This is a genomic window from Micromonospora sp. NPDC005806, from assembly GCF_042871425.1.
GTDB lineage: Bacteria > Actinomycetota > Actinomycetes > Mycobacteriales > Micromonosporaceae > Micromonospora.
Genome location: NZ_JBIAIL010000005.1, coordinates 1 through 226,015, shown reverse-complemented (window position 1 = coordinate 226,015; position 226,015 = coordinate 1). Strand labels below are relative to the sequence as shown.

The 226,015-nt window shown below is 72.5% G+C and carries 214 protein-coding genes, 5 tRNA genes and 6 pseudogenes (1 of these 225 cut by a window edge); 93 read left to right on the top strand and 132 right to left on the bottom strand.

What is annotated here, in order from left to right; genetic code table 11:
• The 4 genes from ACFYOS_RS08935 to ACFYOS_RS08920 all read right to left on the bottom strand — a co-directional run.
• Positions 1-492, bottom strand: the 5' end (the start) of a protein-coding gene (locus tag ACFYOS_RS08935) for an ATP-binding protein (RefSeq protein ID WP_387137279.1). The gene continues 2,085 nt to the left of window position 1, outside the view; only the first 492 of its 2,577 coding nucleotides appear in the window; its start codon is at positions 490-492; its stop codon lies beyond the left edge, outside the window.
• Between the two features lie 127 nt (positions 493-619).
• On the bottom strand, positions 620-1,774 hold the full coding sequence (locus tag ACFYOS_RS08930; protein WP_387137276.1) for an acyl-CoA dehydrogenase family protein: 1,155 nt from the start codon (positions 1,772-1,774) through the stop codon (positions 620-622).
• A 78-nt stretch (positions 1,775-1,852) separates the two neighbouring features.
• On the bottom strand, positions 1,853-3,385 hold the full coding sequence (locus ACFYOS_RS08925) for an acyl-CoA carboxylase subunit beta (RefSeq protein WP_387137273.1): 1,533 nt from the start codon (positions 3,383-3,385) through the stop codon (positions 1,853-1,855).
• A 138-nt stretch (positions 3,386-3,523) separates the two neighbouring features.
• The gene (locus ACFYOS_RS08920) at positions 3,524-4,165 is read right to left on the bottom strand and encodes a TetR/AcrR family transcriptional regulator (protein WP_387137270.1); all 642 of its coding nucleotides are present in this window, start codon (positions 4,163-4,165) and stop codon (positions 3,524-3,526) included.
• Positions 4,166-4,200: 35 nt separating this feature from the next.
• Between ACFYOS_RS08920 and ACFYOS_RS08915 the strand changes: the two genes are divergently transcribed.
• Entirely contained in the window at positions 4,201-4,539 is a 339-nt protein-coding gene (locus tag ACFYOS_RS08915; RefSeq protein WP_387137267.1) for a rhodanese-like domain-containing protein, read from the top strand.
• A 111-nt stretch (positions 4,540-4,650) separates the two neighbouring features.
• Here the strand turns inward: ACFYOS_RS08915 and ACFYOS_RS08910 are convergent, their stop codons facing one another.
• The 5 genes from ACFYOS_RS08910 to ACFYOS_RS08890 form a co-directional block, all read right to left on the bottom strand.
• The gene (locus ACFYOS_RS08910) at positions 4,651-5,571 is read right to left on the bottom strand and encodes a hydroxymethylglutaryl-CoA lyase (protein ID WP_387137264.1); all 921 of its coding nucleotides are present in this window, start codon (positions 5,569-5,571) and stop codon (positions 4,651-4,653) included.
• Between the two features lie 98 nt (positions 5,572-5,669).
• A complete protein-coding gene (locus ACFYOS_RS08905) occupies positions 5,670-7,007 on the bottom strand; it encodes an acetyl/propionyl/methylcrotonyl-CoA carboxylase subunit alpha (RefSeq protein WP_387137261.1) in 1,338 nt (445 codons plus the stop codon).
• A 98-nt stretch (positions 7,008-7,105) separates the two neighbouring features.
• Positions 7,106-7,732: a TetR/AcrR family transcriptional regulator gene (locus tag ACFYOS_RS08900; RefSeq protein WP_387137258.1), complete on the bottom strand. Its 627-nt coding sequence runs from the start codon at positions 7,730-7,732 to the stop codon at positions 7,106-7,108.
• Positions 7,733-7,821: 89 nt separating this feature from the next.
• Positions 7,822-10,665: a hypothetical protein gene (locus tag ACFYOS_RS08895; protein ID WP_387137255.1), complete on the bottom strand. Its 2,844-nt coding sequence runs from the start codon at positions 10,663-10,665 to the stop codon at positions 7,822-7,824.
• Between the two features lie 6 nt (positions 10,666-10,671).
• Positions 10,672-12,459 carry an HSP90 family protein gene (locus tag ACFYOS_RS08890; protein WP_387137253.1) on the bottom strand — a complete coding sequence of 596 codons (1,788 nt, stop codon included), beginning with the start codon at positions 12,457-12,459 and terminating at the stop codon, positions 10,672-10,674.
• 115 nt (positions 12,460-12,574) lie between these two features.
• On the opposite strand from ACFYOS_RS08890, the gene ACFYOS_RS08885 reads away from it, so the two are divergent.
• Together ACFYOS_RS08885 and ACFYOS_RS08880 are read left to right on the top strand one after the other, a co-directional pair.
• A complete protein-coding gene (locus ACFYOS_RS08885) occupies positions 12,575-13,813 on the top strand; it encodes an MFS transporter (protein WP_387137250.1) in 1,239 nt (412 codons plus the stop codon).
• Between the two features lie 29 nt (positions 13,814-13,842).
• Positions 13,843-14,271 carry a hypothetical protein gene (locus tag ACFYOS_RS08880; protein ID WP_387137246.1) on the top strand — a complete coding sequence of 143 codons (429 nt, stop codon included), beginning with the start codon at positions 13,843-13,845 and terminating at the stop codon, positions 14,269-14,271.
• On the opposite strand, the gene ACFYOS_RS08875 is transcribed toward ACFYOS_RS08880, so the two are convergent.
• Positions 14,243-15,883 carry an esterase/lipase family protein gene (locus ACFYOS_RS08875; protein WP_387137243.1) on the bottom strand — a complete coding sequence of 547 codons (1,641 nt, stop codon included), beginning with the start codon at positions 15,881-15,883 and terminating at the stop codon, positions 14,243-14,245. The two genes, ACFYOS_RS08880 and ACFYOS_RS08875, sit on opposite strands and share 29 nt — an antisense overlap.
• A gap of 69 nt (positions 15,884-15,952) precedes the next feature.
• Complete coding sequence (locus ACFYOS_RS08870; RefSeq protein WP_387137240.1) at positions 15,953-17,119, bottom strand: FAD-dependent monooxygenase; 1,167 nt, start codon at positions 17,117-17,119, stop codon at positions 15,953-15,955.
• A gap of 101 nt (positions 17,120-17,220) precedes the next feature.
• Here ACFYOS_RS08870 and ACFYOS_RS08865 point away from each other — a divergent pair, with 101 nt between their 5' ends.
• A complete protein-coding gene (locus ACFYOS_RS08865) occupies positions 17,221-17,796 on the top strand; it encodes a TetR family transcriptional regulator (protein ID WP_387137237.1) in 576 nt (191 codons plus the stop codon).
• 65 nt (positions 17,797-17,861) lie between these two features.
• Here the strand turns inward: ACFYOS_RS08865 and ACFYOS_RS08860 are convergent, their stop codons facing one another.
• The 3 genes from ACFYOS_RS08860 to ACFYOS_RS08850 form a co-directional block, all read right to left on the bottom strand.
• Complete coding sequence (locus ACFYOS_RS08860; RefSeq protein ID WP_387137234.1) at positions 17,862-18,764, bottom strand: sulfurtransferase; 903 nt, start codon at positions 18,762-18,764, stop codon at positions 17,862-17,864.
• A gap of 130 nt (positions 18,765-18,894) precedes the next feature.
• Entirely contained in the window at positions 18,895-19,341 is a 447-nt protein-coding gene (locus tag ACFYOS_RS08855) for a hypothetical protein (protein WP_387137231.1), read from the bottom strand.
• Positions 19,342-19,343: 2 nt separating this feature from the next.
• Positions 19,344-20,114: an SGNH/GDSL hydrolase family protein gene (locus tag ACFYOS_RS08850; protein WP_387137229.1), complete on the bottom strand. Its 771-nt coding sequence runs from the start codon at positions 20,112-20,114 to the stop codon at positions 19,344-19,346.
• A gap of 272 nt (positions 20,115-20,386) precedes the next feature.
• Between ACFYOS_RS08850 and ACFYOS_RS08845 the strand changes: the two genes are divergently transcribed.
• The gene (locus ACFYOS_RS08845) at positions 20,387-21,946 is read left to right on the top strand and encodes a hypothetical protein (RefSeq protein ID WP_387137226.1); all 1,560 of its coding nucleotides are present in this window, start codon (positions 20,387-20,389) and stop codon (positions 21,944-21,946) included.
• A gap of 20 nt (positions 21,947-21,966) precedes the next feature.
• Entirely contained in the window at positions 21,967-23,538 is a 1,572-nt protein-coding gene (locus ACFYOS_RS08840) for a PQQ-binding-like beta-propeller repeat protein (protein ID WP_387137223.1), read from the top strand.
• 66 nt (positions 23,539-23,604) lie between these two features.
• Here ACFYOS_RS08840 and ACFYOS_RS08835 read toward each other — a convergent pair whose 3' ends face one another.
• The 7 genes from ACFYOS_RS08835 to ACFYOS_RS08805 all read right to left on the bottom strand — a co-directional run bounded on the left by ACFYOS_RS08835 (position 23,605) and on the right by ACFYOS_RS08805 (position 29,865).
• A complete protein-coding gene (locus tag ACFYOS_RS08835) occupies positions 23,605-24,549 on the bottom strand; it encodes a hypothetical protein (RefSeq protein WP_387137219.1) in 945 nt (314 codons plus the stop codon).
• 248 nt (positions 24,550-24,797) lie between these two features.
• A complete protein-coding gene (locus ACFYOS_RS08830; RefSeq protein WP_387137216.1) occupies positions 24,798-25,814 on the bottom strand; it encodes a hypothetical protein in 1,017 nt (338 codons plus the stop codon).
• A gap of 179 nt (positions 25,815-25,993) precedes the next feature.
• Positions 25,994-27,121: a hypothetical protein gene (locus ACFYOS_RS08825; RefSeq protein ID WP_387137213.1), complete on the bottom strand. Its 1,128-nt coding sequence runs from the start codon at positions 27,119-27,121 to the stop codon at positions 25,994-25,996.
• A complete protein-coding gene (locus ACFYOS_RS08820) occupies positions 27,118-27,648 on the bottom strand; it encodes a SigE family RNA polymerase sigma factor (protein WP_387137210.1) in 531 nt (176 codons plus the stop codon). Before ACFYOS_RS08820 ends, ACFYOS_RS08825 begins: the two co-directional genes overlap by 4 nt.
• Before the next feature lie 242 nt (positions 27,649-27,890).
• Positions 27,891-28,652, bottom strand: coding sequence for a hypothetical protein (locus ACFYOS_RS08815; RefSeq protein WP_387137207.1), 762 nt, complete (start codon positions 28,650-28,652; stop codon positions 27,891-27,893).
• Complete coding sequence (locus ACFYOS_RS08810; protein ID WP_387137204.1) at positions 28,649-29,179, bottom strand: SigE family RNA polymerase sigma factor; 531 nt, start codon at positions 29,177-29,179, stop codon at positions 28,649-28,651. Before ACFYOS_RS08810 ends, ACFYOS_RS08815 begins: the two co-directional genes overlap by 4 nt.
• 137 nt (positions 29,180-29,316) lie before the next feature.
• A complete protein-coding gene (locus tag ACFYOS_RS08805; protein ID WP_387137201.1) occupies positions 29,317-29,865 on the bottom strand; it encodes a hypothetical protein in 549 nt (182 codons plus the stop codon).
• A 117-nt stretch (positions 29,866-29,982) separates the two neighbouring features.
• Here ACFYOS_RS08805 and ACFYOS_RS08800 point away from each other — a divergent pair, with 117 nt between their 5' ends.
• The 5 genes from ACFYOS_RS08800 (at position 29,983) to ACFYOS_RS08780 (ending at position 35,042) form a co-directional block, all read left to right on the top strand.
• The gene (locus ACFYOS_RS08800; RefSeq protein WP_387137198.1) at positions 29,983-31,557 is read left to right on the top strand and encodes a hypothetical protein; all 1,575 of its coding nucleotides are present in this window, start codon (positions 29,983-29,985) and stop codon (positions 31,555-31,557) included.
• Positions 31,558-31,621: 64 nt separating this feature from the next.
• Positions 31,622-33,391: a proline--tRNA ligase gene (locus ACFYOS_RS08795; protein WP_387137195.1), complete on the top strand. Its 1,770-nt coding sequence runs from the start codon at positions 31,622-31,624 to the stop codon at positions 33,389-33,391.
• Between the two features lie 56 nt (positions 33,392-33,447).
• Complete coding sequence (locus ACFYOS_RS08790) at positions 33,448-33,867, top strand: CBS domain-containing protein (RefSeq protein WP_387137192.1); 420 nt, start codon at positions 33,448-33,450, stop codon at positions 33,865-33,867.
• A 96-nt stretch (positions 33,868-33,963) separates the two neighbouring features.
• Positions 33,964-34,389, top strand: a complete 426-nt coding sequence (locus ACFYOS_RS08785) for a SufE family protein (protein ID WP_387137189.1) — start codon at positions 33,964-33,966, stop codon at positions 34,387-34,389.
• 20 nt (positions 34,390-34,409) lie between these two features.
• Positions 34,410-35,042, top strand: a complete 633-nt coding sequence (locus ACFYOS_RS08780) for a DsbA family protein (RefSeq protein WP_387137186.1) — start codon at positions 34,410-34,412, stop codon at positions 35,040-35,042.
• Between the two features lie 49 nt (positions 35,043-35,091).
• On the opposite strand, the gene ACFYOS_RS08775 is transcribed toward ACFYOS_RS08780, so the two are convergent.
• From ACFYOS_RS08775 to ACFYOS_RS08755, 5 genes are all read right to left on the bottom strand, one after another.
• The gene (locus ACFYOS_RS08775) at positions 35,092-35,640 is read right to left on the bottom strand and encodes a YbaK/EbsC family protein (protein ID WP_387137341.1); all 549 of its coding nucleotides are present in this window, start codon (positions 35,638-35,640) and stop codon (positions 35,092-35,094) included.
• A gap of 72 nt (positions 35,641-35,712) precedes the next feature.
• Positions 35,713-35,907, bottom strand: coding sequence for a hypothetical protein (locus ACFYOS_RS08770; RefSeq protein ID WP_387137183.1), 195 nt, complete (start codon positions 35,905-35,907; stop codon positions 35,713-35,715).
• A gap of 37 nt (positions 35,908-35,944) precedes the next feature.
• On the bottom strand, positions 35,945-36,724 hold the full coding sequence (locus tag ACFYOS_RS08765; RefSeq protein WP_387137180.1) for an SDR family oxidoreductase: 780 nt from the start codon (positions 36,722-36,724) through the stop codon (positions 35,945-35,947).
• Positions 36,725-37,175: 451 nt separating this feature from the next.
• Positions 37,176-38,558, bottom strand: coding sequence for an MFS transporter (locus ACFYOS_RS08760; protein WP_387137177.1), 1,383 nt, complete (start codon positions 38,556-38,558; stop codon positions 37,176-37,178).
• Between the two features lie 55 nt (positions 38,559-38,613).
• The gene (locus ACFYOS_RS08755) at positions 38,614-38,874 is read right to left on the bottom strand and encodes a hypothetical protein (protein WP_387137174.1); all 261 of its coding nucleotides are present in this window, start codon (positions 38,872-38,874) and stop codon (positions 38,614-38,616) included.
• A 228-nt stretch (positions 38,875-39,102) separates the two neighbouring features.
• On the opposite strand from ACFYOS_RS08755, the gene ACFYOS_RS08750 reads away from it, so the two are divergent.
• On the top strand, positions 39,103-43,632 hold the full coding sequence (locus ACFYOS_RS08750; protein ID WP_387137171.1) for an HAD-IC family P-type ATPase: 4,530 nt from the start codon (positions 39,103-39,105) through the stop codon (positions 43,630-43,632).
• A 76-nt stretch (positions 43,633-43,708) separates the two neighbouring features.
• Here ACFYOS_RS08750 and ACFYOS_RS08745 read toward each other — a convergent pair whose 3' ends face one another.
• Positions 43,709-44,128, bottom strand: a complete 420-nt coding sequence (locus tag ACFYOS_RS08745) for a CBS domain-containing protein (RefSeq protein ID WP_387137168.1) — start codon at positions 44,126-44,128, stop codon at positions 43,709-43,711.
• 118 nt (positions 44,129-44,246) lie between these two features.
• On the opposite strand from ACFYOS_RS08745, the gene ACFYOS_RS08740 reads away from it, so the two are divergent.
• The 3 genes from ACFYOS_RS08740 to ACFYOS_RS08730 all read left to right on the top strand — a co-directional run bounded on the left by ACFYOS_RS08740 (position 44,247) and on the right by ACFYOS_RS08730 (position 46,754).
• The gene (locus tag ACFYOS_RS08740) at positions 44,247-44,537 is read left to right on the top strand and encodes a hypothetical protein (RefSeq protein WP_387137165.1); all 291 of its coding nucleotides are present in this window, start codon (positions 44,247-44,249) and stop codon (positions 44,535-44,537) included.
• 211 nt (positions 44,538-44,748) lie between these two features.
• Positions 44,749-46,254 (top strand): protein kinase, encoded by a 1,506-nt coding sequence (locus ACFYOS_RS08735; protein ID WP_387137163.1) that lies wholly within the window; start codon positions 44,749-44,751, stop codon positions 46,252-46,254.
• A gap of 41 nt (positions 46,255-46,295) precedes the next feature.
• Positions 46,296-46,754, top strand: a complete 459-nt coding sequence (locus ACFYOS_RS08730) for a GNAT family N-acetyltransferase (protein ID WP_387137160.1) — start codon at positions 46,296-46,298, stop codon at positions 46,752-46,754.
• A 3-nt stretch (positions 46,755-46,757) separates the two neighbouring features.
• Here ACFYOS_RS08730 and ACFYOS_RS08725 read toward each other — a convergent pair whose 3' ends face one another.
• Positions 46,758-47,711, bottom strand: coding sequence for an L-threonylcarbamoyladenylate synthase (locus ACFYOS_RS08725; RefSeq protein ID WP_387137338.1), 954 nt, complete (start codon positions 47,709-47,711; stop codon positions 46,758-46,760).
• A gap of 131 nt (positions 47,712-47,842) precedes the next feature.
• On the opposite strand from ACFYOS_RS08725, the gene ACFYOS_RS08720 reads away from it, so the two are divergent.
• Positions 47,843-48,745, top strand: coding sequence for an aminoglycoside phosphotransferase family protein (locus tag ACFYOS_RS08720; protein ID WP_387137157.1), 903 nt, complete (start codon positions 47,843-47,845; stop codon positions 48,743-48,745).
• A 70-nt stretch (positions 48,746-48,815) separates the two neighbouring features.
• A complete protein-coding gene (locus tag ACFYOS_RS08715) occupies positions 48,816-49,070 on the top strand; it encodes a hypothetical protein (protein WP_387137155.1) in 255 nt (84 codons plus the stop codon).
• On the opposite strand, the gene ACFYOS_RS08710 is transcribed toward ACFYOS_RS08715, so the two are convergent.
• Positions 49,064-49,558: a GNAT family N-acetyltransferase gene (locus ACFYOS_RS08710; protein ID WP_387137152.1), complete on the bottom strand. Its 495-nt coding sequence runs from the start codon at positions 49,556-49,558 to the stop codon at positions 49,064-49,066. The two genes, ACFYOS_RS08715 and ACFYOS_RS08710, sit on opposite strands and share 7 nt — an antisense overlap.
• A 138-nt stretch (positions 49,559-49,696) precedes the next feature.
• On the opposite strand from ACFYOS_RS08710, the gene ACFYOS_RS08705 reads away from it, so the two are divergent.
• The 3 genes from ACFYOS_RS08705 (at position 49,697) to ACFYOS_RS08695 (ending at position 52,847) form a co-directional block, all read left to right on the top strand.
• Entirely contained in the window at positions 49,697-51,748 is a 2,052-nt protein-coding gene (locus ACFYOS_RS08705) for a TolB family protein (protein WP_387137150.1), read from the top strand.
• A gap of 147 nt (positions 51,749-51,895) precedes the next feature.
• On the top strand, positions 51,896-52,063 hold the full coding sequence (locus tag ACFYOS_RS08700) for a hypothetical protein (protein WP_387137146.1): 168 nt from the start codon (positions 51,896-51,898) through the stop codon (positions 52,061-52,063).
• 82 nt (positions 52,064-52,145) lie between these two features.
• Positions 52,146-52,847: a hypothetical protein gene (locus tag ACFYOS_RS08695; protein ID WP_387137144.1), complete on the top strand. Its 702-nt coding sequence runs from the start codon at positions 52,146-52,148 to the stop codon at positions 52,845-52,847.
• A gap of 204 nt (positions 52,848-53,051) precedes the next feature.
• Here the strand turns inward: ACFYOS_RS08695 and ACFYOS_RS08690 are convergent, their stop codons facing one another.
• Complete coding sequence (locus ACFYOS_RS08690; RefSeq protein WP_387137141.1) at positions 53,052-53,666, bottom strand: DinB family protein; 615 nt, start codon at positions 53,664-53,666, stop codon at positions 53,052-53,054.
• 257 nt (positions 53,667-53,923) lie between these two features.
• Between ACFYOS_RS08690 and ACFYOS_RS08685 the strand changes: the two are divergent.
• The 3 genes and pseudogenes from ACFYOS_RS08685 to ACFYOS_RS08675 form a co-directional block, all read left to right on the top strand.
• Positions 53,924-54,089, top strand: a pseudogene (locus tag ACFYOS_RS08685) (hypothetical protein); the annotation flags it as partial.
• Positions 54,090-54,372: 283 nt separating this feature from the next.
• Entirely contained in the window at positions 54,373-54,804 is a 432-nt protein-coding gene (locus ACFYOS_RS08680) for a hypothetical protein (protein WP_387137139.1), read from the top strand.
• 376 nt (positions 54,805-55,180) lie between these two features.
• Positions 55,181-55,615, top strand: a complete 435-nt coding sequence (locus ACFYOS_RS08675) for a hypothetical protein (protein WP_387137137.1) — start codon at positions 55,181-55,183, stop codon at positions 55,613-55,615.
• Between the two features lie 440 nt (positions 55,616-56,055).
• Here ACFYOS_RS08675 and ACFYOS_RS08670 read toward each other — a convergent pair whose 3' ends face one another.
• The 4 genes from ACFYOS_RS08670 to ACFYOS_RS08655 all read right to left on the bottom strand — a co-directional run bounded on the left by ACFYOS_RS08670 (position 56,056) and on the right by ACFYOS_RS08655 (position 58,769).
• Entirely contained in the window at positions 56,056-56,364 is a 309-nt protein-coding gene (locus tag ACFYOS_RS08670; RefSeq protein ID WP_387137134.1) for a hypothetical protein, read from the bottom strand.
• Between the two features lie 190 nt (positions 56,365-56,554).
• Entirely contained in the window at positions 56,555-57,064 is a 510-nt protein-coding gene (locus ACFYOS_RS08665; protein ID WP_387137132.1) for a hypothetical protein, read from the bottom strand.
• Between the two features lie 107 nt (positions 57,065-57,171).
• Complete coding sequence (locus tag ACFYOS_RS08660) at positions 57,172-57,969, bottom strand: glycosyltransferase family 2 protein (RefSeq protein ID WP_387137129.1); 798 nt, start codon at positions 57,967-57,969, stop codon at positions 57,172-57,174.
• Complete coding sequence (locus tag ACFYOS_RS08655) at positions 57,954-58,769, bottom strand: GntR family transcriptional regulator (protein WP_387137127.1); 816 nt, start codon at positions 58,767-58,769, stop codon at positions 57,954-57,956. Before ACFYOS_RS08655 ends, ACFYOS_RS08660 begins: the two co-directional genes overlap by 16 nt.
• A gap of 166 nt (positions 58,770-58,935) precedes the next feature.
• Between ACFYOS_RS08655 and ACFYOS_RS08650 the strand changes: the two genes are divergently transcribed.
• The 7 genes from ACFYOS_RS08650 to ACFYOS_RS08620 all read left to right on the top strand — a co-directional run bounded on the left by ACFYOS_RS08650 (position 58,936) and on the right by ACFYOS_RS08620 (position 64,980).
• Complete coding sequence (locus ACFYOS_RS08650; protein ID WP_387137124.1) at positions 58,936-59,364, top strand: hypothetical protein; 429 nt, start codon at positions 58,936-58,938, stop codon at positions 59,362-59,364.
• Positions 59,365-59,452: 88 nt separating this feature from the next.
• On the top strand, positions 59,453-59,908 hold the full coding sequence (locus tag ACFYOS_RS08645; protein ID WP_387137122.1) for a hypothetical protein: 456 nt from the start codon (positions 59,453-59,455) through the stop codon (positions 59,906-59,908).
• A 3-nt stretch (positions 59,909-59,911) separates the two neighbouring features.
• Positions 59,912-61,342: an FtsK/SpoIIIE domain-containing protein gene (locus ACFYOS_RS08640; RefSeq protein ID WP_387137119.1), complete on the top strand. Its 1,431-nt coding sequence runs from the start codon at positions 59,912-59,914 to the stop codon at positions 61,340-61,342.
• Complete coding sequence (locus tag ACFYOS_RS08635; RefSeq protein ID WP_387137116.1) at positions 61,339-61,926, top strand: DUF2637 domain-containing protein; 588 nt, start codon at positions 61,339-61,341, stop codon at positions 61,924-61,926. The genes ACFYOS_RS08640 and ACFYOS_RS08635 overlap by 4 nt, the downstream gene beginning before the upstream one ends.
• A complete protein-coding gene (locus tag ACFYOS_RS08630) occupies positions 61,923-63,653 on the top strand; it encodes a replication initiator (protein ID WP_387137114.1) in 1,731 nt (576 codons plus the stop codon). The genes ACFYOS_RS08635 and ACFYOS_RS08630 overlap by 4 nt, the downstream gene beginning before the upstream one ends.
• Positions 63,650-63,832, top strand: coding sequence for a helix-turn-helix domain-containing protein (locus tag ACFYOS_RS08625; protein WP_387137112.1), 183 nt, complete (start codon positions 63,650-63,652; stop codon positions 63,830-63,832). The genes ACFYOS_RS08630 and ACFYOS_RS08625 overlap by 4 nt, the downstream gene beginning before the upstream one ends.
• On the top strand, positions 63,829-64,980 hold the full coding sequence (locus tag ACFYOS_RS08620; protein WP_387137110.1) for a tyrosine-type recombinase/integrase: 1,152 nt from the start codon (positions 63,829-63,831) through the stop codon (positions 64,978-64,980). The genes ACFYOS_RS08625 and ACFYOS_RS08620 overlap by 4 nt, the downstream gene beginning before the upstream one ends.
• Before the next feature lie 55 nt (positions 64,981-65,035).
• Here ACFYOS_RS08620 and ACFYOS_RS08615 read toward each other — a convergent pair.
• From ACFYOS_RS08615 to gyrB, 6 genes are all read right to left on the bottom strand, one after another.
• Positions 65,036-65,111, bottom strand: a tRNA-Ala gene (locus ACFYOS_RS08615).
• Positions 65,112-65,154: 43 nt separating this feature from the next.
• Positions 65,155-65,283 carry a DLW-39 family protein gene (locus tag ACFYOS_RS08610; RefSeq protein ID WP_387137107.1) on the bottom strand — a complete coding sequence of 43 codons (129 nt, stop codon included), beginning with the start codon at positions 65,281-65,283 and terminating at the stop codon, positions 65,155-65,157.
• A gap of 44 nt (positions 65,284-65,327) precedes the next feature.
• Positions 65,328-65,401 (bottom strand) — tRNA-Ile (locus ACFYOS_RS08605).
• A gap of 149 nt (positions 65,402-65,550) precedes the next feature.
• A complete protein-coding gene (locus ACFYOS_RS08600) occupies positions 65,551-66,468 on the bottom strand; it encodes a DUF3566 domain-containing protein (RefSeq protein WP_387137104.1) in 918 nt (305 codons plus the stop codon).
• A 3-nt stretch (positions 66,469-66,471) separates the two neighbouring features.
• A complete protein-coding gene (gene gyrA / locus ACFYOS_RS08595; protein ID WP_387137101.1) occupies positions 66,472-68,997 on the bottom strand; it encodes a DNA gyrase subunit A in 2,526 nt (841 codons plus the stop codon).
• Between the two features lie 130 nt (positions 68,998-69,127).
• Positions 69,128-71,074, bottom strand: a complete 1,947-nt coding sequence (gene gyrB / locus ACFYOS_RS08590) for a DNA topoisomerase (ATP-hydrolyzing) subunit B (RefSeq protein WP_387137098.1) — start codon at positions 71,072-71,074, stop codon at positions 69,128-69,130.
• Positions 71,075-71,596: 522 nt separating this feature from the next.
• Between gyrB and ACFYOS_RS08585 the strand changes: the two genes are divergently transcribed.
• Positions 71,597-72,151 (top strand): hypothetical protein, encoded by a 555-nt coding sequence (locus tag ACFYOS_RS08585; RefSeq protein WP_387137095.1) that lies wholly within the window; start codon positions 71,597-71,599, stop codon positions 72,149-72,151.
• Here ACFYOS_RS08585 and ACFYOS_RS08580 read toward each other — a convergent pair.
• Complete coding sequence (locus tag ACFYOS_RS08580) at positions 72,136-72,630, bottom strand: MarR family winged helix-turn-helix transcriptional regulator (RefSeq protein ID WP_387137092.1); 495 nt, start codon at positions 72,628-72,630, stop codon at positions 72,136-72,138. The two genes, ACFYOS_RS08585 and ACFYOS_RS08580, sit on opposite strands and share 16 nt — an antisense overlap.
• A gap of 98 nt (positions 72,631-72,728) precedes the next feature.
• Here ACFYOS_RS08580 and ACFYOS_RS08575 point away from each other — a divergent pair, with 98 nt between their 5' ends.
• On the top strand, positions 72,729-72,956 hold the full coding sequence (locus tag ACFYOS_RS08575) for a hypothetical protein (protein WP_387137089.1): 228 nt from the start codon (positions 72,729-72,731) through the stop codon (positions 72,954-72,956).
• A 3-nt stretch (positions 72,957-72,959) separates the two neighbouring features.
• Here ACFYOS_RS08575 and ACFYOS_RS08570 read toward each other — a convergent pair whose 3' ends face one another.
• From ACFYOS_RS08570 to dnaA, 5 genes are all read right to left on the bottom strand, one after another.
• Complete coding sequence (locus ACFYOS_RS08570; RefSeq protein WP_387137086.1) at positions 72,960-73,574, bottom strand: DUF721 domain-containing protein; 615 nt, start codon at positions 73,572-73,574, stop codon at positions 72,960-72,962.
• Positions 73,564-74,697, bottom strand: a complete 1,134-nt coding sequence (gene recF, locus ACFYOS_RS08565; protein ID WP_387137084.1) for a DNA replication/repair protein RecF — start codon at positions 74,695-74,697, stop codon at positions 73,564-73,566. Before recF ends, ACFYOS_RS08570 begins: the two co-directional genes overlap by 11 nt.
• Before the next feature lie 16 nt (positions 74,698-74,713).
• Entirely contained in the window at positions 74,714-75,586 is an 873-nt protein-coding gene (gene gnd / locus ACFYOS_RS08560) for a phosphogluconate dehydrogenase (NAD(+)-dependent, decarboxylating) (RefSeq protein WP_387137081.1), read from the bottom strand.
• Positions 75,587-75,626: 40 nt separating this feature from the next.
• Positions 75,627-76,760, bottom strand: coding sequence for a DNA polymerase III subunit beta (gene dnaN / locus ACFYOS_RS08555; RefSeq protein WP_387137078.1), 1,134 nt, complete (start codon positions 76,758-76,760; stop codon positions 75,627-75,629).
• A 774-nt stretch (positions 76,761-77,534) separates the two neighbouring features.
• Positions 77,535-79,346 carry a chromosomal replication initiator protein DnaA gene (gene dnaA, locus ACFYOS_RS08550; RefSeq protein WP_387137075.1) on the bottom strand — a complete coding sequence of 604 codons (1,812 nt, stop codon included), beginning with the start codon at positions 79,344-79,346 and terminating at the stop codon, positions 77,535-77,537.
• Positions 79,347-79,923: 577 nt separating this feature from the next.
• On the opposite strand from dnaA, the gene rpmH reads away from it, so the two are divergent.
• The 9 genes and pseudogenes from rpmH to ACFYOS_RS08505 form a co-directional block, all read left to right on the top strand.
• The gene (gene rpmH / locus ACFYOS_RS08545) at positions 79,924-80,061 is read left to right on the top strand and encodes a 50S ribosomal protein L34 (protein WP_123606641.1); all 138 of its coding nucleotides are present in this window, start codon (positions 79,924-79,926) and stop codon (positions 80,059-80,061) included.
• A gap of 34 nt (positions 80,062-80,095) precedes the next feature.
• Positions 80,096-80,509 (top strand): ribonuclease P protein component, encoded by a 414-nt coding sequence (gene rnpA, locus ACFYOS_RS08540; RefSeq protein WP_387137071.1) that lies wholly within the window; start codon positions 80,096-80,098, stop codon positions 80,507-80,509.
• A 44-nt stretch (positions 80,510-80,553) separates the two neighbouring features.
• Entirely contained in the window at positions 80,554-80,793 is a 240-nt protein-coding gene (gene yidD / locus ACFYOS_RS08535) for a membrane protein insertion efficiency factor YidD (RefSeq protein ID WP_222870422.1), read from the top strand.
• Positions 80,794-80,796: 3 nt separating this feature from the next.
• The gene (gene yidC / locus ACFYOS_RS08530; protein ID WP_387137068.1) at positions 80,797-81,771 is read left to right on the top strand and encodes a membrane protein insertase YidC; all 975 of its coding nucleotides are present in this window, start codon (positions 80,797-80,799) and stop codon (positions 81,769-81,771) included.
• Positions 81,772-81,985: 214 nt separating this feature from the next.
• Positions 81,986-82,570: a protein jag gene (locus tag ACFYOS_RS08525; protein ID WP_387137066.1), complete on the top strand. Its 585-nt coding sequence runs from the start codon at positions 81,986-81,988 to the stop codon at positions 82,568-82,570.
• A gap of 4 nt (positions 82,571-82,574) precedes the next feature.
• A complete protein-coding gene (rsmG, locus tag ACFYOS_RS08520) occupies positions 82,575-83,789 on the top strand; it encodes a 16S rRNA (guanine(527)-N(7))-methyltransferase RsmG (RefSeq protein ID WP_387137063.1) in 1,215 nt (404 codons plus the stop codon).
• 246 nt (positions 83,790-84,035) lie between these two features.
• Positions 84,036-85,391, top strand: a complete 1,356-nt coding sequence (locus ACFYOS_RS08515; RefSeq protein WP_387137060.1) for an AAA family ATPase — start codon at positions 84,036-84,038, stop codon at positions 85,389-85,391.
• A gap of 27 nt (positions 85,392-85,418) precedes the next feature.
• Positions 85,419-86,450, top strand: coding sequence for a ParB/RepB/Spo0J family partition protein (locus ACFYOS_RS08510; protein WP_387137057.1), 1,032 nt, complete (start codon positions 85,419-85,421; stop codon positions 86,448-86,450).
• Between the two features lie 2,151 nt (positions 86,451-88,601).
• A pseudogene (locus tag ACFYOS_RS08505) lies at positions 88,602-89,372 on the top strand (hypothetical protein); the annotation flags it as partial.
• Positions 89,373-89,396: 24 nt separating this feature from the next.
• On the opposite strand, the gene ACFYOS_RS08500 reads toward ACFYOS_RS08505, so the two are convergent.
• Both ACFYOS_RS08500 and ACFYOS_RS08495 read right to left on the bottom strand, forming a co-directional pair.
• Positions 89,397-90,395 carry a D-alanine--D-alanine ligase gene (locus tag ACFYOS_RS08500; protein ID WP_387137054.1) on the bottom strand — a complete coding sequence of 333 codons (999 nt, stop codon included), beginning with the start codon at positions 90,393-90,395 and terminating at the stop codon, positions 89,397-89,399.
• Positions 90,396-90,402: 7 nt separating this feature from the next.
• Positions 90,403-91,716, bottom strand: coding sequence for a PLP-dependent aminotransferase family protein (locus ACFYOS_RS08495; protein WP_387137050.1), 1,314 nt, complete (start codon positions 91,714-91,716; stop codon positions 90,403-90,405).
• 299 nt (positions 91,717-92,015) lie between these two features.
• On the opposite strand from ACFYOS_RS08495, the gene ACFYOS_RS08490 reads away from it, so the two are divergent.
• Positions 92,016-92,684, top strand: a complete 669-nt coding sequence (locus ACFYOS_RS08490; RefSeq protein ID WP_387137048.1) for a GNAT family N-acetyltransferase — start codon at positions 92,016-92,018, stop codon at positions 92,682-92,684.
• Positions 92,685-92,706: 22 nt separating this feature from the next.
• On the opposite strand, the gene ACFYOS_RS08485 is transcribed toward ACFYOS_RS08490, so the two are convergent.
• The 7 genes from ACFYOS_RS08485 to murJ all read right to left on the bottom strand — a co-directional run bounded on the left by ACFYOS_RS08485 (position 92,707) and on the right by murJ (position 101,089).
• Positions 92,707-93,867 carry an N-acetylmuramoyl-L-alanine amidase gene (locus tag ACFYOS_RS08485; RefSeq protein ID WP_387137045.1) on the bottom strand — a complete coding sequence of 387 codons (1,161 nt, stop codon included), beginning with the start codon at positions 93,865-93,867 and terminating at the stop codon, positions 92,707-92,709.
• Between the two features lie 188 nt (positions 93,868-94,055).
• The gene (trxA, locus tag ACFYOS_RS08480; RefSeq protein WP_046563073.1) at positions 94,056-94,379 is read right to left on the bottom strand and encodes a thioredoxin; all 324 of its coding nucleotides are present in this window, start codon (positions 94,377-94,379) and stop codon (positions 94,056-94,058) included.
• A gap of 39 nt (positions 94,380-94,418) precedes the next feature.
• The gene (trxB, locus tag ACFYOS_RS08475) at positions 94,419-95,372 is read right to left on the bottom strand and encodes a thioredoxin-disulfide reductase (RefSeq protein ID WP_387137040.1); all 954 of its coding nucleotides are present in this window, start codon (positions 95,370-95,372) and stop codon (positions 94,419-94,421) included.
• A 178-nt stretch (positions 95,373-95,550) separates the two neighbouring features.
• Positions 95,551-96,537, bottom strand: coding sequence for a hypothetical protein (locus tag ACFYOS_RS08470; RefSeq protein WP_387137037.1), 987 nt, complete (start codon positions 96,535-96,537; stop codon positions 95,551-95,553).
• Entirely contained in the window at positions 96,534-97,265 is a 732-nt protein-coding gene (gene sigM, locus ACFYOS_RS08465; protein WP_387137034.1) for an RNA polymerase sigma factor SigM, read from the bottom strand. The genes ACFYOS_RS08470 and sigM overlap by 4 nt, the downstream gene beginning before the upstream one ends.
• Positions 97,266-97,308: 43 nt before the next feature.
• Positions 97,309-98,919, bottom strand: coding sequence for a protein kinase family protein (locus ACFYOS_RS08460; RefSeq protein ID WP_387137031.1), 1,611 nt, complete (start codon positions 98,917-98,919; stop codon positions 97,309-97,311).
• A 424-nt stretch (positions 98,920-99,343) separates the two neighbouring features.
• A complete protein-coding gene (gene murJ / locus ACFYOS_RS08455) occupies positions 99,344-101,089 on the bottom strand; it encodes a murein biosynthesis integral membrane protein MurJ (RefSeq protein WP_387137028.1) in 1,746 nt (581 codons plus the stop codon).
• Positions 101,090-101,218: 129 nt separating this feature from the next.
• Between murJ and ACFYOS_RS08450 the strand changes: the two genes are divergently transcribed.
• Complete coding sequence (locus tag ACFYOS_RS08450) at positions 101,219-102,679, top strand: CCA tRNA nucleotidyltransferase (RefSeq protein WP_387137026.1); 1,461 nt, start codon at positions 101,219-101,221, stop codon at positions 102,677-102,679.
• Between the two features lie 47 nt (positions 102,680-102,726).
• Here the strand turns inward: ACFYOS_RS08450 and ACFYOS_RS08445 are convergent, their stop codons facing one another.
• From ACFYOS_RS08445 to ACFYOS_RS08435, 3 genes and pseudogenes are all read right to left on the bottom strand, one after another.
• Positions 102,727-104,223: a flotillin family protein gene (locus ACFYOS_RS08445; RefSeq protein ID WP_387137023.1), complete on the bottom strand. Its 1,497-nt coding sequence runs from the start codon at positions 104,221-104,223 to the stop codon at positions 102,727-102,729.
• Positions 104,224-104,249: 26 nt separating this feature from the next.
• The gene (locus tag ACFYOS_RS08440; RefSeq protein ID WP_387137020.1) at positions 104,250-104,795 is read right to left on the bottom strand and encodes a hypothetical protein; all 546 of its coding nucleotides are present in this window, start codon (positions 104,793-104,795) and stop codon (positions 104,250-104,252) included.
• 26 nt (positions 104,796-104,821) lie between these two features.
• A pseudogene (locus ACFYOS_RS08435) lies at positions 104,822-105,283 on the bottom strand (TolB family protein); the annotation flags it as partial.
• Between the two features lie 2 nt (positions 105,284-105,285).
• Here ACFYOS_RS08435 and ACFYOS_RS08430 point away from each other — a divergent pair.
• On the top strand, positions 105,286-105,417 hold the full coding sequence (locus ACFYOS_RS08430; RefSeq protein WP_387137017.1) for a hypothetical protein: 132 nt from the start codon (positions 105,286-105,288) through the stop codon (positions 105,415-105,417).
• A gap of 47 nt (positions 105,418-105,464) precedes the next feature.
• Positions 105,465-105,941 (top strand): annotated as a pseudogene (locus tag ACFYOS_RS08425) (methylated-DNA--[protein]-cysteine S-methyltransferase); the annotation flags it as partial.
• A gap of 68 nt (positions 105,942-106,009) precedes the next feature.
• On the opposite strand, the gene ACFYOS_RS08420 reads toward ACFYOS_RS08425, so the two are convergent.
• On the bottom strand, positions 106,010-107,089 hold the full coding sequence (locus ACFYOS_RS08420) for an inositol-3-phosphate synthase (protein ID WP_387137335.1): 1,080 nt from the start codon (positions 107,087-107,089) through the stop codon (positions 106,010-106,012).
• 23 nt (positions 107,090-107,112) lie between these two features.
• Positions 107,113-107,751: a PadR family transcriptional regulator gene (locus tag ACFYOS_RS08415; protein WP_387137014.1), complete on the bottom strand. Its 639-nt coding sequence runs from the start codon at positions 107,749-107,751 to the stop codon at positions 107,113-107,115.
• A gap of 173 nt (positions 107,752-107,924) precedes the next feature.
• On the opposite strand from ACFYOS_RS08415, the gene ACFYOS_RS08410 reads away from it, so the two are divergent.
• From ACFYOS_RS08410 to ACFYOS_RS08400, 3 genes are all read left to right on the top strand, one after another.
• Positions 107,925-108,389, top strand: a complete 465-nt coding sequence (locus ACFYOS_RS08410; RefSeq protein WP_387137011.1) for a DUF5318 domain-containing protein — start codon at positions 107,925-107,927, stop codon at positions 108,387-108,389.
• 194 nt (positions 108,390-108,583) lie between these two features.
• Positions 108,584-111,313: a transglycosylase domain-containing protein gene (locus tag ACFYOS_RS08405; RefSeq protein WP_387137008.1), complete on the top strand. Its 2,730-nt coding sequence runs from the start codon at positions 108,584-108,586 to the stop codon at positions 111,311-111,313.
• A gap of 119 nt (positions 111,314-111,432) precedes the next feature.
• Entirely contained in the window at positions 111,433-112,974 is a 1,542-nt protein-coding gene (locus tag ACFYOS_RS08400) for a glycosyltransferase family 87 protein (protein WP_387137005.1), read from the top strand.
• A gap of 76 nt (positions 112,975-113,050) precedes the next feature.
• On the opposite strand, the gene ACFYOS_RS08395 is transcribed toward ACFYOS_RS08400, so the two are convergent.
• Together ACFYOS_RS08395 and ACFYOS_RS08390 are read right to left on the bottom strand one after the other, a co-directional pair.
• Entirely contained in the window at positions 113,051-115,243 is a 2,193-nt protein-coding gene (locus tag ACFYOS_RS08395) for a hypothetical protein (protein ID WP_387137002.1), read from the bottom strand.
• Positions 115,240-116,022, bottom strand: a complete 783-nt coding sequence (locus ACFYOS_RS08390; RefSeq protein WP_387136999.1) for a deoxyribonuclease IV — start codon at positions 116,020-116,022, stop codon at positions 115,240-115,242. Before ACFYOS_RS08390 ends, ACFYOS_RS08395 begins: the two co-directional genes overlap by 4 nt.
• A gap of 676 nt (positions 116,023-116,698) precedes the next feature.
• Between ACFYOS_RS08390 and rpsF the strand changes: the two genes are divergently transcribed.
• From rpsF to rplI, 4 genes are all read left to right on the top strand, one after another.
• Positions 116,699-116,989, top strand: coding sequence for a 30S ribosomal protein S6 (rpsF, locus tag ACFYOS_RS08385; RefSeq protein ID WP_387136996.1), 291 nt, complete (start codon positions 116,699-116,701; stop codon positions 116,987-116,989).
• Positions 116,990-117,069: 80 nt separating this feature from the next.
• Positions 117,070-117,597: a single-stranded DNA-binding protein gene (locus ACFYOS_RS08380; protein ID WP_198940427.1), complete on the top strand. Its 528-nt coding sequence runs from the start codon at positions 117,070-117,072 to the stop codon at positions 117,595-117,597.
• A 41-nt stretch (positions 117,598-117,638) separates the two neighbouring features.
• Positions 117,639-117,878, top strand: coding sequence for a 30S ribosomal protein S18 (rpsR, locus tag ACFYOS_RS08375; RefSeq protein WP_013289355.1), 240 nt, complete (start codon positions 117,639-117,641; stop codon positions 117,876-117,878).
• 14 nt (positions 117,879-117,892) lie between these two features.
• The gene (gene rplI, locus ACFYOS_RS08370; RefSeq protein WP_387136991.1) at positions 117,893-118,339 is read left to right on the top strand and encodes a 50S ribosomal protein L9; all 447 of its coding nucleotides are present in this window, start codon (positions 117,893-117,895) and stop codon (positions 118,337-118,339) included.
• An 85-nt stretch (positions 118,340-118,424) separates the two neighbouring features.
• Here rplI and ACFYOS_RS08365 read toward each other — a convergent pair whose 3' ends face one another.
• A complete protein-coding gene (locus ACFYOS_RS08365; protein WP_387136989.1) occupies positions 118,425-119,969 on the bottom strand; it encodes a hypothetical protein in 1,545 nt (514 codons plus the stop codon).
• Between the two features lie 392 nt (positions 119,970-120,361).
• On the opposite strand from ACFYOS_RS08365, the gene dnaB reads away from it, so the two are divergent.
• Positions 120,362-123,136 (top strand): replicative DNA helicase, encoded by a 2,775-nt coding sequence (gene dnaB / locus ACFYOS_RS08360; protein WP_387136986.1) that lies wholly within the window; start codon positions 120,362-120,364, stop codon positions 123,134-123,136.
• A 15-nt stretch (positions 123,137-123,151) separates the two neighbouring features.
• Here the strand turns inward: dnaB and ACFYOS_RS08355 are convergent, their stop codons facing one another.
• From ACFYOS_RS08355 to ACFYOS_RS08335, 5 genes are all read right to left on the bottom strand, one after another.
• Complete coding sequence (locus ACFYOS_RS08355; protein WP_387136983.1) at positions 123,152-123,832, bottom strand: maleylpyruvate isomerase N-terminal domain-containing protein; 681 nt, start codon at positions 123,830-123,832, stop codon at positions 123,152-123,154.
• Positions 123,833-123,910: 78 nt separating this feature from the next.
• The gene (locus ACFYOS_RS08350; RefSeq protein WP_387136981.1) at positions 123,911-124,300 is read right to left on the bottom strand and encodes a zf-TFIIB domain-containing protein; all 390 of its coding nucleotides are present in this window, start codon (positions 124,298-124,300) and stop codon (positions 123,911-123,913) included.
• 23 nt (positions 124,301-124,323) lie between these two features.
• Positions 124,324-124,956 carry a phosphoribosyltransferase gene (locus ACFYOS_RS08345; RefSeq protein WP_387136978.1) on the bottom strand — a complete coding sequence of 211 codons (633 nt, stop codon included), beginning with the start codon at positions 124,954-124,956 and terminating at the stop codon, positions 124,324-124,326.
• 55 nt (positions 124,957-125,011) lie between these two features.
• Positions 125,012-126,307: a glycosyltransferase 87 family protein gene (locus ACFYOS_RS08340; RefSeq protein WP_387136975.1), complete on the bottom strand. Its 1,296-nt coding sequence runs from the start codon at positions 126,305-126,307 to the stop codon at positions 125,012-125,014.
• Positions 126,308-126,413: 106 nt separating this feature from the next.
• Positions 126,414-128,963, bottom strand: a complete 2,550-nt coding sequence (locus tag ACFYOS_RS08335; protein WP_387136973.1) for a putative bifunctional diguanylate cyclase/phosphodiesterase — start codon at positions 128,961-128,963, stop codon at positions 126,414-126,416.
• Between the two features lie 656 nt (positions 128,964-129,619).
• Between ACFYOS_RS08335 and moaC the strand changes: the two genes are divergently transcribed.
• From moaC to ACFYOS_RS08315, 4 genes are all read left to right on the top strand, one after another.
• Positions 129,620-130,111, top strand: a complete 492-nt coding sequence (moaC, locus tag ACFYOS_RS08330) for a cyclic pyranopterin monophosphate synthase MoaC (RefSeq protein WP_387136970.1) — start codon at positions 129,620-129,622, stop codon at positions 130,109-130,111.
• Positions 130,108-130,578, top strand: a complete 471-nt coding sequence (locus ACFYOS_RS08325; protein WP_387136967.1) for a molybdenum cofactor biosynthesis protein B — start codon at positions 130,108-130,110, stop codon at positions 130,576-130,578. The genes moaC and ACFYOS_RS08325 overlap by 4 nt, the downstream gene beginning before the upstream one ends.
• A gap of 26 nt (positions 130,579-130,604) precedes the next feature.
• A complete protein-coding gene (locus ACFYOS_RS08320; protein ID WP_387136964.1) occupies positions 130,605-131,864 on the top strand; it encodes a molybdopterin molybdotransferase MoeA in 1,260 nt (419 codons plus the stop codon).
• Positions 131,865-131,979: 115 nt separating this feature from the next.
• A complete protein-coding gene (locus tag ACFYOS_RS08315) occupies positions 131,980-132,402 on the top strand; it encodes a molybdenum cofactor biosynthesis protein MoaE (protein WP_387137332.1) in 423 nt (140 codons plus the stop codon).
• Positions 132,403-132,430: 28 nt separating this feature from the next.
• Here ACFYOS_RS08315 and ACFYOS_RS08310 read toward each other — a convergent pair whose 3' ends face one another.
• A complete protein-coding gene (locus ACFYOS_RS08310) occupies positions 132,431-133,867 on the bottom strand; it encodes a glycosyltransferase 87 family protein (RefSeq protein ID WP_387136961.1) in 1,437 nt (478 codons plus the stop codon).
• 204 nt (positions 133,868-134,071) lie between these two features.
• Positions 134,072-134,617 carry a DoxX family protein gene (locus ACFYOS_RS08305; RefSeq protein ID WP_387136958.1) on the bottom strand — a complete coding sequence of 182 codons (546 nt, stop codon included), beginning with the start codon at positions 134,615-134,617 and terminating at the stop codon, positions 134,072-134,074.
• Between the two features lie 145 nt (positions 134,618-134,762).
• Between ACFYOS_RS08305 and ACFYOS_RS08300 the strand changes: the two genes are divergently transcribed.
• On the top strand, positions 134,763-135,308 hold the full coding sequence (locus ACFYOS_RS08300; RefSeq protein ID WP_387136956.1) for a GNAT family N-acetyltransferase: 546 nt from the start codon (positions 134,763-134,765) through the stop codon (positions 135,306-135,308).
• 14 nt (positions 135,309-135,322) lie between these two features.
• On the opposite strand, the gene ACFYOS_RS08295 is transcribed toward ACFYOS_RS08300, so the two are convergent.
• Positions 135,323-136,558 carry an AAA family ATPase gene (locus ACFYOS_RS08295; RefSeq protein WP_387136953.1) on the bottom strand — a complete coding sequence of 412 codons (1,236 nt, stop codon included), beginning with the start codon at positions 136,556-136,558 and terminating at the stop codon, positions 135,323-135,325.
• Between the two features lie 138 nt (positions 136,559-136,696).
• A pseudogene (locus ACFYOS_RS08290) lies at positions 136,697-137,200 on the bottom strand (flagellar basal body protein FliL); the annotation flags it as partial.
• Positions 137,201-137,508: 308 nt separating this feature from the next.
• Between ACFYOS_RS08290 and ACFYOS_RS08285 the strand changes: the two are divergent.
• Together ACFYOS_RS08285 and ACFYOS_RS08280 are read left to right on the top strand one after the other, a co-directional pair.
• The gene (locus tag ACFYOS_RS08285; RefSeq protein ID WP_387136950.1) at positions 137,509-138,504 is read left to right on the top strand and encodes an EamA family transporter; all 996 of its coding nucleotides are present in this window, start codon (positions 137,509-137,511) and stop codon (positions 138,502-138,504) included.
• 11 nt (positions 138,505-138,515) lie between these two features.
• A complete protein-coding gene (locus tag ACFYOS_RS08280) occupies positions 138,516-139,154 on the top strand; it encodes a prepilin peptidase (protein ID WP_387136947.1) in 639 nt (212 codons plus the stop codon).
• Positions 139,155-139,164: 10 nt separating this feature from the next.
• On the opposite strand, the gene ACFYOS_RS08275 is transcribed toward ACFYOS_RS08280, so the two are convergent.
• From ACFYOS_RS08275 to ACFYOS_RS08255, 5 genes are all read right to left on the bottom strand, one after another.
• Positions 139,165-142,356: a UvrD-helicase domain-containing protein gene (locus tag ACFYOS_RS08275; protein WP_387136944.1), complete on the bottom strand. Its 3,192-nt coding sequence runs from the start codon at positions 142,354-142,356 to the stop codon at positions 139,165-139,167.
• A gap of 94 nt (positions 142,357-142,450) precedes the next feature.
• Positions 142,451-143,743: a metallophosphoesterase gene (locus ACFYOS_RS08270; protein ID WP_387137329.1), complete on the bottom strand. Its 1,293-nt coding sequence runs from the start codon at positions 143,741-143,743 to the stop codon at positions 142,451-142,453.
• 20 nt (positions 143,744-143,763) lie between these two features.
• On the bottom strand, positions 143,764-144,009 hold the full coding sequence (locus tag ACFYOS_RS08265) for a MoaD/ThiS family protein (protein WP_387136942.1): 246 nt from the start codon (positions 144,007-144,009) through the stop codon (positions 143,764-143,766).
• Positions 144,010-144,012: 3 nt separating this feature from the next.
• Positions 144,013-145,029 carry a GTP 3',8-cyclase MoaA gene (gene moaA / locus ACFYOS_RS08260; RefSeq protein ID WP_387136939.1) on the bottom strand — a complete coding sequence of 339 codons (1,017 nt, stop codon included), beginning with the start codon at positions 145,027-145,029 and terminating at the stop codon, positions 144,013-144,015.
• A complete protein-coding gene (locus tag ACFYOS_RS08255; protein ID WP_387136936.1) occupies positions 145,026-145,940 on the bottom strand; it encodes a fructosamine kinase family protein in 915 nt (304 codons plus the stop codon). The genes moaA and ACFYOS_RS08255 overlap by 4 nt, the downstream gene beginning before the upstream one ends.
• 163 nt (positions 145,941-146,103) lie before the next feature.
• On the opposite strand from ACFYOS_RS08255, the gene ACFYOS_RS08250 reads away from it, so the two are divergent.
• Complete coding sequence (locus ACFYOS_RS08250; RefSeq protein ID WP_387136935.1) at positions 146,104-147,144, top strand: DUF4192 domain-containing protein; 1,041 nt, start codon at positions 146,104-146,106, stop codon at positions 147,142-147,144.
• A 45-nt stretch (positions 147,145-147,189) separates the two neighbouring features.
• Here the strand turns inward: ACFYOS_RS08250 and ACFYOS_RS08245 are convergent, their stop codons facing one another.
• Positions 147,190-147,444, bottom strand: a complete 255-nt coding sequence (locus ACFYOS_RS08245) for a hypothetical protein (RefSeq protein WP_387136933.1) — start codon at positions 147,442-147,444, stop codon at positions 147,190-147,192.
• A gap of 57 nt (positions 147,445-147,501) precedes the next feature.
• The gene (locus tag ACFYOS_RS08240) at positions 147,502-147,723 is read right to left on the bottom strand and encodes a flavin reductase (RefSeq protein ID WP_387136931.1); all 222 of its coding nucleotides are present in this window, start codon (positions 147,721-147,723) and stop codon (positions 147,502-147,504) included.
• Positions 147,724-148,099: 376 nt separating this feature from the next.
• On the opposite strand from ACFYOS_RS08240, the gene ACFYOS_RS08235 reads away from it, so the two are divergent.
• A complete protein-coding gene (locus ACFYOS_RS08235) occupies positions 148,100-148,282 on the top strand; it encodes a hypothetical protein (protein WP_091348098.1) in 183 nt (60 codons plus the stop codon).
• 15 nt (positions 148,283-148,297) lie between these two features.
• Here ACFYOS_RS08235 and fdhD read toward each other — a convergent pair whose 3' ends face one another.
• A complete protein-coding gene (gene fdhD / locus ACFYOS_RS08230) occupies positions 148,298-149,152 on the bottom strand; it encodes a formate dehydrogenase accessory sulfurtransferase FdhD (protein ID WP_387136929.1) in 855 nt (284 codons plus the stop codon).
• 244 nt (positions 149,153-149,396) lie between these two features.
• Between fdhD and ACFYOS_RS08225 the strand changes: the two genes are divergently transcribed.
• From ACFYOS_RS08225 to ACFYOS_RS08215, 3 genes are all read left to right on the top strand, one after another.
• The gene (locus tag ACFYOS_RS08225) at positions 149,397-149,996 is read left to right on the top strand and encodes a molybdenum cofactor guanylyltransferase (RefSeq protein ID WP_387136927.1); all 600 of its coding nucleotides are present in this window, start codon (positions 149,397-149,399) and stop codon (positions 149,994-149,996) included.
• Complete coding sequence (locus tag ACFYOS_RS08220) at positions 149,993-150,250, top strand: DUF6457 domain-containing protein (protein WP_387136926.1); 258 nt, start codon at positions 149,993-149,995, stop codon at positions 150,248-150,250. Before ACFYOS_RS08225 ends, ACFYOS_RS08220 begins: the two co-directional genes overlap by 4 nt.
• 101 nt (positions 150,251-150,351) lie before the next feature.
• The gene (locus tag ACFYOS_RS08215; protein WP_387136924.1) at positions 150,352-151,452 is read left to right on the top strand and encodes a hypothetical protein; all 1,101 of its coding nucleotides are present in this window, start codon (positions 150,352-150,354) and stop codon (positions 151,450-151,452) included.
• Positions 151,453-151,569: 117 nt separating this feature from the next.
• On the opposite strand, the gene ACFYOS_RS08210 is transcribed toward ACFYOS_RS08215, so the two are convergent.
• Both ACFYOS_RS08210 and ACFYOS_RS08205 read right to left on the bottom strand, forming a co-directional pair.
• Positions 151,570-152,526: a zinc-binding dehydrogenase gene (locus tag ACFYOS_RS08210; protein ID WP_387136922.1), complete on the bottom strand. Its 957-nt coding sequence runs from the start codon at positions 152,524-152,526 to the stop codon at positions 151,570-151,572.
• Between the two features lie 62 nt (positions 152,527-152,588).
• Positions 152,589-153,047 carry an Lrp/AsnC family transcriptional regulator gene (locus tag ACFYOS_RS08205; RefSeq protein ID WP_091265141.1) on the bottom strand — a complete coding sequence of 153 codons (459 nt, stop codon included), beginning with the start codon at positions 153,045-153,047 and terminating at the stop codon, positions 152,589-152,591.
• Positions 153,048-153,106: 59 nt separating this feature from the next.
• On the opposite strand from ACFYOS_RS08205, the gene ddaH reads away from it, so the two are divergent.
• Positions 153,107-153,940, top strand: coding sequence for a dimethylargininase (gene ddaH / locus ACFYOS_RS08200; RefSeq protein ID WP_387136920.1), 834 nt, complete (start codon positions 153,107-153,109; stop codon positions 153,938-153,940).
• Positions 153,941-154,013: 73 nt separating this feature from the next.
• Here ddaH and ACFYOS_RS08195 read toward each other — a convergent pair whose 3' ends face one another.
• Both ACFYOS_RS08195 and ACFYOS_RS08190 read right to left on the bottom strand, forming a co-directional pair.
• The gene (locus tag ACFYOS_RS08195) at positions 154,014-155,234 is read right to left on the bottom strand and encodes an ABC transporter substrate-binding protein (RefSeq protein WP_387136918.1); all 1,221 of its coding nucleotides are present in this window, start codon (positions 155,232-155,234) and stop codon (positions 154,014-154,016) included.
• Positions 155,235-155,282: 48 nt separating this feature from the next.
• On the bottom strand, positions 155,283-156,110 hold the full coding sequence (locus ACFYOS_RS08190) for an alpha/beta hydrolase family protein (protein ID WP_387136916.1): 828 nt from the start codon (positions 156,108-156,110) through the stop codon (positions 155,283-155,285).
• Between the two features lie 84 nt (positions 156,111-156,194).
• On the opposite strand from ACFYOS_RS08190, the gene ACFYOS_RS08185 reads away from it, so the two are divergent.
• Positions 156,195-156,779 carry a bacterial proteasome activator family protein gene (locus tag ACFYOS_RS08185; protein ID WP_387136914.1) on the top strand — a complete coding sequence of 195 codons (585 nt, stop codon included), beginning with the start codon at positions 156,195-156,197 and terminating at the stop codon, positions 156,777-156,779.
• 32 nt (positions 156,780-156,811) lie between these two features.
• On the opposite strand, the gene ACFYOS_RS08180 is transcribed toward ACFYOS_RS08185, so the two are convergent.
• The 3 genes from ACFYOS_RS08180 to ACFYOS_RS08170 all read right to left on the bottom strand — a co-directional run bounded on the left by ACFYOS_RS08180 (position 156,812) and on the right by ACFYOS_RS08170 (position 159,353).
• On the bottom strand, positions 156,812-157,624 hold the full coding sequence (locus ACFYOS_RS08180) for an HAD family hydrolase (protein ID WP_387136913.1): 813 nt from the start codon (positions 157,622-157,624) through the stop codon (positions 156,812-156,814).
• On the bottom strand, positions 157,624-158,445 hold the full coding sequence (locus ACFYOS_RS08175; RefSeq protein WP_387136911.1) for an HAD family hydrolase: 822 nt from the start codon (positions 158,443-158,445) through the stop codon (positions 157,624-157,626). Before ACFYOS_RS08175 ends, ACFYOS_RS08180 begins: the two co-directional genes overlap by 1 nt.
• A 167-nt stretch (positions 158,446-158,612) precedes the next feature.
• Positions 158,613-159,353, bottom strand: a complete 741-nt coding sequence (locus tag ACFYOS_RS08170) for a hypothetical protein (RefSeq protein ID WP_387136910.1) — start codon at positions 159,351-159,353, stop codon at positions 158,613-158,615.
• Positions 159,354-159,486: 133 nt separating this feature from the next.
• Between ACFYOS_RS08170 and ACFYOS_RS08165 the strand changes: the two genes are divergently transcribed.
• From ACFYOS_RS08165 to ACFYOS_RS08155, 3 genes are all read left to right on the top strand, one after another.
• On the top strand, positions 159,487-159,915 hold the full coding sequence (locus tag ACFYOS_RS08165; protein WP_387136908.1) for an OsmC family protein: 429 nt from the start codon (positions 159,487-159,489) through the stop codon (positions 159,913-159,915).
• Between the two features lie 111 nt (positions 159,916-160,026).
• Positions 160,027-160,371 (top strand): metallopeptidase family protein, encoded by a 345-nt coding sequence (locus tag ACFYOS_RS08160; protein ID WP_387137325.1) that lies wholly within the window; start codon positions 160,027-160,029, stop codon positions 160,369-160,371.
• A 96-nt stretch (positions 160,372-160,467) separates the two neighbouring features.
• Positions 160,468-161,190 (top strand): AIM24 family protein, encoded by a 723-nt coding sequence (locus ACFYOS_RS08155; RefSeq protein WP_387136907.1) that lies wholly within the window; start codon positions 160,468-160,470, stop codon positions 161,188-161,190.
• A 43-nt stretch (positions 161,191-161,233) separates the two neighbouring features.
• Here the strand turns inward: ACFYOS_RS08155 and pheA are convergent, their stop codons facing one another.
• From pheA to ACFYOS_RS08135, 4 genes are all read right to left on the bottom strand, one after another.
• Positions 161,234-162,190 carry a prephenate dehydratase gene (pheA, locus tag ACFYOS_RS08150; RefSeq protein ID WP_387136905.1) on the bottom strand — a complete coding sequence of 319 codons (957 nt, stop codon included), beginning with the start codon at positions 162,188-162,190 and terminating at the stop codon, positions 161,234-161,236.
• A gap of 10 nt (positions 162,191-162,200) precedes the next feature.
• Positions 162,201-162,689: a hypothetical protein gene (locus ACFYOS_RS08145; RefSeq protein WP_387137323.1), complete on the bottom strand. Its 489-nt coding sequence runs from the start codon at positions 162,687-162,689 to the stop codon at positions 162,201-162,203.
• A gap of 231 nt (positions 162,690-162,920) precedes the next feature.
• Complete coding sequence (locus ACFYOS_RS08140) at positions 162,921-163,376, bottom strand: hypothetical protein (RefSeq protein WP_387136903.1); 456 nt, start codon at positions 163,374-163,376, stop codon at positions 162,921-162,923.
• Between the two features lie 222 nt (positions 163,377-163,598).
• The gene (locus tag ACFYOS_RS08135) at positions 163,599-164,336 is read right to left on the bottom strand and encodes a hypothetical protein (protein WP_387136901.1); all 738 of its coding nucleotides are present in this window, start codon (positions 164,334-164,336) and stop codon (positions 163,599-163,601) included.
• 160 nt (positions 164,337-164,496) lie between these two features.
• Between ACFYOS_RS08135 and ACFYOS_RS08130 the strand changes: the two genes are divergently transcribed.
• Positions 164,497-165,711, top strand: a complete 1,215-nt coding sequence (locus tag ACFYOS_RS08130) for an arginine deiminase (RefSeq protein WP_387136899.1) — start codon at positions 164,497-164,499, stop codon at positions 165,709-165,711.
• Positions 165,712-165,734: 23 nt separating this feature from the next.
• Here the strand turns inward: ACFYOS_RS08130 and ACFYOS_RS08125 are convergent, their stop codons facing one another.
• From ACFYOS_RS08125 to ACFYOS_RS08005, 25 genes and pseudogenes are all read right to left on the bottom strand, one after another.
• Positions 165,735-166,619, bottom strand: a complete 885-nt coding sequence (locus ACFYOS_RS08125; RefSeq protein WP_387136897.1) for a DUF5926 family protein — start codon at positions 166,617-166,619, stop codon at positions 165,735-165,737.
• A 61-nt stretch (positions 166,620-166,680) separates the two neighbouring features.
• Positions 166,681-167,100, bottom strand: coding sequence for an ATP-binding protein (locus ACFYOS_RS08120; protein ID WP_387136895.1), 420 nt, complete (start codon positions 167,098-167,100; stop codon positions 166,681-166,683).
• Between the two features lie 64 nt (positions 167,101-167,164).
• A complete protein-coding gene (locus ACFYOS_RS08115) occupies positions 167,165-168,619 on the bottom strand; it encodes an ATP-binding protein (protein WP_387136893.1) in 1,455 nt (484 codons plus the stop codon).
• A gap of 98 nt (positions 168,620-168,717) precedes the next feature.
• Positions 168,718-169,509, bottom strand: a complete 792-nt coding sequence (locus tag ACFYOS_RS08110; protein ID WP_387136891.1) for a glycerophosphodiester phosphodiesterase — start codon at positions 169,507-169,509, stop codon at positions 168,718-168,720.
• A gap of 15 nt (positions 169,510-169,524) precedes the next feature.
• Positions 169,525-169,860, bottom strand: a complete 336-nt coding sequence (locus tag ACFYOS_RS08105) for a rhodanese-like domain-containing protein (protein WP_387136889.1) — start codon at positions 169,858-169,860, stop codon at positions 169,525-169,527.
• A 26-nt stretch (positions 169,861-169,886) separates the two neighbouring features.
• Entirely contained in the window at positions 169,887-170,825 is a 939-nt protein-coding gene (locus tag ACFYOS_RS08100; protein WP_387137320.1) for an LCP family protein, read from the bottom strand.
• A gap of 190 nt (positions 170,826-171,015) precedes the next feature.
• Complete coding sequence (locus ACFYOS_RS08095) at positions 171,016-172,236, bottom strand: LCP family protein (RefSeq protein WP_387136887.1); 1,221 nt, start codon at positions 172,234-172,236, stop codon at positions 171,016-171,018.
• Positions 172,237-172,434: 198 nt separating this feature from the next.
• The gene (locus ACFYOS_RS08090; RefSeq protein ID WP_387136886.1) at positions 172,435-173,667 is read right to left on the bottom strand and encodes an LCP family protein; all 1,233 of its coding nucleotides are present in this window, start codon (positions 173,665-173,667) and stop codon (positions 172,435-172,437) included.
• Between the two features lie 74 nt (positions 173,668-173,741).
• The gene (locus ACFYOS_RS08085; protein WP_387136884.1) at positions 173,742-174,722 is read right to left on the bottom strand and encodes a UDP-glucuronic acid decarboxylase family protein; all 981 of its coding nucleotides are present in this window, start codon (positions 174,720-174,722) and stop codon (positions 173,742-173,744) included.
• A 69-nt stretch (positions 174,723-174,791) separates the two neighbouring features.
• Positions 174,792-176,465 carry a cation acetate symporter gene (locus ACFYOS_RS08080; protein ID WP_387136882.1) on the bottom strand — a complete coding sequence of 558 codons (1,674 nt, stop codon included), beginning with the start codon at positions 176,463-176,465 and terminating at the stop codon, positions 174,792-174,794.
• On the bottom strand, positions 176,443-176,811 hold the full coding sequence (locus ACFYOS_RS08075) for a DUF485 domain-containing protein (protein WP_387136881.1): 369 nt from the start codon (positions 176,809-176,811) through the stop codon (positions 176,443-176,445). The genes ACFYOS_RS08080 and ACFYOS_RS08075 overlap by 23 nt, the downstream gene beginning before the upstream one ends.
• Before the next feature lie 159 nt (positions 176,812-176,970).
• Positions 176,971-177,510 (bottom strand): annotated as a pseudogene (locus ACFYOS_RS08070) (flavin reductase family protein); the annotation flags it as partial.
• Complete coding sequence (locus tag ACFYOS_RS08065; RefSeq protein ID WP_387136879.1) at positions 177,485-177,979, bottom strand: alpha/beta fold hydrolase; 495 nt, start codon at positions 177,977-177,979, stop codon at positions 177,485-177,487. The gene ACFYOS_RS08065 and the pseudogene ACFYOS_RS08070, both read right to left, overlap by 26 nt.
• 125 nt (positions 177,980-178,104) lie before the next feature.
• Positions 178,105-179,799 carry an ABC transporter permease gene (locus ACFYOS_RS08060; RefSeq protein WP_387136877.1) on the bottom strand — a complete coding sequence of 565 codons (1,695 nt, stop codon included), beginning with the start codon at positions 179,797-179,799 and terminating at the stop codon, positions 178,105-178,107.
• Positions 179,784-180,545, bottom strand: coding sequence for an ABC transporter ATP-binding protein (locus ACFYOS_RS08055; RefSeq protein ID WP_387136875.1), 762 nt, complete (start codon positions 180,543-180,545; stop codon positions 179,784-179,786). Before ACFYOS_RS08055 ends, ACFYOS_RS08060 begins: the two co-directional genes overlap by 16 nt.
• A 134-nt stretch (positions 180,546-180,679) precedes the next feature.
• Positions 180,680-182,323 (bottom strand): cation acetate symporter, encoded by a 1,644-nt coding sequence (locus tag ACFYOS_RS08050; RefSeq protein WP_387136873.1) that lies wholly within the window; start codon positions 182,321-182,323, stop codon positions 180,680-180,682.
• Between the two features lies 1 nt (position 182,324).
• Positions 182,325-182,771 carry a hypothetical protein gene (locus ACFYOS_RS08045; RefSeq protein WP_387136872.1) on the bottom strand — a complete coding sequence of 149 codons (447 nt, stop codon included), beginning with the start codon at positions 182,769-182,771 and terminating at the stop codon, positions 182,325-182,327.
• 31 nt (positions 182,772-182,802) lie between these two features.
• Complete coding sequence (locus tag ACFYOS_RS08040; protein WP_387136871.1) at positions 182,803-184,518, bottom strand: DUF4153 domain-containing protein; 1,716 nt, start codon at positions 184,516-184,518, stop codon at positions 182,803-182,805.
• Positions 184,515-185,588 carry an ATP-binding protein gene (locus ACFYOS_RS08035; RefSeq protein ID WP_387136869.1) on the bottom strand — a complete coding sequence of 358 codons (1,074 nt, stop codon included), beginning with the start codon at positions 185,586-185,588 and terminating at the stop codon, positions 184,515-184,517. The genes ACFYOS_RS08040 and ACFYOS_RS08035 overlap by 4 nt, the downstream gene beginning before the upstream one ends.
• A complete protein-coding gene (locus tag ACFYOS_RS08030) occupies positions 185,585-186,262 on the bottom strand; it encodes a response regulator transcription factor (protein WP_387136867.1) in 678 nt (225 codons plus the stop codon). The genes ACFYOS_RS08035 and ACFYOS_RS08030 overlap by 4 nt, the downstream gene beginning before the upstream one ends.
• Positions 186,263-186,422: 160 nt before the next feature.
• Complete coding sequence (locus tag ACFYOS_RS08025; protein WP_387136865.1) at positions 186,423-187,094, bottom strand: DUF5701 family protein; 672 nt, start codon at positions 187,092-187,094, stop codon at positions 186,423-186,425.
• 82 nt (positions 187,095-187,176) lie between these two features.
• Entirely contained in the window at positions 187,177-187,944 is a 768-nt protein-coding gene (locus tag ACFYOS_RS08020; protein ID WP_387136864.1) for a LytR/AlgR family response regulator transcription factor, read from the bottom strand.
• Complete coding sequence (locus ACFYOS_RS08015; RefSeq protein WP_387136862.1) at positions 187,941-189,164, bottom strand: sensor histidine kinase; 1,224 nt, start codon at positions 189,162-189,164, stop codon at positions 187,941-187,943. The genes ACFYOS_RS08020 and ACFYOS_RS08015 overlap by 4 nt, the downstream gene beginning before the upstream one ends.
• 40 nt (positions 189,165-189,204) lie before the next feature.
• Positions 189,205-190,716: a sugar transferase gene (locus tag ACFYOS_RS08010; protein ID WP_387136860.1), complete on the bottom strand. Its 1,512-nt coding sequence runs from the start codon at positions 190,714-190,716 to the stop codon at positions 189,205-189,207.
• 325 nt (positions 190,717-191,041) lie between these two features.
• Complete coding sequence (locus tag ACFYOS_RS08005; protein ID WP_387136859.1) at positions 191,042-191,902, bottom strand: Fpg/Nei family DNA glycosylase; 861 nt, start codon at positions 191,900-191,902, stop codon at positions 191,042-191,044.
• Positions 191,903-191,926: 24 nt separating this feature from the next.
• Between ACFYOS_RS08005 and ACFYOS_RS08000 the strand changes: the two genes are divergently transcribed.
• Complete coding sequence (locus ACFYOS_RS08000) at positions 191,927-193,195, top strand: glycosyltransferase family 4 protein (protein ID WP_387136857.1); 1,269 nt, start codon at positions 191,927-191,929, stop codon at positions 193,193-193,195.
• Positions 193,196-193,237: 42 nt separating this feature from the next.
• Here the strand turns inward: ACFYOS_RS08000 and ACFYOS_RS07995 are convergent, their stop codons facing one another.
• The 5 genes from ACFYOS_RS07995 to ACFYOS_RS07975 form a co-directional block, all read right to left on the bottom strand.
• The gene (locus tag ACFYOS_RS07995) at positions 193,238-193,960 is read right to left on the bottom strand and encodes a CDP-alcohol phosphatidyltransferase family protein (protein WP_387136855.1); all 723 of its coding nucleotides are present in this window, start codon (positions 193,958-193,960) and stop codon (positions 193,238-193,240) included.
• Complete coding sequence (locus ACFYOS_RS07990; RefSeq protein WP_387136853.1) at positions 193,935-195,002, bottom strand: iron-containing alcohol dehydrogenase family protein; 1,068 nt, start codon at positions 195,000-195,002, stop codon at positions 193,935-193,937. Before ACFYOS_RS07990 ends, ACFYOS_RS07995 begins: the two co-directional genes overlap by 26 nt.
• Entirely contained in the window at positions 194,990-195,721 is a 732-nt protein-coding gene (locus tag ACFYOS_RS07985; protein ID WP_387137317.1) for a sugar phosphate nucleotidyltransferase, read from the bottom strand. The genes ACFYOS_RS07990 and ACFYOS_RS07985 overlap by 13 nt, the downstream gene beginning before the upstream one ends.
• An 82-nt stretch (positions 195,722-195,803) precedes the next feature.
• Positions 195,804-196,565: a hypothetical protein gene (locus ACFYOS_RS07980; protein ID WP_387136851.1), complete on the bottom strand. Its 762-nt coding sequence runs from the start codon at positions 196,563-196,565 to the stop codon at positions 195,804-195,806.
• A gap of 56 nt (positions 196,566-196,621) precedes the next feature.
• A complete protein-coding gene (locus ACFYOS_RS07975; protein WP_387136849.1) occupies positions 196,622-197,071 on the bottom strand; it encodes an NUDIX hydrolase in 450 nt (149 codons plus the stop codon).
• A 114-nt stretch (positions 197,072-197,185) separates the two neighbouring features.
• Here ACFYOS_RS07975 and ACFYOS_RS07970 point away from each other — a divergent pair, with 114 nt between their 5' ends.
• From ACFYOS_RS07970 to corA, 3 genes are all read left to right on the top strand, one after another.
• A complete protein-coding gene (locus ACFYOS_RS07970) occupies positions 197,186-197,578 on the top strand; it encodes a cyclic nucleotide-binding/CBS domain-containing protein (protein WP_387136847.1) in 393 nt (130 codons plus the stop codon).
• Between the two features lie 179 nt (positions 197,579-197,757).
• The gene (locus tag ACFYOS_RS07965) at positions 197,758-198,852 is read left to right on the top strand and encodes a PLP-dependent aminotransferase family protein (protein ID WP_387136845.1); all 1,095 of its coding nucleotides are present in this window, start codon (positions 197,758-197,760) and stop codon (positions 198,850-198,852) included.
• A gap of 370 nt (positions 198,853-199,222) precedes the next feature.
• On the top strand, positions 199,223-200,371 hold the full coding sequence (corA, locus tag ACFYOS_RS07960; RefSeq protein WP_387136843.1) for a magnesium/cobalt transporter CorA: 1,149 nt from the start codon (positions 199,223-199,225) through the stop codon (positions 200,369-200,371).
• Between the two features lie 64 nt (positions 200,372-200,435).
• Here the strand turns inward: corA and ACFYOS_RS07955 are convergent, their stop codons facing one another.
• A complete protein-coding gene (locus tag ACFYOS_RS07955) occupies positions 200,436-201,263 on the bottom strand; it encodes a hypothetical protein (protein ID WP_387136841.1) in 828 nt (275 codons plus the stop codon).
• Positions 201,264-201,348: 85 nt separating this feature from the next.
• Here ACFYOS_RS07955 and ACFYOS_RS07950 point away from each other — a divergent pair, with 85 nt between their 5' ends.
• Both ACFYOS_RS07950 and ACFYOS_RS07945 read left to right on the top strand, forming a co-directional pair.
• A complete protein-coding gene (locus tag ACFYOS_RS07950) occupies positions 201,349-201,879 on the top strand; it encodes a peptidylprolyl isomerase (RefSeq protein WP_387136839.1) in 531 nt (176 codons plus the stop codon).
• 25 nt (positions 201,880-201,904) lie between these two features.
• The gene (locus tag ACFYOS_RS07945; RefSeq protein ID WP_387136837.1) at positions 201,905-202,828 is read left to right on the top strand and encodes a rhomboid family intramembrane serine protease; all 924 of its coding nucleotides are present in this window, start codon (positions 201,905-201,907) and stop codon (positions 202,826-202,828) included.
• Positions 202,829-202,838: 10 nt separating this feature from the next.
• Here the strand turns inward: ACFYOS_RS07945 and ACFYOS_RS07940 are convergent, their stop codons facing one another.
• Positions 202,839-203,273, bottom strand: a complete 435-nt coding sequence (locus ACFYOS_RS07940; RefSeq protein ID WP_387136835.1) for a PH domain-containing protein — start codon at positions 203,271-203,273, stop codon at positions 202,839-202,841.
• Between the two features lie 115 nt (positions 203,274-203,388).
• Between ACFYOS_RS07940 and ACFYOS_RS07935 the strand changes: the two genes are divergently transcribed.
• The 8 genes from ACFYOS_RS07935 (at position 203,389) to ACFYOS_RS07900 (ending at position 211,777) form a co-directional block, all read left to right on the top strand.
• Entirely contained in the window at positions 203,389-204,561 is a 1,173-nt protein-coding gene (locus ACFYOS_RS07935; protein WP_387136833.1) for a thiolase family protein, read from the top strand.
• Positions 204,562-204,669: 108 nt separating this feature from the next.
• Positions 204,670-205,626 (top strand): DUF2332 domain-containing protein, encoded by a 957-nt coding sequence (locus ACFYOS_RS07930; RefSeq protein ID WP_387136831.1) that lies wholly within the window; start codon positions 204,670-204,672, stop codon positions 205,624-205,626.
• Positions 205,627-205,758: 132 nt separating this feature from the next.
• Positions 205,759-207,390, top strand: a complete 1,632-nt coding sequence (locus tag ACFYOS_RS07925) for a glycoside hydrolase domain-containing protein (RefSeq protein WP_387136829.1) — start codon at positions 205,759-205,761, stop codon at positions 207,388-207,390.
• A 150-nt stretch (positions 207,391-207,540) separates the two neighbouring features.
• Positions 207,541-208,053 (top strand): hypothetical protein, encoded by a 513-nt coding sequence (locus ACFYOS_RS07920; RefSeq protein WP_387136827.1) that lies wholly within the window; start codon positions 207,541-207,543, stop codon positions 208,051-208,053.
• A gap of 69 nt (positions 208,054-208,122) precedes the next feature.
• Positions 208,123-208,815, top strand: a complete 693-nt coding sequence (locus tag ACFYOS_RS07915) for a response regulator (RefSeq protein ID WP_387136825.1) — start codon at positions 208,123-208,125, stop codon at positions 208,813-208,815.
• A complete protein-coding gene (locus ACFYOS_RS07910) occupies positions 208,808-210,256 on the top strand; it encodes a sensor histidine kinase (protein ID WP_387136823.1) in 1,449 nt (482 codons plus the stop codon). Before ACFYOS_RS07915 ends, ACFYOS_RS07910 begins: the two co-directional genes overlap by 8 nt.
• Before the next feature lie 58 nt (positions 210,257-210,314).
• On the top strand, positions 210,315-210,914 hold the full coding sequence (locus tag ACFYOS_RS07905) for a hypothetical protein (RefSeq protein WP_387136821.1): 600 nt from the start codon (positions 210,315-210,317) through the stop codon (positions 210,912-210,914).
• Between the two features lie 155 nt (positions 210,915-211,069).
• The gene (locus tag ACFYOS_RS07900) at positions 211,070-211,777 is read left to right on the top strand and encodes a glycosyltransferase family 2 protein (protein WP_387136819.1); all 708 of its coding nucleotides are present in this window, start codon (positions 211,070-211,072) and stop codon (positions 211,775-211,777) included.
• A 27-nt stretch (positions 211,778-211,804) separates the two neighbouring features.
• Here the strand turns inward: ACFYOS_RS07900 and ACFYOS_RS07895 are convergent, their stop codons facing one another.
• Both ACFYOS_RS07895 and ACFYOS_RS07890 read right to left on the bottom strand, forming a co-directional pair.
• Positions 211,805-212,689, bottom strand: a complete 885-nt coding sequence (locus tag ACFYOS_RS07895) for a transketolase family protein (RefSeq protein WP_387136817.1) — start codon at positions 212,687-212,689, stop codon at positions 211,805-211,807.
• Positions 212,690-212,691: 2 nt separating this feature from the next.
• The gene (locus tag ACFYOS_RS07890) at positions 212,692-213,384 is read right to left on the bottom strand and encodes a transketolase (protein WP_387136815.1); all 693 of its coding nucleotides are present in this window, start codon (positions 213,382-213,384) and stop codon (positions 212,692-212,694) included.
• A 46-nt stretch (positions 213,385-213,430) separates the two neighbouring features.
• Here ACFYOS_RS07890 and soxR point away from each other — a divergent pair, with 46 nt between their 5' ends.
• On the top strand, positions 213,431-213,895 hold the full coding sequence (gene soxR / locus ACFYOS_RS07885) for a redox-sensitive transcriptional activator SoxR (protein WP_387136813.1): 465 nt from the start codon (positions 213,431-213,433) through the stop codon (positions 213,893-213,895).
• A 4-nt stretch (positions 213,896-213,899) separates the two neighbouring features.
• Here soxR and ACFYOS_RS07880 read toward each other — a convergent pair whose 3' ends face one another.
• The gene (locus ACFYOS_RS07880) at positions 213,900-214,874 is read right to left on the bottom strand and encodes an NAD(P)H-quinone oxidoreductase (protein WP_387136811.1); all 975 of its coding nucleotides are present in this window, start codon (positions 214,872-214,874) and stop codon (positions 213,900-213,902) included.
• A gap of 9 nt (positions 214,875-214,883) precedes the next feature.
• A complete protein-coding gene (locus ACFYOS_RS07875) occupies positions 214,884-215,171 on the bottom strand; it encodes a hypothetical protein (protein WP_387136809.1) in 288 nt (95 codons plus the stop codon).
• Between the two features lie 344 nt (positions 215,172-215,515).
• On the opposite strand from ACFYOS_RS07875, the gene ACFYOS_RS07870 reads away from it, so the two are divergent.
• Both ACFYOS_RS07870 and ACFYOS_RS07865 read left to right on the top strand, forming a co-directional pair.
• Positions 215,516-215,604, top strand: a tRNA-Ser gene (locus tag ACFYOS_RS07870).
• Between the two features lie 159 nt (positions 215,605-215,763).
• Positions 215,764-216,297 carry a YbhB/YbcL family Raf kinase inhibitor-like protein gene (locus ACFYOS_RS07865; protein ID WP_387136807.1) on the top strand — a complete coding sequence of 178 codons (534 nt, stop codon included), beginning with the start codon at positions 215,764-215,766 and terminating at the stop codon, positions 216,295-216,297.
• 51 nt (positions 216,298-216,348) lie between these two features.
• On the opposite strand, the gene ACFYOS_RS07860 is transcribed toward ACFYOS_RS07865, so the two are convergent.
• Positions 216,349-217,059, bottom strand: a complete 711-nt coding sequence (locus tag ACFYOS_RS07860) for a class I SAM-dependent methyltransferase (RefSeq protein ID WP_387136805.1) — start codon at positions 217,057-217,059, stop codon at positions 216,349-216,351.
• Between the two features lie 210 nt (positions 217,060-217,269).
• Between ACFYOS_RS07860 and ACFYOS_RS07855 the strand changes: the two genes are divergently transcribed.
• The gene (locus ACFYOS_RS07855; RefSeq protein ID WP_387136803.1) at positions 217,270-219,081 is read left to right on the top strand and encodes a hypothetical protein; all 1,812 of its coding nucleotides are present in this window, start codon (positions 217,270-217,272) and stop codon (positions 219,079-219,081) included.
• Between the two features lie 4 nt (positions 219,082-219,085).
• Here the strand turns inward: ACFYOS_RS07855 and ACFYOS_RS07850 are convergent, their stop codons facing one another.
• The gene (locus ACFYOS_RS07850; RefSeq protein ID WP_387136801.1) at positions 219,086-219,868 is read right to left on the bottom strand and encodes a hypothetical protein; all 783 of its coding nucleotides are present in this window, start codon (positions 219,866-219,868) and stop codon (positions 219,086-219,088) included.
• A gap of 348 nt (positions 219,869-220,216) precedes the next feature.
• On the opposite strand from ACFYOS_RS07850, the gene ACFYOS_RS07845 reads away from it, so the two are divergent.
• Positions 220,217-221,746 carry a peptide deformylase gene (locus tag ACFYOS_RS07845; protein ID WP_387136799.1) on the top strand — a complete coding sequence of 510 codons (1,530 nt, stop codon included), beginning with the start codon at positions 220,217-220,219 and terminating at the stop codon, positions 221,744-221,746.
• Between the two features lie 95 nt (positions 221,747-221,841).
• Here the strand turns inward: ACFYOS_RS07845 and ACFYOS_RS07840 are convergent, their stop codons facing one another.
• Positions 221,842-222,963 carry a globin domain-containing protein gene (locus ACFYOS_RS07840; RefSeq protein ID WP_387136797.1) on the bottom strand — a complete coding sequence of 374 codons (1,122 nt, stop codon included), beginning with the start codon at positions 222,961-222,963 and terminating at the stop codon, positions 221,842-221,844.
• Between the two features lie 134 nt (positions 222,964-223,097).
• On the opposite strand from ACFYOS_RS07840, the gene ACFYOS_RS07835 reads away from it, so the two are divergent.
• On the top strand, positions 223,098-223,871 hold the full coding sequence (locus ACFYOS_RS07835) for a CPBP family intramembrane glutamic endopeptidase (protein ID WP_387136795.1): 774 nt from the start codon (positions 223,098-223,100) through the stop codon (positions 223,869-223,871).
• Here ACFYOS_RS07835 and ACFYOS_RS07830 read toward each other — a convergent pair.
• Positions 223,832-225,019 (bottom strand): hypothetical protein, encoded by a 1,188-nt coding sequence (locus ACFYOS_RS07830; protein ID WP_387136793.1) that lies wholly within the window; start codon positions 225,017-225,019, stop codon positions 223,832-223,834. The genes ACFYOS_RS07835 and ACFYOS_RS07830 overlap by 40 nt on opposite strands.
• Positions 225,020-225,326: 307 nt before the next feature.
• Here ACFYOS_RS07830 and ACFYOS_RS07825 point away from each other — a divergent pair.
• Positions 225,327-225,417, top strand: a tRNA-Ser gene (locus ACFYOS_RS07825).
• Between the two features lie 36 nt (positions 225,418-225,453).
• Positions 225,454-225,526: transfer RNA gene (locus tag ACFYOS_RS07820), tRNA-Arg, on the top strand.
• A 77-nt stretch (positions 225,527-225,603) separates the two neighbouring features.
• Here ACFYOS_RS07820 and ACFYOS_RS07815 read toward each other — a convergent pair.
• On the bottom strand, positions 225,604-225,777 hold the full coding sequence (locus ACFYOS_RS07815; protein ID WP_387136791.1) for a hypothetical protein: 174 nt from the start codon (positions 225,775-225,777) through the stop codon (positions 225,604-225,606).
• Positions 225,778-226,015: the final 238 nt, after the last annotated feature.

Below are 226,015 nucleotides of genomic sequence, written 5' to 3'. Positions count from 1 at the left end.
CACCGCGTACGCGACGCTGAGGGCGAGTGCGGTCTTGCCGACCCCGGCGAGGCCGACCAGGCTCACCATCGGGTGCTCGGCGTCGAGCAGGGCGGCCACCTCGGCGACGTCCCGGTCCCGGCCGATCAGCGGGACCGGCTGGGGCAGCGCGATCCGCGTACCCGATCGGGGGGCCGCGGCGCCGGTGACCGGGAGGTGCCGCGCGGCCGGGCCGGGAACGGCGGTCTGGGCCGGGGTCGGCCGGGCCGCGGCGAGGACCTCCTGCCGGGCGGCGCCGGTCAGCCCGAGCGCGTCGGCGAGCAGGTCGATGGTGGTGCGCTGAGGTCGCGCGGACCGACCTCGCTCCAGATCGCGGACGGTCCGCACCCCGACGCCGGCCCGGGCGGCCAACTCCGCCTGGGTGAGGCCGGCGGCGAGCCGGTGCCCACGCAGCAGGTCGGACAGACGGGTACGACCATCCGGGCTCCGCGAACGACCATGATCCGGAGTCATGGGCCCGAAGAGTACGGATCGGCTCCGACGCGTCCCAGCCGATCGTCGGCCAGCCGACCGTCCGCTGCCGATATCCGACAGACGAACGACCCGCCCGGGGCCTTGGCCGACCCGGCCGGGCCTCGCGTCACATGCCCAGGTCGCGGGCGATGACCATGCGCTGCACCTCGCTGGTGCCCTCGCCGATCTCCAGGATCTTGGCGTCCCGCCAGAAGCGGGCCACCGGGTACTCGTTCATGAAGCCGTAGCCGCCGTGGATCTGGGTCGCCTCGCGCGCGTTGTCCACCGCGACGGTGCTGGCGTGCAGCTTGGCGATCGCCGCCTGGCGCTTGAACGGCTCGCCGGCCAGCATCCGCGCGGCCGCGTCGTAGTACGCCAGCCGGGCGGTGTGCGCCTTCAACTCCATGTCGGCGATCTTGAACTGGATCGCCTGGTAGTTGCCGATCGGCTGGCCGAAGGCGTGGCGCTCCTTGGCGTACTTGATCGACTCGTCGACGCAGCCTTGGGCGAGGCCGACCGCCAGGGCGGCGATCGCGATCCGCCCCTCGTCGAGGATGCGCAGGAACTGGGCGAAGCCCCGGCCGCGCTGGCCGAGCAGGTTCTCCGCCGGAACCCGGCAGTCGTCGAAGGTCAGCTCATGGGTGTCCGAGGCGGTCCAGCCGACCTTGGAGTAGCCGGGCGCGACCGTGAAGCCGGGCGTGCCGGACGGGACGATGATGGTGGACAACTCCTTCGAGCCGTCCGGCTTCGTCCCGGTGACCGCGGTGACGGTGACCAGCACGGTGATGTCGGTGCCCGAGTTGGTGATGAACGCCTTCGAGCCGTTGATCACCCACTCGTTCGTCGACTCGTCCAGCACCGCCCGGGTCTGGGTGCCGCCGGCGTCCGAGCCGAAGCCCGGCTCGGTCAGGCCGAAGCCGGCCAGCGCCTCACCGCTGAGCAGCTTCGGCAGCCACCGCGCCTGCTGTTCCTCCGTGCCGAACCGGTAGATCGGCATCGCGCCGAGGGAGACCGCCGCCTCCAGGGTGATCGCCACGCTGGAGTCGACCCGGGCCAACTCCTCCAGGGCCAGGCAGAGCGCGAAGTAGTCGCCGCCCATGCCGCCGTGCTCCTCGGGGAAGGGCAGGCCGAACAGGCCCATCTTCCCCATCTGGCGGATGATCTCGTACGGGAAGGTGTGCTGCTCGTAGTGCTCGGCGATGGTCGGGGCGACAACCTCGCGGGCGAAGTCCCGCACGCTCTCCCGCAGCGCCTCTTGCTCCTCGCTGAGCCGGAAGTCCATCTGTTCCTCCTGTGTGGCCTGGCCGTCGGTCGCTCGTGACGTCGGGACGGCGGGTGCTGCGGTCGGTCGGGACCGGCCTCAGACCGGGGTGACGCCGTGCCGGCGCCGGGAGAAGTGCCGCTCCTTGCCACCGGCGGCGGCGAACCGGCGGACCAACTCGGCGCGCAGCTGGTGCGGCTCGACGATCGCGTCGATCACCAGCTCGCTGGCGAGCCGGACGATGTCGATGTCCCGCTCGTACTCCTCGCGCTTCGCGGCGACGAAGGCGGCCCGCTCGGTCTCGTCCTCGATCGCGGCGATCTTGTTGGCGTAGACGGCGTTGACCGCGGCCTCCGCGCCCATCACCGCGATTTTGGCGGTGGGCAGCGCGATCGTGGCGTCCGGCTCGAAGCCGGGGCCGGCCATCGCGTAGAGGCCGGCGCCATACGCCTTGCGGACCACCACGCAGATCTTGGGTACGGTCGCCTCGGAGATTGCGGTGATCATCTTGGCGCCGTGCCGGATGATGCCCTGCTTCTCCACCGCGCTGCCGACCATGAAGCCGGGCACGTCACTCAGGAACAGCAGCGGCACGTTGAACGCGTCGCAGAGCTGGACGAAGCGGGTCGCCTTGTCGGCCGAGTCGACGAAGAGCACGCCGCCCTTGAACATCGAGTTGTTGCCGACCACGCCGACGACCTCGCCGTTCAGCCGGCCGAAGCCGATGGTCAGCTCCTTGGCCCAGAGCGCCTGGATCTCGAAGAAGCTGTCCTCGTCGAGCAGGCCCTTGACGTACCGGCGCATGTCGAAGGCCTGCCGCTCGCTGGCCGGGACCAGCGCGGCCAGGTCGGCCTTCTCGGCCGCCGCGATCGGCTCGGCCTGCGGCGGCGTCTGTGTCCAGTTCGCCGGCAGGTACGACAGGTAGCGCTTGACCACGTCGAGCGCCTCGGCCTCGGTCTTGCAGAGGAAGTGCCCGACCCCGGACTCGGCGCAGTGCACCTTGGCCCCGCCCATCGCCTCCAGGGTGGTCTTCTCGCCGGTGACCATCTCGACCATCCGGTCGGAGCCGAGGTACATGCTGGCGTTGCCGTCCACCATGGCCACCACGTCACAGAACGCCGGGATGTACGCCCCGCCCGCCGCGCTCGGCCCGAACAGGGCGCAGACCTGCGGGATGGCGCCGGAGGCGCGGACCTGGTTCCAGAAGATCTTGCCGGCGCCGCGCCGGCCCGGGAAGAGCTCTACCTGGTCGGTGATCCGGGCGCCGGCCGAGTCGACCAGGTAGACCATCGGGACGCCCGTGGTGTACGCCCGCTCGATGATCCGGATGATCTTCTCGACGGTGCGCGCGCCCCAGCTGCCCGCCTTGACCGTGGAGTCGTTTGCCATCAGGCAGACCGGGCGGCCGTCGATGGTGGCGGTGCCGGTGACCACGCCGTCGGCGGGCAGCCCCTCGGCCATCGCATTGGCATAGAGGCCGTCCTCGACGAAGGAGCCCTCGTCGACCAGGAGCGCGACCCGTTCGCGGGCGAAGAGCTTGCCCTTGGCGGCGTTCGCCGCGTGGTACTTGTCCGCACCGCCCGCCTTGGCGCGCTTGCGCAGCTGCTCCAGGGCCTCACCGTCGAGCGTCACGCCGACTCCCATTGCCACCGGCCGCCTCGTGAGCGCGCCGACCGACCTGAACGATCGTTAGGCTAGCGCATCCACGCCCCCTCCGGCGAGCGACCGGGCCGCGGTGCCCGGAGCGGCCATCAGCGGCGCGGCCCGGGGTCAGCCGGTGAGGGCGTCGGCGAGTGCCAGCACCCCCGCCCGCAGCCGCTCGTCACCCAACTCGTCCCGCACCCCGCGTACGTGCTCGGCGGCGAGGGGGGCCAGCAGGGTGTGCGCGTCGGCCGCCGGGTCCTCGCGCCCGGCCAGCAGGAGCGTCACGTGTTGGTGCCAGAACCGGTAGGCACCGATCCGGTAGCGCCCGCCCGGCGAGGCGGTTTCCGACATCAGGACGAGGTCGAGATTGGCGAGCAGGTAGTCGAGGTAGGCGTCGACGAACGCCCGGAGCCGGCCGCGCGGGAAGGGTGCCTCGCCGGCCGGGCCGGGCCCGAGCGGGGCCGGGCCGAAGAGGATCGCTTCCTGGAGTGCGCGTTCCTGCTGATCGAGGAGCGCCACGGCCAGGCCCGCCTTGTCACCGAACCGGCGGAACAGCGTTCCCTTGCCGACTCCGGCGGCGGCGGCCACCGCGTCCATCGAGACCGCCTCCACCCCGCGCTCCTGGAAGAGCGCGGCAGCCGCGTCCAGGACGGCCGCCCGGTTGCGCGCCGCGTCGGCCCGCTCGCGCGGGGGTGCGGTACGCAACAACAGCAGTTCCGCCGGAGGGGTGGCGGAAACGGACTGCGGTCCGCTAACGTTCCGAGGCATAACCGGACTCTAGTCCATTTACCGTGGAGGTTGCCATGACCACCCTCATCACCCGGGACGGACTGCGCGCCGCGATCGACGCCGGCACCGTGACCGTCGTCGACGCGCTCGGCGGGGAGTACTACGTCCAGCAGCACCTTCCCGGCGCGATCCCGCTGATCGAGGCCGAGGTGGCCGAGCGGGCCGCCGCGCTCCTGCCGGACCGGACCGCCGCCATCGTCACGTACTGCTCGAACCCGAGCTGCCCGAACAGCGGCCGGGTCGCCGACCGCCTCACCGCCCTCGGCTACACCAACGTCCGCAAGTACGCCGCGGGCATCGAGGACTGGGTGACCGCCGGCCTTCCCATCGAGACCGGCGCCCTCACCCACTGACCCGCGCCAACGTCGCACGCCGGGGCGAGCCCTGACGATCAGGAGGTTCGCGTCCGTCCCGAGTCGGGTACCGGACGCGAACCTCCTGATCGGCGCTCAGCAGACCCGAGCTCAGGCGGGTATCGGGGTGAGGCGGGTACGCGGGCCGGCCCGCAGCACGCCGGACGGGAGCTTCTTCCCGACCAGCTCCTCGGCCAGCTCGGCCGCCTCGATCAGGGCGTCCAGGTCGATCCCGGTGTCGATGCCCATGTCGTGCAGCATGTGCACGGCCTCCTCGGTGGCCAGGTTGCCGCTGGCCCCCGGGGCGTACGGGCAGCCACCCAGGCCACCCACGCTGGCGTCGAACTCGGTGATGCCCAGCTCCATGGCGGTCAGCACGTTCGCCAGGGCGGTGCCCCGGGTGTTGTGGAAGTGCAGCAGCACCGGGATGTGGGCGTTCCGGTCGCGGACCGCGGTGACCAGCTCACGGACCCGGCGGGGCGTACCCATGCCGGTGGTGTCGCCGAACGCCACCCGGTCGGCGCCGTCCCGGACCACCCGGTCGACGATGCCCGCCACCCGCTGCGGGTCGACGTCCCCCTCGTACGGGCAGCCGAAGCTGGTCGCCACGATCACCTCGGCCCGCGCGCCCGCGCCGTGCAGCAGGTTTATCAGCTCGGCGATGTCGTCCAGGGACTCCTCGGTCGAGCGGTTGACGTTGCGCCGGTTGTGCGTGTCGCTGGCCGACACCACCACCTCGATCTCGGTGAAGCCGGCGGCGAGGGCTCGCTGCGCGCCGCGGCTGTTCGGCACCAGCGCCGAGTACCGCACCCCGTCGGCCTTCGTGGCCCGCTGCCACACCTCGTCGGCGTCGGCCATCTGCGGGATCGCCTTCGGGTGCACGAAGGAGACGGCCTCGATCCGCTTGACGCCGGTACGCGACAGCGCGTCAAGCAGTCGTACCTTGGCGTCGGTCGGGATCGGGTCCTCGTTCTGGAGTCCGTCCCGCGGCCCGACCTCCCGGATGGAGACGAAGTCCGGCAGTTCCGCCATAAGGGGTCACCTCACTGTGACGGTGTTACGTGATGGGTGCCCTCCAGCATGTCACCCGGGAGGTGTGCGCGAGAGTCGCACACCTCCCGAACGGGTGGTCAGCGCATCCGCGAGACGATGCCCGTGTCGTAGTCGCCGGAGAGGAACTCCGGGTTCTCCAGCAGCTCGGCGAAGAACGGCAGGTTGTTCTTCGGGCCGGCGATCTCGAACTGGGCCACCGCGGCCTTCGCCCGCTCCACCGCCTCCTCACGGGTGGCCCCGCTGACGATCAGCTTCGCCATCAGGCTGTCGTAGAACGGGGTGACCGGGTTGCCGGCGACGTAGCCGGAGTCGACACGGACGCCCGCGCCGGCCGGCTCGTTCCAGGTGGTGATCGCGCCGGGGCCGGGGAGGAAGCGCTTCGGGTCCTCGGCGTTGATCCGCAGCTCGATGGCGTGCCCGTGCGGCGCGAGCGCGTCCGGGTCGAAGGTCGGGGCCAGGCCGGCGGCCACCCGCAGCTGCTCCTCGACCAGGTCGACGCCGTAGACGTACTCGGTGACCGGGTGCTCGACCTGGAGCCGGGTGTTCATCTCCAGGAAGAAGAACTCCTGCGTGGAGGGGTCGAGCAGGCACTCCACCGTACCGGCGTTGCGGTAGTTGACCGCCTCGCCGGCCCGCACGGCGGCGGCCAGGAAACGCTCACGCAGCTCCGGCGAGACCGCCGGGGACGGGGACTCCTCGACCAGCTTCTGGTTGCGCCGCTGCACCGAGCACTCCCGCTCACCGAGGGCCACCACCCGGCCGTCGGCCAGGCCGAGGATCTGCACCTCGACATGGCGTACCCGGGGGAAGTAGCGCTCGATCAGCACCGAGCCGTCGCCGAACATCCGCTCGGCGAACGAGCGGACCTTGTCGTACTCGGTGCGCAGCGCGGCCTCGTCGGTGGCCACGCTCATGCCCATGCCGCCGCCCCCGGCCGCGGCCTTGACCATCACCGGGTAGCCGATCTCCGCAGCGGCGGCGACCGCCGCGTCCAGGTCGGCCGCCGGGTCGGTGGTGCCGGGCGCGACCGGGACGCCGGCCGCGGCCATCAGGTTCCGGGCGTTGATCTTGTCGCCCATCGCGGTGATCGCGTCCGCGCCAGGTCCGACCCAGATCAGGCCGCTGGCCTCGACGGTACGGGCGAAGTCCGCGTTCTCCGACAGGAAGCCGTAGCCGGGGTGGATCGCCTGGGCGCCGGTCGACTTGGCGGCGGCGAGGATCGCCGCCACGTTCCGGTAGCTCTGCGCCGGGTTGGCCGGGCCGACGCAGACCGCCTCGTCGGCCTCGGTCACGAACGGCAGGCCGGCGTCGGCCTCCGAGTGCACCGCGATCGCACGGATCCCGAGCCGCTTGGCGGTACGGATGATCCGGCGGGCGATCTCGCCCCGGTTGGCGACCAGCAGCGACTCGATCATGTTTCCTCCCGGCGTCCAAGGATTGGGACGGCTGTCAGGTAACCATGAGCCGCCGATCACCCACGAGTCGCCCCGGCGCGTGACGCGGGATGAGCTGATCAGGCGGGATCGGTGGGGGCCAGCAGGGCGGCGAGGGTGGCGCCGCGTAGCAGCTCGGCCCGGCGGCGGCGGTCCACCTCGCCGCCGAGAAACGGGGTGGAGTTCATCAGGCCGAAGGCCGCGTGGGCGAGGACCCGCGCCTCGCCGTCCGGCAGCCCCGGGTGCAGCGCAGTCAACACCGTGACCCACTCCTCGACGTACAGCCGCTGGAGCCGGCGGATCCGCCGGCGCGGCTCGTCGGGGAGCCGGTCCAGCTCGTGCAGGTGCAGGGCGATCACGGCCGGGTTGGCCAGCGCGAAGTCGACGTGGAAGTCGATCAGCGACTCCAGCGTGCCGCGCGGATCGTCGGGATGGTTGGCGGCCCGCTCCCGGCCGCCCGCGAGCAGCCCCTCGCTGACCGGGATCAGCGCGGCGACCAGCATGGCCTCCTTGCCGGCGAAGTGGTGGTAGAGCGCCGGACCGGTCACCCCGGCAGCGGCGCCGATGTCGTCCATCGACACGCCGTGGTAGCCACGGGCGGCGAAGAGTCCGACCGCGATCTCCAGGATTTCGTCCCGCCGGGACCGGCGTCGGCCCGCACCCGTCGCGCTGTTCGCCGCACCCCGCGCCTGCTGTTCCACCGCCACCGGGCCAGCCTAGACCTCACCCGCGACGCCGGTGGAGTCCCGGTTACCCGCCGGTTGCCTCAGGTCCGACCATCGGGACGCCGATCGGGTCAGTCGTCCTCGATGCCGTGTTCGGCGCGGATCTTCGCCGCCTCGGCGGGGCGGTCGAGGTCGTCCAGGGCCCGGGCCAGGAGCCAGGCGGCCTGGGTGGCCGGGCGGGAACCACCGGGCAGCCCGCCGAGAACGTGCCGCAGCAGGCGTTCCGCCTCCGCCGGCCGGCCGTCCCGCAGCAGCAGCTCCCCGGTGAAGACCTCGACCTGCGCCGCCTCACCGAACGCCTCGATCGACCGGAGCCGGTCCGGCACCCCGGCCACCCGCTCCAGCGCGGCGGTCAGCCGGTCCTCGGCGGTCAGCACCCGGGCCACCGCGTCGGCGGCCATCGCCCGCTCGTATGTCACCACGGGCGGCTCGTCGGGCCGGGAGGCGAGCGCCCCGGCGGCCGCGTCGACCACCTCGATCGCGGCGACCGCCGCCGGCAGGTCACCGGACCAGTGCAGGGCGAGCAGCTCCCGCCGCCGGGCCCGCAGCTCGTCCACCGGGTGCCCGGCCAGCCGGTACGCGGACGCCGCCGCTGCGAACCGCTGCGCCGCGACGGCGTCCCGGTCCGCGTCGTAGAGGATCCCGCCGGCCTCCTCCAGCACCTGACCCCGGTGCGGAAGATTGTCCGGCCCGTCCAGGTTCTCGGCGAGCTGGTCGAGCAGGGCGAGCGCCGGGTCGATCTCGCCGAGTCCCTGGTAGACGCCGGCCAGCAGGTGCCGGCACCGGTCCGCCTCGGCCTGGGCGCCGGCCCGGTCCAGCCCGAGCACCGCCTCCTCGGCCACCTCGGCGGCCTCGCCGAGCCGCCCGGCCAGCCGGTAGGCGTTCGCCAGCTCCCAGCGGAGCAGCGCGTCCCCCGGCAGCCCCTGCTCGACGCAGAGGGTGACCGCCTCGGCAAGGTCGTCCACCGCCTCGGCGGCCCGGTCGGCGGCGAGCAGCGCCCGACCCCGGGTGACCCGCACCGGCAGCCGCGCCCCCGCCGGGGCGGACGCCAACGCCTCGTCGCAGGCGGCGACGGCCTCGGCCGGATCGTCCGCCGACCGGGCGTGCGCCAGGCAGGCGGCGGTCAGCAGCTCGCCGTCACCCAACTCCCGGATGCACCGGCGGGCGTGCGCCGCGGCCTCGCGGAACTCCTCGGCCCGGGCCAACTGCTCCAGCACGTGCGTCCGGTGCAGCGCCACCCGGCCCGCCAGCCACGGGTCGACGTCCGCCTCGGCGGCGGCTCGGTCCAGCGCGTCGAGCGCGTCCGCCCACCGCTCCCGGTGCACGTACGCCAGGGCCAGCCGATCCTGGGCGGCGGCGCGCTCCCGCTGGGAGCCGTGGGCAGCGAGGTGGCCGGCGGACTCCCGCGCCAGCGCCAGCCCCGCCTCGGCGCCCTCTTCGGTCGTGCAGAGCAGGCTGCCCAGCCGGCCGGCCACCACCTGCGCCCGGACCGGGTCCGGCACCTCCCGCCAGGCGGCCAGGGCGGCCCGGTTGGCCTCGATCGCCGCCCCCACCTCGTCGCCGTCGCCCTCGTTCAGCTCGCCGGCGCGCAGCTCCAGCCGCCAGGCCCGGGTGGCCGCGGGCAGGTCGGCGTCGGCGTACCGCTCGTCGTACGCCCGGAGCACGGCGACCAGGCCGTCGCGCCGGTGCGTGCGCCAGCAGTCGTCCGCCAGCGCCAGCAGCTCGTCAGCGGTGGCCTGGGCCGGGACGGTGACCGGCAACGGCGCGGCGGGGGTCGACCCACCGCTGCGCGGTGCCGGCACCGGCCGGCGGCGCAGGCTGGCGGAGAGCGGCAGGTGCTCGCCGACCGGCTCGGCGGCGAGCCGCCGGGCGATCAGCCCGGACTGGTACGCCGTGCCGTTGCGCACGTCGAAGCGGGCGGCCAGCGCGGTGGCGGTGCCGGCCAGCTCCTCGGCGAGCGCACCCACCGGCACATCAGCGGCCGGGCGGTCACCGGACGCCCGCCGGTGCACGGTCAGCTCGCCGGGCACCTGGCGCAGCGCCGCCGAGGCGGTGGCCGCGAAGTGCATGGCGGCGGCCGGCGTGGGTGCCCGGTCCAGCCAGTCGAGGTGCCGTTCGACCAGCTCCAGGGCGCGCGCCTCGTTGCCGGTGACCGTGCAGAACTCGACGTGGTCGGCGATCTCCCACAGGTCGGAGAGGCGCCCGCGCAGCCGCCGGTACGCCTCCCGGTGCGCGTTCCGCGCGGCGTCGGCCCGGCCGGTCTCCCGGTAGGGCGTGAGCAGCGCGGTGAGGATCGCCTGCGGCTGCTCGGTGCAGCTCAGCCGGCCGACGAGCACCGGCTCGGCCAGCGCCACCGCCTCCTCGTGCCGGCCGCTGCGGGCCAGGTGCTCGACCTGGGTGGTCGGGTCGCAGCCGGCGCAGTCGGAGAGGGCGTCGCGGGGCGTGGTCATCCAGCGGCGGTACCACTCCGCCGCCTCCTCCGCCGCGCCGAGGTGCGCGGCGACCAGGTAGCGGTGCTTGTGGACGGCCTGGAGGGTGTGCCCCGACTCCCGGTAGCGCCGTTCCATGTCGTCGAGCACGGCGTAGGTGCGGTCGAGCGGCAGCTCGGGGAACTTCAGCATGGCGGTGACCATGTACTTGAAGAACCAGAGCAGCTGGTGGGTGTAGCGCTGGTGGTAGGGCTGCGGGTCGCGGTCGTACTCGCCGAGGCACCAGGAGAAGGTGACGAAGGACTTGGCCGGCTCACCGCCGTAGACGTACGCGGTGGTGCCGATGATCCGGGCGGCGAAGGCGAGGTGCCGGTCGTCACTCGCGTCGGCCCGGCGCAGCAGCTGCTCCAGCGCGGCGACCTGCCCCGGGCCGTACGGCATGTTGTCGATCTCGGAAAGCATCCGCCAGAGGTCGTCGTCGCTCACGCCGCCTCACTCCTGTCCCGGTACGGCCCGGCCGAGCAGGCCGAGGAAGGAAGTGTTCAGCAGGGCGGCGTCGGCCGCCCGGACCGGGTGGTGCCCGAGCAGCAGGGCCTGCCCGTAGAGCGCCTCGACGGCGAGCCCGACCAGCTCCGGGTCGGTCAGCGTGGTGACCCGGCGGACCAGCGGGTTGCGATGGTTGAGCACCAGCTGCGGCCGGTCCGGCGGGGCGGAGGTGGCCAGCGCGTCGAGCACCCCGCCCCACAGCTCGTCGGCCTTGTCGCGGCTGGCGGCGAGCTGGTCGTGGAACGCGGCCGAGCGGCTGACCAGGTAGAGCGCGGGCAGCGAGACCGGATCGTACGCCCGGACCACCACCTCGCAGCCGAGCCGTTCCAAGGCCCGCTGCGCTCCGGCCAGGAACGGCCGCAGGGCCAGCTCGGTGGCCGGGTCGAGAATGTCGAAGCGGGTGGTGAGGTCGCTCGGCTCCAGCCGCTCGAGGAGCACCGACCGGTCCACGGTAGGCAGTCGCTCGATCAGCTCGGTGTCGTAGGTGTAGCCGCCGTTGACGACGGCCAGGTCCTGCGCCGCCGCGACGGCGGCGAGCTGGCGGAACTCGTCGAGGCTGGCGGCATAGCGGATCAGTCCGTGCCGCTGGCGGAACTCGGCCAGGGTGAGGGTGCCGACGTTGGTGTCCATCGGCCACCACTGGTCGACCAGACGGAGCATCTCGTCGTCGTGCAGGGCGAGCGCCTTGACGCCCAGGTGGTGCACCTGGAGGAACTCGGCGAGCCGGCGCGGGTCGTGCTTGGCCAGCCGGACCAGCCAGCCGCGGACCTGGTCGCCGAGGACGTCCCGGGTGGCGGTGAGCAGGGCGTCCTCGTAGAGCGCCTCCCGGCTGGCGGTGGGCCGCAGCTCGCTGGCGTCCAGCACGCAGTGGGCGAAGAACGCCCAGTCGGGCAGCAGCCCGTCGGCGTGCTCGGTGAGCAGCATCCGCTTGAGGTAGACCCGGTGCCCGGCCCGGGCGGCCGGGTTCACCGGGGTGGGCAGGATGAACGCCACGCCGGTGAGCCCCGCCTCGGGCACCGCCAGCGGCACCACGTCGAACGGGACGAAGCCGAGGACGTCCTGCGCGTACCGGTGGAGGGCGGCGCGGTCGACCGGCACGCCCGGCGTGGTCGGCCACGGCGGCGGGCCGGCGGTGGTCGGGATGTCACCGACCCGGACGTCGACCGGCAGCAGGCTGCCGTAGAGGCGGGCCAGCTCGGTCACGGTCGGCACCCCGAACCACTGGTCGGCGTCGCGCCGGGGCACCAGCGTCACCGTGGTGCCGGGCTCGTCGCGGGCCTGTCCCGGCTCCGCGAGCTGGACCGCGTACCGCCCGTCGGACCAGCCGGTCCAGAGCACGGTCGGCTGGTCGGCGTGCCGGGTGACCACCCGGATCTCGTCGGCCACCAGGAAGCAGGAGAGCAGGCCGATGCCGAACTGACCGAGGAACTCGTGCCGGGAGAAGCCCAGCTCGTCCCGCTTGGAGCTGCGGCCGATGGTGGCCAGCAGCTCGTGCACCTGGGCCTCGGTCAGGCCGATGCCGGTGTCGTGCACCCGCAGCGTGCCGTCGCCGGTCAGCTCCGGCGGCTCGATGCAGACCCGGGCCGGGGCGTCCGGCTCGCCGGCCCGCCGGGCCGTGATCGCGTCGACGGCGTTCTGCAGCAGCTCCCGGACGTAGACCCGGGGGCTGCCGTAGAGGTGATGGCTGAGCAGGTCGACCACGCCGCGGAGGTCGACCTGGAAGGTGCGGTCCAATCGTGCTCCCCGTTCGGATTCCGGCGCTCACCGTACCGGCCGGCGCCGACGGTGTCCGTCCCGTTTTCCTCCCCGCTTGACCCTCGACCCGCTTCAGGCCTCAGGGTCCCTCGGCATGACCACCTCCGTGCTCGGCCGGAACTACCGGCTGCTCTGGTCCGCCGCCGTCGCCTCCCGGTTCGGCGACACCCTGCGTACGCCGGCCCTGGCCCTGCTGGCCGCGACGCTGACCCGTGATCCCCGGGCGATCGCCGCGGTGACCGTCGCCGGACAGCTCCCGCCGCTGCTCCTCGGCCTGCTCGGCGGCGCGTACGCCGACCGTTGGGACCGCCGCCGGACGATGGTGGCGGTGGACGGGGCGCGGGCCGTGGTGGTGGCCGGCCTGGCCGTGCTGGTCGCCACCGGCCGGGCCGGCGTCGCCGCGCTGGCGGCCGTCGCGTTCCTGCTGGCCACCCTCGGCACGCTCTTCGACGCGGCCTCGTTCGCGATGCTGCCGTCGCTGGTGCCACCGGCCGCCCTGCCCACCGCCAACGGCCGTCTCCAGGCCGGCACGGCGGTGGCAGGCGGCTTCCTCGGCGCCCCCCTGGCCGGCGTCCTCTTCGCCCTCTCGGCGGCGCTCCCCTTCACCGTCGACGCCCTCACCTTCGCCTTGGCCGCCCTCCTCGTCCTCACCGTCACTCCACTCCCAGGCGCGGGGGCGCGCGGGGGGACCGGGCGGCGGTCGGTGTGGCGGGAGGCGTGCGAAGGGGTGCGGTGGGTGCGGAGGGACCGGGTGTTGTGGCGGGTCACGCTGGCCACCGCGGGGTCGAATCTCGCCATCAGCGGGCTGATGGCGGTGCTGGTGCTGTACGCGCTGGAGGTGCTGCGGGTGCCGGCGGCCGCGTACGGGCTGTTCGCGGCCGGGGTGGTCGTGGGTGGACTGGTCGGGGCGCTCGGGGCCGGGCGGGTGGCCGCGCGGTTCGGCACCCTGCCGGCGCTGCGCGGAGTGCTGCTGGCCCAGACCGTGGCGCTGACCGGCTTCGCGGCGGCCCGGCACCCGCTGGCCGGGGGCGTCACGCTGGCCTGCTTCGCCGCCGGCACCACGGTGTGGAACAGCCTCTGGGCCGCGTACGGGCAGCGGCACGTGCCGCCGGAGCTGCTCGGCCGGGTCGGCGCGGCCCAGCGGGTGGTCGGCCTGGCCTGCGCCCCGCTCGGGGCGGCGCTCGCCGGGTTCGTTGGGCAGGCGTACGGGGTGGTTCCGGTGGGCTGGGCGGCGGCCGGCGTCTTCGTCCTGGTCACCGCCGCCTCATGGCGCACGCTGCGCGAGGCGGGTTCCGCCGCCGAGCGCCGGACGGAGTCGGTCGCCCGTCCCTAGGCTGGGACGGGCGGCGGGAGGAGGGCGGCGTGACGACACAGGACGACGCCGGTAGGCGGAACCGGCAGCGGATGCTGGCCGCCGTGCTGCTCACCGGAGCGGGCCTCTTCGACGCTCTCGCCGGGGTCAGCGATGTCTACGACGACCCGTACGTGGTGCTGACCCGGGAGGGGATGTTCCGCCTCGACGTGAGCGGCTGGATGTGGGCCCACCTGGGGGCCGCGGTGCTGATGGTGGCGGCCGGCCCCCTGCTCCTCACCGGCCGCCGCTGGTCGCACGGGCTGGCGGCGGTGGCCGCGATCGTCGGCATCGCCATCCATCTGGTCGTGCTGCCGTACCAGCCGCTCTGGGCCCTGCTGGTGCTCGGGCTGGCGGTGGCTGCGCTCCGGCTGCTCTGGCACGCCCGGCCGAGGGCCCGGTCCGACGAGGTCAGCGCGAGCCGCAGACCTTCCCGGTGAAGGCCGGGTCGGACACCCGCTCCCGCCGCCAGACCGGGTTGAGGCTGAACGGCAGCGGGGGCGCCTGCCAGGCGGCGGCCACCTGCTGGAGCAGGACGTACCCCCGCTGCGGCCGACTGACCGGCTCGCCGGCGAGGAAGTTCACCAGCCGGGCCTCGACCACCGGCTGGCCGAGTAGACCGCCGTGCACCGCCGGCATCTGGAACACCGGAATGCCGGTGTACTCGCCCGGCGGCGCCTCGGTGGCGGTGGTGGTCGGCAGGAAGGCGAGTATCCGTACGCCCGGGACCGGGCACATCAGTTCGGTGCGGTAGAAGGGCGCGTCGTCCAGCAGCGACCGGATGAACGGCTCGTCCGGCCCGCTGCCGCTGCGCGCGAGGACGTCGGCGAGCCCGAACAGGACGCGCAACTCCCAACCGGCGGCGATCCCCCAGCCGCTGGACGCGTCCTCCGGCGGGTAGTAGGACCGGCCCGTGTTGATCAGCGGACTGAACATGGCCATGGTGTCCACCGCCGGATGCGGCCGGTCGGCCAGGTAGGTCCGGGCCACCAGCGCCCCCTCGCTCTGCCCGATTAGCGCCAGCGGTCGGCCGGTACGCCGGTGCAGCAGGTCCACCTGGGCGGCGAGCAGCGCCACGCTGGAGCTGATCGACCGGTAGGTGTCCCGGGGCTCGTACGGCACGGGCCGGCCCTGCGCGTCCAGGCCCCGGTAGGAGAACCACTGGATGTTCGGATCGGCGGTGGCCTCCCCGGCGTACGCGCTGCCGTGCCCGCCGAGGAAGATCACCGCGTGCCGGACGTCGCTCGGCAGCGGCCGCTCGAGCAGCAGGAACGACGGCGCCTTCTTCGAGGTACCGGGCAGGGCTGCGAACAACGGCTGCACCACCAGCGGTGCGGCGAAGGCGAGCAGCACGGCCAGCGGTGCGACCGGCACCCGCGCCCAGCGGACCGGGCGGCGCGGCAGCAGGGCGGCGGCCACGGTGCGCTGCCAGAGCAGCCCGTTGACCACTCCCGCGAGCGCCGCGACCGGCGCGGTCCACCACGTTGGCACGGACCAGACCATCGCGCCGCCGACGGTGAGCACCACGAAGTTCAGCAGGGACCAGCCGACCAGCTCGATCGAGGGCAGCCCCCGCCACCAGGCCCGCTCGACGGCGGCCCGTTGCAGGAACGGCGCCAGCAGGAACAGCGGTAGCAGCGAGGCGAGCAGCAGCCAGGAGAGGGCGACCACCGATGCGGCCAGGGAAAGCGCGGCCCACGGGGACACCACCACGCTCAGCACCGAGGTCAGCACCAGATTCCGTCCCGCGAGCCAGCGGACGCGGGGCCGGGGCACCTGCCGGGGCCAGGCCAGCGCGACCAGGCCGGTGGTGAGCAGCGCCCGGAACGTGACCACCCCGGCCAGGCCGAGGACGAAGGTGGGCCACGAGTCGTGGTAGACCAGCAGCCAGCGCAGGTCGTGGTACGTGTCGTACGGCCAGACAGCGGTGACCTGTGGGGCCAGCCCCTCGGCGGCACGGAAGCCGACCCCGGCCAGGATGGCGCCCTCGACGGCTGGAGGCAGGGCGGCCAGCACGACCAGCCCGACGAGCCGGGTGTCCAGGCGTCCCACGCCCCCTCCCCTCGGCTCGCCGACGACCGCCCTCCCGCAGCCTGCCCCGGCCGGGCCCGCCCGGGAGGGTCAACGCGGGATCGCCCCCCGGTCGGGCTCGAAGCCGGCCAGCCGGACGGCGAGCCGCTGTCGGGCCGGGGGCAGTAGGGAGGCGGCCCGGAGCAGCAGGTCGCGCAGGGGACGCCCGGCGGGCGGGAGGGTGGTGAGCCGGGTGAGCCGGTCGGAGAAGCCGAGCACCTCCTCGGCGAGCGGCCGGCGCGCCAAGGCGTACCCGTCCAGGACGGTCGCCGGGCGGCCGGCGAGCACCGCGGCGAGCGCGTCACCGAGGGCGACCGCGTCGCGGAGGCCCAGGTTCATCCCCTGCCCGCCGGCGGGGCTGTGCACGTGGGCGGCGTCCCCGGCGAGCACCACCCGGCCGGCCCGGTACGCCCCGGCGATCCGGTGGTGCACCCGGAACCTCGACCGCCAGAGCAGCTCGGTGACCCGGTCGGGCCGCCGGGCGGGACCGCGCTCGTCGAGCAGCGCCTGGAACCGGGCCGCGTCCGGGTCACGCGGCGCGTCGGCCACCGCGGCGACCAGCCGGACCACCCCGTCCGGCAGCGGCGCCCAGACCAGCGGCCCCTGCGGCGCCAGGAAGAGCGCGGTCTGGTCGCGAGGTAGCGCGCTGTCCACCCGGACGTCCGCGAGCAGGAACGACTCACCCGGGTCGGCCGGCCCACCGAAGTCGATGCCGGCCAGCTCGCGGACCGTGCTGTGCATGCCGTCCGCGCCGACCACCCACCGGGCTCGGACCGTCTCCCCGCCGGCGAAGCGGGCGGTCGCGCCGCCGTCGTCGAGCGCGAGGCCGGTCAGCTCGTACGGCCGGAGCACCCGGCCGCCGAGCGCGGTCAGCCGGTCGGCGAGCACCGCCTCGGTCTCGGACTGGGACACCATCAGCGCGTACGGATAGCGGGACGGCAGCCGGCCGAACGGGACGGTGAGCAACACCCGGTCGCGGTCGCGGACGGTGAACCGGTTCGCCGGCAGGCCGCGGCTGACGAGCGGGGCGGCAACCCCGATCCGGTCGAGCACCTCCAGGGTGCCGGCATGGACGACGGCGGCCCGGGAGGTGACCGGCGGGGTGGCCAGCCGGTCGACCACGGTGGCCCGCACCCCGTGCCCGGCCAGGGTCGCGGCCACCGCCAGGCCGGTCGGCCCGGCCCCCACCACGAGGACGTCGGTGTGCTCGGGAAACATGCCCCACCTCCGGATGCCAACGCTTGTTTGCCAACACTCGTTGGCAACGTTAGGCGTGGGTCGGCTTCGATGTCAACGCTTGTTGGCATACAGTCGTGGACATGACCGACACGGCACCCGGCGCCCGCCGCTCCGACGCCACCCGGAAGGCCATCCTGCGCGCGGCCCGGGAACGCTTCGCCGCCGACGGGTACGACCGGGCCACCATCCGGGCCATCGCCGCCGACGCCCGGATCGACCCGTCGATGGTGATGCGCTACTACGGCAGCAAGGAGGGGCTCTTCGCGGCGGCGGCGGAGTTCGACCTGCGCCTGCCCGACCTGGCCGGCGTACCCACCGACCGCCTCGGCGAGGTGCTGGTCCGGCACTTCCTCGACCGCTGGGAGGGCGACGGGACGCTCGCCGCCCTCCTCCGGGCGGCCGCCACCAACCCCGGCGCGGCCGCGCGGATGCGCGGCATCTTCGCCGACCAGCTCGGCGCTGCCGTGGCCCGGTTCGGCACCGAGCCCGCGACCACCGCCCGCCGAGCCGGCCTGGTGGCCAGCCAGATCCTCGGCCTCGCCCTCACCCGGTACATCGTCGGGCTGCCGCCGATGGTCGAGGCGCCGCCGGCCGAGCTGGTCGCCTGGGTGGCGCCGACCATCCAGCGCTATCTGACCGGCGCGGCCCCGGCCTGACGCCCGCGCGGACGACGGCCGTGGTCGCGCGGGGCGACCACGGCCGTCGGTGGGAGCGGTAGGGCTCAGCGGGCGAGGCCGCCCGGCTGGTCGCCCTTCACGACGGGGGCCCGGACCAGGTTGCCCCACTCCGTCCACGAGCCGTCGTAGTTGCGGACCTGCGGGTACCCCAGCAGGTGGTGCAGCACGAACCAGGTGTGGCTGGACCGCTCGCCGATCCGGCAGTACGCCACCACGTCGTCCGACGGGCTCAGCCCGAGCTGGTCGGCGTAGATGGCCCGCAGCTCGTCGGCGGACTTGAAGGTGCCGTCGTCGTTCGCGGCCGACTTCCACGGCTTGCTCACCGCGCCCGGGATGTGCCCACCGCGCAGCGCGCCCTCCTGCGGGTAGTCCGGCATGTGCAGCATCTCGCCGGTGTACTCGCCGGGCGAGCGGACGTCGACCAGCGGCCGGCCGGCGGCGATGTGCGCCATCACCTGCTCGCGGTACGCCCGGATCGGGGCGTCGTTCCGCTCCGGCACCGGGTACTCGGCGCGCGGCCGGCTCACCTTCTCCCGGGTCAGCTCGCGCCCCTCGGCGATCCACTTCTGCCGGCCACCGTCCAACAGCCGCACGTCCGGGTGGCCGAAGAGGGAGAAGACCCAGAGGGCGTACGCGGCCCACCAGTTGAAGTTGTCGCCGTAGAAGACCACCGTGTCGTTCCGGCCGATGCCCTTCGCGGCGCAGAGATCGGCGAAGCTCTTCGCGTCCAGGTAGTCGCGGGTCACCTGGTCGTTCAGCTCGGTGTGCCAGTCGACCTTGACGGCGCCCGGGAGGTGGCCGGTGTCGTAGAGCAGCACGTCCTCGTCGGACTCGACCACCACGAGGCCCTCGTCGCCCAGGCGCTCGGCCAGCCACTCCGTGGTGACCAGACGCTGCGGGTCGGCGTACGACTGGAAGCGGGGATTCGGATCGCTCGGCACAGGCATGAGCCCCAAGGTACGCCCGATCCCGGGCCGCCAACCGGTCTGCCGGAAATCGGGTGCAGCGAATGTGGCGGGCGGAACGTGACCGTGGCGGAGCCCGCCGACCACACAGGATCGCGTGACCCTACGGCGGTCAGGCGCGGCGGTGCACCAGCCGCCCGGCCACCACGGTGGCCAGGCAGGAGCCGTCTTCACCGAAGACGGCCAGGTCGGCCCGGCCGCCGACGACCAGCGCCGGTGGCCGAGGACCGTCCAGCACGGCCAGGCCGTTGCGAGCTGCGGCGGCCCGTACCGCCGGGTCGGTGACCTGCGCGGCGAGCACCGCGCCGACCCCGAGCCGGAACAGGGCGTGCACCCGCTCGCGCGGGGTGGGCGCGGGCGGCAGCGGCCCGTCGTGCACCAGCGCCGGACCGAGAGTGCCGGCCCACCGCCGCACCCGCACCCCCGGGTACGCCCGCGTCAGCTCGTCCACCGGGCCGACCGCGCCGATCCGGTCTCCGTCGACCAGGACGGCGAGGCCGGCGGTCGGCTCGGCGTCGCGGGCCGGCCGCACCAGCTGCGCGGTGTGCAGGGTGAGCACGGTCAGTCGAGGGTGATCGGCCCGAGCATCGGACGCTTCGCGGTGACCAGGTCGCCGGAGGAGCGGCCGGTGAGTCGGCGCTTGATCCAGGGGGCCAGGTGCTGGCCGGCCCAGCGCAGGTCGGCCGCCCGGGCGGCCAGCCACGGGGTCGGCGCGGGGTGCGGCGGCACCATCAGCCACTCCTCGTCGCAGCCCACCCCGAGCGCGGCGAGCACCTGCCCGGCGACCCGCCGGTGCCCGGCCGCCGAGAGGTGCAAGCGGTCGGTGCTCCACAGCATCGGGTTGAGGTAGGTGTCGTCGGCGTACAGGTCGACCAGGATCGCGCCGTGCCGCTCGGCGACCTCGCCGACCACCCGGTTGAGCAGGGTCACCCGGGGGGCCACCAGCCGCTGCCCGGGGAGCCGGGCCATCACGTCGGCGAACCGGAAGAGGACCACGTCGGCGCCGCCGGCCCGCAGCTCGCCGATCACCGCGTCGAAGCGGGGCACGAAGGAGTCCGGGTCGAAGGTCCGCCGCAGCACGTCGTTGCCGCCGGCCGCGAAGCTGATCAGGTCGGGCTTCATGGCCAGGGCGGCCGGCACCTGCTCGGCGACGATGTTCGGGAACAGGCGGCCCCGGATCGCCAGGTTGGCGTACCCGAAGTCCGGGCCGGCCTCGGCGGCGAGCCGGGTGGCGACCAGGTCCGCCCAGCCGCGGTACGTCCCGTCCGGATACGCGTCGTCCATACCCTCGGTGAAGCTGTCGCCCACCGCCACGTAGCTGCGCCAGCGCACTGCGCCTCCCTATGACGTCCCGCAGAGCTGTGTCGCTCAGTCTGTCACCGCGCCCGGTGGCACCGACCGACCCCTGGCGTACGACGTGGCGGAGGTCATCGACGGCGACCGTGATGGAGACCTCACCCAGCCAATTGGACAAAAGCTCCGGTCGATCGATCCGGGGCAGAATCCGCCCGGTCGGCCGTGAATGATGTTGCCGGTCATCCGGTCCGGCGGCGGGGGACGTCCGCCGCTGCGGGCTGGTCATCGACGGCGCAGACGAGGAACGCATGACCCAGGGACACCCCTCCGCATTCCCGACCAACGGCCAGCCGCCCGTTCCCGGCTACGGCCCGCCGGTCGGGCACCCCGGCTACCCGGTCCAGCCGGGGCCGTACCCGGGCGGGCCGGGACAGCCCGTGCCGTACCCGAGCGGGCCCGGACAGCCGGGCTTCGGGCCGTACGCTCCGCAGCCGCCACCCGCGCCGGCACCGAAGTCCCGGCGCGGCCTGTGGATCGGGGTCGGTGTCGGTGTGCTGGCGCTGACCCTCTGCGCCGGCACGGCGGCCGGCGTGGGCATCGGACTGAGCCGACGCGGCGAGGAGCCCCCGAAGGCCGCCGCCGCGGCGAACGGGGTGACCGTCACCCAGCAAGAGCTGGACGAGCTGCTGAACCGGCACGGCAAGGCGCTCGCCGACAAGGATCTCAAGGGCTACCTGGCGCCCTTCGACCCGACCCGCAAGGACCTGATCGCCAGCCAGACCCAGCTCTTCAAGAACCTGGGCAAGCTGCCCCTGGCCGTCGGCCGGTACGGCACGGTCGCGCAGCAGGGCCGGACCAGCGACAGCTTCGGCCGCGGGGTCACCTTCCAGCTCGACGTCTCCTTCGTGCACCAGTTCGACGGGTACGACCTCACTCCGGTCGCCGAGTGGTACCGCTGGACGGTCGTCAAGGAGAGCAGGGACGCGCCGATCAAGGTCACCGCGGTCACCGGGGCGCCGGCCGCGCTCGGTGACTCGAAGACCGTCTACTACCCCGGGCCGTGGGACAAGTGGCCCGACATCCACGTCGAGCGGACCGCGCACACGCTGGTCATCACCGACGCCAGGATGGCCTCGGCGGCCCGGCGGTACGCCCCGGTGGCCGAGGCGGCCGTGCGGGACGACCTCGCCGCCTGGCAGACCGGCGGGGCGACCGCCAACACGCCGAAGGGCTTCGTCATCGCCCTGGTCAAGGGCAAGAAGGACCTCGGCTCGCTCTACCGGATCAACAAGGAGAAGACCACCGAGTCCGGCATCTCGATCGGCATGATCTCCGCGGTGAAGGGCGACATCGACATCGGCGGCAGCCGGATCGTGATCGACGTGGCCGACCAGGGCTTCTTCGCCCCGGGCGACAAGACGGGTCCGCGCGAGATCTTCCGGCACGAGCTGGCCCACTCGCTGGTGGCCAGCCTCGAGGACGCCGACAAGCAGGACTTCTTCGCGGGCATCGAGAACTGGATCGTCGAGGGCTTCGCCGAGTACCTGGCGCACCGGGGCGAGCCGCTGCGCGCCAGCGGCCGGACCGCCCAGGCCCGCGCGCTGCTCCGGTCCGGCGACTGGGACGGCAAGCTGCCGGACAACTTCGACTGGAGCGTGTCGGAGGAGCGGCTCAGCTTCCACTACTGGCTCGGGCACGCGGCGATGACCTACCTCGCCGACAAGTACGGCGAGCAGCAGCTCTTCCAGTTCGTGGTCGCCCGCTACCAGGGGGCCACCGCCGAGCAGGCCTGCCAGCGGGTGCTCGGCGTTCCGCTGGCGCAGTTCCAGTCGGCCTGGTCGACGTACGTCCGGGCGCAGGCGCGCTGATCGGGAACGGAGAGAACGAGATGACGAACCCCCAGTTCCCCGCGCCGAACCAGCCCGGGGCGTCCGGCGGCTGGTCCGCCGCGCCGCAGCAGCCGTGGCCGCAGCAGCCGGCCGGGGTACCCCAGGTCCCGTACCCGCCGGCACCGCAGACCGGCCACCCGGCTGCGCCGCATGTTCCGTACCCCGGCGCGGCGCAGCCCGCGTACGCGGTGGCGGGCCAGCCTCCGTACCCGCCGGACGGTTGGGCCGGGCCGGGCGGTGGCCCGCCGGCGGCGCCCAAGCGGCGCGGACGTCTGGCGCTGCTGCTGGCCGGCGGCCTGGTGGCCGTGCTGGCCGTCGGCGCCGGCACCGCCTGGGGGGTCTCCCGGCTGATCGGCGGAGGCTCCGGCGCGGACCTGAAGGTCGCCTGGACGCTGGACTTCCCCGAGCGGGAAAACATGACCGGGCTCACCGCGTTCGACCAGGAAGACATGTTCGGCGCCTGGCTGGTCGGCGACAACGTGGTACGGGCGCAGGCGGACGGGGTGCTCGCCTACCGGCTCTCCGACGGCGGACAGGCCTGGGGCGCGCCCGCGCCGGACGGGACGTCGGTCTGCGTCGCGGCCCAGGCGGTGACCGACGGGCGGGGCGCGATCGCGGTCGGCTCCGACAAGTCCTGCAACACCGTCGCCGGGGTCGACCTGAACAGCGGCAAGGTGACCTGGCAGGTCAGGTTCCCCGCGCCGGTCCTGGAGGGGCGGGACACGCTCACCGCGCCGGATCTGTCGGTCGCCGGCCAGCAGGTGATCGTCCGCTCCGAGGACACCCTGATCGGGCTATCGCTCGCCACCGGGAAACAACTCTGGCGCACCACCGGGCACAAGCTGCTGCCGGGTCGGGACTGCGGCTTCAAGGACATGCGGGCCGCCGACGACCTGGTGGTGGTCACCTACGGCTGCCCGCGCGGCGGTGAGGTGGACGGCCTCGACCCGGCCACCGGCAAGGTGCGCTGGCGGCAGCGGCTGCCCGAGTCGAAGCTCATCGACGGCGTGCTGGGCGTGCAGCCGCCGGTCGGCCTGCCGGGGTTGGGGCACGACGCGTACCCGATCCGGGACCCGCGGACCGGCAAGGAGGTGGCCTCCTTCACCGACCCGATCGACGGGGTCGAACTGTGGGACGTGCCGCCGAACCGGTCCAACGCGATCGACGGACCGGCGATCTACGAGTGCCTCGTCGCCGACGACACCCTCTACTTCCCGACCTTCCCCAAGCCGGTGCCGGGCACCGGGCGGTCGGCCAACCAGATCGTCGCGATCGACCTGGCCACCGGCAAGAAGCGCTGGATCTCCTCCGGCCACAGCGCCAGCAAGGTCCAGCTGATCCGCCGGGACGAGCAGGGCGTGCTCGCCTGGGAAGCCGGCGACCGGACGAAGCTCCCGCCGCGCCTGGTCCGCATCGACCCGGCCACCGGCAAGGTCAGCGTGGTGGCCGAGGGGCCGCTCTCGGCCGGCTTCGAGGGCGACGAAGCCAAGGTGATGGAGCGGGACGGAGTCGTGGTGATCGTGCCCTGGAAGCACGTGGTGGCGAAGGGGGCGATCACCGTGCTGCGCTGACCCGAACAACGCCGCACGAGAAGGGGCGGACCACCGGCCGGTGGTCCGCCCCTTCCTGGTCCTGGATCAGGCCGCGTACGCGAGCAGCTTCATGTTCCGCAGGGCCGCCGGCTCCTCGACCGTGCCAACTGGCCGGAAGCTCTTGTCTAGGACGGTGATGCCGGTCGTCCGCTTGACGATCACCTTGTCGTCGACGGTGAACATGATGCTGCGGATCTCGCCCGCACCCGGCAGGTCCACCACCTTGCTCGTGGTGGTGTCGACCACCGCGAAGCTGTCGTCCCGGCGGGATGGGTCGGTGCCGTCCCAACCGACCGAAACGTAACGGCCGTCCATCGACACGCTCTGGGCCCGCCAGCCGCCCCAGTGCGCGGCCTCGTCCTTCGGCGGCGTGTAGGTGTACCGGCGCAACCGCGTCCCGTCCGCCACGTACGGCTTACCCTCCGCCACCGCGGCCAGCCACCGGCCGTCCGCCGACCAGCACCGGTCCATCTCCTCGCCCGGGTCACCGTCGACCCGCTTGTTGGCCGCCACGTCGACCAGCACCGACTCCCGGCTCTTCTTGTGCACCATCAGCAGGTCACCGCCCTTCCACACCAGCGCCCGGGGGTCGAGGCAGTTGACGTCGTCCAGCAGCCTCGTCGCGCCCGGCTTCCCGATCGTGCCAACCAGGAGCACCCCACTGGCGTTCCCGTCGCTGTCCTGCACCCAGGCCACCCGCTTGCCGTCCGGCGAGACGGTGAGGGTGTTGGCCGCACAGCCGTAGGTCACGAACGAGAGCTCGTGGACCACCTCGTCCGAGCTACCCCGGACCGCGTGGATCCGATACCTGGTGGACGTCTTTTCCAGGTAGTACCGGGTGCCGGGGAGCACGGCGGCCGGTGCGGCGGGGTTGCTGACCGGAGCCGCGGTGGCGACGGCGGCGGAGGTCGGGACGGCGGTCGGGGTGGTCTTTCCTCCAGCGCAAGCGGTCAGGCCCACCACCGCGAGCGCGGCCGCCGAGAGGGCCACGACACGGCGGAGACTACGCAGACGAGCGGTGCGGGCGGCGGGGGTCGGGGCGGCGAAAGTGTTCACGGTTCCGGTCCTCAGGGTCGGTGGCGCATCGGTTTGACGCACTTCCAGACGCCAGGTTCTCAATGGAGGGTTGCCGCCTCGGAGGCGGAATTTCGGCGAATCTCCGAAATCAGGTTCACCCATGACAAAGACCCCCGGCGCCAGTGCACCGGGGGTCTGCCTGGGCGGCAATGGTGGATCGCTCAGGCCACGTACGCCAGCAGCGCCATGTCGCGCAGCGCCGCCGGCTCCTCGACGGTGCCAACCGGCCGAAAGCTCTTGTCGAGGACGCTGATGCCGGTCACCCGCTTGACGATCACCTTGTCGTCGGCGGTGAACATGATGCTGCGGATGTCGCCGGTGCCGGGCAGGTCGACCACCTTGCTGGTGATGGTGTCGACCACCGCGAAGCTCCCGTCGTTGCGGGACGGGTCGGTGTTCATCCAGCCGACCGCGACGTACCGGCCGTCCATGGACACGCTGCGAACCCGCCAGCCGTCGTAGTGCTCGGCCTCGGCCTTCGGAGGGGTGTAGTGGTAGAAGCGCCACTTGCTCTCGCCGGTGGCGTACGGCCTGCCCTCGGACACGGCGGCCCAGCTGCGCCCGTTGGGCGACCACCACTTGAGGGTCTCGTTCCCCGCGTCGCCGTCGGCCGGCTTGTTCTCCGGCACGTCGATCAGCACCGGCCGGTTGCCGTCGTGCACCATCAGCAGGTCGTTCGTGTTCCAGACCAGCGGATTGCTGCCGAGGCAGTTGGCCTTCCCGCGGAAGTTCGGCGCCCGCTCGACCGTCCGCTTCCGAGATCCGTCGATCATCGACGTCACCAGAATGCCGTCGTCCTCATTGGCCCCGCCGTCCACCCAGGCGAGCCGCTCGCCGTAGGGCGAGATGGTGATCGTATTGCGGCAGCTGCCCGAGCCGAGGGGAATCCGGGCAGCCACTTGGTCGGAGCCACCCTTGACAGCGTGGATCACCGCCTCCCGGTCGGTCAGCCCGAGGTAGTAGCGGGTGCCGGGAAGCGCCGTGGCCGAGGCGTCGGAGTTGCTGGCCGGAGCCGCGGTGGTGACGGCGGCCGGTGCGTCGGAGGTCGGGGCGGCGGCCGGGGCGGTCTTGGCGCCGCATGCGCTGAGGCCCACCGTCGCGAGCGCGGCGGCCCCGAGGGTCACGGCCTGCCGGAGGTTACGGAGACGAGCGGTGCGGGCGGTGGCGAGAACGTTCACGGTCTCAGTCCTCAGATTCGGTGGCGCAGCGGGTTGACGCACTCCCAGACGTCGACTCCTCAGAGGAGGGTTGCCGTCTCGGAGAAGAATTTTGGGCGTTGGTCCGAGACCCGGCCCGCCACGGCACAGGCCCTCAGCACCAGGTGCTGAGGGCCTGCTGAGGGCCGTGGTCGCGACAGCTAGGGCACGTACGCCAGCAGCCACATGTTGCGGACGGAGGCGGTTTCGGTGACCGTGCCGAGCGGCTTGAAGCTGCTGTCCAGCACACTGATGCCGGTCGCCCGCTTGACGACCACCTTGTTGTCGACGGTGAACATGATGCTGCGGATCTCACCCCGGCCCGGCAGGTCAACGACCTTACTGGTGGTGGTGTCGACCAGCGCGAAGCTATCGTCGTGGCGGGACGGGTCGGTGCCCACCCAACCGACGGAGACGTACCGGCCGTCCATCGACACGCTCCGGGCCTGCCAGCCGCCCCAGTGCGCGGCCTCGTCCTGCGGCGGCGTGTAGGAGTAATGACGCGACTGCGTCCCGTCCGTCACATACGGCTTGCGCTGGTCGTCCACCGCGGCCAGCCACCGGCCATCCGCCGACCAACACCGATCGGTCTCCTGACCCGGGTCACCGTTGACCCGCTTGTTGGCCGCCAGGTCGAACAGCACCGACTCCCTGGTCTTCTTGCCCACCATCAGCAGGTCACCGCCCTTCCACACCAGCGGGCGGGGACCGAGGCAGTTGACCTCGTCTAGCAGCCTGGTCGCCCCCGGCTTCCCGGTCCTGCTGGCCATGAGCACACCACTGGTGTTGCCGTCCGTGCTGTCCTGCACCCAGGCCACCCACTTCCCGTCCGGCGAGACGGTGATGGTGTTCCACTCGCAGCCATAGGTGCTGTACGGGAGCTGGTGAACCACCTGGTCCGAGCTGCCCCGGACGGCGTGGATCCGGGCCCTGGTAGACGTGCTCTCCAGGTAGTACCGGGTGCCGTCGAGGACAGACGCCGGCTTCGCCGGCGAGTTGGTCGGCTCGGCGCTCGCCGAAGGATCCGGGGTCGGGGTGACCTCGACCGGGGGCGCGGTAACGGTGGTCGACGGGCCGGCGGGCTGTGGCAGGGGCGCCTGCCCGTTGGGCCGGATCGCCAGGGCGGCGCCCGTGGCGGCGGCGACCATGACCAGCGCGGCGGCAGAGGTGGCCACGGCCCGCTGGATGCCGAGCCGGCGGGACGTTCGCAGCGCCCGGTCCCGCAGGTCGACCGGGGTGACCTCCTCGGCCAGGTCGGCCAGGTCGAACCGGAGGCGGTCGTGGTTCATCGGGCACTCCCTTCCAGGACATACAGCTCGGCGAGTTCCGGGGCGACGATGCGCAACTTGGCCAGAGCCTTCGAGGTCTGGCTCTTGACGGTGCCGACGGTGACGCCGAGCAGGTCGGCGGCCTCGACCTCGGTGCGATCCTCGAAGAACCGCAGCACCAGCACCGCCCGCTGCTTCGCCGAAAGCTTCGCCAGCGCGGCCCGCAGGGTGAGCCGGAGCGTGGTCTGGTGCGCGTGGTCGGGGGCCGAGTCGCCTCCGCGCGGCTCGGGCAGGTCGCCCGGCATCGACTCGGCTACCCGGCGGCGCCGCCACCAGGACACTTGCAGGTGGTACATGATCTTTCGGGTGTACGCCTCGGCGTTGCCGCTGTCGTGCAGCCGGCTCCACGAGCGGTGGGTGCGCGCCAGGGCGGACTGGACGAGATCCTCGGCCAGGTGCTGGTCGCCGGTGAGCAGGTAGGCCGACCGCAGCAGCGCGGGGGTACGCGTTCGCACGAACGAGTCGAACTCACTCAGGAGAGGGTCCACACGAGCCGATCCTTGGGGTGAGGTGGTGCGTTCATCGTGACGCCCTCCCAGACGCCACCCCGGCCGGCCATGGTTGCCGACTCTTGAGAAAGAGAAATTCGGACCGGCCATCTGCGTTGTGTGCGCCGCCCGGGAAGGCCACCGTGCCGCCGGTCGCAATGCGAGGATCCGCTGCCGGCCGGCGCCGAAACGACCGCGGCCGGACGAGCGGTTTGCGCTCGCCCAGCCGTTGGTGGCTGCGGCTACTCGTAGCAGTCCTGGTGGGCGAGCTGCAGGGTGATGGACCGCACCTTGCCGTTCTGGACCTCGATCCGGTAGACCGCGTCCGGATTGCCGGGCACCGGCACGAGCCCGCGGCCCTCGTCGTTATGGGGCGTCCCGTCAATCCCTCGCCAGGTCGGGTACGCGTCGACAACGCTTGCGCGGGAGGAGCCGACGCCGATTCCCTCGGCCGTCTTGATGTCCGTCGGCGGCACGATCGCGGCGACGCCCAGGCGGGTCGACCACCAGACGGCGGTGTCCCCATCGCCCTTGAACTCGGCACGGGCGGGGCAGCCCGTAGAAACCTGCGGGTTGGGATTCGCGAAATCGCTGATCATGCCCGTGACCTCCGCCTTCTTCTTCGACATGCCCAGCTTGAGGGCGCCGAAGCCGTCGGGGCCGAGCACCAAGACCGGCTTGTCAGACGGTGCCGCGGTATCCGACGGCGTCGCCGTGGGAGAACCGCTGGCGGTTGGGCTCGGAGAAGGCTCGCCTGACGACGACGCGGTCACCGTCACCGACGGGGTGTCGGCGGGCATGGGTGCCTGGCCCTCGTTGCGGGGCATGAACGCGAAGGCCGTGCCGGTGGCCGCGCCGAGCATGACGATGACGGCGGCCGAGGTGGTGACGGCCCGCTGGATGCCGAGCCGGCGGGACGTTCGCAGCGCCCGGTCCCGCAGGTCGACCGGGGTGACCTCCTCGGCCAGGTCGGCCAGGTCGAGCCGGAGACGATCCTGGTTCATCGGGCGCTTCCTTCCATGAGATACAGCTCGGCGAGTTCCGGGGCGACGGTGCGTAGCTTGGCCAGGGCCTTCGAGGTCTGGCTCTTCACGGTGCCGACGGTCACGCCGAGCAGGTCGGCGGCCTCGGCCTCGGTGCGGTCCTCGAAGAACCGCAGCACCAGCACCGCCCGCTGCTTCGCCGAAAGCTTCGCCAGCGCGGCCCGCAGGGTGAGCCGGAGCGTGGTCTGGTGCGCGTGGTCGGGGGCCGAGTCGCCTCCGCGCGGCTCGGGCATGTCACCCGGCATCGACTCGGCCACCCGACGGCGCCGCCACCAGGACACTTGCAGGTGGTACATGATCTTTCGGGTGTACGCCTCGGCATTGCCGCTGTGGTGCAGCCGGCTCCACGACCGGTGGGTCCGGGCCAGGGCGGACTGGACGAGATCCTCGGCCAGATGCTGGTCACCGGTCAGCAGATACGCCGACCGCAGCAGCGCGGGGGTACGCGTTCGCACAAACGAGTCGAACTCACTCAGGAGAGGGTCCACACGAGCCGATCCTTGGGGGTCAGGTGGTGCGCGATCGGGGCGCCTCTCCAGACGCCACCCCCGCGCACCATGGTTGCCGTTGAGATCACCGATTTTCCGTGATGCTCTTCCGGTACGGCCCCCAGGCCACGAACCGCTTATCGGAGCATCGACTCGTAGGGTTCTCCGTCATCGGCGATCGGGCGGTAGTCCTCGTCGGCCGCGGCGCGGTGCAGTGCCTCCAACAGCCCGTCGGCCGACGGCAGGTCCAGCGCCTCCCGCAGCCGCTGCCGGTCCGCGTCGAGCCGCGGCCGGTCGGCGCGGATGGATCCATCCGCCTCGGCCAGCCACCGCCGCAACTGTTCGCCATTCTCGCCGTACGGTCTCGCGGTGGCGTCGTGGATGCTGGACAGGTCGACGACGAGCGCCAGCGCGTCACGCAGGCAGGTGGCGATCAGTCCACCCTGGCCTTCGGAGCCGGCGTACACGACCGGTCGTCGGCTGCCGGTGCCGACCAGCAGGAACGCTCCACCCGAGGCGTCTCCCGCGATCATCTCGAGGGTCTCACCGCTGGCCAGGTGCACCGGCTCCACCGGTCCGTTGGCCGCCCGCAGGATGTCGAAGTCGAACCACGCCAACAGGTCGGCGATCCATCGGGTCCGGCGGATCTGCTCCAGCAGCGCGCTGTCCGCAAGGGCATCAGGCATCCGGCGACGGTACCGCCCCGACCTCGACGGGGCAGAAGACGACGGAGGTCGTCGCGATAATGGCGCGGATCCGATCCGGGAGGGTCGTGATCCGACGACCATGAGCGAGGACCCGACATGACCGAGGGATTCCCCTCCGCGCCCCCGCCCGCGCCGGGCCCCCCGTTCCCCGGGCCGTACCAACCACCGGCACCCGCCGGGTCGTACCAACCGCCGGCATCCGCCGGGTCGTACCCGCCGCCGCCGCAGCCCACCCTTGCCGGGCCGTACCCGCGGCCGGCCGGTCCGTACGGCCCGCCGGCGATGCCGTACGGGCCGCCGCCCGTCCCGCCGCCCGCCGGGAAGAAGTCGAAGCGCTGGCTCTGGATCACCCTGACCGCGGTGGTGGTGGTCTTGGCGCTCTGCGCCGGGTCGCTGACGGTGGTGGCGCAGCAGCTCGACCGGCTGACCGCGGGGGCAGCGGCTGACGACGAGCGCGGCCCGATCAAGCCGGCGGAGATCGAGGCGCTGCTGAACGGGCACACCCGCGCCCTAGGTAAGCGGGACCTCGCCGCGTTCACGGCCCCGTTCGACAAGAAGCTCGTCGCCCGGCAGACCATCCTCTTCCGAAACCTCCTCAAGGTGCCGTTCGCCGAGGCCCGCTTCGCGAAGTTCCGCCAAGGGCCGTTCACCACGGTCGGCGCGGGGTGGTCGGTCGAGCTGACGCTGTCGTTCGTGCACCGGTTCGAGTACGACCTGGCGCCGGTCGACGAGCTGTACACCTGGACCGTCGTCCGGGCCCGCGCGGGTGCTCCGCTCAGCGTGATCGCCGTCGGTCACCTACCGAAGGGCTGGACGGCGCCCGAGCTCAGCTACCACCCGGCGCCGTGGGACAGGTGGCGCAACCTGCACGTCGAGAAGACGGCGCACACGGTGCTGATCGTCGACGCGTCCCTGCGGACGCAGGCGCGGCGGTACGCGCCGATCGCCGAGCGGGCCGCGGTGGCGGACCTGGCCGCCTGGCGGGCCGGGGGCGGATTCGACCAGATCCCGCAGGGCTTCGTGTACTCCCTGGTCAAGGGCAAGAAAGAACTGGGTGCGCTCTACCAGAGCGGGCAGAAGGGTGGCCGCTCCGAGTCCGCGATCACCATCCCCTTCGTGCCCACCACGACGGACGAGCGCTACGAGGACGGACCGGACCACGGCGCCAGCCGGGTGGTGGTCGACGTGGTGGACCCGTACTTCTTCCAGTCGGGCGACCGCGACCTGCCACCGGAGCTCTTCCGGCACGAGTTCGCCCATGCGATGGCCGACAACATCGCCGGCCACGACCGGGAGGAGTTCAACCTCGACGGCCTCCAGAACTGGGTGACCGAGGGGTTCGCCGAGTACGTGGGCCACCAGAAGCAGTCCTGGATGCGCAGCGACCTCACCGCCGACGGCCGCGACCTGCTCCGCACCCTCGGCTACGACGTGTCGCTGCCGACCAACGACGACTGGGACCTGTCGGGCCGGGTCAACTACCACTACTGGCTGGCGCACTCCGCGATGAGCTTCGTCGCGGACCGCTACGGGGACCGGAAGGTCTTCGATCTGGTCGACACGCACTACCGGGGCAAGAAGATCGAGGAGGCCGTCCAGCAGGTGCTCGGCCTGTCGTACGACGAGTTCACCGAGCGGTGGTCGGCGTACGTGGTCGCCAAGGCGCGCTGACCGCCGGACGGCGCGTCCCCGAATAGGATCGCCCGCCCGGCCGCGCGGGTCGTACGCTGCGGCAATGCTGTTGCGCATGTCGACTCTGCTGCTCCGGACCCTGCGCGAGGACCCGGCCGACGCGGAGGTGCCGAGCCACCGGCTCCTGCTCCGCGCCGGCTACGTCCGCCGCGCCGCTCCGGGCGGCTACACCTGGCTGCCGCTGGGCAAGCTGGTGCTGGACCGGGTGACCGAGATCGTCCGCTCGGAGATGGCGGCGATCGGCGACCAGGAGGTGCACTTCCCGGCGCTGCTTCCGGCCGAGCCGTACCGGACCAGCGGCCGGTGGACGGAGTACGGCGACGACATCTTCACCCTCGCCGACCGGAAGGGCGCCGAGCACCTGCTCGCGCCGACCCACGAGGAGATGGCCGCGCTGCTGGTGAAGGACCTCTTCACCTCGTACCGGGACTTCCCGGTGACGCTCTTCCAGATCCAGACGAAGTTCCGCGACGAGGCCCGGCCCCGGGCCGGTCTGCTGCGCGGGCGCGAGTTCCTGATGAAGGACGCGTACTCCTTCGACCTCGACGAAGCAGGGCTGCAGGCTGCCTACGACCGGCACCGCGACGCCTATCAGAAGATCTTCACCAGGCTCGGACTGGACTTCACCGTGGTGCACGCGATGTCCGGGGCGATGGGCGGCTCGGCGTCGGAGGAGTTCCTGGCCGCCACCCCGGTCGGCGAGGACTCCTTCGTCGGCTGCACCGCCTGCGACTACGCGGCCAACACGGAGGCGGTGGTGACCCGCGCCCCGGCCGCCGGGGACCCGGACGTCCACCCGGCGACCGAGGTGCACGACACCCCGGAGACGCCGACCATCGCGTCCCTGGTCGAGCTGGCCAACGTCCGCGCGCTCGCCGGCCGCACCGACTGGACCGCCGCCGACACGCTGAAGAACGTGGTGCTGACCGTCCGCCGGCCCGGCGCCGAGCAGGCGGAACTGCTGGTGATCGGGCTGCCCGGCGACCGCGAGGTGGACCTGAAGCGGGTCGAGGCCGCGGTGCACCCGGCCACCGTGGCGGTCTTCGACGACTGGCCGGCCCACCCCGAACTGGTCCGCGGCTACCTCGGGCCGCAGATCCTCGCCAAGTACGACGTCCGCTACCTGGTCGACCCCCGGGTGGTGCCCGGCACCACCTGGCTGACCGGGGCGAACGAGCCGGGTCGGCACGCCACCAACGTGGTCTGTGGGCGGGACTTCACCCCGGACGGGACCATCGAGGCCGCCGAGGTGCGCCCCGGTGACCCCTGTCCGGCCTGCCAAGACGGCGAGCTGACCATGCGCCGCGGCATCGAGGTGGGGCACATCTTCCAGCTCGGCCGCCGGTTCACCGACGCCTTCGCGGTAGACGTGCTCGGCCCGCAGGGCAAGCCGGTCCGGCCCACCATGGGCTGCTACGGCATCGGCGTGTCCCGGGCGGTCGCGGCGGTCGCCGAACAGCACCACGACGACCGGGGGCTGGTCTGGCCGGCGGCGGTCGCGCCGTGCGACGTACACCTGATCGCCGCCGGGAAGGGGCCGCAGCTCGACGCGGCGCTCGACCTCGGCGGACGCCTCGCCGACGCCGGCCTGCGGGTGCTGGTCGACGACCGCACGCACGTCTCCGCCGGGGTGAAGTTCACCGACGCCGAGCTGATCGGCATCCCGCGCGCCGTCGTGGTCGGCCGCCGTCTCGCCGAGGGGTACGTCGAGCTGCGCGACCGGGCCTCCGGCGAGCGGATTGAGCTGCCGGTGGACGGTCTGGTCGAGCGTCTGCGCGACGAGGCGGGCGCGACGCGCCGCGACCGGGTGTAGCGAACGCGCCACGGGGTACCGCCCCAAAATTAGTCAAAGGTGTTTCGGAGGCTCTCATGTACCGGGTCAGCGATGTGATGACGAAGCAGGTGGTCTACCTGCCGGCGGAGACCCCGCTGGACGAGGCGGCCAGGGTGATGAAGGAGTCGGACATCGGCGACGTGGTCGTCACCGACGGCGCCACCCTGGCCGGCATGCTGACCGACCGCGACATCGTGGTGCGGGCGGTGGCCGAGCGGGCGGACCCGGCGAAGACCACGATCGGATCGATCATCACCCGCGAGGTGGTGATGATCGAACAGCACTCGACCGCGAGCGAGGCGGCCGCGCTGATGCGCGAGCGCAACATCCGGCGGGTGCTGGTCTGCGACAGCGACCGCAAGCTGGTCGGCATCGTCTCCCTGGGCGACCTGGCCATGCAGCTCGACCCGAACTCCGCGCTCAGCGACATCAGCGAGGCCGCTCCGAACATGTGAAAGGAGGGGCCCTTCTTGACGCCTCCGGTGGAGGACGGGCCCCTTCTTGACAGGCTGGCTCGGACGGCGACCATGCGCTGCGGATAGCCTCGGGGAATGTCCGAGATGCCGAGCAAGCTGGCCGAGATCGTCGACGAGTTCGCCGCCGCACCGCGCGACGTGGTGCTGGAGATGCTGCTGGAGTTCGCCGACGTGATCCCGCCCCTGCCCTCAGGGGTGGACCGGGCCGAGCTGGAGCAGGTCCCGGAGTGCCAAACGGCGTTCTTCCTGCGCGCCGAGGTCAACCCGGACAAGACGGTGACCACCATCTTCGACTGCCCGCCGGAGGCACCCACCACCCGCGCGTTCGCCGGCATCCTCGCCGAGGGCCTGGCCGGGGCGAGCGCCGACGAGGTGCTGGCCGTGCCGGACGACCTCTACCAAAGGATGGGGCTCGCCCAGGCGATCAGCCCGCTGCGGGTGCGCGGCGGCACGGCGATCCTGGCCCGGCTGAAGCGCCAGGTCCGGGAACAGATTTCCTGATCGACGGGTTGTCGCTGGTCATGGAGATCGAGATCTACGCCGACGTGGTGTGCCCCTGGTGCTGGATCGGCAAGCGCCGGCTCGAGCAGGCCCTGGAGACGTACGACGGTGAGGTCACCGTGCGGTTCCGGCCGTTCCAGCTCGACCCGACGCCGGTGACCGAGCCGAAGCCGCTGATCGAGGCGCTGGGCACGAAGTTCGGCGGCCGGGACAAGGCCGAGGGGATGGCCGCCCACGTCACGCAGGTCGCCGCGGGCGCGGGCATCGACATGCACTTCGACCGCGCGGTGGCCGCCAACACCTTCGAGGCGCACCGCCTGGTCCGGTTCGCCGCCGAGCGGGGCCGCGCCGCCGAACTGGTGGAGCGGCTCTACCGGGCGCACTTCCAGGACGGGATCGACGTCGGATCGAAGGATGCGCTGATCAAGCTCGCCACCGAGGTCGGTCTGGACGAGACCGAGGCCCGGGAGTACCTGGAGTCGAACCTCGGCCGGCGCGAGGTGGCCGCCGACCTGACCGCCGCGCACCAGCTCGGCGTCTCCAGCGTGCCGACCTTCGTGCTCGCCGGGAAGTACGCCGTCACCGGCGCCCAGGAGCCGGAGACCCTGCTCGCCGCCCTGCGCGAGGTCGAGCAGCGCGAATCGGCCAAATGACCTTCATCGATCTTGTTCCACGTGAAACAAGATCGATCAGGTTGACCGTCTAGGCCGGCCTGGCCAGGTCCTCCACCACCGTTGCCCCGGGCAGCGCGCCGAGCGCGGGCCCGGGCAGCGCGATCTTGCTGAGTCTCACGCCGGACCCGATGATCACGTGCGGCGTGGCGATCACCCGCGAGTCGACCAGGATCGGCCACTCCTCCGGCAGGCCGATCGGGGTGATCCCGCCGTACTCCATCCCGGTCAGCTCGACCGCCTCGGCCATCGGCGCGAAGCTCGCCTTGCGCACGTCCAGCATCCGGCGGACCACGCCGTTCACGTCGGCCCGGGTGGTGGCGAGCACCACGCAGGCCGCGTACCGGGTCTCGCCACCCCGCTTGCCGGCGACCACCACGCAGTTCGCCGACTCGTCCAGCCCCACCTCGTACGCCGCGCAGAACGCCGCCGTGTCGGCCAACTCGGCGTCGATCGGGGCGACCAGCACGTCGTCGACGTCCACCGGCGCCTCGTCGGGCCACCGCTCGATCGCGGCGGCGACCGGCGGCGCCAGCAGGTCCAACCGGGTACGGGCGGGCTCGGTCTTCAGCGTCCCCATCACGGGTGCGATCCTCGCATCCGCCACCGGGTTCCGCTCCCCGACGGGCCGGCCCGTCCCGGCCTCCGGACGTCAGGAGCCGGTGAGGAAGGCGTTCTCGCGGGCGAACGTCCGGTCCTGGTGGGCCGCGAGCTCCTCGGCCCGCTGCATCCGGGCGCGGTGCGTTTCCACGTCTTCGATGCCGTGCCGGACACCCAGCCGGACCACGCCGTAGAGGAAGACGAAACCGAACACGTACAGGATCACGGTGGTGACGAAGACCAGCATGCGGTCACGGTAGGGCGGCACCGAACCGCAGAAGGTTTCATTTCCGGCCGGTTCCCCCGTACGTGTCGGCCAGGTGGTCGGCCCAGGTCCGGGTGCCGGTCGGGGTGGCGGTGGTGGTGAGCCCGCCCGAGCGCAGCGCCCGGCCGAGCCGCCCCGGGATGCGGACCGGCAGCAGCGGGCGATGGGATCGGCGGGCCGCCCGCCACGCCCGTACCGCCTCGTCGAAGCGGAGCACCTCCGGGCCGCCGAACTCCTCGATCCGGTGCGACGGACCGGCGGCCAGCATCACGGTGAGCCGCGCTGCCACCTCGCCCGGGTCGATCGGCTGGGCGAGCACCGCCCGGTCGCCGACCACCGGGCCGAGCCGGCTGCTGGTGCGCAGCAACTCCTCCAGGAACTCCGGAAACTGGGTGGCCCGCAGGATGCTCCACGGCACCGACCCGGCCGCCGTCACCTGCTCGGCCGCGAGCTTGTGCCGGTAGTAGCCGAACGGCACCCGATCAACCCCGACGATCGAGACGTACACCAGGTGACCCACGCCGGCGTGCCCGGCCGCGACGACCAGCCGGCGGGTGCCCAGCACATCGATCTGGTGGGTCCGCCCGGACGGTGAGGACGCCAGGTGGAGTACGGCGTCGACGCCCGCCACCGCCCCGGCCAACCCCTCGCCGGTGGCGAGGTCGGCCGCCACCCACTCCATGCCGTCCGCCTCCCGGGGATGCCGGCTCACCGCCCGTACGGTGCACCCCTCGTCCCGAAGTCGCGGCAGCACCACCCGCCCGAGCCGCCCGCTCGCCCCGGTCACCAGCACTCGCATCGGCCACTCCTCACCCGCGTTCGACGACCGGACGGGACGGCGGCGCGGTTCGTGACGAGCCGCGCCGACCAGTGCCGCGTCCGCCGATCATCACCGGCACGACGATCGGGCGCGGCGGAATCGAGCCGTACGCCGGCATCTCGGCGGACCGGCAGGGGTCGCGAGACGCTGTCGAGCTGATGTCGTAGCCGACTCAGCCACGACATCGGACGCCCAGTTCGCCCGTTATCGAGGCGAGCCTTCGGGCGCGACCGAGCCGGTTACCGACCCGCGTGAGTCGTTGACGACATCAGCTCGAAAGCGGCCCGAGAAGCACTGGTCGCCCCGGCAACTTCGGGATGAGACCCTGGCCGATCGCCCGGACAAGGGGACGGGCACCGGTACCAGTCAGCCCGGCAGGACCCGGCACAGCCAAGGCCCGGACCCTCCACAGCCAAGGCCCAGGGCCCGGTCAGGCGGTGGCCGCCGGGCGGACCACCACCCGGCCGGCGAGCAGCACGCCGAGCAGCGCGCAGCCGGCCGCCACGGCCAGGGTGACCGTGTATTGCGCCGGACCGGGGGCCGCGCCGACGGCGAGCACCGCGCCGGTCAGCGCCAGCACGGTGGCCGCGGCCAGCGAGTCGCCCAGTTGCAGGGCGGAGCTGTTTCGGCCCTGCTCGTCCGGGGCGGAGAGCGCCAGGGTGAGCACCGACAGGGACGGGTAGAGCAGCCCCATGCCGAGGCCCGCGATGGCCCAGGCGAGCACCGCCAGCGCCACCGGCACGCCGGGCAGGACGGCCAGTGTGACCCCGGCCGTACCGGCGGCGACGCAGGCCAGGCCGGCCCGGGGCAGGGTGGCGGCGGACCGCGGCGTGGCGAGCCGGCCCTGGATCCACGAGCCCACCGACCAGGCGAGCGCCCCGACGGTCAGCACCAGGCCGGCCGCGGTCGGCGAGAAGTGCCGTTCCCGGGAGAGCATCAACGGGATCACCACCTCCGCCCCGGCGAACGCCGCCGAGGCAAGGCCCCGCAGGCCGATCACCGTGGGCAGCCCCCGCGCGGCCCGCAGGAAGCCGACCGGCAGCAGATGCGGAACGCAGACCAGCAGCCCGACGAGCGCCGCCCCGACCAGGCCGACGGCGAGCGCGCCGCGCTGCTGCCCCCCGTGGTGCAGCAGTGCGGCGCTCGCCCCCGCCCCGCAGGCCCAGCCGATCCGGGCCAACGCGCCGGCCGGCGGCCGGACCCGGTCCGCCGCGCCCAGCGCCCGCAGCCCGGGGTGGATCAGCAGCACCGCCGGCACCGCCACCAGCGGCACCGCGAGGAAGACCCACCGCCAGCCCAGGTGCTCGACGATCAGGCCGGCCAGCGCCGGGCCGACCAGCGACGGCACGACCCAGGCCGCCGCGAACGCGGCGAAGACCTTGCGCCGCAACTCCTCCGGGTACGCCTGCCCGACGATCACGTAGAGCGCGACGGAGAGCAGTCCGGAGCCGAAGCCCTGCACCACCCGGCCGACGACCAGCACCCCCATCGTCGAGGCCGCCCCGGCCACGACCAGCCCCGCCACGAACCAGGCCACGCCGTGCCACATCGGCACCCGCGGTCCCCGCGCGTCGCACCAGATGCCGGAGACCACCATCGCCACCACGCCGGAGGCGAACGGGCCGCCGAAGGCGAGCGCGTACAGACTCAGCCCGTCGAGGTTGCGGGCCACCGTGGGCATCGCGGTGCCGACCGCGAGGGCCTCGAACGCCAGCAATGACACCAGGGCGACACTGCCCACGGTCATCGCCCGCAGGCGCGGCGAGTACAGGTGGGCGGGTGGGGCCGCCGGAGCGGCGGTGGCGGTCGACATGGGCTCAAGCCTCGGACCTCAACCCACGTTGAGGTCAACGGTGAGCCCGGTCTCGTCAGGTCGACTCGAGCGCCTCACCGATGCCCTTGACCAACCCGGACATGTGCTGGTCGGCCAGCAGGTGCCCGGCGGTGATCACCAGGGCCATCGGCCACTCGATGATCTGGAGAGCGGCGAGCACGCCAAGCCCCGCGTAGTAGGCGATCTTGTCCGGCGGGGGCACCGCCACCTCGCCCAGCATCGGGATCTCCACCCGCCGGCAGTAGGTGTTGAGCGACTCGTGCGCCCCGCTGAGGTGCCGCGTCAGCGTGCTCATCTCCGCCTCCCCGTTCCGACGACCACTTCGACGTGCGAGCGGCATTCCACCGGCGACCTGGTCCATGCCCCGGGCAGCGGGGAACTTTCCCCCGCTGTGGGGGCATAACGGACGCCACGCCGGGAAGTCGGGCCGCCGGGACGAGGGTGCGGGAGGCGAGATGGCGTACGGCGAGCACGGCGACGGGAGCACCGGGGAGCGGGGCCGACTGCTCGGCCGTACGCCTCGATGACGTCGCTGGGCCGGTACGCCGGCCTCCTGCTGTCGCCGGCCCAGCTGCCGGACGCCGTCGCACGGGTCGCCCGTACCGTCGCCACCGCCGTGCCGGACGCCGCCCGGGCCACCGCCTCGGCGGCGCAGGACGCCGCCCCCCGCACGGTCGGCGAGGCGGCGGGGAGCGTGGGCGCGGCGGCCACCCGGCTGGCCCGGCTCGCCGGGCTGACCCGCCGCCGGGTCTGGTCCCGGGCCGGCCGGCACCACATCGAGGTGCACGGCGTCTGCCAGGACGGCGGCGACCGGCTTGCCCGGCAGGTCGAGGCGGCGCTGGAACGGATCCCCGGGGTGGCGTGGGCCCGGGTGAACGCGCCTTCCGGACGGGTGATCGTCGCCGTGGAGGAGCCGAAACCGAAGCTGCGCGAGCTGATCGCCACCGTCGCGCGCGCCGAGCGGGTGTGCCCGTACGAGCCGGACCCGGAGGTCCCGCCGCCGCACCCACCCGAAGAGGGCCCGCGTACGCCCCGCACCCTGGGTGCGCTGGTCTCCGACGCGCTCGGCCTGACCATCTCGGCAGCCACCCGAATCCTGCCGTTCACCCCGGTCCCCGGTGAGGTGGCCGGCTTCCTCGCCGCGGTCGACCTGCACCCGAAGCTGCACGCGCTGGCCGACCGGGGACTGCGCGCGGACCCCCGTGCCGACGTGGTCTTCCCGCTCGCCGAGGCGGTCGTGCAGGGCCTCACCGGCGGCTGGGCCGGCATCGTGCTGGACGGCGCGCAGCGGGTGGTCCAGTGGGGCGAGGCGCGGGCCCAGCTCACCGCCTGGTCGAAGGCCGAGCCGAGGCTGACCGGCAGCCCGGAGCGGGCCGTCGCCCGCGCGCCCGACCGCGAGCGCCCCAGCCCGGTCCCCGACGGCCCGGCCGAACGGTACATCTCCCGGGCGCTCGCCGCCGGGGCCGCGGCCGGCGCGGCGGCGGCGCCGGTGGCCGGCGGGAAACGGGCCGCGGCGCTGGCCCTCTCCTCGCTGCCCAAGGCGCCGGGCAGCGGCCGCGAGGGATACGCCGCCCAGCTCGGCCGGATGCTGGCCCGGCGCGGCGTCATCGCCATGGACCGCAGGGTGCTGCGTGAGCTGGACCGGATCGACACGGTGGTGCTGGACACCCGGGTGCTCGGCTCGGACCGCGGTGTGCTGGCCGACCTGGCGCCGCTGCCCGGCGCGGACACCGGGCAGGTCGCCGCCCGTGCCTTCGCCCTCTTCGACCCCGCCGAGCCGGACGGGGTACGGCAGGCCGACGGCTGGCGGCTCGGCCCGCTGGACCGGATCGACGCCGACGACCCCGGGGACACCCCGGACAGCCGGCGGCTCCGCGAGGACGGCGGCCAGCTGCTCGGCCTGGCGGACGGGTGCCGGCTCGCTGCGGTGCTCCGGGTCGAGCCGGAGCCCGCGCCCGGCGTGGACGCCCTGCCCACCGCCGTACGCCAGGCCGGCCTGCGGCTCGTGGTGGCCGGTGACGACGACGGCCGGTACGGCTTCGCCGACGCGTTGGTGCCCGGCGGCGCCCACCTCACCGACTCGGTACGCGCCCTGCAACGCCAGGGCGCCGTGGTCATGCTGGTCTCCGGCGACCGGGCCGGGCTGGCGGCCGCCGACTGCGGGCTCGGTGTGTCCGACCCGGACGACCTCCCGCCGTGGGGCGCGCACCTGCTGGTCGGCGGCGACCTGCGGATCCCCGCCCTGCTGATCGACGCCACCGGGGTGGCCCGCCGGATGACCGGGCAGAACATCCGGATCGCGATGGCCGGCAGCGGCCTGGGCTCGCTCGGCGCGTTCACCGCCGCGCCCGAGCAGCTTCCCGGCCGGATCCTCGGCGCGGTCAACGGCGCCGCCGCGCTCGCCTTCGCGCACGGCGTGTGGCGGGCCCATCGGCTGCCCGACCGCACCCGCACCCCGACGCCCGCGCTGACCGTGTGGCACCTGATGCCGGTGCAGACCGTCCTCGACCAGCTCGGCACCGACCAGAACGGGTTGACCAGCGAGGAGGCGGTCCGCCGCCGCCGGGAGGTGACCGGGGACGGGGCCGGACCGGCCGGGCTGCTCCGCGTCTTCGTGGAAGAGCTGTCCAACCCGCTCACCCCGGTGCTCGCCGCCGGAGCCGTACTCTCCGCCGCGTTCGGCTCGCTGGTCGACGCGGCGCTGGTCGGCGGGGTCGTCGGCGGGTCGGCGCTGGTCGGCGCGGTGCACCAGCGCAACACCGAGCGGTCCCTGGCCGAGCTGCTGTCCCGCTCGGCGGTGACCGCGCGGGTGTTCCGCGACGGCGTCGAGCAGGTGGTGGCCGCCGAGGACCTGGTGGCCGGAGACGTGGTCGCGGTGGGCCCCGGGGACGCCATCCCGGCCGACTGCCGGGTGATCAGCTCGGACGGGCTGGAGGCCGACGAGTCGTCGCTGACCGGCGAGTCGCTGCCGGTGGCCAAGTCCCCCGAGCCGGTGGTCGCGGCGGCCGTCGCCGAGCGGCACTCCATGCTGTACGAGGGCACCACCGTCGCCGCCGGCCACGGCACCGCCGTCGTGGTGGCGACCGGGGAGGAGACCGAGGCGGGGCGGAGCCTCGCCATGGCCCGGCAGGCCCCGCCGGCCAGCGGGGTGGAGACGCGGCTCGGGAAGCTGACCAGCGCCGCCGTACCGCTGGCGGCCGGCTCGGCGATCGCGGTGGCCGGGGCGGGACTGCTCCGGGGCGTACCTCTGGCGGAGACGGCGGCGACCGCCGCGAACCTGGCCGTGGCCTCGGTGCCGGAGGGGCTGCCGTTCCTGGTCAGCGCCGCGCAACTGGCGGCGGCGCGGCGGCTGGCCGAGCACGGGGCGCTGGTCCGCAATCCCCGGACCATCGAGGCGCTGGGCCGGGTCGACGTGCTCTGCTTCGACAAGACCGGCACCCTGACCGAGGGGAAGCTGCTGCTGGCCGGGGTGGGCTCCGGCGACGACCGGTACGCCGCGCCGGACCGGTTGGACGAGGCGCTGCGGTTGACCCTGGCCACGGCGCTGCGGGCCACCCCGCCGGCGGCCGACCCGGACGAGCTGCCCCAGCAGACCGACCGGGCGGTACGCCGGGGCGCGGGTACGGCCGGCGTGGTGGAGCAGACCGGCGCGGCGGACTGGACGGCGGTGGGCGGGCTGCCGTTCGAGCCGTCCCGGGGCTACCACGCCACCGTCGGGCGCGACGCCGACGGCCTGCTGCTCAGCGTCAAGGGCGCTCCCGAGTCCGTGCTACCGCGCTGCACCGCCCGCCGGACCGCCCGGGGCGACGAGCCGCTGGACGGGATCGGCCGGGACGCGCTGCACGCGATGCTCGCCGAGCGGGCCGGGGCCGGGCACCGGATCCTCGCCGTCGGCGAGTGCCGGGTCGGCACGGAGTCGGTCACCGACGAGCAGGTCGAAGGGCTGGTCTTCGTCGGCTTCCTGGCGCTCGCCGACGGGGTACGCGAGAGCGCCGCGCCGGCGGTCCGCCGGATCCGTCAGGCCGGCGTGCACACCATCATGATCACCGGCGACCATCCGGCCACCGCCGAGGCGATCGCCGCGACGATCAGCCCCGACCACGGCGAGCAGCAGGTGGTCACCGCGACCGACCTGGACCGGCTCGACGACAACGCGCTGGCGGAGCGGCTGATGGCGACCGACGTGGTGGCCCGGTGCACCCCGGCGCACAAGGTCCGCATCATCCAGGCGCTGCAGCGGCACGGCCGGACCGTGGCGATGACCGGGGACGGCGCCAACGACGCGCCGGCGATCCGGCTGGCCGACGTGGGCATCGCGCTCGGCCAGCGCGGCACCCCGGCGGCCCGCGCCGCCGCCGACCTGGTGGTCACCGACGACCGGTTGGAGACGATCATCGCCACCCTGGTGGAGGGACGGGCGATGTGGTCCTCGGTCCGCCACGCGCTGAGCATCCTGGTCGGCGGCAACCTCGGCGAGATCGCGTTCAGCGTGCTCACCGCCGCCAGCACCGGCCGGTCCGCGCTGACCGGCCGGCAGCTGCTCCTGGTCAACCTGCTCACCGACCTCGCGCCGGCGCTGGCCATCGCGGTCCGCCCGCCCGCCTCGGACCGGGCCGACCACCTGCTGCGGGAGGGGCCGGACACCTCCCTCGGCGAGACGATGACCCGGGAGATCGCACTCCGCGCGGGAGCCACCACGCTGGGCGCGACCGCGGGCTGGACTCTGGCCCGCTACACCGGGCGGGACCGCCGGGCCGGCACCGTCGCGCTCGCCTCGCTGGTCGGCACCCAACTCGGCCAGACCGTGCTGGCCGGCGGCACCAGCCCGACCGTCCTGGCCTCCACGGCCGCCTCGATCGGCGTGCTGGTGGCGGTGGTGCAGACCCCCGGGGTCAGCCAGTTCTTCGGCTGCACCCCGCTCGGCCCGGTGGGCTGGACCATCGCCACCGGCTCCGCGCTCGGCGCCACCTTCGCCAACGGCGCGCTGACCCGGCTGGTCGACCGCCTCCCGCAGCACGGCCTCCGCCCGCATGGCCAGCCCGATCAGGGGTAGGCCGACTGACATTCCCGGAGAGCGACCGCCGCCCTCCCCGGCCCAGGTCCGAAAGCGCGGCGGTCGACCGGTGGCGTCAGCCGCGCTCGGAGATGGCCTCGATGAGGTCGCCCACCGGGCGCTCCGGCAGCGAGCGGGCCACGTCGGCGACGGCCACGATGCCGACGAGGTCGTGCCCGTCGATCACCGGCAGCCGGCGTACCTTGTGCTGGCCCATGGTCCGCAGGATCTCGGCCGCGTCGTCGTCCGCGCCGATGGTCACCGCCTCACCCTGGGCCAGCTCACCGGCGGTGACGCTGCCCGGGTCCCGGCCCTGGGCGAGCACCTTCACCACGATGTCGCGGTCGGTCAGCATGCCCTTGAGCCGGTTGTCGTCGCCGCAGATCGGCAGGGATCCCACGCCCAGCTCGGCCATCCGCCGAGCGGCGGTCCGGAGGTCGTCCTGCTCCCGGACACAGCTCACGTTGCTGGTCATGATGTCGCGTGCGGTCGGCATTGGAATGACACCTCACTTTCCGGGGGTTGTTACCTGTTCTCCTACCCCCGCCGCGCCCGGCCATGCCGGGGACATGGACGGCAGCCCGGCGGGAACGCAGCCGGTGGAGGTGGTGGAGATGCCCTTCATCCAGACCGTGGAGTACCAGACCGACCGTCCGGCCGAGGTGCGGGCGCTGATCGAGGAGTGGAGCCAGGAGCACCCGTCCCCCGGACCGGCCCGGCTCACCCTCGCCGAGGACCGGGACCAGCCCGGCCACATCATGGTGGTCGCCGAGTTCGACAGCTACGAGCAGGCGATGCAGCACAGCGCGCAACCGGAGACCGGCGCGTACGCCGAGCGGATGCGGCGGCTGGCCAAGGGGGAGCCGCGCTACCTCAACCTGGAGGTGGCCCACCGGGAGACCTGACCACGGTTCGGTGGTCAGCGCGAGACGGACCAGGGGAGTCCTCGAAGCTGTCGACGCCGGCCGGTCGTTTCCTCGGTGCCGATGGCGCGTTGACCAGCTTGGGGGATCGTCCACCATGAAGAACTCCTGAGGGTTCGTCCGATGACCCCGATGCCGGCCGTCGCGTCACCGCCCCCTGTGTAGCGGCGCGCAGGGTTGGAGCAGTGACGCCGTGCTGAGACGTCTGCTGGATGGCCGCTACCAGTCCGAGGAGCTGTTGGGCAGCGGCGGCATGGGTGAGGTGTGGCGCGGGCGCGACCTGCGCCTGGACCGCCCGGTGGCGATCAAGGTGCTCGCCGCGGCCGGCCTGAAGGAGCCGATGGCCGCGGAACGCTTCGACCGGGAGGCCCGGGCGGCGGCCGGGCTGGCCCATCCGCACATCGTCGCTGTCTACGACTTCGGCACCGAGGGGGACGACTCCTACCTGATCATGGAACTGGTGGCGGGGCGGACCGTGTCCGCACTGATCGCCGACGGCCCGCTCACCGTCCTGCAGGCGTTGTCGATCGCCGTACAGACCTGCGACGGGCTCGCCGCCGCGCACGCGGCGGGGGTGGTGCACCGTGACGTGAAGCCGGGCAACCTGATCGTCACCGGCAACGGCACAGTGAAGATCTGCGACTTCGGCATCGCCCGCCTTCCTTGGGCAGAGGGGGAGAAGACCCTCACCGAGCCGTCGACCAAGCTCGGCACCAGCTCGTACATGTCTCCGGAGCAGGCCCTCTGCCAGCCGGTGGACCACCGTACCGACCTCTACGGGCTGGGCTGCACCCTCTACGCCATGCTCGCCGGCCGTCCGCCGTTCGTCGGCGAGCAGCTCAGCGTGCTCCACCAGCACGTTAACGAGCCACCCCCGCCGCTGCGCGAGCGCCGGCCCGACGTACCCGCCGAGCTGGCCGCCCTGGCCGTCGAACTGCTGGCCAAAGATCCCGCCGACCGGCCGACCGGCGCGGCCGAAGTCCGGGACCGCCTCGCCGCCCTGCTGCCCCGGGCCGGCACGCCGGTTCCCCTCGTGTCGGTCACCCCGGCAGACCCGGGCCGGCCGGAACGGTCCACGCCGGCGATCGCTCTTCCGCCCAGGCCGGACGCCGACTTCGCGGCACGACCCGGGCCGGACTCCCGGCCGGCACGGCATCGACGCGCGGTGCTGCTGGCGGCGGCCGTGCTCGGCGTCGCACTGCTCGCCCTGACCGGCGTCACGCTGCTCGACCGCGGCGACCACACCTCGCTCGCGGGACCGACCACGCCGCCGGCATCGGCCACCACCGCCGTGGCGCCCCGTGTGCCGGCCGTGCCGCTCACCGTCGCGCCCGCCACGCCGACGGTGCGGGCCGTCGCGTCCCCCACCCGCAACCCGGCCAGCCCGACACCGAGCCCTCAGGCCACCTCCCGTACGTCGAGCCCCACCCCACCCGCTGACCCGATCGTCGGCATGCGCCAGTCGATTCGGGAGCAGGTGGAAGCCGGCCGGTTGAACCCAGATGCCGCGAGGGACCTGCACGCCAAAGTGGACGCGAACGCGAAGGAGATCGCCGAGAGGGACACCGACCAGGCCGAGGAACAGCTCAAGAAGCTGCGGGACAAGCTCGGCGAGCTGCGACGCGACGGCAGGCTCACCGCCGACGGCTACGATGCCCTGACCGCCGACGCCGACCGGATCGCCGCCGAGCTGCGGTAAAAGAGTCGAGGTGGCCGCCGAACAACCGCTAGGGTGCCGCCGTGCCGCCACGCCTGGAAAAGATCACCCCCGACAATGTCCTGGCCGCCTGCGCGATCACCGTCCGACCCGGCCAGGCGGGGCTGGTCGCCCCGGTCGCCCGGTCGCTCGCCGAGGCGTACGCCCAGCCGGAGGTGGCCTGGCCGCGGCTGATCGTGGACGACGACCGCCCGGTGGGCTTCCTGATGGGCTTCCTCGACATCGCGTGGCGGCCGGACGACCCGAGCGACGTCCGGTCCTGGCTGTGGCGGCTGACCATCGCCGCCGACCAGCAGGGCCAGGGGTACGGCCGATTCGCCGTAGCGGCGCTGGCCGAGGAGCTCCGCCACCGGGGCGCGGAACGGCTCACCACCACCTGGGTTCCCGGCCCGCACGGCCCGGAACGCTTCTACCGGCGCCTCGGCTTCCGGCTCACCGGGGAGCTCAGCGGCGACCAGGTGGTCGGCGAGCTGGACCTGTGACGGTCAGTGCCAGGTGGCGGCGGCCCGCCGCAACCGGTCGTTGATCGCCCGCCCCACCCCGACCTCCGGGACCGGCTCGGCGACGATCTCCGTGACCCCGGCCGCGTCGAGCCGGTGCAGGGCGTCGAAGAGCCGCGCTGCCGCCTCGGTCAGGTCGCCCTCGGCCGACAGCACCTCCACCGCCGCCCACCCACTGACGGCCGGACGCTCCCGGAAGGCCAGGAACCCACGCCGGTCACCGTCGCCCGGTGCCGACTCCGCCGACGCCAGCCGCAGCGGCGTACGCGGGGCGTAGTGCGCGGCCAGCGTCCCGGGTGCCACCGGCTGGCCGGAGCTGCCCGGTCGTACGTCGACCGGCCCGATCGCCTCGATCAGCGCCTCCACCGGCAGCGCGCCCAGCCGGAGCACCACCGGTCGTTCGCCCCGGGCGTCCACGATGGTCGACTCGATGCCGCACCGGGTCGGTCCGCCGTCGAGCACCACGTCCACCGCGTCACCCAGTCCGGCCACCACGTGCTCGGCCCGGGTGGGGCTGAGCTGCCCGAACCGGTTGGCGCTGGGCGCGGCGACGGGCACCCCGGCGGCGGCGATCAGCGCCCGGGCGGACGGCTCGTCCGGCACCCGCACCGCCATGGTGTCCAGCCCGGAGGTCACGATCGGCGGGATCGCCGCCGGCCGGTCCACGATCAGGGTGAGCGGACCGGGCCAGAAGCGCTCGACCAGCGCGGTGACCGCCGGCGGCACCTCGCCGACGAGGTCGGGCAGGTCGGCGGCGTCGGCCAGGTGGCTGATCAGCGGGTCGAAGCTGGGCCGGGCCTTCGCCGCGAAGATCCGGGCCGCCGCCTGGGCGTCGAGCGCGTTCGCGCCCAGCCCGTAGACCGTCTCGGTGGGGAAGGCGACCAGCCCTCCGGCACGCAGGACGGAGGCGGCTTCGGCGATGCCGCTGTCGGCCGGCAGGACGCGCGGGGATCCGGTGCTCACGCACCGACGCTAGCCTGCCGCCCGTCGCCCGGTACGGCGGGCCGCCGTCCCGTCCTCCCCGGAAACCCGGTTGCCCGCCGGGAACGTCCCGCCACAGGATGGCCGGCATGAGCCGGGTGAGAATGCACGCCGACGAGGTGATGACCGACGAGGACCTGGTCCGGCGGCTGCTCGCCGGGCAGTTCCCGCGCTGGGCCGATCTGCCGCTCCGGCTCGTCCCCTCGTACGGGACCGACCACGACATCTACCGGCTCGGCGAGTCGCTGTCCGTCCGGCTGCCCCGGATCGGCTGGGCCACGCGGCAGGCGGCGAAGGAGGCCGAGTGGCTGCCCCGGCTCGCCCCGCACCTGCCGCTCACCCTCCCCGTCCCGCTGGCGATGGGCTGCCCGGCCGAGGGTTACCCCTTCGACTGGTCGGTCTACGAGTGGCTGCCCGGCGAGAACGCCAACGGCGCCCTGCACGACCTGGAGCGGGCGGCCGTCGACCTGGCCACGTTCATCGCCGCGCTGCGCCGCGTGGACACCACCGGTGCGCACCCCCGGCCGCCGCGCGCCCGGGGCGGCGACCTGGCCGAGTTCGACGAGGGCGTCCGCAGGTCGGTGGCGCAGCTCGGCGACCGCATCGACGGCGACGCGGTGCTGCGCGCCTGGCAGGAATCGCTGGACGCGCCGGCCTGGGCCGGGCCCGGGGTGTGGGTGCACGGCGACCTGCTACCCGGCAACCTGCTGGTCGTCGACGGCCGGCTCTCCGCCGTCATCGACTTCGGCGGCCTCAACGTCGGCGACCCCGCCTGCGACCTGCAACCGGCGTGGAACGTCTTCGCCGGCCGCAGCCGGGAGCGGTTCCGCGCCGAGTTGGAGGTGGACGATGCGGCCTGGCTGCGCGGCCGCGGCTGGGTCCTGCTCCAGGCGGTGATCGCCCTGCCGTACTACTGGGACACCAACCCGGGCATCGTCCGCCAGACCTCCCATGCACTGGCCCAGGTCCTCACCGACGCCGCCGGGTCCTGACCGCGCGGCGTTCCTTCGCCGAGGCGAGGGGTAGGCAGGTCCGTACCCCCAGCGGAGCACAGGAGGATCGATGACCGACGAGCGCCCGCGCAAGCGCGTCGACAGCGTCGACGACCTGGTCACCTGGCTGCAGTGGCTCGCCGACGACGTGGCCCGCGCACCGGACGCAGTGGTGAACCCGGAGCTGGACCAGTTCCTGGCCGCCTGCGCCACTGCACTACGGGACCGGGCCCGCATGCGGCGCCGCACCGGCCGTACCGGACCGGAGCAGCCGTCCTGGCAGCTCATCGCTGACGTGCTGCAGGACGCGGCCTACCACTACTGACCCGGCCGGCGTCCGTCCGCCCGTTCGGTCGCGGCGGACCGGAGATCAACCTCGAACGTGGGGTAGTCCGGCTGAGGACAGGCCATCCCCTGATAGCCGAGGCGCTCGTAGAAGGGCGCGGCCCGTTCCCGGTGCGCCTGCCACTCCAGATACCGCACCCGCTGCGCGGCCCAGTCCCGTACCGCCGCCATGAGGGCGCGGCCCACCCCGCCCGACCTCAGCTCCGGGCGCACATAGAGATCGTGCAGCCGGGCCACCCGATGATCGTCGCCCGCCCGGAGGTGCGGACCGTGGTCCTGGGCGGCCGCGTACCCGGCGAGCTTCTTGCCGTGCTGTGCGCCGAGGATGACCCAGCGCGGGCCCGCGAGAAGTCGTAGGTATCGCTGGCGTTGGACATCTGGCTGCTCGTCGTTGACGCCCATGTCCTGCAACATGGGCCAGAGCTGGGGCCAGTCTTCGGGCGACAGGGCACGGACCACGATCGGCATTCCGGTGATGGTTCCGAGGGCCGCCCCGACGCGGCAACGGGATTACGGCCGTGGTGGTGCCCGTCGCGACGCTCCCGTATCGTCTCGGCCGTTTGACTGATCAAGCGAGGCGATCTTCCACGTAGGGTCGCCTGGGCCGTGCTCCGATTCGGGGCGCGTGATTCATGGGGGTGCTACGTGCGCGCACGGACTGTTCGTGCGGTTGTGGCCGCCGCCGTTCTGGCGGGGACCACCGGGTTCTTCGTCTCTTCCGGCGCGGTCAGCGCGTTGGCCGATACCGGGGTCATCACCCCGGCACCGGACAGCGAGTACTTCTTTCCAGCCCTCCTGGACTCGCTCGGTGACCTGGTGGTCGACGGTGTGCACCAGAGGCTGATCGCCAGTGACCCGACGAACGGCCTGATCGCGTCCACCTCCTACACCGGCTACGACGGGTCGAATGGCGCGACCATCACGAACCTTCCAGGCGTCGCCGGCCTGACGTTGGCTGCGGACGCCGCCACCCTCTACGCCGCCGTGCCTGACTCGCACGTCATCGTCGGCTACTCCACGACGACGTACGCCGAAACCGCGCGCATCACGCTGGGCGACAAGATCTACCCGCGTGACGTCGTCGTGGCCGGCGGTCGTCTCTGGTTCTCCTACGACGACGGCGTCGCGAGCGGCAACTTCGGCTCGATCGACCCAGCCTCGTCCACCGTCACGCTGCACAGCTCCACCGGCATCAGCCCGTACTACGGCGCGCCGCTCATCGCCGCCAACCCGGGCGCGCCCAACCTGATCGCACTCTCCGAGGGCAGCCGCACCTCCGGAAGCCACGTCGCCGTCTACGACGTCTCAACCGGCACCGAGCAGCAGATCGTCGAGAAGTCCATCGACGGCCTCAGTTACCTGCGAGACCTTGCGCTCTCCGCGGACGGCAGCCAGGTCGTGGTGGGCGGTGCCGGCGGCGCGCTCCAGCTGTCCAGCACCGATCTCTCGACGGTCGGCAGCTATCTGAACACCGTCGGCTACGCGGTGGACACCGCCCCGGACGGCCGGGTCGCTGTCGCCACCCGGACCGACATCGGCACGCCCGACCTCTACACCTACGACGCGGGCTCGACCACCGCGCTGCAGGCCTTCGACATGCCGGGTTCCATGCTCGTCAACCACCCGGGCCCGGACCAGGTGATGGCGAACGGGATCGTCTGGCAGCCGGACGGCCGTCGCCTGTTCGTCGTCACCGACAACAACGGCCTGATCGGCTTCCGGGCGCTGAACGAGCCGGTCGCCACCGCGATCGCGCTGAGTGCGCCGACCAGCGCCGCCCGCGCGGCGTCGCTCACCATCGTCGGCACGATCACCGGCTCGCTCCCGGCCGGCACCGCGCTGACCGTGACCCGCACCGACATGGAGTCGACGTCCGGCACGCCGCTGGCCAGCGTGACCACGGACGCGTCGGGGAACTTCACGGTCGTCGACGCGCCGCCAGCCGGCGGAAACGTCACCTATACCGTCGCGTACGCGGGCGACGACACCCATCTCGGGGCCACGGCCACCGCCACGATCGCCGTGTCGCTGGCCACGCCGACGTTGACGCTGAACCGCAGCGGCACGGTCAACACCTACGGGACGACCGTCGCCATGACCGCCCATCTGGGCAGCACCTACACCAACCGCACCGTGGAGATCTGGGCCGATCCGGCCGGCAGCGACCAGGCCAACAAGCTGCTCGTCAAGGGTATCGTCGACAGCAGCGGCAACCTGACCGTGAACCTGCGCCTGACCCGCAACACCGTGGTCACCGCGCTTTTCAGGGGGGACGCCAGGTACGCGGCCCGGTCGGTCAAGTCGAACCTCTACACCAAGGTCAGTGTGAGCACGGCCGTGAGCTACTTCTACAAGACCAGCAGCGGCTACTACTACTTCCACAAGACCAGGAACCCGGTCTTCACCACCACCATGACCCCGAACCGCGGGCGCAAGCAGAAGCTCATCTTCGAGTACTACTCCAGCGGCGCATGGCACACCTGGAAGTCGTACCTGCTGCCCCTGAGCAGCACCGGCAAATCCACGTACACCCTCACCGGCACGCACATGACCGGCGTGAAGTACCGGGTCCGCGCCGCCTACATCGCCGGCACCTCCGGCGACAGCCTCAACTACACGACGTACGGCGCCTACCGCTACTTCACCTTCACCATCTAGGTCGACGGCCCGAGTGAGTGACACGAAATGACGAACAAGGTGTGAGGGCCCTCCCTACCGCCCTCGCTCCGCCGGCTCGGCTACTGTGCCTCGGCTGTATGAATCGGCTGTAGCGGCACCAACGGGCAACCCCTATGGTTCACGATCATGGAAGCCTCGATCGCGGCCGTTCTCTTCTACGTGCTGATCCTGCTTGTCCTCTACTGGGTGATCCGCCTAGCTGTCCGACACGCGATCCAGGACGCCGACAAGCGCCGGTCACAGGAGTGGGTCGAGAAGGTCGGGGCCCGCGTTTCACGCGAGCGTCGGAGCTGAGCCCGGAACCTCCGTATGGAAGGGCACGAACCAGATCGCGCGCGGCCGCATAGCGTTGCACCGGCGCTCTACACTTCGGCTCGTGTCGATTCGCGATCTCCGGCTGGTGAATCAGCTCGGTGCGGCGTATCTGGCCGTGTTGACCGTCGTGTCGGCACTCGGCGGCGCACTGGTCGCGACCACATGGATCCGGGCGGACACGGTGGCCGTTCCGGGCGCGATCCTGTGGTGCCTCGCGTTGGGGGCGGCGGTGCTCGTGACCACTCCCGCACAACCTCCCCGCATGGGCCTGCTGTCGCTGGCGTGGCTCTTGTCCGGGCTGCTCATGTTCGCCAGCGCGATGGGCTTTTACACGGCCGTCCTCGAAGCGCGCGGCAAGCGGGTCGAGGCCACCGTGACGCAGGTACGCGACGGTACCGAGAAGGGGCGCCACCTCTATTACGCGCTGGCGGATCTGGAGGGGACACGCATTCCCGGCGAGCTGGGCGGGTGGCCGGGCGCGGAGATCGGTGCGAGCCACAATCCCGAAGGCGAGGTCGGCGCGCGGGTCACGGTGATACGGGACCCGGAGGGCCTGGTCGATCCACGCCTGCCGGACGACGTCGATGGTCCGGCCGCGGTGATTATCTGGCTCGTGGTCTTCACCATGACCGCCGTGGCGTGCATGCTCGCTGGACGACCGCTGAAGCCCCGGGTCAGGGTGCGCCGTCCTCGCGAGACTTCCGAGACCGGACGTGGTCGAGCCCGGCGGCGGCGGCGCAAGCAACGCCTCCGTCGGTCCTGACCTCGCCAGGCGGTCTACCCGTCGTCGCACTCCAACCGCAAGGACCGCTCCACATACCGACTCTGACTGTCGAGCGTGTCGTGATCGAGATTGACGGTCACCTGTTCGACAAGCCGTACCCGAAGTCAGCCAAGAGCCGGCGGAGCGGGCCGCTGGCCCGTTTCTGGAACAGGCGCTTCGACGCCACCGCGAGCTGGTCGCGCATCATGCGGTGGCCGCAGGTGACAGCGTAGACCCTGGCCGTTGTCGGCCGGCCTCCTGCGCATTCCGCTCCACCATGTCTCGATGGGCGGCCCATGTCGCCGCATCCGACGGCATATTGGTCGACGTGCTGAGAAGGCCGACCGCGCCATCGATTAGCTCACGGACGATGTCGGCATGACCAGCATGGCGCTGCGTCTCAGCAGTCATATGGACCAAGATCTGATGCAGCGTCACCTCGCCGCCATCGCCCCACCACGGCACCCGGCCGACCGCGTCCAGCGGCAGCGCCTCGATCGTCGCGTCCGCATGCGCCCAGGCCTGGCGGTACAGACCGATGATGGACTCGCGCGACTCTGTCGGCAGTGCCCACGTAACCCAAGCCTGCTCGCCCTCCGGCCATCGCGCGACGGCGCCACTTGGACGCCCGAAGGTTTCGCCGAAGTACCCGAACTCGCCACGTGCCAAATGCTTGACCAGCCCCAGCAGGTTGGTCCCGGTGGGCGTCAGCGGGCGGCGGGCGTCGTACTCGGTCAGCCCGTCGAGCTTCCACAACATCGCACCGCGAGCCCCTTGCAGGTAGTCGAGCAGGTCTGCCTTGGGGTCGGAGATCGTCATGGCGGACATCGTGCCAGCGTCCAGCAAACCGCACCAGGCGTCCCGAACCCACGGCCTCGGAGCCGAACTGCACCGAAAGTAGACCCGACCCGATTCTCAATGAGCTAGTACTCCAGCCGTGGGTCGTGATCTTGCTGGTGGGGGCTGGGGGGAAACGGGTGCGGCCACCGCTGATCATCGGTGTGTGAAGAGCGTGGATTGCACGGGGCCCTGCTGCCGGCGCCGAGCAACCGGCAGCAATGCCGCGGCAGATCCTCGTATTCGTCGCCGGGTCGCTGGCTTGGGGTGCTGGTGGACGGATTCCGGCCGGACCGGTGGGACCTGACCAGCGCGGCGATCTGCCTGGCGGGCGACGCGGTGATCATGTACGCGCCGCGCGGCCGAGTGGTGCGCCGGGACGGTGGCCGTCGATCAGCAGCATGACGAGCATCAGGATGATCACGACGCCCAGGTGCAGGGCGGCGTTGACGCTTGCACCGAGGGGCTCGGGAGCGAGATCAACCGGTGTTTGTGCTGGTGGAGCCCAGGGGACTTGAACCCCTAACCCCTGCCTTGCAAAGATCAAGACTCCTGTCGGCCTACGTCGCTCCTCGCCGCTGACCTGCATCGCTTGTCGGCCGCTGCCGTTCTCCCCCGGCGCTCGTCGGTCGGCTTGGCTGTACGGATGGCTGTACAGATACTCGCTTCGGTCTGACATGATCACGACGTGCCCGCCCCCGAGCCCGCCGCCGGCAGTCCGCCGCTGGGGCCGTTTGCGCCGGCTGTTGTGCCGATTCCGGCCCAGTTACTCGCATGCGGTGCGCTACTGACTTCGGTTCTCGCCGCCGCCTGGCTCACGAGCGGATACCCCTGGCTGTGGATGATCGTCTGGTTTCCGTCGGTCCTGGTAGCGATCCCTCTTGCGATTCGGCGTGAGCGAGCGTTCCAGGTCACGTGCTGGATTGTTGTGGGGTTGCTACTCGTCCTGGCGGTCCTTGGCGTGTTCTTCGGGCTCTTCGCTCACCTACCCGCCGCCGTGATTCTGACAGCAGCCACAGCAGTAAATCCGCAGAAGGCACCCAGGCGGACCACGGCGGCGATACGTCTCGGCCTGCTTGTCACAGCCGTCGCCAGCGTGGCATGGGCATTGGCGTTTTGAGTGGATCTCCTCGTCGAGGGCAGTCGGCAGACCGTCCAGCCTCCCCGGACGGGGACAAGGTGGAGCGCCCTACCGGAAGAGTCTCAATGGCGGTTGTCAAGCGCCGCCGTGGGCGCCACGCGGTTTAGGAAGTGTGGACACGGGCAGCGATCGCTCGGCAATGACTTGCTTGACCTGCGCCGCCATGCTGGCAGCCACCTCCAGAAGCTGACCGCCGTTGACCTTCGACGCCCGTCCGATCGGGCACGCAAGGGGCACGGGCCAGCTGGGGCGCCGGTAGGTTGCCGTTGGCGAAAGATCTACCCGCCCTAGCCGTCAGGTTGGTAGCCGGCGGTGAGGGATCCGCCCACGAGCACTTCAGAGGAGTGCATTCTTGATGGACTCGGTCGAGACACTGTTGCGTCTGGCGAAGTCAGATGACTTCTCGGAGCGGGCGCGTGCCGGCACCGAGCTGAGCCGGTTCGCTGGATCCGACGCCGTCGACCAGGCGCTCCTGGAGCTCCTGCTGGATGACGACAACACCTCTCCCGTTCAGGACACAGCGGAAGCCTTGATCAAGCGTTGTGACAGAGCAGCGCTCCGTCCGTTCGCCGCAGCCTGGCATCGAGCTGACTCAGCGAAGGACAACATCCACCTAACAGAGATCGCTGACTACCTTTACGGCGCCACCAGCTACGGCCTCTGGCTTGACTCGACTGATCCTCAGCGTAAGGGCCTCCAAACGGTGCTTGCGACACTGCTCGATGACCAAGACGAGGCGGTCCGCAAGGGCGCTGACAGCCTGCTCGGCACGCTCCCCGGTGCTCGCTAGGGCTCAACGCAGCAGATGGGCGGGACTGGCCGCCGGCTGGGGCGGATCTCCTCGTCGGGCAGTCTCCGACCTTCCAGCCTCCCCGAACGGGGACAAGGTGGAGCGCCTCACCAGCCGAACGACCTTGGCCCCGTTCGGGGAGGCTGGTAGCCCTTGTGGTGTCCGTCGAGGTGATCCGCGGCGGCATCTCTGAGGAGGGTCGGGGTTCGGGGCGGAGCCCCGAGGTCTTCATGGTCCTGGTCGTCTGTCAGCGTGGCCGGCCGGCCCGGCCGATGCCGGCCGGAGGTCGCCAGCAGGCCGGGGCCGGGCCGGCGCGGCCCGCTTGCGGGCCGCCTTGATCCTTAAGAGCTTTATTCGGCAGTGCGAACGGACTCGGTGGTGTCCTCCGTCAACTGATCTGCGACACCTCAGCGCGCTGATCGCGGCAAATCCGGAAGTTGTCAGCCCTCCCGTTCGCCGGCGTTCGCGATAGCTAGGAATCCCTCGAACTCCTCCAGCATGCCGCCGGCGTCACCACCCACTGCCACGAACATGGCGACCGCATCTCGCAGCATCTCGGCGGTTGAACGGTCAAGGTGCAGCGTCATCCAGTCGCGTGGATCCACCGCGTCGGCGAAGACCTCAGGAAAGCGCTCACGGACGAGCCGCGCCGCCTCCTCAGCCTCCTGCTGGGTCATGGCGGTTGTCAACAGCGTCCAGAACTCTTCTCGTCGGTATCGGTCGTGACCGAAGTCGTGGGTGTTCTGCACGTCCCGATGGTAGGTGTCCTGTGGACCGGCAACAGCATGCTCATCGGCATGACAGGACGTTTCGTCGGCGGCCAACCTGCCGTCCCTAGGCCGCTGGATCTGTCGCACATCAGTTGGCGGATGAATGTCGCGGATCTGGTGTCGGATCACAGCGCGTGTCGGATCACAGCGTGTGTGGATCCTTCGATCGTTACGCCCTGGATGGCGAGCCCACTGCCAGGTAGACGACTGAGGCAATCACGCCCACCAGGCAGGCAACCAGAAGCAGTACATGCCCCTGCCGCCACCTGCGCACTACGGGGCCGGCGATCGCCACCATCGGCGTGTCCTCCATGAGCCACAGTATCGACCTCAGCCTTCGTTCATATCCGGCGGCAGTCAGCCTGTGCCCACCACCCGCTCCAGGGATCAATGCCCTGATATCAATGGTTGGATGCCCCAGCACCCGCAATTCGATGCTGAGGCGCGGAAGGCCCTGAACCCCATCGACGAGTGACCGCGGCACATCGTATCTCACCATAGGGTTAGCCACCACGACATGCGTCTTTGTCACCGCGATGTACGCTGCCGGGCCAGCTAGGTAGAAGAGCACAATCGCTGTTGCCAGGAACGGGAGGAGTCCAACTACTGCTCTGCGGTTTTCATCCGTGATTGCTGTCAGCGACCACACTCCGGTTGCCGCCAGCATCGCCATAGCCATGAAGGAAAGCTTGTCTTGGCGCCGGATCGAGGTCAATTTCGATGTCTGCCGATCCCTCCAACCCAGTAGGACGGCGAGCCGGGTCAACAACGGTGGGGACGCCGGTGTCATTCGGCAGGCTCCGACAGATGCTCGTGAATCTGGTGCGCGGCCTTGGTGGGGAACAGTGCGAGCAGTGCCTCGGCTCGTGCCTGAATGATCCGTTCCCGCTCGGCGCGCTGGCGCGCGTCCGTGTGGGTGTCCTGACCGGTGATCTGTCCGGGCCACTTGCGGTAGAGCAGGCCGGGCTCCGCGATGAAGTAGCCGCGGCTCATGATGCTGAGGGCGAAGAGCAGGCCGGTGTCCTCGGAGGTCGGCAGGGCCATCCAGCCGCCCAGCGCGAGAAGGAGCTGCCGCCGGGCGCACAGCGTCGCGGGGTGCACGGGAAGCCGGTGGTGCTGGCGCCAATGCTCGTAGACGGTGCCGCGCTCGAACGGGCCGCCGGGTGGGTCGCTGTGCTCCCAGCCGACGGTGGACCCGTCCGGCATAAGGTCGAGCACCCGTGCGGTCGTCCAACCCACGTCCTGATGCTCGTCGAGGGTGCGGATATCTCGCGCGAGCGCGCCCTCCGTGAGTTGGTCGTCGGCGTCGAGGACCTTGACGAGTTCGCCCTCGGCACGGCCGAGAGCGAGGGTGCGGGCAACGCCCGGTCCGCCGTGTCGACCCATGCCGTAGCTGATCCGCTCGTCCTTTGGCAGGAAATCGGCAATGGTGCCGGTCTCGCCGTCCTCCTGGACTAGCCACTGCCACTGCCATCCGGCGGGCAGCTCTTGCTTGAGCAGTGAGGCGTACGCGTCTGTCAGGTAGGGTGCGCTGATCTCGTGAACGGGCGTGATGATCGAGACGACTCTCACCGCTTGCTCCACCGCTTGAGCTTGATGTCGTAGACAAGTTCGGTCCGGTCGCCTGGGTAGACCGCCTCGGCCACCTCGACCACCTTGCCGGTGGTGTCGATGCACGTCTTGTAGAGGGCGAGAACGGAGACGCCGGGCTCGATTCGCAAGATGTCCGCCTCGTCAGGCATTGGCGGCCGTGCGGTCACCTCGTCGGTGATGCGGTCGACCTCGACGCCGACCGTTGAGAGCTGGTGCTGCGTGCCGCCGGGCCACGGCTCGCTGGTCTCGTCTAGCAGTGCGGGGTTCGCTGCCACCATGTCATAGAGCAGGTGCGAGCGGGACATGCTCAGTGGGGCGTCCTCGTGCTTGGCGCTGGTCCAATAGAGCCGTTGGAGAAGCTGCGTTCCGGTCGGGATGCCGAATCGGCGGGCGAGGTCGTCGGTAGCTGGCAGGGTCCGGTAGCGCGCGTGGAACTGGAGGTCGTCGACCGTCAGGCCGGTGTCGCGCTCGGTACCTCCGGTCGACCTTCGCTCGTCCTCCGACTGGTGGACGCGGTCCTTCTCCCACTGATAACGCTCGATGTTCCTGCGTCGCACTCGTGCGCGTGGCGCGCGGACGTAGGTGCCGCGCCCCTGCTCGGCACGGACCAGGCCCCATTCGCGGAGCTGGCGGAGGGCGTTGCGCACGCTTGTACGCGAGAGACCGGAGGATGCCGCGAGCTCGGTCTCGCTCGGCATCGGCTTCCCAGCGGGCATCTCCCCACTCAGGATCTTGTCGCGCAGCTCCTCGGCAAGCTGGACATACCGGGGCCGCCAGTCACGTTCGATCACGTCGTCACGCTACCTCTCACCTGTTCACATGTCTGCCATCCCGACATGTGGAAGGAAACTTGTTGACTTGTCTGCTAAGTAACACCTAGCCTCTTCATCAATGCACTTGGCAGACATGTCTACAAGCTCCCTTCCGATCGGGAGGGCTGAGACCAGGAGGTCAGGGATGGCAGTCCCGAACACGGTCAAGGTTCCGGTTCCGTTCGATTACGTCTTCCCGCAGGGCGCGCTGTGCCTGGGTGTGGAGCCGGTGACGGACTTCGACAAGCGCGGTCAGGGTGATGACCAGGCGCGTGACAAGGACACGGGCGAGCGTCTGTGGGTGGTGAAAGTTCTGGACCTGGACCCGGAGGCCGGCAAGTTCGGCGGGTCGAAGGAGGTGAAGGTGAAGATCGCCGCTCCGGTGCAGCCGGTGCCGCCGGCGTCGAAGATCCCGGGTTACCCGCCGGCGGTGATGTTCACCAACGTGACCCTGACCCCGTACGTGGACTCGCAGCGGTGCAAGGGGTCGGGGAAGTGCCGGGCGCGTCAGGCGTGGTCGATCCGCGCGGGCGCGATGACCGACGCCGCCGCCGCGACCGAGCAGGCGGCCTGACCAGATCTCGATGCGCGGGGCGGGCCTCTTCCGCCAAGTCGACTCCCGCCCCGCGCTTCACCTGTTCTCCTTGGAAGGAGTTGGGCTGATGCCCACGCTAGCTGACGCTGCCCGCATCGCCGGGAACCCGCGCCCCGCCCCGCACCGCCGCACCCACCGCCGCACCGTGATGCGCCTCGCTGGCCCCGGTATCCGGGCGGCCCGCGAGGTCTACACCACCATGCCCGCCGATGCCGTGCGGGTGGCCGCTCTGGTGGAGATCTCCGCCGCCGCCGCCGCACTGGCGCGGACGGTGGTGAAGCTACGCCACCTCGACCCGGACCTGATCGCCCCGCACGTCTCTGACCGCGTCGACCTGCGGGCCGTCCTCGGTCGGGGCCGGTGGCTGCCGACCATGACCCGCCACGTCCCCGCCCCACTGTCCGGGCCGGTCGACCTCGCCGCCATCGTCCCCACCCGCCCGGTCCGTCGCCGGGTGGTTCGCCGTCGTCCCGGCTCGCCGGGTCAGGGCTCGCTGTTTGCCGCCGCTGTCGGGGAGGGCTGACCGATGCCCCTAGTGAACGTGATCCGGGGTGACCGGATCGACCCCGCCCCCATCACTGTCCGTACCCCGGTCCTGCGGGTACCGACGTGGCTGGCGCTGACCTGGTGGACCCTCAAGGGCTTCTGCCGCCTCGTCTGGCTGCTGCTCCGCTTCTGGTACGTCACCGCCCCGACGGTGGTCTTCGGCTGGCTGTATCTGCGGTTCGGCTGGGCGGGTCCGGTCGGCCTGGTCGCCGCCGTCCCGCTCGTCTCCGGGGCCTGGTACGTGGCGCATCGGGACTCGTTCCTGCGGCTCGGGTGGTGGCCGGTCCTGTCCTGCTACCGCCGCTGGATCTACCGCCGCAAGTGGCACGCGGCGATGGTCACCGCCCGCCTCGCCATCTCCTTCGACCGGCACACCGTCCTGCCGATCCTCAAGGGCGTCCGCTGCGGTGCCGGGGTGGATGTGGTGACGGTGCGGATGGTCACCGGCCAGATTCCGGACGACTTCGCCCGCGTCTCCGAGAGGTTGGCGCACACCTTTGGTGTCCGGCAGGTCAAGGCCGCACCCGGCCGGCGCACCGACCTGGTGCTGTTGACCCTGTTCCGCGGTGACCCTCTCGCCAAGCTGGTTCGGCCGTTGCCGGTGCCGGCGGTGCCGGAGTTCACCGCCCTGCCGGTCGGCCGGCAGGAGGACGGCGACGGCTACGACCTGCGCCTGTTCGGCACTCAGGTCCTGGTCGTGGGCGCCACCGGGTCGGGCAAGGGTTCAGTGATCTGGTCCGTGGTCCGCTCGCTCGCCGCCCGAGTCACCACCGGCCTCGTCCAGCTCTGGGGCCTGGACCCCAAGGGCGGCATGGAACTCGGGATCGGTGCGCCGATGTTCGCCCGGTTCGCCTGCCGCGACTACCCGGCCATGGCCGAGCTCATCGAGGACGCCGCCGCCCTGGCCCGCAACCGCGCGCGCAACCTGCACGGCCGGACCCGCCAGCACGTCCCGACGCCGGATGAGCCGCTGATCGTCCTCGTCATTGACGAGCTGGCGAACCTGACCGCCTACCTGACCGACCGGCAGCTCAAGGACCGGATCAAGGCCGCCCTGTCGATCCTGCTGTCACAAGGGCGGGCGGTCGGCGTGCACGTCGTCGCGGCGATCCAGGACCCACGCAAGGAAGTCCTGCCGTTCCGCGACTTGTTCCCGACCCGGATCGGGCTGCGCCTAGCCGAGGCGGCGCAGGTGGACTTGGTGCTCGGGGACGGGATGCGCGACCGGGGCGCCCTGTGCGACCGCATCCCGCAGTCCCTGCCCGGCGTCGGCTTCGTGGTCATCGACGGTGACCCGACCCCGATGCGGGTCCGGTTCTCCTACCTGACCGATGACGAGATCCGCGACATGGCCCACACCTACGGCCGGCTGCGCGTGATCGACGGTGAAGTCCTGGACGGTGCCGCATGAAACCCCACCCCACCCACAGCCACGCCGAACGCGTCGAGGGCCCGGTCCTCGTCGTCATCCTCCTCACCGTGGCCGGCTTCGCCGGGGCCGCCTCGTTCACCCACGTCAAGGACTGGACCCTCAACAACTCACCGCAAGGGACCGGGCAGTGGTTCGGCTGGGCCAACGCCGTCATCTCCGAACTCGTCCCAGTCGCCGCCCTGCTCACTATTCGCCGCCGCAAACGCACCGGCGGCCCCATCGGCTACCCGATGTTCCTGCTCATCGCCGCCGTCGTCCTCTCCCTCGCCGCACAGCTCGCCGTCGCCAAACCCGGCCTGACCGGCTGGCTGCTGTCCGCCGTCCCGGCCCTGGCGTTCATGGGCCTGTCCAAGCTCATCCTCGGCACCACCCCGACCCCTGCCGACGAACCTGCCCCACCCTCGGTGGCCCCACCGGTCGAGCCGACACCGGCCGCGCCCGCGTCGGAACCGGTCGCCCTGGTCCCGGTCGAGTCGACCCGCCCGGCCCCGGTCGTTCCGGTGCCGTCGACCGCGTTCGTCCGCCGCAACGGCACCCCGCTGACTCGGGAGGTGAGCCGATGACCATCACTCCGGCGCTGCCCGGCCTCGACCCCACCCCGGTGGAGCCGCGGCCGGGCTCCCGGGCCGCCCGGATGCTCATGCCCCGCTCCGTCGACGTCGTGGCCGACCTGGCCGCCGACTACGGCGTCTGCACCCGCCCCGTCTCCCTGCGCCGCACTGACCTCGACTCCGGGCAGACGGAAGTGATCGACCTGCCCTGCGGGGCCACCCAGGCAGCCAAGTGCCCGGCCTGCGCCAAGCGGGCACGGAAGCTGCGGCAGCAGCAGATCCGCGAGGGCTGGCACCGCGACGACGAACCCGACCCCGGCCCCCAACCCGCCACCGACGCGCAACGGGCGCTGATCGTCGTCCGGGCGCATCTCGAGTTCGCCCGCGACGAGGCGACCCGGTCGTCGCAGTGGGATCAGGTCGCGGACCTGGACGACGCGATCCGAGAGCTGGAAGACCAGATCACCACCGAAGGGCTCCGGGGCCGACCCGCCCCGCCTCACGCCACCGACGACCAGGAGGACGGCGACGGCAAGCGTCGGGTGCGGTCGACCAAGCGGCGGCAGGACGCCCCTGACCTGCCCCGCCTCCCCGTCGACAACCGCACCATCGGCCGTACCTTCGAAGGTCACGCCGGGCAGGTGTTCCGGCCGTCGATGTTCCTCACCCTCACCCTCGACTCCTACGGCCGCGTGCACTCCGACGGCACCCCCGTCGACCCCGACAGCTACGACTACCAGCGCGCCGCCTGGGACGCCGTGCACTTCCCCCGCCTCCTCGATCGGTTCTGGCAGAACCTGCGCCGCGCGGTCGGCTGGAACGTCCAATACGCAGGCGCGGTCGAGCCGCAACGACGGCTTGCCCCGCACGCTCACTTCGCGCTGCGCGGCACCATCCCCCGCGCCCTCGTCCGTCAGCTCGCCGCCGCCACCTACCACCAGGTGTGGTGGCCACCCGCCGACGAGCTGGTCTACGAACCCGGGCGGGCGCCGCAGTGGGACTCGGCCGCCGACGGCTACACCGACCCGGACACCGGCCGGCTCCTGCCAACCTGGGATGACGCCCTGGACCTCGTCGACGCCGACCCCGACGCCCAACCCGTGCACGTCGTCCGCTTCGGCGTCCAAGTCGACGCCAAAGGCGTGCTCGCCGGCACCAAGGACGCCGACCGGTGCGTCGGCTACATCACCAAATACCTCACCAAGCAAGCCGCCGACTGCCACGACGTCACCACCGCACGGCAGCGGGCACACCTCGAACGGCTCTGGGCCGAGCTGCGGCACACGCCATGTTCGGAGCGGTGCGCGAACTGGCTGCTCTACGGCGTGCAGCCGAAAAAGGCCCGGCCCGGGTTGAAGCCGGGCAACTGCAAGAACAAGGTCCACAAGCGGGAAACCCTCGGCATCGGCGGCCGACGCGTCCTCATCTCCCGGCAGTGGTCCGGCAAAACCCTGGCCGACCACCGGGCCGACCGCCGCGAGTGGGTCAAAGCCCTGCTCGGTGTCACCACCGACGCCGACACCGCCCCGGCTGGCTCCGACGCGGTGAGGCACGCGTGGGAACTCGCCAAACCCTCCGACCCCGACGTCCCGCCCCTCGGCCACCGGGTCCTCAGAGCGATCTCCGAACGCATCCAATGGCGGGCGAAGCTCGACGCCGCGAGACGGGCCACCGACCCGCCCGATGTTTCGGCAATCTGCTCGGCTCAGTCGGTAGATCAGGAAGGGGAGGGAGTATGAGCGAGAGGAAGAGTGTTCGTCCGGCTGAAGCGGCGGCCCTGCTCGGCGTGTGTCGAGACACCGTGTATGTCCTGATGCGATCGGGACGGCTGCGGTCGATCAAGGCAGGGCGGGCTCGCCTCATTCCGCTGACTGCGATTGATGACTTCCTCTCGGCAACTGAGGAGTTCGCGGCATGACGGGCCGGCGTCGTCGTGCCCATGGTGAGGGCTCGGTGTACGAGCAGCGCCCGGGTGTCTGGGCGGCGGTGATCGACCTCGGTTGGATCGACGGCAAGCGGAAACGGAAATACGTCTACGCCAAGAGTGAGGCTGAGGCTGTCCGCAAGCGGGACGAGCTGCGGCGCCAACTACAGCTGGGCGTCGACCTCACGGCGCAGCGTCGGACCTTGGAAGCCTGGCTGACCGAGTGGCTGCGGGACGTGAAGACGCACGATGGCACCCGCCCGTCGACCCTGGCTCGCTACCGCCTTGCGGTCACTACGCACCTGGTGCCGGGCCTGGGCGGGGTCAAGCTCGACCGGTTGACACCTCGGGATGTGCAGCGGTTTCTCACCGGGCTCCGGGGCAAGCTCGCGCCGGCCAGCATCATCAAGGTGCACGCGGTCCTGCGCGTCGCCCTAGCCGACGCTGAGCGGATGGACTTGGTCCCGCGCAACGTCGCCAAGGCGGCCAAACCGCCGGCCCTCGGTCGGGCTGAGCGGCGTGCGCTGACGCCGGAGGAGGCCAAGACGCTGCTGTCGGTGGTCACCGGGGACCGGTTGGAGTCGCTGTTCGTCCTGGCGCTGGCGACCGGGCTCCGGCGGGCTGAGCTGCTGGGGCTACGCTGGTCCGATGTCGACCTAGCGAGGAAGGCGCTGTTTGTTCGGCAAACGCTCCAGCGAACCGATCAAGGCCTGGAGTTCGTGCCGCCGAAGACGCACCGGTCGAGCCGCCCGCTGCCGCTGTCGGGCCTGGCGGTGCGGGCGTTGGAGTTGCAGCGGGTGCGCCAGGCCAAGGAGCGGCTCGCCGCCGGCGAGGTGTGGTCGGATCACGGCCTGGTCTTCGCCAGCACGATCGGAACGCCGATGGAGCCGCGGAACGTGAACCGCCGCTTCGAGCAGCTCCGTGCGGTGGCCGGACTGGACTGGCTGCACCTGCACGACCTGCGGCACGCCTTCGCCACGTTCCTCCTCGACCAGGGCGAGGAGCTGCGAACGGTGATGGAGCTGCTGGGGCACTCCACGATTCGGATGACGGCAGACACCTACGGGCACGTCCTGCCGGCGCGGGCTCGTCAGGCTGCCTCGGCCATCGATCGCCTTCTGGGCGAGGAGGGGACGGCGTGACCGCTTGGCTGTACGAATGGCTGTACTCGGGAGCGAGGCCAACCGGTGTTTGTGCTGGTGGAGCCCAGGGGACTCGAACCCCTAACCCCTGCCTTGCAAAGGCAGTGCTCTGCCAGTTGAGCTAGGGCCCCGAGGGTGGGCGAAGTCGCCCGGTGCTGGCAGTCGGAGGGACGGTCAGCGGAGGTCCGGCGCGGTGGTCGCCTCGTGCCACAGGGCGCGCTCGTCGTTCGAGGCCTTCACCTTCTTGGCCACAACAGCGGCCACGCCGACGATGCCGGCGAGGATCAGGAACTTCTTGAACATGGGCGGACCCCTCGCGCTCGACTGCACCGTCGGACGATGTGCGGTGGGGCTAGCTGGAATCGAACCAGCGACCTCAGAGTTATCAGCTCTGCGCTCTAACCGACTGAGCTATAGCCCCGCGTAGCGACGAGCAAGGTTAACCCATCGCCGCCGCCGGCCCCAAATCGGGGGGTCGGTGGCGACGTCACCCGCGCCATGAACGAACCTACCCGGATACGCGACGCCGGGGCGACCGCTTTACGCGGCACCCCGGCGTCGTCGGTTGGTTCAGTCCCGCTCGGCGAGGGTCAGCTCGACTCCACCGACCAGGTCGGCGCAGACGTTGTAGACGAAGGCGCCGAGGGTGGCGAGGGCGGTGAAGAGCACGACGTTGACCAGGCCGATCAGCGCGGAGCTGAGGATCACGCCCTTGGCGGTGATCCGGAAGCCGCCGCCCTGGCTGCCGCTGGCGCTGACCAGGTCGGTCAGGCTGTCGTTGACGCTCTTGAACACGCCCATCGCGTCCAGGGCCAGGTACAGCACCGAGGTGGCGACGACCACCACGATGAAGAGCACCACGGAGACCGCGAACGCGAACTTCATCACGGACCACGGGTCGATCCGCTTGAGGTTCAGCCGGGCCCGGCGTGGTCCGCGCGACGCGGCCGAGCTGACCGAGGTACGCGCGGCGCGTACCGCCTCACCGACGCGCGCGGCCCCGACGGCGGCCGCGCCGCTGATGCCCGGCGGCAGGCCGCCGCCGTTGACGGGGCGGCCGGTGACGCCGGCCCGGGCACCGTCCGGTGACGGCTTGCCAAGGCCGGCCCCGATGCGCGGCTGGGTGCCGGTGGTGCCGGTCGACGGCTTGGCCGTACCCGTCGGCTTGAGCGGCTGTGTCGCCGTGGCGGCCGGCTTCGCCGCGGTCGCCGCAGTCGCCGTGGGGGCGGCCGGGGAGTCGCCGGGGGCCGGGGTGTCGGCCTTGGCCTGTTCGGTCTTCTCGCTCGCGCCCGAGTCCTCCGCGGGCTTGTCCGGCGGCGGCGTCATGCCGGGGGCCCGGGTGAACTTCGGGGCAGGCGCATCGGCGGGGACCGTGGCCCGGCCCACGGCCGCGCGGCCGGTCGCTGGTGTACCGCCCTGTGCGGCCTCCTCGTCGACCGGGTTGGCCGAGGTCCCCGTGTTCCCCGACTTCGCCTGTGTCTCCGTCATCAACTAGTCCTGTTCGTCAGGCTCGTCGGCATTGCGAGCAATCGCCACGATAGTCACGCCGTCCGGGAGGTCCATCAGCTTAACCCCCATTGTGTTCCGGTCACGCGTACGGCGTACAGGCTTCACCGGAGTCCGGATGACGCCGCCGTTGCTGGTGATAGCAAACAGCTCGTCGTCCGGGCTGATCACCACCGCACCGACCAGACCACCGCGTCGCTCGGTGATCTTCGCAGTCAGCACGCCCTTACCTCCCCGGCCCTGGACCGGGTATTCCTCGATCGGGGTACGTTTCGCGTATCCCCCGTTCGTCGCGACCAGCACGTCCATGTCCATACCCTCACGGACGACCTCCATAGCAAGCAGGACGTCCTCCTCGCTGAACCGCATGCCGATGACGCCGGAGGTGGCCCGACCCATCGGGCGCAGCGCCTCGTCGGAAGCGTTGAACCGGATCGCCTGGGCGTTCTTGGAAACCAGCAGCAGGTCGTCGGTCGGGGCGACGAGGGCAGCACCGACCAGCTCGTCCTCATCGCGCAGGTTGATCGCGATGACTCCGCCGGAACGGTTGGAGTCGAACTCCTCGAGCCGAGTCTTCTTCACCAGGCCGTTCTTCGTGGCCAGTACCAGGTAGGGGGCCACCTGGTAGTTCGGGATTTCGATGATCTGCGCGATCTGCTCGTCCGCTTGGAAGGCGAGCAGGTTGGCCACGTGCTGGCCCTTGGCCACCCTACTGGCTTCGGGAAGCTCGTACGCCTTGGCCCGGTAGACCCGGCCCTTGTTCGTGAAGAACAGGATCCAGTCGTGGGTGGAGCATACGAAGAAGTGGCTGACGATGTCGTCCTGACGGAGGCTGGCGCCGCTGACGCCCTTGCCGCCCCGGCGCTGAGAGCGGTAGAGGTCGACCTTGGTGCGCTTGGCGTACCCGGTGCGGGTGATGGTGACGACCACGTCCTCGCGGGCGATGAGGTCCTCCATCGAGACCTCGCCCTCGAACGGGATGATCTTCGTTCGCCGATCGTCGCCCCACTTCGCGACGATCTCGCCCAGCTCCTCGGAGACGATCCGCCGCTGCCGCTCCGGCTTGGCCAGGATGTCCTTGAGGTCGGCGATCTCCACCTCGAGCTTGGCCAGGTCGTCCAGGATCCGCTGCCGCTCCAGGGCGGCCAGCCGGCGCAGCTGCATGTCGAGGATCGCGGTCGCCTGGACCTCGTCGATCTCCAGCAGCCGGATCAGGCCCTGGCGGGCATCCTCGACGGTGGGCGAGCGCCGGATCAGGGCGATCACCTCGTCGAGTGCGTCCAGCGCCTTGGCCAGACCGCGCAGGATGTGCGCCCGCTCCTCGGCCTTGCGCAGCCGGAACGCGGTCCGCCGGCGGATGACCTCGATCTGGTGCTCGACGTAGTAACGGATGAACTGGGCCAGGTTGAGCGTGCGCGGCACGCCGTCGACCAGCGCCAGCATGTTGGCGCCGAAGGTCTCCTGGAGCTGGGTGTGCTTGTAGAGGTTGTTCAGCACCACCTTGGCGACCGCGTCGCGCTTGAGCACGAGCACGATCCGCATGCCGGTACGACCGGAGGACTCGTCGCGGATGTCTGCGATGCCGCCGAGCTTGCCCTCCTTGATCAGCTCGGCGATCCGCTCCGCGAGGTTGTCCGGGTTCACCTGGTACGGCAGTTCGCTGACCACCAGCGCCGGGCGGCCCCGCTTGTCCTCCTCGACCTCGACCACTGCGCGCATCCGGATCGAGCCGCGCCCGGTCCGGTACGCGTCCTGGATGCCGGCCTGGCCGACGATCAGGCCATGGGTCGGGAAGTCCGGGCCCTTGACGATCTCCAGCAGCGCCTCGAGGGTGGTCGCCTCGTCGGCCTCCGGGTGCTCCAGGCACCACTGCACGGCCGCGCCGATCTCGCGCAGGTTGTGCGGCGGGATCTTGGTGGCCATGCCGACCGCGATTCCCTCGGAGCCGTTGATCAGCAGGTTGGGAATGCGGGACGGCAGGATGGTGGGCTCCTTGGCCCGGCCGTCGTAGTTGTCCTGCAGGTCGACGGTGTCCTCGTCGATGTCCCGCAGCATCTCCATGGCCAGCGGGTCGAGCTTGCACTCGGTGTACCGCATGGCCGCGGCCGGGTCGTTGCCCGGGGAGCCGAAGTTGCCGTTGCCGTCGACCAGCGGGTAGCGCAGCGACCAGGGCTGCGCCATCCGGACCAGCGCGTCGTAGATGGCCGAGTCGCCGTGCGGGTGGAACTGACCCATCACGTCACCGACGACGCGGGAGCACTTCACGTAGCCACGGTCCGGCCGGTAGCCGGAGTCGAACATGGCGTAGAGGATCTTGCGGTGGACCGGCTTGAGCCCGTCCCGGACGTCCGGCAGGGCCCGCCCGACGATGACGCTCATCGCGTAGTCGAGGTACGAGCGCTGCATCTCGACCTCGAGGCCGACCGGCTCGATCCGGTCGTGCGCCACGACCGCGGCCAGTGTCTCCGGGGTCTCCGGCTCGTTCGGGGTGGACTCGGGAGTATCGGTCACTGTTAACCCTTATCAGACTCAGAGTCGTTTTCGTGCTGTGGATAACGGCTGTGGAAACCGGCCAGACTGTGGATAACTCTGTGGATCGCCGGGCCGGCCAGTGGATCTCCCGCCGGCCCGGCGTCGTCCGTCAGATGTCGAGGAACCGCACGTCCTTGGCGTTGCGCTGGATGAACGACCGGCGCGCCTCGACGTCCTCACCCATCAACACGCTGAACAGCTCGTCGGCGGTTGCGGCGTCGTCGAGCGTCACCTGGCGCAGGGTGCGGGTGGCCGGGTTCATCGTGGTCTCCCACAGCTCGGGATAGTTCATCTCGCCGAGGCCCTTGAACCGCTGGATGTCGTCCGGCCGGGCGTTGGGCTTCTTCTGCTGACGCAGCGCGATCAGCCCGTCCCGCTCCCGGTCCGAGTACGCGTACTGGGCGTCGTCGCCCTTCTTGTTCCACTTGATCTTGTAGAGCGGCGGGGCGGCCAGGTAGACGTGGCCCAGCTCGACCAGCGGCCGCATGAAGCGGAACAGCAGGGTGAGCAGCAGCGTCTGGATGTGCTGGCCGTCGACGTCGGCGTCGGCCATCAGCACGATCTTGTGATAGCGCAGCTTCTCGATGTCGAAGTCGTCGTGGATGCCGGTGCCCAGCGCGGTGATCAGCGCCTGGACCTCGTTGTTCTTCAGCACCCGGTCGATCCGGGCCTTCTCCACGTTGAGGATCTTGCCGCGGATCGGCAGGATCGCCTGGGTACGCGGGTCGCGCCCCTGCTTGGCCGAGCCGCCGGCGGAGTCACCCTCGACGATGAACACCTCGGACTCGCGCGGGTCGGTGGACTGGCAGTCGGCCAGCTTGCCCGGCATCGAGCCGGACTCCAGCAGCGACTTGCGCCGGGCCAGCTTGCGCGCCTGCTGGGCGGCGATCCGGGCCCGGGCCGCCTGCGAGGCCTTCTGGATGATCGTCTTGGCCTCGGCCGGGTTCCGGTCGAACCAGTCGACCAGCCACTCGTTGCACACCCGCTGCACGAAGCTCTTCACCGGGGTGTTGCCGAGCTTGGTCTTGGTCTGGCCCTCGAACTGCGGGTTGGCCAGCTTGACCGAGATGATCGCGGCCAGGCCCTCGCGGATGTCCTCGCCGGAGAGCTTCTCGTCGCCCTTGAGCAGCTTCTTGTCCGCGCCGTAGCGGTTGACCACGCTGGTCAGCGCGGCCCGGAAGCCCTCCTCGTGGGTGCCGCCCTCGTGCGTGTTGATCGTGTTGGCGAAGGTGTAGACCGACTCGCCGTACGATTCGTTCCACTGCATGGCGATCTCAACCGACATGCCGTCCTCCTCGGCCCCGAACTCGACCACCGTCCGGTGGATCGGGTTCTTGGAGGCGTTGAGGTGCCGGACGAAGTCGGCGATACCGCCCTTGTAGAGGAAGGTGACCTCGCGCGGCTTGCCCTCCTCACCCTCCGCGACCCGCTCGTCGAGCAGGTGGATGGTGAGGCCGCGGTTGAGGAAGGCCATCTCCTGCAGGCGCCGGTAGATGGTCTGGAAGTCCAGCTCGACGGTCTCGAAGACGTCCGGGTCGGGCCAGAAGGAGACCGCCGAGCCGGTGCGGTCGGTGGTCTCGCCCTTCTCCAGCGGGCTGGGCTTGGAGTTGGTGTACTGCTGCCGCCAGACGAAGCCGTCCTTGTGGATCTCCACCGCCATCCTCGTGGAGAGGGCGTTGACCACGGAGACGCCGACGCCGTGCAGACCGCCGGAGACCGCGTACGCCTTGCCGTCGAACTTGCCGCCGGCGTGCAGCACGGTCAGCGCGACCTCGACACCCGGCTTCTTCAGCTTGGGGTGGAGGTCGACCGGGAAGCCGCGCCCGTTGTCGGTGACCCGTACGCCGCCGTCGGTCAGCAGCACCACGTCGATGGTGTCGCAGTATCCGGCGAGCGCCTCGTCCACCGCGTTGTCGACGACCTCCCACACGAGGTGGTGCAGACCGCGTTCACCGGTGGACCCGATGTACATACCGGGCCGCTTCCGGACCGCCTCCAACCCCTCGAGGACGGTGATCGACTCGGCGCCGTACTTCTTGTTGTCCTCCGCTGCCACCCTCGGCCACTTTCTCGCACCGGCCGCGCCAGGGCGCGGGGCGCGGGTTCGGCGGACAGGACACGACGTCGGCGCGCGCGGACCGATCCCCGGTTGTCCAGGTCACGGATCGCTACGCCGGTCGCCGCGGTTGCCCGCGGATCGCGATCGGCTCGACCCGACCCGGGACAATGATCAAGGGCCCTGGGGCCCCTGTCCGTCGCTCCGTGTCGGGTCTTTCGTCTCGCCATCAATCTTACTCTGCGCAGCCGACCAAACCGCCACTCGGCACCCCTGCGCGGCGGCTGAGAACTACGTAGCCGGCCGAATTGCGCTGCCCGCGACTCCCCCTACACGCCATGCCCTGATCGAGGGCGCGGCCGGCCACCGGATCGGTACCGGCGCGTAACCGACCGGGGGTCGCGGCGGGACTGGCCGTGCCGTACCTTTGCGGCGCCGCCGCTGCGGCCTTGATCTCCGGCGGACCGAACCAGGACGATCGACCCGATCGGTCCGACAACGCATGGTGAGAGGTGACGCCAGATGGGGCTGGACAACGTCGCGGTGCACTGGCCGCGGACCGGCCGCTTCTACGATCCGGTCGCGCCGGCCGAGTTCGTCGACTTCGGCGAGATCGTGGACATGCCACGCATCTCCGCCCCCACCGCGGCGCTCGCCGAGCTGATCGCCAAGACCGGCACGGTCCGCGCGACCGCATACACCGAACTGGTCGACCTGATCCTCGGCCTGGAAAATGTGCTCTACGCCACGGAGAACGCCGCCGAGGACGAGGACCCGGTGATCGACCCGGACGGGTGCTCCTGGATCGCCGACGGGGTCGAGAAGTTCATCGCCCGGCACCGGACGATCGATGAGGCGGTGACCTTCGAATCGGTCAGCGAGGTGCTCCGGTCCCTGCTGGGCGACGGCCGGCTGGCCGAGCAGCAGCTGCGCTGGCTGGACAGCCGGCTGGACAAGCTGCGCGACGAGAACGGCGACCCGCCGCAGTGGAACTTCACCTGCGCCGAGCTGAGCGTGCTGGCCGCCTTCTACCGGCGCTGCGCCGACCGCGGCTTCGCCGTCTACGCCGACGCCTGACCCGGCTGCCCGGCCGGATCGGGTCCGGCCGTCGCGGCCCGGTTGGCCGCCGCGATCACCTCGGTCAGCACCGTGTGCAGGTGCCGCAGGTCCGCCAGCGGCAGGCCGAGCCGCGCCACGATCGCGGGCGGAATCCGCTCGGCCTGTGCCCGGAGCGCCTGACCGCTGGCCGTGAGCGAGACGGCGAGGCTGCGCTCGTCCGACGCGTCCCGCTCGCGCCGCACATAACCGGCGGCCTCGAGGCGCTTGAGCAGGGGTGACAGCGTGCCGGGGTCGAGCTGGAGCAGCCGGCTCAGCTCCCGCACGGACAGCGGGGCGGACTGCCAGAGCGCCAGCATCACCAGGTACTGCGGATGGGTCAGCCCCATCGGCTCCAGCAGCGGGCGGTAGACCGCGACGACGCCGCGTGCGGCGACGGAGAGCGCGAAGCACACCTGCTGCTCCAGCGCCAGGGGATCGCCTTCAAACTGGTCGGCCACCCTCGTCCTCCTCGTCGTCGTTGCGATCGTAGCAACGATTGGTGTACCAATAGTTGGCGCACAAATCGTGTCCGATGGGCGAGGGAGAGGCCAGGCGGATGAGCGGCGACGAGCAGGTGGGCGACGCTTCAGGCAAGGGCGGCCGCCTGATGGGTTGGGTGTTCCGTAACCTCGCCGGCCCGGGAGACGTGTCGGGCGCGGTGCAGGGCGGCTCGCGACAGGCCCGCGACGCCTGGAAGCAGGACCTCGAGCAGCGCAAGCAGTGGAGCCGCGAGCAGCGGGAGCGCAAGCGCGCGGAGCGGGAGGCCCGGCGCGGCGGTCACTGACCGTCAGCCGTACGTGTCGCGCGGTCCGCGGCCGCGGACCCGGCGTGGTCCGCGCGACCAGGACGGCGCGGCCGGGCCGTGGATGTGCAGCTTGCGCACCACATTGTGGCCCACCTCGCGGGCGATCTGCTGGAGCAGTGAGCCGGCGAGCAGCCGCAGCTGGGTGGCCCACGCCGTCGAGCGGGCCTCCACGGTCAACTCGCCGTTCTCAAGCTTGACCGGGCGGCTGTGCTGCGCCACCTCCGGCCCGACCACCCGTTCCCAGGCGCCGAAGACCGTCGCCTCGGCCGCCGGCTGTTGCCATCCGCGCGCCTTGACCAGCTTGTCCAGCACGGCGCCGAGCGGCTGCGGATCGCGGGGATCCGGCCCGGGACCGGAGTAGCCGCGCGGCCGCGGCTCGCCGTCGCCGCGTACCGCGCCGCGCCGCCGGGTGGTCGCCGCCGCCTGCCGGCGGGCCTTCGCCGCGTCCAGCACCGCCCGGGCCAGCTCCGGCCCGGACGCCCCGGCCGGCAGGTCCGCGGCCGCCTCGCCGCCCGTCTTCCCGTCCGGCCCCTCGGGGGTACGCCCACCGCGTCCCGGCCCCAGCCGGGCGGGTGGGAGTTCGACCTCATCCGACACGGCGTACCGTCCCCTCGCCCACCGCGTACCGGGTGCCCCGCAGGGCCGCCGGCACGTCGTCGTCCACCGCGCAGGTCACCAGGAGCTGGCTGGCCCCGCCGACCAGCTCGGCCAGCCGCTCCCGGCGGCCGGCGTCCAGCTCGGCGAAGACGTCATCGAGCACCAGTACCGGCTCGATCCCGTCGGCGCGCAGCAGGTCGTATCCGGCCAGCCGCAGCGCGAGGGCGTACGACCAGCACTCACCGTGGCTGGCGTACCCCTTGGCGGGGAGCGGGCCGAGGGTGAGGGCGAGGTCGTCGCGGTGCGGGCCGACCAGGGTGGTGCCGCGTTCGATCTCCGCCGACCGCTGCTCGGTCAGCGCGGCACCCAGCGCCTCGGCCAGCATCGCCCGATCGGTCGTCGGCTCGGGCAGCTCCACCGACGGCCGGTACGCGATCCCGGCCGCGCCCTTGCCGGCCGCCACCGCGTCGTACGCCTTCGCCACGTGTGGGGCGAGCGCCGCGACCAGCTCCAGCCGACCGGCGAGCAGCTCGGCCCCGTGGTGGGCCAGATGGGTGTCCCAGACCGCCAGGGTCGACAGATCTCCACCCCGCGAGCCACCCGTCTTGCGGGCCAGGTACGCCGTCCGCAGCAGGGCGTTGCGCTGCTTGACCACCCGCTCGTAGTCGGCGCGCACGCCCGCGTACCGGGGTTGGCGGGTGACCAGCAGGTCGTCGAGGTAGCGGCGGCGCTCGGCCGGGTCGCCGCGGACCAGTTCCAGGTCCTCCGGGGCGAAGAGCACCAGCCGCAGTGCGCCCAGCACGTCCCGGGCGCGGCGCGCCGGGGAACGACCCAGCCGGGCCCGGTTGGCCTTGCCGGGGACGATCTCCAGCTCGACCAGGAGTTCCCGGCCCTCGTGTACCACGGCGCAGCGGATCACCGCCGAGGAGGCGCCCATCCGGACCAGGGGGGCGTCCGTGGCGACCCGGTGCGAGTCCAGGGTCGCCACGTAGCCCAACGCCTCGACCAGGTTGGTCTTGCCGACGCCGTTGGCGCCGATCAGCACGTTCGGGCCGGGCTCCAGGTCGACGCCGACCCGCTCGTACGAGCGGAAGTCGACCAGTTCGAGCCGGCGGACGTACACAGGCTGTGGATACCGGTCAGCGCTTGTGGACGGCGTGCCCGCCGAACTGCTGGCGCAGCGCGGCGACGGCCTTCATCGCCGGCGAGTCGTCCTGGCGGGACGCGAACCGGGCGAAGAGGGAGGCGGTGATGACGTTCAGCGGCACGGCCAGCCGGACCGCCTCGTCGACGGTCCAGCGGCCCTCGCCGGTGTCCTCGGTGTAGCCGCTCAGCTCGGCCAGCTCCGGGTCCTCGTCCAGCGCCCGGTCGAGCAGGTCGAGCAGCCAGGACCGGACCACGGTGCCCTCGCGCCAGGACTTGAAGACGCCCGGCACGTTGGTCACCAGCTCGGACTTGGCCAGCAGCTCGTAGCCCTCCGCGTAGGCGTGCATCAGGCCGTACTCGATGCCGTTGTGCACCATCTTGGCGTAGTGGCCGGCGCCGACCGGGCCGGCGTGCACAAAGCCGAACTCGCCGGCCGGCTTGAGCGCCTCGAAGATCGGCAGCAGCCGCTCAACGTGCTCCTGGGCGCCGCCGACCATCAGGGCGTAGCCGTTCTGCTTGCCCCAGACGCCGCCGGAGACGCCGACGTCGATGTAGCCGATGCCCTGCTCGTTCAGGCGCTCGGCGCGCGGGGCGTCGTCGCTGAACCGGGAGTTGCCGCCGTCGATGATGATGTCGCCCTCGCCGAGCACGCCGGCGAGCTCGTCGATGGTGGCGTCGGTGACGCTCGCCGGCACCATCACCCAGACCGCGCGGGGGGACTCCAGCTTCTCGGCCAGCTCCGCGAGGCTCGCGACGTCGCTCAGCTCCGCGTTGCGGTCGTAGCCGACCACCTCGTGCCCGGCGGCGCGCAACCGCTCCCGCATGTTGCCGCCCATCCGGCCGAGTCCTACCAGGCCGAGCTGCATCTGCTCCTACCTCCGTACGTCTGGGTCTTGCTGGCTGCGATCAGCGGGACACGCGGATCGGCATGATGAGGTACCGGTACCCCGGGATGACCTCGCCATCCTCGCCGACGGGGGAAATCACCGCGGGCTTGAAGGCGTCGACGAACGAGAGCAGGGCGTGCTGGGCACCCAGGTTGGCCAGGCCGTCGATCAGATACTGCGGGTTGAAGCCGATGGTCAACGGGTCGCCGGTGAAGGTGGCCTCCATGGCCTCGCTGGCCCGCGCCTCCTCGGTGCCGCCCGCCTCCACGACCAGGCCGTCGGAGCTGAAGCTGAGCAGCACCGGGGTGGTCCGCTCGGCGACCAGGGCGACGCGCTTGACCACCTCGATCAGGGTGCTGACCGAAACCCGGGCCTCGGCGTTGTGGGTAGACGGGAAGAGCGAACGGACCGGCGGGTAGTTGGCCCCGTCGAGCAGCCGGCTGGTGGTCCGGCGGGTGCCGCCGGAGAAGCCGATCATGCCCTCGCCAGCGCCACCCTGGGAGAGCGCCATGGTCACCTGGCCGCCGAGCGGGCCGAGAGCCTTGGCGGTGTCGTTCAGCGTCCGGGCGGGTACCAGGGCGTTGAGGCTGATCTCGGGGTCGTCCGGGTTCCACTCCATCTCGCGCAGGGCGAGGCGGTAGCGGTCGGTGGCGAGCATCGCCAGGGTGCTGCCGGAGAGCTCGACGCGGACGCCGGTCATCATCGGCAGCGTCTCGTCCCGGCCGGCGGCGACGGCCACCTGGGCCACGGCGGCAGCGAAGGCGCCGGCGTCGACCGTGCCGGCGCTCTCCGGCATCTCCGGCAGGCTCGGGTAGTCCTCGACCGGCATGGTCGGCAGGGTGAAGCGGGCGCTGCCGCAGACCAGCTCCAGATGGGCGCCGACGGCGGCGATGTCCACCGGCTTGGCCGGAAGCGCCTTGGTGATCTCGGCGAGCAGGCGGCCGGAGACGAGGGCGGCGCCGTCGGCGTCACCCTGCACCTCGACGGTGACCTGGCTGGAGACCTCGTAATCGAAGCCGGAAACCTGGAGGTTGCCGTCGGTGACCCGGAGCATCACTCCGGCCAGCACCGGTACGGAAGGTCGGTTGGGCAGGCTCTTGGCGGTCCACGCGACCGCCTCGGCGAGCGCGTCGCGCTCCACTCGGAACTTCATCAATGCCTCCGCGTCGACGTCAGCGACAACTCTCTCATGCCGACCGCTGTCACCCGTCCCGCCCGACCGTGCGGGTACCCATCGCACCTTAGGGCGCGTGGGCATCGGCTGTGCGCCCGACCCCGTGGATCCAGGTGCCGGGGGGACTGCCGACGGCAGTGCTCCGGCCCGATCCACAGGAAGTCCAACGGTGATGATTGGTTTTTGTTGTTTAGAAGAGATAACTCATCGTCTTCATCGCACCTGTGCAAACTGTGGAGAACCATCGTCCGCGCAGGTCAGGCAGGTTATCCACCGGTGGTTTGACTGTGGAGAACCAGGGGTGAAAGTCGTGTCCCGGTCCACAGCCACGTCTCGCCCCCAGGTTGTCCACGGTTGTCCACCGGTTGTCCACCGCTAATCCACGGGGTTTCTCCCCAGCGTTGTGGACGAGCCGGACGGCGTCGATCGACATCATCCCCAGAACCTTCAACAGCCCGCCCACAGGTCGACCGTCGTCGGTGGAAAACGGGATCGTCGTCCCCAGGCATCCACAGCACCTTCCCCAGGGGTTGTCCACAGTTTGTGGGTAACCGGGTCCGGACGGAGCGTGGTTTTCCACCGACTGTGGAACAGGGGATGTGGACAACCGGGCCGGGGTGTGGACGAACACGACGCCGATCGTGAGCCCTCGACCCGGTCGAGGGTCAAGCCATCGGCGTCCACCGGCACGAAAAAAGCCCGGCCGGTGCTTCCGGCCGGGCGCTGCGCCGTCGTCCCGCGACGGCGTACGACTCAGGTGGTCTGCTTGATCCGGTTGGTCAGCTCGGCGATCTGGTTGTAGAGCGAGCGACGCTCGGCCATCTGCTGGCGGATCTTCCGGTCGGCGTGCATGACCGTGGTGTGGTCCCGGCCGCCGAAGGCCTGGCCGATCCGGGGCAGCGACAGGTCGGTCAGCTCCCGGCACAGGTACATGGCCACCTGGCGGGCGTTGACCAGCACCCGGGAGCGGGAGTGGCCACGCAGGTCCTCCAGGCTCACCCCGAAGTAGTCCGCGGTGGAGACCATGATCTGGTCGGCGGTGATCTCCGGGCCGGCGCCATCGGGGATGAAGTCGCGCAGCACCTCCTCGGCGAGGGACAGCTCCACCGACGAACGGGTGAGGCTGGCGAACGCGGTGACCCGGATCAGCGCGCCCTCCAGTTCCCGAATCGAGTTCGACACCCGGGAGGCGATGAACTCGAGCACGTCCGCCGGGGCGAACAGCCGCTCCTGGGCCGCCTTCTTCTGCAGGATCGCGATCCGGGTCTCCAGGTCCGGCGGCTGGATGTCGGCGAGCAGGCCCCACTCGAACCGGGTCCGCAGCCGATCCTCCAGCGTCGCGAGCTGCTTCGGCGACCGGTCGGAGGTGATCACGATCTGCTTGTTGGCGTTGTGCAGCGTGTTGAAGGTGTGGAAGAACTCCTCCTGGGTCCGTTCCCGGTTCTCCAGGAACTGGATGTCGTCGATCAGGAGGATGTCCACGTCCCGGTAGCGGCGCTGGAACGCGCTGGTCTTGTCGTCCCGCAGGGAGTTGATGAAGTCGTTGGTGAACTCCTCGGTCGAGACGTACCGGACCGAGCGGGCGTTGCCCAGCGTCGTGGCGTAGTGCCCGATGGCGTGCAGCAGGTGGGTCTTGCCCAGCCCGGAGCTGCCGTAGATGAAGAGCGGGTTGTACGCCTTCGCCGGCGACTCCGCCACCGCGACGCTCGCGGCGTGCGCGAACCGGTTCGACGAGCCGATGACGAACGTCTCGAACATGTACTTCGGGTTGAGCCGGTTGCCACCGGTCTCCGCGCCGCCGGGCAGTCGGCGGTCGGGTGCGCCGCCGGGACGGTGATCCGCGCCACTGCGCCCGGGTCCCGAGTCCGTGGCACCGCCGGTGGGCAGGCCGCGCAGCGGCGGCGCGTCCGCCGGGCCGGGGGCCTCGCGGTAGCGGGGCTCGTAGGCGCGGCGGTCGGGGGACGGCGCCTCGCCCCGGGGGCCCTCGTCGAAGCTCCGGCGCTCGGGGGCGGCGCGCAGCGGCTCGGCGAAGGTGGCGCTGAACAGGGTGTCCTGCCCGTCCCGGCTGCTCGGGATGAGCTGCGGCCGGCCGCCGTCGGGCGTGCGCTGCCGCGGGGCCGGCTCCTCGAGCGGCTGCTCGGCGTACCCGGGGGCGTCGGGCCGGGCCGGAAAGCCGAGCTCGGGGAAGCCGGGCGCCGCCACCGGCGGGCCGGGCTGGTCGAAGCCGCTGAGCAGGTCCTGGGGGGCGTCGAGCTCCGCCGGCTCAGGGGCGCTGCGGTAGACGGTGCCCGAGGTGCGGCCGTCCTCGGCGACCCGCACGGTGACGGCCACCTGGATCGGCCGGCCGAGCCGCCGGCTCAGCGCCTCGGTGATGGCTGGGCGGAGGCGGGACTCGATCACGTCCCGGGTGAAGGCGTCCGGTACGGAGAGCAGGGCGGTGTCCTCGACGATCGCCCGCAGTCGGGTCAGCCGGAGGTAGGCCCGCTGCTGCGCGGAGATGATCTCGTCGGCGAGCTCGTCGGTCGCCGCCGTCCACACCGCGGCGAGGTCGATCGCTCCGGTCACCGTCGTGCCACCCCCTCGCCTCTCCTCACGCCCGCCCGGACGGCTGACCGGTCGTCATCCACAAGTTATCCACAGCCTGTGTGTACCGACCGATTGTGGCCGCCCACCGGACGCGGGTCGGACCTGCCCCCCCTTGTGTCCTGGAGGCGTTGAAGCGGGTTCACCGTGCCGAACGATTCACAACCTTGTCCGGTCCTGCCTGTCAGCGACAACCCGGACCCCCGACGCTGACCGCAATCGGGCACGCTAACAGCGCGGACCCCGCGCCATCAACCGTCGACGCAGTGGCACCCTTGTCAACATCAGTGAAAACCGCCCCTTCGGTCGTGCTCCGGCACGGACAACGGTCCGGGGTGTGATGTTTGACGGTCATTGCCCCCCTGCGTAGGCTGGAGCGGCTGCTCTCGCGCCCTCTGCTAGGGTGACGGGTGCTTGCTGTCCGCGGTCGCCACCCCGCATCGCCGAGGACCCGCGACGTCGGGCAGCACCGATCGGAGGCCACCGCCGAGGTGGCCTGGACCACCACACGACCCCGGGCGATCCCCCGCGCGGGGCGTACGACAACGGAGAGCCTGACGTGAGCAAGCGCACCTTCCAGCCGAACAACCGCCGACGCGCGAAGACCCACGGCTTCCGGCTGCGCATGCGCACCCGTGCCGGCCGCGCCATCCTTTCGACCCGTCGCGCCAAGGGCCGCGCCCGCCTGTCGGCCTGAGGCCGACCGGTCCGGTCCGGGGACGTGGGCAGTCGTGCTGACCGCCGCGCAGCGACTGCGGCGCAGTAGCGACTTCGCCGCAGCGGTCCGGGGTGGCCGACGCGTCGGCCGTGGGGCCGTTGTGGTCCACCTGACCCTCCCCCAGCCGACCGGACCTACCGTGACAACCTCGCCGGAGCCGGCGCGGAACCGCGGTGCGGTGACCTCCGCACCCAGCCGCGCCGGCTTCGTCGTGTCCAAGGCGGTCGGCAATGCCGTGGTGCGCAACAAGGTCCGGCGGCGACTCCGGCACCTGGTCCGCGAGCGCCTGTCCGACCTGCCCGCCGGGAGCACCCTGGTGGTGCGGGCCCTCCCCCCGGCCGCCGAGGCGTCGTACGCCCGGCTCGGGGCCGACCTGGACGCCGCCATCGCGGCCGCCCGGACCGCCCGGGGCCGGCGGTCCCGGTGAGCGACCGGACCACCGCCCCGCGGCCGACCACTACCGGTGCCCGCATGCTGCTGGTGCCCATCATCGCGTACCGTCGGTGGATAAGTCCGGCACTGCCGGCCCGCTGCCGGTTCTACCCGTCGTGCAGTGCCTACGCCGTCGAGGCGGTGTCCCGGCACGGTGCGCTGCGGGGAGCCTGGCTGACGGTCCGGCGGCTGTCGCGCTGCCACCCTTTCCACCCAGGCGGACACGACCCGGTGCCGGAGCCGGGCGACCGCCGACGTGCCGATGTGACTGGAGCCTGAGAATTGAGTCTCGACTGGATCTACTACGCGATCTCGTGGATCCTGCTGACCTGGCACTCGGCCTGGGACGCCATCGTGCCGACCGCAGCGGTGATCGGGACGAACTGGTCCTGGATCCTGGCCATCATCTTCCTGGTGGTCACGGTCCGGGTGATCCTTTTCCCGATCTTCGTCAAGCAGATCAAGTCGCAGCGGGCCATGCAGGCGCTCCAGCCCAAGGTCAAGGAGCTCCAGGAGAAGCACAAGGGTGACCGGGAGACGCTCCAGAAGGAGATGATGGAGCTCTACCGGAAGGAAAAGGCCAACCCGCTGATGGGCTGCCTTCCAATATTCCTCCAGATCCCCGTCTTCCTCGGCCTGTTCCACACCCTGCGGCGGCTCGACCCGGGCAAGACCCAGAAGACCCTCTACGGCTGGACCGTGGAGCAGTTCGACAGCGCCGCACACGCCAAGCTCTTCAGCGCGCCGATCGCCGGCAAGTTCGGCTCCACCGCGGACGAACTGGCCCGGCTGGGTGCCAGCGGACACACCGTCAAGATCGTGGCCGGCATCCTGGTCGCCATCATGATCGCCACGACCTACCTGACCAGCCGCCAGATGATCCTGAAGACCGGCTGGGCCGAGGACCCGCAGCAGCGCATGGTCCAGCGGTTGATGCTCTACGGCATTCCGGTGTCGCTGCTGGTCTCCGGCTCGATCTTCCCGATCGGTGTGATCATCTACTGGGTCACCAACAACCTCTTCACCCTCGGCCAGCAGCAGTGGGTGCTGCGGAAGTTCCCGCCGCTGGTGCCCCCGAAGGGCGCCGCCGGCACGAAGGGCACGGCCCAGCCCGCCAAGAGCGGTGGCCTGTTCGGCCGCAAGACCGCCCAGCCGGCGGCCAAGGCCCCGGCGGCCGCTCCGAAGGTGGCCGCCCCGAAGCCCGGCGCCAAGCCGGTCAACCCGAAGAAGGGCCGCCCCGCCAAGCGGCAGGCCTGAGCCTCCGGGCCGCCGCCGGGCTCCCGGTGGCGGCCCGTACCGGCCCCCGAGCAGCCGCCGAAAGGTCGGCGCCGGGCCGGAACCCACCGCGCGGAGCGCGGTCACGGGCGAAACTGCCCGTACAGACGTGCCCGAGGGCATCGGCGAACCTCCCGCCGGCCTCGGGAGACCAGCGGACCCGACGGTCCGGCCGAGCGAGTACGGAGATGAGACCGTGACCGACACCAGCATCCCCAGCGCCGACCCGTCCCTGGACGAGGAGACCCTGCCGGCCGCCACCGACGAGGCCGAGGAGATTCAGGCCGAGGAGGCCCAGGAGAAGAAGGCCCCGGCCGACAGCGACCTGTTCCGGCAGAGCGAGATCGCGGCCGACTACGTCGAGGGTCTGCTCGACATCCTCGACTACGACGGCGACATCGACGAAATGGTCTCCGGCGGCCGCCCGGTCGTCGAGGTGGTCGGCGGCGGGCTGCAGAACCTGATCGGCCAGCGCGGCGCCACCCTGGAGGCGCTTCAGGAGCTGACCCGGCTGGCGGTGTTCCGGCAGACCGGCTCGCCGAGCCGCCTGCTGCTCGATGTCGGCGGCTACCGGGCCGCCCGGCGCAAGGAGCTCGCCGCCGTCGCACGCAACGCGGTGGAGAAGGTCAAGGAGTACGGCGAGCCGGTGCGCCTGGAGCCGATGTCCGCGTTCGAGCGTAAGTGCGTGCACGACGTGGTGAACGCGATGAGTGGCGTGGAGAGCGAGTCCGAGGGCGTCGAGCCGAACCGCCGGATCATCGTCCGGCCGGTGGCGGACTGACGGGGTGGCCCACGACGAGACGACGGCGGGTGCCGTGACCGGCCCGGGTGGTACGCCGCCCGGGCCGTCGTCTGTGCATCCGGACCCGACCGTCGACCCGATCTTCTCCGACGGCGACCCCGCCGTTCCGGCCGAGGCGTCGTACTCCGGCACGCCGTCGACCGCGGCCGACCCGACCTTCTCCGCCGAGCCGGCGGAGTCCGATGCGTCGGCGGACCGCTCCGTCCCGCACGGGTCGTCGACCCCGGCCTTCTCCGGTGAGCGAGCGCCAGCGTCCGGATCCGGCGAGCCGTCGGCCCCGGCGGAGGAGTCTGGCCCCGTCGCGCCGGTGGGTTCCATCGAGCCGGTGTTCGCCGAGCCGGCCGCCGCCGGTGACCCCGCCAACGTCGACGCCCCGGCGGCTCCGTCCCTTCTGGACGATGCCGAGCGGTCCATCGGGCCGGCCTCCGGGTCTGCGACGTCCGGCGACCGGCCGTCCCCGGCCGAGGTGACGCTGCCGCCCGAGCTGGCGGACGCCGCCCGTACCCTCTTCGGCGACCGGCTCGACCTGGCCGCCGCGTACGCCGAACTGCTGGCGACGGACGGTGTGGTGCGCGGCCTGATCGGCCCCCGCGAGACGCCGCGGCTCTGGGAGCGGCATCTGCTCAACTGCGCGGCGATGGCCGAGCGGATCCCTGAGGGGGCGAGCGTCATCGACGTGGGCTCCGGCGCCGGGCTGCCCGGCCTGGTGCTGGCGATCGCCCGGCCCGACCTCACTGTGACGCTCGTCGAGCCGCTGGCCCGGCGGACCGCCTTCCTCGTCGAGGCGGTGGAGCAGCTGGGCCTGACCAGGACCGTCCGGGTGTTCCGCGGGCGGGCGGAGGAGGCGGCCGCCGGTACCCGCGAGACCCCCGCGATCAGCGCCGACATCGTGACCGCCCGGGCCGTCGCCGCGCTGGACCGGCTCGCCGCCTGGTGCCTGCCGCTGGTGGCGCCCGGCGGGCGGCTGATGGCGCTCAAGGGCGCCTCGGCGGCCGAGGAGATCACCGAGCATGGCGCGGCGGTGGCCAGGCTCGGTGGTGGCGAGCCGGAGGTGCACCGGTGCGGGGTGGGCGTGATCGACCCACCGGCGACGGTGATCGAGGTGGTCCGGGAACGGGTGGTCGGCCCGGCCCGGAAGAAGGGGCCGAAGCGCTCGCGGGGTGGCCGGCGTCGCGGTGGCCGCGACCGGAACCGCTGACGCCGTAACGGCCTCCTGGACCGGATCCAGTCGTTCGACCGGGTGCGTCCCACCGATCGACGAGAACCCGACGTGGACCCGCTGCGCCCGACCGCCGTAGGCTGACCGCGCGTCGATAGTGTGGAGCGGCGGTGCCGGGAGGCACCCGAACCCGACCGTTCCCGCCGGGCCTTGACGCCGCGCCGAGAGCGCGGGGCCCGATTGACGGGGTGCGGACCGACCATCCGGAGCGGGCAGGGATGACAGGTGCATGACGACGGCAGGTACGACGATCCACGGGTGACCGGGCCAGGAGGACGACCCTCTGCGGACGACCTCGTTTCACGTGAAACCGACTACCAGGGCTGGCCGGTGAGCGGCGACGCCGACGGCCCGTCCACGCGTCCAGCGGAGCGCGATCCGGTGGTCCACCAGGACGTGCCGGGCCGGCCGACCTCCTCGGTGCCGGCGAACATCCCAATGGCACGCGAGCCGCACGACCCGACGGGTGGGCCGGGGAACGCCCCGAGCGCGCGTCCGGCCCCGGTGCGCGGCAACGCGGCCGTGCCCGGTCGCTACGAGCCGCAGCCACCGGTCTCGGGCGTGCCGCAGCAGCCGACCCCGCAGGTGGCCCCGGACGTGGTCGCCGGCGTGGTGGTACCGCCCGACATGCCACCGGTCGCGGGCTACGGTGCCGAACCCGGCGCCGGCACGTACGTTTCACGTGAAACCCCGACGCGCGAAGAGGATGACCCACCGTTGGCTATGGAGGCTATGCGCGCCGTGCAGATCCTGAATCCCAGTGGCGAGGTGACCATGCCTCGTCCGGACCGGACCCGCGTGATGTGCGTCGCGAACCAGAAGGGCGGCGTGGGCAAGACCACGACAACGGTGAACCTGGCGGTGGCGCTCGCCCTCCACGGCAACCGGGTCCTCGTGGTCGACCTCGACCCGCAAGGCAACGCCTCCACCGGGCTCAACGTCCCGCACCACACCGGCATCCCCGACGTGTACGACTGCCTGATCGACGGCGTGCCGCTGGAGGACGTGGCGCAGGCGGTCGAGGGCATCCCGAACCTGTGGTGCGTACCGGCCACCATCGACCTGGCCGGTGCCGAGATCGAACTCGTGTCGGTGGTCGCCCGTGAGTCCCGGCTGGCCCGCGCCATCGCCGCGTACCCGGGGCACTTCGACTACGTCTTCATCGACTGCCCGCCCTCGCTCGGCCTGCTGACCGTCAACGCACTGGTCGCCGCGCAGGAGGTGCTGATCCCCATCCAGTGCGAGTACTACGCGCTGGAGGGCCTCAACCAGCTGATCAACAACATCAACCTGGTCCGCCAGCACCTCAACCCGAAGCTTGAGGTCTCCACCATCCTGCTGACCATGTACGACCGGCGTACCCGGCTCGCCGACGCCGTGGAGCAGGACGTCCGGAACCACTTCGGGGACAAGGTGCTCCAGGCCGTCATCCCCCGGAACGTCCGGGTCTCCGAGGCGCCGAGCTACGGCCAGTCGGTGATGACCTACGATCCCGGTTCGCGGGGAGCCACGTGCTACTTCGAGGCCGCCCAGGAGATCGCCGAGCGGGGCGTCAAGGAGCCGGTGAGCCGGAATGCGTAGTGCGGAGAAGTCGCTGGGAGGCGTCGCATGAAGAACCGTCCTCGCGGCGGTCTGGGCCGAGGGCTCGGTGCCCTCATCCCCACCGGACCGGTGGCGGGCAGCGCCCCGGCGGCCGCCGATGCCGAGAGCGGTACGGCACCGACCGTCCCGACCACACCCGTGGCCGGCGCGGCTGCTGCCGTCGTCGGAGCGCCCACTCCGACGGCCGAGCCCGAGCCCCAGCTGAGCCCGGTGCCCGGGGCACGCTTCGCCGAGATCCCGGTCGACGCCATCGTGCCGAACCCGAAGCAGCCCCGGCAGGTCTTCGACGAGGATGCCTTGGAGGAGCTGAAGACCTCGATCCAGGAGGTCGGGTTCCTCCAGCCGATCGTGGTGCGCCAACTCGACGGCGAGAAGTACGAGCTCGTCATGGGTGAGCGGCGCTGGCGGGCCGCCCAGGCGGTTGGTCGGGAGAGCATCCCCGCCATCGTCCGGGACACCAAGGACGACGCGATGCTCCGGGACGCGCTGCTGGAGAACATTCACCGGGCCAACCTCAACCCGCTGGAAGAGGCGGCCGCGTACCAGCAACTCCTGGAGGAGTTCGGGGCGACCCACGAGGAGTTGGCCCGGCGGATCGGCCGGAGCCGGCCGCAGATCTCCAACACGATCCGGCTGATGAACCTGCCGGCCCAGGTGCAGCGGCGGGTCGCCGCTGGGGTGCTCTCCGCCGGCCATGCCCGGGCGCTCCTCAGCTTGGACGACGCCGAGGCGCAGGAACAGCTCGCAAAGCGGATCGTCGCCGAGGGGATCTCCGTACGCGCCACCGAGGAGATGGTGGCGCTGGCGTTGGGCGACGGCCCCGCGAAGAGCACGGCGGCGGCCAAGCGCCGGCCGAAGCCGCACGCGCCGGCGCTGTCGGATCTGGCGGACCGGCTTTCCGACCGGTTCGACACCCGGGTGAAGGTCGACATCGGCCGGAGCAAGGGCAAGATCACCATCGAGTTCGCGACGGTCGACGACCTGGAGCGGATTGTGGGCATCATCGGCGTGGGCCAGGAGGACCAGCCCCAGGAGTGATTGCAGCTCGTCGGTCTCGGCCGCGTCGTCCCCTGCGGACGACGCGGCCGAGTCGTTTCGGGTCGGCTTTGCCGGACGGGTGCGGAGCGACGGGCCGTGTCTGGCATGCCGGGCGGCCCCTACGGCCCTCTCCGGGGTTCGCCCGCGGATCGTATGTTCGGGGGCCGATCTGACCCTGCCGGCCGCTCTCCGGGCCCCTGGGGGCGTCCGCGCGGTTGCCTACAGGCCGCACGGGTGGTCGCCCGCCTAGGGTCGCCTCAAACTGGGGTGCGCGGAGTCGGGGTGGCTCTTCGTTTCACGTGAAACGGTCAGCCGTCAGGCGTGCGACCGTGCGACCGCGTGGGAATGGCCTTTTGGTTTCACATAGACGGTTGGCCCCAACCGCGGCGACCGCGTGGAAGGGAAGGGACTCTGGTTTCACGTGAAACGGGAGCGGACGGCTAGCGCCGGGATTAGCCCGGGGGCCGAGCTCCTCGCCGCGGCGGACCTAACGGCGGACCCGTCCGGGGCGCAGTCGCCCCTTCTCAGAGGCGGACTGTCGGAGCGGCCGCTCCTTCCCCTGCGGACGACGACCGCCGGAGTGGACGACCTGTCGGAGCGGCAGGCGGTGGCGAGCAGCCCCATGTGGATCAGCCCATGTTCTCGATACCCGGCTGTGGGGCCAGTGGGCGAGATGGCCCCCGATCCTCGTTGCGCCATCGATGGCTGACGCGCCTGCTGAGCCGACCCGCCGGCCCGTTGGCCGACTGGGTCGGTCCCCCGGGTATGCCTCGTTGGACTGCGCCTAGATTCGCCGGGATGGCGGCCCAGGGCAGTAGCTGCCTGCGGGCACGACGGCTGCACCTCACCGGGGGCCGAAGCGAACACCGCCGCCGGGTTGAAGGGGGTGGGCTGGGGGTCGGGGGCAACCGGGCCGAGGGGTGGGCAGCCCGGTCCGATCCGGTGAGCCCGCCCGACGGCAGGTAGCCCGACGATGCGCTGAGTGCGAGCGTGACCTGAGGGGAGTTGCCGACAAGGAGCGGTGGAGGCGCCGCCTGGGCGCAACGTCGCCTCAGAACGATCGGTGGCCCGGTCGGTTGCAAGCCGCCGACCGCGCCGCCGCGCCGTCGACCGCCACCGGTAGCCGCTGGCGGAGCCGACTGGCAACGTGCTGATCTTCACCTCGATCGCGGCCCGGCTCCCCAGAACCGACGTGAGTAGCCGCGGTTTCACGTGAAACAGCGGAGCAAGCCACCACGACCCACACCGTTTCCCGGATCTAGCACCGCCACCCGCCGCCGGCCACCCGCCGCCGGCCACCCGCCGCCGGCCAACTGCCACCCGCCCACCGGAACTGGACGCGACCGGTCAGCACCTCACCCTCGTCAGGACTCAAAGGGGCCGGCGTCGCGCAGGCGCTGGAGTCGGGGAGGGTTCGAGCCTCTACGGACCCCGGAACGAGTGGACATTTCCAGGGCTGCAGCTGAAGTGTCGGGCCGGCTCGGCGCATAGGAGGCTGCCCTGTGGTCGCTCCGCCAGATCGGCGTGGCTCCGTCGCTCTCGCGTCGACCCGGGGTGCTCGCCCGCAGCGTCGTCCACTCCGCGAGGTCCAGCCTGAATGGCTGCCGCCAAGCGTCGCCGCGCGAATGCCGAGCCGCCGCCCGAGCGCCGCCGGGCGAATGCCGCGCCACCGCCACCGGCGAGCTGGCGGCGTCAACGGGCGGGGCGGCACTGGCGGGCTGGCGGCCAGCGCCGGGCCGAGACGGTGGCCGGCACATCACCCGTCGAGGGCACCGGGGGCAACCGCAGAGCAGCCAACCCACGGCGAGTCCATGGTGGTTCAGGTCCGGGGAGCGAGATCACGAAACCCGGTCAGTGGGCCGGTGCCGATCGGCGGGTCGCTCGTTAGGAAGGGAGGGACGGTGTCCGGTGGACAACTTCACCGCACGTCCCGCCGCGTTATCCACAATTGTTTTCCACAGGGCACCCCCGTTTCACGTGAAACAGCGCTCGGAAAGCCGCGTTGACCTGTGGATGACGCGGCTCGCTGGTGATGTCTGCGGCCTGTGGACAACGCGGTGGACAACCGTCGTGGAGGGCCCGGCCGGATGCCGGCGATCACCGATGAAACAGGTAGGGACAGGCGTCGCCGACTCGGTTAGGGTCAGCGTCGTGCAGGACACCCCTCCCTCAGTCCCGGACTTCACCCAGTGGCCCTCCTTCCCCTTCGAGGGCGACCTTCGCGTCAAGCAACTCGACGAGCCGGTGCCGGTCGAACCTCCCCGACGAGGGGAGGGAAACCGGGAGTGCACCGCCTGTAACGCGCCCGACGAGGCGTACATCTGGGTCGGCGAGCGGTGGCGGGTACGCGCGATGGACCGGCCCACCGGCCTGCCGATGGTGCTGATCCTGGAGTCCCGATCCCACCTCGATCTCGGTGACCTGCCGAACCTGCTCGCCGCCGAGCTTGGCGTGATGACCGTCCGGCTGGAACGCGCCATCCGGTCGCTGGACGGCGTCGCCCGCGTGCACGTGAACCGCTGGGGCGACGGCTCCGCGCATCTGCACATGTGGTTCCTGGCGCGGCCGTACGGGCGGCTGCAGTTGCGGGGCACGTTCCTGTCCCTGTGGGACTCGATCCTGCCGCCGATCTCCGAGGCGCAGTGGCGGGAGAATCTCGCCCTGGTCGCTGCCTGGCTGGCCGAGTTCGGTGGCCGCCCGCTGGCCGAGCCGCCGCGAATCCAGTGGCAGGCACCGTCCAGCCTCTCCTCCTCGACGAGCGAGGCTGCGGAGGCCGCGGAGGAAGAGGCCGTCTCGGTGATCGAGGCGGCCGAGGAGATCCTCCCGGAGCCCGAGGAAACCGAGAAGCCCGAAGAGGCGGAGAAGCCCGAGGAAGCGGAAGAGCCGGCAGCGGAGGAGTCCAAGACCGCGCCGTCCGCCGGGTGAGGGCGGGACAGGCGGCGGGCGTTACGGGCGGCGGGCGGCGGCTCGGCTCACCAGCGAGCCGAGCACCCGGCCGAAGTCCAGCCCGGCCGCCTGTACGGCCAGCGGCAGGAGCGAGGTTTCGGTCATCCCGGGGGAGACGTTGACCTCGAGCACGTGCGGCCGTCCGGACGCGTCCACGATCAGGTCGACGCGGGAGAGGTCGCGCAGGCCGAGCGCGTTGTGCGCGGCGAGCGCCACGTCGGACACCCGCTCGGTCGTCTCCTGGTCGAGACGGGCCGGCGCGTGCCAGGTGGTGCGGCCGGCGGTGTAGCGGGCTGCGTAGTCGTAGACCCCGTTGCGGGGCACGATCTCGACCGGCGGCAGCGCCTCCGGGCCCTCGCCCAGGTCGACCACGGACACCGCCACGTCCATGCCGGGCACGTAGCGCTCCACCAGCGCCGTCTGGTCGTACGCGAAACAACCGACCATTGCGGCCGGCAGTGACGCGGCGTCCCGGACCACTGCGGCCCCCAGTCCGGAGCCGCCCTGCGCCGGCTTCACCATCAGCGGCAGGCCGAGCCGGTCGGCGATCCGTTCCAGCACGGCCACCGCGCCCAGCTCCGAAAAGCGGTCGTGCGGCAGGGCGACCCAGTCCGGGGTGGGGATGCCGGCCTCGCGCAGCACCGCCTTCGCCGACGGCTTGTCCCAGGCGAGCCGGGAGGCGCGCGCGTCGCAGCCGACGTACGGGATGGCGCAGAGGTCGAGCACCCCGCGCAGCGAGCCGTCCTCGCCGGTGGCGCCGTGCAGGGCGATCACCACCGCGTCCGGCGGGTCGGCGGCCAGCGCCGGCAGCAGGGCCACGTCCGCGTCTCGCAGCTCGGCGTCCACGCCGACCGCGCGCAGCGCGTCGAGCACGCGCCGGCCGGACCGCAGGGAGACGTCCCGCTCGTACGAGAGGCCGCCGGCGAGCACCAGCACGTGCAGCTCGTCGGTGGCGGCAGGGTCGGTCACGGAAGCGTGGGCGGCAGGGCTGACGGCCATGCGGGAATCATGCCAAGTCGGGACCGGGCGCGTCCGCGCCGCCCTGCCGGCGTCGTGGCCCGGAGCCGCCGACCGCCCCGAAGACCTTGCGCATGGCGATTTCCTGCTCCATCACGCCGGCCAGCCGGCGGATGCCCTCGCGGATCCGTTCGGGCGGCGGGAAGGAGAAGTTGAGTCGCATGTTGCCGCTGCCGGAGCCGTCGGCGTAGAAGCCGGTGCCCGGCACGTACGCGACCCGGGCAGCGATGGCGCGCGGCATCATCGCCTTGGAGTCGAGGCCGTTCGGCAGGGTCGCCCAGACGAAGAGGCCGCCACCGGGAGTGGTCCAGGTGCTGCCTCCCGGCATCAGGTCCTCCAGCGCGGCGAGCATCGCGTCCCGGCGCTCCCGGTAGACCTCCCGGTAGACCTTCAGCTGCTCCCGCCAGGGCATGGTGCCGAGGTACGTCGACACGGCGGCCTGGGCGTACCCGCTGGGGCAGAGGATCTGCGCCTCGCTGGCGATGACCAGCTTGTCGCGGACCGCGTGCGGGGCGAGGATCCAGCCCACCCGGAGGCCCGGGGCGAAGGTCTTGGAGAAGGTGCTCAGGTAGAAGACCCCGTCGCGGCGCCGGGCCCGCAGCGGCGCGGGCGCATCCTCCTCGAAACCGAGCTGACCGTACGGGTCGTCCTCGACCACCAGCAGGCCGGCGCGCTCGCAGATGTCGAGCACCCGCTCGCGCCGCTCCTCGCTCAGGGTCACGCCGGTCGGGTTCTGGTAGGTGGGGATGGTGTAGAGGAACTTCACCCGCCGGCCGGTCCGGGCCAGGTCGGCGATGGCCGCCTCGAGCGCCTCCGGGATCAGCCCCTCGCCGTCCATCGGCACGTGTACCACCTGGGCCTGGGCGGCCTGGAACACCCCGAGTGCTCCGACGTAGGTCGGGCCCTCGGCGAGCACCACGTCCCCCGGGTCCAGAAAGAGCCGGGCCACCAGGTCGAGCGCCTGCTGGCCGCCGACGGTGACCACCACGTCCTCCGGCGAGGCGCCGCAGGAGGCGTCGATCCCGGAGAGGGCCATCACCTCGCAGATCCGCTCGCGCAGCTCCAGCGTGCCCTGGCCGATGCCGTACTGCAGGGTGGTCGCGCCGTGCTCGGCGCCGAGCCGGCCCAGCATCTCGCCGACCGCGTCCAGCGGCAGCGCCGCGATGTAGGGTGCCCCACCGGCGAGCGAGACCACCTCCGGCCGGCTGGCCACCGCGAAGAGCGCCCGGATCTCGGAGGCGGTCATCCCTCGGACCCGGCGGGCGTACCGGTCGGTGTAGTCGTCGAGTGTCGTGCCGGTCATGACATCACCTCGATCGGGTGTCGGCGGGGCTGCCGCCGGGTGTGGTACCCACGATGCCGGCAACCATGGCGGCACGGGTGGCCAGTTGGTCGATCGTAGTCCGCGCCCACCAGCCGCGGACCGGCCATGTGGGTACGTCCACATCCCGGGCCGGCCCGTCCCCCTCCCGGGTGGCTGTTCGCGCGTCCTCTCCCGTACCGCCGGCCGGCGGCGTACGATCGCTCGTCGGGGGCAGGGGAAGGCGGCGGCGTGAGCACCGCGGTGGTTTCCGCTCCGAGCCTATTGGTGGGGATGCGCTGATGTCGCGACGTCTGGTCAATCTGACCCTCGACACCCTCGAGGACCTGCCCCGTCCGTGCCGCCAGTGCGTCTACTGGGAGCTGGACCCGGTCTCGGCCGACCGGGCGTGCGCCGCCGGCGACCCCGGGCTGGAGAAGGAGGCCTGGGTCTCCCAGACCCTGCTGGAATGGGGCTCCTGCGGCAAGCTCGCGTACGTCGACGGCATGCCGGCCGGTTTCGTCATGTACGCCCCGCCCGCGTACGTCCCGCGTTCGATGGCCTTTCCCACCTCGCCGGTCTCCGCGGACGCCGCGCTGTTGATGACCGCCACGGTGGTGCCCGCCTTCGCCGGCGGCGGTCTGGGCCGGATGCTGGTCCAGGGCGTGGCCCGGGACCTCACCAAGCGCGGCATCAAGGCGATCGAGGCGTTCGGCGACGCCAAGTTCGGCGACGGCGGGGAGGACGACCCGACCCGGGCCTGCGTCGCGCCGGCCGACTTCTTCCTCTCGGTGGGCTTCAAGACGGTCCGCCCGCACCCCCGCTATCCCCGGCTGCGGCTGGAGCTGCGGACCGCGTTGAGCTGGAAGTCCGACGTCGAGTACGCGCTGGAGAAGCTGCTCGGCTCGATGAGCCCTGAGACGCTGCTCCGCCCGGTACGCCCCGCCCCGGCCACCCGCGCCATGAGCTGACCGGCCGGCAGCCGGCGGCTCGTCAGTCCACCACCGTGCCGGCGGCGACGATCGCCCGCAGCTCGCTCACGTCGATCGAGCCGGTGGGGACGTCCCGCTCGATCGGGAAGTACATCCGCTGCACCGCGGCGACGATCGCCTCGACCACCTTGTCCCGGAACCGCGGGTCGACCAGCCGACCCCGGTCCTCCGGCGAGGTCAGATAGCCCACCTCGACGCGGACCGCGGGCATCTTCGTCAGCCGCAGCAGGTCCCACGCCTTGGCGTGGGTGCGGCAGTCCCGTAGCCCGGTCCGGGCCACGATCTCCCGCTGCACCAGCCCCGCCAGCCGCTCCCCGGTGGCCGAGGTGACGCCGTTGTCCGTGCCGTAGTGGTAGGTGGCCACCCCGTCCGCGGCCGGGTTGGCGTGCCCGTCGGTGTGCAGCGAGATGAAGACGTCCGCGCCGAGTGAGTTGGCCAACTGGGCGCGCTCGGCGTCCGGCAGGCAGGTCCGCGGGGACGGGCCGCGGGTGAGCTGCACCCGTACGCCGGCCGCGGCTAGCCGCCCCTCCAGCCGGCTGGCCAGGTCGTAGACGATGTCCGCCTCGGTCCAGCGCAGCGGGCCGTCGGGCACCACCTCTCCCGGGTCGGTGCCGCCGTGCCCGGGGTCGATCACCACCGTCCGTCCGACCAGGGTGGGCCCGGCCTGCCGGATGGCGTCGGACTCGCGGAGCCACTGCGGGCGCCCGCCGACCACCTTCCGGCCGAGGCGGCGCAGCGCGTTCATGGTGTGCGGGCCGCAGACCCCGTCCGGCTTCAGCCCCATCTCGCGCTGGAACTGGGCGACCGCCCGGGAGGTGCGGATCCCGTAGATGGCGTCGGCGCGTCCGACGTCGTACCCCATCTCCATGAGGCGTTCCTGGAGCGACCGGACGTCCTCGCCGATCAGCGGCTCGGGGACCGCGTGGTAGAGGGTGCGGGCACCAAGGCGCCAGCGGGCCGCGTCCAGGGCCTGCCAGGTCTCCGCGCCGACCCGCCCGTCCACGCTGAGGCCCCGGGACTGCTGGAACGCCCGCACGGCGCGTTCGGTCTCGGCGTCGAACTCGTCGCCCTGGCCACCGGATGGGAGCAGGTCGAGGCTGGTGAGGACGGTACGGATCTCGGCCACCGCGGCTCCCCGGTCACCGGGTCGGATCGGACGCACGACGACCCCCTCTGCACGGGCGCTGGCTGGCCGGAGACTCCGACGGAGGTGCTCCCCCCGTGGGCACGCCTACGGAGCGTACCGTGACCGGTCACCGAGCGGCTTCAGGTTCGCCCAGGTCAGGAAAGCCGGAACCCCCGCCGCCCGGGGATCCGGTCGACGGGGGTTCGGTGCGGTTGGCGGTCGGCTCAGAGCGCCGACTCGATGAGCTTGACCAGCTCGCCCTTCGGCTTGGCGCCGGCGATGGACTGCACCGGCTCGCCGTTCTTGAAGATGGTGAGGGTCGGCACGGACATCACCCGGTAGGCGCGGGCGGTCTCGGGGTTCTCGTCGATGTTGAGCTTGACGATGCTGACCTGGTCGCCCATTTCACCGGCGATCTCCTCCAGCAGCGGCGAGACCTTGCGGCACGGACCGCACCACTCCGCCCAGAAGTCGACCAGGACCGGCTTGTCGGACTTGAGCACGTCACTCGCGAAGCTCGCGTCGGTGACCGCCTTGGTGGCTCCCACTATGAACCCTCCTCCGGGAAAACTGTTTGTGAAGATGTTTCAGACTTGCAGGGTGGCGATGAAGCGCTCGGCGTCAAGGGCGGCGGCACAGCCCGTACCGGCCGCGGTGATCGCCTGCCGGTAGATGTGGTCCACCACGTCACCGGCGGCGAAGACACCCGGGATGTTCGTCCGGGTGCTCGGTGCCTGCACCTTCACGTACCCCTCGCCGTCGAGTTCCACCTGGCCGCGGAAGAGCTCACTGCGCGGGTCGTGGCCGATCGCCACGAAGACGCCGGTGACGTCGAGCACCTTGCTCTCGCCGGAGTGCACGTTGCGGACCCGGACGCCACTGACCTTGCCGTCGTCGCCGAGGATCTCCTCGATCACGCTGTTCCACTCGACCTTGATCTTGTCGTTGCCCAGCGCGCGGGCGGCCATGATCTTGCTGGCCCGGAACGAGTCCCGTCGGTGGATGATGGTCACCGACTCGGCGAACCGGGTGAGGAAGCTGGCCTCCTCCATCGCCGAGTCGCCGCCGCCGACCACCACGATGTGCTGGTTGCGGAAGAAGAAGCCGTCGCAGGTGGCGCAGGACGACACGCCGTGGCCCAGGTATTCCTGCTCGCCCGGCACGCCAAGCGGGCGCCAGGCCGAGCCGGTGGAGAGGATGACGGCCTTGGCCCGGTAGGCGGTCTCGCCCACCCAGACCGTGCTGACCGCGTCGGAGCCCACCTCGCCGGTGTCCGTCAGCTCGACCCGCGTCACGTCGTCGGTCAGGAACTCGGCACCGAACCGCTCGGCCTGCTTGCGCATATTGTCCATCAGCTCGGGGCCGAGAATGCCGTCCGCGAAACCGGGGAAGTTCTCCACCTCGGTGGTGGTCATGAGCGCACCACCGGACTGCACGCCCTCGATCACGAGCGGCTTGAGGTTGGCGCGCGCGGCATAGACCGCCGCCGTGTAGCCGGCCGGCCCGGAGCCGATGATGATCAGGTTGCGGACCTCGTCCACTGCCGTCTCCCGATGTGTGTGTTCGTCACCGGCGCGCACCGATGTCGATCCCGAGTGCCGACGGCTCAGCGGCGCCGGCGCCTGACTTGCAGAACGTCATCGTACGAAGCGGGGATTCCCGAGCCGGTCATTCGGTGGGTCACGTCACGTGGCGGAACACGCCCGGGTGACCGGGACCTCACCCTACTCGGGTACGGAAGCGGGTGTCGGCGCCGGACCCGGGCACCCCGCACTCCGGTCCGCTCACCCACGCCCACCGTAGACCGCCCGCGTCGACGAAGGTCACGACCAGGGCGGGACGCCCCTGGAACGTCGCGTAGTCGACGAGATCGACGGTGATCTCCCCCGGGCCGTGTTCGGCGCTGATCGCGCCGAGGCAGGAGTCCAACGCCTCCGGACGGGTGAGCCGGTCCAACCCGGTGGCGGCGGAGAGCCGTTCGTTCCCCGGAGCTGCCCCGCCAAGCGCCTTCTGGCTGTCGCCGGTCGCCGAGGGAACGGAGAACGAGCGGCCGCCGGACAGTTTCTCCGGGGTGTAGTCGGTGCCGCTCTGTCGAGCCGGTGCCGTCGTCCGGTAGGGCGCGGCGGCACTCAGCGGGGCGGCCCCCCTGTCCGCCCGGCCGTCAGCCGCGGTCACGCCCACGCCGCCGCCGTTGCCCACCTCGACGAGGTGGCTGACGCCGAGCCCGACCGCGGTGACCGAGGCGGCCGCGAGGGCGACCGGCCCGGCGATCCGGGCCCAGCGGCGCGAGCGCCGGCCCGGCCCGGTGTTGCGCCCCGGGCCGTCCGCCGGCCGGGCCGCCCCACCGGTCCGCCGGGTGCCCACCGTCGACTGCGCCGGCACGGCGGGGTCGTGGTCGTGGGCCGGCGTCGGGAGGTCGAGCGGGTCGTCATCGGAGGTCGGGGCCGGTCCGGCATCGGCCAGCGCCGCGGTGATCCGGTCCGCCATCGCCAGCGGCATCTCCGGCTCGGGGGCGGCGGCCCAGTCGGTCAGGTCGGTGTGGACCAGGTCCACCGCCCGCACCAGCGCGGCGTACGCGTCGCTCCACGCTGGGTCGTCGTCGATCAGCCGGGCGACGTCGGCCTGTCCGGGGGTGCCGTCCAGCGCCCCGCCGACGTAGTCGGCGAGCAGGTCGTGGTCGACCCCGCTGAACTCCCGGGCAGTCACGTGTCCTCCTGGCTGGCGTCCCGCCGGGACCACCCCGACGTCGATCCGACGCCCTCGGGCGGCCGTGGGTTCCCCCCGGTGACCGGGCGCACGTCCGTCACCTCGTCGGAGCCGGTACGCAGGTGCCCGAGGAGCACGGCCAGCCGGGCCCGACCGCGGGCGCAGCGGCTCTTCACCGTCCCCTCGGCGACGCCGAGGATCCGGGCCACCTCGGCCACCGGATAACCCTGCACGTCCACCAGCACCAGCGCGGCGCGCTGCTCGGCCGGCAGCGCGGCGAGCGCCTGCCGGACCACCAGCGCGGTGTCGTGGTCGCGGGCGGGGGCGGCCGGCTCCACCCCGCCGGTGTGTCGACCGGGTTCCCCGTCGGTGTGCACGCCGTCCGGCAGCGGGACCGTGGCGTGTGTCTGCCACCGCCGCATCCGGTCCAGGCAGGCGTTCACCACGATCCGGTGCAGCCAGGTGGTCACCGCCGAGTCACCCCGGAACCGGGCGGCCGCGCGGTGCGCCGAGAGCAGGGCGTCCTGGAGGGCGTCCGCCGCCTCCTCGCGGTCGCCGAGGGTACGCAGGGCCACCGCCCAGAGGCGGTCCCGGTGCCGGTGGAACAGCTCCGTGAAGGCGTCCCGGTCGCCGGCGACGTGCGCCCGCAGTAGGTCGAGGTCGGACACACCGGCCGCGGGGCCGTCCCCGGTCGCTGGCTCGGGGGTACGCCCGCCGCGACCGGTCATCACCACGTCCGGCGGAGGTGGTGCGTCGGCCGCGGCGGACGGCTCACGAGCCCTGGACCGTGATCTCCTGGACCCCCACCTTGAAGCCGCTGCCGCCGTCCTTCTGCGGCAGCTCGGTGATCCAGAAGAGCAGGTACTGGTACTTCTTCTCCGGGTCGAACCCGTCGAAGGTCATCTTGACGCCGTCGTGCTCCTCGATCGGCTGCCCGATCGCGGTCTTGTAGGCCGAGACGAGCTGCTTGTCGCCGGACGAGGTGGACGGGAAGTCCGCGCTACCGGCGAGGAGCTTGGCCGACGCGCCGGGGCTGGAGAGCACGGCCTGCAGCGACTTGACGGTGTGCGGGGCGCCCAGGTCGATCCAGACCCCCATGCCGGCCTTGAGGTTGCCGAAGTTCGCCCGGGTGTAGGTGTCGGTCTCCCAGCCCTCGTCGAGGTTGCCGTCGATCACCTTCTCGGCGTCGCTCAGCTCGTTGCGGGTCTTGCTGTCCGGGTCGATGATCCGGACGTCCTCCACGTGCAGCTGCCGGACCGCCGGGGCGGCCGGGGTCGCGTCGCCGGACGAGGGGGCGCTGCTGGAGGGGCGGGCCACCGGCTCCTGCTTCGGGTTCTTGTCGTCGCCCAGGGCGCTGATCCCGATCAGCAGCCCGACCAGGGCCACCGCCAGCAGGCCGGCGATGCCCAGGGCGACCTTGCGGCCGCCGGTGGAGGCCAGCGGCGACGGCTCGTCCCCGGGGTCGACGGTGAAGCGCAGCGGGCCGGCCTGCTCCAGGAAGTGCTCGTCGGCGGGGATATCCAGCCGGCTCAGCTCCGCCGCGAGCACGTCCGACGACGGCGGGGCGATCTCCGGGTCGAGCAGGTCCATGGTGAGGTCGTCCAGGTACGCCGGCACCCCGGCGCGCACCTGGCGGGGCGCGGCGATCGTGCCGCTGGCGTCCCGGACCGCGTCCGGGAGGGCGGCCCGACCGTGGCCGGCGGTGGCGCCGTGCAGCGGGGCCTCGCCGTGCGGCCAGTGGCCGGTCAGCGCGAAGTAGAGCACCCCGCCGACCGCCCGGACGTCGTTCTCCTGGCTGTCCGCGCCGTCGGTACGCGCGTCGGCCAGCACCACCCGGCCGTCGTCGCTGATCATCGCCGTGCCCGGGTGGATGTTGCCGTGCACCATGCCGGTGGCGTGCACGGCGGCGAGGGCGCTGGCGACGGCGTTGCCGATGGCGGTCGCCCGGGCCGGGTCCAGCGGCCCGTCGGCCGCGACCAACTCGCGCAGCGACTGGCCGTCCACCCACTCGCGGACCACGTACGCCCGGTCGGCCTCGTCGATCGCGTCGTAGACGCCGACCAGGTTCGGGTGGATCACCCGGCTGGCCGCCACGGCGGCCTGGAGCATCTCGGTGGCGGAGTCGCCACCCGGGTAGCGAAGGACCACTGCGACGGGACGGCGCAGCACGACGTCGACCCCGCGCCAGACCAGCCGGCCCGCACTGTCGTTGTTGATGTGCTCGACCAGTTCGTACCGCTCGGCAAGGATCTCACCGGCCGTGGGAGCACCGAAGGTCATGATCGGAGGTGAAGTCTCCTCCGCCTCCTGACCCTCGCCGACCTGGGTCACCCGTCCTCCCTTGGTGATCGTGTCGATCGATGGACCCGTGCTGCTGGGCATGTGGCTTCCCGCTCTGCCTTCGAAGGAACCGGTAGACCGGTGTCGACGCCCGCGTCGACACCTGCCGTACCCGTCGAGAGCGACCTTACCCGGGATGCCCGGTTCTCCGACATGTCATCTTCCCGCCGTAGCCGACGGGACGCCAGTGACCACGGCGACCGACCCGGTCTCGATCGGGTCCTGCCTCGTCACTGACGACACGCTCCAGCCAATCTAGAGGTTGCCGGCAAGTTGTCGGCGCAGGGCCTGCCGGTGTGGCGGCCGTTCGTCGCACCGGCGGATTCCCCCGGTCCGACCAGCCGCCCTCATCCTTACGGCTGGTTGTCCACAGGCCGAGAGGCCCATTGGGCGGCGGAAGCGACAGTTATCCACAGCCGTATCCCCAGGCTGGTGATCCTCGTTCACCGTCAGTCATCAGGGCGGGTCAGCGACCCAGGCGACGCCGGACCATCCCGACCACCTCGGTGATCTCACCGATCCGCAGCACCATGGCCAGCCCGAGGTACGTCGCGCCGATCACCGCGCCGCCGATCACGAGCTGGACCGCCGCCGCCGTCCAGCTCAGGTGTGCCGGGTCGCCGGGGAGCAGGTTGACCACGAGCAGGCCGACCAGGGCCGCGCCCAGCGCGGCGACGACCACCCGGCCCATGGTGCGCATGATCCCGCCCAGCCCGATCCGGCCCACCCGGGGCCGCAGCAGCATCGCCGAGATCACCGCCGCCGCCAGGTACGAGATGGCGTTGCCGAGCATCATGCCGGCTGCGGCGAAGGTGGCCGAGAAGGCGAGGAAGAGGCCGACCTGGAGCAGCACCCGCAGCACCACCACCGGGATGTTGACCAGGGCCGGGGTCCGGGTGTCCGGCAGCGCGTAGAAGGCGAAGGTGAAGAGCTGGCTGATCGCGAACGGGACCAGGCCGACCGCCGCCACCAGCAGCACGGTCGAGGTGGCCACCGCGTTCTCGCCGGTGAAGGCGCCGTACCGGAAGATCACGACCGAGATCGGGCCGGCCAGCACCGCGTAGCAGACCGCGACCGGGGCGAGGACGGCGGTGACCATCCGGGTGCCCCGCGACAGGTCGGCGGTGACGTCCCGGACCCGGCCCTCGGCGGCGGCGGCGCTCATCCGGGGCATCAGCGCGGTGATGATCGAGACGGCGATGATGCCGTGCGCCATCATCAGCAGCAGGAAGACGTTGTTGTAGATCAGCAGGCCGGCGTTCGCGTTCTTTCCGCTGGCCGCCCGGGTGAGCAGGTTGACCACCACGAAGAGGCCGAGCTGGTTGACCCCGACGTAGCAGAACATCCAGCCGCCGAGCCGGGCCAGCTCGCGCAGGCCCAGTTCGCGGAAGTCGAAGCGCCACTTCCACCGGAAGCCGACCTTGCGCAGCGCCGGCAGCAGGCCGGCGGCCTGCACCGCCACGCCGAGCAGGGTGCCGCCGCCGACCAGCAGGATCCGACCGGCGGTCATCTGGTCCGGCCGCAGCGCCTTGGCCCCGTAGGCGCCGATGTAGAGGCCGAGGACGCCGACGACCACCAGGTTGTTGAGGATCGGCGCCCACATCGGGGCGGCGAAGTGCCCCCGGGTGTTCAGCACCGCCGCGATCAGCGCGCTCACGCCGGTGAAGAAGAGCATCGGCAGCATCAGGTAGGACAGGTCGTTGACCAGTCCGGTGTACGCGGCGTCCTTGCCGCTGGCGTAGATCGCGGTGATGACCGGGGCGAGGATCACCGCGATCAGGGCGGCGGCGGCCAGGGCGAGCACGGCCAGGCTGAGCAGCCGCTGGGCGTACGCCTCGCCCCGGTCCGGGTCGGTCTTGCGGCGGCGGACCAGCACCGGGATCAGCACGCTGGTGAGCACCCCACCGAGCAGGAACTCGTACACCTGGTTCGGCAGGAACTGGGCGGTGGTGTACGCGTTGCCGACCGCGTTGCCGAGGGCGGCGCCGATCATCAGGTTGCGGACGAAGCCCGTACCCCGGCTGACCAGGCTGCCGATCGCCATCACCGCGCTGTTCGCGGCGGCGCTGGTCTCCGCCACCACCTCCTGCGGCGGCGCGGTGGCCTCCACGCCCGGCTGGTTCAGCGGTTCCGCGGAGATGAAGGTCGCCTCGTCGTCCGGCGGCTGGCCGCCGCCGTGCGCGTTGGCGCTGCGGTACAACCCGCCGCTCATCTCCAGCCTCCAAGGGGTACGTCGGAGCCGGATGTCCGGGCCCGCACACCCGAGACCTTAGTCAACCTCGACCGGATACCCGCGCCCGGCGCAGTTCTTCCCGCCCCGGCCCGATAGGCTGGCGATCCCATGTCCGAAGCCTCCGCATCCCACGCCGCCGACCGCCGCGAGCTGACCGCCGCGCAGCGTAACGCCGTCGCCGAACTGCTCCGCGTCTCGCCGGTCGCCGACGAGCTCGGCCGGCGCTTCGCCAAGGCCGGTCACGAACTACACCTGGTGGGTGGCTCCGTCCGGGACGCGCTGCTCGGCCGCCTCGGGCACGATCTCGACTTCTGCACCGACGCCCACCCCGACCAGACGCTGGCGGTCATCCGGGGCTGGGCCGAGTCGATCTGGGAGACCGGGCGGGAGTTCGGCACCATCGCCTGCCAGCGCGAGGGGCTCAGCCTGGAGATCACCACCTTCCGCGCCGAGGCGTACGACCAGGTCAGCCGGAACCCGATCGTCGAGTACGGCACCAGCCTGGTCGACGACCTGAAGCGCCGGGACTTCACCGTCAACGCGATGGCGGTCAGCGTCCCCGAGCACCGGTTCACCGACCCGTACGGCGGCCTTGCCGACCTGGCCGCCAAGGTCATCCGTACCCCCGGCACCCCCGAGGAGTCGTTCCGGGACGACCCGCTGCGGATGCTGCGCGCGGCCCGGTTCGCCTCCCAACTCCGCTTCACGGTCCACCCCGAGGTCCGCGAGGCGATGTCCCGGATGGCCCCCGACCTCGACCGGATCACCGCCGAGCGGATCCGGGACGAGTTCACCAAGCTGCTCTGCGGCGCCGACCCGATCACCGGGCTACGGCTGCTGGTCGACACCGGGCTGGCCGATCACTTCGTCCCGGAGCTGACCGGACTGAAGCTGGAGATCGACGAGCACGCCCAGCACAAGGACGTCTACGAGCACACCCTGACCGTGGTCAGCAACGCCATCTCGATGGAGGAGGACGGCTGCGACTTCGTGCTGCGGATGGCCGCGCTGATGCACGACGTCGGCAAGCCGGCCACCAAGGCCGTCGGTCCGGACGGCCGGGTCAGCTTCCACCACCACGAGATCGTGGGCGCCCGGCTGACCAAGGCCCGGATGAAGGCGCTGCGCTACCCCAAGGACGTCACCGCGCAGGTGGTCAAGCTGGTCGGCCTGCACCTGCGCTTCTACGGGTACGGCCGGGGCGAGTGGACCGACTCGGCCGTGCGCCGGTACGTCACCGACGCCGGCGACCTGCTGCCCCGCCTGCACAAGCTCACCCGGTCGGACTGCACCACCCGCAACCGGCGCAAGGCGGCCCAGCTCGCGGCCGACTACGACGCGCTGGAGGACCGGATCTCCCGGATCGCCGCCGCGGAGGACCTGGCGCGGGTCCGCCCCGACCTGGACGGCAACGCGATCATGGAGCTGCTCGGCGTACCGCCGGGGCCGATCGTGGGGAAGGCCTGGCAGCACCTCAAGGAGCTGCGGCTGGAGCGCGGCCCGCTCGACCGCGACGAGGCCGAGGCGGAGCTGCTGCGCTGGGCCCGGGAACAGGGCGTCATCGAGTAACGAAACAGGGCCCCCGGCCGACGCCGGAGGCCCTGCTTTGTACCGCGTCAGGCGTCGACGGCCGGCTTGCTGCTGCCATTGCTGGCCGCGCCGCCGAGCTTGGCGAGCAGGCCGGCCAGGTCGATGCCGGTGAGGTCGCTGCCGAGCTGGAGGCCCTGGGCCACGTTCCCGGCCACCGACTTGGTCAGCGAGGACGCGCCGTCGGTGGAGATGACGGTCATCTTGTCGATGGCGCCGATCGGGGCGCTGGCCGCCTCGACCACCTGCGGCAGCACCTTCACCAGCAGGTCCAGCACCGCGGCCTCGCCGTACGCGGCGAACGCGTCGGCCTTGCGGGCCATCGCCTCGGCCTCGGCCTGGCCCTTGGCCAGGATGGCGGCCGCCTCGGCCTGGCCCTCGCGCTCGATCGCCTCGGCGATCGCGGTACGCCGGCGCTGCTCGGCCTCACCCTCCTTGGCGCCCTCGATCGCGTTCGCCTCGGCCAGCGCGGCCCGGCGGGCCCGCTCGCCCTCACCGGTGAGCCGGGACTGCTCGGCGGCGGCCTGCGCGGCGGCGATGGTGGCCTGCCGCTGCGCGTCCGCGGTGAGCACCGCCGCGTTGCGGGCCGCCTCGGCCTCCTGCTCGACCTTGTACCGGGCCGCGTCGGCCGGCTTGCGCACCTCGGTGTCGAGCTGACGCTGCTTCAGCTCGGCGTTCCGCTCGGCCACCTTCTGCTGCTCGGAGAGGATCGCCTGGTCCCGCTCCGCCTGGGCGAGCGGGCCGGCCGCCGCCGACTTCGCCTTGGCCGCGTCGATCTCGGCCTGGATGGCGGCCTGCTTGAGCGCCAGGTTCCGGTTCGCCTCGGCGATGGCCTCCTCGGCGAGCAGCCGCTCCTGCTCGGCCTGCTGCCGGGCCCGCGCCTCGGCGATGGCGGCGTCCTTGAGCACCCGGGCCGCCTCCGGCCGACCCAGGTCCTGCAGGTACGAACCTTCGGCCAGGATGTCCTGGAGCTGGAAGGTGTCCAGCACCAGGCCCTGGTTGGTCATCGAGTGCTCGGCTTCCTCGGCGACCGCGCTGGCGAACGCCGCCCGGTCCCGGATGATCTCCTCCACGGTGAGCCGGCCGACGATCGAGCGGAGGGCACCGGCGAGCACCTCCCGGGTGAAATTGTCGATCTCGTCCTGCTGGTGCAGGAATCGCTGGGCGGAGGCGCGGATCGCGTCCTCGGTGCCACCGACCTTGACGATCGCCACGCCGTGCAGGTCGGTACGGATCCCCTGCTTGCTCACCGCGCCCTTGATGCCGACGTCGATCCGGCGGCTGGACAGGTCGAGGGACTGGAGCTTCTGCACCACGGGGAGGACGAAGACCGAGGCGCCGAGCACGACCTTCTGCCCGGACATGTCGGTGGAGCGGCCACCGTCCGCGGTCTGGGTGGTGCGGCCCTTGCGGCCGGTGACGATGAACGCCTCGTTCGGGCCGGCCACCTTGATCCGGGAGAGCACGAAGAGGACGAGGAGGACGGCGAGGAGGACCGCGCCGCCGATGGCGACGAGCAGGGGCATGGGAGTTCCCGTCTGTGCGAAGGGGATCAGTAGGTCTCGACGTGCACGCTGGTCTCGCTGAGCGCTTCGACCACGAAGATCCGGGTGCCGACCGGCAACGGCTGGTCGGCGCGGGCGTTGAGCTTGACCGGTTGGCCGGCGAGGCGTACCCGGACCTCGCCGTAGCCACCGGCCGGGACCGGGGTGACCACCAGGCCGGTCGCGCCGACCAGGTGGTGGCGGGTGGGCGTGGCGTCGGTGCGCATGTTCCTGGCCGCGCGGCTGAGCCGGGCCGCCAGCCACGCGGTAGGCACGGCGGCGAGCGCGCCGCCGGCCGCCGCCGCCGCGATCATCCCGGGGGTACCGCCACCGAGCAGTTCGTTGACGATGGCGGCGCCGAAGCCGAACGCCCCGGTGAACCCGGCGACCGCCTCCAGCGACACCGGACCGTCGACGTCCGGATGGCCGATGTGGAGCAGCCCGCCGCCGACCAGGGCGAGGGCCAGCACCCCGACCCCCGCCCCGCCGATGATCAGAAAGATGAGCGTCCCCGTGGCCACGACCTGCACGGTATCGATGCCACGCAACTTCACGGGCCGGCCGAACGGTCAGCGGGGAGCGACGCTGTCTCCACCAGCAGCGGCTCCTGCTGCCCCTGGACCACCACGAGCTTCCCGTCCGGCGACCAGGCCCACGGGCCGGCCGGGTCGCCCGGGATCGGTAGGAACCGGGTCGGCTGGCCGTTGTCGGCGGAGAAGAGCTGGACACCGCGCCGCCCGTGCCGGACCGATTCGGACCGCGGGGCGTTCGGGTCGGTCTGCTGGAGCACGACCTCCCGCCCGTCCCGGCTCCAGGTGAAGAAGCAGTAGTCGGTACAGAAGTACCGGGTGTTGTCCACCGGAAACGTCTGGAAACCGCCGGCGGCCGTCAGCACCCCGATCGCGGTCGAGCCGGTCTCCTTGTCGTTGACCGTGAGCACCAGGCGGGAGCCGTCCGGGGACCACTGCGGCCACATGATGTGCGCACCCGTCTCGATCCACTTGACCCTGCCGGTGTGTAGGTCGAGTCGCGGGACCGATCCTGATGCCGCTGGGCTTCTTCCTCTCGGTCCCGCGGCCCACCGACACCCGGCCCAACAAGCTGATCTGGCTTACCGTGGCGGGCGGGGTGAGCCTGCGCCTCGGCGCAGTCCTTCTCGGCATCGCACTGCTGTGACCGGCCCGCGGTGGTGGCCGTCGCCTGGCGGGGGAAGAATCGACCCCATGCGCTGGACCGTGCTCGACTCGCCGATCGGGGAATTCTCCGTCGCCACCGACGGCGGGGCCGTCCGCGCGGCGCACTTCGGCCGGGTGGCGTCGGCGACCGAGGAGCCCGGCGACGGCATGGCCGGACGGGCGTTGGCGGAGCTGCGTGCGTACTTCGCGGGGGAGCTGACCGAGTTCACCGTTCCGGTGGCGGTGCTGCGCGGGTCGGAGTTCGAACGCGCGGTGTGGCGGGAGATGACCCGCATCCCTTACGGCGAGACACTCACCTACGGTGAGGTGGCGAAGGCGGTGGGTGATCCGGGAGCGGCCCGGGCGGTCGGGGTGGCCTGCAACCGGAACCCGGTCCCGGTGATCGTGCCCTGCCACCGGATCGTCGGGGCGGGCGGCAAGCTGGTCGGGTGGGGGGGGGGCGGGCCGGCATTGGTCCCCGGGGTGGCGCTGGGGGCCGGGGGGGGGGCCCCGCGCGCGGGGTCCTGCCGACCCCCTCACCGGGGAGGGCGGGGTCCGCGCGGACCCGGCCTTCCCTGTGTTCGATCAGCGCGTCAGCGCTCGACCTCGCCCTTGATGAACGCCTCGACGGCGGCGTGCGCGTCGTGGTCGGCGTACTGCTTCGGCGGGGACTTCATGAAGTACGAGGAGGCGGAGAGGATCGGGCCACCGATCTTCCGGTCCAGCGCGATCTTCGCGGCCCGGACGGCGTCGATGATGACACCGGCCGAGTTCGGCGAGTCCCACACCTCGAGCTTGAGCTCCGCGTTGAGCGGGGTGTCACCGAAGGAGCGGCCCTCCAGGCGGATGTACGCCCACTTGCGGTCGTCGAGCCACGGCACGTGGTCGGACGGGCCGATGTGCACGTCGCTCTTCTGCATCTCGTGCGGGATCTGGGAGGTCACCGACTGGGTCTTCGAGATCTTCTTCGAGACCAGGCGGTTGCGCTCCAGCATGTTCATGAAGTCCATGTTGCCGCCGAAGTTGAGCTGGTACGTGCGCAGCAGCTCGACCCCGCGGTCCTCGAAGAGCTTCGCCAGGGCGCGGTGCACGATGGTGGCACCGACCTGGCTCTTGATGTCGTCACCGACGATCGGCAGACCCGCGTCCTCGAACTTCTTCGCCCACTCGGGGTCGGAGGCGATGAACACTGGCAGGGCGTTCACGAACGCGCAGCCCGCGTCGATCGCGGCCTGGGCGTAGAACTTGTCGGCCTGCTCGGAGCCCACCGGCAGGTAGGAGACGACCACGTCGACCTGCGCGTCGCGCAGCGCCTGGGCCACGTCGGCCGGCTCGACGTCCGACTCCTCGATGATCTCGCGGTAGTACTGGCCGAGACCGTCGAAGGTCGGGCCGCGCTGCACGGTGACGCCGGTCGGCGGCACGTCGCAGAGCTTGATGGTGTTGTTTTCGCTGGCCACGATGGCCTCGGCGAGGTCCATGCCCACCTTCTTGGCGTCCACGTCGAACGCCGCGACGAACTTCACGTCCGAGACGTGGTAGTCGCCGAAGGTGACGTGCATGAGACCCGGGACGCGGTCGTTCGGGTCGGCGTTCCGGTAGTACTCCACGCCCTGCACGAGGGACGAGGCGCAGTTACCCACACCGACGATGGCGACGCGGACGGAGCCCATAACGTCTGCCTCCTTCTTCTTCATCACGGCCGCTCTTTCCTGGACTCTCCAGGCGGGGGCGGGCTGTCGGTTTCTCGTCGGCCGCCGGCCGTCCCGGGTTCCGGGACCGTCGGGGCTCGGCCGGAGCGCTCGTTGGCGATGAGCTCCTCCAGCCAGCGGACCTCGCGCTCACAGGCGTCGAGCCCGTGGCGTTGCAGTTCCAGGGTGTACGCGTCGAGCCGCTCGGCTGCCCGGCCGAGCACGTCACGAAGGCCTTCGCGGCGTTCCTCGATCTTCCGACGGCGACCTTCCAGGATCCGGAGCCGGGTGGCCTGGTCGGTCCGGGCGAAGAACGCGAAGTGCACGCCGAAGCCCGTGTCGTCGTACGTCTCGGGCCCAGCCTGCGCTATGAGCTGGGCGAAGCGTTCCTTGCCCTCCGCGGTAATGGTGTAGACCACCCGACCTCGTCGGCTGGTCAGGGCGGGAACCTCCTCGGCGGTCGCGGGTGTCTCGGCGGCTTCGGTGATCCATCCCGCCGCCTGCAGCCGGCGCAGGGTCGGATAGAGCGAGCCGTAGCTGATCGCCGCCCGGATGGCGCCGAGCTTGGCGGCCAACTCCTTGCGCAGCTCGTAGCCGTGCATCGGAGCCTCCTGCAGGAGGCCGAGGATGGCGAGCTCGAGCATGACCACCCCTTCTTACCCCCGACGCGGAGCGGTAACCGCCGCGATGTATCGGTCCGATACATCGCACGTTAGCGGAGTCCCATGATCAGGGCAAACCCCCGGTTTCGAAAAGGTGTCATCACGCATCGTGACGGTGGTCGCCTCGTCCCGCCGGACCGCGTACCCTTTGCCGCATGCGTACGCAGCGCCAGGTCGTCGACTACTCGCTCCAGAAGCGAGCGGTGCTGCGTGAGCTCCTCGCCGGGCGGATCGGCACGTACGACGTCTGCGACGCCTCGCCGTACCTGAAGAACGCCGCTCGCTTCCACGGCGAGCCCACCGAGGACCGCTGCCCGATCTGTCGCAGCGAGAATCTGATCCACGTCCACTACATTTACGGGGACGAACTCAAGCAGTCCGCCGGCCAGGCGCGTACCAGGGCCGAGTTGCCCGTCCTGGCGATGACGCTGCGTGAGTTCCAGGTCTTCGTGGTGGAGGTGTGCCCCGGGTGTGCCTGGAACCATCTCATCGAGCAGTTCCTGCTCGGCCGGGACGGGCTGGCCGGCGGCGCGGAGGACGGGTCGGAGCAGGAGACGGTGCGCGGCTCGGCCGCGCCGGCAGGTTCGACCCCTCGTCGAAGGCGAGAGGCGCAACGGTGAAGTTGGCTGTCCCGGTCGACCCCCGTCCCACCGGCGGGCGGCACATCCGACAGCTTCCACGTCTGATTGGTCCGATTAGGTCGGATTCGACGACTGCGCCCCGGCACGCCCAGGGTGTAGCGTCTCGTGTTCCATCTCACGGCAACCCGGTGGCGGCGCGACCGCGCCCCACCGCGACCGGCAGGGTGTGAGGAATGAACTACGGCGATCCCAGTTCTTCGCGTGGGCGGGCCCAGATCCCGGGCCCGAACGGCGACCCCGGTTCCGGAAGGAGCCCGCGCGGGAACGGTTGGTCATCCGGGTCGGAGAACGCTGCCTCGGCCCGCGCGTCCGCGACGCCGCAGGGCGGGTCCGGCGGGCGCGCCTCCGTCGGCGGCTCGGCCCCGGCGCCGCGCGGCGCCGCAGGCTCCGCGTCGGTCGGTCGGGCCGGTGCCGGCCGCGCCTCGGTCCCGGTCTCCCCGGCGGGTCCCGCCGGGCGCGCGTCGGTCGGTGCGGCCAGCGTGGGTACGGCCGGGCGGGCGAGCGTCGGCTCGGCGGCCGTCGGTGGCCGGGCCACGGCGGCCCGCGCCGGTGTCCCCGGCATGGCGGGCGGCGGTCCGGGTGGCCCCGGCGGCCCGTACGGCCCTCGGCGGGGTGGTCGCGGCGGTCGCGGTGACGACCCGAACGCGGCGGCCCGGGCGCGGAAGCGCCGCCAGATCAACATGCTGATCGCCGGCTTCGCCGTCTTCATCATGCTCGCCGGCATCGGCGTGGTCGGCTTCACCTGGTACTCGACCAAGGTCGTCCTCCCCGAGGACACCATCCCGCCGCTGTCCACGACGATCTACGCCAAGGACGGCAAGACCGCGATCGCCAAGGTCGGCGACCAGAACCGCCAGCTGATCACCATCAAGGACATCCCGCAGTACGTGCAGGACGCGGTCGCCGCGGCGGAGGATCGGAACTTCTACCGGCACTCCGGTGTGGACTACAAGGGCATCGCCCGCGCTGCCTGGAACAACTTCACCGGCGGCGACAAGCAGGGTGCCTCGACCATCACCCAGCAGTACGCGCGCAACGCGTTCGACAACCTCAACCAGGACACGTACGGCCGCAAGGTGAAGGAGGCGATCCTCGCCTCCAAGCTGAACGACAAGTACGACAAGCCGACGATCATGCAGCACTACCTGAACGTCATCTACTTCGGGCGGGGCGCGTACGGCATCGAGGCGGCGGCGCAGACGTACTTCGGCAAGACCACCAGCAAGCTGACCGTGGCGGAGGCCGCGGTGCTCGCCGCGCTGATCAAGCAGCCCGAGCCGAGCGCCACGCACAAGGGCTACGACCCGGCGATCAACCCGGAGGCCGCCCTGGAGCGGTGGAACTACGTCATCAGGGGCATGATCACCGAGGGCTGGCTCGACGCACCCGGCAAGCAGCCACACCCCACCGAGTACCCCAAGACGATCAAGAAGCCCTCGAAGAACAACGGGGCGGACTTCGGCGTCAACACGCCGTACGGCAACGTGATCAACTATGTCTCGCAGGAAATGCGCGAGATGAACCTGTGCACCGACGACGAGGCCGCGGCCACCCCGAACCGGCCGCTCTGCTCGCAGGCGCTGAGCCGGGGCGGCTACCGGATCACCACCACCATCGACACCAAGATGCAGAAGGCGGCGCTCGAGGCGGCCCAGCGGGCCACCAAGGGCTCCGAACTCTACGGCCAGCCGAAGAACCTGATGGCCGCCGTGGTGTCGATCGACCCGGAGACCGGTGCGGTGCGCGCGTACTACGGCGGTGACAACGGCACCGGCACCGACTACGCCGGCAAGAACATGGACAACGGGGTGCTCAGCGGCGGCCACTCCCCGGGTTCGAGCTTCAAGATCTACACCCTCGCCGCAGCCCTCAAGGCGGGCATCTCCATCAAGTCGCGATGGAAGGGCTCGGCGTTCACCCCGGAGGGGATGAAGTTCAAGGTCAGCAACGCCGGCGCCGACAAGGTCTCCTGCGGCGACTCCTGCACCCTTGAAGTCTCGACGCTGAAGTCGCTGAACGTGCCGTTCTACTACATCACCGAGCAGATCGGCCCGGACAAGGTGGTCGACATGGCCAAGCAGGCCGGCGTCACCACGATGTGGCGGACCGACACCAACCCGGCCAGGGCGTACGACCTGACCAAGGCCGACCCGAAGGACCTGGCCCCGGCGCCCTTCTTCCACGTGGTCGGCTACGGCCAGTACCCGATCACCGTGCTGGACCACGCCAACGGCGTCGCCACCTTCGCCAACCGTGGTGTCTACAACAAGGCGCACTTTGTGAAGCTGGTGGAGAAGCAGAACATCACCACCGGCAAGTGGGAGAAGGTCGGCGGCGAGAAGCTCAAGCCGCAGAAGCGCATCGATCCGCAAATCGTCGCCGACGTCAGCTCCGTGCTGGAGCAGTACCCGACGAAGTCGTCGCACCGCCCGCTCGACGATGGCCGCAAGGTGGCCGAGAAGACCGGCACCTGGGAGCTGGGCGACGGCAGCAACCACAACGGCGACGCCTGGATGATCGGGTACACGCCGCAGCTCGCCACCGCCGTCTGGGTCGGCAACCTGGGCAAACGTCTGGCGATCAAGAACAAGGACGGCCAGGACATCATGGGCGCCCGGATGCCGGGTGCCATCTTCCAGCGCTACATGAACGACGCGCTCAAGGGCATGGACAAGGCAGACTTCCCGCCCGCCGCGCACGTCGGCGACGACAACGCCGGCAACGGCGAGGCCCCGCCCCCGCCGCCCGAGCAGCCCGGCTGCGACCCGCTCGGCCTGTTCTGCCCGGGTGGCGGCAACAACGGCCGCGGCAACCCCGGGCCGATCTTCCCGCCACCGCCGGGCGGCGGCGGCAACGGCGGCGGGGGCGTCATGCCCACCACAGAACCACGGCGAACGTACTGACGGCAGCGCCACCCGACGGCGGCCGGGCCACTGGCTCGGCCGCCGTCGGCGTCTCCGGCTACCGGAAATCTGCCGTCTGGACGGGACGCGGGCCCCGACGTACGGCAGGATGCCTCTCCATGAGCACCCAGTCGACGGCCGGTTTCGACGACGCCCGGACCACCGACCACCCGTCCCGCTCGGACGGCTTTGTCCGCGGGGCTTCCGGGCTGATCGGCGGCCCGCTGGGCGACCACGCGGTGGCCCTGGACCGGCCGGCGGGTCGGGAGCGCCAGTTCTGGACGGCCGCGCGGATCGTGCTGGCCCTGGCCTGCCTGACGCTCGCCCTGCACTGGGTGCAGAAGTCGCCCTGCCAGGACGGCGCCTGGCAGAACAACTCGCAGTACACGCGGATGTGCTACACCGACGTGCTGGCGCTCTACTACGCCGAGGGGCTCAACGAGGGCAAGGTGCCCTACGCCGACCACCCGGTGGAGTATCCGGTGCTCACCGGCTATTTCATGGGGGCGATCGGACTGCCGGTGCACGCCCTCGGCGTGGACGACCCGAGCATCAACCAGGGTCAGTGGTTCTACAACCTCAACGCGCTGGTGCTCAGCGCCCTCGCCGTCGTCACCGTCGCCGTCCTCCTCAACCTGCGGCGCCGACGACCCTGGGACGCGGCGATGTTCGCGCTCGCCCCCGCCCTACTGCTCACCGCCACCGTAAACTGGGACCTGCTCTCCGTCGGGCTGACCGCCCTCGGACTGCTGGCCTGGGCACGCTCGAGACCCAACCTGGTCGGTGCCCTGCTGGCCGCCCTGGCCGGGGTGCTGATTGGGCTCGGTGGCGCGGCGAAGCTGTGGCCGTTGTTCATCCTCGGGCCGATCCTGGTGCTCGCGGTCCGCGCCGGCCGGGTCTGGGCCGTGCTCCTGTCGCTCCTGTCCCTCATCACGGCCGCAGCGACGGTGGTGGTGGTGAATCTGCCGGTGGCGATTCTCTATCCGAAGAGCTGGGGACGGTTCTTCGAGTTGAACACCACCCGCCCCATCGACTGGGGCACGCTCTGGTACATCGGCCGGTACCTGGACGGCAAGATCAGCCCGTCGGCCCCCGGTGACCTCGGGCCCTTCGAATGGCTGAACGCCCACATCTCCACCCTGAACTGGGTGTCGTACCTCCTCTTCGGGCTGGCCTGCCTCGGGGTGGCCGCGCTGGCGTTGTTCGCCCCGCGCCGCCCCCGGCTCGCGCAGCTCGCCTTCCTGGTGGTCGCCGCCTTCCTGATCTTCAGCAAGGTCTGGTCCCAGCAGTTCGTGCTCTGGCTGCTCCCGCTCGCCGTGCTCGCCCGGCCCCGGTGGGGAGCGTTCCTGGCCTGGCAGTTCGCCGAGGTGTGCTACTTCGCCGCCTTCTACGGCGAGCTGCTCGGTGCGGCCACCAGCCGGCCGGTGTTCCCCGAGGGCGTCTTCGTGCTCGCCGCCAGCCTCCGCTTGATCACCGTCGCGGTGCTCTGCGGCTTCGTGATCCGGGACATCCTCCGCCCCGAGCACGACGCCGTCCGCGCGATCTATGCCGACGACCCGGACGGCGGCGTCCTCGACGGCACCGAGGATGCCGCCTGGTACCGCCGCTGGCGCCATCGCACCACGAGCAGCGGCCACTCACCTGAACCGGTCACCGCCTGACCCCGCAAGGGAGGACCCAGCTAATCCGAGCCGACCTGGAGTCCAGCACCTTCGGGGCGGCCCGCCAACCCCCCACTCAAAGGTGGAAGACCACCGCGTCACCCACCTCCTCGCGGGTCACCCCCAACCCGTCCGAAGGCCGCTCCAGCATCCCCTCCCACGGGGTGCCGCCGAGTTGGTTGCGGAGCACGACCACGTTCTTCACGCCGAGCTGGCGCAGGTAGTCGACGCTGGCCTGGTCGGGGAAACCGACGGCCACCTCGCGGACTTGGGCCTGAGTCTCCGGGGTGAAGCCGCTGCCGCCGTTGACCATGTCCGGGAACCGGCTGGTCGACCAGACCATCACCGGCTGGTCCAGGTTCTGGCTGCTCGGCAGCACCAGCATCGGCCCGTCCACGGTCCGCATCGCCACCGGCTGCTGCGGCACCACCGGGTGCGACGTGACGTTCAGACCCTCCACGATCACCAGCAGCAGCGGCAGCATCGTGGCCAGCCGCAGCCACGGCCCGGGCCACGGGGGGACCCGCTCGGCGGCGAGCTCGCGTACCCGGGCGCAGAACGCGGTGGCCGCGCCGGCGGCCAGCAGGCCGAGCAGCAGGGTCGTCCAGAGCATCATCCGGCCCGGCGTCCGCAGGCCGTTCCAACCCGGCAGGTACTCGAAGAGCGGGACGTAGGTGAAGGTGCCACCGAAGAACCGGGTGCCCATCGCCAGGATCATCGTGACCAGCACGCCGGCCAGCAGGTAGAGCCGGTGCCGGACCCGCCAGACCGAGAAGAACAGCCCGCCGGCGGCCAGGGCGTAGAGCACGAAGCCCGGCAGCAGGGTCATCTCGGGGTGCCACGGCAGCGCGGCCCGGGCGCCCTCGTGCAGCGGGCCCCAGATCCGGGACTCCGCCGGCGCGGTGAAGAATCCGCTCGCCGGCGGCGAGTAGATCTTGATGTCGCCGAGCGTCCGGGCGGCGTTCGGGTGCAGCTCCGCCACCTTGAAGTACGGCACCGCCAGCAGCGCCCCCACCGCGGCGAAGAGCACGCCACCGAGCAGGTCGGCGAGGAGCAGCCGGCGCCCGAACGGGCGCTTGACCGGCCGGACCACCCAGCGCCGGGCGAACCAGACCAGCGCCGACACCAGCACGATGCCGGCCACCAGGTACGCGAACGGCAGCCCGATGCCGAAGCCGAGACTGAGCTGCCACGCCGCCACCAGCCAGCCCGCGAACGCCCAGCCGGCGTGGCGGCGCCGGGGTCGGTAGCCGTACCGCAGGGACCAGCCGTGGCCCCGGGCGAGCATCGCCAGCGCCAGCGGGATGCCGCCGTTGGAGAGGATGTGCAGGTGCCCGGCCTGAGCCAGCAGCCAGGGGGCGTACGTGTAGCTCGCCCCGGCCACCGCGGCCCCGATCCGCCCCGCGCCGAGCTGCCGCGCCAGCGCGTACGCCCCGAGCGTGGCGAGCGCGTGCGCCAGCACGAACATGATGTTGTAGCGCAGGATGGCGGCCTCGGGGCCGTGACCGATCATGCCGGCCGGGGCGTACCCGAGCAGGGTGTCGGAGAAGGCGAAGCTCCACCGGTCGGGGAAGAAGGTGTTGGAGTTCCAGAGCTGGGCCGGGTCGGTCAGCAGGATGTGCCCCGACCAGGCCAGCTGCCACGACTGGAGGCTCGGGTCCCAGTAATCCTGCGGCAGCGTGTAGCCGGGGTAGCGCAGGGTGGGCCAGGTCATCAGGACGGCCAGTGCCAGCGAGGCAACGGTGGCCAGCGTCCACTCGTGGACCAGCAACCGGCCCATCGCGCGGACCGCCCGGCGGGGACGGGTGAGCATCGGGTCCGGGGCGGGGCCGAACGCGGTGAACGGGTCGTCCGGCTTCGTATCCGCGGCGGGCGCGTCCTTGTCGTCGGCCTTCGCGGAGGGGGCGGCGGTGGTCTCCGCGGGGCTGGCGCCCGGCTTCGCGGTACGGCTCGCGTCGGCCTCCTCCGCGGCCGCCTTTCCGACGGGCGCGCCCGGGCCGGCCTCCCTGTCGACCCCCTCCGCGGCCCCCGTCCCGCCGGGCTCGGCCGCGCCGACCTTCCCGCCTGGTTCGGCGACGCCGGCCTGCCCGCCGGTCCCGGTCGGGTCGGCCTCAGCGGCGGCCGCGTCCGGTCGGTCGGTCGGCGTCGAGCCGGCGGGATCCGGTCCGGGGCCGGCCCGGTCGGGGCGGCCGGTGACCGGTCCGGGTTCGCTGCCGGCGGACGGCGTGACCCGGCCGCCGTCGGTGGCGTCGGACTGCTCGGTGGTCATGCCGCCGCACCCAGCTGACCGCGCAGAAAGGCGATGTCGGCGGCCTGGCCCTCGACCCCGCCGGGAGTCTCCACGATGACCGGCGCGCCGGCCGCCCGGATCACCGCCACCACCAGCTCCGGGTCGATCGTCCCCCCGGTGAGGTTGTCGTGCCGATCCTGCCCCGAGTTGAACGCGCCCTTGGAGTTGTTGGCGTGGATCAGGTCGATCCGACCGGTGATCGCCTTGACCCGGTCGACCAGCCCAAGCAGCTCCTCGCCCCCGGCGTACGCGTGGCAGGTGTCGAGGCAGAAGCCCACCTCGTAGTCGCCGAGCGCGTCCCAGAGCCGGGCCAGCGCGTCGAGGTGCCGGGCGCAGGCGTTGTCCCCGCCGGCGGTGTTCTCGATCAGGACCGGGAGGGGGAAGCCGCCGGCGTCCGCCGCGTACGCGAAGGTCTTCCGCCAGTTGTCGAAGCCGACGGCCAGGTCGTCGCCGGCGTTGACGTGCCCGCCGTGCACGATCAGGCCCTTGGCCCCGACGGCCGCCGCGGCGGTGGCGTGACCGAGCAGCAGTTTGCGGCTGGGAATGCGGATCCGGTTGTTGAGGGTGGCCACGTTGATGACGTACGGCGCGTGGACGTAGAGGTCGACGTCGGCGTCGCGCAGCCGCTGCGCGTCCTCCCGGGGCTTCGGGGCCTTCCATCCCTGTGGATCGGAGAGGAAGAACTGCACGGCTTCGGCGTCCCGGGCGGCCGCCTCGGCCAGCGGGTCGGTCGGATCGACGTGGGCTCCGATTCGCATGCAGGGCAGCCTACGTCGCGCCTCCGACGCACGGGGTGACCGCGGTGGACCGGTTTCGGCGTCGGGACCGGAGGTTGTCCGCCCGGGTTGCGGCGGTGGCCGGCGTCACCGGGCGGCCCGGCGGTCGTTGTCCGAGGTGGGATCGATGGTCGACGCTTCGCCCGGGTGCGGTCCACAGCGTGTCCGGGCGGGGGGAGACCCCCGGCAACGGGGCGCCCCGTTGTGCGGCCCGGCACGACGGGGCGGGATCCGACTCGTCACATCGGACACCTGGTCAGCAGGATGTTCGGGCAAATTCCTCCATTTACCCCAACAGGTGACGAGAGCCGTTGTATGGTCAGACCAGGTGACAACACAATAAAGCTCCGCGGGGCGTCCTCGATCCAACCTCATCGGTGTGGTCGTTCCTCCCCAGGTCCCACCCAAGGAATGCGGACGGGACGCCCCGCGGCCCCGTGGACAGGGGTCCACCTCCGGCGCGCGACGCCGGAGGCGGACCCCTGTCGCGTGCCCGGGTGCCCCACCCGACCGGCCCGGTGATGATCGTCCGGACCGGGTATCCTGGTCCGGTTGTCCGCGTCCGGCCGGGTTCCCCCGCACCGGGCACGGGCCACGACGCACGACCTCCTGCCACGGAAGGACCGTGGCCGCTTAGCCCACAGGAGGTGAGCACGTCTTGCGTCATTACGAGATCATGGTGATCCTCGACCCCAGCCTCGAGGAGCGCACCGTCGCCCCGTCGCTCGACACGTACCTGAACGTGATCCGGACCGCGGGTGGCTCGGTGGAGAAGACCGACGTGTGGGGCCGCCGGCGCCTCGCGTTCGAGATCAGCAAGAAGGCCGAGGGCATCTACGCCGTCATCGACCTCCAGGCGACGCCGGAGGCGGTGGCCGAGCTGGACCGTCAGCTGCGACTCAACGAGTCGGTGCTGCGTACCAAGGTCATCCGTCCGGAGATGCGCTGAGCATCTGACCCGGCACGTCCGGATCAAGCCTCATCGACGCTGTCAGAGGGCTCTGAGAGCCTGTGAGGGCGAAACGATGAGTGCGCGAGGAGATGGTCATGGCAGGAGACACCACCATCACGGTCATCGGCAACCTGACCGATGACCCCGAGTTGCGGTTCACCCCCTCCGGGGCGGCGGTCGCCAAGTTCCGGGTCGCTTCGACGCCCCGTTTCATGGACAAGGCGTCCGGCGAGTGGAAGGACGGCGAGCCGCTGTTCCTCTCGTGCACGGTCTGGCGGCAGGCCGCCGAGAACGTCGCCGAGTCGCTGCAGCGCGGCGCCCGGGTGATCGTGTCCGGCCGGCTGCGTCAGCGGTCGTACGAGACCCGTGAGGGTGAGAAGCGCACCGTCATCGAGCTGGAGGTCGACGAGATCGGCCCGTCCCTGCGCTACGCCACGGCGAAGGTGCAGAAGATGTCCCGCTCGGGCGGCGGTGGCGGCTTCGGTGGTGGTGGTGGCCAGGGCGGCGGCGGAGGCAACTTCGACGACCCCTGGGCCTCGGCTGCGCCGGCTCCCTCGCGCGGTGGTTCGGGCGGCGGAAACTTCGACGAGGAGCCCCCGTTCTAATGGCGCCGAGCGCCCGCGATCGCAAACCAGGAGCAAGAGCAATGGCCAAGGCTGCGGCACTTCGCAAGCCGAAGAAGAAGGTGAACCCGCTCGACAAGGACGGGATCACCTACATCGACTACAAGGACACCGCGCTGCTGCGCAAGTTCATCTCCGACCGCGGCAAGATCCGCGCTCGGCGGGTGACCGGCGTGACCTCGCAGCAGCAGCGGCAGATCGCCCGTGCGGTCAAGAACGCCCGCGAGATGGCGCTCCTGCCGTACACGGCCACGACCCGCTGAGAGGAGGCACCGATATGAAGATCATCCTGACTCAGGAGGTGTCCGGCCTCGGTGCCCCGGGCGACATCGTCGAGGTGAAGGACGGCTACGGCCGTAACTTCCTGCTGCCGCAGGGCTTCGCGATCGCCTGGACCAAGGGCGCGGAGAAGCAGGTCACGGTCATCAAGCGGGCCCGCGCGGCCCGGGAGATCCGCGACCTCGGCCACGCCAACGAGGTCAAGGCCCAGATCGAGGGTCTGAAGGTCAACCTGAAGGCCCGCGCTGGCGACGGTGGCCGGCTCTTCGGCTCGGTCACCCCGGCCGAGATCGTCGACGCCGTCAAGGCGGCCGGCGGTCCGACCCTCGACCGCCGTCGGCTGGAGCTGCCCGCCCACATCAAGTCGCTCGGCTCCTACCCGGTCAGCATCAAGCTGCACCCCGAGGTGACCGCCAAGTTCGACCTGACCGTGGTCAAGGGCTGACACCCACAGCACGACGGAAGGGCCCGCACCGGACTCCGGTGCGGGCCCTTCCACTTGTCCAGGCATCGGGCCCGGCCGGCGTCGCTCAGCCGATCGGCTGGCCGGTCACCGCGCTGACCATCACGGTGGACAGGCCACCGCCGACCACCGCCGCGGCCAGCGCCACCGTCGCCGACCGCCAGGTCGTCCCGACCCGGCGCAGCACCACCGCGACGACGAGGCTGCTGACCAGCGCCAGCCCGAACCGCGGCGCGCCGGCGATCAGCGAGGCGAAGGCGTGCGCGCGCGGCGAGTCGCAACCGCCGCCGGTGATGTCGGTGACGCAGCCCGCCGGCGCCTGCCCGTCGAGGAACAGCAGCCCGACGAAGAGCAGCAGCGCCGGCACCAGGTAGCAGGCGGCGGTGTAGACCAGCGGCCGGAGCGGCCCGCCCGGATCGGGATCGAGCAGGTCGTCCTCCAGCCGGCGGGCCCACGACCCGCCGCCGACCGTCCCGATCTGCCGACGCAACGTCGGCACCCCGTCCCGCCCGGCGCCCACCGGTCCCGCCGTCCGCAGCCGCGGGGCGGTGTAGGCGGCCATGGGAGAACGCGGCGCAGACGGTGGCGTCTCCATCCACCGCGGGTCGTCACCGGCCAGCCGGGTCCCGGACCAGAACCCTTCGGCCCGCTCCGCCGATGCCCAGCCCTCGCGGGCCGGCGCCGGCGGCACCGTCCGGTCCCACGGGTCGACCTCGGCGTACCGGCTCCACTGGCCGGCGGCGGTGTAGCGGTCCCACTGGCCCGTGTCGGCGGAGCGGTCCCATTGCCCGGTGTCCGTGATCCGGCCGAATTCGCCGGTGTGCTCGGTCCGGTCCCAGCGGCCCGTGCCGTCCGGCTGGTCCCACCGGTCGCCGGTGACGGCACGGTCCCAGGCGTGCACCCCCGACGCGTCCCACGGGTCGACCGGTGGCCGCTCCGCGGGGTCCGGCCCGGCCGACCACCCCCGGCTCCACGGGTCGTCCACCTCCGGGCGGGACCAGGAGTCCGACCCTGACCGCCGGTCGCGCCGGCTGGTCCGGCCGGAGTCCCACCGGTCGCCCTCCCCGCCCGACGCCGGGCTCTCCGCGAGGCCCGACCAGGTGACCTGCGGCCGGCGGGTCTGCGTGCGACGCGGCCGGCTCCGCGGGGCCGGCCCGGAGACCGGCTCCTCCTCGATGGACTCGGCGCGCCGGCTCCCGACGTACCCCTGCTCCTGAGGGGTGTCGAAGGTCCACTCGACGGTGTGCTCGCCGGCCGGGCCGACGCCGACGGCCCGCAGTTCGCGGTGATCGCTCTCCCGGAGCCACGTGCTGTCCGTGCCGGCCCGCCAGCCGCCGCCCGAATACGGCGGCTCGACCTCGTCATCGTCGGGGGCGGCGTGCCGACCCCCGCCATCCGCCCGGCGGACACCCGACTCCACCGCCCACCGGGGAAGGTATGCGTCGACGGGCTCGTCCTCGCCGGCTTCGGTGGACCACCGCCGGCTCGGGGTGCGGCAACGGCCGGAGTCGTACGCGTCGACCGGGAGCGGCTCGGCGGGATCGTCCCGCGGGGCGATCGGCTGGCGCTCGCGCGGGCTGTCCTCCCCGCTTCCCCAGTCCCGGTATCTCACGGCCGGAGCGTGACCCTTCTCAACCGAAAGTGCAATCCGCTGTCCAGGTGTAGCCGTTCGCAGAGATAGTACGGGACGATCGGGTTTCAAGCTCCACCCGAAATCTGTCGTCCACAGGGTGGGGATTACATAACCGCAGGTCAGAGCGATTCGGAACGGAATTCACCATCGCTTGTCCACATCCTGTGCACACGCTGCGCACATTCCTTCCCCCGGCGTCCACAGGTTGTCCCGAGGCTCGTCCACCGGCATTGTTGAGGGGTTGACCTCGGGTTCCGTATCGTGGTGCCCCGACCGTCCGGGCGATGGCCCCCGATCGACCGGAGGGTCGTCGGAGCTGTCAGACCCTGGCGGTATAGCTGGACTGGATCCGACGCAGCGAGGGGGGACTCGTGTCGGTCACCGACGACACGCGGGCGGAGCGAGCCGGCGGGCAGTCGCCCGCGCCGGCGCAGCGCGACGCGCCGTTCGAGAAGACTCCGCCCCAGGACGTGGCCGCCGAGCAGTGCGTCCTCGGCGGCATGCTGCTCTCCAAGGACGCCATCGCCGACGTCGTCGAGATCCTCAAGTCCAACGACTTCTACCGACCGGTGCACGCCACCATCTTCGACGCGATCCTCGACATCTACGGCCGCGGTGAGCCCGCTGATCCGATCACCGTCGCGGCGGCGCTGGCCGACTCCGGCGACCTGGCCCGGATCGGTGGCGCGCCCTACCTGCACACGCTGATCGCCAGCGTGCCGACCGCCGCCAACGCCGCCTACTATGCCCGCATCGTCGGCGAGCGCGCGGTGCTGCGCCGGCTGGTCGAGGCCGGCACGAGGATCGTCCAGCTCGGATACGGCACCGGCCAGGGGGGGAGCCGGGACGTCGACGACGTCGTGGACCTCGCCCAGCAGGCCGTCTACGAGGTGACCGAGAAGCGGGTCAGCGAGGACTTCGCCGTGCTGGCCGACATGCTGCAGCCGACGCTCGACGAGATCGAGGCCGTGGGCGCCCAGGGCGGCGTGATGACCGGTGTGCCGACCGGCTTCAGCGACCTCGACCGGCTGTTGAACGGCCTGCACCCGGGTCAGCTCATCATCGTGGCGGGCAGGCCGGGTCTCGGAAAGGCCTTGGCGCTTGACACGCCGCTGCCGACCCCGGACGGCTGGACGACCATGGGTGAGGTGGCGGTCGGGGACAAGCTGGTTGCGGCGGATGGCACGCCGACCACCATTACCGCCGCCTTCGACGTGATGCACGACCGTCCCTGCTACGAGGTCGAGTTCTCGGACGGCTCGGTGATCGTGGCCGACGCCGAGCACCTCTGGAAGACGACCACCCGGGCCAGCCGCCGGCAGCCGGAGGCGCGCCTGCGCCACTACTGGTCGGAGGAGTCGCTGGCCAGGGTGCGTGCGGTTGAGGCGATGGCCGGCGCGGCGCCGCACCGGCTGGTGACGCTCGCGCAGACCCTCGAACAGGTCGGTCCCGAGTTCCGGAACGTGCTGCACACCGTCGCGCACCAAATGGGTGCCAACGGTCGGGTGAGCCGCCCGGTGACCCGGGCCGGCAAGGTGCGGAACTGGAGCGCTCCCGGCTACCCGGCCGGGGCGCTCCTGGCCGGCCTCCGCGAACGGGCCGAGCGGCACGTCAACTCCGGTGCCCGAGCAGATCACGACGGCGTGATGACCACCGCGCAGATCGCCGCCACACTGCGCACCGAAACGGCCGACCGCCGGCTGAACCACGCGGTGGAAAACTGCGCGGCCCTTCAGCTACCAGAGCGGGACCTTCCGGTGCCGCCGTACACGCTTGGCGCCTGGCTAGGCGACGGCCACAGCGCCGGCTCCCGAATCACCAGCGTCGACCAAGGCATCCTCGCCCGGATCGAGGAGGACGGGTTCGAGGTCAGGCAGTCGTCTGCCGTGTCGACGCTCTTCTCGATTCGGCCCAAGAGTTGCGTGATGTGCGGCAGGAGCCGAGGTGGGTGCGCGGTGTGCGGAAACCGCCCGGCATCACTGGTGCACGCTCTGCGCGAGGCTGGGGTCCTGGGTTCTAAGCACGTTCCGGGGCTGTACCTGCGTGCATCCGAGGAGCAGCGGCGGGCCTTGCTGGCGGGGCTGCTGGACACTGACGGAACCGTCACGGGCACGGGCAACGTTCAGTTCACCACCACCTCGCCCAAACTTGCGGAGGGTGTTTACGAACTGATCGTCAGCCTCGGCTATCGGTGTTCAGTCTCCCGTAGGACGGTCCAGGGACGCAGCCCGGACTCGGCAACCGCGTACAACCTGAACTTCACCACGAACCATGACGTGTTCTGCCTGGCGCGCAAACGTGAGGCTCACCGAAGCCGACGTCGCAGCGACAGCAGCGCCCGGACTGACAGCCGGTTCATCGTCGACGTGCGGCCGGTGCCGAGCGTCCCCGTTCGCTGCGTGACCGTCGACAACGACGACCACCTGTATTTGGCGGGGCGGTCGATGATCCCGACGCACAACAGCACCGCAAGCATGGACTTCGCTCGAAATGCGGCTATCCGCGCCAACCAGGCGTCGGCGATCTTCTCGCTGGAAATGAGCAAGGTCGAGATCGTCATGCGACTTCTCTCGGCCGAGGCCCGCGTACCGCTGCACGTGCTGCGCAGTGGTCAGCTCTCCGACGACGACTGGACCAAGCTGGCCCGCTGCATGGGTGAGATCAGCGAGGCACCGCTGTTCGTCGACGACACGCCGAGCATGAACCTGATGGAGATCCGGGCCAAGGCGCGGCGGCTCAAGCAGAAGCACGACCTGAAGCTGATCGTGGTCGACTACCTCCAGCTGATGACGTCGCCGAAACGCACCGAGAGCCGGCAGCAGGAGGTCGCCGACCTCTCCCGTGGCCTCAAGCTGCTGGCCAAGGAGGTCGAGTGCCCGGTGATCGCGGTGAGTCAGCTGAACCGTGGCCCGGAGCAGCGCACCGACAAGCGACCGCAGTTGTCCGATCTGCGGGAGTCGGGATCAATTGAGCAGGATGCAGATGTTGTCATCCTTCTCCACCGCGACGACTACTACGACAAGGAGTCGCCGCGGGCGGGAGAGGCGGATCTGATTGTTGCCAAACACAGAAATGGGCCCACGGACACCATTACTGTCGCTGCACAGTTGCATCTCTCCCGATTCGTCGACATGGCCATCGTCTGACCCGTCCGCTGGTCCCTAACCGAGCAGCGGGAACCAGCCGGCGGCCTCGCCCAACTCCCGCCGGTCACGGTCGGTGAGCGGCAGCCGGCCGGTGGCCTTGAGCAGGTATTCCCGGTCGTCCCAGCCGGTCGGGCGGACGGCCTCGTCGCTGAGCAGGACGTCCACGGTGGCCACCGCGACCCGGGTGGGCGCCGCGGCGGGGCGCGCGGCGTCGGGCAGGTCGACCACCAGGTCGAGGTGGTGGATGACCGCCTCGGTGGTCAGGGTGGCGAGGAAGTCCGGTACGCGCAGCACGTGCCGCTGGGTGGTGACGTACCCGTCGGGGTCGGCGGCGGCCGCCCGGGCGGCGGCGGGGGCGGTGTCCGTCCAGAGCCGGACGACGCCGCTGGGCCGCTCGAACGCGGCAGCCGACCGGCGGGCCCACCAGGCGTGTTTCAGGCTGGCCTCGTCGTTGCCGCCGGGGGTGAACGCACGCCAGTAACTGACGTCGTCCACGTCGGCCGGGCCGGCGGCCGGGCTGGCCAGTGCGACCAGAGCCCGCTGGGCGTCGCAGAGGACATGGAACAGCAGGTCGGCGATGAGCCAGCCGCGGCACCGGGTCGGCCGTTGCAGGGCGGCGTCGTCGAGCCCGGCGACGACGGCGGTGATCCCGTCGTACGCCTGGGCCAGCGCGTCGTGCTGCCGGATCGCGGTCATGAGGAGCAGCCTGCCACGACCGCACCGGGCCGGCACAGCGGCCGGACCGGCGGTGCCGGCCCGGCCGGAAAGGGGCGCTCAGTCGAAGAGTTCGCCGAGGAAGCCGCCGTGGTGCTTCTTGCGCCGGTAGTGGCCGTGGTAGCCGTAGTGGCCGCCGCCGTGGCCGTAGGCCGGCTGGGCGTAGCCGTGGCCGGGCGGTGGCGGAGGGGGCGGCGGGACGGCGCCGTACCCGGGCTGCTGCGGTGCGGCGCCTGGCGGCGGGGGCGGAGGCGGGGTGTAGCCGCCGGCTGCCGGGGCCGCCTGCGGGGCACCGTGCTGCCGGTTCCAGTTCGCCTCGGCCTCGAACAGCTTCTCGAGCTCGCCGCGGTCGAGGAAGATGCCGCGGCACTCGCCGCACTGGTCGATGATCACTCCGCTGCGCTCGTACTGGCGCATGTCTCCGTGACACTTGGGACAGGTGAGCTGCATGGGACCGACGGTACCCGGTGGAGTCACGCGGTGGCGGTGAGCGCTTCCGTCACCTCGTCGTCGGAGACCTCATGGAAGTCGTCGTAGTAGGCGCCCACCGCGGCGAAGTCCGGCGGGGTCTCGACGATGACCACCTGGTCGGCCTCGGCGGCGAGCATCTCGTACGCCTGGTCGGAGCCGACCGGCACGGCGACGACCACCCGGGCGGCGCCCAGGTGGCGGGCCACCTGCACGGCGGCGCGCGCGGTGGCCCCGGTGGCCAGTCCGTCGTCGGCGATGACGGCGGTCTTCCCGGTCAGGTCGAGCTGCGGGCGGCCGGCCCGGTAGCGGCTCTCCCGGCGCTCCAGTTCGGCCTGCTCCCGTTGCCGCACCTCGGCCCGGTCGGCCTCGCTGAACCGGTCGGCGACCATCTCGTTGAGCACCTGCACCCCATCGGGTCCGAGCGCCCCGTACGCCACCTCCGGCGCCCAGGGCACGCCGAGCTTGCGGACCACCAGCACGTCCAGTGGCACGCCGAGCCGCTCGGCGATCACCCGAGCGACGAGTACGCCGCCGCGTACCAGCCCGAGCACGATGACGTCCGGCCGTCCGGCGAGGTCGGTGAGCCGGTCGGCGAGCACCCGGCCCGCCTCTTCCCGGTCGCGGTAGGTGGTCATGCCTCAGGTGTACGCCCTGCCGGCCCTGCGCGCCGCGGAGTTGCCGGAATGGCGGTCAGGCGGCGACCTCCGGCCGGCGCTCGGCGAGCGCCAGCGCGGGGGCGAGGACCAGCAGGGCGAGCGGGTAGAGCAGGTAGCCGAACCGGGTCGAGGGCATCAGCAGGATCGCCGCGAGCAGCCCGTACCCGCAGATCAGCGCGGTCGTGGCGGCGGTGCGCGGCGGACGGCGGAGAAGCCGGACGGCGATCACCACCCCCACCGCGACCAGCAGCGCGGCGGCGACGATCCGGCCGGCGGGCAGCGCGGCGGCGATCAGGTGCCCGGGGAAGGGGGACTGCGCGGGGCTGGTCACCAGCCCGTGCCCGAGCGGGAAGCGCAGTACGTTCTCCGCCAGGGCGTCCCGGTCGATCAGCAGGGCCGGGAGCAGCGCGACGGCGGGCAGGCCGAGGGCGCCGAGCGCGGTGCGGACGCCGGCCCGGCGGGTGGCGGCCCAGCAGACCAGCACGAGCGCCACCGGCCAGGCGAAGAGCTTCAGCGCCCCGGCTACCCCGACCGCCACGCCGGCCCGACCCGGCCGGCCGGCGGCGGCGAGGGTCAGCGCGAGCAGGCAGAGCGCGAGGACGGGCAGGTCGTCGCCGCCGGTGGCCAGGGTGAGCGCGCAGACCGGCAGCACGGTGGCCGCCTGTACGCCGCGGAGCAGGGCGCCGCCCCGACCGGGGGCGTCCGGGCCGGAGGTGCCGCGCAGCGTGACCACCGCGACGGCCAGCGCCACGGCGGTGACCAGGGCGAACCAGACCCGCGCGTCGGTCCACCAGGCGTCGACGGCGGCCCGGGGCAGTCCGAACAGCGCCATCCCCGGCTGGTACGGCGTGTAGCCGAGCAGCTGCTCCGCCGGCGGCAGCGCGGCGATCGCGTCGTGCCCCAGGTAGGGCGTGCCGTGGTCGGCGAGCCGCGCGCCGGCGTGCTCGATGACGACCACCTCCTCCTGCGCCCGGTCGGTGCGCCCCGCCGCCCGCTGGATGCTCTGCGCGGCGACCGGCAGCAGTGCGGTGGTGGCCCAGGCGAAGCCGGTGACCGCCCAGCGGGCGGGCAGCCCGGCGAGGAAGGTGCCGGCGTGCCGGCGTCGGGCGAGGAGTTGGCCGGTCGCGGCGAGCGTCGCGAGCGCGTACCCGAAGGTGGCGAGCGCGCCCCAGGCACGGTGCGGCAGCAGGGTCGAGGTGGCGGCGGTGATGCCGGCGAACACCGCGGAGACGGCGTAGAGGCCCAGGTCGAGGGCGAGCCCGCCGGCTGCGGAGTCGACCGCCTGCCAGCGCGGGGGGGCGGGGGCGGTCCGGTCGGGCGCGGCGGTCACGCCGGCCAGTCTGGCAGACGGCGCCCCGGCGACCGTCTTCCGCTCGTTGTCGCTCCCCGGCCGTCCGCGACCTGGCGAGGCTCCCGGCCGTGGGGCGGGGCCGGGCTCAGCGCCGGCGGGGCTCGTCGGCGGTCTGGCCGGCGGACGGGCTGCCGACGGTCCGGCTCCGGCCACCGGTCCGGCGGCCGGGCAGGCGGATCACCGCGCCGGTGTCGTGCAGCGGGGGTGCGAGGATGCCGGGTCGGCCGCCCGCGCCCCGTTGGAGGGCGGCGAGCAGCGCGCCGGCCGGCAGCGGCCGGGCGAAGAGGTGGCCCTGCCCGGCGGCGCAGCCCAACTCCCACAGCGCCCGCCGCTGCGGCTCGTTCTCCACGCCCTCGGCCACCACGGTCAGGTCGAGGCTGCGGCCGAGGTCCAGCGTGGAGCGGATCACCGCGGCCGCCTCGGTCGTGGTCTCCATCGCGGTGACGAAGCTGCGGTCGATCTTCAGCTCGTGCACCGGGATGCGGGAGAGCAGGGAGAGCGACGAGTAGCCGGTGCCGAAGTCGTCGAGGGCCAGCCGTACGCCGGAGTCGCGGAGCCGGCCGAGCACCTGGTCGACCACGTCGAGCTGACTGAGCGTCAGGGTTTCGGTCAGCTCCAGCACCAGGCGGTCCGGCGGCAGGTCGTGGGCCCGCAGCCGGGCCAGGACCGCCCCGGGGAAACGGGGGTCGAGCAGGCTGCGCGGCGACACGTTCACCGAGACCGGCAGGTCGAACCCGGCGGTCCGCCAGGTGCCGGCCGCGATGAGCGCCTGGTCGAGGATCGCTTCGGCGAACGCGGGCAGCAGCCCGGAGCGTTCCACCGCCTCCAGGAAGCGCAGCGGGTCGATCACGCCGTGGGTCGGATGGTGCCAGCGGGCCAGCGCCTCCGCGCCGATGGCCGCGCCGCTGGCCAGGTCCACGATCGGCTGGAAGGTGACGGTGAACTCGTGGTCGGCGACCGCGCGGGGCAGCTCGCCGCCGAGAGTGAGCCGGCCCAGGTCGGCCGTGTCGCGGGTCGGGGCGTACGTGGAGATCCGCTGGCCGGCCCGCTTGGCCTGGTACATCGCGACGTCCGCGCGGCGGAGCAGCTCGGGCATGCCGCCACTGGCGGGGGCCACGGCGATGCCGCCGCTGGCCTCCACGCTGATCCGCATGCCGTCCAGGTCGAGCGGCTCGTGCAGCGCGCCCAGCAGCGATTCGGCCCGGTGCGCCGCGATCGCCGGGGCGGGCAGCCCGCGTAGCAGGACGGCGAACTCGTCGCCGCCGAGCCGGGCCACCAGGTCACCCGGGCGGGTCGCCGCCCGCAGCCGGTCGGCCACCTGCATGAGCACCCGGTCGCCGGCGCCGTGCCCGAGCGTGTCGTTGACCTCCTTGAAGTGGTTGAGGTCGATCAGCACCAGGGCGGTGACGCCGTCGGCGTGCCGGTTGGTGAGCTGCTCGGTGCCCTCGTCCAGCAGGTGCCGGCGGTTGGAGAGCCCGGTGAGGGCGTCGTGGGTGGCCGCGTACGCGTGCTCCTCGGCGATCCGGGCCAGCTCGGCGTACGCCTGGGCGTTGCGGACCGCGGTGCACAGCGCCGAGGCGAAGGTACGCAGGGTGTACCGCTCCCGCTCGGACAGCTCGACCGGGCCGGCGAAGCGGAGCCGGAGTACGCCGAGGTCGACCAGGTGGTCGTGCCCCTCCAGGGCGACCGGGACGACGGTGCCGGCCACCCGGCTGGCCTCCGGGGCCTCGCCGTCGTACGCGATGCCGCCGGTGCCACCGCGGACCGTGCGCCGTCCGTCGCGCAGCTCGATCTCGACCTCGTCGGCGGAGAAGAGCTCGGCGGCCTGCGTGACGGCGGTGGTGAGCACCTGGTCGAGGTCGACGACGTTGAGCGCGTCGGTGGTCCGGGCGAGCCGCTGCCAGGCCTGCTGCTCGGTGCGGGTGCGGATCCGGGTGGAGTACGCCAGGTGCAGGCTGAGCACCAGCGGCGGCACGGCGAGCAGCAGTCGCGGCTCGGCCCGGAGGATGAGCAGGGTGCAGACGGTCACGACGAACCGCACCACGAAGCCCACCGCACGGAGATCCCAGTTCGCGCGGAACTGCTGGCGAATCCGCGTGCCGGAGGCGAGCGCGATGACCGGAATCGCCAGCACCTCGTCGAGGACCGTGGCCACGAGATAGGCCGCGGCGACCGGGCCCAGCAGCGCCAGCGGCCCGCCGGAGTCCCACCGACCTTGAAGGGTGACCAGGGTGAGCCCGGCGCCCGCAGCGACCAGGGTGTTCTTGCCGACGCTGAACGCCGTCTTGATGGCGGAGAGCCGGAGGATGGCGAAGGCGACCGCCACACCGGCGGCGGTGGAGAGGACCACCCAGGAAAGCGGCGCGACAGCAGCTCCGATGAGGATGGCTGTTTCGTTCCAGGTGATCGAGTGGGTCGTGGACCTGATCCGGATCCTGGCCTTGACCAGGGTGGCCACTGCGACCATGGAAGTGAGCGTGGCGATCGTGGCGAAGTCGCGGACCGAATGGCCCGCGGGCCTCGGCGCGGAGGTCAACGCGATCGCGCAGGCGGCGAGCGCCAGAACGACGATGAGGCCGACCAGGATCCTCAGAGTCCTGTCGGCCTCATGGCCGCGTCGTCGTGCACTGTCCATGGCGCTCCCGACATCACCCGGTGCTGCTCGCACCGTAGCGCAACGTGCCGGCCGGTCGGGATAGGCCGTTGGCTTCTCACATCCATTCGCTGCCACGCATGGCGTTCTCCCCCAGGTCGAGCTCCGAATCGATCGGAGCGACTACTACCAAGCAGTTAGGGGGATCTTATGGAGGGCGATGGGAAAATAGGTCAGTCGAATGTCGTATTGCGCAACATTAGCCAACCTTAAGGGGATTTGTGACGCTCTGTCCATCGCACCTGCGCGCAGCGCGCCGGAATTCACGGCAAGGGCTCGCCACCGGTTCCGCAGGGCGGGCCGCCCCTCCTCAGTGTGACGACCCAGGTGCCTTGACTCATCCGCAGGATGGTCCTTTGCGCAATCGTTTCGGTGGAGGTTGCCCAGCGAGTCGCGATCGGTCGGCCAGCACTGGGCGACGGGGGTAAGGGTTCGATTGCGATCGGTAAGCTCTGCTCCGGTGATCATCTCAAATGGGTTACCGAAAAATACCCCTCGGTACACCCGAACAACATTTCGTGTTCGCCTGCTCGTCGTCGAGTTCGGCCAGTTGGTGACGGTCGACGAAATGGTCGACGAGCTGTGGCCTGCCGACCGGAGCCGCCCGCACGTCATACGCGGGGGTTAGGCTCGCGGCCGTGACCGATCCCGCGCAGCTCACCCACGTCGACCCGGCCGGCGCGGCCCGGATGGTCGACGTCTCCGCCAAGCCGGTCTCCGGGCGGCTCGCGGTCGCCGCCGGCCGGCTGCGCACCACGGTCGAGGTGGTGGAGCTGCTGCGCCGCGACGGCCTGCCCAAGGGCGACGCGCTCGCGGTCGGGCGGCTCGCCGGGATCATGGGGGCCAAGCGCACCCCCGACCTGATCCCGCTCTGCCATCCGATCGCCCTGCACGGCGTCACCGTCGACCTGCGGCTCACCACCGACACCGTGGAGATCACCGCGACTGCGAAGACCGCCGACCGGACGGGCGTCGAGATGGAGGCGCTCACCGCGGTGGCCGTCGCCGGGCTCGCCCTGGTGGACATGGTCAAGGCGGTCGATCCGGCCGCCTCGGTGGACGCGGTCCGCGTGCTCCGCAAGGAGGGCGGCAAGACGGGCGAGTGGGTCCGGCCGGAGGACCGGCCGTGATCCGGGCCCGGGTCATCGTCGCATCCAACCGGGCGGCCGCGGGGGTGTACGAGGACACCAGCGGCCCTCTTCTCGTGGCCGGCCTGCGGGCCTTGGGCTGCGAGGTCGACGAGCCGGTGGTGGTGCCGGACGGCGAGCCGGTCGGCGGGGCGCTGCGGGCGGCCCGCGACGACGGTGTCGACGTGGTGCTGACCAGCGGCGGCACGGGCATCACCCCGACCGACCGGACGCCCGACGTGACCCGCGCGCTGCTCGACTACGAGATCCCCGGCATCGCCGAGGCGATCCGGGCGTACAGCCGCGACACCGTCCCCACCGCCGCCCTGTCCCGGGGGCTGGCCGGCGTGGCCGGCCGCACGCTGGTGGTCAACCTGCCGGGGTCGCGGGGCGGGGCGAAGGACGGGCTGGCCGTGCTCGGGCCGATCCTGCGCCACGCGGTCGACCAGCTCCGCGGCGGCGACCACTGACCACGCACGGGCGATAGGCTCGCCGGATGAGCACGGAAACCGCAGCCGCCGCGGCGCAGGTCGCCGCGCCGCCGCCGGCCGGGTGGGAGGAGGCCCGCTCCCGGGTGTACGCCGTGGGCCGCGCCGCCGCGCTTCCCGCAGTCGACCGGGCGCTCGCCGACGCCGACGGGCACACCCTCGCCGAGCCGCTGACCACGCGTACCGATCTGCCGGCGTTCCCCACCTCCAGCGTGGACGGGTGGGCGGTGCGCGGGGACGGCCCGTGGCAGGTGGTGGGGCGGGTGCTCGCCGGGCACACCGCGTCCCCGCTGACCACCGACGGCACCACGGTGGAGATCGCCACCGGCGCGATGGTCCCGGAGGGCACCACCGCGGTCCTGCGGGTCGAGGAGTCGACCCGGACCGCCGACGGTCGGGTCGACGGCAGGCCGCGCCCGAGCCCGGAGTGGCGGCAGCCCGGCGAGGAGGCGTGCGCCGGGGAGGAACTGCTGCCCGCCGGCACCCCGGTCGACCCGGCGCTGATCGGCCTGGCCGCCTCCTGCGGCCACGACACGCTGCGGGTCCACCGGCCGCCCCGGGCCGCGCTGCTGGTCTTCGGCGACGAGCTGCTGACCGCTGGCCCGCCGGGTGCCGGCCGGGTCCGCGACGCCCTCGGCCCGGCGGTGCCGGCCTGGCTGCGCCGATACGGCTGCCAGGTGCGCCCGGCCGACGTGGTCGGCCCGGTGGCCGACACCCTGCCCGCCCACGTGGCCGCCCTGCGCGGCGCGCTCGCCACCGCCGACCTGGTCTGCACCACCGGCGGCACCATGCACGGCCCGGTCGACCACCTGCACCCCACGCTGGCCGCCCTCGGCGCGGACTACGTGGTCAACACCGTCGCGGTCCGCCCGGGCTTCCCGATGCTGCTGGCCCGGCTGGTGGACGACGATGGCCGGGTCCGGTTCGTGGCCGGCCTCCCGGGCAACCCCCAGTCGGCCGTCGTCGCGCTGGTCTCGCTGGTCGCGCCCCTGCTCGCCGGCCTTCAGGGCCGGCCGATGCCGGTGCTGCCGGAGGTCACCCTGGCCGAGCCGATCCCCGGCCGGGGCGACTACACCCACCTCGCCCTGGTCCGGTGGGACCGGGTCGCCGGCACCGCCCACCCGCTGCGCCACGTCGGCTCGGCGATGCTGCGCGGCCTGGCCGGAGCGGACGGCTTCGCGGTGATCCGGCCGGGTACCACCGGCGCGGTCGGGGACCGGGTGCCGATCGTGCCGCTGCCGCTGGTTCCTGGGGAGCGGGCTTGGTGAGCGCGAGGACGCGCCGGCCGGGGCGGCTCGCGTGGGACGCGGCCGAGCCGGAATGCGCGCTTGAGCCGGGGTTGCGAGCCCCGCAGTCGCGAACGAAGGAGGAACAGTGAGCCCGGTGCAGGGGGTCATCGTCGGCGCGGTGACCGACCAGCCGCTCGACCTGGCCGCGCACGAGGCGGCGGTCGCCGACCCGCGGGCCGGCGCGGTGGTCTCGTTCCAGGGGGTCGTCCGCGACCACGACCACGGCCGGACGGTGACCCTGCTGGAGTACGAGGGTCATCCGACCGCCGAGGACGTGCTCCGCGCGGTGGCCGCCGAGATCGCCGCCGACCCGGAGGTGTACGCGGTGGCCGTGTCGCACCGGATCGGCCGGCTGGAGATCGGCGACGTCGCCCTGGTCGCGGCGGTCAGCACCGCGCACCGGGCCGCCGCCTTCGCGGCCTGTGCCCGGCTGGTCGACGAGGTGAAGGCGCGACTGCCGATCTGGAAGCGGCAGGTCTTCGCCGACGGCACCGAGGAGTGGGTGAACTGCCCCTGACCGACCGCCGTCGGTCGCGGGTGGACCGTCAGCGGCGGGCGGTGAGCTGGGCGGTGCGTACCAGCCGGTCGTGGTAGAACGCCGGCTCGGCGCCGGGCCGCCAGGGCAGCGCCGCGACCAGCGCGATCAGGGCGATCGCCAGGGAGTTCTCCATCAGCGCGCCGAACAGGCCGTCCTGGTAGTGCGAAACCTCGGGGAGTTGGTGCTCGTACGGCCAGATCGGCGAGATCAGGAAGAGCAGGTAGAGCGTGAGCGCGCCGACCCCGTGCCGCACGCCGGTGAGCGTCGGGTACCAGATCGGCGGGCGCAGCGGCGGCACCCCGCTGGTGGCGGGCGTCCCGGTGACCCGGGGCAGCAGCCCGCGGCTGGCCTCGCGCCGGCGTACCGCGGCGTCGGCCAGCACGATGATCGCCGGGATCACGAAGACCAGGTGGTGTGACCAGGAGATCGGGCTGATCACGTTGGCGGTCAGCCCGACCAGGGTGAACGCGGTCAGCTCGTCGCCGTCGGCACGGGCGCTGGCGGCTCGGGACAGGCCCAGCGCCAGCATCAGCACCGAGAAGGCCAGCCAGAGCAGGCCGGGAGTCTCGATCGAGTCATAGAGCCGGGCCAGCAGGCCGGCGAGCGACTGGTTGGCGGTCATGTCCGCCGCGCCGACCCGCTCGGTCTGCCAGAGCACGGTGCTGAAGTAGGTCCGCGACTCCTCCCCGACCAGCGCGAACGTCCCGAGGGTCACGGCGATGGTGGTGCCGATCGCGGTCATCGCCGCCCGCCACTGCCGGGTGATCATCAGATACGCGACGAACAGCGCCGGGGTCAGCTTGACCGCGGTGGCCAGGCCGATGCCGACTCCGGCCCAGATGCCGCTGTAGACGAAGCGGGCCAGCGCCGAGTCGGCGGTGTCGTGGTGGGTGCCGCGCTTGGCCCGCCACCGCAGCCCGATCAGGTCCGCCATGATCAGCGCGAAGAGCAGCAGGTTGACCTGGCCGTAGCCGAGCGTCTCCCGGGACGGCTCGATGGCGAGGGCCATCGGCGTGGCGATGCCGACGGTGAACCAGAGCGGCCAGCCGAGCCGGTCGACGATCGGGCGCAGCAGCGCGGCCAGCACGACGGCGAGCGCGGCGATGCTGGCCAGGGCGTTGAGCAGGCCGGCGGCGTCGACCGGCAGCCAGGACATCGGCAGCATGACCAGCCCGGCGAAGGGCGGGTAGGTGAAGCCCAGGGTGGTCGAGGGTGCGATGAAGTCGTACAGCTCGTGGCCGCTCGCCCACCACACCACGGCACCGTGGTAGATCTTCATGTCGAAGAAGTTGTACGGCCGCCCGAACGCGCCGATGGCGAGCCATGCGGCGTAGGCGACGGCGGCCACGATGCCGGTCCGTACGACTGTCCTGCGATCGATCCCACGCGTTCCGCGGTGGACTGGAGCGAGGCGGTCCATCCGTCTACCGACGGTCGCCGGCATGGCGTGGCCACCCCCGTACCAAGCTCGTCCTACCCGTCCAGGTCCCGCACGGAGCCTAGAACGGCGCCTCACGTTGCTGCCTCCCGCGTTATGCGACCGTGTCCGATCCCACACATGTTTTTGACATTTCCACCGCGTTAACGGGTGTCGGACGGTTCAGGTGATTAATGGCCTTGCGGGGGGTGGTGGCCGTATTGATGCAGGTCAGCCCGGAAGTCGGCGGGCGGTGGCCGCCGATCGGACGGCGATCTTCGCCTCGCGGCGGGCGGTCCGGACCGCCCGCTGCATCGAGCGACGCGAGTGGTTGATCCGGTGACCGGCTCGCCAGCGCAGCCCGGGCTTGCCCTCGGTATCCGCGGCGGCGAGGAGCAGGCCGCCGAAGAGCCCGAGGTTCTTCAGGAAGTGGATCTGGTTGTTGTTGCGCGCCCCCGGGTCGTCGTTGTTCCAGAAGGGATGACCGGCAGCGGTGACCGGCACCAGCGTGCCGGCGAGGACGAGGGCGGCGGGCCGGGCGAACTTCCCGGTGGCCAGCATCAGGCCGCCGACGACCTGGACGGCCGAGTTGGCTCGGATCAGCGTCTCGGTGTCGGTCGGGATCCGGGGATGCAGGTTCTGGAGCAGTGGGGCGGCCCGATCGGTGACCGGCTTCGCGGCAGCAGCCAGCCGGCCGGGGTTCTGCAGGTTACGGGCGCCGCTGACCACGAAGATGCCGCTCAACATGACACGGGCGAGGGAGCGCACAGGCTTCATGGCTCAGTCATACCCCGTCGCAACGGTCGTCACCCCTGCAACGCCCGAAAGGGATCGGCCGACGTGGACGTCCAGGCGGGACGCCGACGTGCCGATTTCAGCGACCATCGCTGATGGACACCGATCGGACGGTAAGGTCGCGCGGGTGACGACCCTGCGACTCCGGCCCGAGGATCCGGCGGACGAGGCCCCGGTCGCCCGGGTGCTGGCGGCCGCCTTCGCCCGCCCCGACGTGGCCACGCCGCCGGAGGTGGGGCTGGTCGACGAGCTCCGGCACAGCGACGCCTGGATCCCGGAGTTGGCCATGGTCGCCGAGTACGGCGGTGAGGTGGTCGGCTACGCGCTGCTGACCCGGGTGCGGGTCCGCACCGACGACGCCTCGTATCCCGCCCTGGCGCTCGGTCCGGTGGCGGTCCCGCGGAATCGGCAGCGGATCGGGCACGGCACAGCGGTGGTGCAGGCGGGCTTGGACGCCGCGACCGAGTTGGGCGAACGGCTGGTGGTGGTGCTCGGCGCCCCGGCGTTCTATCGCCGCTTCGGGTTCGGCCGGGCCGACCGGATGGGACTGACCAGCCCGTGGTCCGGCCTGGGGGAGCCGTGGCAGGCCCTGGTGCTGCCGCCGTCCACCAGCGACGAGCCCCCGCCCCCGCAAGGCGAGGTGGTCTTCCCGCCGCCGTGGTCCCAGGTCTGACCGCGACCCGCGGCTCAGGTCGGCTGGGTACGCAGGTACCGGCCGAAGTGCGGGACGGTGAAGGCGACCGTGCCGCGCTCGCCGGAGTAGATCAGCCCCTTCTTGATCAGCGCGTCCCGGGCTGGGGAGAGGCTGGCCGGCTTGCGGCCCAACGCGCGGGCGATCTCCGCGGTCGGCACCGCCGCGTCCATGTCGTCCCGACCGGTCTCCTCCCCCTCCACCAGGGAGAGCGTCGCCATCGCCCGCATGTACTCGCGCTCGGCCGGGGTGGCCCGCTCGAACCGGGAGCCGAAGAAGCCGACCGCCAGCTCGGCCTCCGCCTCGGGCGCGGCGACCCGGACGTCGGCGGCGGTGATCGGCGAGCGCGGGGCGTGGTCCCAGGTGGCCTTCCCGTACGCCTGGACGAAGTAGGGGTAGCCGCCGGACTTCTCATAGAGCAGGTCGAGCGCCTTCTGCTCGTACTCGACCTCCTCCCGCTCGGCCGGCGCGCAGAGCGCCTGGTCGGCGGCGATCCGGTCGAGCCGGTCGATGCGCTGGTAGCGGAAGAGCCGCTCGGAGTACGACTTCGCGGCGCTGAGCACGGCCGGCAGGTGCGGCAGCCCGGCGCCGACCACGATCAGCGGCGCACCGAGCTGGGACAGCTCGTGGCAGGCGGCGCAGAGCGCGGAGACGTCCTCCGCGCCGAGGTCCTGCATCTCGTCGACGAAGATCGCGATGCCGGTGCCCACGTCGGTGGCGACCGCCGCCGCGTCGCTGAGCAGCTCGACCAGGTCGATCTCGATGTCCCCGGAGTCGGCCCGGCCGCTGCTGGCCGGCACGTCGATGCCCGGCTGCCAGCGGTCGCGCAGCTTCGGCGCGGCCCCGCCCCGCCCGGCGGGCACGGAGCGCTGGGCGAACGCCTTGAGCACGCCGAGGAAGGCGTCGATCCGGTCCGGGGCGCGGTGCCGGGGCGCCAGCTCGCGGACCGCCATGTGCAGCGCGGCGGCGATCGGCCGACGCAGCGACTGGTCGGGCCGGGCCTCGATCTTGCCGGTGCCCCAGAGGTGGCTGATGGCCTCCGACCGGAGGGTGTTGAGCAGAACGGTCTTGCCGACCCCGCGCAGGCCGGTGAGCATCAGGCTGCGCTCGGGGCGGCCCCGGGCGATCCGCTCCAGCACCACGTCGAAGACGTCCAGCTCCCGCCCCCGCCCGGCGAGTTCGGGCGGACGCTGGCCGGCGCCCGGGGCATACGGGTTGCGGACCGGATCCACGAATCGCAGAGTATCGGGCCGTCTAGCTGCGAGGCTAGACATCCGTAGATGGGGCTACCGGCGTGTCGGGGAACCTCGACCCAAAACTAGGGCTGTCTAGCGTGGAGACTAGACAGCCCTAGTTTTGCCTACGGCGGGTCAGCGCTGCTTCAGGCAGAGCACAAAGTCGAGGGTGTCCAGCTCGCTGTCGAAGAAGTACCAGTCGGTGTAGCCGGCCACCTTGGCGCACTTGGCCTCGGCGTCCTTCTCGCCGCTGGTCGCGCCGTCGATGCGGCGCAGCACCTGGTACGTCTTCGGGCCGCACTCGCTGATCATCAGCTTCGGCTGGTCGGCGCCTCCGTCGTTGCGAACGCACTGGCCCGCCCGTACGAAGCGCGGATCGGTCGAGGATGCCGGGGCCGGTGCGCCGGTCGCCGGCTCGCTCGCCCCCGCGCTCGGGTCGGCGGCCGGCGTGGCCGCCGCGCCGGACCCGCTCACCGGCGCCGCCTCGTCCCGGCCGAGGACCCAGAACGCCGCCGCGCCGCCGAGCACGAGCACCGCCACCACGGCCAGCACCGCGACCAGGCGACCCTTGCCACGCTTCGGCGGCGGTTCGAGGTACGACCGGCCGCCATAGCCCGCGGGTCCGGGCTCCGCCGGCGGGTGCGGTCGCCCCGCGGCCCAGCCCGCGGTCGGCTCGTACCGCTGGGCGGGCGGTTCGTACGGGTGGCCCGTCGGCTCGTACTGCCGGGCCGGAGGCTCGCCCCAACCGCCCGGCTGCGCGGCGTACCCGGGGTCGTGTCGAGCGCCGCCCGGCGGGGCGTAGCCGTCCCCGGGCCGCGCGTCCCACGGGTCCGGTCCACCCGGCGGGCCGAAATTCGACATGGAACGCCCTCCTCGTACGCCAGTGCTGAGAGGCCGGCCACCAACGGGGGACGGCGACGCCGTGGTCACCGTAGCGTGGTCCACTGATGAGCTCACGCCCTGCGAGTGCGACGCCGCTCGCCCATCCCGCCGCCCCCACCGTCCGGCCGGCCCTGATCTGGACCGCGCTGATCGTCGTCTACGTGCTCTGGGGCTCGACGTACCTGGGTATCCGGGTGGCGGTCGAGTCGCTGCCGCCGCTCACCTCCGCGGCCGCCCGGTTCGCCGCGGCCGCCGGGGTGCTCGCCCTGGTGCTGCGCGCCCGCCGGGGGCCCGGCGCGCTCCGCGTCGACCGGCGGCAACTCGGATCGGCCGCCCTGGTCGGCGTGCTCCTGCTTGCCGGCGGCAACGGGCTGGTCGTCCTCGCCGAGTCCGGACCGCCCGGGGTGGCGCTGCCCTCCGGCATCGCCGCGCTGCTGGTGGCCACCGTCCCGCTCCTGGTCGTGCTGCTGCGTACGCTCGGCGGCGACCGCCCCCGGCTCTGGACGTTCGCCGGGGTGGCCCTCGGCTTCGTCGGCCTCGTCCTGCTGGTGGTGCCCACCGGCGGGTCGGGGACCGTGCCCGTGGTGGGCGCCCTCACCGTGGTCGTCGGGGCCACCTCCTGGTCGGTCGGCTCCTTCCTCTCCGGGCGCATCCGGATGCCCGCCGATCCGTTCGTGGCCACTGTCTACGAGATGGTGGCCGGCGCAGTGGCCCTCGCCGTGATCGCCGTCGCCCGAGGTGAGCTGCGTGGCTTCTCCCCCGCCGAGGTGACCGGCCGGTCCTGGGCGGCGCTGGCGTACCTGATGGTGGCCGGCTCACTGGTCGCCTTCACCGCGTACGTCTGGCTGTTGCACCACGCGCCCATCTCGCTGGTCGCCACCTACGCGTACGTGAATCCGGCGGTCGCGGTGGCGCTCGGCGCGCTGCTCGCCGCCGAGCCGGTCACCGTGCAGGTAATGCTGGGCGGCGCGGTGATCGTCGCCGGCGTGGCGGTGGTGGTGAGCACCGAACGGCCCCGCCGAGCGGTCGACGGGGCAGCCGCCGAGGCGGCCCGCCGGTAACCTCCGAACCCGTGTCCGCCGGGCCGGTGACGGGTGTCGCGCTCCTCGGCGCGCTGGCCGGCTGGGCCGCCGTGCCGCTCGCCCGCCGCTGCACCGGGCCCTCGGTGGCGGCCCGCTCCGACCTGGCCGGGCGGTCGACGGTGGCCGCCGTCGGCGCGGTGGTGTTCGGCGGATTCGCCCTGGCCCGGGGAGCGGATCCGGCCCTGCCGGTGTTCCTGTCGGTCGCGGCGGTCGGGCTGGTGCTCGCGCTGGTGGACCTGGCCTGCCTGCGGCTGCCCGATCCGCTGGTGGCGCTCGCGGCCGGCTGCGGCGCGTTCGGTCTGGTGGTCGCTGCGCTGGTCACCGGCACCGCCGGGCGCCTGCTCCCCGCGCTGGCCGGCGCCGCCGTCTCCTTCGCCGCCTACCTGCTGCTGGCGGTGCTGCCCGGCTCCCGGCTCGGCTTCGGCGACGTCAAGCTCGCCGCCGCGCTCGGCCTGCCGCTCGGCTGGTTGGGCTGGTCGACCCTGGGCCTCGGGCTGCTCCTGCCGCACCTGATCAACGGCGTCGTCGTGCTCGCCCTGCTCGCCGCCCGCCGGGTACGCCGGGACACCGCCCTGCCGTTCGGCCCGGCGATCCTGGCCGGTGCCTGGCTGGCGGCGCTGCTCGCCTGACGGCCAGCCGTCAGATCAGCCGGAGCTGGCGGTCCTTGGGCCGGCGGGCCTCGCTCTCGCCGAACCGCTCGAACAGGCCCGGGTCGATCACGTCGAGGAACGGCGAGGGCCGGCCGTCCCGTTCCGCCCCGTGCCGGCTGCGCCGCGCCGCGTGGCTGACGTAGAGCCGGTCCTGGGCCCGGGTGAGTCCGACGAAGAAGAGCCGGCGCTCCTCGGCCACCGCGTCGTCGTCCGGCTCCTGACCGGGCCAGCGCAGCGGCAGCAGCCCGTCCTCGGCGCCGACCAGGAAGACCACCGGGAACTCCAGGCCCTTGGCCCCGTGCAGGGTGAGCAGGGTGACCGCCTCGGCGCGCGGGTCCAGGGCGTCCACCTCCGCCCCGGTCGCCAGTTGGGAGAGGAAGAGCCCCAGGTCGTCGCCGCAGCGCCGGGCCAGCGGGGTGAGCAGGTCCACCGCCGTCCGGACGTCCTCGGGGCGTACCGAGCCGGAGCCGTCGAGGGTCGGCACGGCGAAGCGTTGCGCCAGGATCTGGCCGGCCAGCCGGACGCGGGCCGCCAACGAGCCGTCGAGCCCGGCATGCCGCAGTTCTCGGGCGATCGCCATCACTCCGGGCCGGTCCCGGAGCCGGTCGTGCGAGCGCTTCTGCACCGGGATGTTCGCCCGGGCCAGGGCGTCCACGATCGGCGCGGCCTGCGAGTCGGTGCGGTAGAGCACCGCGACGTCGGAGAAGGACAGCGAGGTCGACCGGCCGTCGATCCGGCCCGAGTCGAGCGACCGGTGGGAGAGGCCGCCGACCAGTTCGTCGATGGTGCGTACCACGAAATCGGCCTCGTCGGCGACGGAGGCCGCGGCGAAGCGACCGACCAGCGGTGCCTCCGGGTCGAGCCGGGCCGGATCGAGCCGGCGGCCCCGCACCAGCGACGACGGCGCGATGGCCTGCACCGCGGCGGCCAGGATCGGCGCCGATGAGCGGTAGTTGCGGTTCAGCCGGACCAGCCGGGCGTCGGTGAAGTCCTGCGAGAAGCGGAGGAAGTAGCCGACGTCCGCGCCCCGGAACGAGTAGATCGCCTGGTCGGGGTCGCCGATCGCACAGAGGTTGCCGTCGGCGGGGCTGAGCAGGCGCAGCAGCTCGTACTGGACCGCGTCGACGTCCTGGTACTCGTCGACGAAGATCCACTTCCAGCGTTCCCGGTACTCGCGGACCAGCTTCCGGTCGGCCTTCAGCAGCGCGACGGGCAGGGCGAGCAGCTCGTCCAGGTCGACCAGATCCCGCTTGCGCAGCAGCGCCGTGTACCGGTCGTCGTCGTCACCGGCCTCGGCGCGGGCGGCGGCCCGGTCGGCGTCGTCGGCGATGCGGAAGTCCGCCGGCAGGCCGACGGCCCCGGCGTTCTCCCGCAGGATGGTCAGGCCCAGCGAGTGGAACGTGCCGACCGTGACGTCCTCGGCCACCGGGCCGAGCAGCCCGTCGAGGCGGTGCCGAAGCTCCTCGGCGGCCCGCCGGGTGAAGGTGATCGCCAGGCACTGCTCCGGGAAGACGTTCAGCTCCGCGCAGAGGTACGCGATCCGGTGGGTCAGCGTCCGGGTCTTGCCGGTGCCCGGACCGGCCACGATGAGCAGCGGGCCACCCGGCGCGGAGGCGGCCACCCGCTGCATCGCGTCGAGCCGGTCCAGCAGGCCGGTGCCGACCTCCTCCATGCCGGCCAGCATCGGCTCGAACGGCTCGTGCGGGGAGGGTGCCGGCGCGATCGGTGGCGGAGGCGGCGGGGCCGGCTTGCGCTTCGGCTCCGGCTTGGCCGCCGCCGGACGCTTCGCCTTCGGCTTCGGCGCCGGCTCCGCGGGCTTCCGCCGCGCCGGCACCGGTACGTCGAAGAGCGTGTCCTGCCCGGTCGAGCCGCCCGAGGCACCCAGCTCGGCCGGGTCGAAGAGGGTGATGATCCCATACTCGCCGTCGTAGCCCGGGACGCGGCGCACCTCGCCCCGGCGCAGCCGGCCGATGCCCTCGGCGAGCAGTTCGCCGCCGACCCGGCCGATCTCGTCGAGCGGGGTGCTGGTGAGGATCTCCAGCTCCGGGCCGAGTGCGGAGATCAGCTCGTTGAGCTTCCCCTCGACCTTCTTCGAGCGGGCGCCCACCTTGTTGAGCTCACCGAGGATCTCGGCCAGCGGCACCAGATGGGTCACCGCGCGGGCGTGCGCCGGCCGGTGCCCCTCGGGCCGGTCGGCCAGCTCCTCGATCCGGCTGAGTACGCCCACCGTCAGCGGCTTGCCGCACTCCGGGCAGCGCCCGCCGGCCTCCCGGGTCCGCTCCGGGGACCAGTTCACCCCGCAGAGCCGATGGCCGTCGGCGTGGTACTTGCCCTCCTCCGGGAAGAACTCGATGGTGCCGGCCAGCCCGTCCCCGGTCCGCAACGCCTCCCGGATCGCGAAGTAGTCGCGGGCCGAGCCGAAGACGGTGGCCTCGCGGGCCAGCGCGGGCGGCGAGTGCGCGTCCGAGTTGGACACCAGCTGGTAGCGGTCCAGGCTGCCGACCCGCCAGTTCAGCTCCGGGTCGGAGGAGAGCCCGGTCTCCACTGCGAAGACGTGCTCGGCCAGGTCGGCGTAGCAGTCGGCGATCGCGTCGAAGCCCGACTTCGAGCCGAGCGCGGAGAACCAGGGCGTCCAGATGTGTGCCGGGACCAGGTAGCCGTCCGGGCTGGCCTCCAGGGTGATCTCCAGCAGGTCCCGGGAGTCCAGGCCGAGGATCGGCCGGCCGTCCGAGCCGAGGTTGCCGATCCGGCCGAGCGCGATGTTGAACCGGGCCACCGCGTCCAGGTCCGGCAGGTAGATCAGGTGGTGCACCTTCCGGGTCCGGTCGTCCCGCTTGTAGATGGTGGAGATCTCCACGCTGAGCATGAACCGGACCGGATCCGCCTCCGCCTCGCTGGCCAGCCGGGGTGGCAGCCGCCGGGCGATGTCCCGCTCCGCCTCCGGGCTGAGCCGGAACAGGCCCGGCTCGGCCGGGTGCAGCGTCTCGCGCAGGTGGTCGTACCAGGCGGGGTGGGTGAAGTCGCCGGTGCCGAGGACGCCGATGCCCTTGCGTCGGGCCCACCAGCCCAGGTTCGGCAGGGTCAGGTCGCGGCTGCACGCGCGCGAGTACTTCGAGTGGATGTGCAGATCCGCGACGAACGGCGAGAGGCCACCGGGGGGTGCGGCGCTGAACGGAGGCACGCCGCATCCTGTCACGCCCGGCCCCCCGGTCGCCCGCCGCCACGCGTACGCGTGACCTGAGCAATGCGGCGCTGGACTGTGCGGCCGGGGCGCGCTATGGGGCGCGAAGCTCGACCAGGGTCACCTGCGGCGGCGCGCCGACGCGGACCGGCGGGCCCCAGAAGCCGGCACCGTTGGTCACGTAGACCTTCGTGCCGTCCACCTCGCCGAGGCCGGAGACCACCGGCTGCTGGAGCTTCACCAGCAGGTTGAACGGCACCATCTGGCCGCCGTGGGTGTGCCCGGAGAGTTGGAGGTCCACGCCGAACTTCGCCGCCTCGTGCGCGGCCACCGGCTGGTGGGCCAGCAGTACCACCGGGCGGCTGGGGTCGCGGTCGCCCAGGGCGGCGGCGTAGTCGGCCGGGGCGGCCAGGCCGGTGCCGGCCGCGGTCACGTCGTTCACCCCGGCCAGGTCGAGAACGCCACCCCGGGCCTGGATCTCCTGGCGCTCGTTCTGGAGCACCCGCAGGCCGAGCCGGTCCACCTCGCGGACCCACTCCTCGACCCCGGAGTAGTACTCGTGGTTGCCGGTGACGAAGAAGCTGCCGTACCGCGAGCGGAGGTCGCGCAATGGCTCGGCCGCGGCGCCCAGTTCGGCGACCGAGCCGTCGACCAGGTCACCGACGACAGCGACCAGGTCGGCGTCCAGCCGGTTGATCATCGCGACGATCCGCTCGGTGTGCGACCGGCCGCGCAGCGGCCCGAGGTGGATGTCGGAGACGGTGGCGATCCGCAGGCCGTCCATGCTGCGCGGCAGCTTCGCCAGCGGGATCTGCACCCGGTCCAGCTGCGGCGGCCCCATCGCGGTGCGGACGCCGTACCCGGTGACCCCGGCGGCGGTGAGCCCGGCGAAGATCGCGGCGCCGCGCGCCAGCAGCAACCGGCGGGCCGGGTCGTGGTCCGGCGCGGCGGCCGGCGGGTCCCCGACGGGCCGGCCGTCGGCGCCGGGCAGCGGAGGGTCGGTGGGACCGGCCGGGGGGTCCAACCGGACGGCGGCGGGCCCGCCGGCCGGGACCAGCGACGGCTCCGGAACCGCGCTGGGCGCGGCGGCCCGCTCGCGGCGGCGCAGCACCAGCGTCGCCACCGCCGCCGGCACCTCCAGCACCAGCAGCAGCACCAGCAGGTAGAACATCAGCGCCAGCCAGAGGTAGCCCGGCCAGGCCAGCCAGTGCAGCCCGTTGCGGGTGCCTGCCATGGTGGCCGGCACCAGCAGCGCCAGCAGCAGCACGGCGAACCCGCCGATCCGCCGCGAGCGCCCGGGACGCGTGGTGTCCCGGACCAGCCGCTTCCACAGGTAGAGGTGGATCAGGGCGGTGACGAGCACAGCAAAGCCCAGGAACGTCGCCATCGCCAACACGGGCGCCCTCCTCAGCCGCCCGCGAACGGCGGCAGCACGTCGACCGTCACGCCGGCCGGCAGCGGTGTCCGACGATCATGACAGGCCACGCCGTCGACCAGGAAACTCGCCGCCTTCAGCACCACAGCGAGTCGTTCGCCGTGCCGCGCCGCCAGTTCGTCGAGGAGTTCGTCGAGGGACGGGCCGGCGGATGTGGTCTCCTCGGACCGGCCCGCGGCGGCGCGAGCCCCGGCGAAGTAGCGGATGGTGAGCTGCACCGGTCAGCCTCCGATCGCCGACATCGGCCGGGCGGGTTGCAGGAAGGTGGGGTCGTCGATGCCGTGCCCGGCCCGCTTGCCCCACATCGCGGTACGCCACCGGTGGGCCAGCTCGGCGTCGTCCGCCCCGGCCCGCAGCGCGCCGCGCAGGTCGGACTCCTCGGTGGCGAAGAGGCAGGCCCGGACCTGACCGTCGGCGGTGAGCCGGGTCCGGTCGCAGTCACCGCAGAACGGCCGGGTCACGCTGGCGATCACCCCGACCCGGGCCGGGCCGCCGTCCACCAGCCAGGTCTCGGCGGGCGCGGCGCCGCGCTCGGCCGGGTCGGCGCTCAGGTCGAACTCGGTGCGCAGGGCGGCCAGGATCTCCTCGGCGGTGACCATGGTCGTCCGGTCCCAGCCGTGCTGGGCGTCCAGCGGCATCTGCTCGATGAAGCGCAGCTCGTAGCCGTGGGCCAGGGCGAACCGGAGCAGCGCGGGTGCCTCGTCGTCGTTGATCCCGCGCATCAGCACGGTGTTGACCTTCACCGGGGTCAGCCCGGCCCGCGCCGCGCCGGCCAGGCCGGCGAGCACGTCGGCGAGCCGGTCCCGCCGGGTCAGCTCGGCGAACCGGGCGCGGTCGAGGGTGTCCAGTGAGACGTTCACCCGGTCCAGGCCGGCGGCGCGCAGGGCGGGCGCGAGCCGGTTGAGGCCGATGCCGTTGGTGGTCAGCGAGATCCGGGGCCGGGGCTCCAGCTCGGCCACCGCCGAGACGATGCCGACCAGACCGGGCCGGATCAGCGGCTCCCCGCCGGTGAAGCGCACCTCGGTGACGCCGAGCCGCTGCACCGCGATCCGGACCAGCCGGATGATCTCGTCGTCGCTCAGCAGCTGCGGCCCGGCCAGCCAGGGCAGTCCCTCCGCCGGCATGCAGTAGGTGCAGCGCAGGTTGCACTTGTCGGTCAGCGAGACGCGGAGGTCCCGGGCGACGCGGCCGTACCGGTCGACGAGGACCCCGTCGCTCGTCGTCGGGGCGCCGGTCATTTGTCGACGTTAGCGCGTCGGGCCCCGCGCAGCGCGAGGTGGGCGGCGCCGGCGACCGCGTCCCGGTACGACGTCCCGAAGAGTGAGCTGTGCACCAGCAGCAGGTGCAGCTGGTGCAGCGGCAGGCGCTCCCGCCAGCCGTCGGCCAGCGGCCACTCCTCCTGATAGGCAGCCATGATCCGGTCCAGGTACGACGGGCCGCCGAAGAGGGTCAGCTGGGCGAGGTCGGTCTCCCGGTGGCCGCCGTGTGCCGCCGGGTCGATCAGCCAGACCCGGTCGTCCGCGCCCCAGAGCACGTTGCCGGGCCAGAGGTCGCCGTGGATCCGGGCCGGTGGCTCGTCGCCGCCGAACTCGCCGATTCGGTCGATCAGCTCCTCGACGAGGCCGGCCTCCTTGGCGCCGAGCGCGCCGTCGTCGACCGACATCTTCAGGTACGGCAGCAGCCGTCGGCGGGCGAACCACTCCGGCCACGGCCCCGGGTCCGGTGTGTTGTCCTGCGGGAGCGCGCCGATGAAGCCGGTCCACTCAGCGCCGAACGCCGGTGCCCCGGCCCGGTGCAGCCCGGCCAGCTCGCGTCCGAACCGCTCGGCCGCCTCCGGCGTCGGCTCGCCGGGCTCGACCCAGTCGAGCGCCAGTAGCTCCGGCAGTGCCACCATCACCTCCGGCACGGCGACCGTGCCCGCTTCGCGCAGCCAGCGCAGCCCGGCCGCCTCGGTGGCGAAGAAGCCCTCGGGCACCGGGCGTGCCGCACGCTCCGGCCAGGTCTTCGCGAAGACCGAGTGCCCGTCGTCGAGGGTGAGCCGGGACGCGGCACAGATGTCCCCGCCGGAGACCGGCGTCTCCCGGATCCGCTGGTGGGTCAGGAAGGTGGGCAGGTGCTCCGGGTGTGCCCGCAGGTACGCCAGGTCCATGAGCGCAAGGTAGCCGCTCCCACCGACCATTGCGGGCCGTGCGCGTTCCCGGCTCGGGTCTGTGTGGCGTTCACCTGCGCCGATACTCTCCGTGGCTGTGGAAAACCCGCGTGTCGTCCACAGGGCCTGTCGGGTGGCCACCCCGCCGCCGCACGCTCCCGGCATGACTCCCACCGACCGCCCCCGACTCGCCGTTCGCTCGCCCGCCGACCTCATCGCCGCCGTGCCGTACCTGCTCGGGTTCCATCCCGCCGACAGCGTGGTCGTGGTGGCGCTCCGCGGCCGCCGGGTGGTCTTCGCCGCCCGGGGTGACCTGCCCGAGCCGGGTGCCGACCCGCGGCCGGCCGCGCAGCACCTGGCGCAGGTGATCGCCCGGCAGGGCAGCGAGTCCGCCACCGTGATCGGCTACGGGCCGGCCGCCCGGGTGACCGGGGCGGTCGACGCGGTCGGCGAGGCGCTGGACGCGGCGGGGCTGCTCGTCCTCGACGCGCTGCGGGTGACCGACGGGCGCTGGTGGTCCTACCTCTGCACCGAGCCGGACTGCTGTCCGCCCGACGGCACCCCCTACGACCCGGGGGCCAGCGAGGTCAGTGCGGCGGCCGTCTTCGCCGGTCAGGTCGCCCTGCCCGATCGGGCCGCGCTGACCGCCCAGGTGTCCGCGGTCGACGGTCCGGTCCGGGTGGCCATGCGGCGGGCCACCGCCCGCGCCCGCCGTCGGCTGGCGGCCCTCACCGAGGAGGCGACCGAGACCGGGCTGGTCGGCGGCCGGTCGGTGCGCTCGGCCGGCGTGGCGGCGGTCCGCACCGCGTTCCGTCGGCATCGGCGCGGCGAGCGCCTGGGCGACGACGAGGTGGCCTGGCTGACCGTGCTCCTCACCCAGCTCCCGGTGCGCGACCACGCCTGGGAACGGACCGACGGGCGGGACGCCGACATCAGCCTCTGGACCGACGTGCTGCGCCGGGCCGATCCCGAGCTGATCGCCGCCCCCGGCAGCCTGCTCGCCTTCGCGGCCTGGCGGGCCGGGTACGGCGCCCTGGCCGCGGTGGCCCTGGAACGGGTGCTCGCGGCGCGCCCCGAATACTCCCTCGCGCTGCTGCTGGACGACCTGCTCCGCAGCGGGCTGCCCCCGTCCGAGCTGGACGGCTGGCCGGAGGTCGGCTTCCCAGGGGTGGTCCGCCGGCGCATCAACCGCCGGCGCATCTGACCGCTGTGCGGTCGCACCATTCGGACCACAGGAGGGGGATGCCGATCAGTCCGGCCCCTCGTCTGGGGCGTCGTGCCGCCGGTTCATGCCCCGCGTGATCGCAGACTCGATACGCATGAGCAAGCCGCCGAACAGAAGCATCCCGCCGAGCAGGAGCCCCATCTCGGCGTGAGGCATTTGCCAGCCGACCAGAATGGCCACCGCTCCGGCGCCTGCCGCAAGGGTGCCTGCAGCGCCGACGATGACGCCTGGTCGGGGTGGTGAGGGCGCCGGATCCGATGGATTCCATCTCGTGATCATGGGGGCAGTGTAGGGAGCCGTCACTGCCGCTGGGCCTGCCGAACAGTGGTGCGTCGTTCAGCCCCGGGAGCGGGCCCAGCTGATGAATCGGTCGGTCAGGTCCGCGGGCGCGCTGACACCGCCGAGTTGCGTGAGCTGACCCCTGGCCTCGGCCAACTGGCCGGACAGGTACAGGATCAGGGCCGTCCGATCGCCCTCGTATTCGGCGAGCAGCGATAACCGGGCGGGACCGCACGGCCACGGCTGGCCGCAGTTGCGGCACATCCAGAGAGGGCGCATCGGCAGGTGGGGGCGGGATGGACGGCTCACCACCGGCCCCCGTTTGCTCGCCAGGTCTGCGCCGGAGTCAACCAGCCGGCCCGGCCGACCTGTGGGAAGGCAACCGTATGGGCGTTGTCGAGCCAGCGGGCACGGTTCGGTGGTTCGGCGGGGCCAGGGCGGTAGCGCCGATCCGGGCAGGGCCAGCGAAGGCCACAAACGCAGCACCGGGACCACCAGTGGCGCCGCCTGTGCACGAGGTTCGACGGAATTGGCAGCGCTGCTGCTTGTTTACCCATAGCGCCATGTTGACTCGCGACAACAGCGCTAGTCAAGGGTGCAAAGCATCTTGCTTCGTGACCCGCTGACGGGTGCCTACGGTCGGCTTGTGAAGCTGATGGGCGCGCACGAGATCCGGATGCGACTTGGCGGGATCAGCCGCCAGCGCGTCTACGCGATCACGTCGCACCGCTCCTTCCCGGCCCCGGTTGCGGAGCTGCAGCAGGGAAACGTGTGGCTCGCGGAGGATGTCGAACGGTGGATACGCGAGCACCGGCCGGAGCTGGCTGACGAGGAGTAGCGGTCCGGCCCAGCCCTACTCGGTGAGACGGTGGGCGCCGGCGTACACGTTCATCGTCCGGCCGCGCAGGAAGCCGACCAGGGTCATCCCGGCCTCCTCGGCCAGCTCGACGGCGAGGGTGCTGGGCGCGGAGACCGCGGCGAGCAGCGGCACCCCGGCCATCCAGGCCTTCTGGGTAAGCTCGAAGCTGGCCCGGCCGGAGACCAGCAGCACGTGCCCGGCCAGCGGCAGCCGGCGTTCCCGCACCGCCCAGCCGATCACCTTGTCCACCGCGTTGTGCCGGCCGACGTCCTCGCGCAGCACCACCAGCTCCCCGTCGGGGGTGAACAGGCCGGCCGCGTGCAGGCCGCCGGTCCGGTCGAAGGCGCGTTGCGCGGCGCGGAGCCGGTCCGGCAGGGCGGCGAGCAGTTCGGCGGGCACGTCCAGCGGGTCGTCCGCCACCGCGAAGAGTGAGCGGGTCCGGACCGAGTCGATGCTCGCCTTGCCGCACACCCCGCACGAGCTGGTCGTGTAGAAGTTGCGGGACGGGTCGGTGGTGGGTTCGGGCACGCCGGGGGCGAGCACCACGTCGACCACGTTGTAGGTGTTCGGCGTCTCCGCCCCGGCGCAGAGCTGGGCGGTGTGCACGTCGTCGGCGGACCGGATCAGTCCCTCGGTGAGCAGGAAACCGATCGCCAGGTCCAGGTCGTCGCCGGGCGTACGCATGGTCACCGCGAGTGGTTTCCGCCGACCGGGGCCGGCCGCGCCGACCCGGATCTCCAGCGGCGCCTCCACCGCCAGGGTGTCCTGTCGCCGCACCCGGGCGCGCCCGTCGGCTGCCGCGTCGAGGTCGATCCGGAGCACGCTGCGCCGGTCAGTCGCCCGTCCCATCCCGCCATCCTGCCCCGCCGGCCCGGCCACCCGCACGCGACGTCCCTGCCCGAGTCAGCGGTGCGGCCGGCCCGGGTCGCGGCGCACGAACTGCCGCCGCGTCCGGCGGCCCCGCCCGGGCCGGGACGCGCGCCGCGCGGGAGCGGGCCGCGCGGGAGCGGGCCGGGCGGGAGCGGGCCGGGCGGGAGCGGGCCGGGCGGGAGCGGGCCGGGCGCGAGCGGGCCGGCGCGGTTACCGTGGCCCGGTGACGGCGTACGCGGCGGTGGTGCTCTCCGGTGGGGCGGCCCGCCGGATGGGCGGGGTGGACAAGCCGGCGCGCCCGGTCGGCGGCCGGCCGATGCTGCACCGGGTGCTGGCCGCGGTCACCGACGCCGTGCCGCGGATCGTGGTGGGAGCGGTCGGCCCGGTTCCCGAGGGGGTGCGGGTGACCCGGGAGGAGCCGCCCGGTGGCGGTCCGGTCGCCGCCACCGCCGCCGGCCTGGCGCTGCTCGACCCCGGTGTCGCCACGGTCGCCCTGCTCGCCGCGGACCTGCCCCTGCTCACCCGGGTGGCGGTGGCCGACCTGCTGCGCGCGCTCGACAGGTCGTCCGCCGACGGTGCCTGCTACGTCGACGGCGACGGCCGCCGGCAGCAGCTCTGCGGAGTGTGGCGGGTCGCCGCGTTGCGGGCCGCGGTCGACCGGCTCGCCGGCGAGCGGGGCGGCACCGTCGACGGGGCCCCGGTGCGCGGCCTGCTGGCCGGCATGGTGGTCCGGGAGGTCACCTGGTCCGGCTCCGGGCCGCCGCCCTGGTTCGACTGCGACACTGACGAGGACATCCGCCGGGCCGAGGAGTGGACGCGATGACGGTGATGGACGACTGGGTCACGGCGGCCTGCGCCGAGCTGGGGTTGGACCCGACCGAGGTGTCGGTGCCGGTCGTGCTGGACCTGGCCAGGGACGTGGCCCACCAGGTGCTGCGCCCGGGCGCGCCGGTCACGGCATACCTCCTCGGGGTGGCCGTGGGTCGGGGCGCGGACCCGGCCGCGACGGCCGTCCGGCTCAGCGAGCTGGCCGGCACCTGGCCGGTCGAGCTGGACGGCACGGCACCCGCCGGGTAGGCGGCTCCGCCGGGTCTCCGACCCGTTGTCCGATCTCGGTCCCGGCGTGATTCGACCCCAACCGTCCGTGGGTAGGGTGGCCCTGACGGACGGAGGCGATCATGACGGCAGAACACCCCTCGCCGGCCAATGAGCCCGCCGGCGGTACGCCGGAGCAGTACGAGTCGATCCTGCTGGACGAGCCGACCACGGCCGACCTCCGGGCCAAGGTGACCGAGGCGTGGCGGGAGTTCGCCCGCGCGCTCGCCGACCGGCTGCGCGACCTGCCGGCCGGCGCGCACCTGGAACTGACCCTCGACCCGACCGCCTCCGGCACCGGGGACGCCGTCTACTCGATCGGCGTGGACGTCGGCGAGGAGGGCCGGTTGTCGGCGCGGGCGGTCGGCAACGCCACCCTGCCGCAGGGTTACCGGCTGGACCGCGCCGCCGTGGCGGACATGATCGCGCTCGGCTGGTCCCCGCCCGGCGTGGTCGAAGGTTCGGGCGAGCAGTTCGGCCTGGACTGCGCGGCTGACGAGGCGACCCGGCTGGCCGCGGTGCTGTCCCGGACGCTGCGCGACGTCTACGGCGCCCCGCACCCGGCCTTCCTGGTCTACCTGGTGCACGACGCCGAGGGGGAGGCGCTGCCGGTGGAGCCGCTCGGCACCGCCCGCAGCGAGTTCGGGCCGGACCGCGACGTGGCGGCCGACCTCGACGAGGCGCTGGCCGCCGCGGCCACCGCGCAGACCGCCGACAACGACGTGCTCGCCCTCGAGGAGCGGGTCCGTACGGTCGTCTCGACCATGCTCAAGTCGAAGTCCGACCAGGTGCAGGTCGACTCCGACGGCGACATCAACATCCGGGCCGGCTCGGCGATGGTCTTCGTCCGGGTACGCGACAACCCACCCCTGGTCGACGTCTTCTCCCCGGTGCTCACCGAGGTCGAGCCGACCGAACGCCTCTACATGAAGCTCTCCGAGCTGACCAACCGGATGCCGATCGGTCGCCTCTACTGCGCCGACGACACGGTCTGGGCCTCCATCCCGGTCTTCGGCCGCAACTTCCAGGCCACCCACCTGATGCTCGCCGTGCAGGTGATGACCGGCCTGGCCGACGAGCTGGACGACCGGCTGCACGGGGAGTTCGGCGGCAAGCGCTTCTTCGGCGAGGGCGACAAGCCCGCCCGCGCCGAGGCCGAGCACCGCACCGGCATGTACCTCTGACCGGCCCGCGCCGCGCGGACCCGCCGCGCTGATTCACGGAAAGAGTTGTCATCCCGACCGGAATGGCCACGCTTTCCGTGAATCAGGGCGGATCTTGGGCGGGCGGCGCGGGGTCGGTCACTGGACGTCGAGGAGGGTCTTGCCGACTGTGGCGCGGGACTGCATGGCGGCGTGCGCGTCGGCGGCCCGCTCCAGCGAGAAGCGCTGCCCGATCAGCGGTCGGAGCCGTCCGGCCGCGCCCTCGGCCAACGCCAGCTCGGTGAGGGCGCGCAGCTCGGCCGGCGGGGCGCCCGGGCGGAGCTGGGTGACCCCGCGGGCGGCGGCCAGTTCCTCGGGCACGTCCGCCCAGGCGCCGCCGGCCAGCCCGAAGCTGAGCATCCGGCCACCGAGGTCGAGCAGGTCGAACGCCGCCCGGGCCAGCGGGCCGCCGACCCCGTCGAAGACCACGTCCACCCCGCCGGCGGCGGCTCGTACCCGTTCGGTCCAGTCCGGCTCCCAGTAGTCGACCACCGCGTCGAGGCCGCGCGCGCGGAGCAGGGCGACCTTGCGCGGGCCGCCGGCGGCGGCGATCACCCGGGCCCCGGCCGCCGCGGCGAGCTGGGTCAGCAGGCTGCCCACCCCGCCCGCCGCCGCCTCGACGAGGACCCGCTCGCCGGCGCGCAGCCCGGCGGCCCGGGCCAGCATCAGCGCGGTACGTCCGTCGGCGAGCAGCGCCACCGCCTGGTCCAGCGGCAACCCGTCCGGCACCGGGAGCGGCGCGTCGTGGTCCACCACCACGCGCTCGGCGTACCCGCCGGTGCCGCCGGTGCTGCTGACCACTCGGCGCCCGACCAGCGACGGGTCGACGCCCGGGCCGACCTCGGCGATCACCCCACCGACCCCGTTGCCGGGGATCACCGGCAGATCCCGGGCGAACGGCCCGAACCCGGTGGCCCGGAACATCGTCTCCACGAAGGTCAGGTTGGCGTGCGCCACCTCGATCAGCACCTGACCCGGACCGGGTACGGGATCCGGTGCCGGTCCGGGGACGAGCACCTCCGGACCGCCGAACTCTCGCAGCCACACCGCTCGCACGTCGCCTCCTCGCTGTCCGGGACCGCCCGGGATCCAGTGGACGACGTGAAGCGAGGTTCAGGTCAAGCCGAGGACGGGCCGACGCCGGGGGATTCGACGAGCCGGGAGAGGACGATGGTGCTGCGGGACGAGGTGACGAAGGACTCGGCCCGGAGCCGCTCCAACGCCTCCTCGAGGTGGGCGATGTCGGCGGCCCGCAGGTGCACGAGCGCGTCCGCCTCGCCGGAGACGGTGTAGGCGCCGACCACCTCGGGGTGCCGGCGGGCGGCGGCCCCGATCTGCGCCGGGGTGGTCCGGCCGGCGCAGAAGAGCTCGACGAACGCCTCGGTGGTCCAGCCGACGGCGGCCGGGTCGACCACCGCGGTGAAGCCCCGGATGACCCCGGCGGATCGGAGTCGGTCGACCCGTCGCTTGACGGCCGGGGCGGAGAGTGACACCCGCGTGCCGATGTCCGCGTACGACGCGCGGGCATCTGCCACGAGCAACGCAATGATTCGCTGGTCGACCGCGTCTATCTGCAACGTTCCGCCTCTGGGAAGCAATGGTTGTGGCTGTTACCAAAGTTGTACCGTACCTACTCTTGGTGACCGTGAACCAGCAGCGAGTCCCGCGAAAGCGGACATATCTCATGTGCTCGCCTGAGCACTTCGCGGTCGAGTACGCGATCAACCCGTGGATGGACGTGACCGCGCCGGTTGACGCGGAGCTGGCGGTCAAGCAGTGGGACCGCCTGCGGGAGACGCTCGTCGGCCTCGGCCATGACGTGCACCTGCTCGCCCCCGAGCGTGGGCTGCCGGACATGGTCTTCGCGGCCAACGGCGCCTTCGTGGTGGACGGCACGGTCTACGGCGCCCAGTTCAAGCACGAGCAGCGGGCCGCCGAGGCCGCCGCGCACCGGGCGTTCTACGAGGAGAACGGCTGGCGGTTCATCGCGCCGAGCGAGACCAACGAGGGCGAGGGTGACTTCGCCTACCTGCCGGACGCGCACGGCGGCCTGATCCTCGCCGGCCACGGCTTCCGCACCGAGCTGACGGCGCACGCCGAGGCGCAGGAGGCGCTCGGCCGGCCGGTGGTCTCGCTGCGCCTGGTCGACCCGCGCTTCTACCACCTGGACGTGGCGCTCGCCTCGATCGACGACGACAACATCGTCTACTACCCGGGTGCCTTCTCGGCGGCCAGCCAGAAGGTGCTCGCCCAGCTCTTCCCGGACGCGGTGATCGCCGACGACGAGGACGCGCTGGCGTTCGGCCTCAACCTGGTGAGCGACGGCCTGAACGTCGTGCTGAACAGCGAGGCGACCCGGCTGGCCGGCAAGCTCAAGATGGCCGGCTACCACCCGGTTCCGGTCGAGCTGGCCGAGCTGAAGAAGGGCGGCGGCAGCGTGAAGTGCTGCATCGCCGAGCTGCGCCACTGACGCGCGGCCCGCGCCGAGCACGGAACGGGCGGCCTCCCCGCGGGGAGGCCGCCCGTTCCGCGTACGTGGGGGATCAGCCCAGGGTGGCCAGCTCGTTGATGACCACGTTCGCCAGCATCCGGCCGTCGAGCTGGACTCGGCGCAGGTACCACTTCTGCTGCGGGGTACGCGTCTGGTTGAACTGCCAGGCCCCGCGCGGGCTGTCGACCTGGCCGATCTTGCCGAGCGCCAGGTTGACCTGCTGCGGCGTCGGGGACTTCCCGACCAGCCGGATCGCCTTGTCCAGCACCTGGGCGGCGTCGTACGAGGCCATCGCGTAGGTGGTCGGCGAGGCGTTGTAGGTCTTCCGGTACGCCGAGGCGAACACCCGGTTCGCGGTGTTGTTCAGGTCGGGCGAGTAGTTCAGCGCGGTCTCGATGCCGGAGTCCAGGATCCGGCCCCGCTGCTTGCCACCCTCCCCGTCGTCCAGGTCGCCCAGCACGATGCCCTCGGTGAGGAAGCCGGGGCCGTAGATCTTCTTGCGGTAGCCCTGGTCGTAGAGCTCCTTGATGAACTGCACCGCCGCCGTACCGGTGTAGTTGCAGAAGATCGCGTCGGGCCGCTGGCCCAGCGCCTTCTGGATCGCCTCGCTGTACGCGCTCCTGCCGGGGTTGGGCTCGTCGGGGGTGAAGATCGGTTCGTTGCTGAGCTGGCGACCCTGCTCGTACCCGCGCCGGAAGCCGGCGATGACGTCCCGGCTGCTCGGGCTGTCCGGGGTGATGATCGCGATCCGGCTGGACGGGTCCTTCAACATCTGCCGCAGGTACTGGCCGATCGCCTCGCCGGGCTCGTCGAGCACGTACGAGGTACGCCAGATGTAGACGACGCTCTGCAGGCTGCTGGGGGAGGCGTTGGAGGCGATCAGGGGCACCCGGGCCTGCTCGACGGTGTCCCGGATGCCGGACAGCACGGTGGGGCTGACCACGCCGGTGAGCGCCAGCGCCCCCTCCTTGATCAACCGGTCCACGGCGGCCTGGCCGCTCTTGGCGTCCTCACCCTCCTCGGCCGTGACCAGGGTCGTCGGGTGGCCGCCGAGCTGCTGGTCGTTGAGGCTGAGGAAGAGCTGGAAGCCGCGGGTGAGATCCTCGCCGACGGCCTTGTTCGGGCCGGCGCTCGGCACGATCAGACCGATCTTGACGGGGCTGCCGGGCTGGGTGGTGTCCTTCTCGGTGTCGGAGCCGCAGCCCGCCGCCAGTCCGGTGGTACCCAGCGCGGCCAGCAGTTGAAGTGCCCGCCTGCGGTTCATCTGCGACACCAATTTCCTTCCCGTAAGGGCTGCCAGGGTGCACGCCCCTTCGGCGTTCTACCTGCTCCGCGACTCTGCGTCAATGCCCGGAAGATCATCGTGCAGGGACCGCAACGCGTCCAGCACTCGGGGCCAGGCCGGCGAGTCCGGTGCTATCAGCCCGAAATGCTCGCATTCCGGCAGCTCAACCAACGTGGCGAGGGTGCCGGCGGTCCGTGCGGCGACCACCCACGAGCGGCTCATGGTCACCGGGACCTGCCGATCGAGCGTGCCGTGCATCACTACTGTGCGTACCTGGATCGGTACCAATGTCGATGGATCCGCTGCCGCGTAGCGCTCGGGGAACTCCGCCGGACCGCCGCCGAGCAGCGCGGCCACCGCCCCACCGTCCAGGTCCAGCCGGTGGGCCTCGGCCAGGCCGGCGACTGGCGCCAGCGCCAGCACCCCGCCGACCGTGTCCGGGGCGTGCGCCGCCACGTACAGCGCGAGGTGACCGCCCGCCGAGTGGCCGACCAGGATCGGCGGCCCGGGCGCCACCCGGCCGGGCAGTGCGGCGGCCGCCAGCTCGGGCAGTGCCGCGACCGCCGCCAGCACGTCGCTGAGGGTGTGCGGCCAGCCCCCGTCGGGCTGGCCGGTGCGCCGGTACTCCACCTGGGCGACCGGATGGCCGAGCGCCGCCAGGGCGGCGGCCATCGGGCCGGTGTGGGCGCGGTCGTACTCGGCCCGCCAGAAACCGCCGTGCACCACGACCACCAGCGGCCGGGGCGGGCCGTCGCCGGCCGGTCGGCGCAGATCGGCGCACTGTTCCGGGTGGTCGCCGTAGGCGACCGTGGCGTCCGGCGGCGGGGCCGGGCGGGTCAGCACGTCGCGCGGGTCTGCGAGCATGACGGCGACGGTAGCGCGTCCCGGCCGGGTGGTTCGGGCCCGGGAGCCGGTCCGGGCGCGTGCGCGTGGTGGGGGTGGGTAAAGATGGGTCCCATGACCGAAGCGCGTTCCGAGGACGACGAGCAGGGCAAGGATGGCATCCCCGGCACGGTGGTGGTGGTCGGGCCGGACGGTCGGCCCGTCGGCACGGTGCAGACCGAGGAGGGGCAGGGTGAGGACCCGACCCGCCTGGTCGAGCAGCCCGCCAAGGTGATGCGGATCGGCAGCATGATCAAGCAGCTGCTGGAGGAGGTCAAGGCGGCTCCGCTGGACGACGCCAGCCGGCACCGGATGCGCGAGATCCACGAGCGGTCGATCGTCGAGCTGAAGGAGGGCCTGGCCCCCGAGCTCCGTGAGGAGCTGGAGCGGATCTCGCTGCCCTTCACCGAGGACCAGGCGCCCAGCGAGGGTGAGCTGCGGATCGCCCACGCCCAGCTGGTCGGCTGGCTGGAGGGGCTGTTCCACGGCATCCAGGCCGCACTGGTCGCCCAGCAGATGGCCGCCCGGGTGCAGCTGGAGCAGATGCGCTCCGGCCGGCCCGCGCTGCCCAGCGGGCCCGGGGGGATGGTCCCCGGGATGCCGGGCATGCCGCAGACCAACGAGGGGCACGCCCCCGGCCAGTACCTCTGACCGGCTCGGGGCGCGCCGGCGCCCCGGCCGGCTCAGGCCACCCCGAAGACCTGCTCCAGGTACGCCGCCACGCCGTCGTCGGTGTTCGCCCCGGTCACCTCGTCGGCGATCGCCAGCACGGCCGGGTGCGCGTTGGCGACCGCGACCGCGCGCCCGGCCCAGGTCAGCATCGGCACGTCGTTCGGCATGTCCCCGAAGGCCAGCACGTCCCGTTCGTCGATCCCGAGCCGGGCGGCGTACCAGGCCAGGCCCGCCGCCTTGGTCACCCCGGCGGCGGAGATCTCGACCAGCCCGCTGTACGAGGAGTGGGTGGCCTCGGCCAGCCCCTCCAGCGCCGCGGCCACCACCCGGACGAACGCGTCCGGATCCTGCTCACCCGCCCGGGCCAGCAGCTTCACCGCCGGGGCGGCCAGCAGCTCCTCCGGCGACTCGATCGCCCGGATCGCGTCGAGGTCGGCGTCCCAGCGCAGCGGGTAGTGCGTCTCGTGCCGCATCTGCCGGCTGTCGACGATCTCCACCGCGAAGCTCACCCCCGGCACCGCGGCCCGCAGCCGGCGGGCCACCTCGCCGAGCAGCTCGGGAGCGAGCGGGTCGGCCCGCAGCACCTCGTCGGCGACCGGGTCGTACACCACCGCGCCGTTCGCGCAGATCGCCGGCAGCGGCTCGGCGAGCTGCTCGTACACGAGTTGGAGCCAGCGGATCGGACGGCCGGTGACCAGCACGACCGGCGTGCCCGCCGCGGTGATCCGGGTCAGCACGTCCGCGGTGCGCGGGCTGAGCGTCCGGTCGTCCCGGAGCAGCGTGCCGTCGATGTCGGTGGCGACCAGCCGAGGTGGCTCTCCCATCACCGGGAGAGTAGTCGGTCCAGGTAGACCGCGACGCCGTCGTCGTCGTTGCGCAGGGTGATCTCGTCGGCCGCCGCCCGGACCGCCGGGTGGGCGTTGGCCACCGCCACCCGCGACCAGCCGGCCCAGCCGAACATCGGCAGGTCGTTGGGCTGGTCCCCGAACACCAGCACCTCCGCCGGGTCGACGCCGAGCCGCTCGGCGACCACACTCAGCCCGGTCGACTTGTCCACCCCGGGCGGGCAGATCTCGATGAAACCGAGCCCGGCCTGGGTGAGCGTGGCCAGCTCCGGCGGGACGATCTCGCGGGCCACCGCCAGCAGTTCGTCGACGTGATGGTCGGCGGTCCGGGCGAACGCCTTGATCACGTCGCAGGAGAGGCACTCCTCCCGGGTACGCGCCTCGAACCGGTCCGGGTACGGCCAGCTCGGGTGGTAGTCGCCCCACAGCGGGGCGTCGTGCTCGTCCGACGCCTCCACCATCACGGTCAGCGGGCCGACCGCGGCCTCCAGGTCGGCGAGGAGCCGGGCGAGCACCTCGCCCGAGAGCCGCTCGTCCCGCAGCACCAGCGGCCCCCCCGGGTCGCTCTGGTCGACCACCCGTCCCCCGCCGGCCATCACCAGGAAGTCGGCGGCGCGGATGTCGTTGCGGGTCAGCTCGGTCAGGCGCGGGCCGCGTCCGGTCGCGCCGACCACCGGGATCCCGGCGGCGCGCACCCGGTCGAGCACCTCATGGGTGTACGCGGAGACGGTGTCGTCACTGCGGACGAGTGTGCCGTCGAGGTCGGTAGCGATCAGCTTGGGCAGTCCCGGGCGGGTCATGGCTCCTCCTTCGCCCGCCGCCATCGCGCCGGCCGTCCTGGTCCTCGATGCCTCGGCAGACCAACGGCGGGCAGCAACCGTATCTCGCGGAACAGGTCGCAACCATGGCTTTTCGGCGAATCGGGTGCCAACCCGCGGCGGCGGTCGGGTGTCCCGACTCCCCGGGCTCAGCCGGGCGGTTCGGGGCGGGCGAACGGCACCGTGGGCTGGACCGTCAGGTCGGCCGGCGCGGGCGGCAGCTCGTCCTCGCGCGACCGCCGCCGGCCCCGCCCCGGTCGCCCGCCGGTCGGCGGCGCCGACGCCTCCCCGGGCCCGCCCTCCGGATCGGGCGCCGCGACGGCCGTCCGGCCGGACAGGTAGAGGGCGACCGCGAGCAGCACGGTGGCCACGAAGGCGCTGACCAGGCCTCGCCCGTAGTCGACCCGGAAGCCGTCCTCGGACGAGAAGAAGAGGGTGCGCTGGCCCGAGTCGTCCAGGGAGACGGCTGCGGCGGTCAGCGCGGCCAGCACCGCCGCGGCGAGGCCGAGACCGGCCACGCGGGCGTTCTGCCGCACGGCGGCCGTGCCCCACAGCGCCAGCGCGACCGCGCCGGCCAGGCCGAGGAGGCCCACCAGGTAGCCCACCCCGAAGCCGCCCACGTCCGCGACCCCGCTGGGGACCCGGACGGCGGTGTTCCCGTCGGGACCGGCGTTCGGCACCGTCATCACCAGCCACTCGCCGATCAGCGAGGCGATCGCGGCCACCGCGCCGAGCCCGGCGAAGACCGGTGGCACCCGGTGGTCGCGGGCGAGGCCGGCCAGCGAGGCGCCGAACCGACCGGGCGGGGCCGGTTCCGCGTCACCCCACTCCACCATCGTCGTGCCGTCGGACCGGTGATCCTGCCTGGGGATGGGGAGATCCTGGGACATCAGCCACCCTTCCGCGTGCGCGGGCCTGCCCGAATCATTCCACAGCCGGCAGCCCTGGAGCGGGACCGTGAGTCGGCGTCCGGCTCGCCGCTGCCCGGTGCGTGGCGGCCCGGTTTCGGTTAGCGTCGGTGCCATGCCTATCCGTACCGCTTCCGCACATTGGCAGGGCAACCTCACCGAGGGCGCCGGCACGGTCCGCACCGGCAAGGGCGGTATCACCGGCAATTACTCCTTCAAGTCGCGCTTCGAGGAGGGCGAGGGGACCAACCCCGAGGAGCTGATCGGCGCCGCGCACGCCGGCTGCTTCTCGATGGCCCTCTCCAAGCAGCTCGGCGACGCGGGCGCCACCGACATCTCGGTGGAGACCACCGCCAAGGTGCACCTCGACAAGACCGATGCGGGTATGACCGTGACCCGGATCGACCTGGAGACCGTCGGCCAGGTCCCGGGCATGGACGAGGCCCAGTTCACCAAGCTGGCCGAGGCCGCCAAGGAGAACTGCCCGATCTCGCGGCTGCTCTCCCCGGGTGCGCAGATCACCCTGAACGCCCGACTCGCCTGACCCGGCCCGCGCGACCGCGCGCGGCGCCTGGCCGCACCGTCACGGAAGAAGTGCTCGCCACTCCTTCCGTGAATTCGTGCTGATCGTGAGGGGGTGATCGGCGGCTTGGCCGTGGAGATGAGCCGGGAGCGGTTCGAGGAGCTGGTCGGCGAGGCCCTCGACGAGGTGCCCGAGGAGCTGCTCGGGCTGATGAGCAACGTGGTCATCCTGGTCGAGGACGAGCCCCCGCCGGGCGAGGACCTGCTCGGTGTCTACGAGGGGCACGCGCTCACCGACCGGGGCTGGGACTACTCCGGCGTGCTCCCGGACCGCATCCTCATCTACCGGAACCCGATCCTCGAGCTCTGCGACACCGAGGAGGACGTCGTGGACGAGGTCGCGGTGACCGTCGTGCACGAGATCGCCCACCACTTCGGCATCGACGACGCCCGGCTGCACGCGCTGGGCTGGGGCTGACGCGACCGCCGTCGCGCCCCGCTCGGCCGATCCCCGGCATTTGCGCGGGTCCCCTAACCTGCGGTGCAGGCACACCCCGATGCAGGAGGAAGACCCATGCGCAGCGCGCTGTTCTCCGCGGAGAACCTTGAGAAGGAGTCCCAGCAGCCGGGCATGCGGCTGCAGAACTCCAAGATGCTGAAGATCGAGCTGAACGGCGAGGCGATGGCCCGCGTCGGGTCGATGGTCGCGTACCAGGGCCAGGTGCAGTTCCAGGCGCTCGGCTCCGGCGGCATCGGCAAGTTCATCAAGCAGCGGCTCACCGGCGAGGGTGTCCCGCTGATGAAGCTCAGTGGCCGCGGCGATGTCTTCCTCGCCGACCTCTCCAAGGACGTGCACATCATCGACCTGGAGCCCGGCGACGCCCTCTCCATCAACGGGTCCAGCGTGCTCGCCTTCGACTCCACGCTGACCTACGACATCAAGATGGTCAGCGGCATGGGCTTCGCCTCCTCCGCCGGCCTGTTCAACTGCGTCTTCACCGGCCACGGCCGGATCGCCGTCACCACCAAGGGCACCCCGGTGGTGCTAAACGTGGACGCCCCGACCTACGTCGACCCGCAGGCCGCGGTCTGCTGGTCGGCCAACCTGCAGACCGGCTACCACCGGGCCGAGCAGCTGGGCCTCGGCACCCTCCTCGGTCGCAGCACCGGGGAGGCGTTCACGATGAGCTTCGCCGGTCAGGGCTTCGTGGTGGTCCAGCCCTCGGAGGAGCCGCCGGTGCAGGGCAGCGGCGGCCAGCAGCAGCAGGGCGGCCTGCTCGGCGGCCTGCTGCAGTGACCGCCCGGTGCGCGGGACGCCCGGCCCAGACGTCCCCGCACCCTCAGCTCAACTCGCCGGCGCGCAGCCGGGCCAGCCAGGCCGCCGCATCGGCGTAGTCGGCGTCGGAGAGGCCGGCCGGAGCGGGAACCGGTCGGTCGCTCGCCGCCGGGCTCCAGCGGTGCCGGGGGTACGACCCGAGGAAGCGCACGTCCGCGCAGACCCGGCGCAGCCCCTGCAACGCCTCGCCGAGGCGTACGTCGGCGACGTGGCCGGTGCAGTCGAGGAAGAAGACGTACCGGCCCAGCGCCTCGCCCGTCGGGCGGGACTCGATCCGGGTCAGGTTCACCCCCCGGACGGCCAGCTCCGTCAGGACGGACAGCAGCGCGCCCACCCGGTCGTGGGCGATGTAGACCGCCAGCGACGTCACGTCGTCCCCGGTGGGCGGCGGGGGCGGGCCCGGGCGGGAGACCAGCGCGAACCGGGTCACCGCGTCCGGATGGTCGGCGATCTTGTCGGCGAGCACGGTCAGCCGGTGCCGGTTCGCACCGATCGGGGCGCAGATGGCGGCGTCGTACTCACCGGCCGCCGCGCCGGCCGCGGCGGCGCCGTTGGAGAGCACGTCGACCACCGTCGCGTCGGGCAGGTGGTCGCGGAGCCAGTTCCGGCACTGGGTGGACGCCTGGGGGTGCGCCGCCACACTCCGGACCCCGGGCAGCGGGGTCTCCGCGCGGGCCGCGAGCACGAACTCGACCGGCAGGATCACCTCGCGGGTGATCACCAGGGGCTCCCCCTCGGCCAGTTCGTCGAGGGTCACCCCGACGGCGCCCCCGATCGAGTTCTCCAGCGGCACCAGGGCGGCATCCGCCTCCCCGGCCCGTACGGCGTCCAGCGCCTCGCCGACGCTGCGGGCCGGCGTACGGCTGCCCCGCTCGGCGGCCGGCACGGTACGCAGCGCCTGCTCGGCGAAGGTGCCCTCGGGACCCAGGTAGACGAAGCGGGTCGGCGGTGTTCCCGGCATGGCGACCAGCCTACGCACCCGGGGTGCCGGTGCAGGCCAAGGTCCGGATGCCGGGGGGACCGGCGGCGCGTACCTCCGCCGAGCAGACGTCCGTCCCCGCGGTGACCAACTTCAGGTCGGTGGGCTTTCCCTGGGTGACCACCTGGAGTTCCTCGTGCCCGGTCACCTCCAGGACGGTGTACTGCCAGCCCCCGGCGCAGAGCGGCCCGGTCCGGACCTTGACCCGTACGTTCCGGGGCAGCACCCGGGCCGGGCCGCGCAGCAGCGCCACCACCCGGTCGCCGGAGGGCCCGGACGGGCAGGGTGTGGCGACCAGGTCGGAGGGGCTGGGCACGGGTGCCGGTTGGGCCGGCGTGGCGGGAGCGCTGGGCGTCGCGCTCGGCGTGGGGGTGGGCGTGGCGGTGGCGGCGACGGCCGGGGTGGCCGGCTGGCTCAGCTCCGGCGGTGCTCCGCAGCCGGCGAGGGTCAGTGCCGCGACCAGCACGATCGGTGCGGTCAGCAGCGCGAGCGGTGCCGCCCGGGCGGTCGACCGGCGGTGGGCGGCGGGGCAGCGTGGGGTGGGTGGCACGGTCCGATCCTCAGCATCGACGTACGTCGTTGTGGCCGGCTGGCCGAGCCCATCGTAGGAGGATCGCCCGGCCGGGTGAAGGTCGTCCCGTCGGGCATCTGACGGCCTCGTCCCGGGCCCGCCCCGGCGTCGACGGTCCGGCGAACGCTACGTCGTCGCAGGTCAGACCTTGGAGAAGAAGGTGAGCGAGCCGGCGACGCCGCCGTCGGTGAGCACCGGGGTGGAGATGGCGTCGACCGTGGTCCCGGCGTCATCGCCCGGCCCCTTGACCCGCAGCAGCCCCCGGGCGAGCTGCTTGGAGTGCAGGGCGAGCAGCGGCGGGATCTTGTCGGTGTCCTGCTCGGTCAGCTCGCTGGGTCGGGCGGTGAAGTCGACCAGGCGCAGCCCGCCCTCCAACAACGGCCGACCGATCACGTCCTCCGGGGCGCCGAGGCAGAGCAGGTCACAGCCCGACAAGGAGATCGCCACCACCGTGGTGTCGGCGTCGATCAGCAGACAGGGTTCGGCAGCCCGGGAGACGGTGGCCGACCACTGCCCGACGTTGTCGGACTCCTGCTCGGTCGAGGTCCCCGCAGCGGGCGCGAACACTTCCGAGAGCGAGAGTTCGACGTGGGCCACCGCGCCTCCTATGTACACCGACGGTCTGTCCACGCTAGCTGGTCGTCACGACGGCCGCCGATCGTGCTGGGTCCACCGGCCGTCGGTGCAGCTCAGGAGCGTCGGCGGGACCGGGGGACGGGTGTCGGTGCGACGGGTGCCGGTGTCGGGGCGGCCGGCGACGGCGGGGCCGACGGAACCACCGGGGGCGGAGCCGCGGACCGCGTGGCGTCGCCCGAGACGTTACCGCCGGGCGGCCCGCTTGTCAGCGGCCGTTCGGCCCTCGTCATACCACCGGTAGTCGGCTGCTGGACGGTACGTGCCGTTGAGCCAGGTGGACGGGGCCTGGGCGACCCGGGAGAGCTTCTCGGCGGTGGCCGGGCTGATCCGGTTGCCGCCCGCCACGAGCAGCCGATCCAGCTCCCGGTGGGTGGCCATGAGGCAATCCTTCGGCAGGCCGTAGACGCTGATCACCCCGGAGCCGACGAAGGTCAGCACCGGGTTGACCGGGATCGGCAGGCCCACCGCGTCGGAGAGCGCCTTGCCCGCCCGCTTGGCGTCTCGGCGGGCTTCGGCCACATAAGGCGGACGCTTGCCGTTGATCTGCACCACGTCGCCGGCGACGAGCACCCGGGCGCGGCCGTGGTCGGCGATGGTGACCGCGAAGAGACCGCTCGGCCCGATGGCGAGGAAGCCGGCCCGCTCGTCCTGACCGCGGTCGAGGAAGACGTCGGCGGCGTCCGTGCGGGGCCACTCGATAACGTGCCAGGCGGACCCGAGGTGGTCGAGCTGGCCGAGGGCGCGGGCCCCGGCCGCCTCCAACCGGCGGGCGCCCCGCTCGGCCCGGCGGCGACGGGCCCACTCCAGCGGCGTCGGTCGGGCAGGTTCGAGGATCGAGGTGGACTCACCCCGGGGTCGCGGCACCGCGACGGGCGGAAGTGCCCGGGTCGGTACGGCTCGACGAGCGGGAAAGACAGTCATCGCGACCTCCGGCAAAAGGTCTCTCGAAGTTATGTCTCCACTACCCTACGTTGCCCACCCCGGGGCTAGGCAAGCTGGAGTGTCGGAATGAGTGTGGATGAATGCCATATTCATCCACACTTCTTTTCCCGGATGGCCCGGAAGCCTGTCCTACGCTGCGATGGTGACCCACTACGTGGACAGCGAGGTCGGTCGGCTCGGCACCGTGCTGCTGCACCGTCCCGGGCCGGAACTCGCCCGCCTGACCCCACGCAACAACGACTCGTTGCTCTTCGACGCCATCCCGTGGGTGGGACGGGCACAGGAGGAGCACGACGCCTTCGCCGCCGCCCTGCGCGAGCGCGGGGTGGAGGTGCTCTACCTCGCCACCCTGCTGGCCGAGACGCTCGCCGTGCCGGACGCCCGGGCCGAGCTGACCGAGCTGGTGCTGCGCTCGCCCCGGCTGGGCGAGACCCTGCGCCGGCGGGTCGCCGATCACCTCGCGTACCTCGACCCGGCCGCCCTGGCCGACGTGTTCGTCGCCGGGCTCGCCCACGAGGAGCTGCGGATCGGCCGGGACCGGCCGGGCGGTCTGGTCTGGACCCTGATGGACCGGCACGACTTCGTCATCGACCCGCTGCCCAACCTGCTCTTCACCCGGGACTCGTCGGTCTGGATCGGGGACCGGGTCGGGGTGACCAGCCTGGCCATGACGGCCCGGCAGCGGGAGACCAGCCTCACCGACGCCATCTACCGCCACCATCCCCGCTTCGCCGGCACCGAGTTCGTCTACCACCCGGAGCTCGAGCACCTGGAGGGCGGCGACGTGCTGCTGCTCGCGCCCGGCGTGCTCGCCGTCGGGGTGGGCGAGCGGACCACGCCGGCCGGGGCGGAACGGCTGGCCCGGCAGGTCTTCGCCGCTGGCCTGGCGCACACCATCCTGGTGGTGCCGATCGCCCAGGAACGGGCCACCATGCACCTCGACACCGTCTGCACCATGGTCGACGCGGACGCCGTGCTGATGTACCCGAACATCGCCAGCGCGCTGTCGGCGTACACGGTCATCGCCGGGGCGGACGGCGACGAGCCCCGGGTGGACGGGCCGGCGCCGTTCCTGCGCGCGGCCGCCGACGCGATGGACCTCGATCAGCTCCGGGTGATCGACACGGGCCTCGACCCGGTCACCGCCGAGCGGGAGCAGTGGGACGACGGCAACAACACCCTCGCCCTGGCGCCCCGGCTCTGCGTCGGCTACGAGCGCAACGTGGAGACCAACGCCCAACTGGAACGGGCTGGCATCGAGGTGATCGCGATCGCCGGTTCGGAGCTGGGCTCCGGCCGGGGTGGCCCGCGCTGCATGTCCTGCCCGCTGGTCCGCGAGCCGCTCCGCCGCTGAAAGGAGGGCCTCCTCCGGTCAGCTCAGCGCAGGGTGAGCTGGCGGCCGAGGAGGCCCTGGCGGGCGCGGCGCCCGGCGGCGTCCAGCGGCACCTTCTCCTCCAGCGCCTCGGCGTACCGCTTGGCGAACTCGGTCACCGGCTCCTCCCAGTCGGTGGCCGGGACGTCCTCGGGCAGGTCCCAGACCGGCACCAGGCGGCCGTGCGCCCGGAACATGCCGGCGAAGCGGGTGTTGTCGCCGAGGGTCAGCGCGCCGGCCGCGCTCAACCGGGACAGCGCGTCCAGTGCCACGTCCTCGTCGTCGGGCAGCACCCAGCGCACGTGCGCCTTCTCCGGCACCTGGCACCAGTACGCGGCCCGCGCCGCCGCCAGCTTGACGGTCGGGTAGATCGCGGCGTTGGCCCGCTCCAGGGACGCCTGCACGTTCGGGTCGTCGGCGGCACCCGGGTCCAGCCAGAACCCGAACCCGTCGTGCATGGTGATCTCCAGCGGGCCGTCCACCAGGATGTCCTGGAGACGGGGGCCCGGGCCCGGCAGTGGCGCCACCGCCACCTGGCCGCCCGGCTCGGTACGCAGAGCGCTGAGCAGCGCGTCGGCCAGGTCCCGGGAGACGTCGCCGGACTGCTGGTGGCGCTGGAGGCCGATGAAGACCCGCCCGTCCGGCTTGGTCATCGCGGGGGCGGCCATCGGCAGCACGGTGGCCAGGACGACCGGCCGGTCGCCGTGCTCCTCGACCAGCTCGGGGGTCAGCCGCAGCGGCGCGGAGGCGGCCGGGACCAGCTCGCGCAGGGCGATCCACTCCGGCTCGTCGACCAGGCCCTCGAACGGTCGGGGCACGAAGACGTCGCGCACCTTCTCCCGCTTCGGGGTGGCTTCGGCGGCGCGCTGGTTCTTTCGACGCTTGCTCACGGCGAGACAGCCTAGATGCCGGCGTGGACCGGGGTGGGCAGGACCCGCCCCCGCAGGGCGGTCACCCGGCCGCGACCAGGTCCGGCCGGGGCGAGCCGGTCGGGTCGAACTCGGCCCAGACACTCTGGCCGAGGCCGTCCCGCTCGACCCCCCAGCGGCTGGCCAGGCCGGAGACGATGTGCAGTCCGCGCCCGTCGATGGAGTCGGGGGTCGACGGCCGCATCAGCGGACCGGAGGCCGACCCGCCGTCGGTGACCCGGAGCTGGACGGCCGGCCCGCTGCCGGGGCCGGAGCGCAGCCGCCAGGCGACCCGGACCACCCCGCCGGGCAGCGGGTCCGCGTGGCGCACGGCGTTGCCCACCAGCTCGGCGAGCACCGCGACCAGGTCCGCCAGCAGGGCCGGGGGTACGACGTCGGCCAGCTCGTCGGCGAGCCGGTGCCGGGCCAGGCGCGCGCCGGTCGCGTGGTGGGGCACCACCACGCACCACGATCGTTCGGCCGAACCCGTCGACACCGTCGTCCCTTTCCACCCCCGGGGTGCCCGGTCATCCCCGCGGCAGCCGCACCTCTGCGACGGTACCCCCACCGGACCTCGGTCGGAGGGATACCCATCCATTCTGCTGCTCAACGATCTGCCGGACGAGATATAGACCCAGTCCGGCGCCCGGGTAGCGCCGCCGGTCCCCGGACTCGCTCTGCCAGAACCGGTCGAACGCCCGTTCCACGTGTTCCGGCCGGATGCCGATGCCCCGGTCGGCGACCCGGAAGGAGACGGTCCGCCCGTCCGCCTCGGCGGTGACCTCGATCGGGGTGTCCGGCAGCGAGTACTTCCCGGCGTTGGTGCTCAGCTCGGTGAGCAGGGTGGCGAGGCTGTGCCGGTCGCCCAGCGCCTTGGGCAGGTCGGCGGGCAGGTCGAGGGCGATCCGGTGCCGGACGTCCGCCGGCAGGTCGGTCGCCGCGGCCCGCAGCGCGTCGGCGAGGTCGAACGGGGCGGCCGGCTCTCCGCCGGGCCGGTTCTCGGTGGCGGCGGTGAGGAGCCGGTCGACGAGCCGGGCGAGTTCGTTGGCCCGCTGCCCGATGATCCGCGCGGCCTGCCGCCGGTCGTCGTCGCTGAGCGACTCCCAGTGGTCGGTGAGGGTGTCCGCGTACCCCTTGATCACGGTGACCGGGGTACGCAGCTCGTGGCTGGTCACCGCGACGAAGAGATCCCGGTCGTGGTCGCGGCGCTGCTGGTCGGTGATGTCCCGGAAGGTGACCACGCGCAGCGCGCCGCGGCCGGGCAGCTCCCCGGCGGTGATCCGCAGCCAGCGGCCGTCCGGCAGCCGGTGGTCGAGCACCTGCCCGGACGGGGGGAGCGGGAACGGCAGCGGGCGGTTCAGCGCCTCGGCGGCCTGGCGGCCGGTGACCTGGGCGGCGGCCGGGTTCCAGAGCCGTACGTGGTGCTTCCGGTCCACCACCGCCAGGCCGTCGGCGAGCGCCGCCACCACCGGGCCGTCGCCGTGCACGGGCAGGCCGGTCTGGTCGCCGTACATGTGCGCTATGCAGGCGGCGACGTAGCCGATGACGGCGCGCTGGGACGAGTCGAGCGGCTCGCCCTCCGGGTAGAGGGCGTGCAGGCTGCCCACGGTGAGGCCGCCGATTTCGGCCCGGGCCACGATCATGCGGCACAGTCCGCGCGCGGTCAGTTCGTCGGCGAGCGTCCCGGGGATCCCGTCGACCCGGACGTCGCGGACCGGTGGCCCGGAGAGCAGGCAGACGGTGACCGGGTCGGTGGCCGGCAGGGGGCGGCCGACGACGAACTCGGCGCTGCCGGTCCCGGCGATCACCCGTCCGCCGGCGGGCGCGAACTCGACCCATACCAGGCCGGCCGCCCCGACGGCGGGCTCGACCACCCGGAGCAGCCGGTTCAGCACGGAGAGGCCGGACTCGCCGGCGTTGATCATGCCGATGACGCTGGTGTGGCCGGCGATGAGGGCGGGGTAGTCGGTTCGCTCCGGCATGTCCCGAGTGTGCCCCGCCGACCGGTCCCGGGACACCCCCGCGCGGGCGGGTGGGACCGGCCGCCAGGTGGATCGGCCGCCGGGTGGATCGGCCGGGCTCAACGGTCCAGCCGGGTCAGGGCCCGGGCGGGCCGGTCGGTGATCACGCCGTCCACCCCGGCGGCCAGCACCAGTTCCAGGTCCTCCGGCTCGTTGACCGTCCAGACGTAGACCTGGTTGCCGGCGGCGTGCAGCGCGGGCACGAGCTGCGGCCGGGCCCGGACCAGGGCGATCCCCGGCCCGGCGATCCGGGCGCCGAAGGGCAGCCGACCCAGCCGCAGCCAGCGCGGCAGCACCTCCAGCAGCAGCACCGTGGGCAGGCTCGGCGCGAGCTCGCGGATCCGGCGTACGGCCAGCGGGGAGAAGGACATCACGGTGACCCGCACCGGATCGTCCGGACCCGGGTCGGCCAGCCCGTACCGGCGCAGCAGGGCGACCAGCCGGCGTTCCACGTCCCGGCCGTAGCGGGACGGGTGCTTGGTCTCGATCAGCAGTCGGACCGGGCGGCCGGCGGCCAGGACGGCGTCCAGTAGCCGCTCCAGGGTGAGCAGCCGGGTGTGCGACTCGTCGAGCGGTTCGTCCCCGTCCGCGGCCATCCCGCCCCGATGCCAGGAGCCGAAGTCCAGTGCCTCCAACTCGGCGAGGGTACGCGCGCTGACCAGCCCTTGACCGTTGCTGGTCCGGTCCAGCCGGCGGTCGTGCACGCAGACCAGGTGCCCGTCCCGGGTGAGCCGGACGTCGCACTCCAGCCCGTCCGCGCCCTCGTCGAGAGCGCGCAGGTACGCCGCCAGGGTGTGCTCGGGCAGGTCGTAGGAGGAGCCGCGGTGCGCGAAGACCAGGGGGGTGGTCATGGTCGGCGGCGCACCTCAGGCGACCTGGCCCGGCTGCCCGTCGTCGGTGACCACCGGACGGCCGGCGGCGGCCCAATCGCCCATCCCGCCCGCGACGTTGCGCACCTGGTCCCAGCCGTTGCGCATCAGGTACGCGACGACCTGCGCGGACCGCCCGCCGGAGCGGCAGATCACGTCCACCGGGCGGTCGTTCGGCACCTCCGCGAGCCGGGCGGGCAGCTCGGTCATCGGCAGATGGTGGGCGGTCGGCGCGTGGCCGGCGGTCCACTCGTCGTCCTCCCGGACGTCGAGCAGGTAGGTGGCGTCGGGCACGGCCGACGCGGGCACGCTGGGAACCTGGGGTCCGAACACGGGACAAGCCTAGACGGCGGCCCCGTTCACAGCCGGTTGACCCAGCGGGGATTGGCCCCGACCCAGGCCGACACCCGGGTGGCCCGGAGCGCGTCGAAGAGGCCGGCACCGCCGTTGTCCAGCACCACGTACGAGACCTCTCCGATGGTCTGCGGGTAGGACGGCACCCGCACCCCGTGCAACGCGTCCGGGGGGAGCGATCGGAGCGCGAAGAGCAGGTCCTCCAGCGATACGCCGTTGGTGTCCACGGTCAGCGCGCCGCCGACCGCCCGCAGCACCCGGTCCAGCTGCACCGGGTCGTTGCGCAGGTGGGTCTCGCCGGCCTTGTCGAGCACCGCGCGGAGCATCTGCTGCTGGTGCCGCTGCCGGTCGAAGTCGCCGTCGGGCAGGTCGTAGCGCTGGCGGACGTAGTCCAGCGTCCGGGCGCCGTCCATCTGCTGGCAGCCGGGTGTGAACACGGTCTTCGTGTGAATCGACCGGACCTCGGTGTCCACGCACATCCGGATGCCGCCGAGCAGGTCGATGACCTGTTTGAACCCGGAGAAGTCGACCAGCGCGGCGCCGTCGAAGCTGATCCCGGTGAGCCGGGTCAGCGTGGCGGAGAGCAGCCGGGCGCCGGCCTCGCCGCCGCCGCCGTGCTCGTACGCCGCGTTGATCTTGTCCTGGCCGCCGCCGTAGCCGGGCGCCGCCGGGATGGTGACGAGCAGGTCGCGCGGGATGGAGATCAGGTACGCCTCCCGCATCCCGGCCGGCACGTGCACGATCAGGATGCTGTCCGAGCGCTGGTCGTCGGGGTTGGCGCCGGGCCGGTGGTCGGAGCCGATCAGCAGGTAGTTGAGTGCGTGCGACAGGTCGGTACGCGGCCGTCGGGCGGTCTCGTCGAGCAGTTGCTGCTTGGTGACCGAACGGTTGTACCGGTTGGTGAGCCAGTGCATCCCGGCCAACCCGAGCGTGGCGAGCAGGATCAGGGCGAGGCCGGCGTTGATCAGGAACCGGGTCCAGCGGGCGGGTCGACCCCGCCCGCGTCCGGTCCGTGCTGGCCTGGACGTGACACCCCTCCCGCAGCCGTGACGACGTGAGTCCCGCTCACATCAGGCTACGGGCCGGGCCCCCGGCGGCGGCCGCTTTCGCCGCAGCTACCGCCGGGTCACCAGGTCATTTACGCGTGGAGAGGACGCCCGGGTTCGCCACCACGAAGTCGGCGAGCTTGTCGTTCTTGACCGCTCTGAACATCTGCATGCTCAGCTCGTTGAGCGATTCCTTGCTGCCGTCGGAGTTCGGGCTGTATGTGCCGCCGTTGGTCCGCAGGGTGACCAGGTCGTTGCCGCTGACGCCCTTGAGCGTGTAGATGAAGTCGGCGATCGGCACGCCGCCGGTGTCCAGGATGAAGGCCTTGCCGGCCGCCTTGATCAGCTGGTTCAGCTTGAGCGGGTTGGTCAACATGCCCTTGTCGGTGGCCTTCTTCGCCATCGCCTTGATCAGCTGCTGCTGGTTCTGCTGGCGGTCGTAGTCGCTGTTCGGCAGGCCGTAGCGCTGGCGGGCGTAGTCGAGGGCCTCCCAGCCCTCCATCTCCCGGCAGCCCTTCTTGTGCACCACCGGGGTGTACGCCTTGCCGGTCTTCTTCGCGTCCGCGTTCCACATCGGCTTGCCGTCGACCATCGACATGTGGTGGGACTTGACCTCGTGGCTCACGCAGATCCGGACGGTGCCGAGCGCGTCGATCACGCTCTTGAAGCCGCCGAAGTTGATGATCGCCGCACCGTCGAAGCTGATCCCGGTCATCGACTTGATGGTCTTGGCCATCAGTTGGGCGCCGCCCTCCCAGCCGCCACCGTTCTGCGCGCCGTGGAAGAAGGCGGCATTGATCTTGTCGACGCCGCCCTTGTAGCCGGACTTCGGGTTCGCCGGGATCTGCGCCTCGGTGTCCCGGGGAATCGAGATCAGGTACGCCTGGTCGTGGCTGGCCGGGATGTGCAGGATGATGATCGTGTCCGAGCGGACGTCGTCCTTGGCCCAGCGCTCCCGGGCGTCGACGCCGAGCAGCAGCATGTCGATCGGGCCGTCCAGGCTGTTACCGCCCTCGGCCTCGGTCTTGCCCGCGTCACCGAGCAGGTTGCGCTGGGCGATGCCGCTGGTGGCCTGACCGATCACCGCCTTGCTGCCGACGATCGCGACGCCGCTCGTCATCATCAGCACCGCACCGAAGATCACCGTGAGCTTGGCCCAGAGCGGGTCCTTGCGCTTCGTCCGCTTCTTCGCGCCACCGGCACCCGGACCGCGGCCGCCCGGGCCGGGCTGGGTCGGAATGACCGGGGGCATCCGCCCAGGTGTCCCGGGATCGTATGACTGAGGGTGACGGCTGGTCTGGACCGGCATGCGTGCTCCAGCTCGGTGATCGGGGGCGGCACCACTCTACGTACCGCTTCCCGATCTGGCGACCTCGTCCGCTGGCTATTCCCGCATATCCCGGCACTCGTCTCCGCAAATTGACCGAACGGCCAATTGAGAGCATCCGGTCGGCGGTTGGCTCGTCGTGGGACGAGCGTCCGCCGACCGGTGGAGCCCCGGAGGCCGTCAGCCGCCGTTGCCGTTGCCCTTCTGGTTGGCCTGCACCCAGTCGGCCATCGTGTCCGCCGCGATGGCCCGGTACATGGCCAGCGCCTTCTCCCGGTCGGACACCACCACCGACTGGCCGTTGACGTCCCGACCGCCCAGGTTCGGGCTGGTGATGAAGGTCAGGTTCTCGCCGCGCAGGTTGCGGAACTGCAACGCCATGTCGGTCAGCGAGAAGCCCTGGTCGACCGTGACCGCGGCGGTCACCGCCTTGAGGAAACCGTTCAACTTATTGGGGTTGGTCAATGTCCCCGTGCTCGCCGCCTTGTCCATCAGGGCCTTGAGGAATTCCTGCTGGTGGCGCATTCGGGCGAAGTCGCCGTCGGGGAACTGCTTGCGCTGCCGCACCCAGTCCAGGGCCTCGGCGCCGTTCATGTGGTTCACGCCCTTGGTGAACGTCCGGTACGGCTTGTGGATCGAGGTGATCGTGCGCTCCACATTCAGGTCCACCCCGCCCAGGGCGTCGGTGACCTCCTTGAAGCCGGCGAAGTCGATCGCCATCACGTGGTCGATCCGGACGTCGGTGAAGCACTCCACGGTCTTGACCGCGAGCGGCAGCCCACCGAACGCGAACGCTGCGTTGATCTTGTTACGCGAGCCGGAGTCGCAGGACGCGCCCGCGCTCTCCGGGATCGGCACGTACAGGTCACGCGGGACGGAGACCAGGTAGGCCTCCTTGTGGTCGGCCGGGAGGTGCATGAGGATCAGCGTGTCCGCCCGCCACTTGCCGGCACCGTCCACCGGGGCGTCCGGGTCCCGGGAGTCGCTGCCCACCATCAGGATGTTCAGCGCGCCGTCGACCGTCTTGGCCGGCCGGCCCCCGGTGATCTCCGAGAAGGGGTCGGTGCGGGCCAGGTCGTTGTTGAGGCTGCGGGCGTAGAACCAGGCCCCGGCGCCGGCGAGCAGCGCGAGCACCAGCACCGCGACGCCGGCCACCAGGCCGATCCGTCCCCAGCGTGGGCGCGGGCCACGCCGGCCCGGGCCACCTGGGCCGCCGCTCCCGCCGGGGCCGGCCGGTCCACCCGGGCCGCCAGGTCCACCCGGGCGCGGCTCCGCGTCGTCCGACGGGTACCAGCGGGCGTCGGCCGCACGGGCGCGCCCGGTGGTGCCCCGGCCGAGGCCGGGGACCTGGGCCCGGCCCGCGCTCCGACTCAGGTACGGGAACGGGACGCCGGCAGACGTGGTCGCTGACATGTAACCGAGGGTAGGTCGAAGGGGCCAGTGCCGCCCTCAGGCGGAGCGGGGTGTCAGCCTCCTCCCAACCGGGTTCAGTACCCTAGCCGGTCGCGGAAATACCCGATCGTGCGTCGAAGACCGTCTTCGGGCGCCACGGTCGGCTCGTATCCCAGCAGCTCACGGGCGAGGGTGAGATCCGGGCGGCGCTTTTCCGGGTCGTCCGCGGTCCGGGTGATGTAGGTCACCTCGGACGTGCTTCCGCTGAGTGACACGATCAGCTCGGCGAGTTGCCGCATCGACAGCTCGTGCTCCGTGCCGCAGTTGATCGGGCCGGTTTCGGTCGAGTCGAGCAGCAGCAGGATGCCCCGCACCAGGTCGTCGACGTAGCAGATCGAGCGGGTCTGGTTGCCGGTGCCGTGCACGGTGATCGGCTCGCCGCGCAGCGCCTGGGAGATGAAGGTCGGGATGGCCCGGCCGTCGTCCGGCCGCATCCGCGGGCCGTACGTGTTGAAGATCCGGACGATCGCGGTGTCGGTGCCCCGGCTGCGGTGGTAGGCCATGGTGGCCGCCTCCGAGAAGCGCTTGGCCTCGTCGTAGACGCTCCGGATGCCGATCGGGTTGACGTGCCCCCAGTACGTCTCGCGCTGCGGGTGCTCCTCCGGGTCCCCGTACGCCTCCGAGGTGGAGGCCATCAGGAACCGGGCACCGTCGGCGGTGGCCCGCTCCAGCAGCGCCAGGGTGGCGACCGAACCGACCCGGAGGATCTCCACCGGCAGCTTCTCGAAGTCGGTCGGGCTGGCCGGCGAGGCCATGTGCAGGATCGCGTCGAACCGCTCGGCCATGGCCGGGTGGTGGGTCGGCAGCCCCTCGGAGATGTCCGCCTCGATCAGCGTGAAGGTCGGCTGGTCCAGCAGGTGGGCCACGTTGTCCTTGGAGCCGGTGATGAAGTTGTCCAGCACCACGACTGTGCAACCGCGCTCGACGAGCCGGTCGACCAGGTGCGAGGGCACGAATCCGGCACCGCCGGTGACGAGGATCCGGTGTCCGGTTCCAAAACGGGGAACGACCTTCATGTCGGTCAGCCTACTCAAGGGGGCGGGCCGGAGCCGTCGCCGGCTCCGACCCGCCCCTCGTGGAGTGGTTCAGTGCGCGCCCGCACCGGTGAGGGCGCGTACCTCCAGCTCCGCGTACTTCTCCTCGTCGTGCTCCTTGGAGACCAGGGTGCCGATCCAGCCGCAGAGGAAGCCGAACGGGATGGAGATGATGCCCGGGTTCGACAGCGGGAACCAGTGCCAGTCGTGCTCGGGGAACATGGCCGTCGGCGCCCCGGAGACCACCGGGGAGAAGAAGACCAGCACCACGGCGGCGAGCAGGCCGCCGTAGATCGCCCACACCGCACCAGAGGTGTTGAACCGCTTCCAGAACAGGCTGTAGAGGATCGCCGGCAGGTTGCCCGAGGCGGCGACCGCGAAGGCCAGCGCCACCAGGAACGCCACGTTCAGGCTCTGCGCGAAGATCGACAGCACGATCGCGATGGCACCGATGACCAGGGCGGAGATCCGGGCGACGTTCACCTCCTGCCGTTCCGATGCCTGCCCGTTCTTGATCACGTTGGCGTAGAAGTCGTGCGCCAGGCTGGACGACGACGCCAGGGTGAGCCCGGCGACCACGGCCAGGATGGTGGCGAAGGCGACCGCCGCGATGATCGCCAGCAGCGTCGCGCCACCGAGATCACCGCCGAGGAACTTGATGCCCAGCGCCTCGGCGAGCTGCGGTGCGGCGGTGTTGCCGGCCTTGTCCTGCGCGGTGATCGCCTGACCGCCGACCAGCGCCGCCGCGCCGAAGCCGAGGGCCAGGGTGAGCAGGTAGAAGGTGCCGATGATGCCGATCGCCCACAGCACGCTCTTCCGGGCCGCCTTGGCGGTCGGCACGGTGTAGAAGCGGATCAGGATGTGCGGCAGGCCGGCGGTACCCAGCACCAGCGCGATGCCCAGCGAGAGCAGATCCATCTTGCTGTAGAAGGTCTTCAACGCGTCGCCGGGCGTCTCCACGCCGTAGCGCAGGCCTGGTTCGAGGAAGGCCGAGCCCTTGCCGGACTGCTTCGCGGCATCGCCCAGCAGCGAGGACAGGTTGAACTTGTAGTGCGCCAGGACCAGCAGGGTCATCACGATCGCGCCGGTCATCAGCAGGAACGCCTTGACGATCTGGACGTACGTGGTGCCCTTCATGCCGCCCACGGTGACGTAGATGATCATCAGAGCGCCGACCAGGATGATCGTGGCCACCTTCGCGGTGTCCGCGTCCATGCCGAGGAAGGTGGTGCCCGGCTTGATGCCGAGCAGCAGGGCGACCAGCGCGCCCGCGCCGACCATCTGGGCCAGCAGGTAGAAGATCGAGACGGTGATGGTGGAGACCGCCGCCGCCGTCCGAACCGGGCGCTGGCGCATCCGGAACGCCAGCACGTCGGCCATCGTGTACCGGCCGGAGTTGCGCAGCAGCTCGGCGACGAGCAGCAGCGCCACCAGCCAGGCGACCAGGAAGCCGATCGAGTAGAGGAAGCCGTCGTAGCCGTAGAGGGCGATGATGCCGGCGATGCCGAGGAAGGACGCGGCCGACATGTAGTCGCCGCCGATCGCCATGCCGTTCTGGAACCCGGAGAACGAGCGGCCGCCCGCGTAGAAGTCCGTGGCGGTCTTGGTCTGTCGGCTGGCCCAGACCGTGATGGCCAGCGTGATCGCCACGAAGATCAGGAAGAGCGTGATGGTGAGGTTGCGGGCGGTGGTGCTGCCCGCCTCAGCCGCGAGGACCGTGCTCATGGGTCACCTCCCCGAGCTCGGTGCGGATGCGGTCGGCGACCGGGTCGATCCGCCGGTCGGCGAACCGGGAGTAGAGCCACGCGATGACGAACGTGGAGACGAACTGGAGCAGGCCGAAGACGAGGGCGACGTTGATGTTGCCGAAGAGCTTCGCGCCCATGAAGCCCCGCGCGTAGGCGGAGAGGATGACGTAGAGCGCGTACCACAGGAAGAACGCGACGGTCATCGGGAAGACGAAGCCGCGCAGCGCGCGCCGCAACCCGGCGAACTCGTCCGACCGCTGTACGGCGAGGTACCGCTCCGCCGCGGACTCGGCCGGCGCGGACGCGGGTGTGTCCGTGGACATCTGTGGATCACCACCTTCACAGGCGTCGGGGATTTTCGCGCACGGTAAAGAGCGCGCTCCCCGCCGGGGAAGGCTCGGATCGGCGACGGTCAGCGGTTGCGCCGAACGGCACACCGGTTGCGCCGAGTGACCTAGATCACTCCGTTGAACGGTCGGTGCTCAGTCCGTCAGCTCGCGGTAACGGCCCCGGTAATGCAGCAGCGGGGCGGTCTCCTCGGCCAGGTCGACCGCCTCGATGGTGGCCTCGACCAGCAGGCCCCAGCCGTACTCCCGGGCGGCGTCGAGTCGGCAACCGGCCCACCCGCCGGCGTCCGACGGCACCGGGCCGTACGGCGTGTCGGTCCAGGAGCCGATGGCGAAGAGCCCGCCGGGGGACGGGAAGAGGCCGGCGAAGCGGTCGGCGAGCTGCCGGTGCGCCGGACCGAGCGGCGCGACCGCGAACCGCCCCGCCTCCTCGACGGCCGCCCACAGGTCCGACTCCGGGTCGATCAGCCCGAGCAGCCGGTCCGGCTCCCCCTCGGCGACCAGGGTGGACGCGACGGTCAGCCCGGCCGGTCCCGGCGCGGTCCAGAGCGTGACCGGGGCGGCCAGCCGACCGCGCAGCCGGCGTACCGGCGAGCGCTGCCCGGCCGGCACGGCGAACGGGTCGGTGTGGTGGATCTCGGCGCCCGGCTCATGATTCACGTGAAACATTGTGCCCGCGGCTCGGGCTCAGCGGCCGACGGTCGCGAAGCCGGCGGACGCCAAGCCGACGGACGCGAAGCCACGGACCAGCGAGGCCACCTCGTCGGCGCGGGTGGCGGGTGAGCCGGGCCGGTTCCGCCAGCGCCATTCGGAAGCCCACCGGGCCGCCGTAGTCCTGGACGTACAGCAGATAGCGGTCGACGCCGACGGTGGCGGCGAAGCGCGACATCACCTCGGCGATCCGGTCGAAGGTGTACCGGAGGTCGCTCGGCGCTGGCGCGTCGCTGTGCCCGAATCCCGGATAGTCGGGCGCGATCAGCCGGAACCGGTCGGCGAGCCGCGCGAGCAGCGGTTCGAACATCCGGGACGAGGACGGGAAGCCGTGCAGGAGCAGCAGCACCGGCGCGTCCGGTGGACCGGCCTCCCGGTAGAAGATGGAAGGCCCGTCGACCACCGCGGTGCGGTAGCGGGTGTGCACGCTCATGGCGGCTGCTCCTTGTCACGGCTCATCGCACCGTAGCCACCGCTCCGCCGCGCCAGCCGGGCATTGCGCGCGCCCCCCCGGATCGGGTGCCGGGGCCGAACCGCCAGCCGCCGCTGACCGGCAGGTCAGCGGCGCGGCGTGACCGCGGCCAGCAGCTCCGGCTGGCGGCGATCCAGCACGTCGCCGGCCAGGTAGGAGCCGAGCAGTGCGGCGCCCAGCCCGTACGCCAGGCCGACCGGCAGGGCCAGCCAGAGCCAGACGTCGCCGAGCAGTGCCGCGGCCACCACCACCGGCACCGCCGCCACCGCGGAGGCGAGCATGGAGACCAGGGTGAGGAGGCTCTTCGCCACCCCCGCGCCGGTGTTCATCGCGAACGGGTTGCTGGTCTCCGGCAGGGCGTAGGCGCCGAGCACCGCGACGAAGGCGTTGATCGCCAGCCCGCAGCCGTACGCGGCGACGAGCCCGCCGGCCATCAGGCCGACCCACTCCGGGCGCCCGAGCACGGTGGCCAGGATGATCGCGACCGTGCCCAGCAGCGGCACCACGTAGAGCGAGAACGCGGTCAGCCGAGCGCGTAGCTCCAGCCGCCCCGGCACGCCGGCCACCACGTTCGCCGCGTAGGCGCTGCCATCGAAGCCGAACTGGTTGGCCAGGGTGACCGAGGCGAGCACCCCGACGAAGAGCATGGAGAGGCTGACCAGCACCGGCGAGGAGTTGGCGGTCGCCTCGCCGAACGCCGCCCCGCCGTCGCTGGCCAGCCGGGAGCCGCCGAGGTTGACCATCACCGGCACGAAGACGCCGACCACCGCGATGGTGATCAGGTTGGCCCGCCGCCGAGCGTCCCGCCACCAGTAGCGGCACTCCCGCGCGACCAGCGCGCCGAACCGGTCTCGTCGCGCCCAGCCGACCACCCCTGGGAAGAGCTGGGCGACCGCCCCGCCGGCCGGCTCGCGCCGCTGCCTCGACGGGCCGGCGCTGGCCGCGCCGACCATCGCCGACTCCAGCGTCCGCGACCACCAGATCAGCAGCCCCCCGATGGCCAGCGCGGTGATCAGCAGCTTGCCCAGGCCGGCCCAGGCCCGGCCCTCGGCCACGTCGACGCCGGCCGTCCACGGTGCCCCGAACGGAGTCCAGCCGATCATCCGGGCCACCCCGGTCAGCCGGTCCCAGTCGGCGTGGCGGACCGCCGCGATCGCCGCGATCTGCAGCGGCCCGAGCAGCGCGGCCAGCACCGCGAGCAGGACGGCGGCCAGGTCGCGGACCCGGCGGGACCGGAGCATGGTGGCGAACGCGCTGGTCACCGCGCGGGCGGCGGCCACGCAGAGCAACAGCCCGCCGACGACCCCGACCGCCGCGACCAGGGCGGCCGACCAGCCGCCGAGCGCCCCGGCGGTGACCACCAGCCCGGCCATCGCGATCAGCGTCGCCAGCACCGGGACGCTCACCAGCGCGGCGGCGTACAGGCCGGCGACCAGGGTGCGGCGGGGCAGCGGGAGCAGGGCGAAGCGGGCCGGGTCCAGGGTCTCGTCCACGCCGAAGAAGACCAGCGGCAGCAGCAGCCAGCCGAGCACCAGCAGCCCGCCGCCGAAGGCGGCGACCATGAGCGCGTACCGGGGCTCGCCGACCAGACCGGGGGCGGCGAGGGCGAAGAAGGCACTGGCGGCGAACCAGAGCCCGAACACCACGCCCACCACGAAGAGCGCGATCCGCCAACCCTGGCCGCGGAAGTTGTTGCCCATCACCCGCAGCTTGAGCCGGACGAAGTGCCAGGCGGAGACCCGGCGGGCCGGCGCGTCCGGCGCGCTCACCGGGACAGCCACGACAGCTCCTCACCCGTTGCGGTCCGACCGCCGACCACCTCGACGAAGACCTCCTCCAGGGAGCGGTGGCCGCGTACCTGGTCGAGCGTGCCGACCCGGGTGATCCGCCCCTGCGCGAGGATCGCCACGTGCGAGCAGAGCCGCTCGACCACCTCCATCACGTGGCTGGAGAAGACGACCGTGCCGCCGCCGACGACGTACCGGTGCAGGATGTCCCGGATCAGCGCCGCCGAGACCGGGTCGACCGCCTCGAACGGCTCGTCGAGCACCAGCAGCCGGGGCCCGTGCAGCAGCGCGCAGGCCAGCCCGATCTTTTTCTTCATGCCCGCCGAGTAGTCGACCACCAGGGTGCGGCCGGCGTCGGTGAGCGCCAGCACGTCCAGCAGTTCCGCCGCCCGTTGGTCGACCACCGCCGGGTCCATGCCGCGCAGCAGACCGTGGTAGGCCAGCAGCTCCGCCCCGCTCAGCCGGTCGAAGAGCCGGACCCCGTCGGGCATCACGCCGAGCAGGCCCTTGGCGCGGACCGGGTCGGCCCAGACGTCGTACCCGAGCACCCGGGCCTGGCCGGCGTCGGGCCGCAGCAGGCCGACGGCCATGGAGAGAGTGGTGGTCTTGCCGGCGCCGTTCGGACCGAGCAGCCCGTAGAATGAGCCGGTCGGCACGCCCAGGTCGACGCCCGCGACCGCCACCTTGGTGTCGAACCGCTTGGCCAGGCCGCGAAGGGACAGCGCGGGGTGCTCATCCATGACTCAGACCGTAGTCCGCTCCGGCCAGGGGTCGCTCCGGCCGGAGGATGATCTCCGGTCATCCCTGAGCCGTACCCGGTCAGACCGGCGGCAGCACGTCCAGCCGGGCCAGGTGGCCCGGTCCGGCGGGTCAGCTAGAGGCGCAGCGTCTCCGGGGCGTGCAGGCGGAGCATCGTCACGCCGACGTCGGCGGGCAGCCGCCGCCGGGTGGCCATCGACACCGCCACCATCACGGTGAACGCCAGCGGCACGGTCCAGGCCGCCGGCTGGGTGGTCAGCGTGGCCGGCCACCCGCTCAGCGGCGGGCCGAGCACCGTGAGCAGCACCGCGCCGACCGCCGCGCCGCCGCCGACCAGCACCCCGGCGGCGGCACCCAGGTCGGTCAGCCCGCGCCACCAGATGCCCAGCACCAGCAGCGGACAGAAGCTCGACGCGGCCACCGCGAAGGCCAGCCCGACCACCTGGGAGACGTCCAGGCCGGAGACGTTCAGGGCGAGCACCGCGGGCACCCCGCCGGCGATCACCGTGGCGAGCCGGAAGCCGCGTACCGAGCCGCGGCCGAACACGTCCGTGGAGATCACCCCGGCGACGCTGGTGAGCAGGCCGGACGAGGTGGAGAGGAAGGCGGCGAACGCCCCGGCGGCGACCAGCGCGGCGAGCAGCCGGCCGGTCGGACCGCCGCCGAGCACCGCCCCGGGCAGCAGCACCACCACCGCGTCGGTCTGGCCGGTCACCAGCAGCTGCGGCGTGTAGATCCGGCCCAGCACGCCGTAGATGGTGGGCAGGAGGTAGAAGACGCCGACCAGGGCCAGCACCACCAGCGTGGTCCGGCGGGCGGCGGCGCCGTCCGGGTTGGTGTAGAAGCGCACCAGCACGTGCGGCAGGCCCATGGTGCCGAGGAAGGTGGCCAGGATCAGCGAGTACGTCGCGAACAGCCCCCGGTCGTCGTCCCCGGCGGTGTCCGGCAGCAGCCAGTCGGCCGCGCCGGTGGCCGTACCCCCGGCGACCTCCGGCACCGGGTCACCGGCGGCGAACTCGACGCGGTCGCCGGGGCGTACCTCCCGGACGTCGCCGTCGGGAAAGGTGAGGGTCGCCCGGTGCTCGACCACGACGGTGGTCGCGGTCCGGAACGCCGGCCCGTCGGGCGGGGTCACCGCCGGTCGGGCGTCGGCCTGCCACTGCAGGGCCAGGAAGATCGCCGGTACGGCCAGCGCGGTCAGCTTCAACCAGTACTGGAACGCCTGGACGAAGGTGATCGCCCGCATCCCGCCCAGCGCCACGTTCGTGGTCACCACCACCGCGACCAGCAGCGCCCCCACCGGGTACGGCGAGCCGGCCACCGTGGCCATGGTGAGCCCCGCGCCCTGGAGCTGCGGCACCAGGTAGAGCCAGCCGATGAAGATCACGAAGACGGTGGCCAGCTTCCGCAGCCGCCGCGAGCCGAGCCGCACCTCGCAGAAGTCCGGCAGGGTGAACGCCCCGGAGCGGCGCAGTGGGGCGGCCACGAAGAGCAGCAGCGCCAGGTAGCCGGCGGCGAAGCCGACCGGGTACCAGAGCACGTCCACGCCGTACTTGAGGATCAGCCCGGCCACGCCCAGGAAGCTCGCCGCCGACAGGTACTCGCCGCCGATCGCGGCCGCGTTCCAGGTCGGGCTGACCGCCCGGGAGGCGACCAGGAAGTCGGAGGTGGTCCGGGCCAGCCGCAGCCCGTAGAAGCCGATCCCGACGGTGACCAGGGTGACCACCACGATCGCCGGGACCACGTACCCGTTGCCCACCTCAGCGCTCCGGCCGCTGGACCAGGTCGGTGAAGTCCTGCTCGTTCCGTTCCGCCAGCCGCACGTACGCCCAGCCCACCCCGATCAGGAACGGGAAGGCGACCACCCCGAGCAGCAGCCACGGCAGGTTGACCCCGAGCACGGTGACCCGCCCGATCGAGGGCGCGATCGCGAAGAGCCAGGGCAGGCCGCCCAGCCCGATCAGCACCAGCAGGCTCAGCCGCAGCGCCAGGGTGAGCTGGGCCCGGACCAGCCCCTGGACCAGCGTCTCGCCGACCCGGGTCTGCTGGGTCAGCTCCGACCGGGTGCGGTCCGCCCGGCTCCCCGGGCGGGACACCTCGGCCAGCACGACGCGGGTACGCCGGGGCGCCGCCGGGGCGCGCGGGACGGGCACCGGGGCGACCTCGACGGGCCGCCCCGGAGCGTCCTGTTCGTCGGCTCCGGCCATCCCCGGCAGTCTTGCCTGAACAGCGGGAATGTCAAGGGCACGGCGCCGTCGCAACCTCGGCGGCCCGGTCCGCGGCGAACACCGCGCGGGCCTGCGCGCGGCCCACGTTCGCGGCCCGCCAGCCGTCCTCGGGGAGCTGCCCGGCGATGTCCCGCAGCGCGCAGGACCGCATCGGTTCCGGCAACCGGTCCAGCGCCGGTACGGCGTCCGCCGACAGCCTGGACAGGTAGTCCACGTCCAGCCGGTCGATCCGCTGCCACCGGTCGACGTTCCAGTCGGCGATCAGCCGGTCCGGGTTGACCACGGCGAGACCGAGCAGGGCGACCACCCCCGCGCCCAGCACCAGCCGGGGCAGCCAGGCGCCGCGGAGCCGGACCGTGGCCACCGCGACCAGCCCGAAGAGCAGCCCCAGCCAGAGCTCCACGGTCGCCACCACCAGGCGCAGCCGGGTCGCCCCGTACGCGTCGGTGTAGACCCGCATCCGGTAGAGCGCCGAGGCCACAATCACCAGGCTGAGCACGGTCAGCCCGCCGATCAGCAGCCGGATCAGCGTCCGGTCGGCCCGGGTGTGCCGGGGTGCCCAGCGCATCGCGCCGGCGATCACCAGCAGGGTCAGCGCGGAGACCGCGAGCAGCTGCCAGAACCCGCCGCGGGCGTACTCGGCGTAGGTCAGCCCGGCCGTCCGCAGCACGTGTCCGGAGCCGCCGAACAGCACGGTGAGCTGCACCAGCACGAACGCCGCGAAGAGCGCGTCGAGCAGGGCCAGCGGCAGCACCCACTCCAGCCGCCGCACCGCCCGGGCCGGCCGGGCCCGCAGCTCCAGGTCGGGCGGCGCGGCCAGCAGGTACGCCCCGCCGAGCAGCACCGCGCCGACCAGCAGCAGGCGGACGACCCAGCCGAACACGCCCGGGGTGGAGACGTCGGGCAGCGCAGCGGCCACCAGGTCGGCGAAGACCGCGTCGGCCGAGGAGAAGAGCAGCCCGAACAGGAGCAGCAGCACGGCGGTGACCCCGAGGCTGGCCAGGAGCCGTCCGATGCTCGGGCCGTCCGCCCGGGGGCGGGGCAGCCCTCGGGTGGCCCAGGGCAGCGCCCGCAGGGTGGCGATCGGCGGCAGCACCGCGCCCGTCAGCAGGCCCAGCGGGGTACGACCGCCGGCCACGGCGAGCGAGGCGGTGCCGACGGCGGCGAGCAGACAGAGCGCGAAGAGCCAGTTGGCGGCGCGTACCGTGCCGACTCCGACCAGGGCGACGGTGGCGACCGCCCAGGCCAGCCGGGCCGCCCGGCCCGACGCCCCCGTGGCGCCGGGACGGACGGCCGCGCGGGGCCCTGCCGTGGCGCTGCTCTCCCCCGGTACGCCCACCTGCGGCTGGGCCGGGTGGGTACCGGTGGCCGGCGCGGCGGGCCCCGGGGCGGGCGGGGCGGGAGCTGTGGGGGGCGGACCTGGTCGGGGCCGGACGACGGCGGCCGTGCCGAGGGCGGCCGCCCCGGCGAGGGTGGCCACCAGCCAGCCCAACCCGGGCCGGTCCAGCGGCACCACCGAGGCGCTCACCCCGGCGGCCACCGCCACCGTGCCGAGCACCACCGGCCGGGCCGGCCCGGCGGCTCCCGGCCAACGCCGCTCCCAGGCGGTGGGCTGCGGTGCCGGCCGGACGGCGGGCTGCGGTGCGACGTGCGGGTGCAGGGCCGGCGGGTGGGGCGGCACCAGCCGGGGATCGATGGGCGGCTGCGGCGGGTGTGCGGTGGTCATGCGGCCTCTCCTCGGGCGGGCTCGGTGAGCGGAAGGGCGACCTCGATCCGGCAGCCGGGGCGGGCGTCCGGCGCGGCGGCGGGCGGATCGGCGACGCGGATGGTGCCGCCGTGCAGCTCGACCACCCAGCGGGCGATCGCCAGGCCCAGCCCGGTCCCGCCCCCGGCGGCCCGCTCGCCCCGGGTGAACCGCTCGAACACCCGGGACCGCTCGGCCGCGGGGATGCCCTCGCCTTCGTCGCTCACCTCGACGTGCAGGTGGCCGGCCCGCTCCTCGGTGGTGACCAGCACCGTCCCGCCGGGCGGACTGTGCCGGGCGGCGTTGTCGAGCAGGTTGGCGAAGACCTGGTGCAGCCGCCACGGGTCGGCGTGCACGGTCAGCGGGGCGGGCAGCGGTCGGAGGCGGAAGTGGACGTCCTGCCCGGTGCCGGCCGCGTTGGCGACGGCGTGTTCCACCGCCTCGTCGAGGAAGTCGGCGACGTCGATCCGGACCCGGCGCAGCGGCACCACGCCCGCGTCCAGCCGGGACAGGTCGAGCAGGTCGGCGACGAGGTGCCCGAGCCGCTCGGTCTGGGCGAGCGCGGCGCGCAGCGCCGCCGGTTCCGGGGTGGCCACCCCGTCGACCAGGTTCTCCAGCACGCCCTGGAGCGCGCTGATCGGCGTCCGCAGCTCGTGCGAGACGTTCGCGATCAGCTCGCGCCGGCGCTGGTCGGCGGCGGCCAGGTCGGCCGCCATCTTGTTGAACGCGTGGGCCAGCTCGCCCACCTCGTCCCGCGAGGTGGCCCGCACCCGGCGGGTGTAGTCGCCCCGGGCCATCGCCCCGGCCGCGGCGGTCATCTCCCGCAGCGGCGAGGTCATGCCGTGGGCGAGCACCTGAGCGGTGAGCAGGGCGATGGCGATGGCGGTCAGCGCGGTGCCCGGCGGCAGCCAGCCGACGCCCCACCAGAAGTAGCCGACGGCGACCGCCCAGGAGGCGACCAGCAGGACGCCGAGCTTCATCTTGATCGAGCGGACCGGGTCCAGCGGGCGGGGCAGCACCCGGTTCAGCCAGTCCACCAGCCGGACGCTCACGCCGGGACCTCCAGCGCGTACCCGACGCCGTGCACCGTGCGGATCAGGTCCGCGCCGAGCTTGCGCCGTAGCGCCTTGACGTGGCTGTCGACGGTCCGGGTGCCGGAGCCCTCCGCCCATCCCCACACGTCGGCGAGCAGCCGCTCCCGGGGCAGCACCGTACGCGGCCGGCCGGCCAGGTGCACCAGCAGGTCGAACTCGGTGGGCGTCAGGTGCACCTCGACGCCGTCCTTGACCACCCGGCGTTCGGCCGGGCTGATCTCGATGTCGCCGAGCCGCAGGGTGGCCGGCGGAGTGGTCGCCGCCCGGTCCATCCGGCGCAGCAGCACGTGCACCCGGGCGGCCAGCTCTCGCATCGAGAACGGTTTGGTCAGGTAGTCGTCGGCGCCGACGGCCAGTCCGACCAGCAGGTCGGTCTCGTCGTCGCGGGCGGTGAGCATCAGCACCGGCACCGGCCGGTCGGCCTGGATCCGCCGGCACACCTCCAGCCCGTCGAAGCCGGGCAGCATCACGTCGAGGACGACGAGGTCGTGCTGCCCGGCCCGGAACTTGTCGACGGCGCTCGGGCCGTCCCCGGCGATGTCCACGGTGAAGCCCTCCGCCCGCAGGCGGGCGGCGACCGACTCGGCGATGGTCCGTTCGTCCTCGACCACCAGTACCCGGCGTTCCTTCATGGCGTCCGACTGTAGGGACCGGCCGTGGAGATCGGTGGCGCGCGTTGTGAACAACCTGTGGAGAACGCGTCACTCCTGTGGATAACCCGGTGGATGGCGGCCGGGTCGTTGTGGACAACTGAGTGGGAGAGATGCCGGGCGAAGGTGATGGTGTCCGACGTCATGGACGGTCGGGGAGCCCGACCCGGACCGGGTGGGCGGTGGCCGAGCCGAGCCAGGTGTGCGGGTTGCCGTACCAGCACCAGCCGAGCTTGGGCGCGCCCTGGCTGATCCAGAGCGCCGGCACCCGCTTGTCGCCGCAGCGTGACCCGACCAGCGAGAAGCACCGGTTGCTGGCCAGTGCCGGCGGGTGCAGGGTGATGAAGGCCAGGCCCTCGTCGATGGTGATCGGCAGCCGACCCTCGGCGGTCATCTGCTCCAGCGCGCCGGACGGCGGCAGGTTCCGGTACTCCTCGCCCCGGTCCACGTCGAAGAGCAGGTACGCCGGCCCGGCCGGCACCTCCAGCTCCTTGATCGGGTCGAACCTGGGCAGATCGCCGGCGGGAAAGTTCCGGTCGAGGATGCCGGGCTTCCGCTTGCCGGCCAGGGTGGTCAGCGCGATCCGCTCCTGGACCGGCACCAGCTCCCGGGTGGTCACCAGCAGGAAGGGAACCCGCCCCTCGGTGGGCGCGGCCAGGCCGGCCGCCTGGGCGACCGCCGCGGCGCGCAGCGGCGCGAGCAGGTCACGGAAGGCCCCCTCGGTCAGCTCGGCCAGGGCGGGATACCCGAGTTGCACCAGGCGGTCGAGCTGGCGGTCGAATTCGGTCGCGGCGTCGTAGCGGCTGTCGGACATGGGGCCTCCACTCTGTCGTACGGCCTGCCGTACAGCGTACGATAGTGGCGGCGTATTCCTGCCCCGCGAGAAAAAGTTCGGCTCAGCGGTTCCAGTCCTGCTTCGCCGCCCGGACCAGCTTGTCCTTCAGCTCGCGGGTGTGCCGACGGCTCACCGGCAGCTCCGTACCGTCGATCACCACCACGTAGCCGGAGTTGACCAGCCGCAGCTCGGCGATCAGCTTCAACTGCACGAGGTAGGACCGGTGGATCCGGACGAAGCCCGCGTCGGCCCAGCGCTCGGCGAGGGTCGCCAGCGAGACCCGGACCAGGTGCGAGGCGTCCGCGGTGTGCAGCCGGGCGTAGTCGCCCTGCGCCTCCACCCAGCGCACCGCCGAGCGGGGCAGCATCCGCGTCGTCCCGGCCAGCTCGATCGGGATGGTCGGGTCCTCCTCCGCCCGGGCCAGGGCCGCCGGGTGGGAGGGGACGACCCGGGAGCCGATCACCCGGCGCAGCGACTCGGCCAGCCGCTCGGCCCGCACCGGCTTGCGGACGTAGTCCGTCGCGCCCAGGTCGAAGGCGTCCACCGCGCCGTCGTCGTACGCGGTGACGAAGACGATCGCCGGCGGCCGGGCGAACCGCCGCAGCACCCGGGCCAGCTCCATGCCGTCCAGCCCGGGCATCCGGATGTCCAGGAAGACCACGTCCACATCGCCGTCGCGGAGCACCCGCAGCGCCTCGGTGGCGTCCCCGGCCGTGTGCAGCCGGGCCACCCGGGGGTCGGCGCGCAGGTGGTACGCCAGCTCGTCCAGCGCCGGCGGCTCGTCGTCCACCGCCAGCACCCGGAGGAAACCCGTCGCGTGCACGGTCATGAGCCCGCCCGTACGCCGGGGTGGAACTTCGGCACCCGCATGCTGACCTTCGTACCCGAACCCAGGCCGGTCTCGACGACCAGGCCGAACCGGTCCCCGAAGACCGACCGGAGCCGCTCGTCGACGTTCGAGAGGCCGACGTGCTGGCCGGGGTCCTCGGTCGGGTCGCTGCCGGCACCGGCCAGCTCGGCGATGCCGGCGGTCAGCGTCGTCGGGTCCATCCCCACTCCGTCGTCCTCCACCGTGATGTGGCATTCCGCGCCCGCGTCCCGGGCCTCGATGCTCACCATGCCGGTGCCCGGCTTGCGGGACAACCCGTGGCGTACGGCGTTCTCCACCAGCGGCTGGAGGCAGAGGAACGGCAGGGTCACCGGCAGCACCTCCGGGGCGATCTGCAGGCGCACCTGGAGCCGCTCGCCGAACCGGGCCCGCTCGATGGTCAGGTACCGGTCGATCGAGCGCAGCTCCTCCGCGAGCGTGGTGAACTCCCCGTGCGCCCGGAACGAGTAGCGGGTGAACTCGGCGAACTCCAGGATCAGCTCCCGGGCCCACTCCGGGTCGGTGCGGACGAACGAGCCGATCGCGGTCAGCGCGTTGTAGATGAAGTGCGGGCTGATCTGGGCGCGCAGGGCGCGTACCTCGGCCCGGGCCAGGCGCTCCCGGGACGAGTCCAGCTCGGCCAGGGCGAGCTGGTCGCCGGCCCAGTGCGCGGTCTCCAGTGTCGCCTGCACCAGCCCCGGGGCGGGCTGCTCGTCGGCGACCGCCACCAGCGCCCCGACCACCCGGCCGTCCGCGCTCAGCGGCGTCACCACGGCGCCGCGTACCGGGCAGTCCACCAGGTCGCAGTGCAGCTCCGACTCGCGCAGCACGGTCGACCGGCCGGTGCCGACCGCCTTCCGGGCCGCCGCGAGAAGTTGGTCGCCATGGTGCGCGCCGCGTCCGTCGAGGGCGAGCAGGGCCTCCCGGTCCGTCAGGGCCAGCCCGGCCGCACCCACCAGAGCCCGCAGATGGCGTACGGCCTTCGCCGCGCCCGTGGCGCTCAACCCGGCCCGCAGCGGCTCGGCGGCGAGGCCGGCGGTGTGCAGCACCTCGTACGTGGCCCGCTGGGTGGCGGTCGCGATGCCCCGGCGGCCGCGCAGCCGCAGCACCGCCCAGAGCGCCGCGGCGAGCGCGCTGATCAGCGAGACCACGCCGAAGACGGCGGAGAGATTGCCACCCACGGCCCAGATCCTTGCGGTTGGCGGGCCCGCCGCCAAGGGGTCAGTACGCGCCCTTGCGGGCGAACACCACCCCGACGGTCCGCCACAGGATGCTCAGGTCGTATGCCAGCGACCAGTTGTCGACGTAGTAGAGGTCGAGCCGGACGGCCTCGTCCCAGGACAGGTCGGAGCGGCCGGAGACCTGCCACAGGCCGGTGATCCCGGGCCGGACCAGCAGCCGGCGGCGGACGTCGCCCAGGAAGTCGCCGTCGTCGGCGGGGAGCGGACGCGGCCCGACCAGCGACATCTCGCCCCACAGCACGTTGATCAGCTGGGGCAGCTCGTCCAGCGAGGAGGCGCGCAGGAACCGGCCCACCGGGAAGACCCGCGGGTCCTGCTTCATCTTGAACAGCAGGCCGTCGGTCTCGTTCTGGTCGACCAGGCTGGCCAGCCGCTCCTCGGCGTCGACGTACATCGTGCGGAACTTCCAGACCCGGAAGGTCCGCCCCTCGTGCCCGACCCGGGGCTGCCGGAAGAAGACCGGCCCGCGGTCGGAGATCCGGATCGCGATCGCGATCGCGACGAAAAGCGGGATCAGCAGCACCAGACCCAGCCCGGCGGCGACCCGGTCCATCAGGTTCTTGACCAGGAGCGCCGGGCCCGACAGCGTCGGCTCCTCGACGTGCAGCAGTGGCAGGCCCTCGATCGGGCGGATGTGCACCCGGGGGCCGGCGATGTCGGTGAGCTGGGGCGCGACCACCAGGTCGACGCCGGAGCCCTCGAGCTGCCAGGCCAGCCGGCGCAGCTCACCGGGCTCGGCGCTGGCCGAGCCGCAGACCGCGATGGTGTCCCCGCCGACCTCCCGGACCAGGGCGAGCACGTCGCGGCCGGCGTAGACCGGGACCGGGGTCTCGATGCCGCGGGCGGCGGCGTACCCGTCGGTGAGGTGGATGGCCACCGGCACCAGGCCGGCGCTGGGGGTGCGGGTGACCGCGGTGTAGACCTCCAGGCACTCGGGCAGGGTGCCGACCAGCACCATCCGGTGCCCGGCCTGGCCGGCCCGGCTCCGGATCATGTGCAGCAGGAACCGGGCCAGGAAGCGTTCCAGCAGGATCAGCACCAACGCGCCGAGCAGGGCGAAACCGACCGTGTAGCGGGAGAGGTCGGTCTTGGTGGCGAACGCGATGAACGAGACCGTCGCGGCGACCGTCACCCCGCCCCGGGTCACCCGCTTGAACTCGTCCGGGCCCAGTCCGAGGTAGCGCCGGTCGTACGCCCGGTTGCCCCAGAGGATGAACAGCCAGCCGAGCGGCAGCAGCACGAACGCCACGGTGTAGAACCAGGTCGGGTCTGCCTTGGCGTTGTAGAAGCCGGCCCTGGCCTGGCCGAACGCCTCCTGGGCGATCCAGTCGGCCACCACCACGGCGGCGAAGTCGAGCAGGAGCAGGAGAGCCGTGTAGGGGCGGTGCCAGCGGGACACCCGGCGGCGGGCACGGGCCCAAGCCGACCGCGGTACGCCGTTGTGCGACGGCGGTGTCGGCGGCTGGATCTCGAAGCTGTCGACGTGCCGCACGCTCTTGCTCCGGCCTGTGTTGGTTACCGGGCGCTGGAGGCTTGTCGTCACCTCAACCCATGTCCTCCCGCATGACACGCGCCCTCACTCGCAGTGAGGGCTCGAGTCGCCCACCGTCCCAGTCTCCCACGCGGGCCTGGTCGGGACGGCCCCCGAGGGGAAGTGCCGTCCGTCGCTGCTCGCGGGGATCTGGCCGGCTCCATATCGGTTGTGAAGCCGGGGACCGAGCCACTATACCGATGGATGGCGGCCTCGGTAGAGGTGCGGACCGGGAGCTTCGGAGATCCGGGTTCGATTCCTCTCCGTAATCGCCGGGTGGAATTACTCACCGTACGAGGCGGGACAACCGACGGTCAGCGAGTGGCTTGCCGCCGGTCTGGCAGGTGGGGCAGTACTGGAGGCTGGAGTCGGCGAACGAGACTTCCCGGACGGTGTCGCCACAGACCGGGCAGGGAAGACCCTTCCGGGCGTGCACCTTCAGCCCCGAGCGCTTCTCCCCCTTCAACTCGGCGGCCCGCTGCCCCATCGACCGCCGGACCGCGTCGCCGAGCACCATCCGGGTCGCCGCGTGCAGCGTGGCGAGCTGGTCGTCGCTGAGCCGGTCGGTGATCGCGAACGGCGACAGCTTCGCCGCGTGCAGGATCTCGTCGGAGTATGCGTTGCCCACCCCGGCCAGCACCGCCTGGTCGGTCAGCACCCCCTTGACCTGGCCCCGCCGGCTGCGCATCCGCTCGGCGAAGGTCGCCAGGTCGGCGCCGAACGCGTCCGGGCCGAGTTTTGCCACCCCGGGCACCTGCGCCGGGTCCGTCACCAGGTACCCGGCCAGCTTCTTCTGGGTGCCGGCCTCGGTGAGGTCGAAGCCGGAGCCGTCGTCGAGGCGTACCCGCAGGGCGATCGGGCCCTTGCCGGGGCGCAGCGGGGCGGTCGACGGGAACGCCTCCCGGTAGTGCAGCCAGCCCGCCCGGGCCAGGTGTACCACCAGGTGCAGCCCGCCGTCGAAGATCACGTCGAGGAACTTGCCGTGCCGGCCCGCGCCGACCACGGCCCGGCCGGCCACCGCGCTCGGCGGCGGATCGTACGTCTTCAGGGCGCTGATCGCGGCGACCTCGACACGCTCGACGCGCCGGCCGACCGCCCGCTCGCGCAGGTAGCCGGCGAGCGCTTCCACCTCCGGTAGTTCGGGCACCGTACAACGGTAGCCTTCTTTCCCGTGAGAATCGTGGTGGCGCACAACCGGTACCGGGAAGCCCAGCCTTCCGGCGAGAACACCATCGTCGACGCCGAGATCGCTCAGCTCACCGCCGCCGGGGTGGAGGTGCTGCCGTTCCTGCGCAGCTCCGACGAGATCCCCGCGATGTCGATGGCCGCCAAGGCGCTGCTGCCGATCTCCCCGATCTGGGCGCCACAGGCCCAGCACGACCTCGACCGCCTGCTCGCCGAGCACCGGCCCGACGTCCTGCACCTGCACAACCCGTACCCGCTGCTCTCGCCGTGGGTGATCCGGACCGCGCACAAGCGCGGCGTGCCGGTGGTGCAGACGGTGCACAACTACCGCCAGGTCTGCTCCTCCGGCCTCTACTTCCGGGACGGCGTGATCTGCCAGGACTGCCGGGGCCGGGCGCTGGGCGTGCCGGCCGTCGTGCACCGCTGCTACCGCGGCTCCCGGGCGCAGAGCGCGCTGATGGCCACCACCCTCGCCGTGCACCGCCCCACCTGGAAGTCGGTCGACCGGTTCATCGCCCTCACCACCGCGGTCGCCGACCACCTGCGCGACTACGGCATCCCGGACGAGCGGATCGTGGTCAAGCCCAACGCCATCCCGGACCCGGGTACGCCGGCGCCGCTCGGCGAGGGCTTCCTCTACATGGCCCGGCTCACCCCGGAGAAGGGGCTCGACCTGCTGCTGGAGGCGTGGCGGCGGCACCCGGTCGGCACGCTGGGCCCGCTCCGGATCGCCGGGGACGGCGAACTGCGCCCGCTGGCCGAGGCGGCCGCCGCCGAGCGGGCGGACGTGGTCTACCTGGGGCAGCTCGACCGGCCCGGGGTACGCGCCGCGATCGAGGCGAGCGCGGTGTTGCTGGCCACCCCCACCTGGCACGACGTGCTGCCCACCGTGATCATCGAGGCGCTGGCCAGCGGCCGGCCGGTGCTCGGTACCGCGCTCGGCGGCATCCCGTACCTGGTCGGCGCGGACACCCCGCGCGAGCCCACCGGCACCGGCCCGGCGGAGGTGGCCTCCGCGCCCGCCGGCGGGTCCGACCGCCCCGCCATCCCCGACGGCATCGAGGCGGGCGAGGCCGGCTGGGTGGTGGCCCCGGAGCCGGCGGCGCTGGCCGCCGCCCTGCCGGTGGCCGGGGCCGGCGCCGCTGCCCTGGCGGGATCCGCCCGGACCCGCTACGAGCGCATGTTCCACCCCGACGTGGTCACCAAGCGACTCATCGACATCTACGCCGACGTCGCCGCGACGGCCCGCCGCTGAGCGCCGCCACGTCGGCACGGCGGGGCGCCGTCGCGCGGGGGGTCAGCGGAGGGAGGCGCGGGCCGAGAAGGCGATGCTGGCGAGCAGGAAGCCGCCGTTGACGATCGTGAACGCGACGACCACCCAGACCGTCAGCGCGGGGGCAAGGGTCAGCACCAGGCCGGCCAGGAAGATCACCGCGCCGTAGTCGCGGACCAGCTTCACCAGGCGTACGGGGAGCGAGGTCGAGGTGACCATGCTGGCCGCGTCCGGGCCGGCCTGCATCACCGAGGTGACCAGGTTGACCATCCAGGTGCCGGCGAAGACCGCCACCAGCCAGGTCGGCGTCGCCGGGCGCTGCGCCACGGCGGTCGCCCCGAGGGCGGTGACCAGGGCGATCTGGGCGGCCACGTCGCAGAGCACGTCGACCCGGGCGCCGGCCGAGCTGCGCTGCCCGGTGACCCGGGCGAGCTGACCGTCCGCGCAGTCCAGCGCGTACGCGATCTGCCAGCCGACCAGGGCGGTCAGTCCGACCGCCCAGGCCGGCACGGTGCCGGCGGCGACCTTGTCGGCGAGCGCGACCACGGTGGCCGAGGCGGCCAGGCCGAGCACCAGGTTCGTGATGGTCAGCGCGGTCGGGCGCAGCCCGAGCCGCTGGGCGACCAGCGCGAAGACCGCGCCGATCCACTGGCTGATCGACTCGCTGAACAGGCCGCCGCCCCGGTTGACCCGGTGGAAGTCGGCGACGGTGGGGCGGGGCTCAGCCAAGGTGGTCGCGGAGTGCATCGGCGTAGTCTGCCAGCCGCTCCCGCGTCTCGGTAGGCGACATCGCGAGGTGTTCGAGGATGGTGTACCGGTCCGGCCGGGTGGCCGGCGCGAACTGCACCGCCGCCACGAACTGGTCGTCGGTCAGCCGTACGTCGGCCGGGAGCCGCGGCAGACCGTGCCGGCCCAGGCAGGCCGACATCTCGGCGAACCGGCGCTCGTCACCGCGCAGGAAGGTGCAGAAGAGCGCGCCGAGCCCGGCCAGCTCCCCGTGCGAGGCGGTGCCCGGGTAGAGCGCGTCGATGGCGTGCATGATCTCGTGGCAGCCGCCGCTGGCCGGGCGGCTGGTGCCGCAGACCGCCATGGCCAGGCCGGTGGAGATCAGCGCCTCGGCCAGCACGGTGACGAACGCGTCGTCGCCCATGTCGCCCTGGTGGGCCAGCACCGCCTCGGCCCCCATCCGGGCCAGCGAGGCGGCCAGCCCGTCGACCGGCTCGCCACGTACCTGGCGGGCCAGCTCCCAGTCGGCCAGCGCGCTGATGTTGCTCACCACGTCGCCGATGCCGGCCCGGTTGTGCCGCTCCGGGCCGGCCTCCACGAAGTCCAGGTCCACGATCACGGCGATCGGGATGTGCACCCCGTACGAGCCCTTGATCCCGTCGGTGATCAGGCTGGCCACCGGGGAGGCGATGCCGTCGTTGGCCAGGCCGGTGGCCACGGTCACCATGGGCAGGCCGCGCCGGGTGGCCGCGTACTTGGCAACGTCGATGGTCTTGCCGCCGCCGATGCCGACCACCGCGTCGTACGAGCGGTGGCGCAGCTTGGCGCCCAGGTCGTCGGCGGCGTCCAGGGTGGCGCCCGCCACGGTGAACACGTCCGCCGAGCGCAGCGACGGCCGGATCAGCTCGGCGATCTGCTCGCCCTGCCCGGGCCCGACCACCACCGCCACGTCGCCGCCGGCGGAGATCCGCCCGTCGACGAGGATCGCGGCGAGGTCGGCCACGGCGCCCCGCCGTACGTCGATGTGCAGCGGGGTGAGGATGGTCCGGGCTAGTAGCGGCACGCGATCTCCCACGCCCGGGCCAGGTCGGCGTGGTTGTCCACCTCGACCCAGGACACGTCGCCGATCGGCGCGGCCCGCACCTCGCCGCCCCGGTCCGCGAACTCCTGGTAGCCGTCCTCGTAGTAGAGGTTCGGGTCGCGCCGCCAGGTCGCCTCCAGGGCGTCGGCGAGGGCGTCGGCCACCTGCGGCTCGATCAGCGTCGCGCCGATGTACTCGCCGTACGCGTCGAGCGGGTCCATCTGCTTGGTGATCCGGGTGAGCTGGCCGGCGGCGTCGAAGGTGGTCTTCATCTCCTCCTCGGCCAGCGCCTTGAGGGTGTCGACGGCCAGCAGGATGCCCGGGCCGCGCTCGGCCAGCAGGGTCTTCTCCACGCTCACCGGGTGCACGGTGTCGCCGTTGACCAGCAGCACGCCCCGGGAGAAGTGCTCCCGCGCCAGCCAGAGCGAGTACGCGTTGTTCCACTCCTCGGCCTTGTCGTTGTGCACCAGGGTGAGGGTGACGCCGTACTTCTGCTCCAGCGCCGCCTGCCGCTGCCGGACCGCGTCGGCGGCGTAGCCGACCACGATCACGATCTCGGTGAGCCCCACCTCGGCGAGGTTGCGCAGCGCGATGTCGAGGATGGTGGTCTCCCCGTCCACCGGCACCAGGGCCTTGGGCAGGGTGTCGGTGTACGGGCGCAGCCGTCGCCCCGCACCGGCCGCGAGCACCATCCCGATCATGCCGGCATCCTCCTCAGTACTACTGCTGGTCACCGGTGGAGGATAGCGCCGGGCGGTTGGCCGCCTGACTGTCATCCGTGGTTCAGCCCGGCAGGGCGGCCAGGTCCGCGAGCACCGCGAGCCGTTCCTCGGCGGTGAGCACGGCGTACGGGCCGGCGGCCCGGCGGTCGGTCTCCTGCTCGATGGCCAGCCGCTCCGGCCCCGGCGGCAGCTGGGCGATGCTGGCCGCGGTGTGCCCGGCGGCGGTCCACGCCGCCGCGTGCGCGTCCGCCCGGTGGTAGCGCAGCGTGCCCAGCCGGTTGAGCAGCAGCACGCCGGCCGGGGTGCCGTCCGGTTCGTGCGGCGGGGCCATCGCGGCGAACGCGGCGGGCTCGTCGTCCTCGGTCAGCAGCAGGGCGTACGCCAGCACCCGGCCGAGCGCCGTCACCAGCCGCTCCACCCGGTCGTCCTGCCCCGCCCACAGCTCCTCGGTGACCTCGGCGTGGACGCCGAACAGCTCACTCAGGAACGCCAGCCCACGCTCGGTGGCACAGCAGCCGCCGTCCGGTACGCGCTGAAGCATCCCGTGCGCGACCTGCTTGTCCACGACCCGCTGGCAGGCGGCCGGGTCCCGGTAGCGGGTGACCGCGGCGAAGCCGGGCCCGTCCACCGTCCCGCCGGTCGCGGCGAGCCGGGTGCGGAACTCCACCAGGAAGCCGGTCGCGGCCGGCCCGCCGTACCGTGAGCTCAGCTCCGCGCCGCCGCCGTCGCGGCCGGCGAGCATGCCGGCGAGGAAGACCCGGTCGATCGCCGGGGCGACCAGCTCGGCGAACCGGTGCGGCGGCAGTTCGACGTGGTCGACCATTCCGGCTCGGCGCGTCGTAACCCGCGCCGCGCCGCGACCCGGAACGGTCGAGTCGCTCATCGATCGATCGACCGCAGGACGGCGAACGCGTTCTCGGCGATCCGCCGGATCAGCCCGTCGTTGACGTCGCGGTGCTCGTCGAGCAGGTCGACGTCCTGCTCCGCCAGCCAGCGGAACTCGGTGTGCTTGCCCTCCTCCAGCCGGGGTCGGCTCAGGTCGCCGGCCACGCGCACCAGGAAGTCGGTCTCCACCCGGACCAGCCCGTCGTCGCCGGTGTACCGGTACTCGCCGACCTGCCCGAGCACCTGCGACACGGTCCAGCCGGTCTCCTCGGTGACCTCGCGGCGCAGCGCCTCCTCGACGCTCTCGCCCGGTTCGAGGTGGCCGCCGACGATGTCCCAGCAGTTGGGGAAGAGGGTCCGGTCCGGTGACCGGCGCTGGATGAAGATGCGGCCGTCGTCGTCCACGATCAGCGCGCCGGCGCAGCGGAGAGGCTCGGTGGGCACGGCGACGACAGTAGCGAGCCGGGGCCGACGCGCCGCTGCCCGGTCTTGTCCCGGTACGCATTGATGGCCCACCATGGCCGTACCGAGGCCACCGTCCCACAGGGGTGATGCGTGATGCAGGTTCGGGAAGCGATGTCCAGTGAGGTGCTCGTGGTCGGCCCGGAGCACACGCTCCGCCAGGCGGCCCGGATGATGTCGGCCCGCCGTGTCGGGTCGGCGGTCGTGATCGACCCGGACTCCGAGGGAGTCGGGATCATGACCGAACGCGATGTGCTCAATGCGATCGGCGCCGGGCTCGACCCGGACGTGGAACGCACCGGCGCCCACCTGACGTGGGACGTCGTCTACGCCGGTCCGGACTGGACGGTCGAGGAGGCGGCCGCGGCCATGGCCCGGGGCGGCTTCCGGCACCTGGTGGTCCTCGACGGCCGGGAGGTGGCCGGGGTGATCTCGGTACGCGACCTGATGCGGGTCTGGGCCCGGGAGCACGCCCCGACGACGGTCTGAACCGTCCTCGTACGACCGGGGCCCGGCCGGCGACGGCCGGGCCCCCGGGTGCGTCCGGAGCCTTGTCGCGAGCCCGTTTCGGCTCTCCGATCGGCCGGTCGGACGGATCGACCGCCCGCATGTTGAACTTCGCGTGTATGCCGGTCGGACCGGCCGGAGCAGGCCCTAGGCTCGTGCGCATGACCGCCGAGCAGCTGATCTCCTTCGCCCGTGGCGCTCCCTCGCTGGACATCGTCGATGTCGAGGGGCTCAAGGCCGCCGCCGTCCGCGCCTTCGACGCCGACCCCGCCGGGATCACGGCGTACGGCACCTCCGTCGGTTACCCGCCCCTGCGGAAGTGGATCGCGGAGAAGCACGGCGTGGAGCCGGACCAGGTGCTGATCACCAACGGCTCGCTCCAGGCCGACGCCTTCCTCTTCGACCACCTGGTCCGGCGGGGCGACGCGGTGATCGTCGAGCGCCCGACGTACGACCGGACGCTGCTCAACCTCCAGCAGATGGGCGGCGAGATCCACGGCGTGACCATCCAGCCGGACGGTCTGGACACCGCCGAGCTGCGCAAGCTGCTGGAGTCGGGGGTCCGGCCACGGCTGGCCCACGTGATCCCGAACTACCAGAACCCGGCCGGCGTGACCCTGTCCCTGGAGAAGCGCCGGGAGCTGCTCGACCTGGCCGCCGAGTACGGCTTCACGATCTTCGAGGACGACCCGTACGCGGACATCCGGTTCCGCGGTGAACCGTTGCCCTCGATGCTGTCGATGGACACCCGGGGCGTGGTGGTGCACGCCTCCAGCTTCACCAAGACGGTCTGCCCGGGCGTCCGGGTCGGCTACCTGGTCGGCCCGGCCGAGCTGATCGCTGCGATCGCCAAGAGGGCGACGAACCTCTACATCTCGCCCGGCATGGTCTCCGAGGCGGTCGTGCACCAGTTCTGCGTCTCCGGCGACATCGAGCGGTCGATCCACACCGTGCGGACCGCGCTCGGCGAGCGGGCCACGGTGCTCGCCGAGTCGCTGCGGCGGCACATCCCGGAGGCCCGGTTCGTCGAGCCGGACGGCGGCTACTTCCTCTGGGTGGAGCTGCCGGAGGACGTCGAGGTGGACCGGCTCGCCCCGGCCGCCGCGGAGCGCGGGGTCGCCGTGGTCAAGGGCAGTGACTTCATGATCGACGGTGGCCGGCACGCGCTGCGGCTGGCGTTCTCCGCGGTCACCGCGGACCGGATCGACGAGGGTGTCCGGCGGCTGGCCGACGCGTTGGCCGCCGTTCGGGGCTGATTTTCTGTCGGGTTTCCGACAGTTCGGCGATCCCGGCCGGCTCAGGTCTCCCGCTGGGCCGGCCGGCGACCCACAATGCTGCGAGCGCCGTTCACCTTTCGTCGGTGACCGGTCCGCCGCCTCGGGGGAGCCGCACTCCGCCCCCCGCTCGGACCGCCGGCGCGCGCAGCATCACTCCCGCCCCCAAAAGGGTGCCGGGTGGGCCGTGTCGCCCCTCACCCCCCTGACGCGGCCGGCCCGCCCGGCGCCACCAATGACCCCGGCCCAGTGACGCCCGTCGCACCCGCGCCCCCGCTCCCGAGCTCGCCCCGCTGCGGTTCGTCCCGATCGGCGTAATCTGCAAGCCGCAGCATCGTGGGGAGGGGGCGAGATGACCGACCGGGTGGCAGGCGACCGCACTACCGGACAGAACGGCGGCGGGGCGCTCAGGCCGCGGGCCTGGGCGGCGCCGGTACGCGCCATGAGCCGCATCCTCAACGCCGACGGCTCCCCGCGCGTCCCCGCCCCGGCCGGCCCCGGGCGGAGCGGCGTCGTCGACTGCGGCCTCTACGTCGACGGGGAGCGCCAGCCGGGCGAGTGGCAATACGCCGACGCGCTGGCGGCGGCCCGCCGGGAGCGGAACGCCTTCGTCTGGATCGGCCTGCACGAGCCCGAGCTGGACGAGATGACCGAGATCGCGGACACCTACGGCCTGCACGAGCTTGCCGTGGAGGACGCGGTCAAGGCCCAGCAGCGCCCCAAGCTGGAGCGCTTCGGCGAGGTCGTGTTCCTGGTCCTGCGCACCGCCCGCTACTGCGAGCACACCGAGCTGACCGAGAACTCCGAGGTGGTGGAGACCGGTCAGGTGATGCTCTTCATCGGGCCGGACTTCCTGATCAGCGTCCGGCACGGGGACGCCTGTCGGCTCTCCCCGGTCCGGGCCGACCTGGAGGAGAAACGGGATCTGCTGCGGCACGGCCCGTGGGCGGTCGCGTACGCGATCACCGACCGGGTGGTGGACCTCTACCTGGAGGTCGCCGACCGGCTGGAGGACGACCTCGACGTGCTGGAAGCGGACGTCTTCGACCGGCACGGCAGCGGGCGGATCCAGCGGATCTACCAGATGAAGCGGGAGCTGGTGGAGTTCAAGCGGGCGGTGGTGCCGTTGCAGCGCCCGCTGATGACGCTCACCTCGCAGGTCAACCGGGACGTGCCGCAGGAGGTGCGGCGCTACTTCCGGGACGTGCAGGACCACCTCAGTCGGACGGTCGAGCAGGTCAACTCGTACGACGACCTGCTCAACTCGATCCTCCAGGCGCGGCTGGCCCAGGTCACCGTCGACCAGAACAACGACATGCGCAAGATCGCGGCCTGGGCGGCGATCGGCGCGGTGTGGACCGCCATCGCCGGGATCTACGGCATGAACTTCAAGTACATGCCGGAGCTGGACTGGACGTACGGCTACCCGGGCGTGTGGGCGCTGATGCTGGCGTCGTCGTTCACGCTCTACCGCCTGTTCCGCCGTAACGGCTGGCTGTAGCGCCGGGCACGCGGCAGCGCCGGCCATGCGGGGCGTACCCCCGGCCGGCGCTTTCCGGGACAGATCAGCGGCGACCGCTGGCCTTGGCGTTGCTCTTGCCGTTCGCCGTCGCCTTGCTGACGTCGTCGGCCGGGCGGCCGGAGACGTCCCGCGCTCCCTCGGCGACCGAGGGAACCTTGTCGTTCGGCTGGATCACCGGCTGGCTGCTGGCCCTGGCGGTCGACGCGGCACCGTCGTTGCCGGCCACCACCGGGCTGCCGGCACCGCTCGGGCCGGCCTGGGTCACCTTCGCGGCCGGGTCGGGGGTCTCCACCACGATGGTGTCCACGTCCTCGCGCATCGGATCCAGCTTGTCCTCGCCCAGCGGGGCCAGCCTGCCGGCCGGGTCGTACTCGGCCCACTCCAGCTGCTCGCGGCGGCGGCGCATGGCCATCGCGCCGGCCAGGCCGGCGACGGTGCCGGCGGCCAGCAGGCCGGTCATCATGCCGCGCGACCGCTTCTGCTTCTTCCGGGCGGCCTTGAGGTTCTTCGCCTTGAGCTGCTTCGTCATCGCGGCCTGCTTGGCGGCGGCCTTGCGCCCCTTCACCGCCTTGCCCGCGGCCTCGGCCTGGGCGTTGCGCATGGCCAGGACCAGCGGCGCGAGCGCGGCGGCCGTCGAGGCGATGCCGCTCGACGCCCGATCCCGGACCATGATCGCGGTGGGCGCGACGGCACCCCGGGCTGCCTGGACCCGCGGGCCGACCGAGGCGCCGGCACCCTTCGCCGCGTGCGACGCGGCCTGCCTCAGGTGACCGATGCCCTGGCTCAGCTCCGCCTTCGCGAGCTGCCCCTGGGTCTTGCGCCGCCCGATTCCAAACACGGTCCCACCTCCTGGGAGTTGTTCCTTCGTCATCCTCCACCTTCGGATGCCTCCGCATGGCCAGATCGGGCACATGGGAGGATCCGCATGGAAACTGACCAACAAGTGAGGAGTACCCGTGGCCGAGGCTGTCTACGCCACCTTGCACACCAACGCTGGCCCGATCCGGCTGGAGCTCTTCCCGAACCACGCGCCGAAGACCGTCCGCAACTTCGTCGAGCTGGCCGAGGGCACTCGCGAATACATCGACCCGCGTACCGGCCAGCCGGGCAGCGGGCCGTACTACGACGGCACCATCTCGCACCGCGTGATCAGCGGCTTCATGGTCCAGATGGGCGACCCGACCGGCACCGGTCGCGGTGGGCCGGGCTACAAGTTCGCCGACGAATTCCACCCGGAGCTGCGCTTCGACCGGCCCTACCTGCTGGCGATGGCGAACGCCGGGCCGGGCACCAACGGGTCGCAGTTCTTCATCACGGTCGGCCCGACGCCGCACCTGAACAACCGGCACACCATCTTCGGGCAGGTCGCGGACGAGCAGTCGGCCAAGGTCGTGGACTCGATCGCGAACACGCCGACCGGCCCGAGCGACCGCCCGCTCCAGGACGTGGTCATCGAGCGCGTCGAGATCGAGCGCAAGTCCTCCTGACCGGTGTGCGGGTACCTTTGCTCGCATGACTGAGCGCTCCGGGCCGGCAGGTGACGCCACCGACGGGCCGGTGCCGGCCGTCCCGGTCTGCTACCGGCACCCCGGTCGGGAGACGTACGTCCGGTGCACCCGCTGTGACCGGCCGATCTGCCCGGAGTGCATGCGGGAGGCCTCCGTCGGGCACCAGTGCCCGGAGTGCGTCAGCGAGGGACGCCGCACCGTGCGGCCGGCGCGTACCGCTTTCGGGGGCGGTGCCGCCGGCCGCCAGGGCTACGTCACGAAGACGCTGATCGCCCTGAACGGGCTGGTCATGCTCCTCTCCCTCGCCTCGGCCGGCGCTGCCGCCCTCAGCAAACTCCTCAGCGGCTCCACGCCGCTGACCAACTGGGGGTCCGTGCTCGGCTTGGCTGTCCTCCCCGACCACACCATCGGCGGGGTCGCCGAGGGGCAGTGGTATCGCCTGGTCACCGCGATGTTCCTGCACTACGGGCTGCCGCACCTGCTGCTCAACATGTGGGGGCTCTGGGTGCTCGGCCGGACCCTGGAGGCGGTGCTCGGGCCGCTGCGCTTCCTGGCCCTCTATCTGATCGCCGGGCTCGGCGGCAACGTCGCCATCTACCTGTTCAGCCCGCCCTACCAGACCTCGGCCGGGGCGTCGACCGCCATCTTCGGCCTCTTCGCCGCGATCTTCGTGATCATGCGCCGGCTGGGCCGGGACACCTCGGCCATCGTGCCGATTCTGGTGATCAACCTGATCTTCACCTTCACCGTGCCGCACATCTCGATCGCCGGTCACCTGGGCGGCCTGGTCACCGGCGCGGTGATGGCGCTGGTCCTGGCGTACGCGCCACGGATGCGGCGGACCCTGTTCCAGGCGGCCGGCGGCGCGATCATCGCGCTGGCCCTGCTCGGCCTGGTGCTGGTGCGCACCGGCATGCTGACCGGCTGAGGGCGGGCGTTCAGTGCGCGGCGGCCTGGGCGGCGCGCAGCGCCTCGGCGACCTCCTCCGGCGGGGCGTCCAGGTCGTGCCGGCCGAACAGGTGGAGCGACTCTCCCGCGTCGATCTCCAGCGTCTCGGCGGTCAGCCCGCGCCGGGTACGCCGTTCCACCCGGATCGCCTCGACCGCCGGCCAGGGCAGCCGGTGCCGGCCGGCGAAGCCCCGGATCACGGTGATCCCCTCCGCGTCGACGGCCAGCCGGACGGGCGCGACCAGGTCCCGCAGGCCCCAGCCGGCCAGCGCGACGGCGCCCAGCCCGGCGAGCACGAGCTGGACCCGGTCACCGTTGGCGAAGAGCAGGCCCAGCGCGACCAGGACGAGCGCGCCGGCCAGCTTGGCGACCGGCAGGATCGCCGGCACCCGCCACTGCTGGGCCGGGGGCGACTGTGGATTCACCGCCCCAGCATGCCAGCCACTCCGGCCGCCGACGCGACGGCCGGGAAACGGGGGAGGACGACCGGCCGGGTCAGGACGTAGTATCGGGGCCAGCCCAAGTTACCGGGGAGTAAACATGAGTGACGCGGTCATCGTCGGTGCGGTGCGGACCCCGGTCGGGCGGCGCAAGGGCAGCCTCGCCGGCGTGCACCCGGTCGACCTCTCGGCGCACGTGCTGCGCGCCCTCGCCGAGCGGACCGGCATCGACCCCGTTGACGTCGACGACGTGGTCTGGGGCTGCGTCTCCCAGGTCGGCGAGCAGTCGTGGAACGTCGCCCGCAACGCCGTCCTCGCCGCCGGCTGGCCCGAGTCGGTCCCCGGCACCACGCTCGACCGGCAGTGCGGGTCGAGCCAGCAGGCGCTGCACTTCGCCGCCGCCACCGTCCTCTCCGGCCAGGCCGACCTGGTGGTCGCCGGCGGCGTCGAGTCGATGACCCGGGTGCCGATGGGCTCCAGCGTGGCCGGCGGCATGCCGTTCAGCCCGGCCATCCTCGAGCGCTACCGCGGCGTCGAGGGCGTCGCCGAGGACAGCCCGCTCCCGTTCAACCAGGGCGTCGGCGCCGAGCTGATCGCCCAGCGGTGGCGGTTCTCGCGGACCCAGCTAGACGAGTTCGCGCTGGCCAGCCACGAGAAGGCCGCCGCCGCGCAGGACGCCGGGGCGTTCGACCCGGAGCTGGCCCCGGTGGCGCTGGCCGACGGCGGCAAGTTCACCGCCGACGAGGGCATCCGCCGGGACACCTCGCTGGCCAAGCTCGGCGAGCTGGCCACCCCGTTCAAGGCCGACGGCGTGGTCACCGCCGGCTCCGCGTCGCAGATCTCCGACGGGGCCGCCGCGCTCGCGGTCACCACCAGCGAGTGGGCCAGCCGGCACGGCCTGCGGCCGCTGGCCCGCGTCCACACCGCCGTGGTGGCCGCCGACGACCCGGTCACCATGCTCACCGCCCCCCTCCCGGCCACCGCCAAGGCGCTGCGCCGCGCGGGGCTGGGCATCGAGGAGATCGGGGTGTACGAGGTGAACGAGGCGTTCGCCCCGGTGCCGCTGGCCTGGCTGGCGGAGACCGAGGCGGACCCGGAGCGGTTGAACCCGCGCGGCGGCGCGATCGCCCTCGGCCACCCGCTCGGCGGGTCCGGCGCCCGGATCATGACCACGATGCTCCAGCACATGCGGGACAACGGGATCCGCTACGGCCTGCAGACCATGTGCGAGGGCGGCGGCATGGCCAACGCGACCATCGTCGAGCTGCTCTGAGCCGGGTCGACGTCGGCTGGTTCGGCGAGACGTTCCGCACCATGCCGGTCTGACCGGCTGTGGCGGCGGTCATTTCCCCGCCGGAACCGGCTGCGGCAGGGTGCCGCTGTGGACACCGTTGACAGCTATCGCAGGTTCGCCGAGCGGGAGGCTCGGGGTCAGTCCCCGACGTACGAGCGGCTGGCCCTGGCGGTCGCCGCGGACGCCGACCTGCTCGCCCTGCTCGACCGGCTGCCCGCGCCGAAGCGCCAGCCGAACCTGCTGTTCGGCGCAGCCCGATTCCTCGGCGGCCCGGTCGACGACCCGGACCGGTTCCGGGCCTGGGCGACGGCGTACTGGTCCGAGGTGGCGGCCACCATGTCGACCCGCCGGACCCAGACCAACGAGGCGGGCCGCTGCGCGGTGCTGCTGCCGCTGCTGGCCCGGCTGCCGCAGCCGCTCGCCCTGCTGGAGGTGGGCGTCTCCGCGGGCCTCTGTCTCCAGCCGGACCGCTACCGCTACGCCTACGGCTCCCACCGGGTCGGGCCGGCGGACAGCCCGGTCGAGCTGAGCTGCGCGGTCGACGGGCCCGCGCCGCTGCCGGACCGGGTGCCCGAGGTGGTGTGGCGGGCCGGGCTGGACCTGAACCCGCTCGACGTCACCGGCCCGGACGACCTGGCCTGGCTGACCGCGCTGGTCTGGCCGGAGCAGCAGGACCGGCGGGACCGGCTGCGCGCCGCCGCCGAGGTCGCCCGGACGTTGCCCGCCCCGGTGCACCGCGGCGACCTGCTCGCCGACCTGCCGGCGCTGGCCGCCACCGCACCCCGGGACGCCACGCTGGTCGTCTTCCACAGCGCCGTGCTGGCGTACCTGCCGATGGAGGGGCGGCGCGCCTTCGCCGAGCTGGTACGCGGGCTGCCCGGCCACTGGATCTCCAACGAGGGGGCCGGAGTGTTCCCCGAATTCGCCGAGGGACTGTCCGCTCCGGACGGTCCGGCCCGGTTCCTGCTGGCCTTGGACGGTCGCCCGGTCGCCTGGACCGGACCGCACGGCCAGTCCCTGCACTGGCTGGCGAACTGGGCCTAAACCGGACGGGATTCGGTTTCGGTCTCGACAGGTGGGCCTTGACCTGGCAAGAATCGTGGGGCCGGTGTGGAGCGAGTGACGCCAGGCGTCCGCCGCCGGCCTGCTGACCACGGGGACAGATTCGGGGAAATCATGACACCCTCCTTCTCGCTGCCCGGGCTGCGCCGGGCTGCCCGCCGGACGCTGGCCGCCTCGGCTGCCGCCGTCCTCGGCGCCGGCGCCGCGCTCACCGCCACCGCCGGGCCGGCCCAGGCAGCCGTCGGCCCCCAGCCGGGCACGTACACCGGTCTCGGCTTCGACGCCTGCACCGCGCCGAGCAGCGCCGCCATGCAGGCCTGGCGGGCCAACTCGCCCTACCAGGCGGTCACCATCTACTTCGGCGGGGAGGACCGGGGCTGTGCCCAGCCCAACCTCACCGCCGACTGGGTCGCCACCCAGGCGGCGGCCGGCTGGCACCTGGTGCCGATGTACGTCGGCCTCCAGTCGCCCTGCCGCAACACGACCAGGGCCAAGATGGCCCTCGACCCGACGCAGGCCGCCGCCCAGGGCAGAGCTCAGGCCGACGACGCCGTCGTCCAGGCGCAGAGCCTGGGCCTGCCTCGGGAGAGCGTGCTGGTCTTCGACATGGAGAACTACGCCACCGGGGACGTCGCCTGCACGACGGCGGTCACCTCGTTCATGAGCGCCTGGACCGCGCGCCTGCACGACCAGGGCTACCTCTCGGGCTTCTACAGCAGCATGGCGAGCGGCGTGGCCGATCAGGTCGCCGCGTACAACAAGGCCGGCTACGTCCGCCCCGACTACCTGCACTTCGCCCGGTGGCGGCTGGAGGACCCGACAGCCGACCCGATGATCCAGGCGACGGTCGACGACCCGGACGTCCCGGCCGGCTACTGGTCGCCGAAGCGGCGGATGAAGCAGCACGTCGGCCCGCACGACGAGACGTACGGCGGGGTCACCATCAACATCGACGGCGACTTCCTCGACGTCGCTCCGCTGCCCGCGACCCGGTTCGGCGACTTCACCGGCAACGGCTGGTCCGACGTGGTCTACCGGGAGCCGTCCACCGGCCGGCTCTACCTCTACGGCGGCAACGGCACCACGCTGAGCGGCCGGGTGGCCCTGGGCACCGGCTGGAACAGCATGAACGCGCTGCTGCGGGTCGGGAACTTCAACCGGTCCGGTGGGGAGGACATCCTCGCCCGGGAGAAGTCCACCGGCTACCTGTGGCTCTACCCGGGGACGGGATCCGGGTTCGGCAGCCGGGTGAAGATCGGTACGGGCTGGAACAGCATGCGGGAGCTCACCCCGATCGGTGACTACAACCGGGACGGTTACCCGGACCTGGTGGCGGTGCAGTCGTCCAACGGCGCGCTCTACCTCTACCCCGGCAAGGGCACCGGCTTCGGCAGCCGGGTGCTGATCGGGTCGGGCGGCTGGAACGGCATGGACGAGTTGAACGGCGGCGGCGACTTCAACGCCGACGGCTACCCGGACCTGCTGGCCCGGGAGAAGACCACTGGCTACCTGTACCGGTACTCCGGCCGCGGGGGCGCGATCACGTCCAAGACCAAGGTCGGCACCGGCTGGAACACCGTGCGCGACGTCGTCCAGGTCGGCGACTTCGACCGGGACGGCTACCCGGATCTGGTGGCGGTGCAGAAGTCCACCGGCTATCTGGTCCGCTACCGCTGGTTCGGCACGGGCTGGGCGTCGTCGGCCAAGATCGGCACCGGCTGGGGCAGCATGACCCCACTGCTCTGACGCGGGCATCGGCCGGGCCTCGCGTTACTCGCGGCGGGGCCCGGTCGTGGCGCTGAGGATGTCGGACCGCGGGTGCGACTTGCAGGGGTGGAAGTTCCAGAACTTCGGCGTGACCCATATCACCCCAATCAAATGCTCGTTGCATCTTGCATGGACGTGTTCTCCCGAACGTTCCTTCCGGCCGCCGCCGAGACCGGCCTGGCGACCCAGACCGTGAGTCGGCACATGCCGATCTTTCGCCGGTGCGTCGGCTCGGGCGACGCGACCATCCTGGTCACCCGGTGCAGTCGCCCGGACCACCCGATCGGCGGCGAATACCTGATGCTCCTCACCCACCGCCGCCTCGTGGTCACCCAGCAGACCCGGGTGCTGCACCGGCTGCGCCTGCACCTCAACACCGAGCTGCGCGAGCTGAGCAACGTCACCTGGAGCCCCGACGCGCGCTCGCAGAGCGTCGAGCTGGCGGCCACCGCGATCGACGGGGTCCGCGAGCGGTTCCTCATCCGGACCCACCACCCGAAGCAGGTGTGGCAGCTCGACGCCCTGCTCAACCACGCCTTCCGGACCCGGCTCCGGACGCCCGCCGAGCGGCTGGTCGCCACCATCGGCGAGCCGCCGGTCGGCACCCGTCCCGCCGGGTTCCGCCCGGCGACGGTCCGCTGACCGGCTCCTTACCGAACCCGAACATTCCCCGGACGTCTTCGGCGTCCACCGGTCGGTAATCATGGGCCGGTGACCGCCGACACCGCCCAGCGTGGGCTCGTCCTCGTGGTGGAGGACGAGCCGGCCATCGCCGACCTGGTCCGGCTCTACCTGAGCCGGGACGGCTTCGGCGTACACCTGGAACGGGACGGCGCGGCCGGTCTCGCCGCCGCGCGGCGGCTGCGCCCGGTGGCCTGCGTGCTGGACATCGCGTTGCCCGGGCTGCCCGGCACCGAGATCTGCCGGCGGCTGCGCGAGGCCGGCGACTGGACCCCGGTCATCTTCCTCACCGCCCGGGACGACGAGGTCGACCGGATCGTCGGCCTGGAACTGGGCGCGGACGACTACGTGACCAAGCCGTTCAGCCCGCGTGAGCTGGTCGCCCGGGTCCGGGCGGTGCTGCGCCGCACGGCCGGCGCGCCCGCCGGGGCCGAGCAGCCCCGGGTGGTCGGCGCGGTCACCCTCGACCCGGCCCGCCGGACGGTCACCGCCGCCGGCACCCCGGTCCAGCTCACCTCCACCGAGTTCGACCTGCTCGCGCACCTGATGGCCCGGCCCGGCCGGGTCTTCACCCGGGAGGAGTTGCTCGCCGGCGTCTGGGGGTACGCCGCGCACGCCGGCACCCGGACCGTGGACGTGCACGTGGCCCAGGTCCGGGCCAAGCTCGGCCCGGCCAGCGTGATCCGCACCCACCGCGGCGTCGGGTACGCGGCCGATGCCTGAGCAGCCCACCGTCGCGCTGCCGGTGATCGGACCCCGCCCGGCCCCGACGCCGCCGCGCCGGCGTCCCGCGCACACCCTGACCGCCCGCGCGGTGCTGGTCACCTGCGCGGTGGCGCTGGTGTCGGTGCTGGTCACCGCGCTGGTCGCGGTCCCCCTCGCGGTACGCGGCGCCGAGCGGCGCGACCAGGAGGCGCTGGCTGCCCAGGCCCGGCTCGCCGCCGGCGTGCTCCGGGTCAGCGCGGCCCGGCAGCGCGACACCGCCGGGGAACGGCTGATCCGCCAGCTCCGCCAGCAGGACATCGAGGTGTACCTCATCCGGGCCGGCCAGGTGGACCGCCCCGGCCTCCCCCCGCAGGTGGTGACCCGGGTGGCGGCCGGCCGGGACGTCGCCGGCCGGCGGCTGGTCGACGGGAGACGAGCCCTGGTCGAGGGGCGGGCCCTGTCCGGCGGCGACGGGGTGGTGCTCACCCGGGCCACCACCAGCGGACCCTGGCGGCAGGTGCTGCGCAGCCTCTGGCTGCCGCTGCTCGCCGGGCTCGCCGCCGGGGCGGCCGCCGGGCTGCTGCTGGCCCGCCGGCTGGCCCGGCCGATCCGTACCGCGGCCACCGCCGCCGCGCGGCTGCGCGCCGGGGACCGGGCGGTCCGGGTGCCGGTCGAGCCGCCCGACGAGGTGGCCGACCTGGCGTACGCGCTGAACGGGCTGGCCGCCGCGCTGGCCACCAGCGAGGGGCGGCAGCGGGAGTTCCTGCTCTCGGTGTCGCACGAGCTGCGCACCCCGCTCACCGCCATCCGGGGCTACGCCGAGGCGCTCGCCGACGGGGTGATCGACGCCGACGGGGTGCCGGACACCGGCCGGACGATGCTCGCCGAGGCCGAGCACCTGGACCGGCTGGTCAGCGACCTGCTCGCGCTGGCCCGGCTGGAGGCGGCCGACTTCCCGCTGGAGCCGGGCCCGGTCGACCTGACCCGGCTGGCCGCCGACGCCGAGCGGACCTGGTCCGACCGGTGTGCCGCGGTCGGGGTGCCGTTCCGGGTGGAGGCACCGGTCGGGCCGGTGCCCGCGTACACCGATCCGGGACGGATCCGGCAGGTGGTGGACGGGCTGCTGGAGAACGCGCTGCGGGTCGTACCCCCGGGGGCGCCGGTGGTGCTGGCGGTCCGGCCGGCCGGCGCGGACCCGGCCGCCGGCGGCATCGTCGAGGTCCGCGACGGCGGACCCGGCTTCACCGACGACGACCTGGCGGTGGCGTTCGAGCGCGGCGCGCTGCACCAGCGGTACCGGGGGGTGCGCAAGGTGGGCAGCGGGCTCGGCCTGGCGCTCGCCGCCGGCCTGGTCCACCGGCTCGGCGGCGGCATCACGGCCGGGCACGCCCCGGAGGGCGGCGCGGCCTTCACCGTCCGGCTGCCCGGCGATCCTTACCTGACCCGAACATCGGCCTGACGATCTGCTCGTGCGGGTGGGGCAGGCTGAAGGCACCACGGACGAGAGAGGACAACCGATGGCACGTCAGGGAATCGTCACCGGCGTCACCGCGCTGCTCGCGGCGGCCGCGCTCGGCCTCGCCGGCTGCGGGCCCGCCCAGCTGGCGCAGGACTCGGCGAAGGAGACCGCGGTCGAGGTGGCCGCCGCGATGGGCGCGGACGGTCAGGCGCTCGCCGCGATGGGTTTCGACGCCGCCGACCTGGACGTGGACCCGGTCGCCGACCCGGCCCCCTCGACCTCGGCCGGTGCGCAGGCCGGCAAGGGCCAGAAGGGCGAGCGCGGGCAGGAGTGGCGCAACCGGCACCGGGCCCGGGTGCTGCTGCGCAGGAACATCCTGCACGGCGAGGTGGTGGTGCAGACCAAGGACGGCGGGACGAAGACCGTCGCGGTGCAGCGCGGCCAGGTGACCGCCATCGACGACAAGTCGATGACCGTCAAGTGCACCGACGGCTTCACCATGACCTGGACGTTCGACGAGAAGCTGCGGGTGATCGAGCGGCGCACCACCGTGCAGTCCACTGACATCAAGGTCGGCACCACCGTCGGCGTGGCCGGCGCCAAGGACGGCGACGGCGGCGTCGCCCGGCTGGTCGTGGTCCCGTTCAAGCAGCGCTGAGATGGGGGAAGGCGGTCGTCCCGGTGGGGCGGCCGCCTTCTCGCGGGAGCGGCGACGGACGACCTTCTCACAGCTCACGGCGCTGCTCGCGCCGCTGCGGCGAGCGGCCAGGTTACGCTAGGGCCGACTTACCGTCGCCACCGTGGAGAACCCGTGTGAAGCTCTCGATCCTCATGCCGGTCTACAACGAGGAAGAACGCATCGCTGATGCCCTGAAGCAGGCATTGGCGGTGGACTACCCGTGCGAGATCGAGCTCGTCGTGGTCGACGACGGCAGCCGGGACGGCACCGGGGAGGTCCTCGGCCGGGTGGACGACGCGCGGCTGCGGGTCATCACCCACCAGCGCAACGCCGGCAAGGGCGCAGCGATCAAGACCGCCGTCGACAACGCCGAGGGTGAGTACATGGTCATCCTCGACGCCGACCTCGAGTACGACCCGCAGGACATCCCGAAGCTGCTGGAGCCGGTGCTCGACGGGCGGGCGACGGTGGTCTACGGCAATCGGACCTTCGGCAGCCACAGCGCCTACAGCTTCTGGTACGTGATGGGCAACCGGGGCGTCACGACCGTGGCGAACGTGCTCTACAACTCGTACATCGGCGACCTGGAGACCTGCTTCAAGCTCATGCCGCTGGAGCTCTACCGGTCGCTCCAGATCCGGTCCCGTGGCTTCGGCATGGAGGCCGAGGTCACCGGCAAGCTGCTGCGCCAGCGGATCCGCCCGTACGAGGTGCCGATCAGCTACCGCGCGCGGGGCCGCGAGGAGGGCAAGAAGATCACCTGGAAGGACGGCGTCGAGGCGGTCTGGATCCTGGCCCGCGAGCGGGCCCGCCGCCGCCCGGTCGGCGCCGCGCAGCGCTGACGCCGACCCCGGGCGGGTCCCCCCCGGTCAGGCGGACCGGGACAGGAACGCGTCGACCGAGCGGCGCAGCCCGGCGGCGTCCAGGCCGTGCCACCGGGTGTGGTCCTCCGTCAAGCCGTAGCGGCGCAGGTCCGCGCGGCCCACGCCGAGGGTGAGCAGCCGGTGCGGCCGGTCGGCCAGCGCCGCGCCGACCACCCGGGCCGAGGTCCCCGCCAGGTACGGCTCGACCAGGATCACCTCGCTGCCCGCGAGGGCCCGCAGCCCGGCGGTGTCGAACGGGCGCGGCCGATGGGTGTACGTCACGGTGACCGCCCGGTCGGCGACGGCCGCGAGCGCCTGGTCCAGCAGCGGGCCGACCACCACCAGCAGCGGCGCACCCGGCCCGGCGTCCCGCATGATCCGCAGGTCACCCGCGTCCGGGTACGCCGTCGCGTTGCTCTCCGTGGAGAGCCGCACGTACGCCGAGTCCTGGCCGCACACCACGTCCCGCAGCACCCTGGGCACCTCGTCCCGGTGGCCCGGCACGTGCACCGTCCAGTCGCGCAGCGTGTCGATCAGCGCCACGTCGGCCGGCGCCAGGTGGGTCCGCCCCGCCGCCGCCCGGTCGTACGACGCGCCGACGCTGACCAGCACCGCCCCGACGCCCTGGTGGTCGAGGTCCAGCTTGATCTGCTCGTACGCCCGCTCGACCAGGAACGGCGCGTAGCTGTGCACGATCGGGCGCAGCCCGGTCAGCGCCAGCCCGCCGGCCACGCCCACCATGAGCTGCTCCCGGATGCCGACGTTGAGCACCCGGTCGGGGTGCCGTTCGGCGGCCGGCGCGAACGCGGCGGCCGAGATGTCGGCCAGCACGATGGCCGTCCGCGGGTCGTCCAGAAAGGCGCTGGCGGTGGTCACGAAGGTCTCGCGCATGGTCACTCCCCGTTGGTGACGACCGCGACGACGACGTGCGGCCGGTGGTTGTCGTGCCCGGTGAGGGCGGTGTGCAGGGCCTCGTGGTCGCGGCCGTCGACCGTCGCGGCGGTCCACCCGTTGACGGTGAACCGGCTGGCCGCGCCGCCCGGCCAGCCGTGGCTCGCGGACCGGTTGTCCAGCACGATCGCGGTGAGGTTGCCGAGCCCGGTCGCCCCCGCGTACGCGATCGCCTCGTGGTTGGCACCCTCGTCCAGTTCGGCGTCGCCGAGCAGCACGTACACCCGGGGGTCGGGCCGTCCCTGGGCGCGCAGGCCGAGCGCGGTGCCCACACCCAGGCCGAGGCCGTGGCCGAGCGACCCGGAGCCGATCTCCACCCCGGGCACCAGCAGCCGGTCCGGGTGGTCGCCGAGGCGGCTGTCCGGCCCGCCCTGGTCGTCCAGCCACTCCACCGGCACGAAGCCCTTGGCGGCGAGCAGCGCGTAGTAGCCGGCGACCGCGTGCCCCTTGGAGAGCAGGAAGCGGTCCCGGTCCGGGTCGTCGACGGTCTCCGGGGTGATCCGGAGCACCCGGTCGTAGAGGACCTGGAGCACGTCCAGCGTCGAGTACACGTTCGCGCCGAACTCGCGCCCGGCGCGTACCCGGTCGAGCAGCGCGCCCAGCACGGCGGGGTCGGTGGCGGTGGTCGTCGTCATGCGGATAGCCTCGGAGTTGAAGCGCACTTCAACTCAAGGTCTTGTGATGCACGAAGCACTCACCATCGGACAGCTGTCCGCCCGCAGCGGGGTGGCCCCCTCTGCGCTGCGCTACTACGAGCGCCTGGGGCTGATCCGGGCCCAGCGCACCGGCGGCAACCAGCGCCGCTACGCCCGGTCGGAACTGCGCCGGGTGGCGTTCGTCCGGATCTCCCAGCAGGTCGGCGTGTCGCTGGAGGAGATCCGGGAGGCGCTGGACGCGCTGCCGTCCTCGCGTACGCCCACCCCGGACGACTGGTCCGCCCTCTCCAAGGCCTGGCGGGAGCGGCTGGACGAGAGGATCCGGCTGCTCGGCAAGCTCCGCGACGACCTGGACGGCTGCATCGGCTGCGGCTGCCTGTCGTTGCAGCGCTGCACGCTCTACAACCCGGGCGACTCGCTGTCCGCCGAAGGCCCCGGCGCCCGGCTGATGCTGCCCCGGCCGGGCGAGCCGGACGGCGACGCGGCCTGACCGGTCACCGGACCAGCAGCACCTTGCCCAGGTGGTCGCTCGTCTCGACCAGGCGGTGCGCGTCGGCGGCGTCGGCCAGCTTCGCCCGGCTGTGCACGATCGGCCGGACCGCCCCGGACTCGACCAGCGGCCACACCTGCTCGCGTACGCCCCGGACGATCTCCGCCTTCTCGGCCAGCGGCCGGGAGCGCAGCGCCGTGGCGTGGACCGCCCCCCGCTTCGCCAGCAGCATCCCCAGGTCCAGCTCGCCCTTGCGGCCGCCCTGCATGCCGATCACCACCAGCCGGCCGCCGGTGGCCAGCGCCGCCACGTTCCGCGGCAGATAGGCGGCACCCATGATGTCCAGGATCACGTCGGCGCCCCGGCCGTCGGTGACCCGGTGGACCTCTTCGACGAAGTCCTGCTCCCGGTAGTCGACGGTGTGCGCGGCGCCCAGCTCGCGCAGCCGGCCGTGCTTCCCCGCCCGCGCGGTCACCACCACGGTCGCGCCGAGCGCCACGCCGAGCTGGATGGCGAACGTGCCGATCCCGCTCCCGCCGCCGTGCACCAGCAGCGTCTCGCCCTTCGCCAGCCGGGCGAGCTGGACCACGTTCGACCAGACCGTGCAGGCCACCTCCGGCAGCGCCGCGGCGTCCACCAGGTCCACACCGGCCGGCACCGGCAGCAACTGCCCGGCCGGCACGGCCACCTTCTCGGCGTACCCGCCGCCGGCCAGCAGGGCGCAGACCTCGTCGCCGACCGCCCAGCCGGTCACGTCGGGCCCGAGCGCACTGATCACCCCGGAGCATTCCAACCCCGGGTACGCGGGCGCGCCCGGCGGCGGCGGGTAGTTGCCCTGCCGTTGCAGCAGGTCGGCCCGGTTCACCGCGCTGGCCCGCACGTCGACGACCACCTCGCCGGCGCCGGGCTCCGGGTCGGGCACCTCGGACCAGACGAGAGCCTCGGGTCCGCCGGGTTTCGGGATCGTCATCGCGCGCATGGCCCAGTCTTACCCGATCCGGCCGTCCGTCCACGCCCGAGTCAGGATCTCGTCCACCGTCTCGTCCGGGGTCTGCGCCGAGGTGTCCAGCCAGAGCCCGATCCGGGGCGTGTCGGCCCGGAACTCCGCGTCCAGGTCGGCGACCGGCCAGTCGCCGTACCCCTGCTTGGGCCGGTCCCGCTCGCGGGCGGCGACCACCTCCGCGCCGGGCGCGAGCACCACCACCGCGAGCGGCCGGTGCCGGATCCGGTCGACCATGGCCGGCAGGTCCGGGCCGAGCACCACGTCCTGAAGCATCACGGTGAACCCCGCCGCCGCGTACCGGTCGGCCGCGGCGGCGGCCAGGTCGTAGCGGAGCCGGAGCTGCCGCCACGCCGGAGAGCTGGGCGGTCAGCTGCGCCCGCCCGCCGACGATCATCCGGCGGAACACGTCACCGCGCAGGTGCACGGATCGGGGCAGCCGCCGGGCCAGCAGCTCGGCCACTGTGGACTTGCCGGCCGCCATGATTCCGGTGATCAGCACCACCGTCGGTGTCTCCCACACGGCGGACATCCTGCCAGCGAGGGTGGGACGCCGGCTCGCCCGTTACGGGGCCCGTGGCAGACTATGCACGGCCGCGTACCCTTCGGGGACGTGTCCGGGAGGGTTCGCCTAGTGGCCGATGGCGCTGGTCTTGAAAACCGGTAAGGGCAGCGATGTCCTTCGTGGGTTCGAATCCCACACCCTCCGCACGACTCCTCACCGCGCCTCGATCGGCGACCAGCCAGGTCACTTCGTCGCCGTCGTGAGTGCTGTGGACTCGGACACGACGCGCCTTCGGTTCGTTCTGGCGCGTGGAGGGGGTATGAAAGGCGCAGGAATTCGCGCGCACCCGGAAGGACCGTTTCGATGACCCTGGAACGACCGATCGCCCCGGACCCGTACGAGCTGCTCCCGACGGTGCCGTCGTTCACCCTGACCAGTGACGACGTGCACAACGGCGAGCCGATGGACGCGCGGCACGCGCACGGCAGCGCCGGGGGTGAGAACATCTCCCCGCAGCTGTCCTGGTCGGGCTTCCCCGACGAGGCCCGGAGCTTCGTGGTCACCTGCTTCGACCCGGACGCCCCGACCGGTAGCGGCTTCTGGCACTGGGTGCTGGTGGACGTGCCCACCTCGGTGACCGGGCTGCCCACCGCGGTGAAGGAGAGCGACCTGGGCGGTGCCTTCAGCATCCGCAACGACTACGGCGACACCGGGTACGGCGGCGCGGCCCCGCCGCCCGGCGACCGTCCGCACCGGTACGTCTTCGCGGTGCACGCGGTGGACGTGGAGCGCCTCGACGTCGGCCCGACCGCCAGCCCGGCCTACGTCGGCTTCAACCTGGCGTTCCACACCCTCGCCCGGGCGGTCATCCGCCCGACATACCAGATCAAGGAGTGACCCACGGACTAGGAAGGGCCCCCGGGGTGACCGGGGGCCCTTCCTAGTCCGTCAGGCCGGGACGCGGGCGACGGCGAAGACGGACTGCCCGAACGGCGGGCGCAGCCGCTGCTCGGCCGCCTTGGTCGCCGGCAGGACCAGGCTGTCGTAGACCTTCACCATCGGGCCCTCCTTCGGCATCAGCCGGAAGACCTTGGTGGCCATGAAGTAGCCGATCAGACCGAGGGCGTTCGCGTAGTGGATCTTCTCCACGGTGAGACCGGCCTCGGTCATCGCCGCGGCCAGGGTCTTCCTGGTGTAGCGGCGGACGTGGCCGGTGGCGATGTCGGCCGGGCTCATCGCGAACTGGAACGCCGGCACGATGATGATCACGGCGCCCCCGGGCCGGACCAGGTCGCGCATGCTGGACAGCGCGCCGACGTGGTCCTCGATGTGCTCCAGCACGTTGTAGGAGACGGCCGCGCTGTAGTCGCCGCGCTCGGAGTGCGGCAGCAGCATCTGCCGGACCTCGATGCTGGGGCGGTCGGCCAGCCGTTCCTTGAGCCGGACAAGCCGATCCGGGTCTGCCTCGGTCGCGGTGATCCGGGGCAGGTGCTCGGACCATTCCAGGGCGTAGTCGCCCAGGCCGCTGCCGATCTCGATGGGGTTGTCACCGAGGTATGGCACCGCTAGCTCGACGAACCACCTGCGGTGGTTGACCGCCGTCGCCAGTCCCTCGAGCACCTCCGACTGGACGCGCTGATCCCCAGTGATTTCTGCCATGCGTCGATTCCTCACGATATGACTGACCCGCGCCTGGACCGACAGAGTCAACCATCCGGATGGACGGCAAGGGAATCGGGGCACCGGGGGTGGCCGAATTGCGGTCGGGGGTGGGCACGTGATCGGCGGTCGGCGAACCCGGCACATAGTACGCTAGTACCCAGAAACATGTCACGGCCCTGCCATACCCTGACTACTCTCTGAATTGTCATGACTACTCCTGAATCGGACGCCGCTCGCGGTGGCGCCGCCGAGGGCGGGCCCGACGAGGGCGAACGGCGGGGGCGGGAGCGGTGGATCGACGTCGCCGCCGTGCTCAGCTTCGTGCTGCTCGCGTTCTGGGTGACCGCCCGGTTCTGGGCCAGCCCGTCCGCCGGGGTCCGGGACAACCGCACCGATCAGGCGCAGTTCGAGTGGATGATGGCGCACGGCGCACGGGTCGTGACCGATTTTGCCTATCCTTTCACCTCGCACCAGATGAATGTGCCGGACGGCGTCAATCTGATGGCAAATACGTCCGTATTATCCGTTTCCCTGCCAATGACGCCCATCACCGTCCTGTTCGGGCCGCGTACGGCATTCCTGGTCTTTCTCACCCTCGGAATGGTCGCCACGGGCGCCGCCTGGTATTTCGTCCTTTCCCGGGTGCTGATCCGGGCCCGGGGACCGGCCTGGCTCGGGGCCGGATTCTGCGCCTTCGCGCCGGCGATGGTCTCGCACGCCAACGCCCACCCCAACATCGTCAGCCAGTTCGTGGTGCCGCTGATCATCTGGCGGACGCTGCGCCTCGCCGAGCCGGGCCGCTGGCTGCGCAACGGCGTGCTGCTCGGGTTGCTGATCGTCTGGCAGGCCTTCCTCAACCTGGAGATCCTGCTGATGACGGCGATCGGGCTGGGCGTGGTGGTGGTCGCGCTCGCCGTCGGCCGGCCGGAGACTCGGCAGGCGGCCCGGACCTTCTGCGCCGGACTCGGGGTGGCCGCCGTCGTCGCCGCGGCGGTCCTCGCGTACCCGCTGTACGTGCAGTTCTTCGGGCCCGGGGCGTACCAGGGGCTGTCCCGGCTGATCCGCGGCTACCGCACGGATCTCGCCTCGTTCGTCGCCTGGTCCCGCGAGTCCCTCGCCGGGGACGCCCGGGGCAGCGTGTGGCTCGCCAAGAACGCCACCGAGGAGAACGCCTTCTTCGGCTGGCCGCTCGCCGTTCTGGTGGTCGCGCTGGTGTGGTGGCTACGGCGCAGCGTCGTGGTGCTCGGCCTGGCCGCGGTCGGCGCCGTGTTCGCCCTGTTCTCCCTCGGCCGTGAGATCCGCCTCGACGGGCACGACACCGGCATCCCCGGCCCGTGGGCCGCGCTGGAGGACCTGCCGGTCCTGCACTCGGTGGTGCCCACCCGCTGGGCGCTGGCGCTCACCCCGATCATCGGGATCCTGCTCGCGCTCGGCGCGGACCACGCCCGCCGACTGGCGGAGCGCCGCCCGGCCGCCCGGCCGCAACTCCGGTTCGCCTCCGCGACCGTGCTGACCATGGCGCTGCTGCCGATTCTGCCCACTCCGCTGCCCTCGGTACGCCTCGAACCGACGCCCGCCTTCGTCACCTCCGGGGCCTGGCGGCCGTACGTGACCGGCGGGCGCAGCATCGTGACCCTGCCGCTGCCCGACACCACCTACGCCGACCCGCTGCGCTGGTCCGCCGAGACCCGGCTGGACATGCCATTGGCCCGCGGCTACTTCCTCTACCCGGACACCCGGCCCGGTGCTGGCCGGGTGGCACTCTTCTCCGCGCCGCCCCGCCCGACCAGCACCTTCTTCAGCACGATCCGGATGACCGGCGGGGTGCCGCCGATCACGCCGGCGGATCGGGTGTCCGCCGTGGACGACCTGCGCTACTGGCGGGCCGGTGCGGTGATCCTCGACCCTCAGGTGCGGCAGGCCGACGCGTTGGGGCGGGGGATGACCGCGCTGACCGGGATCGAGCCGAGGTTCACCGGCGGCGTCTGGCTCTGGGACGTCCGCCCACTGGTCGACTGAGCGCTCAGGACGGCTGGAGGCAGCAGCCCTGGCAGATCTTCGGCCGGGGCAGGGTGAAGGCGAGGCAGCAGGTACGCCGCTGCACCGTCGGCTCGCCGGCCGGGCCGGGCACCAGCTCCACCAGGTCGCTCAGGCCGAGGGCGTCGAGCAGCGTGCCGATGTGCGCGGCGGCGGAACCGGGGAGCGCGTCCGAGGCGCGCAGGATGCCGTGCGCGATGCCGGAGGCGACCGAGCCGAGCAGCGTACGCGTGCCGAGCCGGACCTCGGTCTGGATGGCCGCGATCAGCGGGGCGAAGTGGACGTCGAGCAGCGAGGCGCGCAGCGCGTCGAGCAGCGCCGCCTCGTCGGCGACGACCCGGACGTCCGGGTGGCCGGCCAGTGCCAGCGGGTCACCCGGCAGCACAGCGACCGTGGTCGAGCTGCGCAGGCCCAGGGTGAGTAGCTGGTGGTGGTCCTCGAAGTGGATCAGGACGTGGGCCGGGTCGAGCAGCGGCACCCGCCGGGCGGAGGCCCAGCCGAGCACCACCGGCAGCGCCGTCCAGTAGCTGTACGACTTCCAGGCCAGCGCGGCGCAGGCGTGCGGCGTGCCGCCGAAGCGCCGGGTCGCCGCGCGCAGGAACGCGGGGAGCAGCGTGCCGTCGACCAGTCGGGTCGCCGGTGACCAGCGGGCCCGGTCGGTGGTGACCAGCAGGCCGGGGGCGAGTCCGGGCAGGTCGTCGGTGCCGAACATGGCGCGCAGGGTCGCCGTCACCGGGGCGAGCGGCGCGGCGGTGTCCCGCCTCGGCATCACCGCTGTCACCTGATCCGTCCCCCGTCTGGTGGCCCTACCGGTCGGCGTCCGCCGTCGGCTTGTGCGCCGCCGGCTCGGACTAAGGCTAGCCTAACCACAGCTCCCGGTCGGGGGAAAGTCGGCCCCAGGGCTGGATGAAGAGGTCCCGGTCACTCCGCGGCCCGCGCCGCGTGCCGGGTACTACCCGGCGGGGCGGGCGGAAAACGCCGCGGGACCGGCCCGGGGACCGCGTAAGCATCGACGGATACCGCTGAATTGTCAAGGTGAATGTCGAATATGAGGCAGTTTCCGTACACGTTTGGCCACCGACAGTGAAAATGGTGCTCCCGTGTACGAGGAAGCCCGATGTCGACCTCACCCATCGAGCGTGCCGCCGCCTCGTTCGCGGCCGAACTCGCCCGGCACCGCACCGGCCGAGGGCTGTCCAAGAAGCAGTTGGCGACCCTGATGGGCTTCGACCCGTCGTACGTCAGCCACGTCGAAGGGCGCCGGCACCGGCCCACCAAGGACTTCGCCCGCCGCGCCGAGGCCGTCCTGGCGGCCAGCGGCGCGATCTGGCAGCGCTTCCGGGAGTACGACGGGCTGCGGCACGGCCGCTCCGGCGGGGCCCACCGTGAGCCACCCGTCCCCGGCCAGTGGCTGCCGCCCGGCACCGGGCTGGTGGTCGAGCGGGAGGCCGCGACCCTCACCCACACCGACGAGGGCTACCAGTGCGTGATCCGGCGCGAGCTCTACAACGCCGGCACCGAGCCGGTCAGCCGCTACCTGGTCCGGGTCGCGGTGGACCGCTACCCCAACGACGCCGACCGCTCCAACCGGCACCACCGGGAGCACCCGCTCACCTTCGCCGAGCTGCAACTGACGGCGTACCGGGACGACGGCGGCGGGCGCGAGCCGATGCACTGGCGGGCCAAGCACGACCGGGACGCGTTCAAGGAGATCTGGCTGCTCTTCGAGAACGCCGAGGGCCGCTTCCCGCTCTACCCCGGCGACCGGGTCACCATCGAGTACGCGTACCGGGTCGGCCGGGACAAGTGGGGCCCGTGGTTCCAGCGGGCCGTCCGGCTGCCCACCCGCCACCTCGCCGTCCAGCTCGACCTGCCCAAGGACCTCGACCCGAAGGTGTGGGGGGTGGAGACCTCCCTCTCCGCCGAGGAGGGGCCGCTGCGTACCCCGATCCGACGGCACGAGCAGGACGGCCGGTCGATCTTCGACTGGGCCACCGACGACCCACCGCTGAACGCCCGCTACCGGCTCCAGTGGCGGTTCCGCAGCCTGCCCCCGGATACCGAGCCGGACGGCCCCGGCCCGGGCGTCCGGGTCCCTGCCAGCGATCGGATGCGCAGCATCGGCATCCTGCAACGCGGCGACGACCTGCTCCGGCAGCCCGCCCGCCAGTTCGACCTGCCGCGCGAGGAACGCGTCGCCCGGCACGTCGCCGACCGGCTCTCCGCCGTCCTGGTCCGCCTCGACGAGCTGCACCCGTTCAGCAAGGGCGTCGGCATCGCCGCGACCCAGCTCGGGCTCGGCTGGGCCGTCGCACTGGTCCGCCCCGCCGACCGGGCCGCCGAACCGGTCCTCCTGCTCAACCCCCGGGTGGTCGACAGCGCCACCGAGACGGACGAACAGTACGAGGGCTGCCTCTCCTACTTCGACCACCGCGGCCTGGTGCCGCGGCCGCTCCGGATCGACGTGGAGCACGCGCAGTGGGACGGCAGCCGGGTCATCACGTCCTTCGAGTACGCGACGGCCCGCCTGATCGCCCACGAGATCGACCACCTGGAGGGGCGCCTCTACGTCGACCGGATGGCCCCGGGCGTGCCGCTGGTGCCGGTCGAGGAGTACCGCGACACCGGCCACCCCTGGCGTTACTGACCCGCCCCGACTTCCGGCCCGCGCCCCGGCTGGCGGTGGCCGGGTCGCGTGCCCCAGCGGCAGGGGCACGCGACCCGGCTCGGGGGGAGCAAGGCCTAAAGATTGCCGAACGTGTCGTACCGGATGTTGTCGGGCGGGACGTCGTCCGCGGCGAGCGCGCGCAGGGTGGCCCGGACCATCGGGGCCGAGCCGGAGACGTAGCAGTCGTGCGTGGTCCACGGGCCGTACCGGGTGACCACGTCGGAGATGTCGCCCACCTCGCCGTCGAAGTCCGGGTCCGCGCTGCACGCCGGGGTCACGGACAGCCACGAGTGGGCGGCCGCCAACTCCTCGAGGCCGGCCAGGCCGTACAGCTCCTCCGGTCGCCGGGCGCCGTAGAAGACGTGCACCCAGCGGGTCCGGTTGACGCCGGTCAGCTCCTCCACCAGCGCCTTGATCGGGGCCAGTCCCACCCCGCCGGCGACGCAGAGGATGTCCCGGGCGGACGTCCGGTCCAGCGTCATCGACCCCATCGGCGCGGCCACCCGCAGCAGATCACCCGGCTTGGTCCGGCGGACCAGCGCCCCGGACACCCAGCCCGCCGCGCGGGCCGGCGTCCGGACGTGGAACTCCAGCACGTTGTCGGCCTTCGGGGCGTTCGCCACCGAGTACGTTCGCCACACCCGCGGGTGGTACCGGGGCACCTCGACGCTGACGTACTGGCCGGCCTGCCAGGGCAACGGGTGCTGGAGGGCGCGGACGGTCAGCACGGCGGTGTGCGGCCCGTGCCGCTCGTGGGTCAGCACCTCGGCGTGCCAGAACGGCGGGTTCTCGTCCGCCGCCGCCCCAGCGAGCATCCGCTCGGAGATGCTCGCGTACGCCTCCCGCCACGCCTGGTCGTACTCCAGGTTCCAGCCGTCCCCGGCGGTGCTGCGCAGCGCGTCCAGCAGGGCGACCCCCATGGTCTCGTAGTGCGCGGCCTCGACGTGGTACTTGCGGTGGTCCCGGCCCAGCGCGCGGAGGTACTCGTCGAAGCTCTCCGGGTCGCCCACCGTCTGGGTGGCGGTGACGATCGCCTCCAGGATCCGGTCCCCCTGCCCGTTCATCTGCACCGGGAAGAGGCTGCGCAGCGCGGGGTCGAGCAGGAACAGCCGGGCGTAGAAGTGGGCGCTCAGCCGTCCCCGATCCCCCTCGACCAGGGTCCAGCTCTCCTTCAGCAGCCGCGCGAAGTTCGCCACGGGGAACCCCTCCTTCTTCGGACGGCGGATCGAGCCCTCCCAGAATCTCCACGCAGCGTGCTGCCTGGTCGCACAGAATGTGCGACAGGCTCACCTAGATGCCGACGGGCGCCCTCGTGCGGCACAGTGGTCCGGTGACGGTCGACGAGCTCACCCGCCCGGTGTCCCGCCGGACCCTGGGTGCCGAGACGCTGCTGGTACTCGGTCTCTCCCTCGGCCAGTCGGCGGTGTACGCCCTGGTCTCACTGATCGCCAAGCTGACCGCCGCCGGTCCGCTCTCCAAGCAGACCGCCTCGCTGAACACCTCGGTGTCGGCCCGGCCGTACCTCGACCTGACGTACCAGCTCCTCGGAATCTGCTTCGCGCTGCTGCCGGTGCTGCTCGCCGTACACCTGCTGGCGCGTGACCCCGGCGATCCGGCCCGGACGCTCGGGGTGGACCTGCGTCGACCCGGGCCGGACCTGGCCCGGGGCGCGGGTCTGGCCGCGCTGATCGGCCTGCCCGGGCTGGCGCTGTTCTGGGCGGCGGCGCAGCTCGGGGTCAACGCCACCCTGGTCCCGGCCGCCCTGCCGCACCTCTGGTGGGCGGTGCCGGTGCTGATCCTCGCCGCCGTGCAGAACGCCGTGCTGGAGGAGGTGATCGTGGTCGGCTACCTGGTCACCCGGCTGCGGCAGCTCCACTGGCGGCTCGGCGCGATGGTCGCGGCCAGCGCGGTGCTGCGCGGCTCCTACCACCTCTACCAGGGCTTCGGCGCGTTCGTCGGCAACGCCGTGATGGGCGTGATCTTCAGCCTGTTCTTCCTGCGTACCCGGCGGGTGGCCCCACTGATCGTCGCGCACACCCTGCTCGACGTGGTCGCCTTCGTCGGCTACGCGCTGCTCCCGAAGTCCTGGTTCGGCTGGCTCTGACGGGCGCGGCCCGGCCGGTAGCGGCCAATCGCCCGCGCGGCCAGCCGCTCCGTGGCGGCCGCGTCGCCCGCGGCGGCGGTCAGCAGCGCCGCGCCCGGTAGCAGCCGGGACACCAACCGCAAGCCGAGCCGGCCGCTGGCCTGCGCGGCCAGCGGCGTCGCCAGCCGCCACGCCGCCTCGGCCACCCGCGGCCACGGCCCCTCCGCCGGCGCGCCCGCCGACCGGACCGCGTCCAGCGCCGCGCGGGCGGTCGCGACGTCGGGATGCACCTGGGTCAGCACCAGCAGCTCGGCCACCCGGTCCGGATGACCCGGGTCCCGTCCGTGGACCGCCGCCAGGTGTAGCACCAGGTTGGCCTGGGTCCAGAGCACCGCGGTCAGTTCCGCCACCGGTGCCAGCAGCCCGGCGCCCGCGGCGAGCGCCCCGCCCGTACCGGCCAGCCGGACGAACCGCCGGGTCACCAGCCGGGCCAGCCCGTCGGCGTCCGCGCCCGGGTACGCCCCGCGCGTCCGCCGCACCCACTCACCGGCGCGCGGCCCGAGGGTGTCCACCGCCGCGAGGGCCAGCAACTCCGGGGCGAAGCCCGGGTGCTCGAGCACGCGCGCGCCCACCGCCCGCCAGCCCTCCCCGGAGGTACGCCCCGACTCCGGGGTGACCTGGCTCGCCGGGGCGGCGCTGACCGGCGGAGCGGCAGGAGTTTTCTTCGTCGCTGCGGTCTTGCGGGCAGGCGCGGCCTTCGTGGTCCTGGTCACCCGGAGGCTCCGGGCGGGAGCCTCGGGTTCGCCCGGAGCCTCGGTGCCGGCGCTGGTCACCTTCGTCGCCCGCGTGGCCCTCTTGACCGATGCGGCCTTCTTGACCGGTGTCGCCTCGGTCGGCGTGGCCATCGTCGTCGGCGTCGTCGTCTTCTTCCTCGGGGTCGTCGGGGCCGCCGGGGCGCGGCGGGACCGCCCCGGGGGCACCTCGGCCACCGGGTCGCCGTCGGCCGGGCCCGCCTGCTGCCGGTCAGGGCCGGTGTCCCGCGTACCGGTGCCGGCCCCGGCGGGGGCGGTCTCGGCCGGCGGGCGCGGACGGGGCGCGGCGGCCGGCGGCTCCGGCGTCGGATCGGCCGCGGGGGTGGCCTGGGCCGGCTCGGGCGGCTGGAAGACCACGGTGGGGGCGACCCTGACCCGCGGCGCCCGAGGCGCTGGCCCACTCGCGGCCTCCGGCCCGGAAGGTGGTTCCGGCGTGGGGGGCGGGGTGAAGGTCGGCTTGGTGGAGCGGCTCCGCCGGGTGCTGGCGGCGGGCTCGCGACGGGGCGGATCGCTCGGCGGCTGCTCCTGCATATCGATGGAGCCTAGCCGTGGACGTGACGTCGCACACGGCGGAAACACCGGGGGTGGGACTTCGCCGGTAGTCGCTTTGCCCCGGGTGGGTGTCGACCTGTATCCTCGGGCCCGGTGGTCTGCGGGCCACCGGGGAGACTTCGCCTAGTCTGGTCTATGGCGCCGCACTGCTAATGCGGTTGGGGTTTTAAAGCCCCTCCCGGGTTCGAATCCCGGAGTCTCCGCGCGAAAGCCGGGTGTGTAGACTGGCCGAGCAACGAGCGCCCGTAGCTCAACGGATAGAGCATCTGACTACGGATCAGAAGGTTAGGGGTTCGAATCCCTTCGGGCGCACAGCAGGTCAAGGGCCGGTTTCCTGTTACAGGAGACCGGCCCTTGATCGTGTTGACCCCCACGGCTGACCCCTACGCCTACGCGTCGAAGAGGAAGCCGAGCCGGCCCACGGCGTCCTGCTGCACCCGTCGTGTCGCCTCCACGTAGATCGACTTGGTGACGGTCGGGGAGCTGTGCCCGAGCACGTCCTGAATCCGTTCCAGCGGCACGCCCTGGCCGTAGAGCAGCGGCGCAAGAGTGGCGCGGGTCATGAACCCGAATACGCCGAACACCCGCCCGCTCGCACAACTGCTCGAAATGCCGATTGATATTGCGCGGCTCATTAGCCTCGATCATTCACGGCTGATGTCGGCCGCTTCGGCCTCGGGCCTCTGATCGCTGGTGTTCGATGCGATTGGGTTGAGGGCATGGTGTCGGGCCGTCTGTCGCGGCGGTGGGCGTGGTCTCCTTTGGTCCTCCGGTCGTCGGGACAGGGCTGTGCTGGTCAGC

Bases quoted from the DNA above. Each gene is read 5' to 3' on its own strand.
- ACFYOS_RS08825 (WP_387137213.1), bottom strand. From the start codon at position 27,121: ATGAACCACGACCGCCTCCGGTTCGACCTGGCCGACCTGGCCGAGGAG.
- ACFYOS_RS08355 (WP_387136983.1), bottom strand. From the start codon at position 123,832: ATGACCGCGATCCGGCAGCACGACGCGCTGGCCCAGGCGTACGACGGG.
- ACFYOS_RS08055 (WP_387136875.1), bottom strand. From the start codon at position 180,545: ATGGATGAGCACCCCGCGCTGTCCCTTCGCGGCCTGGCCAAGCGGTTC.
- ACFYOS_RS08245 (WP_387136933.1), bottom strand. From the start codon at position 147,444: ATGATCACGAGATGGAATCCATCGGATCCGGCGCCCTCACCACCCCGA.
- ACFYOS_RS07925 (WP_387136829.1), top strand. From the start codon at position 205,759: ATGACACCCTCCTTCTCGCTGCCCGGGCTGCGCCGGGCTGCCCGCCGG.
- ACFYOS_RS08395 (WP_387137002.1), bottom strand. From the start codon at position 115,243: ATGACCACCGAGCAGTCCGACGCCACCGACGGCGGCCGGGTCACGCCG.
- ACFYOS_RS07875 (WP_387136809.1), bottom strand. From the start codon at position 215,171: ATGCTTCAGGACGTGGTGCTCGGCCCGGACCTGCCGGCCATGGTCGAC.
- ACFYOS_RS08130 (WP_387136899.1), top strand. From the start codon at position 164,497: ATGGTGACCCACTACGTGGACAGCGAGGTCGGTCGGCTCGGCACCGTG.
- ACFYOS_RS07955 (WP_387136841.1), bottom strand. From the start codon at position 201,263: ATGACGAAGGAACAACTCCCAGGAGGTGGGACCGTGTTTGGAATCGGG.
- ACFYOS_RS08905 (WP_387137261.1), bottom strand. From the start codon at position 7,007: ATGATCGAGTCGCTGCTGGTCGCCAACCGGGGCGAGATCGCCCGCCGG.
- ACFYOS_RS08215 (WP_387136924.1), top strand. From the start codon at position 150,352: ATGACGGCAGAACACCCCTCGCCGGCCAATGAGCCCGCCGGCGGTACG.
- ACFYOS_RS08490 (WP_387137048.1), top strand. From the start codon at position 92,016: ATGTCGCGACGTCTGGTCAATCTGACCCTCGACACCCTCGAGGACCTG.
- ACFYOS_RS08910 (WP_387137264.1), bottom strand. From the start codon at position 5,571: ATGGCGGAACTGCCGGACTTCGTCTCCATCCGGGAGGTCGGGCCGCGG.
- ACFYOS_RS08740 (WP_387137165.1), top strand. From the start codon at position 44,247: ATGCCCTTCATCCAGACCGTGGAGTACCAGACCGACCGTCCGGCCGAG.
- ACFYOS_RS08095 (WP_387136887.1), bottom strand. From the start codon at position 172,236: ATGCCGGTCCAGACCAGCCGTCACCCTCAGTCATACGATCCCGGGACA.
- ACFYOS_RS08840 (WP_387137223.1), top strand. From the start codon at position 21,967: ATGACGAACCCCCAGTTCCCCGCGCCGAACCAGCCCGGGGCGTCCGGC.
- ACFYOS_RS08715 (WP_387137155.1), top strand. From the start codon at position 48,816: ATGACCGACGAGCGCCCGCGCAAGCGCGTCGACAGCGTCGACGACCTG.
- ACFYOS_RS08430 (WP_387137017.1), top strand. From the start codon at position 105,286: ATGCCGCTGGGCTTCTTCCTCTCGGTCCCGCGGCCCACCGACACCCGG.
- ACFYOS_RS08020 (WP_387136864.1), bottom strand. From the start codon at position 187,944: ATGACCGTGCACGCGACGGGTTTCCTCCGGGTGCTGGCGGTGGACGAC.
- soxR (WP_387136813.1), top strand. From the start codon at position 213,431: ATGCACGAAGCACTCACCATCGGACAGCTGTCCGCCCGCAGCGGGGTG.
- ACFYOS_RS08045 (WP_387136872.1), bottom strand. From the start codon at position 182,771: ATGGCCGGAGCCGACGAACAGGACGCTCCGGGGCGGCCCGTCGAGGTC.
- ACFYOS_RS07880 (WP_387136811.1), bottom strand. From the start codon at position 214,874: ATGCGCGCGATGACGATCCCGAAACCCGGCGGACCCGAGGCTCTCGTC.
- ACFYOS_RS08165 (WP_387136908.1), top strand. From the start codon at position 159,487: ATGCCTATCCGTACCGCTTCCGCACATTGGCAGGGCAACCTCACCGAG.
- ACFYOS_RS08320 (WP_387136964.1), top strand. From the start codon at position 130,605: ATGAGCACGGAAACCGCAGCCGCCGCGGCGCAGGTCGCCGCGCCGCCG.
- yidD (WP_222870422.1), top strand. From the start codon at position 80,554: ATGCTGCTGGTGCCCATCATCGCGTACCGTCGGTGGATAAGTCCGGCA.
- ACFYOS_RS08845 (WP_387137226.1), top strand. From the start codon at position 20,387: ATGACCCAGGGACACCCCTCCGCATTCCCGACCAACGGCCAGCCGCCC.
- ACFYOS_RS08285 (WP_387136950.1), top strand. From the start codon at position 137,509: ATGAGCTCACGCCCTGCGAGTGCGACGCCGCTCGCCCATCCCGCCGCC.
- ACFYOS_RS08065 (WP_387136879.1), bottom strand. From the start codon at position 177,979: ATGAGCGTGCACACCCGCTACCGCACCGCGGTGGTCGACGGGCCTTCC.
- ACFYOS_RS08760 (WP_387137177.1), bottom strand. From the start codon at position 38,558: ATGTCGACCGCCACCGCCGCTCCGGCGGCCCCACCCGCCCACCTGTAC.
- murJ (WP_387137028.1), bottom strand. From the start codon at position 101,089: ATGAGCGGCGGGTTGTACCGCAGCGCCAACGCGCACGGCGGCGGCCAG.
- ACFYOS_RS08930 (WP_387137276.1), bottom strand. From the start codon at position 1,774: ATGGACTTCCGGCTCAGCGAGGAGCAAGAGGCGCTGCGGGAGAGCGTG.
- sigM (WP_387137034.1), bottom strand. From the start codon at position 97,265: ATGACCGGTCGCGGCGGGCGTACCCCCGAGCCAGCGACCGGGGACGGC.
- ACFYOS_RS07860 (WP_387136805.1), bottom strand. From the start codon at position 217,059: ATGGCAGAAATCACTGGGGATCAGCGCGTCCAGTCGGAGGTGCTCGAG.
- ACFYOS_RS08860 (WP_387137234.1), bottom strand. From the start codon at position 18,764: ATGCCTGTGCCGAGCGATCCGAATCCCCGCTTCCAGTCGTACGCCGAC.
- ACFYOS_RS08400 (WP_387137005.1), top strand. From the start codon at position 111,433: ATGAGCACCCAGTCGACGGCCGGTTTCGACGACGCCCGGACCACCGAC.
- ACFYOS_RS08405 (WP_387137008.1), top strand. From the start codon at position 108,584: ATGAACTACGGCGATCCCAGTTCTTCGCGTGGGCGGGCCCAGATCCCG.
- ACFYOS_RS08675 (WP_387137137.1), top strand. From the start codon at position 55,181: ATGGACTCGGTCGAGACACTGTTGCGTCTGGCGAAGTCAGATGACTTC.
- ACFYOS_RS08305 (WP_387136958.1), bottom strand. From the start codon at position 134,617: ATGAAGCCTGTGCGCTCCCTCGCCCGTGTCATGTTGAGCGGCATCTTC.
- ACFYOS_RS08870 (WP_387137240.1), bottom strand. From the start codon at position 17,119: ATGTTTCCCGAGCACACCGACGTCCTCGTGGTGGGGGCCGGGCCGACC.
- ACFYOS_RS07985 (WP_387137317.1), bottom strand. From the start codon at position 195,721: ATGATCGGGATGGTGCTCGCGGCCGGTGCGGGGCGACGGCTGCGCCCG.
- ACFYOS_RS08765 (WP_387137180.1), bottom strand. From the start codon at position 36,724: ATGCGAGTGCTGGTGACCGGGGCGAGCGGGCGGCTCGGGCGGGTGGTG.
- ACFYOS_RS08345 (WP_387136978.1), bottom strand. From the start codon at position 124,956: ATGACCACCTACCGCGACCGGGAAGAGGCGGGCCGGGTGCTCGCCGAC.
- ACFYOS_RS08645 (WP_387137122.1), top strand. From the start codon at position 59,453: ATGCCCACGCTAGCTGACGCTGCCCGCATCGCCGGGAACCCGCGCCCC.
- ACFYOS_RS08635 (WP_387137116.1), top strand. From the start codon at position 61,339: ATGAAACCCCACCCCACCCACAGCCACGCCGAACGCGTCGAGGGCCCG.
- ACFYOS_RS08495 (WP_387137050.1), bottom strand. From the start codon at position 91,716: ATGACCGGCACGACACTCGACGACTACACCGACCGGTACGCCCGCCGG.
- ACFYOS_RS08170 (WP_387136910.1), bottom strand. From the start codon at position 159,353: ATGTCCCAGGATCTCCCCATCCCCAGGCAGGATCACCGGTCCGACGGC.
- ACFYOS_RS07855 (WP_387136803.1), top strand. From the start codon at position 217,270: ATGACTACTCCTGAATCGGACGCCGCTCGCGGTGGCGCCGCCGAGGGC.
- ACFYOS_RS08575 (WP_387137089.1), top strand. From the start codon at position 72,729: ATGAGCGGCGACGAGCAGGTGGGCGACGCTTCAGGCAAGGGCGGCCGC.
- ACFYOS_RS08795 (WP_387137195.1), top strand. From the start codon at position 31,622: ATGCTGTTGCGCATGTCGACTCTGCTGCTCCGGACCCTGCGCGAGGAC.
- ACFYOS_RS08415 (WP_387137014.1), bottom strand. From the start codon at position 107,751: ATGCTCGAGCTCGCCATCCTCGGCCTCCTGCAGGAGGCTCCGATGCAC.
- ACFYOS_RS08080 (WP_387136882.1), bottom strand. From the start codon at position 176,465: ATGAGCACGGTCCTCGCGGCTGAGGCGGGCAGCACCACCGCCCGCAAC.
- ACFYOS_RS08040 (WP_387136871.1), bottom strand. From the start codon at position 184,518: ATGACCACCGCACACCCGCCGCAGCCGCCCATCGATCCCCGGCTGGTG.
- ACFYOS_RS08235 (WP_091348098.1), top strand. From the start codon at position 148,100: ATGGGCGCGCACGAGATCCGGATGCGACTTGGCGGGATCAGCCGCCAG.
- ACFYOS_RS07865 (WP_387136807.1), top strand. From the start codon at position 215,764: ATGACCCTGGAACGACCGATCGCCCCGGACCCGTACGAGCTGCTCCCG.
- ACFYOS_RS08135 (WP_387136901.1), bottom strand. From the start codon at position 164,336: ATGACTGTCTTTCCCGCTCGTCGAGCCGTACCGACCCGGGCACTTCCG.
- ACFYOS_RS08920 (WP_387137270.1), bottom strand. From the start codon at position 4,165: ATGCCTCGGAACGTTAGCGGACCGCAGTCCGTTTCCGCCACCCCTCCG.
- ACFYOS_RS07845 (WP_387136799.1), top strand. From the start codon at position 220,217: ATGTCGACCTCACCCATCGAGCGTGCCGCCGCCTCGTTCGCGGCCGAA.
- ACFYOS_RS08175 (WP_387136911.1), bottom strand. From the start codon at position 158,445: ATGACCCGCCCGGGACTGCCCAAGCTGATCGCTACCGACCTCGACGGC.
- ACFYOS_RS08390 (WP_387136999.1), bottom strand. From the start codon at position 116,022: ATGCGAATCGGAGCCCACGTCGATCCGACCGACCCGCTGGCCGAGGCG.
- fdhD (WP_387136929.1), bottom strand. From the start codon at position 149,152: ATGGGACGGGCGACTGACCGGCGCAGCGTGCTCCGGATCGACCTCGAC.
- ACFYOS_RS07850 (WP_387136801.1), bottom strand. From the start codon at position 219,868: ATGCCGAGGCGGGACACCGCCGCGCCGCTCGCCCCGGTGACGGCGACC.
- ACFYOS_RS08790 (WP_387137192.1), top strand. From the start codon at position 33,448: ATGTACCGGGTCAGCGATGTGATGACGAAGCAGGTGGTCTACCTGCCG.
- ACFYOS_RS08620 (WP_387137110.1), top strand. From the start codon at position 63,829: ATGACGGGCCGGCGTCGTCGTGCCCATGGTGAGGGCTCGGTGTACGAG.
- ACFYOS_RS08665 (WP_387137132.1), bottom strand. From the start codon at position 57,064: ATGGCTATGGCGATGCTGGCGGCAACCGGAGTGTGGTCGCTGACAGCA.
- ACFYOS_RS08625 (WP_387137112.1), top strand. From the start codon at position 63,650: ATGAGCGAGAGGAAGAGTGTTCGTCCGGCTGAAGCGGCGGCCCTGCTC.
- moaA (WP_387136939.1), bottom strand. From the start codon at position 145,029: ATGACCGGCGCCCCGACGACGAGCGACGGGGTCCTCGTCGACCGGTAC.
- ACFYOS_RS07970 (WP_387136847.1), top strand. From the start codon at position 197,186: ATGCAGGTTCGGGAAGCGATGTCCAGTGAGGTGCTCGTGGTCGGCCCG.
- ACFYOS_RS08270 (WP_387137329.1), bottom strand. From the start codon at position 143,743: ATGGCGACGTTCCTGGGCTTTGCTGTGCTCGTCACCGCCCTGATCCAC.
- ACFYOS_RS08745 (WP_387137168.1), bottom strand. From the start codon at position 44,128: ATGCCGACCGCACGCGACATCATGACCAGCAACGTGAGCTGTGTCCGG.
- ACFYOS_RS07935 (WP_387136833.1), top strand. From the start codon at position 203,389: ATGAGTGACGCGGTCATCGTCGGTGCGGTGCGGACCCCGGTCGGGCGG.
- ACFYOS_RS08500 (WP_387137054.1), bottom strand. From the start codon at position 90,395: ATGGCCGTCAGCCCTGCCGCCCACGCTTCCGTGACCGACCCTGCCGCC.
- ACFYOS_RS07910 (WP_387136823.1), top strand. From the start codon at position 208,808: ATGCCTGAGCAGCCCACCGTCGCGCTGCCGGTGATCGGACCCCGCCCG.
- ACFYOS_RS08640 (WP_387137119.1), top strand. From the start codon at position 59,912: ATGCCCCTAGTGAACGTGATCCGGGGTGACCGGATCGACCCCGCCCCC.
- ACFYOS_RS08255 (WP_387136936.1), bottom strand. From the start codon at position 145,940: ATGGACCTGGCGTACCTGCGGGCACACCCGGAGCACCTGCCCACCTTC.
- dnaN (WP_387137078.1), bottom strand. From the start codon at position 76,760: ATGAAGTTCCGAGTGGAGCGCGACGCGCTCGCCGAGGCGGTCGCGTGG.
- rplI (WP_387136991.1), top strand. From the start codon at position 117,893: ATGAAGATCATCCTGACTCAGGAGGTGTCCGGCCTCGGTGCCCCGGGC.
- ACFYOS_RS08885 (WP_387137250.1), top strand. From the start codon at position 12,575: ATGACCACCTCCGTGCTCGGCCGGAACTACCGGCTGCTCTGGTCCGCC.
- ACFYOS_RS08025 (WP_387136865.1), bottom strand. From the start codon at position 187,094: ATGTCCGACAGCCGCTACGACGCCGCGACCGAATTCGACCGCCAGCTC.
- ACFYOS_RS08155 (WP_387136907.1), top strand. From the start codon at position 160,468: ATGCGCAGCGCGCTGTTCTCCGCGGAGAACCTTGAGAAGGAGTCCCAG.
- ACFYOS_RS08690 (WP_387137141.1), bottom strand. From the start codon at position 53,666: ATGACGATCTCCGACCCCAAGGCAGACCTGCTCGACTACCTGCAAGGG.
- ACFYOS_RS08720 (WP_387137157.1), top strand. From the start codon at position 47,843: ATGAGCCGGGTGAGAATGCACGCCGACGAGGTGATGACCGACGAGGAC.
- ACFYOS_RS08420 (WP_387137335.1), bottom strand. From the start codon at position 107,089: ATGGGCTCCGTCCGCGTCGCCATCGTCGGTGTGGGTAACTGCGCCTCG.
- ACFYOS_RS08815 (WP_387137207.1), bottom strand. From the start codon at position 28,652: ATGAACCAGGATCGTCTCCGGCTCGACCTGGCCGACCTGGCCGAGGAG.
- ACFYOS_RS08755 (WP_387137174.1), bottom strand. From the start codon at position 38,874: ATGAGCACGCTGACGCGGCACCTCAGCGGGGCGCACGAGTCGCTCAAC.
- ACFYOS_RS08585 (WP_387137095.1), top strand. From the start codon at position 71,597: ATGGGGCTGGACAACGTCGCGGTGCACTGGCCGCGGACCGGCCGCTTC.
- ACFYOS_RS08185 (WP_387136914.1), top strand. From the start codon at position 156,195: ATGGGTCCCATGACCGAAGCGCGTTCCGAGGACGACGAGCAGGGCAAG.
- ACFYOS_RS08115 (WP_387136893.1), bottom strand. From the start codon at position 168,619: ATGCCGGAGCGAACCGACTACCCCGCCCTCATCGCCGGCCACACCAGC.
- ACFYOS_RS08350 (WP_387136981.1), bottom strand. From the start codon at position 124,300: ATGCAGCTCACCTGTCCCAAGTGTCACGGAGACATGCGCCAGTACGAG.
- pheA (WP_387136905.1), bottom strand. From the start codon at position 162,190: ATGCCGGGAACACCGCCGACCCGCTTCGTCTACCTGGGTCCCGAGGGC.
- ACFYOS_RS08190 (WP_387136916.1), bottom strand. From the start codon at position 156,110: ATGCTCGCAGACCCGCGCGACGTGCTGACCCGCCCGGCCCCGCCGCCG.
- rpsR (WP_013289355.1), top strand. From the start codon at position 117,639: ATGGCCAAGGCTGCGGCACTTCGCAAGCCGAAGAAGAAGGTGAACCCG.
- ACFYOS_RS08510 (WP_387137057.1), top strand. From the start codon at position 85,419: ATGAAGAACCGTCCTCGCGGCGGTCTGGGCCGAGGGCTCGGTGCCCTC.
- ACFYOS_RS07815 (WP_387136791.1), bottom strand. From the start codon at position 225,777: ATGACCCGCGCCACTCTTGCGCCGCTGCTCTACGGCCAGGGCGTGCCG.
- ACFYOS_RS08250 (WP_387136935.1), top strand. From the start codon at position 146,104: ATGACTCCCACCGACCGCCCCCGACTCGCCGTTCGCTCGCCCGCCGAC.
- ACFYOS_RS08220 (WP_387136926.1), top strand. From the start codon at position 149,993: ATGACGGTGATGGACGACTGGGTCACGGCGGCCTGCGCCGAGCTGGGG.
- ACFYOS_RS08240 (WP_387136931.1), bottom strand. From the start codon at position 147,723: ATGCGCCCTCTCTGGATGTGCCGCAACTGCGGCCAGCCGTGGCCGTGC.
- gnd (WP_387137081.1), bottom strand. From the start codon at position 75,586: ATGCAGCTCGGCCTGGTAGGACTCGGCCGGATGGGCGGCAACATGCGG.
- ACFYOS_RS08110 (WP_387136891.1), bottom strand. From the start codon at position 169,509: ATGACCACCCCCCTGGTCTTCGCGCACCGCGGCTCCTCCTACGACCTG.
- ACFYOS_RS08800 (WP_387137198.1), top strand. From the start codon at position 29,983: ATGACCGAGGGATTCCCCTCCGCGCCCCCGCCCGCGCCGGGCCCCCCG.
- ACFYOS_RS08780 (WP_387137186.1), top strand. From the start codon at position 34,410: ATGGAGATCGAGATCTACGCCGACGTGGTGTGCCCCTGGTGCTGGATC.
- ACFYOS_RS07895 (WP_387136817.1), bottom strand. From the start codon at position 212,689: ATGCGCGAGACCTTCGTGACCACCGCCAGCGCCTTTCTGGACGACCCG.
- ACFYOS_RS08630 (WP_387137114.1), top strand. From the start codon at position 61,923: ATGACCATCACTCCGGCGCTGCCCGGCCTCGACCCCACCCCGGTGGAG.
- ACFYOS_RS08310 (WP_387136961.1), bottom strand. From the start codon at position 133,867: ATGCCGGCGACCGTCGGTAGACGGATGGACCGCCTCGCTCCAGTCCAC.
- ACFYOS_RS08775 (WP_387137341.1), bottom strand. From the start codon at position 35,640: ATGGGGACGCTGAAGACCGAGCCCGCCCGTACCCGGTTGGACCTGCTG.
- ACFYOS_RS08460 (WP_387137031.1), bottom strand. From the start codon at position 98,919: ATGCCCAGCAGCACGGGTCCATCGATCGACACGATCACCAAGGGAGGA.
- ACFYOS_RS07980 (WP_387136851.1), bottom strand. From the start codon at position 196,565: ATGGTCGACCACGTCGAACTGCCGCCGCACCGGTTCGCCGAGCTGGTC.
- ACFYOS_RS08700 (WP_387137146.1), top strand. From the start codon at position 51,896: ATGGAAGCCTCGATCGCGGCCGTTCTCTTCTACGTGCTGATCCTGCTT.
- ACFYOS_RS08600 (WP_387137104.1), bottom strand. From the start codon at position 66,468: ATGACGGAGACACAGGCGAAGTCGGGGAACACGGGGACCTCGGCCAAC.
- ACFYOS_RS08335 (WP_387136973.1), bottom strand. From the start codon at position 128,963: ATGGACAGTGCACGACGACGCGGCCATGAGGCCGACAGGACTCTGAGG.
- ACFYOS_RS08915 (WP_387137267.1), top strand. From the start codon at position 4,201: ATGACCACCCTCATCACCCGGGACGGACTGCGCGCCGCGATCGACGCC.
- ACFYOS_RS08805 (WP_387137201.1), bottom strand. From the start codon at position 29,865: ATGCCTGATGCCCTTGCGGACAGCGCGCTGCTGGAGCAGATCCGCCGG.
- ACFYOS_RS08445 (WP_387137023.1), bottom strand. From the start codon at position 104,223: ATGCCCCTGCTCGTCGCCATCGGCGGCGCGGTCCTCCTCGCCGTCCTC.
- ACFYOS_RS08410 (WP_387137011.1), top strand. From the start codon at position 107,925: ATGCGTACGCAGCGCCAGGTCGTCGACTACTCGCTCCAGAAGCGAGCG.
- ACFYOS_RS07920 (WP_387136827.1), top strand. From the start codon at position 207,541: ATGGACGTGTTCTCCCGAACGTTCCTTCCGGCCGCCGCCGAGACCGGC.
- ACFYOS_RS07905 (WP_387136821.1), top strand. From the start codon at position 210,315: ATGGCACGTCAGGGAATCGTCACCGGCGTCACCGCGCTGCTCGCGGCG.
- ACFYOS_RS07965 (WP_387136845.1), top strand. From the start codon at position 197,758: ATGACCGCCGAGCAGCTGATCTCCTTCGCCCGTGGCGCTCCCTCGCTG.
- ACFYOS_RS08770 (WP_387137183.1), bottom strand. From the start codon at position 35,907: ATGCTGGTCTTCGTCACCACCGTGATCCTGTACGTGTTCGGTTTCGTC.
- ACFYOS_RS08750 (WP_387137171.1), top strand. From the start codon at position 39,103: ATGACGTCGCTGGGCCGGTACGCCGGCCTCCTGCTGTCGCCGGCCCAG.
- ACFYOS_RS08180 (WP_387136913.1), bottom strand. From the start codon at position 157,624: ATGGGAGAGCCACCTCGGCTGGTCGCCACCGACATCGACGGCACGCTG.
- ACFYOS_RS08450 (WP_387137026.1), top strand. From the start codon at position 101,219: ATGTCCGAAGCCTCCGCATCCCACGCCGCCGACCGCCGCGAGCTGACC.
- ACFYOS_RS08085 (WP_387136884.1), bottom strand. From the start codon at position 174,722: ATGAAGGTCGTTCCCCGTTTTGGAACCGGACACCGGATCCTCGTCACC.
- ACFYOS_RS08865 (WP_387137237.1), top strand. From the start codon at position 17,221: ATGACCGACACGGCACCCGGCGCCCGCCGCTCCGACGCCACCCGGAAG.
- ACFYOS_RS08030 (WP_387136867.1), bottom strand. From the start codon at position 186,262: ATGAAGGAACGCCGGGTACTGGTGGTCGAGGACGAACGGACCATCGCC.
- ACFYOS_RS08785 (WP_387137189.1), top strand. From the start codon at position 33,964: ATGTCCGAGATGCCGAGCAAGCTGGCCGAGATCGTCGACGAGTTCGCC.
- ACFYOS_RS08090 (WP_387136886.1), bottom strand. From the start codon at position 173,667: ATGTCAGCGACCACGTCTGCCGGCGTCCCGTTCCCGTACCTGAGTCGG.
- ACFYOS_RS07995 (WP_387136855.1), bottom strand. From the start codon at position 193,960: ATGCACTCCGCGACCACCTTGGCTGAGCCCCGCCCCACCGTCGCCGAC.
- corA (WP_387136843.1), top strand. From the start codon at position 199,223: ATGACCGACCGGGTGGCAGGCGACCGCACTACCGGACAGAACGGCGGC.
- ACFYOS_RS07890 (WP_387136815.1), bottom strand. From the start codon at position 213,384: ATGACGACGACCACCGCCACCGACCCCGCCGTGCTGGGCGCGCTGCTC.
- ACFYOS_RS08650 (WP_387137124.1), top strand. From the start codon at position 58,936: ATGGCAGTCCCGAACACGGTCAAGGTTCCGGTTCCGTTCGATTACGTC.
- ACFYOS_RS08075 (WP_387136881.1), bottom strand. From the start codon at position 176,811: ATGTCCACGGACACACCCGCGTCCGCGCCGGCCGAGTCCGCGGCGGAG.
- ACFYOS_RS07945 (WP_387136837.1), top strand. From the start codon at position 201,905: ATGACTGAGCGCTCCGGGCCGGCAGGTGACGCCACCGACGGGCCGGTG.
- ACFYOS_RS08610 (WP_387137107.1), bottom strand. From the start codon at position 65,283: ATGTTCAAGAAGTTCCTGATCCTCGCCGGCATCGTCGGCGTGGCCGCT.
- ACFYOS_RS08710 (WP_387137152.1), bottom strand. From the start codon at position 49,558: ATGCCGATCGTGGTCCGTGCCCTGTCGCCCGAAGACTGGCCCCAGCTC.